General features: G+C 70.6%; 203 protein-coding genes, 1 tRNA gene, 3 pseudogenes and 1 riboswitch (1 of these 208 running past the window's edge). Of the genes and pseudogenes, 123 read left to right on the top strand and 84 right to left on the bottom strand.

The annotated features are described in order from the left end of the window. From ACIRPU_RS26650 to ACIRPU_RS26630, 5 genes are all read left to right on the top strand, one after another. A protein-coding gene (locus tag ACIRPU_RS26650) for an HD-GYP domain-containing protein (protein WP_403871662.1) crosses the window boundary here: on the top strand, positions 1–1,236 show its 3' portion. Its footprint begins 30 nt before the window's first position; 1,236 of the gene's 1,266 nt are visible here — the last part of the coding sequence; the start codon falls outside the window, past its left edge; the stop codon is at positions 1,234–1,236. Between the two features lie 125 nt (positions 1,237–1,361). Next, positions 1,362–2,342 carry a hypothetical protein gene (locus ACIRPU_RS26645; protein WP_020130775.1) on the top strand — a complete coding sequence of 327 codons (981 nt, stop codon included), beginning with the start codon at positions 1,362–1,364 and terminating at the stop codon, positions 2,340–2,342. A 223-nt stretch (positions 2,343–2,565) separates the two neighbouring features. Continuing rightward, on the top strand, positions 2,566–3,216 hold the full coding sequence (def, locus tag ACIRPU_RS26640; RefSeq protein WP_384118647.1) for a peptide deformylase: 651 nt from the start codon (positions 2,566–2,568) through the stop codon (positions 3,214–3,216). A 328-nt stretch (positions 3,217–3,544) separates the two neighbouring features. Continuing rightward, positions 3,545–4,597, top strand: coding sequence for an epi-isozizaene synthase (gene cyc1 / locus ACIRPU_RS26635; protein WP_403871659.1), 1,053 nt, complete (start codon positions 3,545–3,547; stop codon positions 4,595–4,597). Next, positions 4,594–5,964 carry a cytochrome P450 gene (locus tag ACIRPU_RS26630; protein WP_403871657.1) on the top strand — a complete coding sequence of 457 codons (1,371 nt, stop codon included), beginning with the start codon at positions 4,594–4,596 and terminating at the stop codon, positions 5,962–5,964. Before cyc1 ends, ACIRPU_RS26630 begins: the two co-directional genes overlap by 4 nt. A gap of 10 nt (positions 5,965–5,974) precedes the next feature. On the opposite strand, the gene ACIRPU_RS26625 is transcribed toward ACIRPU_RS26630, so the two are convergent. Then, the gene (locus ACIRPU_RS26625; RefSeq protein WP_403871655.1) at positions 5,975–6,943 is read right to left on the bottom strand and encodes a helix-turn-helix domain-containing protein; all 969 of its coding nucleotides are present in this window, start codon (positions 6,941–6,943) and stop codon (positions 5,975–5,977) included. Between the two features lie 179 nt (positions 6,944–7,122). On the opposite strand from ACIRPU_RS26625, the gene ACIRPU_RS26620 reads away from it, so the two are divergent. Continuing rightward, positions 7,123–7,365, top strand: coding sequence for a hypothetical protein (locus ACIRPU_RS26620; RefSeq protein ID WP_403871653.1), 243 nt, complete (start codon positions 7,123–7,125; stop codon positions 7,363–7,365). On the opposite strand, the gene ACIRPU_RS26615 is transcribed toward ACIRPU_RS26620, so the two are convergent. Together ACIRPU_RS26615 and ACIRPU_RS26610 are read right to left on the bottom strand one after the other, a co-directional pair. Further along, the gene (locus ACIRPU_RS26615) at positions 7,278–8,321 is read right to left on the bottom strand and encodes a ribonucleotide-diphosphate reductase subunit beta (RefSeq protein ID WP_403871651.1); all 1,044 of its coding nucleotides are present in this window, start codon (positions 8,319–8,321) and stop codon (positions 7,278–7,280) included. The two genes, ACIRPU_RS26620 and ACIRPU_RS26615, sit on opposite strands and share 88 nt — an antisense overlap. Beyond that, complete coding sequence (locus tag ACIRPU_RS26610) at positions 8,321–10,699, bottom strand: ribonucleoside-diphosphate reductase subunit alpha (RefSeq protein WP_403871649.1); 2,379 nt, start codon at positions 10,697–10,699, stop codon at positions 8,321–8,323. The genes ACIRPU_RS26615 and ACIRPU_RS26610 overlap by 1 nt, the downstream gene beginning before the upstream one ends. Before the next feature lie 145 nt (positions 10,700–10,844). Further along, positions 10,845–10,934: riboswitch (cobalamin riboswitch) on the bottom strand. Positions 10,935–11,261: 327 nt separating this feature from the next. Here ACIRPU_RS26610 and ACIRPU_RS26605 point away from each other — a divergent pair. Further along, a complete protein-coding gene (locus ACIRPU_RS26605; RefSeq protein WP_403871647.1) occupies positions 11,262–14,843 on the top strand; it encodes an ATP-binding protein in 3,582 nt (1,193 codons plus the stop codon). A gap of 92 nt (positions 14,844–14,935) precedes the next feature. On the opposite strand, the gene mctP is transcribed toward ACIRPU_RS26605, so the two are convergent. From mctP to ACIRPU_RS26590, 3 genes are all read right to left on the bottom strand, one after another. Then, a complete protein-coding gene (mctP, locus tag ACIRPU_RS26600; protein WP_403871645.1) occupies positions 14,936–16,561 on the bottom strand; it encodes a monocarboxylate uptake permease MctP in 1,626 nt (541 codons plus the stop codon). Beyond that, positions 16,558–16,854 carry a DUF3311 domain-containing protein gene (locus ACIRPU_RS26595; protein ID WP_403871643.1) on the bottom strand — a complete coding sequence of 99 codons (297 nt, stop codon included), beginning with the start codon at positions 16,852–16,854 and terminating at the stop codon, positions 16,558–16,560. Before ACIRPU_RS26595 ends, mctP begins: the two co-directional genes overlap by 4 nt. 101 nt (positions 16,855–16,955) lie before the next feature. Beyond that, the gene (locus tag ACIRPU_RS26590; protein ID WP_384114539.1) at positions 16,956–17,720 is read right to left on the bottom strand and encodes a GntR family transcriptional regulator; all 765 of its coding nucleotides are present in this window, start codon (positions 17,718–17,720) and stop codon (positions 16,956–16,958) included. A 371-nt stretch (positions 17,721–18,091) separates the two neighbouring features. On the opposite strand from ACIRPU_RS26590, the gene ACIRPU_RS26585 reads away from it, so the two are divergent. The 4 genes from ACIRPU_RS26585 to ACIRPU_RS26570 all read left to right on the top strand — a co-directional run bounded on the left by ACIRPU_RS26585 (position 18,092) and on the right by ACIRPU_RS26570 (position 22,909). Beyond that, a complete protein-coding gene (locus ACIRPU_RS26585; protein WP_403871641.1) occupies positions 18,092–19,372 on the top strand; it encodes an extracellular solute-binding protein in 1,281 nt (426 codons plus the stop codon). 146 nt (positions 19,373–19,518) lie between these two features. Then, positions 19,519–20,505, top strand: a complete 987-nt coding sequence (locus ACIRPU_RS26580) for a sugar ABC transporter permease (RefSeq protein ID WP_355704023.1) — start codon at positions 19,519–19,521, stop codon at positions 20,503–20,505. Further along, positions 20,502–21,368, top strand: a complete 867-nt coding sequence (locus ACIRPU_RS26575) for a carbohydrate ABC transporter permease (protein ID WP_355704024.1) — start codon at positions 20,502–20,504, stop codon at positions 21,366–21,368. Before ACIRPU_RS26580 ends, ACIRPU_RS26575 begins: the two co-directional genes overlap by 4 nt. Before the next feature lie 8 nt (positions 21,369–21,376). After that, positions 21,377–22,909, top strand: a complete 1,533-nt coding sequence (locus tag ACIRPU_RS26570) for a glycoside hydrolase family 3 protein (protein WP_403871638.1) — start codon at positions 21,377–21,379, stop codon at positions 22,907–22,909. A gap of 78 nt (positions 22,910–22,987) precedes the next feature. Here the strand turns inward: ACIRPU_RS26570 and nagB are convergent, their stop codons facing one another. Next, the gene (nagB, locus tag ACIRPU_RS26565; protein ID WP_403871636.1) at positions 22,988–23,773 is read right to left on the bottom strand and encodes a glucosamine-6-phosphate deaminase; all 786 of its coding nucleotides are present in this window, start codon (positions 23,771–23,773) and stop codon (positions 22,988–22,990) included. A gap of 645 nt (positions 23,774–24,418) precedes the next feature. On the opposite strand from nagB, the gene ACIRPU_RS26560 reads away from it, so the two are divergent. Continuing rightward, positions 24,419–25,885: a sensor histidine kinase gene (locus ACIRPU_RS26560; RefSeq protein ID WP_403871732.1), complete on the top strand. Its 1,467-nt coding sequence runs from the start codon at positions 24,419–24,421 to the stop codon at positions 25,883–25,885. A gap of 164 nt (positions 25,886–26,049) precedes the next feature. Here ACIRPU_RS26560 and ACIRPU_RS26555 read toward each other — a convergent pair whose 3' ends face one another. Continuing rightward, positions 26,050–26,307: a WhiB family transcriptional regulator gene (locus ACIRPU_RS26555; RefSeq protein ID WP_006380970.1), complete on the bottom strand. Its 258-nt coding sequence runs from the start codon at positions 26,305–26,307 to the stop codon at positions 26,050–26,052. Between the two features lie 321 nt (positions 26,308–26,628). Beyond that, positions 26,629–27,597, bottom strand: coding sequence for a diacylglycerol kinase family protein (locus tag ACIRPU_RS26550; RefSeq protein ID WP_355704028.1), 969 nt, complete (start codon positions 27,595–27,597; stop codon positions 26,629–26,631). Positions 27,598–27,745: 148 nt separating this feature from the next. Here ACIRPU_RS26550 and ACIRPU_RS26545 point away from each other — a divergent pair, with 148 nt between their 5' ends. After that, positions 27,746–28,186, top strand: coding sequence for a hypothetical protein (locus tag ACIRPU_RS26545; protein WP_403871634.1), 441 nt, complete (start codon positions 27,746–27,748; stop codon positions 28,184–28,186). A 16-nt stretch (positions 28,187–28,202) separates the two neighbouring features. Here the strand turns inward: ACIRPU_RS26545 and ACIRPU_RS26540 are convergent, their stop codons facing one another. The 3 genes from ACIRPU_RS26540 to ACIRPU_RS26530 all read right to left on the bottom strand — a co-directional run bounded on the left by ACIRPU_RS26540 (position 28,203) and on the right by ACIRPU_RS26530 (position 30,269). Beyond that, positions 28,203–29,309: an RNA polymerase sigma factor SigF gene (locus tag ACIRPU_RS26540; RefSeq protein ID WP_403871632.1), complete on the bottom strand. Its 1,107-nt coding sequence runs from the start codon at positions 29,307–29,309 to the stop codon at positions 28,203–28,205. 17 nt (positions 29,310–29,326) lie between these two features. Further along, complete coding sequence (locus ACIRPU_RS26535; protein WP_020130755.1) at positions 29,327–29,740, bottom strand: anti-sigma regulatory factor; 414 nt, start codon at positions 29,738–29,740, stop codon at positions 29,327–29,329. 268 nt (positions 29,741–30,008) lie between these two features. After that, positions 30,009–30,269, bottom strand: a complete 261-nt coding sequence (locus ACIRPU_RS26530) for a UBP-type zinc finger domain-containing protein (RefSeq protein WP_328479770.1) — start codon at positions 30,267–30,269, stop codon at positions 30,009–30,011. Positions 30,270–30,329: 60 nt separating this feature from the next. Between ACIRPU_RS26530 and ACIRPU_RS26525 the strand changes: the two genes are divergently transcribed. Continuing rightward, positions 30,330–31,928: a Na+/H+ antiporter gene (locus ACIRPU_RS26525; protein WP_403871629.1), complete on the top strand. Its 1,599-nt coding sequence runs from the start codon at positions 30,330–30,332 to the stop codon at positions 31,926–31,928. A gap of 25 nt (positions 31,929–31,953) precedes the next feature. On the opposite strand, the gene ACIRPU_RS26520 is transcribed toward ACIRPU_RS26525, so the two are convergent. Then, positions 31,954–32,838, bottom strand: coding sequence for a 1-aminocyclopropane-1-carboxylate deaminase/D-cysteine desulfhydrase (locus ACIRPU_RS26520; RefSeq protein ID WP_403871627.1), 885 nt, complete (start codon positions 32,836–32,838; stop codon positions 31,954–31,956). Between the two features lie 173 nt (positions 32,839–33,011). Between ACIRPU_RS26520 and ACIRPU_RS26515 the strand changes: the two genes are divergently transcribed. Both ACIRPU_RS26515 and ACIRPU_RS26510 read left to right on the top strand, forming a co-directional pair. Further along, positions 33,012–34,418: a family 2B encapsulin nanocompartment shell protein gene (locus ACIRPU_RS26515; RefSeq protein WP_403871625.1), complete on the top strand. Its 1,407-nt coding sequence runs from the start codon at positions 33,012–33,014 to the stop codon at positions 34,416–34,418. A 50-nt stretch (positions 34,419–34,468) separates the two neighbouring features. Continuing rightward, a complete protein-coding gene (locus ACIRPU_RS26510; RefSeq protein WP_403871730.1) occupies positions 34,469–35,527 on the top strand; it encodes a family 2 encapsulin nanocompartment cargo protein polyprenyl transferase in 1,059 nt (352 codons plus the stop codon). A gap of 147 nt (positions 35,528–35,674) precedes the next feature. On the opposite strand, the gene ACIRPU_RS26505 is transcribed toward ACIRPU_RS26510, so the two are convergent. Further along, positions 35,675–36,280 (bottom strand): TetR/AcrR family transcriptional regulator, encoded by a 606-nt coding sequence (locus tag ACIRPU_RS26505; RefSeq protein ID WP_403871623.1) that lies wholly within the window; start codon positions 36,278–36,280, stop codon positions 35,675–35,677. Between the two features lie 123 nt (positions 36,281–36,403). Here ACIRPU_RS26505 and ACIRPU_RS26500 point away from each other — a divergent pair, with 123 nt between their 5' ends. Genes ACIRPU_RS26500 through ACIRPU_RS26490 form a run of 3 tightly spaced genes read left to right on the top strand, consistent with a single transcriptional unit; the run spans position 36,404 to position 37,876 of the window. Further along, on the top strand, positions 36,404–36,988 hold the full coding sequence (locus ACIRPU_RS26500; RefSeq protein ID WP_403871621.1) for a dihydrofolate reductase family protein: 585 nt from the start codon (positions 36,404–36,406) through the stop codon (positions 36,986–36,988). A gap of 47 nt (positions 36,989–37,035) precedes the next feature. Then, positions 37,036–37,278: a hypothetical protein gene (locus ACIRPU_RS26495; RefSeq protein ID WP_384122358.1), complete on the top strand. Its 243-nt coding sequence runs from the start codon at positions 37,036–37,038 to the stop codon at positions 37,276–37,278. 19 nt (positions 37,279–37,297) lie between these two features. After that, complete coding sequence (locus ACIRPU_RS26490) at positions 37,298–37,876, top strand: histidine phosphatase family protein (protein WP_384122361.1); 579 nt, start codon at positions 37,298–37,300, stop codon at positions 37,874–37,876. A gap of 40 nt (positions 37,877–37,916) precedes the next feature. Here the strand turns inward: ACIRPU_RS26490 and ACIRPU_RS26485 are convergent, their stop codons facing one another. The 4 genes from ACIRPU_RS26485 to sodN all read right to left on the bottom strand — a co-directional run bounded on the left by ACIRPU_RS26485 (position 37,917) and on the right by sodN (position 40,080). After that, entirely contained in the window at positions 37,917–38,702 is a 786-nt protein-coding gene (locus tag ACIRPU_RS26485; RefSeq protein ID WP_403871618.1) for a VOC family protein, read from the bottom strand. Further along, positions 38,699–39,112 carry a VOC family protein gene (locus ACIRPU_RS26480; RefSeq protein ID WP_054242786.1) on the bottom strand — a complete coding sequence of 138 codons (414 nt, stop codon included), beginning with the start codon at positions 39,110–39,112 and terminating at the stop codon, positions 38,699–38,701. The genes ACIRPU_RS26485 and ACIRPU_RS26480 overlap by 4 nt, the downstream gene beginning before the upstream one ends. 10 nt (positions 39,113–39,122) lie before the next feature. Further along, positions 39,123–39,524 carry a helix-turn-helix transcriptional regulator gene (locus ACIRPU_RS26475; RefSeq protein WP_384122367.1) on the bottom strand — a complete coding sequence of 134 codons (402 nt, stop codon included), beginning with the start codon at positions 39,522–39,524 and terminating at the stop codon, positions 39,123–39,125. A 160-nt stretch (positions 39,525–39,684) separates the two neighbouring features. After that, positions 39,685–40,080, bottom strand: coding sequence for a superoxide dismutase, Ni (gene sodN, locus ACIRPU_RS26470; RefSeq protein WP_020130742.1), 396 nt, complete (start codon positions 40,078–40,080; stop codon positions 39,685–39,687). A gap of 145 nt (positions 40,081–40,225) precedes the next feature. On the opposite strand from sodN, the gene sodX reads away from it, so the two are divergent. After that, on the top strand, positions 40,226–40,660 hold the full coding sequence (sodX, locus tag ACIRPU_RS26465) for a nickel-type superoxide dismutase maturation protease (protein ID WP_355704170.1): 435 nt from the start codon (positions 40,226–40,228) through the stop codon (positions 40,658–40,660). Here sodX and ACIRPU_RS26460 read toward each other — a convergent pair. After that, on the bottom strand, positions 40,543–41,193 hold the full coding sequence (locus tag ACIRPU_RS26460) for a CGNR zinc finger domain-containing protein (RefSeq protein ID WP_355704041.1): 651 nt from the start codon (positions 41,191–41,193) through the stop codon (positions 40,543–40,545). The genes sodX and ACIRPU_RS26460 overlap by 118 nt on opposite strands. A gap of 100 nt (positions 41,194–41,293) precedes the next feature. On the opposite strand from ACIRPU_RS26460, the gene ACIRPU_RS26455 reads away from it, so the two are divergent. Further along, positions 41,294–42,145 carry a class I SAM-dependent methyltransferase gene (locus ACIRPU_RS26455; RefSeq protein ID WP_403871615.1) on the top strand — a complete coding sequence of 284 codons (852 nt, stop codon included), beginning with the start codon at positions 41,294–41,296 and terminating at the stop codon, positions 42,143–42,145. 110 nt (positions 42,146–42,255) lie between these two features. Here ACIRPU_RS26455 and ACIRPU_RS26450 read toward each other — a convergent pair whose 3' ends face one another. The 3 genes from ACIRPU_RS26450 to ACIRPU_RS26440 are packed head-to-tail and all read right to left on the bottom strand — an operon-like array spanning position 42,256 to position 44,987. Then, positions 42,256–43,017: an amino acid ABC transporter ATP-binding protein gene (locus ACIRPU_RS26450; protein WP_403871613.1), complete on the bottom strand. Its 762-nt coding sequence runs from the start codon at positions 43,015–43,017 to the stop codon at positions 42,256–42,258. After that, positions 43,014–43,985: an amino acid ABC transporter permease gene (locus ACIRPU_RS26445; RefSeq protein ID WP_403871611.1), complete on the bottom strand. Its 972-nt coding sequence runs from the start codon at positions 43,983–43,985 to the stop codon at positions 43,014–43,016. Before ACIRPU_RS26445 ends, ACIRPU_RS26450 begins: the two co-directional genes overlap by 4 nt. A 39-nt stretch (positions 43,986–44,024) precedes the next feature. Further along, positions 44,025–44,987, bottom strand: coding sequence for an ABC transporter substrate-binding protein (locus ACIRPU_RS26440; protein ID WP_403871609.1), 963 nt, complete (start codon positions 44,985–44,987; stop codon positions 44,025–44,027). Positions 44,988–45,598: 611 nt separating this feature from the next. Here ACIRPU_RS26440 and ACIRPU_RS26435 point away from each other — a divergent pair. The 4 genes from ACIRPU_RS26435 to ACIRPU_RS26420 all read left to right on the top strand — a co-directional run bounded on the left by ACIRPU_RS26435 (position 45,599) and on the right by ACIRPU_RS26420 (position 48,994). Continuing rightward, on the top strand, positions 45,599–46,828 hold the full coding sequence (locus ACIRPU_RS26435; protein ID WP_384122381.1) for an NADP-dependent malic enzyme: 1,230 nt from the start codon (positions 45,599–45,601) through the stop codon (positions 46,826–46,828). Positions 46,829–47,096: 268 nt separating this feature from the next. Further along, positions 47,097–48,062, top strand: coding sequence for a zinc-binding dehydrogenase (locus ACIRPU_RS26430; RefSeq protein ID WP_403871606.1), 966 nt, complete (start codon positions 47,097–47,099; stop codon positions 48,060–48,062). A 123-nt stretch (positions 48,063–48,185) separates the two neighbouring features. Then, positions 48,186–48,395 carry a helix-turn-helix domain-containing protein gene (locus ACIRPU_RS26425; RefSeq protein ID WP_016437953.1) on the top strand — a complete coding sequence of 70 codons (210 nt, stop codon included), beginning with the start codon at positions 48,186–48,188 and terminating at the stop codon, positions 48,393–48,395. Further along, positions 48,395–48,994, top strand: coding sequence for a Clp protease N-terminal domain-containing protein (locus ACIRPU_RS26420; protein WP_403871604.1), 600 nt, complete (start codon positions 48,395–48,397; stop codon positions 48,992–48,994). The genes ACIRPU_RS26425 and ACIRPU_RS26420 overlap by 1 nt, the downstream gene beginning before the upstream one ends. A 100-nt stretch (positions 48,995–49,094) precedes the next feature. Here ACIRPU_RS26420 and ACIRPU_RS26415 read toward each other — a convergent pair whose 3' ends face one another. The 3 genes from ACIRPU_RS26415 to ACIRPU_RS26405 all read right to left on the bottom strand — a co-directional run bounded on the left by ACIRPU_RS26415 (position 49,095) and on the right by ACIRPU_RS26405 (position 51,746). Then, positions 49,095–50,243 carry a helix-turn-helix transcriptional regulator gene (locus ACIRPU_RS26415; protein ID WP_403871602.1) on the bottom strand — a complete coding sequence of 383 codons (1,149 nt, stop codon included), beginning with the start codon at positions 50,241–50,243 and terminating at the stop codon, positions 49,095–49,097. Between the two features lies 1 nt (position 50,244). Continuing rightward, positions 50,245–51,366 (bottom strand): DUF4097 family beta strand repeat-containing protein, encoded by a 1,122-nt coding sequence (locus ACIRPU_RS26410; protein WP_403871600.1) that lies wholly within the window; start codon positions 51,364–51,366, stop codon positions 50,245–50,247. Positions 51,367–51,566: 200 nt separating this feature from the next. Then, positions 51,567–51,746 (bottom strand): DUF6104 family protein, encoded by a 180-nt coding sequence (locus ACIRPU_RS26405; RefSeq protein WP_030049542.1) that lies wholly within the window; start codon positions 51,744–51,746, stop codon positions 51,567–51,569. Between the two features lie 232 nt (positions 51,747–51,978). Between ACIRPU_RS26405 and ACIRPU_RS26400 the strand changes: the two genes are divergently transcribed. The 8 genes from ACIRPU_RS26400 to fxsT all read left to right on the top strand — a co-directional run bounded on the left by ACIRPU_RS26400 (position 51,979) and on the right by fxsT (position 65,741). Continuing rightward, positions 51,979–52,485, top strand: a complete 507-nt coding sequence (locus ACIRPU_RS26400) for a CU044_2847 family protein (RefSeq protein WP_403871598.1) — start codon at positions 51,979–51,981, stop codon at positions 52,483–52,485. Further along, positions 52,482–54,770, top strand: a complete 2,289-nt coding sequence (locus ACIRPU_RS26395; protein ID WP_403871596.1) for a trypsin-like peptidase domain-containing protein — start codon at positions 52,482–52,484, stop codon at positions 54,768–54,770. Before ACIRPU_RS26400 ends, ACIRPU_RS26395 begins: the two co-directional genes overlap by 4 nt. A gap of 109 nt (positions 54,771–54,879) precedes the next feature. After that, positions 54,880–55,902 carry a MoxR family ATPase gene (locus ACIRPU_RS26390; protein WP_319278598.1) on the top strand — a complete coding sequence of 341 codons (1,023 nt, stop codon included), beginning with the start codon at positions 54,880–54,882 and terminating at the stop codon, positions 55,900–55,902. 7 nt (positions 55,903–55,909) lie between these two features. Then, the gene (locus tag ACIRPU_RS26385; RefSeq protein ID WP_403871594.1) at positions 55,910–59,362 is read left to right on the top strand and encodes an SAV_2336 N-terminal domain-related protein; all 3,453 of its coding nucleotides are present in this window, start codon (positions 55,910–55,912) and stop codon (positions 59,360–59,362) included. Between the two features lie 25 nt (positions 59,363–59,387). Beyond that, positions 59,388–59,618: an FXSXX-COOH protein gene (locus ACIRPU_RS26380; protein WP_403871592.1), complete on the top strand. Its 231-nt coding sequence runs from the start codon at positions 59,388–59,390 to the stop codon at positions 59,616–59,618. Between the two features lie 216 nt (positions 59,619–59,834). Then, positions 59,835–60,989: an FxsB family cyclophane-forming radical SAM/SPASM peptide maturase gene (locus ACIRPU_RS26375; protein ID WP_403871590.1), complete on the top strand. Its 1,155-nt coding sequence runs from the start codon at positions 59,835–59,837 to the stop codon at positions 60,987–60,989. Next, complete coding sequence (locus ACIRPU_RS26370; RefSeq protein WP_403871588.1) at positions 60,986–62,569, top strand: aKG-HExxH-type peptide beta-hydroxylase; 1,584 nt, start codon at positions 60,986–60,988, stop codon at positions 62,567–62,569. The genes ACIRPU_RS26375 and ACIRPU_RS26370 overlap by 4 nt, the downstream gene beginning before the upstream one ends. A gap of 130 nt (positions 62,570–62,699) precedes the next feature. Next, a complete protein-coding gene (gene fxsT / locus ACIRPU_RS26365) occupies positions 62,700–65,741 on the top strand; it encodes an FxSxx-COOH system tetratricopeptide repeat protein (RefSeq protein ID WP_403871586.1) in 3,042 nt (1,013 codons plus the stop codon). 158 nt (positions 65,742–65,899) lie between these two features. Here fxsT and ACIRPU_RS26360 read toward each other — a convergent pair whose 3' ends face one another. The 4 genes from ACIRPU_RS26360 to ACIRPU_RS26345 form a co-directional block, all read right to left on the bottom strand. Next, entirely contained in the window at positions 65,900–69,721 is a 3,822-nt protein-coding gene (locus tag ACIRPU_RS26360) for a multifunctional oxoglutarate decarboxylase/oxoglutarate dehydrogenase thiamine pyrophosphate-binding subunit/dihydrolipoyllysine-residue succinyltransferase subunit (RefSeq protein WP_403871584.1), read from the bottom strand. Between the two features lie 302 nt (positions 69,722–70,023). Beyond that, positions 70,024–71,127: an ATP-binding protein gene (locus ACIRPU_RS26355; RefSeq protein WP_355704058.1), complete on the bottom strand. Its 1,104-nt coding sequence runs from the start codon at positions 71,125–71,127 to the stop codon at positions 70,024–70,026. Further along, positions 71,124–71,864, bottom strand: coding sequence for a response regulator transcription factor (locus ACIRPU_RS26350; protein ID WP_384125076.1), 741 nt, complete (start codon positions 71,862–71,864; stop codon positions 71,124–71,126). The genes ACIRPU_RS26355 and ACIRPU_RS26350 overlap by 4 nt, the downstream gene beginning before the upstream one ends. Before the next feature lie 122 nt (positions 71,865–71,986). Continuing rightward, entirely contained in the window at positions 71,987–72,673 is a 687-nt protein-coding gene (locus ACIRPU_RS26345; RefSeq protein WP_403871581.1) for a spermidine synthase, read from the bottom strand. Positions 72,674–72,912: 239 nt separating this feature from the next. On the opposite strand from ACIRPU_RS26345, the gene ACIRPU_RS26340 reads away from it, so the two are divergent. Beyond that, positions 72,913–73,653, top strand: a complete 741-nt coding sequence (locus tag ACIRPU_RS26340; protein WP_403871579.1) for a rhomboid-like protein — start codon at positions 72,913–72,915, stop codon at positions 73,651–73,653. A gap of 39 nt (positions 73,654–73,692) precedes the next feature. On the opposite strand, the gene ACIRPU_RS26335 is transcribed toward ACIRPU_RS26340, so the two are convergent. Together ACIRPU_RS26335 and ACIRPU_RS26330 are read right to left on the bottom strand one after the other, a co-directional pair. Continuing rightward, the gene (locus tag ACIRPU_RS26335; RefSeq protein WP_403871577.1) at positions 73,693–74,712 is read right to left on the bottom strand and encodes a DUF5954 family protein; all 1,020 of its coding nucleotides are present in this window, start codon (positions 74,710–74,712) and stop codon (positions 73,693–73,695) included. Positions 74,713–74,843: 131 nt separating this feature from the next. After that, positions 74,844–75,500: a GNAT family N-acetyltransferase gene (locus tag ACIRPU_RS26330; protein WP_403871575.1), complete on the bottom strand. Its 657-nt coding sequence runs from the start codon at positions 75,498–75,500 to the stop codon at positions 74,844–74,846. Between the two features lie 203 nt (positions 75,501–75,703). Here ACIRPU_RS26330 and lon point away from each other — a divergent pair, with 203 nt between their 5' ends. After that, a complete protein-coding gene (gene lon, locus ACIRPU_RS26325) occupies positions 75,704–78,118 on the top strand; it encodes an endopeptidase La (protein WP_403871573.1) in 2,415 nt (804 codons plus the stop codon). 168 nt (positions 78,119–78,286) lie between these two features. Next, complete coding sequence (locus ACIRPU_RS26320; protein WP_355704065.1) at positions 78,287–78,787, top strand: MarR family transcriptional regulator; 501 nt, start codon at positions 78,287–78,289, stop codon at positions 78,785–78,787. Between the two features lie 39 nt (positions 78,788–78,826). Here the strand turns inward: ACIRPU_RS26320 and ACIRPU_RS26315 are convergent, their stop codons facing one another. Further along, positions 78,827–79,618, bottom strand: a complete 792-nt coding sequence (locus tag ACIRPU_RS26315; RefSeq protein ID WP_403871571.1) for a hypothetical protein — start codon at positions 79,616–79,618, stop codon at positions 78,827–78,829. 369 nt (positions 79,619–79,987) lie between these two features. On the opposite strand from ACIRPU_RS26315, the gene ACIRPU_RS26310 reads away from it, so the two are divergent. Genes ACIRPU_RS26310 through ACIRPU_RS26290 form a run of 5 tightly spaced genes read left to right on the top strand, consistent with a single transcriptional unit; the run spans position 79,988 to position 85,661 of the window. Continuing rightward, positions 79,988–82,831 carry a nitrate- and nitrite sensing domain-containing protein gene (locus ACIRPU_RS26310; RefSeq protein ID WP_403871569.1) on the top strand — a complete coding sequence of 948 codons (2,844 nt, stop codon included), beginning with the start codon at positions 79,988–79,990 and terminating at the stop codon, positions 82,829–82,831. Next, positions 82,828–83,331 (top strand): roadblock/LC7 domain-containing protein, encoded by a 504-nt coding sequence (locus ACIRPU_RS26305; RefSeq protein ID WP_355704068.1) that lies wholly within the window; start codon positions 82,828–82,830, stop codon positions 83,329–83,331. The genes ACIRPU_RS26310 and ACIRPU_RS26305 overlap by 4 nt, the downstream gene beginning before the upstream one ends. Further along, positions 83,328–83,759 carry a DUF742 domain-containing protein gene (locus ACIRPU_RS26300; RefSeq protein ID WP_355704069.1) on the top strand — a complete coding sequence of 144 codons (432 nt, stop codon included), beginning with the start codon at positions 83,328–83,330 and terminating at the stop codon, positions 83,757–83,759. The genes ACIRPU_RS26305 and ACIRPU_RS26300 overlap by 4 nt, the downstream gene beginning before the upstream one ends. Next, positions 83,740–84,384, top strand: a complete 645-nt coding sequence (locus ACIRPU_RS26295) for an ATP/GTP-binding protein (protein ID WP_355704070.1) — start codon at positions 83,740–83,742, stop codon at positions 84,382–84,384. The genes ACIRPU_RS26300 and ACIRPU_RS26295 overlap by 20 nt, the downstream gene beginning before the upstream one ends. Positions 84,385–84,407: 23 nt before the next feature. Further along, the gene (locus ACIRPU_RS26290) at positions 84,408–85,661 is read left to right on the top strand and encodes a styrene monooxygenase/indole monooxygenase family protein (protein WP_403871566.1); all 1,254 of its coding nucleotides are present in this window, start codon (positions 84,408–84,410) and stop codon (positions 85,659–85,661) included. On the opposite strand, the gene ACIRPU_RS26285 is transcribed toward ACIRPU_RS26290, so the two are convergent. The 4 genes from ACIRPU_RS26285 to ACIRPU_RS26270 form a co-directional block, all read right to left on the bottom strand. Next, positions 85,634–86,863 (bottom strand): NlpC/P60 family protein, encoded by a 1,230-nt coding sequence (locus ACIRPU_RS26285; protein WP_403871564.1) that lies wholly within the window; start codon positions 86,861–86,863, stop codon positions 85,634–85,636. The genes ACIRPU_RS26290 and ACIRPU_RS26285 overlap by 28 nt on opposite strands. 103 nt (positions 86,864–86,966) lie before the next feature. Continuing rightward, positions 86,967–87,329 (bottom strand): hypothetical protein, encoded by a 363-nt coding sequence (locus ACIRPU_RS26280; protein ID WP_403871562.1) that lies wholly within the window; start codon positions 87,327–87,329, stop codon positions 86,967–86,969. Between the two features lie 14 nt (positions 87,330–87,343). Continuing rightward, positions 87,344–87,994 (bottom strand): TetR/AcrR family transcriptional regulator, encoded by a 651-nt coding sequence (locus ACIRPU_RS26275; protein WP_384123685.1) that lies wholly within the window; start codon positions 87,992–87,994, stop codon positions 87,344–87,346. Positions 87,995–88,040: 46 nt separating this feature from the next. Continuing rightward, positions 88,041–88,979 carry a diiron oxygenase gene (locus ACIRPU_RS26270; RefSeq protein WP_403871560.1) on the bottom strand — a complete coding sequence of 313 codons (939 nt, stop codon included), beginning with the start codon at positions 88,977–88,979 and terminating at the stop codon, positions 88,041–88,043. 119 nt (positions 88,980–89,098) lie between these two features. Here ACIRPU_RS26270 and ACIRPU_RS26265 point away from each other — a divergent pair, with 119 nt between their 5' ends. Continuing rightward, positions 89,099–90,013: an ADP-ribosylglycohydrolase family protein gene (locus tag ACIRPU_RS26265; RefSeq protein ID WP_403871558.1), complete on the top strand. Its 915-nt coding sequence runs from the start codon at positions 89,099–89,101 to the stop codon at positions 90,011–90,013. After that, positions 90,010–90,336 carry a hypothetical protein gene (locus ACIRPU_RS26260; protein WP_403871556.1) on the top strand — a complete coding sequence of 109 codons (327 nt, stop codon included), beginning with the start codon at positions 90,010–90,012 and terminating at the stop codon, positions 90,334–90,336. The genes ACIRPU_RS26265 and ACIRPU_RS26260 overlap by 4 nt, the downstream gene beginning before the upstream one ends. Before the next feature lie 53 nt (positions 90,337–90,389). Here ACIRPU_RS26260 and ACIRPU_RS26255 read toward each other — a convergent pair whose 3' ends face one another. The 7 genes from ACIRPU_RS26255 to ACIRPU_RS26225 all read right to left on the bottom strand — a co-directional run bounded on the left by ACIRPU_RS26255 (position 90,390) and on the right by ACIRPU_RS26225 (position 97,991). Further along, positions 90,390–90,920, bottom strand: coding sequence for a DUF3291 domain-containing protein (locus tag ACIRPU_RS26255; RefSeq protein WP_403871554.1), 531 nt, complete (start codon positions 90,918–90,920; stop codon positions 90,390–90,392). Positions 90,921–90,965: 45 nt separating this feature from the next. After that, on the bottom strand, positions 90,966–92,423 hold the full coding sequence (locus ACIRPU_RS26250; RefSeq protein ID WP_403871552.1) for a peptidoglycan D,D-transpeptidase FtsI family protein: 1,458 nt from the start codon (positions 92,421–92,423) through the stop codon (positions 90,966–90,968). Continuing rightward, complete coding sequence (locus ACIRPU_RS26245) at positions 92,420–93,871, bottom strand: FtsW/RodA/SpoVE family cell cycle protein (protein WP_403871550.1); 1,452 nt, start codon at positions 93,869–93,871, stop codon at positions 92,420–92,422. Before ACIRPU_RS26245 ends, ACIRPU_RS26250 begins: the two co-directional genes overlap by 4 nt. A gap of 215 nt (positions 93,872–94,086) precedes the next feature. Further along, positions 94,087–95,124, bottom strand: coding sequence for an SH3 domain-containing protein (locus tag ACIRPU_RS26240; protein WP_403871548.1), 1,038 nt, complete (start codon positions 95,122–95,124; stop codon positions 94,087–94,089). Between the two features lie 72 nt (positions 95,125–95,196). After that, the gene (locus tag ACIRPU_RS26235) at positions 95,197–96,501 is read right to left on the bottom strand and encodes an ATP-binding protein (RefSeq protein ID WP_403871546.1); all 1,305 of its coding nucleotides are present in this window, start codon (positions 96,499–96,501) and stop codon (positions 95,197–95,199) included. Further along, on the bottom strand, positions 96,498–97,238 hold the full coding sequence (locus ACIRPU_RS26230; RefSeq protein WP_403871728.1) for a hypothetical protein: 741 nt from the start codon (positions 97,236–97,238) through the stop codon (positions 96,498–96,500). The genes ACIRPU_RS26235 and ACIRPU_RS26230 overlap by 4 nt, the downstream gene beginning before the upstream one ends. A gap of 243 nt (positions 97,239–97,481) precedes the next feature. Beyond that, complete coding sequence (locus tag ACIRPU_RS26225; protein WP_384123137.1) at positions 97,482–97,991, bottom strand: dual specificity protein phosphatase family protein; 510 nt, start codon at positions 97,989–97,991, stop codon at positions 97,482–97,484. Positions 97,992–98,102: 111 nt separating this feature from the next. On the opposite strand from ACIRPU_RS26225, the gene ACIRPU_RS26220 reads away from it, so the two are divergent. Next, positions 98,103–98,906, top strand: a complete 804-nt coding sequence (locus ACIRPU_RS26220) for a nuclease-related domain-containing protein (protein ID WP_403871543.1) — start codon at positions 98,103–98,105, stop codon at positions 98,904–98,906. 439 nt (positions 98,907–99,345) lie between these two features. Here the strand turns inward: ACIRPU_RS26220 and ligD are convergent, their stop codons facing one another. Beyond that, complete coding sequence (ligD, locus tag ACIRPU_RS26215; RefSeq protein ID WP_403871541.1) at positions 99,346–100,227, bottom strand: non-homologous end-joining DNA ligase; 882 nt, start codon at positions 100,225–100,227, stop codon at positions 99,346–99,348. Positions 100,228–100,282: 55 nt separating this feature from the next. Here ligD and ACIRPU_RS26210 point away from each other — a divergent pair, with 55 nt between their 5' ends. After that, positions 100,283–101,458 (top strand): Ku protein, encoded by a 1,176-nt coding sequence (locus ACIRPU_RS26210; RefSeq protein ID WP_403871539.1) that lies wholly within the window; start codon positions 100,283–100,285, stop codon positions 101,456–101,458. Positions 101,459–101,613: 155 nt separating this feature from the next. Here the strand turns inward: ACIRPU_RS26210 and ACIRPU_RS26205 are convergent, their stop codons facing one another. Next, the gene (locus ACIRPU_RS26205; protein ID WP_403871537.1) at positions 101,614–103,035 is read right to left on the bottom strand and encodes an acyltransferase; all 1,422 of its coding nucleotides are present in this window, start codon (positions 103,033–103,035) and stop codon (positions 101,614–101,616) included. 550 nt (positions 103,036–103,585) lie between these two features. On the opposite strand from ACIRPU_RS26205, the gene ACIRPU_RS26200 reads away from it, so the two are divergent. From ACIRPU_RS26200 to ACIRPU_RS26185, 4 genes are all read left to right on the top strand, one after another. Beyond that, a complete protein-coding gene (locus ACIRPU_RS26200) occupies positions 103,586–104,908 on the top strand; it encodes an MFS transporter (protein WP_403871535.1) in 1,323 nt (440 codons plus the stop codon). A 277-nt stretch (positions 104,909–105,185) separates the two neighbouring features. Then, complete coding sequence (locus ACIRPU_RS26195; RefSeq protein WP_403871533.1) at positions 105,186–106,940, top strand: beta-galactosidase; 1,755 nt, start codon at positions 105,186–105,188, stop codon at positions 106,938–106,940. Further along, positions 106,940–109,483, top strand: a complete 2,544-nt coding sequence (locus ACIRPU_RS26190; protein ID WP_403871531.1) for a beta-galactosidase — start codon at positions 106,940–106,942, stop codon at positions 109,481–109,483. Before ACIRPU_RS26195 ends, ACIRPU_RS26190 begins: the two co-directional genes overlap by 1 nt. A 95-nt stretch (positions 109,484–109,578) precedes the next feature. After that, the gene (locus ACIRPU_RS26185) at positions 109,579–110,649 is read left to right on the top strand and encodes a LacI family DNA-binding transcriptional regulator (RefSeq protein ID WP_403871529.1); all 1,071 of its coding nucleotides are present in this window, start codon (positions 109,579–109,581) and stop codon (positions 110,647–110,649) included. Positions 110,650–110,673: 24 nt separating this feature from the next. Here ACIRPU_RS26185 and ACIRPU_RS26180 read toward each other — a convergent pair whose 3' ends face one another. From ACIRPU_RS26180 to ACIRPU_RS26170, 3 genes are all read right to left on the bottom strand, one after another. Beyond that, on the bottom strand, positions 110,674–111,582 hold the full coding sequence (locus ACIRPU_RS26180; RefSeq protein ID WP_403871527.1) for an ANTAR domain-containing protein: 909 nt from the start codon (positions 111,580–111,582) through the stop codon (positions 110,674–110,676). Between the two features lie 356 nt (positions 111,583–111,938). After that, positions 111,939–113,246, bottom strand: coding sequence for a HEAT repeat domain-containing protein (locus ACIRPU_RS26175; protein ID WP_403871525.1), 1,308 nt, complete (start codon positions 113,244–113,246; stop codon positions 111,939–111,941). Positions 113,247–113,834: 588 nt separating this feature from the next. Next, positions 113,835–114,956: a PP2C family protein-serine/threonine phosphatase gene (locus ACIRPU_RS26170; protein WP_403871523.1), complete on the bottom strand. Its 1,122-nt coding sequence runs from the start codon at positions 114,954–114,956 to the stop codon at positions 113,835–113,837. Positions 114,957–115,199: 243 nt separating this feature from the next. Between ACIRPU_RS26170 and ACIRPU_RS26165 the strand changes: the two genes are divergently transcribed. Beyond that, complete coding sequence (locus ACIRPU_RS26165; protein ID WP_403871521.1) at positions 115,200–115,664, top strand: hypothetical protein; 465 nt, start codon at positions 115,200–115,202, stop codon at positions 115,662–115,664. A 509-nt stretch (positions 115,665–116,173) separates the two neighbouring features. Here the strand turns inward: ACIRPU_RS26165 and ACIRPU_RS26160 are convergent. Both ACIRPU_RS26160 and ACIRPU_RS26155 read right to left on the bottom strand, forming a co-directional pair. After that, positions 116,174–116,371: a hypothetical protein gene (locus ACIRPU_RS26160; protein ID WP_403871519.1), complete on the bottom strand. Its 198-nt coding sequence runs from the start codon at positions 116,369–116,371 to the stop codon at positions 116,174–116,176. Between the two features lie 178 nt (positions 116,372–116,549). Next, entirely contained in the window at positions 116,550–116,981 is a 432-nt protein-coding gene (locus ACIRPU_RS26155) for a hypothetical protein (protein ID WP_403871517.1), read from the bottom strand. A 1,068-nt stretch (positions 116,982–118,049) separates the two neighbouring features. Between ACIRPU_RS26155 and ACIRPU_RS26150 the strand changes: the two genes are divergently transcribed. From ACIRPU_RS26150 to ACIRPU_RS26140, 3 genes are read left to right on the top strand one after another with little or no spacing between them, the layout of a single operon-like run. Beyond that, positions 118,050–119,795, top strand: a complete 1,746-nt coding sequence (locus tag ACIRPU_RS26150) for an N-6 DNA methylase (RefSeq protein ID WP_403871514.1) — start codon at positions 118,050–118,052, stop codon at positions 119,793–119,795. Continuing rightward, complete coding sequence (locus ACIRPU_RS26145; RefSeq protein ID WP_403871511.1) at positions 119,792–121,015, top strand: restriction endonuclease subunit S; 1,224 nt, start codon at positions 119,792–119,794, stop codon at positions 121,013–121,015. The genes ACIRPU_RS26150 and ACIRPU_RS26145 overlap by 4 nt, the downstream gene beginning before the upstream one ends. Then, a complete protein-coding gene (locus ACIRPU_RS26140; protein ID WP_403871508.1) occupies positions 121,015–124,158 on the top strand; it encodes a type I restriction endonuclease subunit R in 3,144 nt (1,047 codons plus the stop codon). Before ACIRPU_RS26145 ends, ACIRPU_RS26140 begins: the two co-directional genes overlap by 1 nt. A 196-nt stretch (positions 124,159–124,354) precedes the next feature. On the opposite strand, the gene ACIRPU_RS26135 is transcribed toward ACIRPU_RS26140, so the two are convergent. Beyond that, on the bottom strand, positions 124,355–124,813 hold the full coding sequence (locus ACIRPU_RS26135) for a hypothetical protein (RefSeq protein ID WP_403871505.1): 459 nt from the start codon (positions 124,811–124,813) through the stop codon (positions 124,355–124,357). Positions 124,814–125,179: 366 nt separating this feature from the next. Here ACIRPU_RS26135 and ACIRPU_RS26130 point away from each other — a divergent pair, with 366 nt between their 5' ends. Together ACIRPU_RS26130 and ACIRPU_RS26125 are read left to right on the top strand one after the other, a co-directional pair. Next, the gene (locus ACIRPU_RS26130; RefSeq protein WP_403871502.1) at positions 125,180–126,499 is read left to right on the top strand and encodes a pentapeptide repeat-containing protein; all 1,320 of its coding nucleotides are present in this window, start codon (positions 125,180–125,182) and stop codon (positions 126,497–126,499) included. Between the two features lie 679 nt (positions 126,500–127,178). After that, on the top strand, positions 127,179–127,379 hold the full coding sequence (locus tag ACIRPU_RS26125) for a hypothetical protein (RefSeq protein ID WP_403871499.1): 201 nt from the start codon (positions 127,179–127,181) through the stop codon (positions 127,377–127,379). Between the two features lie 222 nt (positions 127,380–127,601). Here the strand turns inward: ACIRPU_RS26125 and ACIRPU_RS26120 are convergent, their stop codons facing one another. Together ACIRPU_RS26120 and ACIRPU_RS26115 are read right to left on the bottom strand one after the other, a co-directional pair. Next, positions 127,602–127,859, bottom strand: a complete 258-nt coding sequence (locus tag ACIRPU_RS26120; RefSeq protein WP_403871496.1) for a hypothetical protein — start codon at positions 127,857–127,859, stop codon at positions 127,602–127,604. Then, positions 127,856–128,968 (bottom strand): DUF1152 domain-containing protein, encoded by a 1,113-nt coding sequence (locus ACIRPU_RS26115; protein WP_403871493.1) that lies wholly within the window; start codon positions 128,966–128,968, stop codon positions 127,856–127,858. The genes ACIRPU_RS26120 and ACIRPU_RS26115 overlap by 4 nt, the downstream gene beginning before the upstream one ends. An 81-nt stretch (positions 128,969–129,049) precedes the next feature. Here ACIRPU_RS26115 and ACIRPU_RS26110 point away from each other — a divergent pair, with 81 nt between their 5' ends. The 3 genes from ACIRPU_RS26110 (at position 129,050) to ACIRPU_RS26100 (ending at position 131,324) form a co-directional block, all read left to right on the top strand. Then, positions 129,050–129,790, top strand: coding sequence for a GntR family transcriptional regulator (locus ACIRPU_RS26110; protein ID WP_403871490.1), 741 nt, complete (start codon positions 129,050–129,052; stop codon positions 129,788–129,790). Positions 129,791–130,074: 284 nt separating this feature from the next. Next, positions 130,075–130,512 carry an ATP-binding protein gene (locus tag ACIRPU_RS26105; protein WP_057603433.1) on the top strand — a complete coding sequence of 146 codons (438 nt, stop codon included), beginning with the start codon at positions 130,075–130,077 and terminating at the stop codon, positions 130,510–130,512. A gap of 83 nt (positions 130,513–130,595) precedes the next feature. Then, the gene (locus tag ACIRPU_RS26100) at positions 130,596–131,324 is read left to right on the top strand and encodes a GntR family transcriptional regulator (RefSeq protein ID WP_403871486.1); all 729 of its coding nucleotides are present in this window, start codon (positions 130,596–130,598) and stop codon (positions 131,322–131,324) included. 49 nt (positions 131,325–131,373) lie between these two features. Here ACIRPU_RS26100 and ACIRPU_RS26095 read toward each other — a convergent pair whose 3' ends face one another. Further along, the gene (locus tag ACIRPU_RS26095) at positions 131,374–131,589 is read right to left on the bottom strand and encodes a hypothetical protein (protein WP_403871483.1); all 216 of its coding nucleotides are present in this window, start codon (positions 131,587–131,589) and stop codon (positions 131,374–131,376) included. A 363-nt stretch (positions 131,590–131,952) separates the two neighbouring features. Between ACIRPU_RS26095 and ACIRPU_RS26090 the strand changes: the two genes are divergently transcribed. From ACIRPU_RS26090 to ACIRPU_RS26040, 11 genes are all read left to right on the top strand, one after another. Continuing rightward, a complete protein-coding gene (locus ACIRPU_RS26090; RefSeq protein ID WP_403871480.1) occupies positions 131,953–132,309 on the top strand; it encodes a hypothetical protein in 357 nt (118 codons plus the stop codon). A gap of 5 nt (positions 132,310–132,314) precedes the next feature. Next, positions 132,315–133,700, top strand: a complete 1,386-nt coding sequence (locus tag ACIRPU_RS26085; protein WP_403871477.1) for an FtsK/SpoIIIE domain-containing protein — start codon at positions 132,315–132,317, stop codon at positions 133,698–133,700. A 3-nt stretch (positions 133,701–133,703) separates the two neighbouring features. Then, complete coding sequence (locus ACIRPU_RS26080; protein ID WP_403871474.1) at positions 133,704–134,333, top strand: DUF2637 domain-containing protein; 630 nt, start codon at positions 133,704–133,706, stop codon at positions 134,331–134,333. 19 nt (positions 134,334–134,352) lie between these two features. Further along, complete coding sequence (locus ACIRPU_RS26075; RefSeq protein WP_355786308.1) at positions 134,353–134,553, top strand: hypothetical protein; 201 nt, start codon at positions 134,353–134,355, stop codon at positions 134,551–134,553. Continuing rightward, a complete protein-coding gene (locus ACIRPU_RS26070) occupies positions 134,553–134,744 on the top strand; it encodes a mobile element transfer protein (RefSeq protein WP_403871471.1) in 192 nt (63 codons plus the stop codon). Before ACIRPU_RS26075 ends, ACIRPU_RS26070 begins: the two co-directional genes overlap by 1 nt. Positions 134,745–134,753: 9 nt before the next feature. Then, positions 134,754–134,948 carry a hypothetical protein gene (locus tag ACIRPU_RS26065; protein WP_037680541.1) on the top strand — a complete coding sequence of 65 codons (195 nt, stop codon included), beginning with the start codon at positions 134,754–134,756 and terminating at the stop codon, positions 134,946–134,948. 13 nt (positions 134,949–134,961) lie between these two features. Next, positions 134,962–135,207 carry a SpdD protein gene (locus ACIRPU_RS26060; protein WP_403871468.1) on the top strand — a complete coding sequence of 82 codons (246 nt, stop codon included), beginning with the start codon at positions 134,962–134,964 and terminating at the stop codon, positions 135,205–135,207. 130 nt (positions 135,208–135,337) lie between these two features. After that, a complete protein-coding gene (locus ACIRPU_RS26055; RefSeq protein WP_403871465.1) occupies positions 135,338–136,660 on the top strand; it encodes a replication initiator in 1,323 nt (440 codons plus the stop codon). Further along, on the top strand, positions 136,636–136,830 hold the full coding sequence (locus tag ACIRPU_RS26050) for an AlpA family transcriptional regulator (RefSeq protein ID WP_132888890.1): 195 nt from the start codon (positions 136,636–136,638) through the stop codon (positions 136,828–136,830). Before ACIRPU_RS26055 ends, ACIRPU_RS26050 begins: the two co-directional genes overlap by 25 nt. Then, entirely contained in the window at positions 136,827–138,200 is a 1,374-nt protein-coding gene (locus ACIRPU_RS26045; RefSeq protein ID WP_403871462.1) for a tyrosine-type recombinase/integrase, read from the top strand. Before ACIRPU_RS26050 ends, ACIRPU_RS26045 begins: the two co-directional genes overlap by 4 nt. Positions 138,201–138,273: 73 nt before the next feature. After that, a complete protein-coding gene (locus ACIRPU_RS26040) occupies positions 138,274–139,185 on the top strand; it encodes a nuclease-related domain-containing protein (protein ID WP_403871459.1) in 912 nt (303 codons plus the stop codon). A gap of 48 nt (positions 139,186–139,233) precedes the next feature. Here ACIRPU_RS26040 and ACIRPU_RS26035 read toward each other — a convergent pair whose 3' ends face one another. Further along, on the bottom strand, positions 139,234–139,857 hold the full coding sequence (locus tag ACIRPU_RS26035) for a hypothetical protein (protein WP_403871456.1): 624 nt from the start codon (positions 139,855–139,857) through the stop codon (positions 139,234–139,236). A gap of 277 nt (positions 139,858–140,134) precedes the next feature. Continuing rightward, positions 140,135–140,206, bottom strand: a tRNA-Arg gene (locus tag ACIRPU_RS26030). Between the two features lie 120 nt (positions 140,207–140,326). On the opposite strand from ACIRPU_RS26030, the gene ACIRPU_RS26025 reads away from it, so the two are divergent. The 26 genes from ACIRPU_RS26025 to ACIRPU_RS25900 all read left to right on the top strand — a co-directional run bounded on the left by ACIRPU_RS26025 (position 140,327) and on the right by ACIRPU_RS25900 (position 168,938). Next, positions 140,327–140,857 carry a response regulator gene (locus ACIRPU_RS26025; RefSeq protein ID WP_403871453.1) on the top strand — a complete coding sequence of 177 codons (531 nt, stop codon included), beginning with the start codon at positions 140,327–140,329 and terminating at the stop codon, positions 140,855–140,857. Between the two features lie 481 nt (positions 140,858–141,338). Continuing rightward, positions 141,339–142,391: an ArgS-related anticodon-binding protein NrtL gene (gene nrtL, locus ACIRPU_RS26020; protein WP_403871450.1), complete on the top strand. Its 1,053-nt coding sequence runs from the start codon at positions 141,339–141,341 to the stop codon at positions 142,389–142,391. A 15-nt stretch (positions 142,392–142,406) separates the two neighbouring features. After that, a complete protein-coding gene (lysA, locus tag ACIRPU_RS26015; protein WP_403871447.1) occupies positions 142,407–143,798 on the top strand; it encodes a diaminopimelate decarboxylase in 1,392 nt (463 codons plus the stop codon). A 183-nt stretch (positions 143,799–143,981) separates the two neighbouring features. Next, positions 143,982–145,280 carry a homoserine dehydrogenase gene (locus ACIRPU_RS26010; RefSeq protein WP_355704175.1) on the top strand — a complete coding sequence of 433 codons (1,299 nt, stop codon included), beginning with the start codon at positions 143,982–143,984 and terminating at the stop codon, positions 145,278–145,280. Between the two features lie 6 nt (positions 145,281–145,286). After that, positions 145,287–146,345: a threonine synthase gene (gene thrC, locus ACIRPU_RS26005; RefSeq protein WP_403871444.1), complete on the top strand. Its 1,059-nt coding sequence runs from the start codon at positions 145,287–145,289 to the stop codon at positions 146,343–146,345. Between the two features lie 338 nt (positions 146,346–146,683). Next, positions 146,684–147,628: a homoserine kinase gene (thrB, locus tag ACIRPU_RS26000; RefSeq protein WP_385557879.1), complete on the top strand. Its 945-nt coding sequence runs from the start codon at positions 146,684–146,686 to the stop codon at positions 147,626–147,628. Between the two features lie 405 nt (positions 147,629–148,033). After that, complete coding sequence (gene rho / locus ACIRPU_RS25995) at positions 148,034–150,091, top strand: transcription termination factor Rho (RefSeq protein ID WP_403871441.1); 2,058 nt, start codon at positions 148,034–148,036, stop codon at positions 150,089–150,091. Between the two features lie 178 nt (positions 150,092–150,269). Continuing rightward, positions 150,270–152,075, top strand: coding sequence for a trypsin-like serine protease (locus tag ACIRPU_RS25990; protein ID WP_403871438.1), 1,806 nt, complete (start codon positions 150,270–150,272; stop codon positions 152,073–152,075). Positions 152,076–152,244: 169 nt separating this feature from the next. Then, a complete protein-coding gene (locus ACIRPU_RS25985; protein ID WP_403871435.1) occupies positions 152,245–153,384 on the top strand; it encodes an LCP family protein in 1,140 nt (379 codons plus the stop codon). A 150-nt stretch (positions 153,385–153,534) separates the two neighbouring features. Continuing rightward, positions 153,535–153,759, top strand: coding sequence for a 50S ribosomal protein L31 (gene rpmE, locus ACIRPU_RS25980; RefSeq protein ID WP_355704133.1), 225 nt, complete (start codon positions 153,535–153,537; stop codon positions 153,757–153,759). Positions 153,760–153,867: 108 nt separating this feature from the next. Next, the gene (gene prfA, locus ACIRPU_RS25975; protein ID WP_355704134.1) at positions 153,868–154,944 is read left to right on the top strand and encodes a peptide chain release factor 1; all 1,077 of its coding nucleotides are present in this window, start codon (positions 153,868–153,870) and stop codon (positions 154,942–154,944) included. 45 nt (positions 154,945–154,989) lie between these two features. Next, the gene (gene prmC, locus ACIRPU_RS25970) at positions 154,990–155,835 is read left to right on the top strand and encodes a peptide chain release factor N(5)-glutamine methyltransferase (protein ID WP_020131188.1); all 846 of its coding nucleotides are present in this window, start codon (positions 154,990–154,992) and stop codon (positions 155,833–155,835) included. A gap of 53 nt (positions 155,836–155,888) precedes the next feature. Beyond that, complete coding sequence (locus tag ACIRPU_RS25965; protein WP_355704135.1) at positions 155,889–156,536, top strand: L-threonylcarbamoyladenylate synthase; 648 nt, start codon at positions 155,889–155,891, stop codon at positions 156,534–156,536. Continuing rightward, positions 156,533–157,210, top strand: coding sequence for a protein-tyrosine-phosphatase (locus tag ACIRPU_RS25960; protein ID WP_403871430.1), 678 nt, complete (start codon positions 156,533–156,535; stop codon positions 157,208–157,210). Before ACIRPU_RS25965 ends, ACIRPU_RS25960 begins: the two co-directional genes overlap by 4 nt. Before the next feature lie 218 nt (positions 157,211–157,428). Next, positions 157,429–158,691 (top strand): serine hydroxymethyltransferase, encoded by a 1,263-nt coding sequence (glyA, locus tag ACIRPU_RS25955; protein ID WP_403871427.1) that lies wholly within the window; start codon positions 157,429–157,431, stop codon positions 158,689–158,691. Between the two features lie 173 nt (positions 158,692–158,864). Then, positions 158,865–160,235 (top strand): MraY family glycosyltransferase, encoded by a 1,371-nt coding sequence (locus ACIRPU_RS25950; RefSeq protein WP_403871424.1) that lies wholly within the window; start codon positions 158,865–158,867, stop codon positions 160,233–160,235. Positions 160,236–160,539: 304 nt separating this feature from the next. Beyond that, a complete protein-coding gene (locus tag ACIRPU_RS25945; RefSeq protein ID WP_355704138.1) occupies positions 160,540–160,953 on the top strand; it encodes a hypothetical protein in 414 nt (137 codons plus the stop codon). A gap of 222 nt (positions 160,954–161,175) precedes the next feature. Then, a complete protein-coding gene (gene atpB, locus ACIRPU_RS25940; protein ID WP_355704139.1) occupies positions 161,176–161,985 on the top strand; it encodes a F0F1 ATP synthase subunit A in 810 nt (269 codons plus the stop codon). 90 nt (positions 161,986–162,075) lie between these two features. Next, the gene (gene atpE, locus ACIRPU_RS25935; protein ID WP_403871419.1) at positions 162,076–162,321 is read left to right on the top strand and encodes an ATP synthase F0 subunit C; all 246 of its coding nucleotides are present in this window, start codon (positions 162,076–162,078) and stop codon (positions 162,319–162,321) included. 45 nt (positions 162,322–162,366) lie between these two features. Then, positions 162,367–162,915: a F0F1 ATP synthase subunit B gene (locus ACIRPU_RS25930; RefSeq protein ID WP_403871726.1), complete on the top strand. Its 549-nt coding sequence runs from the start codon at positions 162,367–162,369 to the stop codon at positions 162,913–162,915. Beyond that, positions 162,912–163,733: a F0F1 ATP synthase subunit delta gene (locus tag ACIRPU_RS25925; protein WP_403871416.1), complete on the top strand. Its 822-nt coding sequence runs from the start codon at positions 162,912–162,914 to the stop codon at positions 163,731–163,733. The genes ACIRPU_RS25930 and ACIRPU_RS25925 overlap by 4 nt, the downstream gene beginning before the upstream one ends. 134 nt (positions 163,734–163,867) lie before the next feature. Beyond that, positions 163,868–165,460: a F0F1 ATP synthase subunit alpha gene (atpA, locus tag ACIRPU_RS25920; RefSeq protein WP_385557847.1), complete on the top strand. Its 1,593-nt coding sequence runs from the start codon at positions 163,868–163,870 to the stop codon at positions 165,458–165,460. A gap of 20 nt (positions 165,461–165,480) precedes the next feature. Continuing rightward, positions 165,481–166,398, top strand: coding sequence for a F0F1 ATP synthase subunit gamma (locus ACIRPU_RS25915; RefSeq protein ID WP_351760743.1), 918 nt, complete (start codon positions 165,481–165,483; stop codon positions 166,396–166,398). Continuing rightward, entirely contained in the window at positions 166,398–167,834 is a 1,437-nt protein-coding gene (gene atpD, locus ACIRPU_RS25910; protein WP_403871412.1) for a F0F1 ATP synthase subunit beta, read from the top strand. Before ACIRPU_RS25915 ends, atpD begins: the two co-directional genes overlap by 1 nt. A gap of 109 nt (positions 167,835–167,943) precedes the next feature. Next, complete coding sequence (locus ACIRPU_RS25905; RefSeq protein ID WP_057584029.1) at positions 167,944–168,318, top strand: F0F1 ATP synthase subunit epsilon; 375 nt, start codon at positions 167,944–167,946, stop codon at positions 168,316–168,318. 173 nt (positions 168,319–168,491) lie between these two features. Further along, complete coding sequence (locus ACIRPU_RS25900) at positions 168,492–168,938, top strand: DUF2550 domain-containing protein (protein WP_403871409.1); 447 nt, start codon at positions 168,492–168,494, stop codon at positions 168,936–168,938. A gap of 80 nt (positions 168,939–169,018) precedes the next feature. Here ACIRPU_RS25900 and ACIRPU_RS25895 read toward each other — a convergent pair whose 3' ends face one another. From ACIRPU_RS25895 to ACIRPU_RS25885, 3 genes are all read right to left on the bottom strand, one after another. Next, entirely contained in the window at positions 169,019–170,842 is a 1,824-nt protein-coding gene (locus ACIRPU_RS25895) for a glycosyl hydrolase family 18 protein (RefSeq protein ID WP_403871407.1), read from the bottom strand. A 116-nt stretch (positions 170,843–170,958) separates the two neighbouring features. Then, positions 170,959–171,639 carry a response regulator gene (locus tag ACIRPU_RS25890; protein ID WP_403871404.1) on the bottom strand — a complete coding sequence of 227 codons (681 nt, stop codon included), beginning with the start codon at positions 171,637–171,639 and terminating at the stop codon, positions 170,959–170,961. Beyond that, the gene (locus ACIRPU_RS25885; protein ID WP_403871401.1) at positions 171,636–172,829 is read right to left on the bottom strand and encodes a sensor histidine kinase; all 1,194 of its coding nucleotides are present in this window, start codon (positions 172,827–172,829) and stop codon (positions 171,636–171,638) included. Before ACIRPU_RS25885 ends, ACIRPU_RS25890 begins: the two co-directional genes overlap by 4 nt. Positions 172,830–172,982: 153 nt before the next feature. On the opposite strand from ACIRPU_RS25885, the gene ACIRPU_RS25880 reads away from it, so the two are divergent. Next, entirely contained in the window at positions 172,983–173,576 is a 594-nt protein-coding gene (locus ACIRPU_RS25880; protein ID WP_403871399.1) for a hypothetical protein, read from the top strand. Here the strand turns inward: ACIRPU_RS25880 and ACIRPU_RS25875 are convergent. After that, complete coding sequence (locus ACIRPU_RS25875; RefSeq protein WP_403871396.1) at positions 173,573–174,145, bottom strand: cob(I)yrinic acid a,c-diamide adenosyltransferase; 573 nt, start codon at positions 174,143–174,145, stop codon at positions 173,573–173,575. The genes ACIRPU_RS25880 and ACIRPU_RS25875 overlap by 4 nt on opposite strands. A 424-nt stretch (positions 174,146–174,569) precedes the next feature. Between ACIRPU_RS25875 and ACIRPU_RS25870 the strand changes: the two genes are divergently transcribed. After that, a complete protein-coding gene (locus ACIRPU_RS25870; protein WP_020131168.1) occupies positions 174,570–174,893 on the top strand; it encodes an STAS domain-containing protein in 324 nt (107 codons plus the stop codon). Between the two features lie 237 nt (positions 174,894–175,130). Beyond that, positions 175,131–177,731, top strand: a complete 2,601-nt coding sequence (locus ACIRPU_RS25865; RefSeq protein WP_403871393.1) for an ATP-binding protein — start codon at positions 175,131–175,133, stop codon at positions 177,729–177,731. A 103-nt stretch (positions 177,732–177,834) separates the two neighbouring features. Here ACIRPU_RS25865 and nucS read toward each other — a convergent pair whose 3' ends face one another. Continuing rightward, positions 177,835–178,506 (bottom strand): endonuclease NucS, encoded by a 672-nt coding sequence (gene nucS, locus ACIRPU_RS25860; RefSeq protein WP_355704149.1) that lies wholly within the window; start codon positions 178,504–178,506, stop codon positions 177,835–177,837. 310 nt (positions 178,507–178,816) lie between these two features. Here nucS and ACIRPU_RS25855 point away from each other — a divergent pair, with 310 nt between their 5' ends. Further along, the gene (locus ACIRPU_RS25855; RefSeq protein WP_355704150.1) at positions 178,817–179,209 is read left to right on the top strand and encodes an SCO5389 family protein; all 393 of its coding nucleotides are present in this window, start codon (positions 178,817–178,819) and stop codon (positions 179,207–179,209) included. A gap of 83 nt (positions 179,210–179,292) precedes the next feature. Here ACIRPU_RS25855 and ACIRPU_RS25850 read toward each other — a convergent pair whose 3' ends face one another. Continuing rightward, positions 179,293–180,321 carry an LLM class flavin-dependent oxidoreductase gene (locus tag ACIRPU_RS25850; RefSeq protein WP_355704151.1) on the bottom strand — a complete coding sequence of 343 codons (1,029 nt, stop codon included), beginning with the start codon at positions 180,319–180,321 and terminating at the stop codon, positions 179,293–179,295. A gap of 222 nt (positions 180,322–180,543) precedes the next feature. Between ACIRPU_RS25850 and ACIRPU_RS25845 the strand changes: the two genes are divergently transcribed. Further along, positions 180,544–180,876 carry an ATP/GTP-binding protein gene (locus ACIRPU_RS25845; RefSeq protein ID WP_403871388.1) on the top strand — a complete coding sequence of 111 codons (333 nt, stop codon included), beginning with the start codon at positions 180,544–180,546 and terminating at the stop codon, positions 180,874–180,876. A gap of 16 nt (positions 180,877–180,892) precedes the next feature. On the opposite strand, the gene ACIRPU_RS25840 is transcribed toward ACIRPU_RS25845, so the two are convergent. From ACIRPU_RS25840 to mce, 7 genes are all read right to left on the bottom strand, one after another. Next, a complete protein-coding gene (locus tag ACIRPU_RS25840; RefSeq protein ID WP_403871385.1) occupies positions 180,893–181,774 on the bottom strand; it encodes an ABC transporter permease subunit in 882 nt (293 codons plus the stop codon). Further along, positions 181,771–183,051, bottom strand: coding sequence for an ABC transporter ATP-binding protein (locus tag ACIRPU_RS25835; RefSeq protein ID WP_403871382.1), 1,281 nt, complete (start codon positions 183,049–183,051; stop codon positions 181,771–181,773). Before ACIRPU_RS25835 ends, ACIRPU_RS25840 begins: the two co-directional genes overlap by 4 nt. A gap of 110 nt (positions 183,052–183,161) precedes the next feature. Next, entirely contained in the window at positions 183,162–183,932 is a 771-nt protein-coding gene (locus ACIRPU_RS25830) for an ABC transporter permease (RefSeq protein ID WP_403871379.1), read from the bottom strand. After that, positions 183,932–184,912, bottom strand: a complete 981-nt coding sequence (locus ACIRPU_RS25825) for an ABC transporter ATP-binding protein (protein WP_403871376.1) — start codon at positions 184,910–184,912, stop codon at positions 183,932–183,934. The genes ACIRPU_RS25830 and ACIRPU_RS25825 overlap by 1 nt, the downstream gene beginning before the upstream one ends. Before the next feature lie 85 nt (positions 184,913–184,997). Beyond that, a complete protein-coding gene (locus ACIRPU_RS25820) occupies positions 184,998–185,936 on the bottom strand; it encodes a cellulose-binding protein (RefSeq protein ID WP_020131158.1) in 939 nt (312 codons plus the stop codon). 183 nt (positions 185,937–186,119) lie between these two features. Then, a complete protein-coding gene (scy, locus tag ACIRPU_RS25815; RefSeq protein ID WP_403871373.1) occupies positions 186,120–190,001 on the bottom strand; it encodes a polarized growth protein Scy in 3,882 nt (1,293 codons plus the stop codon). 232 nt (positions 190,002–190,233) lie between these two features. After that, positions 190,234–190,674, bottom strand: a complete 441-nt coding sequence (gene mce / locus ACIRPU_RS25810) for a methylmalonyl-CoA epimerase (RefSeq protein ID WP_057603473.1) — start codon at positions 190,672–190,674, stop codon at positions 190,234–190,236. 151 nt (positions 190,675–190,825) lie between these two features. Between mce and ACIRPU_RS25805 the strand changes: the two genes are divergently transcribed. From ACIRPU_RS25805 to ACIRPU_RS25790, 4 genes and pseudogenes are all read left to right on the top strand, one after another. Continuing rightward, complete coding sequence (locus tag ACIRPU_RS25805) at positions 190,826–192,037, top strand: acetyl-CoA C-acetyltransferase (RefSeq protein WP_355704158.1); 1,212 nt, start codon at positions 190,826–190,828, stop codon at positions 192,035–192,037. A 58-nt stretch (positions 192,038–192,095) separates the two neighbouring features. Further along, the gene (meaB, locus tag ACIRPU_RS25800) at positions 192,096–193,052 is read left to right on the top strand and encodes a methylmalonyl Co-A mutase-associated GTPase MeaB (RefSeq protein WP_385557803.1); all 957 of its coding nucleotides are present in this window, start codon (positions 192,096–192,098) and stop codon (positions 193,050–193,052) included. 460 nt (positions 193,053–193,512) lie between these two features. Beyond that, complete coding sequence (locus tag ACIRPU_RS25795; protein ID WP_403871369.1) at positions 193,513–194,739, top strand: MFS transporter; 1,227 nt, start codon at positions 193,513–193,515, stop codon at positions 194,737–194,739. A gap of 183 nt (positions 194,740–194,922) precedes the next feature. Then, positions 194,923–195,084 (top strand): annotated as a pseudogene (locus ACIRPU_RS25790) (two-component sensor histidine kinase); the annotation flags it as partial. Positions 195,085–195,129: 45 nt separating this feature from the next. Here ACIRPU_RS25790 and ACIRPU_RS25785 read toward each other — a convergent pair. The 4 genes from ACIRPU_RS25785 to ACIRPU_RS25770 all read right to left on the bottom strand — a co-directional run bounded on the left by ACIRPU_RS25785 (position 195,130) and on the right by ACIRPU_RS25770 (position 197,792). Further along, the gene (locus tag ACIRPU_RS25785; protein ID WP_355704161.1) at positions 195,130–195,606 is read right to left on the bottom strand and encodes a MarR family transcriptional regulator; all 477 of its coding nucleotides are present in this window, start codon (positions 195,604–195,606) and stop codon (positions 195,130–195,132) included. A 92-nt stretch (positions 195,607–195,698) separates the two neighbouring features. Further along, positions 195,699–196,505 carry an AIM24 family protein gene (locus tag ACIRPU_RS25780; RefSeq protein WP_403871724.1) on the bottom strand — a complete coding sequence of 269 codons (807 nt, stop codon included), beginning with the start codon at positions 196,503–196,505 and terminating at the stop codon, positions 195,699–195,701. A 2-nt stretch (positions 196,506–196,507) separates the two neighbouring features. Further along, positions 196,508–197,158, bottom strand: coding sequence for an AIM24 family protein (locus tag ACIRPU_RS25775; RefSeq protein WP_355704178.1), 651 nt, complete (start codon positions 197,156–197,158; stop codon positions 196,508–196,510). A 1-nt stretch (position 197,159) separates the two neighbouring features. Continuing rightward, positions 197,160–197,792, bottom strand: coding sequence for an AIM24 family protein (locus ACIRPU_RS25770; protein WP_355704179.1), 633 nt, complete (start codon positions 197,790–197,792; stop codon positions 197,160–197,162). A gap of 169 nt (positions 197,793–197,961) precedes the next feature. Between ACIRPU_RS25770 and ACIRPU_RS25765 the strand changes: the two genes are divergently transcribed. From ACIRPU_RS25765 to ACIRPU_RS25755, 3 genes are all read left to right on the top strand, one after another. Next, positions 197,962–198,306 (top strand): DUF3817 domain-containing protein, encoded by a 345-nt coding sequence (locus ACIRPU_RS25765; protein ID WP_403871366.1) that lies wholly within the window; start codon positions 197,962–197,964, stop codon positions 198,304–198,306. After that, on the top strand, positions 198,303–198,605 hold the full coding sequence (locus ACIRPU_RS25760) for an MTH1187 family thiamine-binding protein (protein ID WP_355704163.1): 303 nt from the start codon (positions 198,303–198,305) through the stop codon (positions 198,603–198,605). The genes ACIRPU_RS25765 and ACIRPU_RS25760 overlap by 4 nt, the downstream gene beginning before the upstream one ends. Positions 198,606–198,753: 148 nt before the next feature. Further along, complete coding sequence (locus ACIRPU_RS25755) at positions 198,754–199,728, top strand: matrixin family metalloprotease (protein ID WP_403871362.1); 975 nt, start codon at positions 198,754–198,756, stop codon at positions 199,726–199,728. On the opposite strand, the gene ACIRPU_RS25750 is transcribed toward ACIRPU_RS25755, so the two are convergent. After that, positions 199,722–200,081 carry an ArsR/SmtB family transcription factor gene (locus tag ACIRPU_RS25750; RefSeq protein WP_403871359.1) on the bottom strand — a complete coding sequence of 120 codons (360 nt, stop codon included), beginning with the start codon at positions 200,079–200,081 and terminating at the stop codon, positions 199,722–199,724. The genes ACIRPU_RS25755 and ACIRPU_RS25750 overlap by 7 nt on opposite strands. A 9-nt stretch (positions 200,082–200,090) precedes the next feature. On the opposite strand from ACIRPU_RS25750, the gene ACIRPU_RS25745 reads away from it, so the two are divergent. The 4 genes from ACIRPU_RS25745 (at position 200,091) to ACIRPU_RS25730 (ending at position 204,066) form a co-directional block, all read left to right on the top strand. Next, entirely contained in the window at positions 200,091–201,239 is a 1,149-nt protein-coding gene (locus ACIRPU_RS25745; protein WP_403871356.1) for an MFS transporter, read from the top strand. Between the two features lie 11 nt (positions 201,240–201,250). Then, on the top strand, positions 201,251–201,760 hold the full coding sequence (locus ACIRPU_RS25740; RefSeq protein ID WP_355704167.1) for a MarR family transcriptional regulator: 510 nt from the start codon (positions 201,251–201,253) through the stop codon (positions 201,758–201,760). A gap of 69 nt (positions 201,761–201,829) precedes the next feature. Further along, complete coding sequence (locus ACIRPU_RS25735) at positions 201,830–202,168, top strand: DUF3817 domain-containing protein (RefSeq protein WP_057603486.1); 339 nt, start codon at positions 201,830–201,832, stop codon at positions 202,166–202,168. Positions 202,169–202,365: 197 nt separating this feature from the next. Beyond that, a complete protein-coding gene (locus ACIRPU_RS25730; RefSeq protein ID WP_403871352.1) occupies positions 202,366–204,066 on the top strand; it encodes a methylmalonyl-CoA mutase in 1,701 nt (566 codons plus the stop codon). Positions 204,067–204,119: 53 nt separating this feature from the next. On the opposite strand, the gene ACIRPU_RS25725 is transcribed toward ACIRPU_RS25730, so the two are convergent. Beyond that, positions 204,120–204,779, bottom strand: coding sequence for a TetR/AcrR family transcriptional regulator (locus ACIRPU_RS25725; RefSeq protein ID WP_385557779.1), 660 nt, complete (start codon positions 204,777–204,779; stop codon positions 204,120–204,122). A gap of 240 nt (positions 204,780–205,019) precedes the next feature. Between ACIRPU_RS25725 and ACIRPU_RS25720 the strand changes: the two genes are divergently transcribed. The 4 genes from ACIRPU_RS25720 to ACIRPU_RS25705 all read left to right on the top strand — a co-directional run bounded on the left by ACIRPU_RS25720 (position 205,020) and on the right by ACIRPU_RS25705 (position 209,395). Continuing rightward, a complete protein-coding gene (locus tag ACIRPU_RS25720; RefSeq protein WP_403871348.1) occupies positions 205,020–205,994 on the top strand; it encodes a tetratricopeptide repeat protein in 975 nt (324 codons plus the stop codon). Positions 205,995–206,639: 645 nt separating this feature from the next. Then, a complete protein-coding gene (locus ACIRPU_RS25715; protein WP_403871345.1) occupies positions 206,640–207,272 on the top strand; it encodes a DUF6230 family protein in 633 nt (210 codons plus the stop codon). A 118-nt stretch (positions 207,273–207,390) separates the two neighbouring features. Continuing rightward, positions 207,391–208,029 carry a DUF6114 domain-containing protein gene (locus ACIRPU_RS25710; protein ID WP_403871342.1) on the top strand — a complete coding sequence of 213 codons (639 nt, stop codon included), beginning with the start codon at positions 207,391–207,393 and terminating at the stop codon, positions 208,027–208,029. Continuing rightward, positions 208,019–209,395: a hypothetical protein gene (locus tag ACIRPU_RS25705; RefSeq protein ID WP_403871339.1), complete on the top strand. Its 1,377-nt coding sequence runs from the start codon at positions 208,019–208,021 to the stop codon at positions 209,393–209,395. Before ACIRPU_RS25710 ends, ACIRPU_RS25705 begins: the two co-directional genes overlap by 11 nt. A gap of 123 nt (positions 209,396–209,518) precedes the next feature. On the opposite strand, the gene pyk is transcribed toward ACIRPU_RS25705, so the two are convergent. From pyk to pta, 3 genes are all read right to left on the bottom strand, one after another. Continuing rightward, entirely contained in the window at positions 209,519–210,949 is a 1,431-nt protein-coding gene (pyk, locus tag ACIRPU_RS25700; RefSeq protein ID WP_384124603.1) for a pyruvate kinase, read from the bottom strand. 118 nt (positions 210,950–211,067) lie between these two features. After that, a complete protein-coding gene (locus tag ACIRPU_RS25695; protein ID WP_403871336.1) occupies positions 211,068–212,273 on the bottom strand; it encodes an acetate kinase in 1,206 nt (401 codons plus the stop codon). Then, on the bottom strand, positions 212,270–214,360 hold the full coding sequence (gene pta / locus ACIRPU_RS25690; protein WP_403871333.1) for a phosphate acetyltransferase: 2,091 nt from the start codon (positions 214,358–214,360) through the stop codon (positions 212,270–212,272). Before pta ends, ACIRPU_RS25695 begins: the two co-directional genes overlap by 4 nt. A gap of 189 nt (positions 214,361–214,549) precedes the next feature. Between pta and ACIRPU_RS25685 the strand changes: the two genes are divergently transcribed. After that, positions 214,550–215,575 (top strand): ATP-dependent 6-phosphofructokinase, encoded by a 1,026-nt coding sequence (locus ACIRPU_RS25685; RefSeq protein WP_355710164.1) that lies wholly within the window; start codon positions 214,550–214,552, stop codon positions 215,573–215,575. A gap of 63 nt (positions 215,576–215,638) precedes the next feature. Here the strand turns inward: ACIRPU_RS25685 and ACIRPU_RS25680 are convergent, their stop codons facing one another. Continuing rightward, the gene (locus ACIRPU_RS25680; RefSeq protein WP_403871721.1) at positions 215,639–216,271 is read right to left on the bottom strand and encodes an XRE family transcriptional regulator; all 633 of its coding nucleotides are present in this window, start codon (positions 216,269–216,271) and stop codon (positions 215,639–215,641) included. A 216-nt stretch (positions 216,272–216,487) separates the two neighbouring features. On the opposite strand from ACIRPU_RS25680, the gene ACIRPU_RS25675 reads away from it, so the two are divergent. Beyond that, a complete protein-coding gene (locus ACIRPU_RS25675) occupies positions 216,488–217,033 on the top strand; it encodes a hypothetical protein (RefSeq protein ID WP_403871330.1) in 546 nt (181 codons plus the stop codon). Between the two features lie 143 nt (positions 217,034–217,176). Here the strand turns inward: ACIRPU_RS25675 and ACIRPU_RS25670 are convergent, their stop codons facing one another. Then, positions 217,177–217,872 carry a response regulator gene (locus ACIRPU_RS25670; RefSeq protein WP_355710158.1) on the bottom strand — a complete coding sequence of 232 codons (696 nt, stop codon included), beginning with the start codon at positions 217,870–217,872 and terminating at the stop codon, positions 217,177–217,179. Then, positions 217,869–219,560, bottom strand: a complete 1,692-nt coding sequence (locus ACIRPU_RS25665; RefSeq protein WP_403871327.1) for an ATP-binding protein — start codon at positions 219,558–219,560, stop codon at positions 217,869–217,871. Before ACIRPU_RS25665 ends, ACIRPU_RS25670 begins: the two co-directional genes overlap by 4 nt. Positions 219,561–219,712: 152 nt before the next feature. On the opposite strand from ACIRPU_RS25665, the gene ACIRPU_RS25660 reads away from it, so the two are divergent. The 6 genes and pseudogenes from ACIRPU_RS25660 (at position 219,713) to ACIRPU_RS25635 (ending at position 225,383) form a co-directional block, all read left to right on the top strand. Beyond that, positions 219,713–221,113, top strand: a complete 1,401-nt coding sequence (locus ACIRPU_RS25660; protein ID WP_403871324.1) for a cation:dicarboxylate symporter family transporter — start codon at positions 219,713–219,715, stop codon at positions 221,111–221,113. Positions 221,114–221,403: 290 nt separating this feature from the next. After that, positions 221,404–221,853 (top strand): annotated as a pseudogene (locus ACIRPU_RS25655) (RNA-guided endonuclease TnpB family protein); the annotation flags it as partial. A gap of 61 nt (positions 221,854–221,914) precedes the next feature. Beyond that, a pseudogene (locus ACIRPU_RS25650) lies at positions 221,915–222,169 on the top strand (Lrp/AsnC ligand binding domain-containing protein); the annotation flags it as partial. A 29-nt stretch (positions 222,170–222,198) separates the two neighbouring features. Further along, entirely contained in the window at positions 222,199–222,627 is a 429-nt protein-coding gene (locus ACIRPU_RS25645; protein WP_384124725.1) for a MerR family transcriptional regulator, read from the top strand. Then, the gene (locus ACIRPU_RS25640; RefSeq protein ID WP_355710579.1) at positions 222,624–222,956 is read left to right on the top strand and encodes a thioredoxin domain-containing protein; all 333 of its coding nucleotides are present in this window, start codon (positions 222,624–222,626) and stop codon (positions 222,954–222,956) included. Before ACIRPU_RS25645 ends, ACIRPU_RS25640 begins: the two co-directional genes overlap by 4 nt. 192 nt (positions 222,957–223,148) lie before the next feature. After that, positions 223,149–225,383 (top strand): HelD family protein, encoded by a 2,235-nt coding sequence (locus ACIRPU_RS25635; RefSeq protein ID WP_403871319.1) that lies wholly within the window; start codon positions 223,149–223,151, stop codon positions 225,381–225,383. Between the two features lie 195 nt (positions 225,384–225,578). Here the strand turns inward: ACIRPU_RS25635 and glgB are convergent, their stop codons facing one another. The 3 genes from glgB to ACIRPU_RS25620 all read right to left on the bottom strand — a co-directional run. Then, the gene (gene glgB, locus ACIRPU_RS25630) at positions 225,579–228,059 is read right to left on the bottom strand and encodes a 1,4-alpha-glucan branching enzyme (protein ID WP_403871316.1); all 2,481 of its coding nucleotides are present in this window, start codon (positions 228,057–228,059) and stop codon (positions 225,579–225,581) included. Between the two features lie 13 nt (positions 228,060–228,072). Further along, positions 228,073–229,452: a phosphotransferase gene (locus tag ACIRPU_RS25625; RefSeq protein WP_403871313.1), complete on the bottom strand. Its 1,380-nt coding sequence runs from the start codon at positions 229,450–229,452 to the stop codon at positions 228,073–228,075. Positions 229,453–229,568: 116 nt separating this feature from the next. Further along, positions 229,569–229,967, bottom strand: a 399-nt coding sequence (locus ACIRPU_RS25620) for an alpha-glucosidase C-terminal domain-containing protein (RefSeq protein ID WP_403871310.1), incomplete at its 5' end; no start/stop codon positions are given.

The following is a 229,967-nucleotide window of genomic DNA, read 5'->3' as shown; positions in this document are numbered from 1 at the left end:
CACTTCGCGGCCGCGCTCCTCGTCGCCGTCTCCCTCTTCGTCACGTTCATGATGGGCGTCGAGGACCGGCCCGTGGCGCTCGCCTTCGGGGTCCTCGTCGCCGTCGGGGAGCTGACCCGCCCCCAGAGCGGACCCCCGCTGCGTGAGGCCGCGCCGCTCGGCGCCGCCGGGTCGCTGTCCTACGCCCTGGTCGGAGAGCACGCCGGGCACTCCACGCACCACGGGGTCACCCAGGTCGTGGCGGTCGTGGTCGCCGCCTCCCTGCTCGGCAGCGTGCCGCAGCTGGCCCGCGGGCAGGCCGTCCTCGACCACCTGGTCCGGCGGGTGCTGGCCGTCGGGTTCGCCGCCGTCTGCTTCCAGCCCCTCCACAACCGCGGAGTGTTCGACGGCTGGAGCGGCCCCGCCTACGCGCTGCTGCTGCTCGCGCTGCTCGTCCTGACCGTCCTGTGCGACGCCGTGGTCGCCGCCGCGCTCGCCCACTCCCGTACCGGCTGGCCGTTCACCCCGCTGCTGCGGGACGAGCTGCGGGCGGTGCCCGGAATCGGCTCGGCCGTCTGCGCGACGGGAGCGGTGATGGCGCTCGCGGTGGCTGTCGTCGGGCTGTGGGCGCTGCCGGTGTTCTCGGTGCCGCTGCTGCTCACCCAGCTGTCCCTGCGCCGGTACGCGGCGGTGCGGGCCACCTACCGGCAGACCATCGCCTCGCTGGCCCGCGCCACCGAGATCGCCGGGTACACGCCGGCCGGGCACGCCCGCCGGGTCGCGGCCCTCAGCCAGGCCGTGGGCCGGGACCTGGGGCTCCCGGAGCCCGAGCTGACCGTCCTGGAGTACGCGGCCCTCATGCACGACATCGGCCAGCTCAGCCTCGTCGACCCGGTCCCGGCCGGGGCCACCGCCGAGCTGCCGGCGGCGCAGCAGCGGCGGATCGCGCTGCTCGGCGGGGCCGTCGTCCGCCAGACGGGAGCGGGCGCCCAGGTCGCGACGGTCGTCGAGCGGCAGGCCGACCCCTACCCGGAGCAGCCGGTGGCCGCGCGCATAGTCCGGGTCGTGAACGCATACGAGGAGAAGGTGCAGGGAAGCGGTCCCGGTGGGCCCCTCACCGCCCTGGAGGAGCTCCGGCTCGGCACCGGCGGGGAGTACGCGCCCGAGGTGGTGGAGGCGCTGGCCAGGGTCCTTTGGAACATGGGGGTGGCACGCAGTGCTTCGGGCAGGGTGGTGGGCGACGGCTGGGCTGTCTGACCTTGGCGGTGGGTGGGTAACCCATGGGTAATGAGCGGCCCTCCGGCCACACGTGGTTGGATGCGAGGGAGAGAGTGTCCGGGGGCACTGGCCAGCCCACAGAACGGAACTGGCAGGCGGGAATCGTGAGGATCTTCGGCAAGGGACGGCACCGGCCCTCCGCCTCCTGGCGGCAGGCCACCGACCGCGCGTTCACGCTGATCGGCGACGGGCGGTACGAGGACGCGGGCGCGCTGCTGACACGTGCCGCAGACCTGGAACCCTGGCTGTCCGAGTCCTGGTTCAACCTCGCCCTGCTGCACAAGTTCCGGCACGACTGGGAGCAGGCCCGCACGGCGGGTCTGCGCGCCGTCGCCCTCCTCGACCGCGAGGCCGGGGCCCCCGACTGGTGGAACGTCGGCATCGCCGCCACCGCCCTCCAGGACTGGCCGCTGGCCCGGCGGGCCTGGCAGGCGTACGGGCTGCGGGTGCCCGGCAACGCCATAGGCGCGGGCGAGCCGGTCGGCATGGAGCTGGGCAGCGCGGCCGTACGGCTGTCGCCCGAGGGCGAGGCCGAGGTGGTGTGGGGGCGGCGGCTGGACCCCGCCCGGATGGAGGTGCTGTCCATCCCGCTGCCCTCGTCCGGGCGGCGCTGGGGCGAGGTCGTACTGCACGACGGGGTGCCGCACGGGGAGCGGACCACCGCCACGGGCCACTCCTACCCGGTCTTCGACGAGATCGAGCTGTGGGCGCCGTCGCCCGTGCCGACCTGGGTCGTCCTGCTGGAGGCGGCCACCGAGTCCGACCGGGACGCGCTGGAGCAGCTGGCGGCCGACGCCGGCTTCGCGGCGGAGGACTGGTCGTCGTCGGTGCGGCTGCTCTGCCGGATGTGCTCGGAGTCGCGGATGCCGTCCGACGAGGGTGACGGCGAGCATCTGGACCCGCACGACCACAGCGAGCCGGGGCATCCGGGTCCGCTCGGGCACCGGACGGACGGGCAGCTGTGGGTGCCGGAGCGGGAGTGCGGCGTGGCCGCCCCCGCGTCTCTCGTCCGGGGGCTGCTGGACGGGTGGGTCGCGGACAGCCCGGACTCTCGTGACTGGCGGGACCTGGAAGAGGTCTGTTAGTCCTGCCAGGTCGGTCTGTCAGGTGGGTCCGCCTCTGTCAGGCCCGTCCGGTCTGTCAGGTCTGTCAGGTCCGCCAGGTCTCTCGAGTTCGTGGGTCGCCGGGGTGCCGTCGTGGCTGGTCGCGCAGTTCCCCGCGCCCCTTGCGCGCCCCCAGGGGGCGCGACCCCCGTACCCTGTATCAGCAACTTCACCCCCTGTTCCACTGAGGAAGGCATCGTCGGTCATGGCCCAGCAGGACACCGATCAGCAGCACGCGGGCGTGCTCCCCGTGGACGACGAGGGCTTCGTCATCGACACCGAGGAGGCGGAGGCGCGCGAGCTGGCATGGCGTGAGGCCGGCACCTCGCGGCCGATCACCGTCGTCGGGAACCCGGTGCTGCACAAGGAGTGCAAGGACGTCACCGAGTTCGGCGAGGAGCTGCGGCAGCTGGTCGCGGACATGTTCGCCTCGCAGCACATCGCCGAGGGAGTGGGCCTGGCCGCCAACCAGATCGGCGTCGACCGGAAGGTCTTCGTCTACGACTGCCCCGACGACGACGGCGTCCGGCACACCGGCGTCGTCTGCAACCCCAAGCTCGTCGAACTGCCCGCCGACCGGCGCCGGCTGGACGACAGCAACGAGGGCTGTCTGTCGGTGCCCACCGCCTACGCGCCGCTGGCCCGTCCCGACTACGCCGAGGTGACCGGTCAGGACGAGCAGGGCAACCCGATCAAGGTACGCGGCACCGGATACTTCGCTCGGTGTTTGCAGCACGAGACCGACCACCTCTACGGCTACCTCTACATCGACCGTCTGTCCAAGCGCGAACGCAAGGACGCCCTGCGGCAGATGGCCGAGAACGAGCCCCGTTACCCCGTGGTCGCCAACGACTGAGCCCATCCGCACCACCACGACGCCCGGCCGGGATCCCTCCGGCCGGGCGTCGTTCGTGTGTCCGACGGACGTTCGATCGCTTACGCACATCTACTGCACATCTGCTGATCCATAACCAGTCACGCAGGGGCGGATTCTCGGCATGTTGGGGTGGTGAATGAAGCAAATCCGTTCCCAGAACGGTCAGTTGTAGGGCTGAATAGGAAGTGCGGGGATACGCAACGGCGCACGCCCGGCACGGGGCGAGGGGTGTGTGCCCACTGGCGGCTGAGAGGGGTTGTCCGTGCCAGCTTTCCCATACAGCACCACATACAGCACCACAGCGACGGTGGCCGCGCCCGCGGTCCCTCCCTCGCTCTCACTTCCAGTCATCGAGGCGGCGTTTCCCCGGCATCTGCATCCGTATTGGCCCCAGTTGCAGGAGAAGACGCGCTCCTGGCTGCTGGAAATGCGGTTGATGTCGGCGGACAAGGTCGCAGAATATGCCGACGGACTTTGCTACACCGACCTGATGGCGGGCTTCTACCTCGGTGCGCCCGACGAGGTCATGCAGGCCATCGCCGACTACAGCACATGGTTCTTCGTCTGGGACGACCGGCACGACCGTGACGTCGTGCACGGCCGGACGTCCTCCTGGCGGCGGCTCAGGTTCCGCTTGCACGCGGCCCTGGACTCCCCGGCGGAGCATCTGCGCCACCCGGATCCGCTGGTCGCCGGGCTCGCGGACAGCGTGAGCCGGCTGCACTCCTTCCTTCCCGGCACCTGGAACGCCCGGTTCACGCGGCACTTCCACGCCGTGATCGACGCGTACGACCGGGAATTCCACAACCGAATCGAAGGGCGCATTCCCGGAGTCGATGAATACCTGGCGCTGCGTCGGCTCACCTTCGCCCACTGGATCTGGACCGACCTGCTGGAGCCGAGTGCGGGACAAGAACTCCCGGACTCGGTGAGGAAGCACCCCGCATTTCGCCGCGCGGCGTTGCTGAGTCAGGAATTCGCCGCCTGGTACAACGATCTCTGCTCGCTTCCCAAGGAAATAGCGGGCGATGAGGTGCACAATCTGGGAATCAGTCTCATAACCCATGAAGGACTGACTCTCGAAGAGGCGGTGAAGGAAGTCAGGCGACGCGTCGAGGAATGCATCTCCGAGTTCCTCGTCGTCGAGAAGGACGTCCTACGGCTTGCCGACAGGCTCGCCGACGGGACGGTCCGCGGAAATCAACTCGGCGCCGCCGTGCGGTCCTGCCTCAGCAATATGCGGAACTGGTTCAGTTCCGTCTACTGGTTCCACCACGAGTCCGGCCGATACATGGTCGACAGCTGGGACGACCGGTCCACGCCCCCGTACGTCAACAACGAAGCGGCAGGTGAGAAATGACCGTCGAGTCGGTGAAACCCGCGACCCCCGCGGCGCCCGAACTGCGTGAGCCACCGTTGGCCGGTGGCAGGGTTCCGCTCCTCGGACACGGCTGGAAGCTGGCCCGTGACCCGCTGGCCTTCCTGGCCCAGCTCCGCGACCACGGCGACATCGTCCGCCTCAGGCTCGGCCCCAAGACGGTGTACGCCGTCACCGCGCCGGAGCTCACCGGCGCCCTGGCGCTCAGCCCGGACTACATCATCTCGGGGCCCCTGTGGGAGTCCCTGGAGAGCCTGCTCGGCAAGGAGGGCGTGGCCACGGCCAACGGCCCGCTGCACCGCCGCCAGCGGCGCACGATCCAGCCCGCGTTCCGGCTCGACGCCATCCCCGGCTACGGGCCGATCATGGAGGAGGAGGCGTACGCGCTCGTCGAGCGCTGGCGGAAGGGCGAGGTCCTCGACGTCACCGCGGAGTCCTTCCGGGTGTCCGTGCGCATCTCCGCGCGCTGTCTGATGCGCGGCAGCTATATGGACGCCCGGTCCGAGCGCATCACCTCCGCGCTCGCCACCCTGTTCGCCGGTATGTACCAGCGCATGGTGGTGCCCCTCGGGCCGCTTTATCGGGTACCGATTCCGGCCAACCGCGAATTCAACCGCGCGCTGGCCGACCTGCATCGGCTGGTGGACGAGATCATCGCCGACCGCCGCGCATCCGGTCAAAAGCCGGACGATTTGCTGACGGCTTTGCTGGAGGCGAAGGACGAGAATGGCGACCCGATCGGGGAACAGGAGATCCACGACCAGGTCATCGCGATACTCACACCGGGCAGCGAAACAGCAGGCTCCGTAGTCATGTCGCTGCTCCACGTGCTCACCGAGCACCCCGACCAGGTGGACAAGATCCGCGAAGAGGTGAAAAGCGTCGTAGGAGACCGCCCGGTCGCATTCGGCGACGTCCGAAAGCTCCAGCACACCGCCAATGTCATCGTCGAGACCATGCGGCTGTATCCCGCCGTATGGATATTGACCCGGCGTGCGGTGACCGAGACCGAGCTCGGCGGCTACCGCATTCCCGCGGGCGCCGACATCGTCTACAGCCCGTACGCCGTACAGCGCGATCCGCGGTCGTACGAGCGGCACACGGAGTTCGACCCCGACCGCTGGCTGCCCGGCCGTTCCCCGGAGGTGCCGAAGTACGCCATGACACCGTTCGGCGTCGGCAACCGGAAGTGCCCGAGCGACCACTTCTCGATGGCCGAGCTGACGCTGATCGCCGCGGTGGTGGCGTCCGCGTTCCGCTTCGAGCCGGTGCCGGGCTCCGACAACCGGACGCACATCGGCATCACGCTACGGCCGCGCAGGCTGCTGCTGCGGGCCGTGCCCGGGTGAGAGCCGCGGCTCAGGCGACGGCCCGAGGGCCGCGGAACGTGCGCCGATAGGCGTTGGGGGAGGTCCCCAGCGCCTGCACGAACTGGTGACGCAGGGCGCCGGCCGTACCGAAGCCGGCGCGCCACGCGATCGCGTCCACCGTCTCGTCCGTCGCCTCCAGCAGGTGCTGGGCCAGCAGCACCCGCTGACGCAGCAGCCACCGGTAGGGAGTGGTGCCCGTCTCCTGCTGGAACCGGCGGGCGAAGGTGCGCGGCGACATGTGGGCGCGTTCCGCGAGCTGCTCCACCGTGACCTCCTCGTCGAGGTGCTGCTCCATCCACGCGAGCACCTCGCCGACGGTGTCGCACCGCGACCGGGGCAGCGGCCGCTCGATGTACTGGGCCTGGCCGCCGTCCCGGTGCGGCGGCACCACCATCCGCCGGGCGATCCGGTTGGCGACCTCGGGTCCCTGCTCCTTGCGGACCAGGTGCAGACAGGCATCGATACCGGCGGCCGTGCCGGCCGAGGTGATCACCGGGTCCTCGTCGACGTACAGCACGTCCGGCTCGACGGCCGTCCGGGGGTAGCGACGGGCCAGCACGTCCGCGTGCCGCCAGTGCGCGGCGCAGCGCCGGCCGTCGAGCAGCCCCGCGGCGCCCAGCACGAAGACCCCGGAGCAGACGCTGAGGACCCGGGCGCCCCGGTCCACGGCCCGGCGCAGCGCGGCGAGCAGCTCGGGCGGATACACGCGGTCGACGTTCGAGTCCGCGGCCGGTACGGCGATCAGGTCGGCCTCCTCCAGCCGGTCGAGGCCGTACGGCGTGGACACGGTGAGCCCGCCGACATGGGTGCGCAGGACCGGACCCTCCGCCGACACCACGGCGAAGTCGTACACCGGCAGCCCTTCGTCGCTGCGGTCGAGGCCGAACACTTCGCAGACGACGCCGAGTTCGAAGGGATGTACGCCGTCGAGGAGGACGGCCGCCACGTTCTTCAGCACGATCGGCCTCGCATTCCGGCCGACGCTCGCTTCTCGTTCTTCGACCGGGGGTCCGGGGGTCGTGCCCCGGGGCAGCACAGCAGCATGCTGCCAGTGTGCACCCGCAGTGGCAGGAATTTGAAGGTGTGCGGCAGTCCTGCCACTCCCGGTCAGGAGTCTCCGGCAGAAGACTGGTGTCCATGAACACGAACCAGATCGAAGGCCTCATCGGAATGCTCATGGTCCTCGGGATCCTCGTCCTCCTGGTCCTCCCGTCCGTGCTCGGCGTCATGCGCGACCGGCGCGCCGACCGGCAGATCAGGGAGGCCCAGGAGGCCCGCGGGGAGAGGGAGACTCAGAAGTCCTCGTCCAGGTCGACGGTGCCCTCCACCGCGACCTGGTACGCCGAGGGACGGCGCTCGAAGAAGTTGGTCAGCTCCTGAACGCCCTGGAGCTCCATGAAGGAGAAGGGGTTCTCCGAGCCGTACACCGGGGCGAACCCGAGCCGCGACAGACGCTGGTCGGCGACGCACTCGAGGTACTGCCGCATCGAGTCGGTGTTCATGCCCGGCAGCCCCTCACCGCACAGGTCGCGCCCGAACTGCAGCTCGGCCTCCACGGCCTCCCGCAGCATGGCCGTCACCTGCTCCTGGAGCTGGTCGTCGAAGAGGTCCGGCTCCTCCTTGCGGACGGTGTCGACCACCTCGAAGGCGAAGCTCATGTGCATCGTCTCGTCACGGAACACCCAGTTGGTGCCCGTGGCGAGACCGTGCAGCAGACCACGGCTGCGGAACCAGTAGACGTACGCGAAGGCGCCGTAGAAGAACAGGCCCTCGATGCACGCGGCGAAGCAGATCAGGTTGAGCAGGAAGCGACGGCGGTCGGCCTTGCTCTCCAGCCGGTCCAGCTTCTCGACCTCGTTGATCCACTTGAAGCAGAACTCGGCCTTCTCGCGGATGGAGGGGATGTTCTCCACGGCGGCGAAGGCGGCGGTGCGGTCCTCCGGGTCGGGGAGGTAGGTGTCCAGGAGCGTCAGATAGAACTGGACGTGCACGGCCTCCTCGAACAGCTGCCGCGACAGATAGAGGCGCGCCTCGGGGGAGTTGATGTGCTTGTAGAGCGTCAGCACGAGGTTGTTCGCCACGATCGAGTCGCCCGTCGCGAAGAACGCGACCAGCCGGCCGATCATGTGCTGCTCGCCCTCGGACAGCTTCGCCAGGTCGGCGACGTCCGAGTGGAGGTCGACCTCCTCGACGGTCCAGGTGTTCTTGATGGCGTCCCGGTAGCGCTCGTAGAAGTCCGGGTAGCGCATCGGGCGAAGGGTCAGCTCGAAGCCCGGGTCGAGCAGGTTCTTGGCGGACACGGTCTTGGCGGAGACCGCCTTGGCTTCGCTGGTCATTACTGGCAGGCCTCGCAGGACTCGGGGTTCTCAAGGGAGCAGGCGACGGCGTCGGGCTCGGCCACCTGCTGGACGGGGACGGGGACGGCGGCCTGTGCCTGGGCCGCGCGGGCGATGCGCGTCGCCGGGCGGGAGCGCAGGTAGTACGTCGTCTTCAGGCCCGACTTCCAGGCGTACGCGTACATCGAGGAGAGCTTGCCGATGGTCGGCGTCTCCAGGAACAGGTTCAGGGACTGGGCCTGGTCGAGGTACGGGGTGCGGGCGGCGGCCATGTCGATCAGGCCGCGCTGCGGGATCTCCCAGGCCGTGCGGTACAGGGCGCGCACGTCGTCCGGGATCCAGGCGAAGTCCTGCACCGAGCCGCTGGAGTCGCGCAGTGCCTCACGGGTGCGGGCGTCCCAGACGCCGAGGTCCTTGAGGTCCTGCACCAGGTAGGAGTTGACCTGGAGGAACTCGCCGGACAGCGTCTCGCGCTTGAACAGGTTGGACACCTGCGGCTCGATGCACTCGTACACGCCCGCGATGGACGCGATGGTGGCGGTGGGCGCGATGGCGAGCAGCAGGGAGTTGCGCATGCCGGTCCGCGCGATCCGCTCGCGCAGCGCCGCCCAGCGCTCGGGCCAGGTGAACTCGACACCGTAGTGGTCCGGGTGCAGCACGCCCCTGGCCGTACGGGTCTTCTCCCAGGCCGGCAGCGGGCCGTTGCGCTCGGCCAGCTCGGCGGAGGCCTCGTAGGCGGCGAGCATGACGCGCTCGGCGATACGGGTGGACAGCGCCTTCGCCTCGGGGGAGTCGAAGGGCAGCCGCAGCTTGAAGAAGACGTCCTGGAGGCCCATCGCGCCCAGGCCGACCGGGCGCCAGCGGGCGTTGGAGCGGCCCGCCTGCTCGGTCGGGTAGAAGTTGATGTCGACGACCCGGTCGAGGAAGGTGACGGCCGTGCGGACGGTCTCGTCCAGCCGCTCCCAGTCGATCGTGCCGGCCGTCGTGTCGACGAACGCGCCGAGGTTCACCGAACCCAGGTTGCAGACCGCCGTCTCGCCGTCGTCCGTGACCTCCAGGATCTCCGTGCAGAGGTTGGAGGAGTGCACGACGTGGCCCGGCTCGGCCGTCTGGTTGGCGGTGCGGTTGGCCGCGTCCTTGAAGGTCATCCAGCCGTTGCCGGTCTGCGCGAGGGTGCGCATCATGCGGCCGTAGAGATCACGGGCGGGGATGGTCTTCTTCGCCAGCCCCTTCGCCTCGGCCGACCGGTAGGCCGCCTCGAACTCCTCGCCCCACAGGTCGACCAGCTCGGGCACGTCGGCGGGGGAGAACAGCGACCACTGCTCGTCGGCGTTGACCCGGCGCATGAACTCGTCCGGGATCCAGTGCGCGAGGTTCAGGTTGTGCGTCCGGCGGGCGTCCTCACCGGTGTTGTCCCGCAGCTCCAGGAACTCCTCGATGTCGGAGTGCCAGGTCTCCAGATAGACCGCCGCCGCGCCCTTGCGCCGGCCGCCCTGGTTCACCGCGGCGACCGAGGCGTCGAGCGTCTTCAGGAACGGCACGATGCCGTTGGAGTGCCCGTTGGTGCCACGGATCAGCGAACCGCGGCTGCGGATGCGGGAGTACGACAGTCCGATGCCGCCCGCGTGCTTCGACAGCCGGGCCACCTGGTGGTAGCGGTCGTAGATGGAGTCCAGCTCGTCCAGCGGGGAGTCGAGGAGGTAGCAGGACGACATCTGGGGGTGCCGCGTACCGGAGTTGAAGAGCGTGGGGGAGGACGGCAGGTAGTCCAGCCGGCTCATCAGCCGGTAGAGCGCGGCCACCTCGTCCAGGGAACGCGACGTGTCGTCCTCGGCGAGACCGGAGGCGACGCGCAGCAGGAAGTGCTGCGGCGTCTCGACGACCTTGCGGGTGATCGGGTGCCGCAGGAGGTAGCGGCTGTGCAGGGTACGGAGCCCGAAGTAGCCGAAGCGGTCGTCGGCCCCCTCGTCGATCAGGGCGTCGAGGCGGACCGCGTGGACGCGCACGAACTCGGCGGTGCGGTCGGCGATCAGGCCCTCGCGGTGACCGACCGCGACCGATCCGGTGAACGACGTGACGCCCTGGGAGGCGGCCTCCGCGGCGATGCTGATCGTCAGCAGCCGGGCGGCCAGCTTCGAGTAGGCGGGGTCCTCGGAGATCAGCCCCGCGGCGCCCTCCGTGGCCAGCTCGCGCAGCTCCGCGGTGATCTCGGAGGCAGCCCGTGCAGACCGGCCGCGCAGGGCGACGGCGGCGACCCGGCCGGGGTCGGCGTCGGGCAGGTCGGCGGTCAGCTCGGTCAGGGTCCGCAGCAACGCGGTACCGGGACCGTCGGTCTCCAGCTCGGTGACGGAAACCGGTTCGGCTGGCGCGATGGTCACGTGGGGCTCTCCCTCGCTCGGCGGTGGGCCTGGCGCAGGGCAGGGGGCGGCACACGAGCGCGCGGGGGCGTCGCGTCCACCGGCCCACTCCACGAGACCCGGACGTCAGGGCACCCGGACCGGACGGCCGGGCGCGCTGTCGACAGGACCTCGGACTGAACAGGCGTGCGCATACGGGTATGGATGCACGCGAGTACACCGTTGCGGGACAGTTCCGGATTCGCACCGGATTCCCCTGCGGCGACAGCGAGCATGAGCATACATCTTGTGCTCACCTGTCACGCCACCCCCAGATGTTGTGTCGGGGTGGTTTCAGAGCGTCAGCTGACAGGCGTTCAGGGTGAGATCGTTCCGGTGTGGCACGGGATGCCGGTCCCGCTCTGGTGTGCGGACGTTCTCCACGGCCGCCCGTGGGGTCCACGGCCCCGAGTGCGCCGGACGCCCGGGTTGCGGAGCGTGCCCGGAGTGATTCCATGGAAGGAGTCGTCGGCGCCGTGCGAATCCCCTGTCCCGCGAGTCCCCCGTCCCGGGAACCGCTCGCGGAACGCGCAAGGAGAACGCCATGACGAGGGTCGTCCGCCATCCGCCCGGCAAGGAGCGACCGCGCGACGCGCCGATGGCCACACTGGCCTTCCGACGGGCGGGACACCGGGTCGGACACGGGTTCGTCGGCCGCTGGCACTCCCTGACGATCCGTCTGGAGGCCCGCCGCGGCGCCACCCGCCCCAAGAAGTGGCGCCGATGGGTGTCCTACGCCAACGTCACCAGGGTCGTCTGGCTCGTCGCCGTGCTGGCGGTGCTCGCCTGGCTCGGGGAGGGCCTGTTCATCCTCGTCACCAACGACACGACCGGCTTCGAACAGTGGCGGCAGGGCAACGAGGGGTTCGAGACCGTCTTCAAGTTCGTCGGTCCGATCCTCGCCGCCTCGATGGCCGCCGCGCTCTTCCTGTTCTGGTGGTACCGCTGGACCAAACGGCGTTATCTCACCAAGGCGCTGCGGGACCCGCGCCGGCTGGTGCCCACCGCCGGATACGACACCGCCGAGATCGTGGGCCGCGAGGACCTCGCCCAGGTCATCGCCGAGCGGCTGCGGGAGCGCGACACCCGGCGGCCGTATCTGCTCGTCGGCGGCGTCGGAGCCGGGAAGACCGCCGTCCTCGTACGGCTCACCGAACTCCTGGCCCGCCAGAACGCCGTACCGGTGCCGGTCAGACTGCGGGACGCGGCGGACGGCGCCGACCTGAACTTCGAACGCCTGGCAAAACAGCGCTTCGCCCAGGAGGCGCCCAAGGGCATTCTGGCGCGCGGCAAGACCGACCGGGTGTGGCAGCAACTCCTCGCCGACGACAAGCCGGTCGTCCTCGCCGACGGCCTGGAGGAGGCCCTTCTCGACGACGGCCGGCAGCAGAATCGGGACAACGTCATCCGCCGGGCCATCGAGCGCGCCCGCGAGGAGAAGCTGCCCCTGGTCATCGCCTCCCGGCCGCACAGCCCGCTGGAGACCACCTCCGCCGCGATCGTGGTGCTGGAACCGCTCAGCGAGGAGGAGGCGCTGCGCTTCGTCGGGGCGGACGTACCGGAGACCGACGAGCGCCGGGTGGACTGGATCGTCGAGACGGCGGAGGTGACGGAGTCGCCGATCTACCTCCAGATCGCCCGTGAACTCCACCGGCGGGGAATCCTGGAGCACGACCGCCCGAACCACGATCCGCGGCACATGAACACCCGCAGCCGCGACCGCGCCACCCTGCGGCTCTGGCTGCTGGAGACCTGGGCCGAGGCGCTGTGCGAGGGGAGGCTGCGCGAGGACGTCGCGCTGGCCCCGCGGGAGCGCCGCGACACGCTCGAAGTGGTCTCGGCCCTGGCCTGTGTCGGACTGCTCCAGGACAAGCTGGAGGTCGGCTTCGCGGAGCTGCTCGACCCGGACGTCCTGCACCCCGGCCCGGCCCGGCGCGCGCGTTCCCGAGCCGAGCACGTGTGGGAGGGCCGCGGCTTCGACCGGTACGGCAAGCGCGACAACACCCCCTCCGACTGGCACCGGCGCCAGATCTGGAACGCGCTGTGCGAGCGGCTCGGCGATGCGGAACGCAGGCGGCTGCGCGAGGGCAACATGGACCAGTGCCAGGCCGTCCTCGCCCGCTTCGCGGCCCACGCGAGCAAGCTCAGACTGGTGGAGGGCTTCGAGCACCGGGTCCGTTTCCCGCACAGCATCGTCCAGGCCTACTTCGGCTGCCGCCTGCTGAACCACCTGGGGGAGCGGGGCGCCGGGGACCTGGTCGAGCAGGCGCTTCAGCCGCCCGGCCCCAGCCGCGAACTGCTCATCGCCCTCGTCCTGCTGTCCCGTGACCGGGCGGCGAACCCTCCGGCCCGGCGGCACGGTGTGCGGGCCGAGCTACGGAGGGAGATCGCGGAACGGATACGGCAGACGCCGCTGCGGGGCCGCCCGCTCGCCCACCGGCTGTGCGCCGCCGCGGGCCGCCGCACCGACGACCCCAAGGCCCTGGACCTCTACGCGGCCGCCCTGGAGATCGAGAGCGCCGAGGACGACCCGGGACAGCTGAGCGAGATCGTCACCGCGGTGCGCGAACACTGGTCCGGCATCAAGGGGGACCGGCGCACCCTGAGGGACGCCAAGCGCAGAGTGCTCAAGCAGCTGGGCGCCGCGCTGCGGAAGGTCTCCGACCGTATCGACACCACCCCGCTGTACTGGGAGCTCTTCCGGCTGGGCATCCAGGAACCCTCCTACTCCATCCGGCTCGTCGTCGCCCAGGAGTTCGGCACCGGCGGCAACGCGGCGTTCGCCGTGATCCGCGAACGGGTCGGCCTGAACAGCGACCCCGTGAACGAGTACAACGACCGGCTGGCCAAGCTGAAGGCCTGGAAGAGGCGGGAGTACGAGGGATGGTCCGCGCGCATGGAGAGGGCGCGGGCGGACCGTACGTCCCCCGGGGGCGCGTCGGCCGAGGACATCGGGCGGCTGCAGGAGGAGCGCAAGGAACTGAACCGGCGCTACGGCGAGCAACGGGTCGATCTCTTCCGGGAGTTCGTGATGCGAGCCTGGATGCTCCCGATGCTCCTGGGCTCCGTCGACGAGGCCCATCGCGACGAGGCCCGGGAACGCCTCACCAAGTGGCTGCGCCACCTCGACCCGGAGTTCACCGGCGGCGCCCCCGACCTGCCGCTCGCCCTGGAGGCCGCGCTGGCCCAGGGCTTCAAGTACGCGGCCAACCGCCGCCAACGACACCCGCACATCTACCTGGGTGGCCGCAGCGACCTGATCCGCCAGGCGGAGACCGTGCTCCAGCAGTCACGCTGCTGGTACGCGCAGCTCAGCCTGCTCCAGGCACTGTGCCTGTGGGAGCTCCCGGACGGTTCCGGCGGCCGACCCGACGGGCACCAGCCGTCCCCGCGGCTCGGCGGGGCCACCGCCGTGGGGACGGTGAGGCGCTGGCTGTCGATGGCGGGCACGGTGAACGCGGCGCCGGGTCACCCGGACCGGCCCGGCGAACCGGCCCGGCGGTGTCTGCATCCGTTCGTCGCCGAGGCCGGCGACCTGGTCGCCCTCGCCCTGGAGACCGGCCAGCCCGAGCGGTTCCTGTGGATCGACGAGAAGGGCGTCGCCGACAACATCGGCGCCCGCGCGGGCAACACCGGCGGATACCGCAAGCACAGCCTGTGGATTCCGCCCTCGGTCGGCTGGAGCACCCTCGATCCGCGCGCCCAACGTCTCGTCGCCGACGTGCTGGTGATGCTGAACCTCATCGAACGGGACGGGCACCCGGACGAGGTCGAGGAACGACTGGCCCGCATGGAGCAGCCCGGAATGTCGCTGCCGCCGTGCATCCGTGAGGACCGGGAGCCGCTGCGGCCCGGACTGCGCATCGGCACGTCCACCCCGCCCGCACCGGGCACGACCTGCCTTCCCGACTGCAAGTTCCAGCTCTGCCCGTACCCTCCCCGGGGCGGTCTGCCCCGGGGAGAGATCCGCGAGCCGTTCTGCCGCCAGCAACAGGCCCTGCTGCCCGGCAGCGTCCGGCGCTGGCTGCCCCGGGGGCTGCGTAGGAAGACCCCGCACTGGGTCGGCATGCCGGTCCGCGAACTGGACCGCTTCTGGGACGCGATGGCCAGACGTACGCGGGACTAGGCGGTGCCCGGTGCCCGGTGCCCGGTGCCCGGTGCCCGACGGCTCCCGCCGGGCGCGCGACGCCTGGCCGATCGTGTGTCCCCGGGACCGTCCTAGTGGCCGGCGCCCGCCGTCGCCGGGGGCAGCTCCACCGCCACGCCCGGGTCGCCCGCGTCCGCCGTGTAGTCCGACGGCTTCGTCTCGTCGATGCCCTCGGGAGCCTTGGCCGCCTTCAGGACGAAGGTCAGCACCACGGTGACGACGACGTTGATCACGAACGCCGTGAGACCGATGTAGCCGATCTCGCCGATGCCCGGGATCTCCTTCGACGAGCCGCCGAAGTGCTTCTGGGTCGGGGAGGCGACGCCGTACGCGGCGACGGTGCCGTAGACCATGCCGACCGCCCAGCCGGCGAGCAGGGCCCAGCGGTGGAACCAGCGGGTGAAGAGGCCGCCGACCAGGGCCGGGAACGTCTGGAGGATCCAGATGCCGCCCAGCAGCTGGAAGTTGATGGCGACCGTTTTGTCCATGGTGAGGACGAAGACCAGGGCGCCCACCTTCACCAGGAGCGAGACCAGCTTGGAGACCTTCGTCTCCTGCGCGGGAGTCGCGTCCGGTTTGATGAAGTCCTTGTAGATGTTGCGGGTGAAGAGGTTCGCGGCCGCGATCGACATGATGGCCGCGGGCACGAGCGCGCCGATGCCGATCGCCGCGAACGCCACACCCGCGAACCAGGACGGGAACATGTCCTCGAACAGCTGCGGGATCGCCAGCTGCCCGTTGGTGACCTTGACCCCGGCCGCGATCGCCATGAAGCCCAGCAGCGCCAGCAGACCCAGCATCAGGGAGTACAGCGGCAGGATCGTGGTGTTGCGGCGGATCACCTCACGGCTGCGCGACGACAGCGTCGCCGTGATCGAGTGGGGGTACATGAACAGCGCCAGCGCCGAACCCAACGCCAGCGTGGCGTAGGTCCACTGGCCGGGTTCCGCCGGCGCCAGCGCGCCGCGCGGCTTGCCCGTCGCCGGGTTGGTCTGGCTGAACGCCTCGCCCGCCTTGGCGAAGATGTCGTCGAACCCGCCCAGCTTGATCGGGATGTAGATGATCGCCACCGCGATGACGATGTAGATCAGCGTGTCCTTCACGAACGCGATCAGCGCGGGGGCCCGCAGACCCGAGGAGTAGGTGTAGGCCGCCAGCACGCCGAACGCGATCAGCAGCGGCAGGTCCTTCACGAACCAGTTGGTGTCCTCGCCGCCGCCGACGCCCATCACGTCGAGCACGGCCTGGATGCCGACCAGTTGGAGCGCGATGTACGGCATCGTCGCCAGGATGCCGGTGACGGCGACCGCCAGCGACAGGCCCTTCGAGCCGAACCGGCCGCGCACGAAGTCCGAGGTCGTCACATAGCCGTGCTTGTGGGACACCGACCACAGACGGGGCAGGAAGGTGAAGATCAGCGGGTAGACGAGGATCGTGTACGGCACCGCGAAGAAGCCGGCCGCGCCCGCCGCGTAGATCGCCGCGGGCACGGCGACGAAGGTGTACGCGGTGTACAGGTCGCCGCCGAGCAGGAACCAGGTGACCCAGGTGCCGAACGACCGGCCGCCCAGGCCCCATTCGTCGAGGCTGTCGTTCTCGGCCTTGCGCCAGCGCGCGGCCAGGAAGCCCATGACCGTGACGGCCAGGAAGAAGAAGATGAAGACGGCGAGCGCGACGCCGTTCACGCCGTCCTTCACTCCGACGCACCACCCTTCGCGGAGGAAGCAGAGGAAGCGGAGGAAGCGGAAGAACCGGTGGCGCGGCCGCGCTGGTCACGCTGCCACAGCTTGTACGCGGTCACGGTGAGCGCGGCGGACAGGGGCACCCACAGCATCTGGTACCAGTAGAAGAAGGGGATCCCGATGAACGCCGGGTCCACCTTCGCGTACGAACCCACCCACAGCATCGCCACGAAGGGCGCGATCAGACAGAGGGCGATGGCGACGCGCACGGGCGTCACCACCGGTTCCCTCGTTTCCTCGTCGGACATCCGCGGCTCCGTCCCCTCACTCTGATCGCCTTGATCACAGATGTAATGCGCAGGCAATGTAAGTGACGGATAAGCCCAGCGGAAGACCCTCCACAGACCCTCTACTCGGCGGGCCGCTTCAGCCGCGCCACGAACTTGTACCGGTCGCCCCGGTACACCGACCGCACCCACTCCACCGGCCGGCCCTCCTGGTCCAGCGAGTGGCGGGAGAGCATCAGCATCGGCAGGCCCACGTCGGTGCCCAGCAGGCCCGCCTCGCGCGGGGTGGCCAGCGAGGTCTCGATGGTCTCCTCGGCCTCGGCGAGCCGGACGTCGTACACCTCGGCGAGGGCGGTGTACAGCGAGGTGTACTTGACCAGTGACCTGCGCAGGGCCGGGAAGCGCTTCGCCGACAGATGGGTCGTCTCGATGGCCATCGGTTCGCCGTTGGCCATGCGCAGGCGCTCGATGCGCAGCACCCGTACGCCGGCCGTTATGTCGAGGAGGCCCGCGAGACGGTCGTCGGCGGTGATGTAGCCGATGTCCAGGAGCTGCGAGGTCGGTTCGAGGCCCTGGGCGCGCATGTCCTCGGTGTACGAGGTGAGTTGGAGCGCCTGGGACACCTTCGGCTTGGCGACGAAGGTGCCCTTGCCCTGGATGCGCTCGAGGCGGCCCTCGACGACGAGTTCCTGGAGGGCCTGGCGGACGGTCGTGCGCGAGGTGTCGAACTCGGCCGCCAGGGTGCGCTCCGGCGGGACCGGGGTGCCCGGAGACTGTGTCTCCGTGATGTCGAGCAGGTGTTTCTTCAGGCGGTAGTACTTGGGCACACGCGCGGTACGGACGGTCGCCCCACCCTCGTTCTCCGCACTGCTGACGTCGGTGCTCATGGCCTGCCTTCCCGGCTACGGGTGCCGAAATGGCCGACACGCCGTCGGCCGCGGGTCACATCGTGGCACGGACGCGGAAATGCTGCCCCACCGTTCCGTGATCCCTCTGTATACCGTCGCCATCTTTGCTGGTCTAGTCCACCAGGGCAAATGGTCTACCGGAGCGGAACCCTCCGTAGCCGAGGTTTTCGACGACTTCTTACTTAAAGGTTCCTGCATATATAGGTCCCATAACGGCTGTTCGGAGGGGGTTCGGCCGCCCTTGACAGGCTTATTGGTCTGAGCCAAGCTCTGCGCACTGGTCTACACCATTGGTCCAGTCGAGGTCCCGGCCCGTGGGCGGGGGGTGTGGCATCCCTGAGGAGGATGGCGTGAAGCGCAAGCTGATAGCCGCGATCGGTATCGCGGGCATGATGGTCTCCATCGCGGCGTGCGGGGACGACGGTGGCAGCGGGGACTCGAAGGGCACCGACGCCAAGGAACTGACGGTCTGGCTCACCGTCGACGCGCAGAACAACTGGCCCGAGCTGGTGAAGGCCGCCGACGCGGCGGTGCAGAAGGCGCACCCCGGCGTCAAGATCAACCACGAGTACTACGGCTGGCCGGACAAGAACGCCAAGCTCGACGCGGTGCTGGCCACCGACAAGGCCCCCGACGTCGTCGAGATGGGCAACACCGAGATGCTCGGCTACATGGTCAAGGGCGCCTTCGCTCCCCTCGACACCGCCAAGTTCGACAACTCCTCCGCCTGGCTCGACGGCCTCAAGGCCTCGGTGACCTACGACGGCAAGACCTACGGCGTCCCGTACTACGCGGGCGGCCGGGTCGCCAACTGGCGCAAGGACCTCTTCGCCTCGGCGGGCGTCAAGACCACGCCGAAGACGTACACCGAGCTGACCGCCGCCCTGGACAAGGTCCAGAAGAAGGAGGGCGACAAGTTCTCCGCCTGGTACCAGCCCACCCGTGACTGGTACGCGGCCATGTCCTTCGTCTACGACGCCGGCGGCTCGATCGCCAAGGAGGACGGCGGCCAGTGGAAGGCCAACCTGTCCTCGCCCGAGTCGATCAAGGGCCTCAACGAGTTCAAGAACGTCCTCGACACGTACATGCACGGCGACAAGACCAAGGACGAGTCCGACCGTTACATCGTCTACGGCCAGGGCAAGTCCGGCATGATCTTCGCCCCCGCCTGGGAGGGCGCGACCGCCGCGGCGAAGGAGAACGACAAGACCGGCAAGCTCGCGAACAACGTCGAGAACTTCGTGATGCCCGGCCCGTCCGGCAAGAACCTCCCCGTCTTCCTGGGCGGCTCCGACCTCGCCGTCCCGGTGAAGTCGGACGCGCAGGCCCTCGCCGCCGAGTGGATCAACGCGTTCACCGGCCCGTCCGGCCAGAAGGGCCTGATCGCCAAGGGCAACCTGCCCAACAACAAGACCGACCTCGCGACCCTCAAGAGCGACCCGGCCACCGCGGTCCCGGCGACCGCCGCCGAGTCCAACTGGTTCGTCCCGATGGCTCCCGGCTGGGGCCAGGTTGAGAAGGCCCAGGTGCTCCAGACCATGCTCCAGAGCATCGGCACCGGCAAGAAGACGGTCGAGGCCGCCGCGAAGGACGCGGACGCCGCGATCGACAAGGTCATCAACACCAAGTGACCTGAGAGCAGGGCCCCGTCGACCCCGGAGGGCTTCAACGGGGCGGGGCCCTGCCTCGCGCACGACTCGTACGACCAGTACGACCCGTACGACCCGTGCGGGGGTTCGCCTTCGTACGACCCGAGGGACCGCTGAGGAGCGCGCGGATGAGTGCCGCAGACACGACCACTGCCAAAGTGCCGCCGACGCGGCAGTCGCCGCCACCACCACCCGTGGTGCCAAGACCACGCGGCCGCCGCAGCGCCGGCGGGGCCGCCACCCCCTGGCTGCTCCTCGCCCCCTGCCTGCTGGTCCTCGCCCTGGTGATGGGCTATCCGCTGGTCCGGCTGGTCACCCTCTCCTTCCAGAAGTTCGGGCAGTCCCAGCTGTGGGGCTTCCAGCCGGCCGAGTCGGTCGGTTTCGACAACTTCACGGGAGTGCTGAGCGACGGCGAGTTCTGGCAGGTCGTCCTTCGCACGGTCGTCTTCGCGGCCGGCTGCGTGATCCTCACGATGGTCATCGGCATGCTGATCGCGCTGCTCCTCCAGCGCGTCTCCGGCTGGGTGAAGACCCTCGTCAACATCGCGCTCGTGGCCGGCTGGGGCATGCCGGTCATCGTCGCCACCACCGTCTTCAAGTGGCTGTTCGACGCCGACTACGGCATCCTCAACGCGGTCCTGAGCAGGCTGCCGGGCGTCGAGCTGATCGGCCACAACTGGTTCGCCAGCGGACCGCAGGGGCTGGCGGTCATCATGCTCCTCGTCGTCTGGGGCGCCGTGCCCTTCGTGGTCATCACCCTCAGCGCCGGCCTCACCCAGGTCCCGGCCGAACTGGAGGAGGCCGCCCGCCTCGACGGCGCGGGCGCCTGGGGCGTCTTCCGGTACGTCACCCTGCCCATCCTCAAGCCGATCATCGTGATGCTCACGACCCTGTCGGTCATCTGGGACATGGGCGTCTTCCCCCAGGTCTTCGTCATGCGCAACGGCCACCCGGAAGCCGAGTTCCAGATCCTGACGACGTACTCCTACGACCGCGCCTTCGTCGTCAACGACTACGGACAGGGCTCGGCGATCGCCCTGGTCACCGTGGTGCTGCTGCTCGGAGTGGTCGCCGTCTACATGCGTCAGATGCTGAAGATCGGAGAGGTCGAATGAGCGCCGTTGCCGCCGAGGCGAACCGGGTGGACAGCCGGTCCGGGCGCCGCAAGCCGAAGTTCGGCTGGAACCTCCTCGGCCTGCTGGTCTTCGCCGTCGCGGGCTTCCCCGTCTACTGGATGCTCAACACCGCGTTCAAGCCGGCGAAGGACGCCATCGATCCGGACCCGAGCCTGCTGCCGACCGGACTGACCCTCGACAACTTCAGCCGCGCGCTGCACATCGCCGACTTCTGGGGCCCGGTGGGCCGCAGCCTGCTCGTCTCCCTGGCGGTCGTCGCGATCGGCGTCGTCGTCGGCATGCTGGCCGCCCTGGCCATCTCCCGGTTCGCCTTCCGCGGCCGCAAGATCGTGATCGTGGGCATCCTGGCCGTCCAGATGGTCCCGCTCGTCGCCATGATCATCCCGGTCTTCCTGCTGCTGAACGACCTGGGTCAGTACGACAAGCTGTCCGGCCTGATCCTCACGTACCTGACCTTCATCCTCCCCTTCACGGTGTGGACGCTGCGCGGCTTCATCGTCAACATCCCGAAGGAGCTGGAGGAGGCCGCGATGGTGGACGGCTGCTCCCGCACCGGAGCCTTCGTCCGGGTGGTCTTCCCCCTGCTGGCCCCGGGCATGGTCGCCACCTCGGTCTACGGCTTCATCCAGGCCTGGAACGAGTACCTCTACGCCCTGATGCTGCTCAGCCAGAAGAACCAGACGGCCACCGTGTGGCTCAGCAACTTCTCCACCAAGCACGGCACCGAGTACGCCCCGATGATGGCCGGCGCCACCATGATGGCCCTACCGATCGTCGCCCTGTTCCTCCTCGTCCAGCGCAAGATGGCCGCGGGGCTGACCGCGGGCGCCGTGAAGGGATAACGCCCCCGATGACGACAATCGCCAGCGGCACCGACACTCTCACCCGTGACGCCCTGACGGTCCTCCAACCCGGTTTCCCCGGCACCACCGCCCCCGACTGGCTGCTGCGCCGCCTGGGCGAGGGCCTGGCGTCGGTGGGCCTGTTCGGCAGGAACATCGCCTCACCGGAACAACTCGCCTCGCTGACCGCGCAGTTGCGCGTGGAGCGGGACGACGTCCTGGTCGCGATCGACGAGGAGGGCGGAGACGTCACGCGCCTGGAGGTGCGCACCGGCTCCAGCTTCCCCGGCAACCACGCGCTGGGCGCGGTGGACGACGTCTCGCTCACCCTGGAGGTCGCCGCCGAGCTGGGCCGCCGCCTCGCGGAGTGCGGCGTCAACCTGAACTGGGCGCCCTCCGCCGACGTGAACTCCAACCCCGCGAACCCGGTCATCGGTGTCCGCTCGTTCGGCGCCGACCCGGGCCTGGTCGCCCGGCACACCGCCGCCTACGTCACCGGCCTGCAGTCGGCGGGCGTGGCGGCCTGCACCAAGCACTTCCCCGGGCACGGCGACACGGCCGTCGACTCCCACCACGCGCTCCCGCGCATCGACGCCGACCCGGCGGTCCTGACGGAACGCGAACTGACCCCGTTCCGCGCCGCCATCGCCGCCGGCACCCGGGCCGTGATGAGCGCGCACATCCTGGTCCCCGCCCTGGACCCGGCCCGACCGGCGACCCTGTCCCCGCGCATCCTCACCACCCTGCTCCGCGAGGAACTCGGCTACGACGGCCTGATCGTCACCGACGGCATGGAGATGCAGGCCGTCGCCGCGACCTACGGCATCGAGCGCGGCAGCGTCCTCGCCGTCGCGGCCGGCGCCGACGCCATCTGCGTGGGCGGCGGCCTGGCGGACGACGAGACGGTACGCCGCCTGCGCGACGCCCTGGTCACCGCCGTCCGCACGGGCGAACTCCCCGAGCGACGCCTCGCGGACGCGGCGGAACGGGTACGGGCACTGGCCCGCTGGACGGCTTCACGGAGCACGGCCGCGGCCGCGGCCGGCGCCGACGAGGGGACGGCGCGCGCGGACCGGAGCGCCGGGCGAGCGGATGTCGGGCTGATCGCCGCCCGCCGGGCGCTGCGCCTGACCGGCGACGACGTCTTCAACCCGCTCGCCGACCCGCCGTACGTCGCCGCGCTCACCCCGGTCGCGAACATCGCCGTCGGCGACGAGACCCCGTGGGGCGTGGCCGCGGAGCTGGGCCGGCTGCTGCCGGGGACGGAGACCGGCAGCTTCACGGGCGCGGACGCGGGGCACGCGGCGCTGGTCGCCGCGGGGGAGCGGCGGATCGTCGCCGTGGTCCGCGACGAGCACCGGCACCCCTGGATGGGGGCGGCCCTCGACACCCTCCTCACGGCACGCCCGGACACGGTCGTCGTCGAGATGGGCGTCCCCCAGGCCCCGCCCCGGGGCGCGCTGCACATCGCCACCCACGGCGCGGCCCGGGTGTGCGGCCGCGCGGCGGCGGAGGTCATCGCGGCGGGCACACCCGCCTGAGCGCCACCACGACGAAAGGCGCCGGGCTCCTCTTCAGGAGCCCGGCGCCTTTCGTCGTGGCCGGTGGTGGCGGCGCCCTCAGATGCCCTGCCACTCCGGCTTGTTGGCGAAGGTGTGGCGGAAGTACTCCGCGAGCTTCAGCTTGGACGCGGCGGCCTCGTCGACGACGACCGTCGCGTGCGGGTGCAGCTGGAGCGCGGAGGCCGGGCACACCGCGGCGACCGGCCCCTCGACGGTGGCCGCGACGGCGTCGGCCTTGCCCTCCCCGGTGGCGAGCAGCACCAGGTGCCGCGCCTCCAGGATCGTCCCGATCCCCTGGGTGATGACGTGGTGCGGCACCTGTTCGATGTCCCCGTCGAAGAACCTCGCGTTGTCCACCCGGGTCTGCTCGGTCAGCGTCTTGATCCGGGTCCGCGAGCGCAGCGACGAGCACGGCTCGTTGAACCCGATGTGTCCGTCGGTGCCGATCCCGAGCAGCTGGAGGTCCACTCCGCCGGCCGCGGCCAGCGCGCGGTCGTAGGCCTCGCACGCGGCCTGCACGTCGGTGGCCGTGCCGTCCGGCCCGAGGAAGGCCTCCATGGTGATGCCGAGCGGCTCCAGCACCTCGCGCCGCAGCACCGAACGGTAGGACTCGGGGTGCTGGGCGGGCAGGCCCACGTACTCGTCGAGCTGGGCGATCCGTGCCCGGGCGGTGTCCACCGATCCGGAGCGCACCTTGGCCGCCAGCGCCTGGTAGATGGGCAGCGGGGTGGAGCCGGTGGCCACGCCGAGCAGGGCGTCCGGCTTGCGCCGCAGGAGCTGCGCCAGGGCCTCGGCGATGAGCTCGCCGCCCGACCGGGCGTCCGCAACGATGACAACTTCCACGCTGGCCTGCCGTTCTGAGAGGGGCTCGGGGGCCCGGAAGGGCTGTGTGGTGGGCTATGTGGTTTAGACCAATCTATGAGGTCAATCTAACAGAGTCGGCAGTGTCCGTCTCGGACGCGGAGGGGACGCGGAGGGGGCGCGGAGGGGAACGCGGGGGGATGGCGGGGGGATGGCGAAAGGGGGGGCAGAAGGGGGAGGCGGCCGGTCGCGGAGCAGATCGCGGAAAATGCCCCGCGCAACTGGCCCCGCGCGGGAACCCGCACAGGCTAGGCTGCGTTGTGGATGTCAGAACGTCCGCATACCCACAACAACGAACGACCTTCCACACGTGGACACCCCTAGTGGTCTAGTCCACAATGGAAGGGAGCGACACACAGAACTTCCGTCTTCCCCGCACAGGAAGGCGGACCGAGGACCCGGTGCTCTCTGCCCTGACTGCCCCGGCTCCTCACCCTTCGGTCGACGGGACCGCACACCCCGCGGCCGATATTGCTCCGGGCTGCGGTGCCGGGAGGGCTGAGGGTCCCTCTCAGGCGCCGCGGCCCGCGGGTGTTTCCGGGCCCGGGCCGCATACGGCCGACCGCGCTCCGTAGGCAGGTTTAGGCCCCGCACAAACCCACAGGTACGCTCGCAGACGTGCCCTCCATGAACGAACTCGTACGCCAGCACACCGCACTCGACGACTCCGACCTCGAGTGGCTCCATCTGCTGGTCTCGGAGTGGCAGCTGCTCTCCGACCTCTCCTTCGCCGACCTGGTCCTGTGGGTCCCCACCCGCGACGGCACCCGCTATGTCTCCGTCGCCCAGATGCGGCCCAACACCGGCCCGACCTCCTACCAGGACGACATGGTCGGCCACCTCGTCCCGCGCGGCCGCCGACCCCTGCTCGACGCCGCCCTGGACGAGGGCCGGATCGTGCGCGAGGGCGACCCGGAGTGGCGCGAGGAGGTCCCCGTCCGGGTCGAGTCGATCCCCGTACGGCGTGACGGGCGTGTCCTCGGGGTCATCGCCCGCAACACCAACCTGCTCACCGTGCGCACCCCCAGCCGCCTGGAGCTCACCTACCTCCAGAGCGCCTCCGACCTCGCACAGATGATCGCGGCCGGCTCCTTCCCGTTCCCCAACCAGCAGATGGACATGGACGCGGCCCCGCGCGCCGGCGACGGCCTGATCCGCGTCGACGTCGACGGGATCGTCCAGTACGCCTCCCCGAACGCGCTGTCGGCCTACCACCGCATGGGTCTGGCCTCCGACCTGGTCGGCCAGCACCTCGGCCTGACCACGGCGGAACTCGCGCCGACCAGGGGCCCGGTGGACGAGGCGCTCGCCAAGGTGGCCAGCGGTTGGGCGCCCCGCGAGTTCGAGATCGAGGCCAAGGACGGGGTCATCCAGTTCCGGGCGATCCCGCTCAAGCCCAAGGGCACCCGCGTCGGCGCGCTCGTGCTGCTCCGGGACGTCACCGAACTGCGCCGTCGCGAGCGCGAGTTGATCACCAAGGACGCGACCATCCGGGAGATCCACCACCGGGTGAAGAACAACCTCCAGACGGTGGCGGCCCTGTTGCGCCTCCAGGCCCGGCGCATCGAGTCCGAGCGCGGCCGGGAGGCGCTGGAGGAGGCGGTCCGCCGGGTCGGCTCGATCGCCATCGTGCATGAGACGCTGTCTCAGAACCTGGACGAGCGGGTCGAGTTCGACGAGATCGCCGACCGGGTGCTGGCGATGGTCGCCGAGATCTCGCCGGGCAAGGTCGCCGGCCGGCGCACCGGACGCTTCGGCATCCTGGACGCCGAGGTCGCCACCCCGCTGTCCATGGTCCTCACCGAGATCCTGCAGAACGCCCTGGAGCACGGCTTCGGCGAGGGCGACACCGGCACGGTCGAGGTCTCCGCGGTCCGCGGCGGCACCACGAAGGAGACGCGTCTCCTGGTCACCGTCCAGGACGACGGCGTCGGGCTGCCCGAGGGCTTCGACCCGCACACCTCCGGCAACCTCGGCCTCCAGATCGTACGGACGCTGGTGGAGGGCGAGTTGGGCGGAACCTTCGACATGGTCCCGGGTCCGGAGCGCGGCACTCAGGTGATCCTGGACATCCCGGTGCGCGCGCAGAAGTAGTGGAACGCACAGCAAGAAGCCCCGGACCGTTCAGGGGTCCGGGGCTCGAATGCTCGTTGCCAGCTTGTGCTGCGCATCGGGGGTACTGCGCGCTGCGGCTCGGGGGCGGGAGTTGCGTACTCGCTGTACGCGCCGCCAAGCTCAGGCTTGCGGGGCGGGTCTTGTCAGGCGGTGGCCTGACGGGCCCGGTTGCGGGCGGCGCGGCGCTTCATCGCACGACGCTCGTCCTCGCTGAGGCCACCCCAGACGCCGGAGTCCTGACCGGACTCGAGCGCCCACTGCAGACACTGCTCCATAACCGGGCAGCGACGGCAGACGGCCTTGGCTTCCTCGATCTGCAGCAGCGCAGGACCGGTGTTGCCGATGGGGAAGAAGAGCTCGGGGTCTTCCTCGCGGCAAACGGCGTTGTGACGCCAGTCCATGGCTGCTACCTCTCCTTGGTATTACGTGCGGGTTGCTTGTGAATGTGAACGCTTTCACGAATCCCTCAACAAGTGAAGGGCCACCAGCCAGATTGCCTGGCCTTGGTCCTGTGTGTTTGAAGAGGGGTTCCGATGATCAGTGGATGCCGGTGTTGCGGGCTGTCCCGATCGCCACGTAGAGACTCGCAAACCTCAGCGGCGGATACAACCCCTTCCGGAAAGTTTTTTTTGATTCCTCGGTGTCGACTAGGTCACAGCCGTACTTCCATGGGGTGGACCCTGGCCTAAACGTTCGAGTGAAAGGACTTCAGCCCTTTCTGCTCACACAATCACACGCAGTGCACGGCGTACGCCTGTGAACGTCACGCTTGTTCGCAGCCCCAGGTGGTCACCGTCCATCTGAAGGGGCAAAGGGACCTTCGAATGCAAGGTGAACTGGTCCAGATCGTGCAGTGAGACGGCATGCTTGCCGTGCGGGCCTCGCTCGGGGGACGAAGTGAGCAACTGGGTGCCATATCGGGCAACCGACGCCGTGGACAGACGGCTGAGACCCAGTACGTCGAGCCCTGTATCGAACGAGGCCTTAGGTGACGCGTACACCGGGCGATTGCCCAGATAGGTCCACGGAGCCGTGTTGCAGACTATGGACAGCACCAAATCGGTCACCGGGTCCGCGCCCGGCCGCTCCAGGGTGATCGACCCGTGCCGGCGCTGTGACTCACCCAACAACTGGCGCACGGCCTGACGGATGTAAAGAGCGTGGGTGGATCTTCTGCCGCGCTCGCGCTGCTGCTCCACCCGCCCGACCACCCCGGCGTCGAAGCCGAGCCCGGCGTTGAACGTGAACCAGCGCGAGGGCACCGCCTCGTCCTCCGTGCCCGGCGTGCCCGCGGCGAGGCCGAGCCCGACCGTGCGCTCTCTGTTCTCCCGCAGGGCGTCCAGCAGCGCGCCGGTGGCTTCCACCGGATCGTTGGGCAGGCCGAGGGCGCGGGCGAAGACGTTGGTGGAGCCGCCGGGGACCACCGCGACGCCGGGCAGGTTGGCCGGATCGGGGCCGTCGTGCAGGAGGCCGTTGACCACCTCGTTGACCGTGCCGTCGCCCCCCAGGGCGACCACCAGATCGACGTTCCCGCTGTCCGCCGCCTGCCGGCCCAGGTCTCGCGCGTGCCCGCGGTACTCGGTGGTGACCGCATCGAGCTTCATCTCGCTCGCGAGCGCGTGGATGAGGACGTCGCGCGTCCGTGCACTCGTAGTGGTTGCCGCCGGATTGACCACGAGAAGTGCACGCATGAGTTGCAGCGTACCTACTGGGTGGTACCGGGCACAGGCCGAGGTGGGGATCGGGTAAGAGATCGCGGGGTGAGCCTCGACACGAGCGCCGCGCCCGCCAGCGCGGGCGGCCCGGGGCCCGGTCAGGGGTGCGGGCTACCCTTCTGAGGTGAGCAGTGACCAGACTTCCGCCGCCCCGGAAACCGCAGAACCCCGCCCGCGCCGGCTGACGTACGCCGCCGCGCTCGTCGCCCTGGAGGGGCTGGCGCTGGTCGTCGGCGGGGTGTGGATGTTCGCCCTGGGGATCGGCGGCGATCCGGACGACCGTCAGCAGGCCGTCACCGGCGGAGTCACGCTGCTCGTGCTCGCGCTGCTGCCGCTGCTCGCCGCCCGTGGGCTGCTGGGTCTGCGCAGCTGGAGCCGGGGGCCCGCCGTCATCACCCAGATCATGGCGCTGCCGGTGGCCTACAACCTGTTGCAGGCCGACAGCATGGCGATCCCGGCGGGCATCGCGCTCGCGGCCATCGCCGTCGCTTCGCTCGTCCTGCTCGTCAACAAAGAGACGACCCGGGCCCTCGGGATCCGGGGGCCGGGTCGCGCATCGGAGTAGCGGCACCGCTGGGGCGCTACTCCTCGACGAGCAGTTTCTCCCGCAGCTGGGCCAGCGTGCGGGCCAGCAGCCGCGAGACGTGCATCTGCGAGATGCCGACCTCCTGCGCGATCTGCGACTGGGTCATGTTGCCGAAGAAGCGCAGCAGCAGGATCCGCTTCTCGCGCGGCGGGAGGTCCTCCAGGAGCGGCTTGAGGGACTCCCGGTACTCGACGCCCTCCAGCGCCTCGTCCTCCGCGCCCAGAGTGTCCGCGACCGCCGGTGACTCGTCGTCGGTGTCGGGTACGTCCAGGGAGAGGGTGGAGTACGCGTTGGCGGACTCCAGGCCCTCCAGGACCTCCTCCTCCGAGATCGCCAGCTTCTCGGCGAGCTCGTGGACCGTGGGGGAGCGGCCGTGCTGCTGCGACAGCTCGGCCGTCGCCGTGGTCAGCGCCAGGCGCAGCTCCTGGAGCCTGCGCGGCACCCGCACCGCCCAGCCCTTGTCACGGAAGTGCCGCTTGATCTCGCCGACGACCGTCGGGGTCGCGTACGTGGAGAACTCCACGCCACGCTCCGGGTCGAAGCGGTCGACCGACTTGATCAGGCCGATGGTGGCGACCTGGGTCAGGTCGTCCAGCGGCTCGCCGCGGTTGCGGAAGCGCCGCGCGAGGTGCTCGACGAGCGGCAGATGCATGCGGACCAGCTGGTTGCGCATCTCCGCGTACTCGGCACTGCTGCTCTCGAGCTTGCGCAGCTCGACGAACATCGCCCGTGCGCCGCTGCGGTCCCCCGGCGCGGGGGGTCCCGGCACGGGGGTGGCCGGTGGTTCGTGCTGCGTGCCCGGCACGCTCTGTTCGCCGTCTCGCTGGTGCTCGCTCATTGTCCCGCCCGTCGCCCTCTGTCGAGCCCTCGCCTCTGCTCGGCCCGGGGGCGAGCCCCCGATCCGCCTCTCCCGAGGCGAGCCCTGCACGGCACCTTCCGGCGGGCCCGCCTGCGCGGAGACCGAGTCGTCCTCCGGATGCGGCCGGGCCTGCTCGGGAATGCCGTCGATACCGTCCGCCATGCGTCGGGAACCGTCCGGAGAGACTGGAATCTCGGCGTTCTCGGCCGGCAGCTCCCGTGTGCCGCGCTCTTCGTCCCGCACCGGCCCGTCCCCGTTCCTCACGCCGGCCCGGGTCCCGCGCCGCGCTGTTTGTAGAGACTGATCGTCACGGTCTTGTCCTCGTCGACGGCGGAGGACACCTTGCCCGCGAGGGCGGACAGGACGGTCCAGGCGAAGGTGTCCCGTGAGGGGGCGTGTCCGTCCGTGGTCGGCGCGGAGACGGTGACTTCCAGTGAGTCGTCGACGAGTCGGAACACGCAACTGAGTACCGAGCCCGGCACGGCCTGCTGAAGCAGGATCGCGCAGGCCTCGTCCACCGCGATGCGCAGGTCCTCGATCTCGTCCAGGGTGAAGTCCAAACGGGCCGCGAGGCCGGCCGTGGCCGTCCGCAGCACCGACAGGTAGGCACCCGCAGCCGGCAGCCGGACTTCCACGAAGTCCTGGGTCGCGGGCTCGCCTGCGATCTGGGACACCCTCACCTCCAAGGTGGTACAAGCTTTCTCGGGGCCGAGGGTCGCCCCCCGGGGTAACGCGTGTGTGGTGCAGCGGTGACGCTATCGCGCTCTCAAGTTTCTGTCCCCGGGACCCCAACCCCCTGGCGTCACTCACAGTAAAGCTGTGAACACGCTCCGTGTCTAGTGGTCGGTCGGCCCAAATGGGAACAGGGCGCGCCGGGTTGACGTACCCAGGCGTCAGATGGTCGAACCGTACCCGCCGGACGGCCGGGGCGTCATGGTCTCCTCATACGAGGACGTGGTCGACGAAGCACCAGCGCCAGTTCTCGCCGGGTTCGAAGGTCCGCATCACCGGGTGACCCGACTCCTTGTGGTGCTCCGTCGCGTGCCTGCTCGGCGAGGAGTCGCAGCAGCCGACATGGCCGCAGGTCAGGCACAGCCGAAGTTGCACCGGGTGGGTGCCGTCCCGCAGGCACTCCGGACACGTCTCACCGAGCGGGACGGGTTCCGGGTGGGGCAGCGCGTCGGCGTGCGTGCACTGTTTCATGATTGCCAGATTACGACGCGCGCGCGGACGATCGCGCGGAAAAACGAGGGCGGGCGAGACATGGACGTGATGCCACTGCTGTTGCTGGTGGCCGGCAGTGCGGCGTGCGCGGCGGCGGCCAGGCGCACCCCGGTGCCCGCGCCGCTGCTGCTCGTGGCGGTCGGCCTGGTGGTGTCCTACGTGCCGGGGGTGCCCGACTACACCCTGGAACCGGACGTCGTGCTGCCGCTCTTGCTGCCCCCGCTGCTGTACACGTCGGCCACCGACAGCTCCTATCTCGACCTGCGCGCCCAGCTGCGGCCGGTGGCCCTGCTGTCGGTCGGGTACGTGCTCTTCGCGACCTTCGTCGTCGGCTGGGCCGCCTATCTGATCGTTCCCGGGCTGCCGCTGACGGCGGCGCTGGTGCTGGGCGCGGTGGTGGCGCCGCCGGACGCGGTCGCGGCCACGGCGGTGGCCCGCCGGGTCGGCCTGCCGTCACGGATCACCACGATCCTCCAGGGCGAGTCGCTGCTGAACGACGCCACCGCGATCACCGCCTACAAGGTGGCCCTCGCGGTCGTGGTCGGCGAGGGCGCGTCCTGGGCCGGCGGTATCGAGGAGTTCCTGGTGGCGGCGGTCGGCGGCACCGCCGTCGGCCTGATCCTGATGGTCCCGCTGCACTGGCTGCGCACCCACCTCAAGGAGCCCCTGCTCCAGAACACGCTCTCCCTGCTGATCCCCTTCGTCGCGTACGCGGCCGCCGAGCAGTTCCACGCCTCCGGCGTCATCGCGGTGGTCGTCGTCGCGCTCTACCTGGGCCACCGCGCGTGGGAGGTCGACTTCGCGACCCGCCTCCAGGAGGAGGCCGTGTGGAAGATGGTCGCCTTCGTCCTGGAGTCGGCGGTCTTCGCGCTGATCGGCCTCCAGCTCCCCGTCGTCCTGAAGGGACTCGGCTCCTACAAGGGCGCGGACGCAGCCTGGTACGCCGTCGCGCTGTTCCTCGTGGTCGTGGCGGCGCGCTTCCTGTGGGTGTACCCGGCGACGTTCCTGCCCCGGCTGCTGTCGGCACGCATCCGCGCGCGGGAGGAGAATCCGACCTGGCGGGGGCCGATCGTCATCGCCTGGGCCGGCATGCGGGGGGTGGTCTCGCTCGCCATCGCCTTCTCCATCCCGCTCACCGTGGACCACGGCGAGGCGCCCTTCCCGTACCGCAATCTGATCCTCTTCCTCACCTTCACGACGGTCATCGGCACCCTGGTGGTGCAGGGGCTGAGCCTGCCCCCGCTGATCCGCCTGCTGAAGTTCCCCGAGCCCGACCCGCAGGCCGCGACGCTCGCCGAGGCCAATGCCCAGGCACAGGCCTCCCGGGTCGCCGAGGAGCGCCTGGACGCGCTGCTCTCCGACGAGCGCAACGCGCTGCCGCCGCCGCTCGCCGACCGTCTGCGCAGCGTCCTGGAGCGGCGCCGCAACGCCGTCTGGGAGCGCCTGGGCCAGGTCAACCCGGTCACCGGCGAGACCGTCGACGACACCTACCGGCGCCTCTCGCGGGAGATGATCAGCGCCGAGCGCGAGATGTTCGTCCGGCTGCGGGACGGCCGCTACATCGACGACGAGATGCTGCGCACGCTGCTGCGCCGACTGGACCTGGAGGAGGCGGCGGCGTTCCGGGAGGCGGCGTAGGCCCGTCGCCCGCCGGCCCTCGCCGTCAGGGGAACGGGCGGCCCGTGATCACGGCCGTCACCGTCGTGCCGCGCGGGAAGGCGCCCTCCTCGGCCAGGGCGACAAGGCCGTACAGCGACTTGGCGACATAGAGACGTTCCACGGGCACCGCGTGGCGTCGCTCGAAGTCCGCGGCGAAGGTCTCGAGCTCGGGGGTGAGACGGGCGTATCCGCCGAAGTGGAAGCGTTCGTCGAGCCGCCACTCGCCCCGTCGGCCGCCGAACGCCTCCTCCTGGAGCGCCTGTATCCCCTCGCTCAGGAAGCCCCCTCTGAGGACCGGTATGCCCAGGGTCCGCTGACCGGGTGAGAGGCCGGCGGCCAGGCCGGCGAGGGTGCCGCCGGTGCCACACGCGAGGGCGACGACGTCGGTACGGCCGCGCAGCTCCTCGCCGAGCGCCCGGCAGCCGCGGACCGCCGCCGCGTTGCTGCCGCCCTCGGGCACGACGTACGCGTCCCGCGCGCCGACCGCGTCCAGCAGCTTCCCGAGTACGTCCGGCTCGCTCTTGCGACGGTACGTCGAGCGTTCCACGAAGCGCAGCCGCATGCCGTCGGCCGCGCACCGGGCCAGGGACGGGTTCAGCGGCCGGCCGGCCAGTTCGTCGCCGCGCACCACGCCCACCGTGGGCAGCCCGAGGAGCCGCCCAGCGGCGGCCGTGGCCCGCAGGTGGTTGGAGTAGGCGCCCCCGAAGGTGAGGAGCGTCCGCCCCGCCGCCCGCTCCAGGTTGGGCGCGAGCTTGCGCCACTTGTTGCCGATCAGCTCGGGGTGGATCAGGTCGTCCCGCTTCAGCAGCAGCCGCACGCCGTGCCGCTCGAACCGTTCGTCGGACACTTCCTGGAGGCGAGACGGCAGGCGGGGGCGGAGGTCGGTCACCCGCTCATTGTCGAACACCGTTCGGTGAAACGTACCTGTTCCCTGCCCGCGTTGATCCATTCCCGCTCTTTCGGGTAATAGCACGAGCACACACCGTGATGGAAGGCTTGTGGCGTGAACGAAGTGCACCGGCGCAGTTCGGCGCCCGTGCATGAATCGGGAGGGCATTTCTCATGTCGGTAGGCGAAGAGGTCCGTGCGGATTCGGGCAAGCCGCAGCAGAGTCTCGGCACCGCGGCCGCGCGGAACCTGGCCACCACGACCAAGTCCGCACCGCAGATGCAGGAGATCAGCTCCCGCTGGCTGCTGCGAAATCTGCCCTGGGTGGATGTGCAGGGCGGTACGTACCGGGTCAACAGGCGACTCACATACGCGGTGGGCGACGGCCGCATCACGTTCGTGAAGACCGGCGACCGCGTCGAGGTCATCCCGGCCGAGCTGGGCGAACTGCCCGCGCTGCGCTCCTACGAGGACCAGGAGGTGCTCGAGGAACTCGCCTCCCGCTGCCGGCAGCGGGAGTTCGGCCCGGGTGAGGTCATCGCCTCCTTCGGCAGCCAGAGCGACGAGGTCTACCTGCTGGCGCACGGCCGCGTCGAGAAGGTCGGCACCGGCCCCTACGGCGACGACCAGGTGCTCGGCGTCCTCGCGGACGGCGCGTACTTCGGTGACCAGACGCTGCTCGACGCGGACGCCATCTGGGAGTACACGGCCCGCGCGGACACGGCCTGCACGGTGCTGATCCTGGCCCGGCAGGACGTCGAGCAGGTCGCGGAGCGTGCCGAGTCACTGAGCGAGCACCTCCAGGAGCTGCGCGCGATCCCCGAGCAGCGCACCAACAAGTACGGCGAGAAGGAGGTCGACCTCGCCGCCGGTCACGCCGGTGAGCCGGACATCCCGCACACGTTCGTGGACTACGACGCCCGGCCGCGCGAGTACGAACTGAGCATCGCCCAGACCGTCCTGCGCATCCACTCACGTGTGGCCGACCTGTACAACCAGCCGATGAACCAGACCGAGCAGCAGTTGCGTCTGACGGTCGAGGCGCTCAAGGAACGCCAGGAGCACGAGCTCGTCAACAACCGCGAGTTCGGGCTGCTGCACAACTGCGAGTACGACCAGCGGCTCCAGCCGCACGACGGCGTGCCCAGCCCGGACGACCTGGACGAACTGCTCAGCAGGCGGCGCGGCACCAAGATGCTGCTCGCCCACCCGCGGGCGATCTCCGCGATCGGCCGTGAGCTCAACAAGCGCGGGCTGGTCCCCGAGACGATCGACGTCGGCGGCAACCGGATCCCGACCTGGCGCGGGGTGCCGATCTACCCGTGCAACAAGATCCCGGTCACCGAGGCCCGCACCAGCTCCATCATCGCGCTGCGCCTGGGCCAGGAGGACCAGGGCGTCATCGGACTGCGCCAGTCCGGCATCCCGGACGAGATCGAGCCGAGCCTGTCCGTGCGGTTCATGGGCATCAACGAACAGGCCATCATCAAGTACCTGGTCACGGCCTACTACTCGGCCGCGGTCCTCGTGCCGGACGCGCTGGGCGTCCTGGAGAACGTCGAGATCGGCCGCTGGCGGTGACTTCCGCCACCAGGCGGTACCGGGGTGAGGCGCGCGAAAGGCGGGGGCTCATCGGCAGTCAGGGCGACACCGGTCCGGGGCCGGCCGACGGGCACGACGCGGCGGTGGTCCTGGAACGCTCCCGGGCGTCGGTCGACCCCGAACTGCGCGCGGCCATCGACTCGTTGCCCGGCTCCATGCGCCGGGTCGCGCTCTACCACTTCGGCTGGGAGGACGCGGACGGCACCCCGACGGCGGGCAACGCGGGCAAGGCGATCCGCCCGGCCCTCGTGCTCGCCGCGGCCTCCGCGCTCGGTGGCCCGGCGGCCCGCGCGGCGGCGCTGCGGGCCGCCGCGGCGATCGAACTGGTCCACAACTTCACGCTGTTGCACGACGACGTGATGGACCGGGACACCACCCGCCGGCACCGCCCCACCGCCTGGACCGTGTTCGGCGACGCCGACGCGATCCTCGCCGGGGACGCCCTGCAGGCCCTCGCCCTCGGGCTGCTGGCCGCGGATCCGCATCCCGCGTCCTCGGCGGCCGTCGGCCGGGTCGCGGCCTGTGTGGTCGAACTCTGCGTCGGCCAGCAGGCGGACACGGCCATGGAGAAACGCGGCCCCGCCGAGATCACCCTCGACGAGGTCCTCGTCATGGCCGAGGCCAAGACGGGAGCGCTGCTCGGCTGCGCCTGCGCCGTGGGCGCGCTGTACGCGGGGGCGGCCGAGGAGGACGTGGACGCGCTGGACGCGTTCGGCCGGGAGGCCGGGCTCGCCTTCCAGCTCATCGACGACGTCATCGGCCTGTGGGGAGACCCGCGGCACACCGGTAAGCCGGCCGGCGCGGATCTCGCCGCCCGCAAGAAGTCCCTGCCGGTGGTCGCCGCGCTGACCTCCGGCACCCCGGCGGCCGGCGAACTGGCCGCGCTGTACGGGGCGCCCTACGACCCGGCCGACCTGGACCGCACGACGCTGGCCGTCGAACGGGCCGGCGGCCGCGAGTGGGCGCAGGAGCAGGCGGCCGACCGGATGGCCCGGGCGATGCACGAACTGGCCCGGGCGATCCCGGACCCGGAGTCGGCGGGCGGCCTGCTGTCCCTGGCGGAGTTCGTGACCCGGCGCAGCACTTGACGACCGGACCGGGCCTGACGTGACCTGACCGGTCAGGTCACGTCAGGCCCGCGTACGAGAGGCGACGGAGGAAGCCGGACCGTTTCCAGTGAAGGCCCGACGGGTCCCGCACACCTCCAGGGTGTCCGGGACCCGCCGCCGTGCGGCCTACGCGGGTGCCCCGCCGCCGTCCGGCACCACCGCCGCCACGATCCGCTCGACCAGTCCCTCCGGCACCCCCACCCCCGGCAGGACGCCGTCCAGGACGCCCGGCAGGGTCAGGTGCTCCAGGATCAGCCCGAGCATCGCGAGGTACACGACGACGACGGTCTCGTCGCCGCCGGGCAGGCCGGCCTCGCGGTGGAAGTCCATGCCGTACTGGAGGTCGCCGCGCACCGACGTGGTGAAGGAGGCGCGGAGGTCCGGGCGCCGGGTGGCCTCGAGTCGCATCTCCAGCAGGGCGAGGTAGCCGCTCCGGTCATGGGTCGCGCGGGCCATCAGGTCGTGCATGAACCCCGTGACCAGGGAGCGGTCGCGCGGCCGGGCCAGCAGCGCGCCGAGCACCTCGGGGTCGGGCGCCAGCCGGACGTGCAGCCGGGCGTCGATCTGCCGCAGCAGGTCGTCGCGCCCGGTGAAGTAGTTGGAGGCGGTGCCCACCGGCACCGCCGCCGCCGAGTCCACGGCGCGGAACGTGAGCCCTCGCGCGCCCTCACGCGCGAGCACCTCCACCCCGGCGTCCACCAGGGCCGCCCGGCGCTCCGGATTTCCGGCCATGCGGAACCTTCTCTCTCACTTGGCGCCTTTTCCCGGAACGCCGGGAAATTCTCTTGCAACCACTACAACTGAAGTACTACAACTGGAGTGGTAACGAAGTCAGCCTACGGAAAGAGCCACCACTTGCGAAAGCTCACGTACTTCATCGCCTGCTCCGTCGACGGCTTCATCGGAGACGTGAACGGCGACGCCGCGGCGATGTTCCCCTACGTCGACGAGGAGTTCCTCGACTTCCTCAGGACGGACCACCCGGAGACCGTGCCGACCCAGGGCCGTCGTGCGCTCGGCTTCGACGACCTGGAGAACAAGAGGTTCGACACGATCATCCAGGGCCGGGGCAGCTACGACCTGGCGCTGAAGGAGGGCATCCCCAGCCCGTACGCACACCTGCGCCAGTACGTCGCCTCCCGCACCCTGGGCGAATCGCCCTCCCCGGACGTCGAGATCATCGCGGACGGCCTGCTCGACAAGGTCCGCGAGCTGAAGGCGGAGGACGGCGGCCTCGACATCTACCTGTGCGGCGGCTCCCGTGTCGCGGGTGAGCTGTTCGACGAGATCGACGAGCTCGTGATCAAGACCTACCCGATCGTCTACGGCGCCGGCATGCCGATGTTCGGCGCCGGCTTCGACGCCGCCCGCTTCACCTTCGGCGCAGTGCGCTCCTTCGGCAACGGCGCGGTCGTACGGACGTACGCCAGGGAGCGCTGACGTACGGCGGGGAGCGCTCGCGTCCGGGCCGCCCTACTCTGTAGGGCATGGACCGGGAACAACGCGTCTGTCCCACCTGTGGGCAGCCTGTGCAGTCCGTCGTCCGGCGACACAAGACGCTGGGCGCGTGGGTCCCGCGCTGGGTGCCGGGCCCGTGTCACAACCCGCGGTGCGAGGCGTACGTGGAACCGGGCGGCCGGCACGAGGTCGCCGAGACCGAACACGAGGCGGTCGTCGAGACCGAAGAGGAACCCGGGGCCCCTGCCGCCCCGACCGCCCCGAACTCCTGACCTCACCGAGCGGAGACCGATGACCAGCCGAGTGACCTTGATCTCACCGGCGATCAGTTCGGCCCTGCGTGAGGCGCGATTCGACGACGGCGGCTGCGAGTTGGACGACGCCGGGGTGCGCCAGGCCCGGTCGGTCGCGGCGCTGCTGCCCGGCGCGGACCGCTCGGCGGTCTCGCCCTCCGCGCGGTGCCGGCAGACCGCCGAGGCCCTGGGCCTGCCCGCGCCCCGGATACCCGCGCCCGCCGCGCTCGACGTGGGCCGCTGGCGCGGCCGGACCCTCACCGAGGTGACGGCCGCCGAGCCGGACGCGGTGGCGTCCTGGCTGACGGATCCGACACATGCCCCGCACGGCGGTGAGACGGTGCGGGGGCTGTGCGACCGGGCCGGGGCCTGGCTGGAGGACATCGCCCGCGCTCCGGGGCGGGTGACCGCCGTGGTGGAACCCGACGTCGTGCGAGCCCTGCTGGTCCGTGCGCTGGGCCTGCCGGAACCGGCCTTCTGGCGCCTCGACGTGCGCCCGCTGACGGCCGTGGACCTGAGCGGCCGGGCGGGGCGGTGGAACCTGCGGGTGGGCGCGCCGCTGGGAGAGGGACCGTAGGCGGCTCGCCGGTCGCCGGTCGCCGGTCGTCGGTCAGCGGTCAGCGGTCGGTCGTCGGTCCTGTGGCCCGGGAACCGGCTCGTGGCAGCCCGCCCGTCTCCGCGTCGCGCCCGGTCAGGCAGTACAGGTTGCCGGTCGGGTCGCGCATCACCGTCCAGTGGGGATGGCGGGCGACGAGGACCGCGCCGAGCTCCTCGTGGCGGGCGCGGACGGCGTCGATGTCCGGGCCGCAGGCCAGGTCGAGATGGGCGCGGACAGCGCCTTCCGCGTCGAGCCGCTGGAGCAGGATACGGATCGGCAGCCCCGGCGGCGGCTCGACCACGTGGAACTCGGGCCGGGAGCCCGGCCGGGCCGACCAGTCGGGCAGCAGGGCGCTCCAGAAGGCGACCTCGGTCTCGTACGCCGACGGCGAGACGTCCATGCACACCTGGTCGAGACGGCTGCCGGCCACCACGGGCGGCCGCACGGACTCCCCCTGCCACGGCACCGCGCAGAACAAATGCCCGGCCGGGGAGCGCAGCACGGCCCAGCCGTCGTGCGCGGCGGCCGTCTCCGCGCCCCGTTCCCGCGCCGCCGCGACGAAACCGGGCACGTCCTGGACGGCGAGGTCGAGATGCGCGCCGCCTTCGCCCTCCGTGACCGCCTGCGCCTTCACGCAGGCGTCGGCGTCGGCGCCCTTCGGCAGCAGGGTGACGAACTCTCCGTCGCCGCCCCTGGGTTCGGACAGGGACGTGTCCGTGACGGCGGTCCAGAAGTCGCACGCCCGCGCGAAGCCGTGGGCGGGCCGGTCGACGAAGGCGTAGGCCCAGCGGACCGATCGGCTCATCCGGTCCGCTCCATGAACCGCAGCATGTTGCCCGCCGGGTCCCGGAACGCGCAGTCGCGCACCCCGTAGGGCTGGTCCGTCGGCTCCTGGAGCACCTCGACGCCGGCCTCCCGCACCCGCGCGTGCAGCGCGTCGCAGTCGGCGGTGGTGAAGATGACCCCGCGCAGCACCCCCTTGGCGAGCAGCCGGGCCATCGCCTCCCGGTCGGCGGGGGAGAAGTCCGGGTTCGCGCCCGGCGGCTCCAGCACGAGGTTCACGTCCGGCTGGAGCGGTGATCCGACGGTCACCCACCGCATCCCCTCGAAGGAGACGTCGTTGCGGACTTCGAGACCGAGCACCTCGACGTAGAAGTGCAGGGCCTTGTCGTGGTCGTCGACGGCGACGAAACACTGGTGGAGTTTGAGGTCCATGGCGTCCAGCCTAGGTGGGCCGGCCGCGCAGCGGGCGGGTGTACGTCCGGGCCACACAGGACGGGATCACCGCGCCGGCCTCGTGCGACCGCGCCCGGTACGCGCTCGGGGTCTCGCCGACCAGTTCGGTGAAGCGGGAGCTGAACGAGCCGAGCGAGGTGCAGCCGACCGCCATGCAGACCTCCGTCACGGTCAGGTCGCCGCGGCGCAGGAGGGTCTTGGCGCGCTCGACCCGCCGGGTCATCAGGTAGCCGTAGGGCGTCTCGCCGTAGGCCTCGCGGAAGCTGCGCTGGAAGTGGCCCGGGGACATCAGCGCGGTGCGCGCGAGCGCGGCGACGTCCAGTGGTTCCGCGTACTCACGGTCCATCCGGTCGCGTGCCTGCCGCAGCCGTTTCAGGTCCTCGAGGGTCACGGGGCCAGCATCGCACGCGGAGCGAGGTCCGGGAGGGGGGCGGAAAAGGAGACCGCACCCGGACCGAGGGGGACGCCGTGTTCGGCGGCCCGCGGACCGGGTGCGGACAGGTGGGCCGGGCGACCGGCGCGAGAGCAGGTCGGACGGCCCGGGGCGAAGATCAGGCCTTCTTGGTCTCCCAGAAGATCTTGTCGATCTCGGCGATGAGCTCCAGGGCCTTCTCGCCGGTCTTCGGGTCCGTCGAGGCCTTGGCGGCCGACAGGGCCTTCAGGGTGTCGTTGACCAGCTGGTGCAGCTGGGGGTACTTCTCGAAGTGCGGGGGCTTGAAGTAGTCGCTCCACAGCACGGAGACGTGGTGCTTCGCGAGCTCGGCGCGCTGCTCCTTGATGACGGTGGCGCGCGCCTGGAAGTGCGGGTCGTCGTTGGCGGCCATCTTTTCCTGGACGGCCTTCACCGACTCCGCCTCGATGCGGGCCTGGGCCGGGTCGTACACACCGCAGGGCAGGTCGCAGTGTGCGCTGACCTTGACCTTGGGGGCAAACAGGCGGGAAAGCATGGAGCGTTCCTTCCTCGTGATCGTCTTCTCAGGTGGGACATTACTCCCTGGGAGATGGCTTTTCGCGAGTGCCCCCATGGGCTTAGGACAAAAGTCCGGGGTCAGACTGAGACTGGTGGAGGAACAGACCGGGGAGGTGCCGGCGATGCCGGAGCTGTCGCAGGAGACCGAGCGCGCGAGGGCGGCCGCGCTCTTCGGACTGGCCGAGGTGACCGGCCCGTCCATGGTGCCCACGCTGTACCAGGGGGACCGGCTGGTGGTGCAGTACGGCGCCCGGGTCCGGGCGGGTGACGTGATCGTGCTGCGGCATCCGTTCCAGCAGGACCTGCTCGTCGTCAAGCGGGCCGCGGAGCGCCGCGAGGGCGGGTGGTGGGTCCGCGGGGACAACACCTACGCCGGCGGCGACAGCACCGATTACGGGACCGTCCCCGACGAGCTGATCCTGGGCAAGGTGCGGCTGCGCTACCGGCCGCTGAAGCCCGGTCGGCGCTCGCCGCTGGCGGTGGTGCGCTGGGCGCTGTCGGCGGCCAGGCCGGTGCCGGCCGTACGGTCCGCCTCCAGGCGCTTGCGGGCGCGGTAGGCGGCCACGTTGGCGCGGGTGGCGCAGCGGTCGGAGCAGTAGCGCCGGGAGCGGTTGGTCGAGGTGTCGAGGTAGGCGTTGCGGCAGGGGCCTGCCTCGCACAGGCCGAGGCGGTCGACGCCGTACTCGGTGAGGTGGAAGGCCAGGCCCATGGCGGCGATGGCCGCGTAGCCCGCCGTCGCGTTCGACGGGTGGTCGGCCAGGTGCATGTGCCACAGCGGGCGGCCGTCGTCGTCGCGGAAGTCGTGGCCGGAGATCTGCGGGCTCACCGGGAACTCCAGGAGGAGCGAGTTCAGCAGGTCCACCGCGAGGGTCTCGTCGCCGCCGTCGGCCGCCTCGAAGACCGCGCGCAGGCGGGCCCGGACCGAGCGGAACCGGGTGACGTCCGCGTCGGTGGCCCGACGGCCCGCCGACTGGTTGCCGCCGAAAAGGGCGCGCACGGCCTCGACCGAGGTCAGCGCGTCCTTGCCCCGGGCCGGTTCCTCGCTGTTGACGAGGCGCACGGCGTAATCCGAGTAATAGGCCAGTTCCACTTGTAGTCCTTACGAGGGCGCTCTATGGTCGGGATGCGGGCGGGGTAACGGCCGTTCGTGCTTCCAGGGTATTACGCGACGAAGGCGGCGGAGGGTTGCGATGACGGACGCGCAGACGACCACGAACGGTGTCACGACCAGTGCCTCGACGAGTGCCACGGCCAGTGCCGTAAATGGTGCCGTGAACGGTGCCACGACCGGCGCCGACCGGGCCGACTGGGCTGCCTGGCAGCGGAGCTGGGATCGCCAGCAGGAGTGGTACATGCCCGACCGCGAGGAACGCTTCCGGATCATGCTCGACATGGTCGAGGGGCTCGTCGGCCCCGCCCCGCGCGTCCTCGACCTCGCCTGCGGCACCGGGACCGTCACCGCCCGGCTGCTCGCCCGCCTCCCCGGCGCGACCAGCACCGGCGTCGACCTCGACCCGGCGCTCCTCGCCATCGCCGAGGGCACCTTCGAGGGCGACGACCGCGTCACCCTCGTCACGGCCGACCTCAAGGACCCCGACTGGCCGGCCCGGCTGCCGTACGACGCGTACGACGCCGTCCTGACCGCCACGGCCCTGCACTGGCTGCACAGCGACCCTCTCGCCGCCCTCTACGGTCAGGTCGCGGAACTCGTCCGCGACGGCGGTGTCTTCATGAACGCGGACCACATGATCGACGACACGACGCCCCGGATCAACGCGGCGGAGCGCGCACAGCGACACGCCCGCATGGATCGGGCCAGGGCCGACGGGGTGCTCGACTGGGCCGAGTGGTGGCAGCTCGCCGCCCAGGACCCCGTCCTCGCCGGGCCGACCGCGCGCCGCTTCGAGATCTACGGCGAGCATGCCGACGGCGACATGCCCTCCGCCTCCTGGCACGCTCGCGTGCTGCTCGAACAGGGCTTCAGCGAGGCTCGGCCCGTGTGGGCGTCACCCTCCGACACCCTGTTGCTGGCGCTGAAGTGAGCGCGCCCGCGGACCGGCCGGAACCAGCCAGCCGGCACTGACACGTCCCGAACGGACGAAAGGGGCGGTACGGGAATCCCGTACCGCCCCTTTCCCGTTCGCCGTGCTCGCTACAGCACCTTGGACAGGAACGCCTGCGTCCGCTCGTGCTGCGGGTTGGTCAGGACGTCCCGCGGGTTGCCGGACTCCACGACCACGCCGCCGTCCATGAAGACCAGACTGTCGCCGACCTCGCGGGCGAAGCCCATCTCGTGGGTGACGACGACCATCGTCATGCCGGACTCGGCCAGGTCACGCATGACGTCGAGGACGTCGCCGACCAGCTCCGGGTCGAGCGCCGAGGTCGGCTCGTCGAACAGCATCAGCTTCGGGTCCATCGCCAGGGCCCGGGCGATGGCCACGCGCTGCTGCTGGCCGCCGGACAGCTGCGAGGGGTAGCTCCCGGCCTTGTCGGCGAGGCCGACGCGGTCCAGAAGCTCCTTCGCGCGCTCCTTCGCCCTGGCCCTGCTGATGCCCTTGACCTGGACCGGGGCCTCGACGACGTTGTCGGCCGCCGTCATGTGCGGGAACAGGTTGAACCGCTGGAACACCATGCCGATGTCCCGGCGCTTCAGCGCGACCTCGCTGTCCTTGAGCTCGTACAGCTTGTCGCCCTTCTGGCGGTAGCCGACCAGCTCGCCGTCGACGTACAGCCGCCCGGCGTTGATCTTCTCCAGGTGGTTGATGCACCTGAGAAACGTCGACTTGCCGGAGCCGGAGGGGCCGATGAGGCAGAACACCTCGCCGTTCTTGACCTCCAGGTCGATGCCCTTGAGGACCTCGACCGCGCCGAAGGACTTGTGCACGCCCTCGGCCTTCACCATCGCGGTCATGACGCACTCCTTTCGCGGCCGATCGAGAACAGGTTCGCCCGGATCTTCTGGAAGACCGTGGGCGGGAGGCTGCGGCTCGAACCCCGTGCGTAGTACCGCTCCAGGTAGTACTGGAAGACGCTGAAGACGCTGGTCATGACCAGGTACCAGATGGAGGCGACGAACAGCAGCTCCATCACGGCGAACGACGAGGAGCCGATCACCGAGGTCGAGCGGAGCAGTTCGTTGTACGTCACCACGTACACCAGCGACGAGGTCTTCAGCATGTTGATGAACTCGTTGCCGGTCGGCGGCACGATCACCCGCATCGCCTGCGGGATGACGATCCGGCGCAGCGTCTTGGCGTGGCTCATGCCGAGCGCGTGCGAGGCCTCGGTCTGTCCCTCGTCCACGGCCAGCAGGCCGGCCCGGCAGATCTCCGCCATGTACGCGGCCTCGTTCAGACCGAGTCCGAGCAGGGCGCACATGAACGGCGTCATGACGTCCGTCATCTCGTCCTTGTAGATCGGACCGAGGTTCAGGACGGGGAAGATCAGCGCCAGGTTGAACCACATCAGCAGCTGCACATACACCGGGGTGCCGCGGAAGAACCAGATGTACAGCCAGGCGACCGTGCTGGTCACCGGGTTCTTCGACAGCCGCATCACGGCCAGCAGAACACCCAGGACCACGCCCAGCACCATGGACAGGACGCTGATCAGCAGGGTGCGCCCGGCGCCCGCGATGACGGTCGAGTTGAACAGCTGGTCGCCGACCGTGTCCCACTGGATGTCGCCGTTCGCGAAGGCGTTGACCAGCAGCGCCAGGAGCGCGATGACGATCACGGCGCTGACCCAGCGGCCGTAGTGGCGCACCGGGATGGCCTTGATGGCCTCCGGCGGGCCGGAGAACGCCGAGTCCTTGGCCACCGGCGGGGTGTCCTCGGGTGGTGCGCCGCCCGCGGCGGACTTGTCGAGCTTGTCAGTCATGGGGACTGCCCTTCGAAGACTTCAAGAGGTGCGGGTGGATCACTTGCCGCCGTTGATCGCGGAGGCCTTGATCGCGCCGCTCTCGGCGCCCCACTTCTCCAGCACCTTCTGGTAGGAGCCGTCCTTGATGATCGCGTCGACGGCCTCCTTCAGGGCGTCGCGCAGCTGGGTGTTCTTCTTGTTGACGACGATGCCGAACGGAGCGGCCTCGTACTGCTTGTCGAGGACCTCGAAGGTGTTGCCGTCGCCCGCCTTGCGGGCCATGTCGACGGCCACCGGGTAGTCGTTGACGCCGGCCACGGCGCCGCCGGACTTCACGCGGGTCTGGGCCTCGGTGTCGTTCTCGAAGGACTCGATCTTGAGGGCCTTCTTGCCGCCCTCCGTGCACGTCTTGGACTGCGCCTTGAGGGCCTCTTCGTAGGTCGTGCCCCGCTGCACCGCGACCGTCTGACCACAGAGGTCGTCGATGGTCTTGATGCCCTTGGGGTTGCCCTTCTGGACGTAGATGGCGGTGCCGGCGGTGAAGTAGTCGACGAAGTCGACGCCCGTGCCGAGCTTCTTGCCGCTGTCGTCCAGGCCCTCCTGGCGCTGCTTGTTGTCCGTGATCGACGACATGGCGACGTCGTAGCGGCCGGTGTTGACCGCCGTGATCAGGGTGTCGAAGCCGCCCGAGGTGAACTGGAAGTCGACGCCGAGCTGCTTGCCGAGCGCGGCGGCGATGTCGGGGTCGACGCCCACGATCTTGCCGCCTTCGACGGACTCCATCGGGGCGTACTCGGCGTTGGTGCCGACCTTGATGACACCCGCCTTCTGGATGTCGGCCGGGAGCTTCGAGAAGAGGGGGGCCTTGTCGGAGCCGCTCGACGACTCGGAGGAGCTGCCGCCGCCCTCGGTCTGGTCGCCGCAGGCGGTGAGCAGCAAGGCGCCCGCGACCGCGAGGGATCCGACCGCTGCCAGGCGGGTGCGCGCGGCGGTCGTGCGTCGGGTGGAGCTTGCGGTCATGGTGGATTCCTCCGGCGGATGGATGGAGATGCCGATGGGTCGACAAATGCCGATGGGTCGACGAGAACACACACCTTCGGGTGTCGCGACCTCGTGTGATTACGGCATCTTGCCATTCGGACTACGCCATTCAGGGGGCCAGCCATGTCAAAATCGGATAACGGGCGACCCCCGAACCACATCAGTCCGGTACATCACGACCGGGCGGAGCCGGACCATCTGCGGGAATCTCCCGTTCCGGCCGAAAGATCTTCGGTTGATCACATGATGCGGTCGCCCGGCGTGCGCCGTGTTCGCCGGCTTGAGTCCGTGTCAAGCGTTCTCGGGAGCTTGGCGAGTCTTCGCGCATGAGTCATGTCACTCCAGGTGACCGCTGTCCAAGGTCCACAGAGTGAGCCGTGTGACCTTGCACGGAATGGACTCGTCGGCTGTGGTCTCCGTCCGGTAAGAAGGATTTTTACACCCCTCATCCGGGGCTCAGGGCGCGTGTGCGGCGCGCCCGACGCGCAGGCGCCCGTCACGCATCACCTCTGGGACCTGCGCGATGCCCGCCCACTTCTCAATCAGGAGTGGCCACCCTCAAACCATGCAGACCTAAGGGGTAAGACACAGTGGCAGCGGAGATCGTCAATCCTCGCAGCGAGAGCGCCGACCGAACGGGCCAGGAGGGCGGTGCGGAGCCCCTCGACTCGTTCGACCCGGTGTTCGCGCTGCACCGCGGCGGAAAGATGGCCGTGCAGGCCACCGTCCCGATTCGCGACAAGGACGACCTGTCCCTCGCCTACACTCCCGGCGTCGCGCGCGTGTGCACCGCGATCGCGGAGCGTCCGGAGCTGGTGAACGACTACACGTGGAAGTCGTCCGTCGTCGCCGTCGTCACCGACGGCACGGCCGTGCTCGGGCTCGGGGACATCGGCCCGGAGGCCTCCCTCCCGGTCATGGAAGGCAAGGCGATTCTGTTCAAGCAGTTCGGCGGTGTGGACGCGGTTCCGCTCGCGCTCGCCTGCACGGACGTGGACGAGATCATCGAGACCGTGGTGCGCCTCGCGCCCTCGTTCGGCGGTGTGAACCTGGAGGACATCTCGGCGCCGCGCTGCTTCGAGATCGAGCGCCGGCTCCAGGAGGCGCTCGACATCCCGGTCTTCCACGACGACCAGCACGGCACGGCGATCGTGACGCTGGCGGCGTTGCGCAACGCCGCGCGGCTGAGCGGCCGGGGCATCGGCGAGCTGCGCGCGGTCATCTCGGGCGCCGGCGCGGCCGGTGTCGCCATCGCCAAGATGCTGGTGGAGGCCGGCATCGGGGACGTCGCGGTCACCGACCGCAAGGGCATCGTCTCGGCGGACCGCGAGGACCTCACCGACGTCAAGCGCGAGGTGGCCGGGTTCACCAACAAGGCCGGGCTGAGCGGCTCGCTGGAGCAGGCGCTGGCCGGCGCCGACGTCTTCATCGGCGTCTCCGGCGGTACGGTCGCGGAGGAGGCGGTGGCGTCGATGGCGAAGGGCGCGTTCGTCTTCGCGATGGCCAACCCGACGCCCGAGGTGCACCCGGACGTCGCCCACAAGTACGCGGCCGTCGTCGCGACCGGGCGGTCGGACTTCCCGAACCAGATCAACAACGTGCTGGCGTTCCCGGGGATCTTCGCGGGCGCGCTCCAGGTGCAGGCGTCCCGGATCACCGAGGGCATGAAGATCGCGGCGGCCGAGGCGTTGGCGGGGGTCGTCGGTGACGATCTCGCGGCGGACTACGTGATTCCGTCGCCGTTCGACGAGCGGGTTGCTCCCGCGGTGACCGCGGCGGTCGCCGCGGCTGCTCGTGCCGAAGGGGTTGCTCGTCGCTGACGTGCGTGGATGGCCCCGCCGGTTCGGCGGGGCCATCTTTTTTTGCCCACCCACCCGCCCGTTCGGGTGATGACCAGGGCGCCGTCCCCGGGGCTGCCGCCCCCGGACCCCCGCTTCGGCCCTGAACGGGCCTCGTCCTCAAACGCCGGACGGGCTGATTTCACCGACCGGTGGTCGATCAGTGCTGCGGGCGGGCTGAGCGCAAGAGGGCATGTCTCACAGTGGCGTCCGGTTTCGCTTGCCGCCGGTGGACCCTATCGTCGGCTGCATGTTCGCCGTCTACGCCGCCCGAATCGACCGCGACCAGCCGCTTTCCGGCCTGGAGTTGGGGGAGCGCCCGGCCCCCGAGGCCCGGCCGGGCTGGAGCACCGTCCATGTCAGGGCCGCCTCCCTCAACCATCACGATCTCTGGTCGCTCCGGGGTGTCGGGCTCCCCGAGGGCCGGCTGCCGATGATCCTCGGCTGCGACGCCGCCGGGGTCGACGAGGACGGCAACGAGGTCGTCCTGCACTCCGTCATCGGACAGACGGGGCACGGTGTCGGGCCCGACGAGCCTCGTTCCATCCTCACCGAGAGGTACCAGGGCACCTTCGCCGAGCAGGTCGCCGTGCCGACCTGGAACATCCTGCCCAAGCCCAAGGGGCTCTCCTTCGAGGAGGCCGCCTGCCTGCCCACGGCCTGGCTGACGGCGTACCGCATGCTCTTCACCAACGCGGGTGTACGGCCCGGTGACTCCGTCCTCGTCCAGGGCGCGGGCGGCGGTGTCGCCACGGCGGCCATCGTGCTGGGTCGGGCGGCCGGGCTGCGGGTCTTCGCCACCAGCAGGGACGAGGCCAAGCGGAAGCGGGCCCTGGAGCTCGGCGCCGTCGAGGCGGTGGAGCCGGGTGCGAGGCTGCCGCAGCGGGTGGACGCCGTCATCGAGACCGTCGGCGCGGCCACCTGGTCGCACTCGGTGAAGTCCCTGCGGCCCGGCGGGACGCTCGTCATCTCCGGCGCCACCAGCGGTGACCGGCCCTCGCACGCGGAGCTGACCCGGATCTTCTTCCTGGAGCTGAAGGTCGTCGGCTCCACCATGGGCACCAAGGACGAACTGGAGGACCTGCTCTCCTTCTGTGCCGCCACCGGCGTCCGCCCCGTCATCGACGAGGTGCTGCCGCTCGATCGGGCCCGCGAGGGGTTCGAACGGCTGGCGTCGGGTGATCTGTTCGGCAAGATCGTGCTCACCAACGGCTGAGTCCTCGGCCGCAGGGCGAGTGCTGACGCTGTCAGGCGGGTCCGGAGGTCCGGGCCCGCCTTTCGCGTGCCGGTCGTGTCAACTGTGGTTGACATGGCGCTCGTGTCAACGTAGGTTGACGCCATGACCGAAGCAACGGATCTCGCCGAGCGCGCCGGAGACCGCGATCCACGGGTCGGACTGCGCGCCGTCGCCGCCCTGCGCCGACTGCTGGAGCAACTGGAGGCGGTGCAGGTGCGCAGTGCGCGCAACCAGGGCTGGTCGTGGCAGGAGATCGCCGCGGAGCTGGGAGTCAGCAGGCAGGCCGTGCACAAGAAGTACGGGAGGCATTGATGTTCGAACGATTCACGAAGGACGCCCGTGCCGTGGTCGAGGGCGCGGTGGGACACGCGGAGCGGGAGGGGGCCACGCGGGTCGAGGAGACGCATGTGCTGCTCTCCCTGCTCGACCGTGAGGGCAGTCGCGGTTCCTTCGCGCTGGCCTCGCTCGGTCTGCCGCCCGGCGGGCGGGCGGGGCTGGTGCGGGACCTGGACGAGACGCGCCGTCGCGGCGGACTCTCCCGGGCCGACGCGGACGCCCTGTCCGGGCTGGGCATCGACCTGTCGCAGATCGTGTCCCGGGTCGAGGAGACACACGGCGAAGGGGCGTTGGCCGCCGTCGGCCGGGGCGGCCTCTTCGGCGGACGGTCCGGCCGGCGGCCGTTCAGCCGCGGGGCCAAGGACCTGCTCACCGGCACGCTGCGCGTCGCCGTCGCCCACGGCGAACGGCACATCGGCGACGAGCATCTGCTGATCGCCCTCACCGCTCGCCGAGGCGTCCCCTCGGAGATCCTCGCCGACCACGGCGTCACCCACGCGTCCCTCACCCGGGTGCTGTACGGCGACAGCCGAGGAGACGAGCCCGGGACCGCGACCGAGGCCAAGGCCGGCTGAGCGGGTCGGACTCAGTCGCTCACTCGCTCAGTCACTGGCTGGCTGATGGCTGAATGGCTGGCTGCCGGTGTCCGCTGCCTGCCTTGTGCGGCCGGGAGCGTCAGGGCTTCGGCGCTCGCAGGATCACCCCGATGTGCGCCGCCGCCGTGGACAGATGGCGGCGCGCTTCACGGAGTTGGTCCGCGGTGACGCCGTGGTCGCGGGCCGCGTCGCGGATGTCGTCCCGGAAGCGGTCGAGCAGGCGGTCCAGATCGCGGGCCGGGTCGCCGGTGTCCTCGTGGGCCCAGGCCGGTACGTACTCGGCGGGGAAGTCCTCCGGGGTGCGGGAGTAGGCGGCGGCCTGGGAGTCCTCCGCGGCGCGGGACTCTTCCGCGGCGCGGGAGTTCTCCTCCGTTCGGGAGTCCTCGGGGTGCGTGGTCGCCGTCGAGCCCGCCTTCGACGTCGGGCCCTTCGTCGTCGGACCCGTCGTGCCGGTGCGGCCGAAGCCGAAGTCCCTGCCGTACTCCCTGCCGAAGTCCGCGAACTCCTTGGCGAGTTCCGTCAGACCCTCGCGGACGCCGGTCGGCCAGTCGCCCCGGGAGAAGTGGTCCTGGACCTGTTCCTGGACCCGGCGGGCGATGCGCTGCACCTCTTCCTGGGCCTGGGTGCTGGCCCGTTCCTGCGCCTCCTTGGCCTGGCGGCGGGCCCGCTGGGCCTCCTCGCGGGCGCGGCGGCTCTCGTCCTTGGCCCGGCGCGCCTGTTCCTTCCACTCCTGCTTGACGCGGCGCATCTCCTCCTTGGCGGCGCGCCACGACTCCGTGTCGCCGTACTCCCCGTGCTCCCCGTGTTCGCCCTGGTCGGTGGAGCCCGGCCCCGCGCTCTGGCGGGCCTCGGTGGCCGCCGCCCGCATCTCGCGTCGCAGATCGCCCGCCGCGCCGCGTACGTCGGCCCGGATCTCGGCGGCCAGCTCGGCGACCGACTCGCGGATCTCCAGTTCCAGGTCGACCAGTTCTCCGCTGCGGTCCGCCAGTTCGGCCCGGCCCGCGTCGGTGATGGCGTAGACCTTGCGGCCGCCTTCGGTGGTGTGGGTGACCAAGCCCTCGGCCTCCAGCTTGGCCAGCCGGGGATAGACCGTGCCCGCCGACGGCGCGTAGAGGCCCTGGAAGCGTTCTTCGAGGAGGCGGATCACCTCGTAGCCGTGGCGCGGCGCTTCGTCCAGCAGCTTCAGCAGGTAGAGACGGAGACGGCCGTGGGCGAAGACGGGAGGCATGTCAGAGCACCTTCTTGTCGGTCGTGCTGTCGGCCGGGTCGCCGCAGGAGCTCTCGCCGCCCGGGCCGGAAACGGCATTGTCCCCCGAGTCGGTGGGCCGAACCGAGCGCGCTTCACCCTCCGGTCCGGCCGCCGCGGCCGGGTCCTGAGCCGGTTCCGCCGCCGCTTTCGCCGTCGGTGCCGGTGCCTGCTTCGGTGCGTGCGTCGCCGTCCTCGTCGCTGTCTTCGTCTCCGGCTCGTCGTGCCCCGCGTCGTCGGCGTCGGTCGCGTCGGTCGCGTCGGTCGCGCCGGCCGCCGGGTCGACCGGCCCGTCTTCCGTCGGGGGCCTCCGCAGCAGGGCGATCGAGCCGGTGACCGTCGTCGCCTTCAGGCTGCCGTTGCCCGCGCCCAGCCGGCCGGTGATGCGCTTGGCGCCCCACTGGCCGCTGACCCGGAGGTCCTCGAAGGCGTTGGAGACCGAGCCGCTCGCGGTGTTCGCCTCCACCCGCGCGTCCGCCGGATGGGGCAGCCGGATGGCGATCTCGCCCGAGACGCTGGTCAGGTCGATGGTCGTGGGGCGGCTCGTCGGATCGAGGTCGACGATCATCGACCCGCTCACGGAGTCGGCCTTCACGGAGGAGCCCGCCTCGACCACGGTCAGGTCGCCGGAGACGGAGTTGAAGTGCAGTTCGCCGGTGAGGGCCTGGGCCTCCACGCTCCCGGAGACGGTGTCCGCGCGCACCGGGCCCGCGAGCCCCACCAGGGTCGTGTCCCCGTTGACCCCCTTCACCTCGGCTCGGCCTTCGATGCCGGAGACCACCGCGGCGGCGCTGACCACGCCCACCTCCACGCGGGTGCCGGCCGGCACGGCCAGCGAGACCACGGCGCTGCGCCGCCAGCCCTTGCGGTCGAGCCACTTGAGGAAGCCCTTCCATGGCAGGTCCTCGTACGCCACCGTCAGGCTCCCGTCGCGATGGCTCACCACCAGGGGTGGTCCCTCGATCCGCGAGACCTCCAGGCGGGCGGGGCCCTCCTCGTCGGTGCCCACGACGTTCACGGTGCCGTCGACGATGCGCACGCGCAGTTCGCTCACGGGCTCGTCGAAAGAGAGCTTCCTCGGCTCGGCGACGGACCACTCGGACATAGTGCGGACCTCCTCGTCGGCGGCGACACGACACGCCATATCGCGTCTTCCGTAAAACACGATATATCGCGGACGTCGAAAGTCAAGGCACCCGTTCCGGTGATCCCCGCGCACGCAAAAGGGGCGCCCCGGGGCGCCCCTCCATGCGAACAGCCGTGACCTGCCCGCGCGTCGTCGTGCTTGTAGTCGTGCTCGTCGTCCTAGTCGTCGTCCTCGTCGTCCAGCCGCGCCAGCCATGTCGCCAGCCGCTCCACCGGCACCTCGAAGTCCGGATTCAGGTCGACGAACGTCCGCAGCTGCTCGGCGAGCCACTCGAAGGTGACCTCCTCCTCGCCGCGCCGCTTCTCGAGTTCCTCGATTCCGCGATCGGTGAAGTACATGGATCGTGCTCCGTGGGTCGGTCGCAGGGATAGGGATCCCCCCTCGGGGGAAGGACCCTGGTTCCTGCGAGGGGAGGAAGAGATCCGCTCTCTGGTGGGAGGGGACAGGAAAAGGATAGGCGCAGGGGGACGGCGTCCCGCGGGTCGCCAGGGCCCCCGCGCGATCGGAGCCCCGCGGCCGGCCTGCGCACCGATGGGCGGGGCCGGGGGCCGGGGACGACGGGGGAGTGCCATGAGTGCTGAGGACGTGACGCGGGTGGCGCGCATCGCGCTGCCGGACGGGACGCCCGTCTGGGCCCGGATCTCGGGGGCGGGGGAGCTGTCCCCGCCGTCCGGGCGGCTGTCCTACAGCGACACCGGGTTCGCCGAGCGGGTGGAGGCGAGCGTGGAGAGCCTGCACGCGCTCGTGACGGGGGTCGCGCGGTCGCTGGCGGAACCGCTGCGCGCGGTGCGGCCCGACGAGGTGAGCGTCGAGTTCGGCATCGAGCTGACCGCCAAGGCCGGGAAGGTCGTGGGTCTGCTCGCCGACGGAGAGGCCAAGGCCGGCATCACGGTCACCCTCACCTGGAACAGCGGGCCACCGGACCTCGACGCACCGCCTCCCGCGCCCCCCGGCGCGGGCTCCCGCGCGCGTGACGGATCGTCGTCCGGCGAGGACGGGGTCCGGCGCGCGGGCGCGTCCCCCGGCGCGCCGATGCACGGGGGCGCCGACGGCACCGTGGGCGGGGGCGCGGAATGACGGGCGGGCACGCCCCGGGCGCATCGAACGCGTTCGATGCGGCCCGTCGTGCACTGCGTGGACTCGTCGTGGCGGCGACCGTGCGCATTCATCGCCCGGTCGTCGGGTATGCCCTGGAGGAGCCCGACACGTTCCTCGGGAGCGGCTTCTTCGTCGCCCCGAACTGGGTTCTGACCTGCGCACACGTGGCTTGCGGCGGGGAGGGGGGCGAGGTCGCGGTGGTGTACGAGACGGCACCGGGGCGGGGCACGGCCACCGCCCCCGGCCGGGTGGTGGCGACCCTTCCCGACCGGGCGGACCTGACCGACCTGGCCGACCTGGCGGACCGGGCGGACCGCGCCGGGCGGCCCCGGCCCACGGGCAACCGGCCCACGGGCAACTGGCCCGCCCCGGACCTCGCCCTCGTCCAGCTGACCGAACCCGTCGACGACCACGAGTGCGTGTACGTCTCCGAGCGTCCGGCGGCCTACTACGGGGAGGGCCGGGTGCTGTACGCCGGCTGGACCGAGAACGAGGGCCGCCTACAGGTCATGGACGGCACGCTCACCGTGCAGGGCACCATCGGCGGCTGGTCCTCGGACGTGCAGATGCGGCTGGGCGACAACGACCTGCCGTACGGCGTCTCGGGCGGTCCGGTGATCGACCCCGAGCGCGGCGAGGTGATCGGCGTGCTGAAGGCGCGCTCGGACCACCGGCCCGGCGGCACGTCCACCGGGATCGAGCAGCTGCGCACCCTGCGGGTCGCCGCCGAGGCGGTGCCGGCCGAGCACAGCGACCTCTACCAGGCGGTCTTCCACGCCCACGACCGCTACCACCGCGACCGGCAGCGTCACCCGGCCTCCCGGCGCCAGACCTGGACCGACGTACAGGGCAGGCTCGGCGCGCGGCCGGGCCGCACCCTCAGCCCGGACGAGCGGATCCAGCTGCTGGGCCGGCTCGCCGAACTCCCGCCGCCCGAGAGCACCCGCGGCCTGCTGGACATCCTCGACTCCCTCCCCGACTTCCAGGCCCTCACCCCGCTGCCCGCGCCACGCGGCTGGCGCGACGGCCTCGGAGCGCTGTACGAGAGCGCGAGTGACGACGGGGCACTGGAACTCGTCCTCGACTACGCGATGCGCGCGATGTCCGCTCCGCGCCCGTTCGTCGTGCCCAGCACCCCGGACGCCGAGAAGGCCCTGTGGGTCTGGGTGTGGCAGGCCGCGCAACGGCTCGGCGCCCGCTACCGGTCCGGTCTCGCCGAGCAGCGGATCGAGCGGCTGCGCCGACGGGACGAGGCGGAGCACGACGCCCCCGACACGGTCTCCGCCGGCCTCCACCCGACGGACGGTCCCGGCGGACGCGGGCAGCACCGGCGTGGTCGGCCCCACGCACGCGCGCGTGCCCGTTCCGTCGGCAGTGTGGCCCGGCCCTCCGCCCTGCTCGAAGTGGTGCGGCGCGGCTGGGAGCCGGACCGCTGCGACTGGTCGGTCTCCGTGGCCGCGCCCGGCGGCGAGGTCGTCCGGCTGCACGAGGCCGAACGCACGTCGCTGGCCGATCTGCCCGCACACCTGGCCGGCCCGCTCGCGGAGGCCTTCCGGCACTGCGACGAGCCCGGCAGGCCCGCGCTCCTCCAGGTGGCGCTGCCGCACGCGCTGCTGGGCCTGGAGGTCGACAACTGGCAACTCGCGCCCGGACAGGAGCCGTTGGGTGCGCTGCGTCCGGTCGTCGTGCGCTGCGCCGACCGCGACCGGCTGCCCGACGAGGCGTTCGGCGCGTACGGCGGGGGCGCGCCGGACGACACGGCCGGCGCCGACGGCGTGGACGGCCTGGACGATCCGGACGACCTGGACGCGGAGCGCCGGGCCCGGTGGCGCTGGCTGCACGCGCACCGCGCCAAGGCCGAAGTCCTGGACTGCGACGAGGGGTTGCGCAAACCCGTACCGACCGTGGAGCAGTTGCGCGCCCTGTCGCACGGCACCGTCCCGGTGCTCTGCCGCTACGGCGACCTTCGTTACGAGGACGACGCGGAGGCGCTCGCCCGGATCGTGCTCGGCGGCTACGGCGTGGCCCTGTGGCGACGGCGGCGCGGCCGGGCCGACGCCGTCTGCGGGGAGTTCCACCGCGGCACGATCGACGGGATCGCCGAGCCGCCCAGTGCGCAGCACCTGCCCGAGGCCGTGCACGAGCTCCGGATGCGGCTGCGCGCGGGCCGCACGGAGTCGTTCTGGGCCGACGGCGTCGCCCTGCTGTACGACGATCCCCACCAGCCGCTGCCCGGCGCCGGAGACCTGCTGGAGGCCCCTTGAACCCACCCGCCCGCGGGGCCGGTCGGCCCCTTACCAGGCACCTCCAGGATGGATAACGTGATGCACGTTCGGACGGCCGCGGCGGTGGACGAGTGACGAGGACCGGATCATGACCGAATCCAGTGAGTGGCTCATCTACCGAGGCGCCGGCGAACCGCACGACGGGATCGAGCGGCTGCCCGATCCACCCCCCTGGCGGGACTTCACCAGCCGGGACGCGGCCGGCTCCGGCGACGGGTCCCAGGACCGCAGGCTCGGCGCGCACCGGCACCTGGCGGAACTGCACCGGCCGGGCGCCGAGGAGCTGGAGATGATCAACGCGGCGCTCTATCTGCGCCGACCCCTGCTCGTCACGGGCAGCCCCGGCGCGGGCAAGAGCACACTCGCCCACTCGGTGGCGTACGAACTCGGCCTCGGCAGTGTGCTGCGCTGGTCGATCGTCAGCCGTTCCGCGCTCCAGGACGGGCTGTACCACTACGACGCGATCGCCCGGCTCCAGGACGTGCAGATCGCCGCGCAGGGCGGGTTCGGGTCGGCGGCGGGCTCGCCGGGCGCGGTCGAGGGCATCGGCAGCTACATCCGGCTGGGACCGCTCGGCACCGCGCTGCTGCCCTCCGACACCCCGCGCGTGCTGCTCATCGACGAGCTGGACAAGAGCGACATCGACCTGCCCAACGACCTGCTGAACGTGCTGGAGGAGGGCGAGTTCGCGATCCCCGAGCTGGAGCGCATCGCCGACCGGCTGCCGGACGGCGAGGCGGAGGTGCTGACCGCCGACGGGGTGAAGGTCCGGGTGCGGGACGGAAGGGTGCGCTGCCGCGCCTTCCCGTTCGTCGTGCTCACCAGCAACGGGGAGCGCGACTTCCCGGCCCCGCTGATGCGCCGTTGCATCCACCTGGAGCTGGGGCGCCCCGACCACAACCGGCTCGCCACCTTCGTCCGCGCGCATCTCGGTGACGAGGCGGCGCGCGCGGGGGACGACCTGATCACGCGGTTCCTGGAGCGGTCGCGCAGCGAACTCCTCGCGGCGGACCAGTTGCTGAACGCGATCTACCTCACCGACGCGGCCGCGCCGCCCAGTCGTGACCGTCTGGCCGACCTGCTCATCCAGCGACTCGACCGCCCGAGGTGAGGGCCTGATGCCCGACGCAGCGGCCCGCCACGGTCCGGTCCCGCCCGACGGCCGCCGTCCCGACACCCCGGGCGGCTCCCTTGCGTCCGGCGGCGCCTCGGCGTCAGCACCGCGCGGCGGTGATCCGCTCGCCGAACTCGTCGCTCGGTTGCGTGACGTCGGGCTCGACCCCGATGTGCCGCAGCTGTGCGACGCGCTCTGGCTGGCGCGCTGGACCCGGCCGGTGGAGACCCCCGACCAGGAGGACCCGCCCGCCGGAACCGGCGGCCGGCCCGCGCCCCGGCCCGACGCCGGACCCGGCCGGGACGGCGACGGACGGCCCCGGGGGGACCGCCTGGAACGGCCGGAGCGGCCGCCGCAGGACGTGGGGGCCGACGGGCGGGTGAGCCTGTACCCGGTCCCGCAGGACGGAGTGGAGCGGACCCGTGGCGCGGGCCGTGCCGCCACGCTGCCGGTGGGCGTGCCCGCTGCCCCCGTGCTGCCCGCCCCGCTCGAACTCCAGCGCGCATTACGGCGGTTGCAGCGCTACCGGAGCCCCGCGCCGCCGCTGCGCATGCGACTCGACGAGACGGCGACGGCGGAGCGCAGCGCCCAGGCGGGCGGCCTGATCCTGCCCGTCCACCGGGCCGTCACCCGGGGCGACGCCCGGCTCCAGCTGGTCCTGGACGCCTCGTCCTCGATGCGTGTCTGGGACCGGCTGTTCGTGGAACTGCAGCAGGTTTTCGGTCAGTTGGGCGCCTTCTCCGACATCCAGGTCAGTCATCTGCACCAGGGACCGGACGGCGAGCCGGCCGTCAGCCGCAGCCCCGACGTCTACGCGGCGCCGCTGCACTCCGCGGACCGGCTCAGCGACCCCACCGGCCGCCGGATCGTCCTGTTCGTCAGTGACTGCGCGGGCCCCCTGTGGCACAGCGGCCACGCGCACCGGCTGCTGCACCACCTCTCCCGGCAGGGCCCGGTCGCCGTGCTCCAGCCGCTGCCGCAGCGCCTGTGGAACCGCACCCGACTGCCCGTGCTGTTCTGTGAGTTGAGCCGCGGCGAGACGCTGGGCGGAGCGGCCGCGCTGCGCGTACGCACCCCGGCGGGCGTCCCGGCGGAGGTTCGCCGGGGAGCGCTGCCGGTGCCGGTGCTGCCGCCCGAGCCGGTGGCCCTGGGCGCCTGGGCCAGGCTGCTGTCCGGGGCCGGCGCCGGGCCCGTCCCGGGGGCCGTGGGCTGGGTGCGCGCGGACCAGCCGGCCGCCCCGGCGGCACGCGCCGAGCGGCGGCGCACGCCGTTCGAACGGGTCAGCAGGTTCAGCTCCAGCGCCTCCCCGGCCGCCGGACGGCTCGCCGTCTATCTGGCCGCCGCACCCCTGTGCCTGCCCGTGATGCAGCTCGTCCAGCGCACGATGCTGCCCGACTCCGGGCCGGCCGAACTCGCCGAGGTGCTGGTCGGCGGCCTGCTCACGCGAGCGTCGGAGGAGTACGCCGACGGCGGCGCCCAGTGGTACCGCATCGAACCCGACGTGCGCGACGCCCTGTTGTCCCGGCTGGGCCGCGACGAGGCCATGCTGGTGCTCAAGCACTGCTCGGAGTACATCGAGCAGCGCTTCGGCAAGGGCGGCCCCAACTTCCCGGCCCTCGCCCTGGCCCAGCTCGGCGACGGCGGCGCGGGCCGCCCGGACGCGCCCACCACCCAGCGCACGGACCACGGCGACCACGGCGACCACGGCGATCACGGTGACCACGGGGACAACGGCGGCAACGGCGAGGAGACCCCCGTGCCGCAGCCCTTCGCCGAGGTCGCGGCCCGGGTGCTGCGGCGGTTCATGCCGCTGCCCGAGCAGTTCGAGAGCCCCGGAAGCCGGACCGGACCGGGACAGCCCGAGGACCGGCCGACGCACCAGGCGGTCCGCAGGGCCCGCGCGCTGATCGAGCGCTTCGACAGCGAGGGCATGATCCAGGACGTCATCGACGCGGTGCAGTTGCTGCGCGGCGCCACCGAGCGCGAGCGGGCGGGCGCGGACCCCGAACTGTGGGCCGAGTACGCGCACTGCACCCTGCGCCTGTGGGAGGTGCAGGGCGGCGACGACCTCCTCCAGGAGGCCGAGGCGGCCGCGGAACGGGCCACCGCGCACCCGCGTCGGCTGCACGAACGGGCCGTGCTGGCCCGGGTGTTGCACGCGGGCGCGACCGACCGCAGGCGGCGCGGCGACCGCACCGGCGCCCTGGACCTGCTGCGCCGCGCCGACCGCGAGTACGCCGTCGCCTGCGCCGCGCCCGGACTCGACGAGAACGAGGCGCTGAAACTCACCCTGGAACGGGTGCGCGCGCTGGACGCACAGTGGCGGCTCGGCGGGGACAGCGCGCTGCTCCAGGGCGCCGTCGGCATGCTGGAGGCCTTCGCCGACGTCTGGCCCGACCGACGCCGACGCCCGCCCGAACTCCCCCTGGAGCACGGCCGGATCCTGCTGCGTCTGTCCGGCGCCACCGCCGACCCCGTCCAGGCCCGCCTCTACGCCGAGCAGGGCGCGCAGTCGCTGCGCAACGCCCTGGACACCGGCGCGGAGCCGTACACCGCCGAGTCGGCACGCGCGCGGGTGCGCATCCTGCTCGACCTGGTCGACGCGCTGCTCCAGGCGGGCGGCCCGCTGGACGACGCCCAGGCACGGGTCGACGAGGCCCTCGGCCTGGTGCGCGAACAGGGCCGGCGCGCGTCCTTGCTGGCGCGGGCCGGCCGGATCGCCGTGGCCCGCTACGCCGAGTCGGGCGAACCCGCGGAGCTGGAGGCGGCCGCGGACCGCTTCGCGCAGGCCGCCCAGCGGATGTCCCGGGACGCGCCCGCGCACGCCGACGTCCTCGCCGAGTGGGGCGAGGCGCTGCTGCGGCTGGCCGGGCTCCAGACCGGGGCACGGGCGCAGGACGTGCTGTCCCGGGCGATCCGCGTGCTGCGGGACTGCCGGATGGAGACCCCGGCGGGCAGCCGTCAGGTCGCCCACCGGCTCCTGCTGCTCGGCCGCGCGCTGATGCTGCGCTACCGGGCCCGCGGCGACCGCGTCGACCTGCGCGAGGCCGAGCACCTGTTCGGCCTCGCGGCGGCGGACGCGGGGGATCCGCTGCTGGCCGCCCGCTGCCGGCTGGACCTCGGCCAGGTCCAGTTCGAGGCCTACCGCAGCCTGCGCCGCCCGGCCCGGCTCGACCTCGCGGTCGACGCCTTCCGGGACGCGGCGGAGGCGGCCCGGGAGGCCGAGGGGGTGGCCGAAACCGGTCGTCGGCGCCATGAGGCCGTCGAGTTGTGCGCGCAGGCGCATCACTGGCGGGGTATGTCCTATGAGGCGGCCGCCCGGCCGCGTGCCGCCCGTGAGGCCTACCGCCTGGCCCGCACGGAGTGGTCGCGGCTGCCGGACGACCACCTGGGCACGGGCGAGCCGACGGCGGAGCAGACGGCGCGGCGGCTGGCCGCACTGGAACGTGCGACATGAGCGGAGCGAGTCGAGAGGGGTGGGCATGGACGCACAGGACGGGTTCGCGGGGGTGACCGTGGCGCCGGTGGCGCTTGAGGCGCCTGAGGCGCCTGAGGCACCGGACGCGGGGGAGCCGCTGCCGGATCTGCTGTCGCTGGGTCTCACGGAGCTGGGGACGATCGAGCATCCCGTGCTGCTGGAGCTGCTGGAAGAGCTGCGGGGCCGCGCGGGACAGACGAGCGAGCCGCTGTGGGGGTTCGCCTCGGCGCTCTGAGGCGACCGCCGTCGGCTCCACCGGCCCACCCGATCCGCGTGACCCGACGAGCCAACCGATCCGCGTCAGCCGATGCGCGTCAGCCGATCGTTCGAAGTCGATTCCGGTTTCTTCTGTGCATGACTCGGACAACTTCGGTCGCGTGGGGTTTGTGACCCGTGCCCGCCCGGGAATGCGCCCCCTGCGGCTCAAGGGCCCAGGCATGGGGGTGCTGAAGTGTCCGAGCAGGCCTTCCGCCAGTTCATCGTGAAGACGCACGGCCGCTGCAACCTCGCCTGCACCTACTGCTACCTCTACGAGGGCCCCGACTCCACCTGGCGCACCCGCCCCGCGGCCGCCGCCGACGAGGTCCTCGACCGCACCGCCACCCGTATCGCCGAACACGCCGGCACCCACGCCCTCACGGACGTCTCGCTCGTCCTGCACGGCGGCGAGCCCCTGCTGGCCGGCGCCGGCAAGCTGGCCCGCTTCACCGCCCTGGTGCGCGACCGCGCCCCGGCCGGCTGCACGGTCCACGCCACCGTCCAGACCAACGCCACCCTGCTCACCGCGCGGCGGCTCGCCGTGCTGGCCGACGCCGGCATCCGGATCGGCGTCAGCCTCGACGGCGGCCTCGCCGCGCACAACGCCCGCCGCGTCGACCACGCGGGACGCCCGTCCTGGCCCGCCGCCGCGCGCGGGGCGCTGCTGGTCGCCGAGCAGGCCCCGCAGGCCTACGCCGGCATCCTCACCGTCGTCGACGTCACGCTGGACCCGGTGGAGACGTACGAGTCCCTCCTCACCCTGCGACCGCCCGGCCTGGACTTCCTGCTGCCGCACGGCAACTGGTCCGCCCCACCGCCCCACTGGGCGGCCGCCCGCCACGGGGAGTGGCTGTGCGCCGTCTTCGACCGCTGGTGGCGGGCCGGCCGGCGGGAGACCCGGGTCCGCCTCTTCGAGGAGTGCGTCGCGCTGCTGCTGGGGCTGCCCTCGGTCACCGAGGCCCTCGGCCTCGCGCCGTTCGACGCGGTCGTGGTGGAGACCGACGGATCGATCGAGCAGGTGGACGCCCTGAAGTCCGCCTACGACGGCGCCGCGCGGACCGGCCTGGACGTCTTCCGGCACACCTTCGACGAGGCGCTGCTGCATCCCGCGGTGGCGGCCCGGCAGGCGGGCGCCGAGGCCCTCGCCGACCAGTGCCGGGCCTGCCCCCTGCTGACCGTCTGCGGAGGCGGTCACTACGCCCACCGCTACCGGGCGGGGCACGGCTTCCGCAACCCCTCCGTGTACTGCGCGGACCTCCAGCGCTTCATCCGCCACGTCGCCGGACGGCTCGCCGCGGACACGGCGGCCGCCGCCGTCCCCGCCGCCCGGGAAGGAGGCGCACCGTGACGAGGCCGACGGTCCCCGACCGGGCCCTCGTGGAACTCGGCCGCACCGAGGGGACCCCCGACACCCTGGCCCTCCTCGTGCGGGACCAGGACACCCGACGGCTGCTCCTGCTGCGCGCCGTGCTCGACGCGGCCGAGGCGGCGGACCCCGCGCTGTGCTCCCCCGGCCGAAAGGCCCGGCTGCGCGAGGACTGGTCCCTGCTCGCCGAGGCCGACCGACCGCAGCGGCCCGACACCGCCCACCCTCCGGAGGACGCGGGGCAGGACCGCCGGGGGATGGCGCAGGCCTCCCTCGGCGCGCCGCACCCCTTACCCGGTACCGCCCATCCGGTCCGGTCCGGTACCGCGCGTCCGGCCCCGTCCGGTACCGCCCATCCGCCCCCTCCGGGCGCCGGGCTCTCGCCCGCCCGGGCCCGGCTCTTCCATCCGCTGACCGGGCCGTGGGCCCTGAGCTGTCTGCACGGACTCGACGGCCGCGCAGGCCCCCCGGACGAGTTGACGTCCCGTCGGCTCCGGCAGGACCTCGCGCACTTCAGCGCGATCGCCGCCGTGGCCGCCGCGCGCGCCGGGATCCCGTTCACCGTCCGGCTGACCGCGTACGCCGGAGTGCTCACCCTGCCGTCCCTCGGCTCGCTGCGCACGGCCACCACGGGTGACGTCCCCGTCCACGTCACCCACCGGGAGGGGTGCCTGACGGTGCGCCGGCCCGACGCGGCGGACGTCGTCGTGCGTCTGGAGAGCGGGATCGGGGCCTGGTCCGGCGCCCTCGCCTGGCCCCCCGTGCACGTCCTGCCCGGACTGCCCTCCGCCCGGGGCCCCATGGCCCTGGACGACGTGGATCCCTACCGGGTCGCGCCCGGCCCCCGGCACCGGACGCTCGGCGGGCCCGCGACCCTCGACGACGGGGACGGCAAACGCTGGCTCCAGGCCTGGTCGGGCACCGAGGCCGCGCTGCGCACCGGCGGCGCGCACCGGGTGACCGAGGCGGTGACGCTGCTGCGCTGCCTGGTCCCGCTGGAGCGGCCGCCCGGCGCCGCGGGACGGGACAGTTGCAGCGCGACCCGGCACGAGGCGTTCGGCGCCCTGCTCTCCAGCACCCCGCAGGACGCCCTGGCCCTGGCCGAGACCCTCGTCCATGAACTGCACCACGCCAAACTGGCCGCTTTGGGCGATCTGGTGACCCTCCATCACGCCGATCCGGAGCCGCGCTACTTCGCCCCCTGGAAGACGGACCCCCGGCCGTACGACGGGCTGCTCCAGGGGATCTACTCGCACCTGGCCCTCGCGGACTACTTCCAGCGCCGCGCGCTGCGCACCGCACCGCCCGACAGCGAGTACGCCTGGTCCCGGCACGCCCGCTACCGCGCCCAGGTCGGAGCGGCCCTGCCGGGACTCGTCGGCTCGCCCGACCTGACCGTCCGGGGACGCCGGTTCGTCGACGAGATGACAGCCACCTACGAGCGCATGGCCGACCTTCCGGCGCCCCGGAACCACACGGCGCGGGCCCAGGCGTACGTGAAGGCCGCGCGCGCTCTGTGGACACAACGTCATGCTCCCGCTTTGCCACGCCCGAAAGAATGAGGATGGCCCGCAAGGAGCCGTCCCGTGCGCGAAGATCGTCGAATCGAGGCACGCGTGGATGAAGTCGGCGGACTTACGCACGACGCGCCGAGGTTCTAGGATTTTGGTACTACGCGCTGGAGGCCGCTGCATGTCTGGAGCTCGTACACCGGTGGGGGCGACCGGGAGAGGGGCCGCGAGGCAGACGGTCACGATCCACTTCGCGGGTTTCAACCGGGCCTGGGCGGCCTGGGTCGGGGACCGGCTCGAACGTCGCGGCCTGCGGGTGGTGTACCTGCGCTGGGACTCCCCGGCGGACGTCCCCCTGGTGGACCTGCTGCGCGACCTGGAACTCGCAGAGGGCCGCATCCTCATCGTCGTCAGCGAGTGGTACTTCCAACTCGGTCCCCGGACGCAGGAGGAGTGGAACACGGCGCTGCGCGAGGTCGTCGCCCCCGACGCGTCCCGGTTCGCCGCCGTCTCCGTCACCTCGGCGTCCGTGCCCTCGGCGACCGCCGTCCTCGCCCCGGTCAACCTGACCAACATGGGCGCCGAGGAGGCCGAGCGCCGGCTGCTCGACCGGCTGGACCTGCCGACCGACCCGCTGCCCGAGCCCGCCGACGCGGCGCGCCGCGGTCCCCGGTTCCCGGCGTCGATGCCCGAGGTCTGGGGCGGGGTGCCCCGCCGAAACACCCGGTTCACCGGCCGTGAGTCGCTGCTCAACGAGGCCTACCACGTGCTGCGGAACGCCGAGCCGGGCGCCGGCGTGGTCACGTTCCACGGCATGTCGGGCGTGGGCAAGACCCAGCTGTCCGCCGAGTACGTCTACCGCTTCGGCTCCGAGTACGACGTCGTCTGGTGGGTCAACGCCGAGAAACGCGTGACCTACCGTCGGCTGCTCGCCGAACTCGCCCCGAAACTGGGGCTCCAGACCGGCCAGGAGTACGGCGAGCGGCTGCGCGCGGTCCGCGACTCGCTGCGCCGCGGCGAACCGTACGGGCGCTGGCTGCTGATCCTCGACGGCGCGGACGAACCCGACCAGATCTGGGACCTGGTGCCGACCGGCCCCGGCCACGTCATCATCACCTCCCGCAACCCCGAATGGACCGAGCACAACAGCAAGCTGCTGGAAGTGCCCGTCTACGCCCGCGACGAGTCGGTGGCGTTCATCCGCCGCCGCGCGCCACGGCTGACGGAGGTGGAGGCCGACCAGCTCGCGGACGCGCTGGAGGACCTGCCGCTGCTGCTGGACCAGACGGCCGGCTGGCTGAACGACTCCGACCTGTCGGTACGCCAGTACATCGCCCTGCTCGACGGCGGCATCGACAGCGACGTGGTGAAGGTGTCGGCGGACTTCCCGCTCGCCTTCCAGACCGCGTGGTCGATACTGCTGAACAAACTCCGCGACACCGTCCCCGAGTCGGTCGACCTGCTGCGGCTGTGCACGTTCTTCGCACCGGGCTTCATCCCCGTCCGCCTGCTGCGCGAGATGTCCAGCGAGGCACTGCCCGAACAGCTCGCCGGACTGCTCAACGACCCGCTGCTGTGGAACAAGGCGATCAACCAGCTCCGCCAGTACTCGGTGGTCCGCCTGGAGTCCCACGAAGCGCTCGGCGACGAGGCGGCGGCCTCCGGCGAGTCGCTCTACCTGCACCGCATGGTCCACCAGATCGTGCACAAGGACATGCCGGACACGGACCGCAAGGAATTCATCGACGTCGTACGCCAGGCCCTCGCCGCGGCCGACCCCCGCCGGCCCACCGACCCCGACCTGTGGCCGGGATACGCCCAGATCGTGCCGCATCTGAAGTACGCGGACGTGCTCCAGACCCAGGACCCGGCCGTCCAGCGGCTGGTCTTCAACTGCCTGCGCTACATGTACTTCTCCGGCGAGTACAACGCCGGCATCAAGCTCGGCGAGCGCGCGATGGAGGCCTGGCGCGAGCTGCTCGGCCCCACCCACCCCAGGATCTGGGAGCTGAGCTACCACTACACCAACCTGCTGCGCGCCGTCGGCGACTACGCCGGGACCGAGGCCCTCAGCCGCGCCGCCTCCGAGCACCTGAAGGCCGAGCGCGGACCCCAGGACCTGGAGCATCTGCGGGCCGCGGCCGGTCTCGCCGCCGACCTGCGCGGCCTCGGCCGCTACGACGAGGCACTGGAACTCTCCCAATGGGTGCTGGTCGGCTACCGCGACCTGCTGGGCGAACAGGACTCGCGGAGTCTCAACTCGCTGAACAACCTGGCGGTCTCCCTCCGGCTGCTCGGGCGCTACCAGGAAGCCCTGGACATCGACCGGCAGACCCTGGAGTCCCGACGGGTGCTGCTGCGGGCCCGTCACCCGTGGACGCTCGGCTCCGAGATCTACTACGCCATCGACCTGCGGCTCCTCGGCCGCTACGCGGAAGCGGAGTCCATCCAGGCGAAGAACGTCCGCGAGAGCCGGCTCGTGATGGGCCGCGACAACCCGCAGACCCTCAGCGCCGAGCACAACCTCGCGCTGTGCCGCTACCGCCTGGGCGATCGTGACCGCGGCCGGGACCGCGGCATCGACTGGGAGGAGCCCGGGGAGATGCTCTCCAGCGTGCTGGAGCGCGGCGAGCGGGTGCTGGGCGAGACGCACCCGCTGACCCTGATCTTCGCGACGGCCCAGAGCTGCTACGCCCGCGAGCACGGCGACATCGACCGGGCCCGCGAACTCAGCGAGGCCGTCGTCGCGCGCTACGAGGTGATGCTCGGCGACGGGCACCCCTTCGTGTCGGGCGCCCGCGCCAACCAGGCGCTGATCCTGCGCAACGTCGGCGAGCGGGAGGCCGGCCACGTCCTCCTGGAGCAGGCGCTGGCGTCGATGACCGAGGCGGTGGGCGAGAACCACGCCTGGACGCTGGGCTGCGCCCTGAACGCCTCGGCCCTGCGCAACATCGTCGGCGACACCGAGAGCGCCGCCGACCTCAGCCGGGACACGGTGACCCGGGCCGTCGAGTCGCTCGGCCGGACCCACCCGCTGACCCTGTCGGCGCGGATCGCGTACGCGGCGGACCTGCGCGGTCTGCGGGACCGGCGGCAGGCGGAGAAGGTCGAGCAGGAGGCTCTCTCGGACCTCGACGCGACGCTCGGCAGCAAGCACCCGCACACCGTCTCGGCCCGCTCCCGCAACCGGCCCTACTGGGACTTCGAACCCCAGGTCATCTGAGCGCCGTCAGGCCGCGACCCAAGGTCGTCCCCGGCGGTCCCGAACCGCCGGGCAACGCCGAAGGGCCCGCCCCCGAAACTCCGGGGGCGGGCCCTTCGCCGTCAGACAGATGCGTCAGACAGGTGCGTCGGACGGATGCGTCAGGCGGGTTCGGCGGCTCAGGCCTCGAACACCTCACGCACCAGCTGCTCCTGCTCCGCCTGGTGCCGCTTGGCGGAGCCGACCGCCGGGGACGAGCCGTGCGGGCGCGAGATGCGCCGCAGGCGCTCGCCGTGCGGCACGTCGGCGCCGACCGCGAGGTCCAGGTGGTCGATCAGGTTCAGGGCGATGAACGGCCAGGCGCCCTGGTTGGCCGGCTCCTCCTGGGTCCAGAGGTACTTCTCGGCGTTGGGGTACTTGTTGACCTCCGCCTGGACCTCGGCACCCGGCAGCGGGTACAGCCGCTCGAGGCGGATGATCGCCGTGTCCGTGACGCCGCGCTTCTGACGCTCGGCCTCCAGGTCGTAGTAGACCTTGCCGGTGCAGAAGACGACCTTCTTCACGGCCGCCGGGTCGGTGATCGTCGAGTCGCCGATGACCGGGCGGAACTGGCCGCTCGTGAACTCCTCCGCCTTCGACGCGGCGGCCTTCAGGCGCAGCATCGACTTCGGGGTGAAGACGACCAGCGGCTTGTGGTGCGGGTTGTGCACCTGCCACCGCAGGAGGTGGAAGTAGTTCGACGGGAGCGTGGGCATCGCGACCGTCATATTGTTCTGCGCGCAGAGCTGGAGGAAGCGCTCGACACGGGCCGAGGAGTGGTCCGGGCCCTGGCCCTCGTAGCCGTGGGGGAGGAGGAGCGTGACACCGCTCGTCTGACCCCACTTCTGCTCGGCCGCCGAGATGTACTCGTCGACCACGGTCTGCGCGCCGTTGACGAAGTCGCCGAACTGCGCCTCCCACATCACGAGCGCGTCGGGGCGGGCCAGCGAGTAGCCGTACTCGAAGCCCATCACCGCGTACTCGGAGAGGAGGGAGTTGTAGACGTTGTAGCGCGCCTGCTCCTCGGCGAGGTACTGGAGCGGGGTGTGCTCCTCGCCCGTCTCGCGGTCGATGAGGACCGCGTGGCGCTGGCCGAAGGTGCCGCGCTGCGAGTCCTGGCCCGACAGCCGGACCGGGGTGCCCTCCAGGAGGAGGGAGCCGACCGCGAGGGTCTCGCCCATGCCCCAGTCGATCGTGCCGTCCTCGACCATCGACGCCCGGCGCTGCAGCTGCGGCAGCAGACGCGGGTGGACGTGGAAGTAGTCCGGGATGTTGACCTGGGACTCGGCGATGCGCTTGACGACCTCCGCGGAGACGGCGGTGTTCACCGCTACGGGGAAGTTGTCCTGCGGCTCGTGGGCGTCACCGGCGGCGGGCTGCGCGGTGGCCTCGCGGACCTCCGTGAAGACCTTCTCCAGCTGGCCCTGGTAGTCCTGGAGCGCCTGCTCGGCCTCTTCCAGGGTGATGTCGCCGCGACCGATGAGGGACTCGGTGTACAGCTTGCGCACCGAGCGCTTCTTGTCGATCAGGTCGTACATCAGCGGCTGGGTGAAGGCCGGGTTGTCCGACTCGTTGTGACCGCGACGGCGGTAGCAGATGAGGTCGATCACCACGTCCTTGTTGAACGCCTGGCGGAACTCGAAGGCCAGCCGCGCGACGCGGACCACGGCCTCCGGGTCGTCGCCGTTCACGTGGAAGATCGGGGCCTCGATCATGCGCGCCACGTCCGTGGCGTACATCGAGGAGCGCGAGGACTCCGGGGCGGCGGTGAAGCCGACCTGGTTGTTGATGACGATGTGGACCGTGCCGCCCGTGCGGTAACCGCGCAGCTGCGACATGTTCAGGGTCTCGGCCACCACGCCCTGGCCCGCGAAGGCCGCGTCGCCGTGCAGGGCGACGGGCAGGACGGTGAAGTCCGTGCCGCCCTTGTTGATGATGTCCTGCTTGGCGCGGCTGATGCCCTCGATGATCGGGTCGACCGTCTCCAGGTGGGACGGGTTCGCGGCCAGCGAGACCTTGATCTGCTCGCCGTCCAGGCCCGTGAAGGTCCCCTCGGCGCCCAGGTGGTACTTCACGTCGCCGGAGCCGTGCATCGACTTCGGGTCGAGGTTGCCCTCGAACTCGCGGAAGATCTGCGCGTACGACTTGCCGACGATGTTCGCGAGGACGTTCAGGCGGCCGCGGTGGGCCATGCCGATGACGACCTCGTCCAGCCGCGACTCGGCCGCGCTGTCCAGCACCGCGTCCAGCAGCGGGATGACGGACTCGCCGCCCTCCAGGGAGAACCGCTTCTGGCCGACGTACTTCGTCTGCAGGAAGGTCTCGAAGGCCTCCGCCGCGTTCAGCCGGCGCAGGATGCGCAGCTGCTCCTCGCGCTCCGGCTTGCTGTGCGCGCGCTCGATGCGGTCCTGGATCCAGCGGCGCTGCTTCGGGTCCTGGATGTGCATGAACTCGACGCCGGTGGTGCGGCAGTACGAGTCGCGCAGCACGCCCAGGATGTCGCGCAGCTTCATCAGGGACTTGCCCGCGAAGCCGCCGACCGCGAACTCGCGCTCCAGGTCCCACAGGGTGAGGCCGTGCTCGGTGATGTCCAGGTCGGGGTGCTTGCGCTGGCGGTACTCCAGCGGGTCGGTGTCGGCCATGACGTGGCCGCGGACCCGGTAGGAGTGGATCAGCTCGAAGACCCGCGCGGCCTTGGTGACGTCGTCGTCGTGGCTGGCGTCGATGTCCTTGAGCCAGCGGACCGGCTCGTAGGGGATGCGCAGCGCCTCGAAGATCTCGTCGTAGAAGCCGTTCTCGCCGAGGAGGGAGTTGGCGACGACGCGCAGGAACTCGCCGGAGGCGGCGCCCTGGATGACCCGGTGGTCGTAGGTCGACGTGAGCGTCATGACCTTCGCGATGCCGAGCTTGTTCAGGGTGTCCTGGCTGGTGCCCTGGAACTCCGCCGGGTAGTCCATCGAGCCGACGCCCATGATGACCGACTGGCCGGGCATCAGACGCGGCACCGAGTGGACGGTGCCGAGGCCGCCGGGGTTGGTCAGGGAGACCGTGACACCGGTGAAGTCGTCCATCGTCAGCTTGCCGTCACGGGCGCGGCGGACGATGTCCTCGTAGGCCTGCCAGAACTCGAAGAAGTTCAGCGTCTCGGCCTTCTTGATGCCGGCGACGACGAGCTGGCGGTCGCCGTTGGGCTTCACCAGGTCGATGGCCAGGCCGAAGTTGACGTGCGGCGGCTTGACGAGGGTGGGCTTCCCGTCCTTCTCCGCGTAGTGCCAGTTCATCGACGGCATGGCCTTGATGGCCTGCACCATCGCGTAGCCGATGAGGTGGGTGAAGGAGATCTTCCCGCCCCGGGCGCGCTTCAGGTGGTTGTTGATGACGATGCGGTTGTCGAACAGCAGCTTCACCGGGACCGCGCGCACGGACGTGGCCGTGGGCAGCTCCAGCGAGGCGTTCATGTTCTTGGCGACCGCGGCGGACGGACCGCGCAGCGTCACGAACTCAGGACCCTGCGCCGGCGCGGCCGAGGCGGCGGGCGCGGACTTCGCCGCGGCCGGCTTGGCGGCCGGGGCCGCCTTCACCGGGGCCGGAGCAGCGGCCGCGGGCTGCGGGGCCGGCGCGGGGGTCGGCGCAGCGGGAGCCGGAGCGGCCGGGGCCGGGGCCGGGGCGGCAGGAGCCGCCTGGGCCGGAGCGGCCGGTGCGGCGGGCGCTGGGGGCGTGGTGGTCGCTGCGGCCCCCGCGGCCGCAGTACCCGCCGGAGCCGAGGCGGTGGGGGCCCCCGGCTTGTAGTCGGCGAAGAAGTCCCACCAGGCACGGTCTACCGAGTTCGGGTCCTGGAGGTACTGCTGATAGATCTCGTCGACGAGCCACTCGTTCGGCCCGAACGCGGCAGCGGGATTCTTGCCCGCTTGGTCTGCGTCGGTCGAGATGCTCGATGCGTTACTGGGGGACTGTGGCGACACGGCGGCAACCGCCCTCTTCCGCTTCACAAGGTGATGGACAGCGGGAATAAAGGCTACGCCCCCTTGAGGGGGAGAGTCAGGCCGGGCAGGTGCATCGTCGCGTAAGTCACATCGGAAAGAGCGTTTCGCGGCTGTAAATGGCGGGAAACAAGCGCGGTTGCGCATCAAAAGGGGTGCGTTGATGCAGGTCGCGCACGCTGAGCGTGCGGACCCGTGCCGACCTGGGACGGTCCGCTGCCTGATCACACGTGTCCGACTGCGCGAACGTCGGTGGATCTTGTGGCTCCGGTTCGAACTTTACGTCAACTTGAGACGGAAGACTCTCCCGGAAGGGTGACAAGAATCCGACAGCCCCGCTCGGATTCGGCCACTCCGATCCGGCCGCCGTGAAGATCGACCGCCCAGCGGGCGATCGCCAGCCCCAGCCCCGTACCGCCGTCGCTGCCCGGCCCGTGCGGCCGGCGGACGGCTCCCCGGTTGAAGCGCTCGAACACGCGGCGCCACTCCGAGCGCGGAATTCCGGGCCCTTCGTCCAGTACTTCGATCTGCAGCGACTCCGGCAGCGACCCGCGCCGCGCCTTCACCGTCACCCGTCCGTGCGGCGGGCTGTGCTTGACGGCGTTGTCGATCAGGTTCGCGACGACCTGGTGGATCCGCTCCGGGTCCGCGTGCGCGGTCAGCTCCGGCGGGGACACGTCCAGGTGCAGATGGACGTCGGTGCGCGTGTGGTTGCCGCCCGAGCCCATCGTGGCGCGCGCCGAGGCGACCATGTTGGCCTCCTTCAGCACCCCGGACAGGTAGGGCCACACCTCGAAGCGCCGCTTGCGCAGCGGGACGACGCCGTTGTCGAGGCGGGACAGGTCCAGCAGCGTCTCCACCAGCCGCCCGAGCCGCTCCGTCTGCTTCAGGGCGGTGCGCATCGTCTCGGTGTCCGCCTCGGCGATGCCGTCGACGACGTTCTCCAGGACGGCGCGCAGACCGGCGATGGGCGTGCGCAGCTCGTGCGAGACGTTGGCCACCAGCTCCTTGCGCTGCCGGTCCTGCGCCTCCAGCTCGTCCGCCATGACGTTGATCGTCTGGGCCAGGTCGCCCAGCTCGTCGCGGCGGTTCTCGCTCACCCGGCGGGTGTAGTCGCCGTGCGAGATGGACCGGGCCACCGTGTTCATCTCGTCCAGCGGCGCGGTGAGCGAATGCGCCACGAACTGCGTAATCAGCAGTGTGGCGATCATCGAGAAGACCGTGATGAAGCGGAGCTCCGTCTTGGTGTGCACCGCGATCACCGACAGTCCGGTGGTGATCAGCACCGAGACGACGACCAGCGCACCCAGCTTGGTCTTGATCGAGAACGGCCGTACGCGGCCCCAGGGCTCCCCGGGGCTTCTCGGTCCGTCCGGCCCGGAGGTCATGGCGTCGGGGTCTCCAGTGCGTAGCCGACACCGTGCACCGTGCGGATCCGCTCGGCGCCGATCTTCCGCCGCAGCGCCTTGATGTGGCTGTCGACGGTACGGGTGCCGGAGGCGTCCGCCCAGTCCCAGACCTCCGCGAGGAGCTGCTCGCGGGAGAGCACCGCGCGCGGGGTGTTCGCCAGGCAGACCAGCAGGTCGAACTCGGTGGGCGTGAGGTGCACGTCCTCCGAGCGGACCCGCACCCGGCGCTGCGCGTGGTCGATCTCCAGTTCGCCGAGCCGCAGGATCCCGCTGCGCGGAGTCGTCGCCGCGATCGCGGCCCGCTCCACCCGGCGCAGCAGCACGTGCACGCGTGCCGCCAGCTCCCGCATCGAGAACGGCTTGGTCATGTAGTCGTCGGCGCCCACGCCGAGCCCGACCAGCATGTCGGTCTCGTCGTCGCGCGCGGTGAGCATCATCACCGGCACCGGACGGGAGGCCTGCACACGACGGCAGACCTCCAGGCCGTCGAAGCCGGGCAGCATGATGTCGAGGATCAGCAGATCGGGCTGCCAGGCCTCGGCGGTGTCGACGGCCGCCGGGCCGTCACCCGCCGTTTGCACGAGGAATCCCTCGGCGCGCAGGCGGGCCGCGATGGCGTCGACGATCGTCGGGTCGTCCTCGACCACCAGGACGCGCCGCTGCGCGCCCGGCGTCGCCGTCGCCGTGTTGTTGTGTGCGGTGTGTGTCTGCTCCATCGCCCGCCCCTGAGTGTGCTTTCCGGAACCAGTGGGGTGATCCCTTGTCTGCGCATGACTGCGGTTGACGCGTAAATGATCGGCGTCAGGGGTGCAGCGTACGGGGAGTCACCACGGCTTTGCTATCCAGGTCGGACGCCGAGGTGCACGACGTCCGGCACGCCTCGGGCAACCGGGATCTCTTCGGTACGCACCTGTTGGAACCCGGCATTCCCCATGGTTCCCTCGAATTCCGGAGAGGGCTGGGCGGACCACACGGCCAGCACCCCACCGGGTCTCAACACCCGGGCGCAGCTTGCGAGTCCGGCCGTGGAATAGAGGCTGTCGTTGCCCTCGGTGACGGTCCAGTCGGGCCCGTTGTCGATGTCGAGACATACCGCGTCGAACGTGTCGCATGTCTCATTGACGTAGTCGAGCAGATCCGCTGCGACGATCTTCGACCGGGGGTCGGCGAGCGCGTCCCCGGAGAGCGCGGCCAGTGGGCCGTCGAGATGCCAGTCGATGACGGCGCGCTCGCGCTCCACGACCGTGACGGTGCCCCAGTGCGGATCGGCGACGGCGTGCGCGAGGGAGAAGCCGACGCCGAGGCCGCCGATCAGCAGGTCTGGCGAGCGGCGGCCGTTCAGCGCGGCGAGCGCGGCGTCGACCAGGAGGCGTTCCGAGCGGCCGTCCGAGGTGTCCATCAGGAAGCAGCCGTTGGCGATGATCTGGAGCAACTCCCCGTGCCGGCGCAGGACGACCTCACCGTAGGGGCCCTCGCGACGGTCCAGCACTTCGGGCGCGTCGGGGATGTCGTACGGGATGGGCATCGGCCCATCCTGGCACTTCCCTGACGATTTGTTGAGGGATTTCCGTGAGCGGCGGATGAGGTTGACGTACATCGGTTCGGAACGGCCTCGGCGCGGTTTCGGAGGGGCTGCGGGGCGCGTGGGGACAGGCCGGGAGAAGTCTCGGAGCTTGCTGTGAATCGGCCCGGTCGTGGCGTCGGTCACAGACAGCGGACCGGCGCGACACGAAGGGTGGGGTGAAACGGAAGGAGCGCCGCACGGTGGAACGCACGGCCGCACCCACGAGCCCGCCGCCGCCCGACGTCCGCGGGCTGCTGGACGGCATCCCGGGCCAGCGCGTCCCACCCCGCGCCGACCCGCCCGCCGACCAGCCCGCCGGGCCGGGCCCCCGCCGCCGGTACCGGATCCCCGCCCCCTTCACCCTCGCGTACGCGGCCGTCCTCGCCGTCACCTCCTTCGTCACCGCGCACGCCGGACCCGCCCTCGTGCACGCCCTGCACCAGGGCTCCAGCACCGATGTCGCGCATCTGGTGCGAACCCCCGTGCTGGTGCTGGTGGCCAGCGCGCTGTGGGTGGCGGGCGGCTTCGCCTCCCCGTTCACGCTCGGCTTCCTGGCCGTCCTCACGACGCTGGAGCGGCGCATAGGCGGCGTCCGTACGGCAGTCGTCTTCCTGCTCGGGCATGTGCTGGCCACCCTCGCGACCGAGGTGCCGGTGGGCCTGGCCGTGCTCGTGGGCCGGCTGCCCGACAGTTCGCTGCACCGCCTCGACTACGGCATCAGCTTCGGCGTCGCCGCGAGTGTCGGCGCCCTGGCCGGTCTGCTCGGGCCGTGGCTGCGCTGGCCGCTGCTCGTCGCCTTCGGCGGGATGCTGCTCCAGGACCTGATCGCCTTCACCGACCCGATGACGAACTGGGGACACCTGATCGCGCTGGCGATAGGCGTCGGCACCTGGCCGTGGCTCCGGCGGCTGCCGTCGGTCCGACCGCTCCCCGGCCGCTGAGCGTCTCCCGGCCGGCGCTCGGCGCCCGTCCTTCCCCGGTCAGTCGTCGTACTGGACCCTGCCGTCCGCGTGCAGGGTCGGGTGGAGCTTCATGGGGCCGTACTCGTCGAGGTCCGACGGGCGGGGCGGCTCGGGGCCGTCGGGGCCCAGGCGGACCATCCGCTCGACGCGGCAGATCCGGAACAGACGGTCCTCCACACTCGCCTCGTCGGCCCGGCCGGCCGCCCGGAACGCCTCCGCGGCCCGCGCGTACAGGGCCTTCTTGTGCTCGTCGAAGCGGTAGAGCATCGCCCAGACGCGGGCCATCCCCTCGTACAGCGAGCGGCGCGCCTCGTGCGGGGTCGCCGCCAGGGACCCGCACGGGGTCCAGCCCGACCCGTCGCGTTCGGCCACCGAGAAGCCGACGGGCAGCCGCACCACGTCGGGGTGCGTCCGGGCCGCCCACTCGGAGTCCGCGCGCACGTCGGGAGGGAAGCGGTCACCCGAGTACGTGAAGTCGCGCAGGCCCAGCCGGAGGGCGCCCGCCATCGGGCCCTCGTCCCGGTCGAGGTCCAGGACGTATCCCACGTCCGGCGACGGGGCGGCGCCCGGGTCCTCCCACGACGGGCTCACCGGCTCGAGGTCGGTGGGCCGGGGCGGCTCCAGACCCTCGTCGCCGGTCCGGGCGAACTCGTCGCCGCGCACCACCCGGTAGCGCACGCCCAGCGCCTCCACCTCGTCGGCCGGGGCCCGCTCCAGCACGGCCACGGCCGCCAGCAGTTCGCGCCGGACGGCCGGGTCGTCGGTGCCGTCCTTGGCCTTGAACCACAGGTGGGAGTTGAGCCCGTCCCGGGCCTGCTGGGGCATGCCGTCCACCACCGGCTTCAGCAGCCGCCAGCCCGGCGCGGCAGCCGACCGGTCCCGCGCGGCGACGCCGAAGACGGGTCCGCGCAGCGCGATGTGGGGATAGCGCCGTGAGGCCTCGACGGCGTCCGCCTCCGTCACCCAGGCGACGGGGTCGTCACGGCGGACCAGGTCGGCGTGGAGGGCGTCGAGACGTCGCTTCCAGTCATCGCTCATACGCGCATTGTGGTCGCGCGGGAGGGTGACTTCGGAGTGAATGCCGGAAGTGGGCGGGGTACGGAGAGGGGGCGCGAGGGGCGTGCCCCGTCGTGCGGCACCGACGGATGCGCCCTCTCGGCCGCCTGACGTCACCCCCGCGTGTCTCCCGTGAACTCTGCGCTGGTCAGCGATGACTCGACGCGCCAGCCCAGGGACTCGTACAGTGCCCGCCCCTGCGGTGTCGCGCCCAGTACGCCGGTCCGGGCGCCCTGTGCGACCGCCGCGCGGTGCAGGGTCCGCATGACGAGGGCGCCGAGTCCGCGGCGGCGGTGGCCGGGGGAGGTCTCGATCTGGTCGACGACCGCCGTGGCGCCGGTCGGGGCGATCTGCCCGCGCGCGGCCAGGGAGCCGTCCGGGGCGGCGATCATGGTGCGGGTCACGCCGCCGCGCGCCCAGGTGCGGGTCCGGTAGCCGTCGGGGGCGGCGCCGGGCGGGACGTCCGCGAGCGGGGCCGTCATCAGGAAGCCGGGCTCGGGGTCGATCCGCCAGTGCGGCCCCAGCCAGGGCCCGACCACCGCCGGGTCGGCGAACACCTTCAGCCACACGCCGGCCCCCGTCACCGCGCCCGCCACCTTCCGCACGGTCGGCTCCGTCACGGCCTCGTTCGTCGCGCCGAGCACGTGCCGGGTGACGTGACGCGTTCCCGTTCCCACGTCGACGGTCCAGCCCCAGGGCTCGGCCACGGGCGGAGCCGCCCCGCGCGACACGACCCACCCGTCCACCCATGCCTGGACGAAACGATCCATACGAACCCCCGATGACGGCCTGACCAGAAGATGCTGGTAAGAGGTGCGAAACCCGTTGACCTATTACGTCTGACCGTAAGGGCGAAGCCGCCCGCCGGAACAGTCGTGATCGCCCACAGCGAACGGACCGTCCCGTGGGGAACATTCGGAGACTCACGTGCATTGAGTCGGCATAGCTCAACTTGACTGCCTAAGGGGAGATCATGGCATCGACGTCCGCTCCGCTCACCCTGCCCGTGCTGCCGCTCGACGACGAGGTCGTGCTCCCCGGCATGGTGGTTCCGCTGGACCTGAACGACACCGACGTGCGTGCGGCGGTGGAGGCGGCCCAGGCCGCCGCCCGTTCAACGCCCGGTAAGCCCCAGGTACTCCTGGTGCCGCGCATCGACGGGACCTACGCGAGCACCGGTGTGCTCGGCACCGTCGAGCAGGTCGGCCGACTGGCCGACGGCGACCCGGGCGCGCTGATCCGCGGCCGCGGCCGCGTGAAGATCGGCGCCGGTACCACCGGGCCGGGCGCCGCCCTGTGGGTCGAGGGGACGAAGGTCGACCAGACCGTCCCCGAGCCGCTGCCCGGTCAGGTCGCCGAACTCGTCAAGGAGTACAAGGCGCTCGCCACCGCCTGGCTGCGCAAGCGCGCCGCCTGGCAGGTCGTCGACCGCGTGCAGGCCATCGACGACGTCTCCGCGCTCGCCGACAACTCCGGCTACTCGCCGTTCCTGACCACCGAACAGAAGGTGGAGCTCCTGGAGACCGCCGACCCGGTGGCCCGTCTGAAGCTCGCCACCCAGCAGCTGCGCGACCACCTCGCCGAGCAGGACGTGGCCGAGACGATCGCCAAGGACGTCCAGGAGGGCGTCGACAAGCAGCAGCGCGAGTTCCTGCTGCGGCGCCAGCTCGAGGCCGTGCGCAAGGAGCTGCGCGAGCTCAACGGCGAACAGGAGGGCGAGGAGTCCGACGACTACCGCGCCCGCGTCGAGGCCGCCGACCTGCCCGAGAAGGTCCGCGAGGCCGCCCTCAAGGAGGTCGACAAGCTGGAGCGCTCCAGCGACCAGTCGCCCGAGGGCTCCTGGATCCGCACCTGGCTGGACACCGTCCTCGAACTGCCCTGGAACGAGCGGACCGAGGATCGGTACGACATCCAGGGCGCCCGCGCCGTCCTCGACGCCGAGCACGCCGGCCTGGACGACGTGAAGGAGCGGATCACCGAGTACCTCGCGGTGCGCAAGCGGCGCGGCGAGCGCGGCCTCGGTGTCGTGGGCGGGCGGCGCGGCGGCGCCGTGCTCGCGCTCGTCGGTCCGCCCGGCGTCGGCAAGACCAGCCTCGGCGAGTCCGTCGCCCACGCCATGGGCCGCAAGTTCGTGCGCGTCGCTCTCGGCGGCGTCCGCGACGAGGCCGAGATCCGCGGCCACCGCCGTACCTACGTCGGCGCGCTGCCCGGCCGGATCGTGCGGGCGATCAAGGAGGCCGGGTCGCTGAACCCGGTGGTGCTCCTCGACGAGATCGACAAGGTGGGATCCGACTTCCGGGGCGACCCGGCGGCCGCCCTGCTGGAGGTCCTGGACCCGGCGCAGAACCACACCTTCCGCGACCACTACCTGGAGGTCGAGCTCGACCTGTCGGACGTGGTCTTCCTCGCCACCGCCAACGTGCTCGAAGCCATCCCGGAGGCCCTACTCGACCGTATGGAGCTGGTCCGCCTCGACGGCTACACCGAGGACGAGAAGGTCGTCATCGCCCGCGACCACCTGCTCCCGCGCCAGCTGGAGCGGGCGGGCCTGGACAAGGACGAGGTGGCCCTCGACGAGAGCGCGCTGCGCAAGCTCGCCGCCGAGTACACCCGCGAGGCGGGGGTGCGCACCCTGGAGCGGTCCATCGCGCGGCTGCTGCGCAAGGTGGCGGCCCAGCACGAACTGGGCGAGCGGAAGCTGCCGTTCACCATCCGGGACGAGGATCTGCGCGCGCTGATCGGCCGGCCGCACCACGTGCCCGAGTCCGCCCAGGACCCGGCCGAGCGCCGGACCGCCGTGCCCGGTGTCGCGACCGGTCTCGCGGTCACCGGCGCCGGCGGTGACGTCCTCTTCGTCGAGGCGTCGCTGGCCGACCCGGAGACCGGCGCGGCGGGCCTGACCCTGACCGGCCAGCTCGGTGACGTGATGAAGGAGTCGGCGCAGATCGCGCTCAGCTTCCTGCGCAGTCACGGCGCCGAACTGGAGCTGCCGGTGGGCGACCTGAAGGACCGGGGCGTGCACATCCACTTCCCGGCGGGCGCGGTCCCCAAGGACGGCCCGAGCGCCGGCGTCACGATGACGACGGCCCTCGCGTCCCTGCTGTCCGGGCGGCTCGTCCGCACGGACGTGGCGATGACCGGCGAGGTCTCGCTGACCGGCCGGGTCCTGCCGATCGGCGGGGTGAAGCAGAAGCTGCTCGCCGCGCACCGGGCGGGCGTCACGACCGTCGTCATCCCCAAGCGCAACGAGCCCGACCTCGACGACGTCCCCGCGGAGGTGCTGGACAAGCTCGACGTCCACGCCGTCACGGACGTCCGCCAGGTCCTGGAACTGGCGCTCGCGCCCGCCACGAACGGCGCGACGCCGGAGGTTCCGGTCGCGGCGTGACGGACGCGACCGGAAAGGGGAAGGCCCGGGTCCCGTGAGGGAGGCCCGGGCCTTCCCTGTTCCGCCGCGGACCCCCACCCGGGTCCTGGGAAGCGCCGCCGGTCCCCGCCTGCGAAATACTTAAGAGCTGCGCCGATGGCGGCGACCGGCGAGATCAGGGGTGCTGACGTGCACGAGGACACAAACGGCGACGGACGCGACAGCGGGTCCGCCGCGTCGCCGCGCGGTGTGGAGCAGGGCGACCGGGAGTTCCTCTCCCTGGAACGGGAGCTCACGGTGCTGCTGCGCCGCGCCCGCGCCAACCAGGGGGAGATGGCCCGTGAGGTCCACCCGGACCTCGAGTCCGCCGCCTACGGGCTCCTCGTCCGGCTGGAGGAGTGCGGCCGCCAGCGCGCCACGGAACTCGCCGGCTACATCGGCGTCGGCAAGGCCACCATGTCCCGCCAGCTGCGCGCCCTGGAGCAGCTCGGGCTGGTCGCCCGCGAGCCGGACCCGGCGGACGGCCGCGCCTGGCTCGTCGACCTCACCGAGGAGGGCCGCACCCGGGTGCGCCGGGTCCGCGAGGCCCGCCGCGAGCGGTACGTCACCCACTTCTCGGACTGGGACCGCCAGGAGGTCTCGGAGCTGGCCCGGCTGCTCCACCAGCTGAACCGCGGGATGGAGAAGTAGCCGACGGCGACGTGCCCCCGAGGGGGGCGACGGCGCCGTTCACAGCTCCACGCACACCACCGTCGCGTCGTCGTGCGTTTTCGCCCGGCCCAGCAGGGCCCGCCCGGCGTCGTCGTCCGCCCGCTCCAGCGCCCGGACCCGCTCCACCAGCGCCCCGGCGCCCTCCTCGCGGACGAGGGTGAACAGGTCCGTCCAGTCGCCCTCCTGGAAGAGCTCCGTCCAGCGGGTGGCCCCGTCCGACAGCGCGGCCAGCGAACGGACCTGCGCGCGCGGCACGCTCGCGGTGACCGCGCGGCCGGCCACCGCGGGGTCGGCCGCGGCCGTGAAGAACCCGCCCTCCTTGTTGCGGAGCGTGCCGTCGACGACCTCGGCGCTCCGCAGCAGGGCGCGCGGCAGGCGGGCCAGCCGGTCGTCGCGGACCGGGGTGACCGTGCCGTCCGGGGCGGTCAGCAGCAGCGTCGCGTCGCACAGGACCAGGTACTCGACGCTCAGCGGCGACCAACGCGCGAGGACCACGGTGGCCTGCGGGGTACGTGGGTGAGAAAGGTCACAGGTGTCCCCATGGGCCTCGGCGGTGCGCGCGATGGCCTGGGCGAGCGCCTCGACCAGGGGAACATCCGGGAGTGAAACGGTCAGTTCGGTCAGGGCGCCGCCGAGTCGCGCGGTGAACCAGGGGACCGAATGAAGACAGCCCGCGCCGCCCGGCGGGGGCGTCACTCCGTCCAGCAGGACGAGCGAACCCCCCTGTCCGGAGGCGGGAAGTCCGACACTCGCGAAGTCCTCGTTGGGGCGCGCCCGATCGCCGGCCTCCGACACAAGTTCCGTACGCATTCGGCCAGTCTGCACGACCCCTCCACAGCCTTTGCGAAAGGCTGGCATCACTCCCCGAACTTCCGTACCGCCGCAGGTCAGACGCCTGTTTTGGGTAGGAATAAAGCACTCCGGGAAGGCGTGGCGGCGAATACTGTCAAAGCCCGCCGCCCACGTCCAACCGGCCTGCCGTGCAAGGTCGCTGCGCACGCCAGAGGAACTTGCCCGCCAACTCTCCTCCGATGTTCACTCCTTCGGGTGGCGGGGCAAGCGATGCGAGGCCCCTGCCCACCGGCACTGGGAGGGTCGGAAAACCGTACCGGGCGTGCGCGTCAGTTGACGGAGCGTCACATCCGGTCCATGGCACACGAGTCAGGAATGCGAGCACCGGTGCAGAAGACGCGGCCTCGGCGTACAGGCAGGCAGACGGCCTCCGAGGGGGGCGCGGAGCGCACCCCTGTCGGCAAGGGCCGTCCGACCCACGTACGCAACCGGCTGATCGTCGCGGTGGCCGTCGTGGCCGCCGCCGTCGCCGGGGCGGGCGCCCCCTCGATCCTCGCCGCCTCCGGGCAGCTGAAGGACTCCCAGGACCTGGTCACCCTGGCCGAACAGACCCAGGACGCCCTCGCCCTCGCCCAGTCCCTGGCGGACGAGCGCGACGAGGTCACCTCCTACGTGGCGGCCGGCCGGGTGAAGTCCAAGGCGCCCTCCAGCCAGGGCAGCGCCCGGGTGGACCGGCAGACAGGCGAGCTGACCGCCGAGACGGACGTCTCCGCGGCGCTGCGCGAGGCCCTCGCCTCCGTGCCGTCCGTGCGCCAGTCGGCCCTCACCGGCAAGAGCACGGCGCTCCAGGCGCACGAGGCGTACTCCCGGGTCATCGCCGCACTCCATGTGCTCGTCGACCGGCTCGCGGAGGAGACGCCGCCCCGCGCGGGCTCCGGCGCGTACGCCCTCGCCGAGCTCGACACCGTCGTCCAGCAGGCCTCCGCGACCCGGGGACTGCTGCTCGCCGCGCTGAACGTGCCGACGAGCACGGAGACCCGGTACGACCCCGTCACCGGCCGGTCGGTCACCGAGAAGGTCTCCTCGAACGCCGACGCCAAGCAGCGCGACGCGCTCACCGCCGCCGCGCAGCAGGCCCGGCTGCGCTCCGACGCGGCCCTCGCGGACTTCCGGGACGGCGCGCCGCAGGAGGCGGTGGCCTCGTACGACTCCACGGTCACCGGCGGTGACGTCGACACCGCCGAGGCCTACCTCGCCTCCCTCACCGACCAGCCGAAGCTGAGCGACGGCGAACTCGACACCAGCGTCAAGAAGCTCGACGCCGCGCTCTCCGCCCGGGTCGACCTGATGCGCGGGGTCGAGTCCTCGCTGTTCGGCCACCGCGTCGAGGACCTCGCCCAGCTGCGCGACGACGACGTCACCGACCTGGAGCTGCGCGTCACCCTCCTCGGGGCCCTGATGCTGCTGTCGGTCGTCGTCGCCACGGGCCTGGCACGCAGCCTCACCCGCCCGCTGTCCGTCCTGCGCCGGGGATCGGCGCGACTGGCGGAGGCCGAGCACCCGGCGGCGGAGGAACCGGTCCGGTTCACCGGCCGCAACGACGAGTTCGCCCAGGTCGTCCGCTCCGTCAACGCCCTGCACGAGCACGCCGTGGCTCTCCACGAGCGCGTCGGCACCCTGGAGTCCGATCGCAAGCACCTCGTCGGGCAGCGCCAGCGGATGGCCGACGCCCGCGAGGAGCTGCGCTCCGAACTCGCCGACTCCGCCGCCCAGCTGGACGGGCTGCGGGACAGCATCGGCGGCACCTTCGTCAACCTCGCCCTGCGCACCCTCGGCCTCGTCGAACGCCAACTGGCCGTCATCGAGGGGCTGGAGGAGCGCGAGCAGGACCCCGACCGGCTGGCCACCCTCTTCAAGCTCGACCACTTCGCCACGGTCATGCGCCGGCACAGCGAGAACCTGCTGGTCCTGGCCGGCACCGAACACGTCCAGCAGCACGCGGGCCCGATCCCGCTGGTGGACGTGGTCCGCGCGGCGGTCAGCGAGATCGAGCGGTACGAGCGGGTACGCATCTCCGCGCTCCCGCCGCACGCGCACGTGGCGGGATTCGCCGCGGACGACCTCTCCCACCTGCTCGCCGAACTCATGGAGAACGCCACCTCGTTCTCCCCGCCGGACCTGCCCGTCGAGGTCTCCGGCTGGCTCCTGGAGAGCGGCGAGGTCATGCTCTCCGTCCAGGACGAGGGCATCGGCATGACCGAGGACCGGATGAGCAGGCTCAACGCCCGCCTCGCCGAGTTCGACCCCGAGACGCCGTACGACCAGGAGGGCGAGGAGGGTCTCGGCCTCGGCCTGTACGTGGTGGCCCGGCTCGCCCACCGGCACGGGGCGCGGGTGCGGCTGCGCGAGCAGAAGCAGGGCGGGGTGGCGGCGGTCGTCGTCCTGCCGACCGCGCTTCTCGCCGCGGCCCCGGCCGCCGCGATCCCGGTGACGAACCCGGCGGCCACCCCCCAGTCCTTCTCGCTGCCGGGCGCGGACGCGGAGGCCAACTCCAACGTCCTGCCGGGCCGTACGAAGACCGCGGACCCGCTGGTCGCGCTGGCGGAGAGGGCGGTACGACACTCGGAGACCCCGGCCGAGGCGCCCACCCCGGCGCCGGCCCGCCTTCGGTCAGAGACGACGGCCGAGATCCCGGCCGAGATCCCGGCCGAGATCCCGGCCGAGACCACGATGGAACTGCTGCTGCCCGTCCCGCAGGAGGAGAACGCGGGCGGGGCGCAGGAGGCCGACGAGGCGGGGGAGCGGAGCACCGTCGCCGTCCTCGACCTCGACCCGGCGACCGCCGACGGCGAGGACACCCGACACGGCCCACCCGCAGCCGTCGACCACCCCGCCACGGGCGAGGCCGAGGCGGAACACGCCCGCACACCGGACGCCCCCGAAGAGCTCGTCACGGACAAGGGCCTCCCCAAGCGCACCCCCAAGATCACCGCACCCACCCAAGCCCCGCGCCAGCGGACCGGTTCCGTCGACGCGGACGCCCTCCGCCGCCGTCTGGGCGGCTTCCGCCGGGGGGCGGAGGCCGGCTACCGCGATGTGGAAGCCGAGATCGCCGAACGGACGGGCCAGAACCAGGTCCCGTCCCCCGAAGCGGCTCGAAAAACAGCTCAAGAAGCACACGCACACGCCGAAGAAGACACGGGGGGCACAGTCGAGGAGGCAAGCAGTTGACCGCGCCCAGTACCTTCGGACTGAGCAGTGAAGCCCGTAACCTGCACTGGCTGTTGACCAACCTCGTGGAGGAAGTACCCGGCATCCAGTCCGTCGCCGTCGTCTCCTCGGACGGCCTGCTCCTGCTGTCCTCGGACCCCGGCCGCAACCTCGAGGCACGCCAGGCCCGCGAGGCGAAACCCTCCGGTCCACGCGGCTCCGCCGCCGATCTCGCCACCATCGTCTCCGGCATCGGCAGCCTCACCATCGGCGCGGCCAAGCTCATGGCCTTCGGCGGGGTCCGGCACACCATGGTCGCCATGGACGAGGGCAGCCTCTTCGTCATGTCGATCAGCGACGGCTCGCTCCTCGGAGTGCACGGCTCCGCCGACTGCGACATGAGCGTGGTGGCGTACCACATGGCCCTCTTCGTCGGCCGCGCCGGACACGTCCTGACCCCGGAACTCCGCAGCGAGCTACGGCAGTCACTGGAGTCCAAGGCGACGGGAGGCGTCCGATGAGCGCCGTCCCGAGGCAGCCCCAGGGCGACCGGCAGCAACTCCCCGTGCGCGGCGGCGACCGCAAGCCGGCCCGGGTGCGCCCCTACTCGCTCACCGGCGGCCGTACCCGCTTCGGGCACGTCCTGCTGGTGGAGACCTTCGTGGCGGCCCTGGACGCTCCCGAGGAGCGCCGCGAGTTGACGAACGGCTCCCTGAAGGCCACGGTCATGCCGGAGCTGAGGGCCATCGTCGAACTGTGCCGCCGGATGCGCACGGTGGCCGAGATCGCCGCGCTGCTGAAGATGCCGCTCGGCGTGGTCCGGGTGCTCCTCAGCGACCTCGCGGACCAGGGAAAGATCCGTGTGTACGGCACCGGTACCGCTCACGGTACGGGCCGTCCCGACCGCGCTCTGCTGGAAAGGGTGCTGAGTGGACTCCGTCGTCTCTGACGCCGCTCGTGGCGTCTCCCCCTTCGTCGAACCCGAGCCCGACGAGCCCTTGCAGCCCTGGCAGACGGACCGCACCCGTGCCCCCATCGCCACGAAGATCGTGGTGGCGGGCGGGTTCGGCGTCGGCAAGACCACCCTCGTGGGCACCGTCTCGGAGATCGAGCCCCTCCAGACGGAGGCGCTGATGACCGAGGCCAGCGAGGGGACCGACGACCTCACCGGCACCCCGGAGAAGGTCACCACCACGGTCGCCATGGACTACGGCCGGCTGACCCTCGACGACGACCTGGTGCTCTACCTGTTCGGTACGCCGGGACAGCAGCGGTTCTGGTTCATGTGGGACGACCTGGTGCGCGGCGCGATCGGCGCGGTCGTGCTGGCCGACACCCGCCGCCTGAAGGACTGCTTCCCCGCGCTGGACTACTTCGAGAGCTGCGGGCTGCCGTACGTCGTCGCCGTCAACCACTTCGACGGCAGCGAGGCGTTCGAGCCGGCCGACGTGCGGGAGGCGCTGACGATCCCCTCGCACATACCTGTCATGATCATGGATGCGCGGCGCCGGATCTCGGTGATCGAGACCCTCCTGGCCCTGGTGGGCCACGCGCTCGACGAAACCCCCGAGTAAGGCCCTCAAGGAGAGTCCCCCGCATGCGGAAGATACTCGTCGTCGGAGCCGGCCAGTCCGGCCTCCAGCTCGCCCTCGGCCTCCAGTCGCACGGGTACGAGGTCACCCTGATGTCGAACCGGACGGCGGACGAGATCCGCTCCGGCCGGGTCATGTCGACGCAGTGCATGTTCGACACCGCCCTCCAGCACGAGCGCGACCTCCAGCTGAACTTCTGGGAGCAGCAGGCCCCGAAGATCGGCGGGCTCGGCGTCTCGGTGGCGGCCCCCGGTTCGCACGACCCGGGCCCGGCACAGCGCGCGATCGACTGGCTGGGCAGGCTCGACGGGTTCGCGCAGTCCGTCGACCAGCGGGTGAAGATGGCCGGCTGGATGGACACGTTCGCCCAGCGCGGCGGCCAGCTGGTGATCCACGGCGCGGCGGTCTCCGACCTCGACTACTTCTCCCGCGCCTACGACCTGGTCCTGGTCTCCGCGGGCAAGGGCGAGCTCGTCCAGATGTTCGGCCGCGACCCGGAGCGCTCCCCCTACAGCGAGCCGCAGCGCGCCCTCGCCGTCGCCTACGTCCACGGACTGGGCCCGCGCCCGGAGCACCCGGACATGGACGCGGTCCGCTGCAACCTCGTCCCCGGCGTCGGCGAACTGTTCGTCATGCCGACGCTCACCACCTCCGGCCGCGCGGACATCCTGTTCTGGGAGGGCATACCCGGCGGCCCGCTGGACGTCTTCAACGGCGTCAAGGACCCGGCGGAACACCTCTCCCTGACCCTGGAGCTCATGGAGAAGTTCACGCCCTGGGAGTACGCGCGGGCCACCAAGGTCGAACTGACCGACGCCGGCGGCACCCTGGCCGGCCGCTACGCGCCCACCGTCCGCAACCCCGTCGGCCGCCTCCCTGGCGGCGGCCTGGTGCTCGGCGTCGCCGACGTCGTCGTCGCCAACGACCCGATCACCGGTCAGGGCTCCAACTCGGCGTCCAAGTGCGCGGCCGCGTACCTCTCCTCGATCCTCGAGCGCGAGGAGAAGGAGTTCGACGAGGAGTGGATGCGCGCCACCTTCGACCGGTACTGGGACACCGCCCAGCACGTCACCAAGTGGACCAACGCGATGCTGGCCCCGCCGCCGGAGCACATCATCAACCTGCTGGGCGCGGCCGGGCAGCTGCCGCCGGTGGCCGATCGTTTCGCCAACGCGTTCAACGACCCGGCCGACTTCGAGAACTTCTTCTATGAGCCGGAGAAGACCGCGGCCTACCTGGGTTCGGTCGCGGGGGCCTGAACAGAGGCCTCAACGGGGTTCTTGACGGGACTCCGAGGGGGAGCGGGCGGCGCGTCCGGGCGTACGGCTCCGAGGACCGGTTGGGCCGCGATCTCGGTGATCTTGACCTGTTCGCCGGTTCTCGGCGCCTGGACCACCTTGCCCTCGCCCAGATACATCGCGACATGGGTGGCCTCGGGGAAGTAGATCACCAGGTCGCCGGGGCGCAGCTGCGTCAGCGGGATCCTCGGCAGACGCGCCCACTGCTCCTCGCTGGTCCGCGGGATCCGTGTCCCGGCGTGCCCCCAGGCCTCGGACGTCAGGCCCGAGCAGTCGTACGACCTCGGGCCCTCCGCCCCCCATTCGTACGGCTTCCCGATCTGCCGTACGGCGTACCGCACGGCCTTTCGGCCCTCCTTCGACGGCTTGCGGTCCTCGTCGAGCGCGCCGGACGCCATGAGCTTCTCCTGCGCCCGCGCGACGTCGCTGCGCTCCAGTTCGGCGAGGGCGGTGAGCTGTTCGGCGGTGAGGGAGGCGAGGAGTTCCTCGACGTCGTCCAGACGCCGGGTCACGTCGTCGCGCTCCTTCTTCCGGCGTTCCATGAGGGTGAGCTGCTCGTCCAGGGCGGCGCGGGCCTTGCGGGCCAGTGCGTCGGCCAGGCGTTCGCCGCTCGCCAGCCGTCCGACCGTCCCGGCCCGCTCGCGCGCCAACTGGCCGATCAGATGCCCCTGGTCGAGGGCGTGCTGCGGGTCGCGGGCGAGCAGCAGCCGTACGTACGGGGAGATGTCGGTGCTGCCCTGGTACTGCTGGCGGGCCAGCCGTCCGGCCGCGCCCCGGCTCCGGTGCAGGGAGAGCCGGGCCTTCACCAGGTCGGCGTCCAGCCGCCCGGTCTCGGCCCGCCGCCGCTTCAGCTGCTCCTCGGTGGCGTTGAAGGCCTCGGTGGCCCGTTCGGCCTCCTGGTACAGCCGCTGAAGCTCCGTCAGCAGTTCGGCCACGGTCCGCTCTTCGCCGTCCCGGCCGTCCGGGCCGTCCGCCTTGTCCGCCTCGTCCACCGACGGTTCCTCGGGGTCCGGCGTCGCCGACGTCTCGGGTGTCGTCACCGTGCGGGCGCCGGGCTCCGGGGGCTCCGGTGCCGCCACGGCGGGCCCGGGGCCCAGGACGGCCTGTACGGCGAGCGCCACCGTGGCGACCGTACAGGCCGTACGCAGCAGTCTTCCTGACACGCCATCACCTCCGCTGCGGGGTGGCCCCTCCATCCCGTAGGGCGAGCATCAGACGCGCGTGCGCGGCCCGCGCGCTGGAGGTGCGCGGTTCGGCGCAACCGGGTCACTCGTCGGCGTCATCCCGCCGTCCGCCCGGCGTGGCGTCGGGCGCGGTGCCGGGCGCGGTGCCGGTTTCGGCGTCGGGCTTCGACCACGGCCATTTCCGTCCGTTCGGTCCGACGCCCCACTTCCCCGCGCCCCGGTCGCCCTCGGCGGCGAACTCGTACTTCCAGCCCTGGGGCAGTCCGAGCTTCTTGCTGTGGCCGCGCGGCACACGCCGGTAGACCAGGACAGTGGGCGGGCCGCCGGCCGCGTCGGGGACGGGGATGCGGTACGTCTTCGGCGGGTGCCCGGTCGGGCCCAGCAGCACGGGCAGCACCCGGCCGTCCATGGGGCCGCCCTCGAAGGGGGTGTCTTCGCTCTTCACCCCACCAGTGTCGATCAGGTCTCCGCGGCCAGCGCACCCCGGACCAGCTCGTCGGTCTGCGCGTCCCGCGCCGCGGTCACCGTGAGGACGGCGACGAACTGGTCGACGAGCCAGTCCCGCAGCTCACCGGCGGGCGGCTGCTTGTCCTCGTCGAGCCAGATGAGGGAGGCCGCCTCGACCGCGGTGATCCACATCCGGACGGTCATCCGGAGCCGCGGCCCGGGATCGGAGACCCCCAGGTGGCTGTAGATGTGCTCGGCGGCGGCCCGCCGTACGCCGTCCACGATGGCGGTCGTCCGGGACGTCTCGACGACGCTGCCGCCCTGGAGCAGGGCGCTGAAACCGGCGTCGTGGCGGCCGACGAACGACAGATAGCGGTCGAGGGCGCGGGCCAGGCGGGGGAGGGGCGGGCCGTCGCGGGGCTCGTCGAAGCAGTGGTGCAGCTCCTCGGCGGCGGAGCGCAGGGCAGCCTCGTAGAGCTGCTGCTTGCCGCCGGGGAAGTACCGGTAGACGAGCGGCCGGGACACCCCGGCGGCCTCCGCCACGTCGTCCAGCGAGACGTCCTCGGGGACGCGGTGGGCGAAGAGCGAGAGCGCGGCCTCGAGCAGCTGGCTGCGGCGCTCCTCGACGCTGAGGCGACGGTAGGCGGGGGCGGCGGGGGTCATGACGTGCAGCGTAATCGCCCGCCCCCGCCCCGTGCCCGCCACCGGGTCACGCCAGCAGCCCGGACGACCTCCACAGCCGCCGCCCGACGCCCCGCAGGACCCCGATGTCGTCCAGGAAGTCCGTCAGCTTCTTCGATCCCGTCTGCATGACCTCCCGCCGGTGCCCGCTCGCCCGCACCTGCGCCATGGCCTCCCGCTTGTCCAGGCCCACGTTCGGGTAGACGTCCGGGTTCACGAACGCCACGGAGAACACCCGCGCGAACTCGCCCGAGGTGACCCTGGTGAACTCCTGGGACCACTTCGGCGCCGTCACCATCTGGCGGCGCAGCTCCTCACGGGCGTAGCGCACGTGCCGGGCCTCCTCCACGACGTGGATCCGGGTGACGCCCCGGACCAGCGGCTGGACCCGCTCGTCCGGGAAGGTCAGCCGCTGCATCCAGTCGAGGACCTCCTCGCCCAGCAGGGTCGCGGTGAACGAGCCGGGGGTCGTGGAGATCGTCTTGAACAGCCGTCCCAGGTTCTGGTGGGCACGGCTCACCGGGTAGTAGGGCGTCCCGCCCCGGGTGATCAGCCGGGCGAACATCTTCGAGTGCCGGCACTCGTCCTCGATCTCGGTCAGCGCGTACCGCACGTGCGCGCTCGTCGCCGCCTTGTCGTAGATGTGCCGGACCAGCAGCTGCATGAGGATGAGCTCGAACCAGATCCCGAGCGAGGCGAGCGCGGCGGCCTCGTGCTGCGACAGCAGGATCCGCTGCTCCTCGCTCATCCGCCGCCACATCGGCGTGTCGTACAGCGACACCAGCTCCGGCGGCCAGAACCACTTGCCCTCCTCGAAGGGGGCGTCCCAGTCCAGCTCCTTGTCGGGGTCGAAGGAGTGCTTGGCGGAGGACGCGAGCAGCCGCTCGGCCACCTGCTCCCGGTCCTTGAGCAGGCCCAGCGCGTCCCGCAGCCCTTCCAGCGCGTCGGCATCGGTGAGGGTCGTCATGGCCCTTATGAGACTGCCTGTCAGCAAGGCCGTCAATCCCTCGCGCACCATTAATTGATCCGGGGTCCGACCGGGGGGTCTGCGAGAATCGGTGCCTACGAGCCGTAGGGGGAACCGACTTGAGCTCCGCGCACGGAAACGACGCCGGCCGCGCCGCCGCCCGCCGCAGCCTGGAGGGCCTGGCCCTCGGGGACGCGTTCGGGGAACGCTGGTTCCCGCTCTTCCGGGATCCCCGGCAGGCGTACGAGGAGGTCCGCGCCCGCCGGATGCCCGAGGAATCACACTGGCACTGGACCGACGACACGGCGATGGCCCTCGGCCTCATCCGGGTGCTCGACCAGTACGGGGAGGTGCGGCAGCGGGAGCTTGCCCTCGCCTTCGCGCTCGGCTACGACGCCGACCGGGCCCGCGGCTACGGCCACGGCATGCATCAGCTGCTGCCCCGACTGCTCCAGGAACCCGACCGCTGGCCCGAGTTCAGCCGCGAGCTCTTCGGCGGCGAGGGCAGCCTCGGCAACGGGTCCGCGATGCGGGTGGCGCCGCTGGGCGCCTTCTTCCACGCCGATCTCGCCCGGGTCGTCGAACAGGCCACCCGCTCCGCCGAGGTCACCCACGCCCACCCGGAGGGCATCGCGGGGGCGGTCGCCGTGGCGGTGGCGGCGGCGCTCTCGGCCACCGGACGGCTCGGCCTCGCCGAGGTGGCGGCGCTGACCCCGGACAGCGCGACCCGCGAGGGCCTCGCCCGCGCCGCCGAACTTCCCTTCGCCACCGAGCCGTGGAAGGCCGCCGACCTCCTCGGCAACGGTCAGCGCATTCGCGCCGACGACACCGTGCCCTTCGCCGTCTGGTCCGCCGCCCGCCACCCCGACGACCTCGTCGCCGCGCTGTGGACCACCGCCGAGGGCTTCGGCGACGTCGACACCACCTGCGCCGTCACCGGCGGCATCGTGGCCGCCCGCACCGGCGTCGACGCCGTCCCCGCACCGTGGCTGGAGCGCCGGGAACCCCTGCCCGGGAAGGCGGGGCACCGATGACCGCCGCGGTGCGGCCGATCGCCGCCCTCCGGGTGTGCAACTCCGGTAGTGAGCTGCTCGAACTCATCCTCGAGCCGTACGGCAGCGATCACTGGATGCGACCCGGCGAGACCTTCGTGATCTGGACGCTCGGGTGGCCGGGTGACGGGGTGTCCGAGGCGGCCAAAACCTCCGAGGCGTTCGAGGTCGACCACAGGCCGGGGACGGTGACCGTGTACGCCGAGGTGCTGCCCGCCTACGTCGGGGACGAGGGCGGCAACGAGATCGACTGCGGTCACCACAGGCCGCAGCCCGCCGGCCCCTTCCGGCTCAACCTTCCCTAGCCCCTCCCGGCCCCTGCTGGACCGACCGGACCGGGCAGACCGACGGGACCGGGCTAGACCGAGCAGCCCAGGTCCTCCGGTAGCGCGAACGTCATCGGCTCCGCGCCCTGCGCGGGGAAGGCCGTGCGCAGGCCGAAGGCGTACGGGGTCGGGCCGTTCGCGCGCAGGTGGAGGAGGCGGGACTCGGCCTCCGCGACCGTCGGGCGGTGGCCCGCCGGTACCCACCACAGGGCCGTCATCGCCTCCGCCACCCGCTCGAACCACTCCCGGCGGCGCGAGAGCAGCTCGCGGTGCTGCCCCTGGTACATGAACGTGGTCAGGGCGTCGACGTCCCGCCACACCGTCATGTTGATGATCAGCCAGGAATCCCCGAACACCTGGATGTCGGTCGCGTCGCCGCCGTCGGACTGGAGCCGCCAGACATAGCCGTCCGCCGTCTCCGCGGTGGCGTTGACCGGGTCCAGGGCGTCCACGAAGTCCTTCAACTCCGGTGAGTCCAGCGGAAACTTGAGGCGGGAGATGTTGACCTGGGCGAGTTCGAAAGCGGCGGTCTCGTTGACGTTCTCAGCTCTCGTGTCAGTCATGAGCGAACCGTAGGACGCCCCTGTGCGGTCCCGGTACCCCCCGTCTCACGACTTGAGCACCGCCTCCATCACCGCCCGGGCGATCGGCGCCGCCATCCCGCCCCCGGTGATGTCCCCGCGGCGCGCCGACCCGTCCTCGACCACCACCGCGACCGCCACGCTCGGCTCCAAGTCCCGCTCGCCCCGCGCCCAGGAGACGAACCAGGCGTACGGGATCCCGGCGTTGCCGAGACCGTGCTGGGCGGTGCCGGTCTTGCCGCCGACGACCGCGCCGCGGATCGCGGCGTTCGTGCCGGTGCCCTCCCGCACCACGTCCACCATCAGCTCCCGCATCAGCCGCGCCGTCGAGGGGAGCATCGCCTGACGGGACGGGCGGGAGCCGGCCGTGGCGACCGTGGCCCCGCCCTGCCGTGTCGTCCGCTCCACCAGGTACGGCGTGCGCACCTGCCCCCCGTCGGCCACGGCCGCCGACACCATCGCCATCTGGAGCGGGGTCGCCCGGGTGTTGAACTGGCCGATCGAGGACAGCGCCAGCTGCGCCTGGTCGAGCGAGGTGTCGAAGGTGCTCGGCGCGACGGCGAAGGGGATCCGCACGTCCACGTCGTTGAAACCGAACGCCTGCGCCGTCCGGGTCATCTGCGCCAGCCCCGTGTCCACGCCGAGCTTCGCGAACACCGTGTTGCAGGACCACATGAAGGCGTCCCGCAGCGGAGCGTCCTCGCAGCCGGGGCCCTCGTTCGTCAGTCCCGTCGTCGTCCCGGGCAGCCGGTAGGGGGCGGGGGAGTCGGTGGCCGCGTCGAGGTCGGTGATCACCCGCGCGTCCAGTGCCGCCGCCGCGGTCACCACCTTGAACGTCGACCCCGGCGGATACGTCTGGCGCGCCGCCCGGTTCAGCATCGGCTTGTCCGGGTCGCGGTTCAGCCGCGCCCAGGCCCGTTCCGCCGCGGCGTCGTTCCCGGACAGCACGGCGGGGTCGTACGAGGGACTGGACACCAGCGCCAGCACCCGCCCCGTCGACGGCTCCACCGCCGCCACCGCGCCCTTGCGCCCGCCGAGCCCCTCGTACGCGGCCTGCTGGGCCCGGCGGTTCAGGGTCGTCACCACGTTCCCGCCGGCCGGCCTGCCGTGCGTGACGTCGTTCCACAGCGGGAACGGCGAGAGCATCGGATCGGCCCCGGAGAGCACGTCGTCCCCGGCGTGTTCCAGCAGCGTCGTCCCGTACACCTGCGAGGCGAAGCCGGTCACGGGCGCGTACAACGGCCCGTCGCGGTACGTGCGCTCGTAGCGCAGCTGCTCACCGGTGTCCCGGGAGCCGGTCACGGGCGCGCCGTCGACCAGGATGTCGCCGCGCGGCTGGGCGTAACGGGCGATGGCGTCGCGCCGGTTGGCCGGGTTGTCGTCGTACGTGCCGGACTGGACGACCTGGACGCGCAGGGCGTTGACCAGGAGCGCCACCAGCAGCAGGGCGCAGAAGGCGGCGGCGTGCCGGATGTGCCGGGTCAACCGGACCTCCGTGGGTCCTCGTCGTGGAGTGGGGCGTGGGATGGGGTGTGGGGTGAGGTGTGGAGCGGGTCGTGGAGGGGGGTGTGGGGTGTGGGGCGCGGTGCGTCGTGCGGTGCGTGCCGCGGCCGTCTCGCGGAGTCGCTCACCCGGATCAGCAGCGCCACGATCGCCCAGTTGGTGACGACCGAGGAGCCGCCCTGCGCCAGGAACGGCATCGCCATGCCGGTCAGCGGGATCAGCCCGGTCACCCCGCCCGCGATCACGAACACCTGGAGCGCCACGATCGAGGCGAGCCCGGTCGCCAGCAGCCGGCCGAAGGGGTCGCGCAGGGACAGGCCCGCCCGGTAGCCGCGCTCCACCAGCAGGCCGTAGAGGAGGAAGAGGGCCGAGAGGCCCACCAGGCCCAGTTCCTCGCCCGCCGTCGCCAGGATGAAGTCCGACTTCGCGGCGAAGCCGATGAGGACGGAGTGCCCGAGGCCGAGCCCGGTGCCCGACATCCCGCCGGCCGCGAAGGAGAACAGCGACTGCGCGAGCTGGTTGGGGCCCTCACCGGCCTCGATCGTCGCGAACGGGTGCAGCCAGTCCTCGACCCTGCTGTGCACGTGCGGCTCCAGGCGGCCGACGGCGACCGCGCCGAGCGAGGCGAGCAGCAGCCCGACGGCGATCCAGCCGGTGCGGCCGGTGGCGACGTAGAGCATGACCACGAACAGCCCGAAGAAGAGCAGCGAGGTGCCGAGATCCCGCTCCAGCACCAGCACCCCGACGCTCAGCAGCCAGATCGTGACGATCGGACCGAGGACGCGCCCGGTGGGCAGCTGTAGCCGTTCGAAGCGCCAGATCTTCCGGCCCGCGTACGCCAGCGCCGTGCGGTTGGCCGCCAGGTACGCGGCGAAGAACACCGCCAGCAGCACCTTCGCGAACTCGCCCGGCTGGATGGAGAACCCGGCGATCCGGATCCAGATACGGGCGCCGTTCACGGCCGGGAAGAGGATCGGCAGCGCGAGCAGGGCGAGCGCGGCGACCACACAGAGGTACGCGTACCGCTGGAGGATGCGGTGGTCGCGCAGCGCGGCCACGACCATGATGAACAGGGCCACCCCGAGCGTGGACCACACCAGTTGGGTGGGCGCCGCCCGGTCGCCCGGCGTCTCCAGGTCGAGCCGGTAGATCAGCACCAGGCCCATCCCGTTGAGCAGTACCGCGATGGGGAGGAGCAGCGGGTCGGCGCAGGGGGCGCGCAGCCGCACCGCGAGGTGCGCCAGCAGTGCGAGCACGCCGAGCCCGGCGCCGTAACCGGCGGCGCCGGGCGGGACGGTGCCGTCCTTCGCGAGGCCGACGGCGCAGTAGCCGTACACGGAGAGCAGCACGGCCAGGACGATGAGGGAGAGTTCGACGCCACGGCGGCGGGGGAGGAGCGCCGTGGGGGCGGGCGCGTCGGCCGCCGCCACGGTGGTTCCGGCACTGGTGGTTCCGGCACCAGTGGTTCCGGCACCGGTGCCCGCTCCAGCCCCTGCTTCCACTCCTGCTTCCGCTTCCGCTCCCGCTTCGGCCCCTGCTCCCGCCCCCGCTCCCGTCCCTGCTCCGACTCCGGCTTTCGTCATGTCCGGAACTTACCTAAATAAGGCTTCTTGTGAGCCTTGGATGCTTTCGTGTCAGGGCCGGATCAGCACCAGCGCGGTGTCGTCCCGATGGTGTCGATGTAGCGCGCCGAGCCCCAGGCCCAAGTGCCGTCCGTGAGCAGGTACCAGACGGAGTTGCCCTGGACGTTCTGGCCGGGGGTCCTGCAGAAGATCGAGACGATCTCGCCGCGATGGGCCACACGGATCACCTGGCTGGCTCGGGTGGGCGCGCTGCGCAGGAGCAGTTCCCTCGCGGTGACGCGCCCGCGGTAGCGGCGGGAGTCGTTGTAGTTGTCGTTGCCGGACTGCCAGTCACCCCCGCCGGACTGCCAGTTGCCGTCACCCCCGCCGGACTGCTGCCAGTTGCCTCCACCGGACTGCCAGTCGCTCCCACCGGACTGCCAGCCGCCGTTCTGGTTGCCCTGGCTGCTCTGACCGGCTTGATTGCCCTGACCGGTCTGATTGCCCTGACCGGTCTGATTGCCCTGACCGTTCTGGTTGCCTTGGCCGCCGCCTTGGTTCTGATTGCCCAGACCGCTGCCTTGGTTGCCTTGGCCTCCGCCCTGGTTCTGGTTGCCCTGGCCGCCACCCTGGTTCTGGTTCCCCTGGCCGCCGCCTTGGTTGCCCTGGCCGCCGCCATGGTTGCCTTGGCCCCCGCCTTGGTTGCCCTGGCCGCCGCCCTGGTTCTGGTTGCCTTGGCCGCCTCCGCCCCCTTGGTTCTGGTTCCCCAGGCCGCCGCCTTGGTTCTGGTTGCCTTGGCCCCCGCCTTGGTTGCCCTGGCCCCCGCCTTGGTTCTGGTTGCCCTGGCCGCCACCCTGGTTCTGGTTCCCCAGGCCGCCGCCTTGGTTGCCCTGGCCGCCGCCCTGGTTCTGGTTGCCTTGGCCGCCTCCGCCCCCCTGGTTCTGGTCCCCCTGGAAGTCGTCGCCGCCCTGGTTCTCCCAGTCGGACGAGCCGTCGTCCTGGGTGGTGAGACCGTCGCTGTCCCAGTCGTCGGCGAGTGCCGGGGCGACGGCCGCGGTGGCGGCGAGGGCGCCGGCTGCGGTGAGTATGGCGATGCGGGTGAGAGCGGTGCGCAGGGGCATGGCGATATACCTCCATGAAGAGGGTGAAGCTGACTAATCGCCACATTAGGATCGGTTCGCGCGTGTCGCCCGTCACGCTGCGCCATCGGGGAGGCCGCTCCCGGCAGGAGGCGTCTGAGGGAGCGTCAGTGTCGCCACCGCACCGCCGTCCGGCGCGTTGGCGAACGTCAGTCGAGCGCCCAGCACCTCCGCCTGTCCGACCGCGATGGTCAACCCGAGCCCGTGCCCCTTGGCCCCGCCCTCGGTACGGAACCGCTGCGGCCCGTGCGTGACGAGGTACTCCGGATAGCCGTCCCCGTGGTCCCGCACGGTGACGACGGGACCGTCCACCGTCAGGACGACGGGCGACCGCCCGTGCCGGTGCGCGTTGGCCAGCAGGTTCCCCAGCACCCGTTCGAGGCGGCGCCGGTCGGTCTCCACGCGCGCGTCCCGGACCACCGTCACCTCGGTGCCGGTGGCCGAGGCCCCGGAGGCGTCCGAAGCCTCCGCCGTCCGCACCACCCGGGCCGCCAGCGCGCCCAGCTCCTCGGCGTCCGACTCCAGCTTCTCCCGCCCGGTGTCCAGGCGGGAGATCTCCAGCAGGTCCTCCGTCAGCGTGCGGAGCGCCGCCACCCGGTCGCGGACCAGCTCCGTCGGCCGTCCCGGCGGCAGCAGTTCCGCCGCCGCGTGCAGCCCGGTCAGCGGCGTGCGCAGCTCGTGCGCCACGTCGGCGGTGAACCGCTGCTCGCTCAACAGCTTGCCCTGGAGCGAGGACGCCATGGAGTCCAGCGCGACGGCGACGGCCCCCACCTCGTCCTGCGGCCGGCCCGGTTCCTTCGTACGGGGGTCGTCCACGCGCGCGTCCAGGTCGCCGGCGGTGATCCGCCGGGCCACCTGCGCGGTGGTGTGCAGTCGGCGGGTCACCCGGGTGACCGCGACCGCGCCGACCAGCAGCGTCGCGCCGATGGCCAGGACCGACGACCACAGGATCGCGGTGTCGAGGGCCTCGATGGTGCGGGCGCTCTGCGAGTAGTCGACCGGGACCGCGAGGGCTCGCGCACCGTCGGCGGGGCCGGCCGCCCACATCGTCGGGCGCCCCTGGTGGTCGGCGACCATCGTGCCGCGCTCGCCGGCCAGGGCCAGCGTCCGCAGCGACCCGGGCAGCCCCGGCGGGTCGAGGCTCGCGCCCCACCCGAGGGTGTCCCCGGCCTCGAACGCCGCCGTCGCGTCCTTCAGTCGGGAGAGTGCCAGGTCACGGGCCTGACCGACGGTCTGGTTCGTCACCGAGACGTGCACCAGCACACCGAGCAGGGCGGCCAGCGCACAGCACATCACGGTGATGAAGACGGCGGCCTTCACGGCGAGCGTGCCGGCCCACGAGGGAAACGCGAGCCTCATCGGCCGCTCGCCGACGCGGAAGAGGAGCCGGAAGCGGAGGCGGGGGCGGAAGGGGTGACGGTCGGGGTCGGGGTGGGGGGCGTGGAGGGCCGGGGTGGCTGCTTCCGGCCTTCCGGGCCCCCGGTGCGCAGCATCTCGTCGTGGGTGAGCAGCATCGCCCGCTGCTGCTGGTCCCAGGTCCACTGGAGGCGGTACTCGTAGCCCGCGACCTCCGAGGGGGCTCGGATGATCACGGACCGGCCGGCCAGTTCGACCCCGCTCACGGCGTCCTCGTAGGCCATGACCTGCACGACTCTGTCCTTGCGCGCGGTGTAGACGCGGACGGCGGTCAGATTGCCGGGCAGCTGCCGGAAGCCCAGCGTCAGGTCGGCGTGGCCGTCGCCGGTGAGGTCCCGGTAGTACGCCTCGAGCACGGGACACCGGCTCCCCGCCGCCCCGCTCCTGCCGCAGTCGGCCATCCGGCGGGCCGTCTCGTCGTAGGCCCCCTTGCCGTAGTCGCCCGGGTGCGCGGCGATCTCCGCGCGGACGACCGCCACCGGGTCCACCTTGCGGATGTCGCCGCCGGGCACCGTGACGCCCTTCACCACCGCGGTGTCCACCTCGCCGATGTCGAAGGCCGGACTGGAGGCGGGGGTCAGATCCGGCCAGAGCTTGTCCGGGCTGATCGCGGTCGGTGTCGCCCCTGCGCCCTGAAGCTCACCCGCGTCATCGCACCCCACGGCGACCGTGGCCAGCAGGGCGACGGTAACGGCGGCGAGCGCACGCCGAGCGGGACGGGAAGGACGGAAAGGGCGGGAGGGGCGTGAGAGGCGGGAAGGGCGGGAGGGGCGACGGCGGGGCACGGGACTCCTGTGACTCCTCTTGGGATACGACGGTGTCAGGCCCGTACACCTTATTCGTATGGAAGTCCGTTTTGCGTACTGGTGGGCCGGGGGTGGGGATGCCCTGGAGGTGTCGGGGTTCTGACCATGGCGAAACGATTATTCGGCCAGTTCCTCCAGGAGCCTGGCCGTCGGCAGCCCCGCCCGCAGGTACTCCACGAACAACTCGTTGTGCAGGGCCCACGGAGAGCGCCGCGACCGTATCAGCCGGATCGCCTCCTCGGCCGAGTGCCCCCGGCGCACCAACGTGTGGGCGATGACCAGGCCCGAGCGGTTGTAACCGCTGTAGCAGCGGACGAGGACCGTCCGGCCGTCGTCCATCGCGTCCCCCGCGGCCCGCGCCAGCCGAATCACCCCGGCGAGCTGGGTCCCGTCCAGCGGACCATCGGGAATCGGCCACACGTGGTGCTGCACCCCGGGATCGGGCCCATGTCCCTGCCGGGCCCGGGTCAACGTCTGGACGAGGTCGAACTCGCCCCGCACCACGGCGAGTTCCAGTTCCCCGGAGCGGCCCCGGAACTCGTGCCCGCCCATCCACAGGCCGGGCACGATCTCGCTCCACGGACGGTCCGGAGGCGGTACGTCGAGTTGCTTCCTGCGGGTCCGCAACGGCGCCTCCCCGAACACGCTGCCCAGTCCCTGCCCAACTCCCCTCGAACGTAACCGCCTTCTTGCCCCCGGAGCGTCCCGCCTGTTCCCATGGTCGTGGGGTGATGGTGCATGAACGGACTGCGCGTCATACCGACCTGGCGGCATGGCCAGGAGCGGCTCTACGTATGTCTCACGGACGGCAGGAACATCGCCTGGTACGACCGTGAGGCGGCCAGGATCAACCTGATCGGGGAGAACCGCAGAGAGGACGTCCTGGAGGCCCTCGGCCCCTTCATCACCGGCCCGGTCACGGTCGGCCCGCCGCCCGTCCCCACACCCGCGGAGCTGGCCAGGCTCTCCCTCCACCCGGACGACGACCTGGCCCCCAACCGCCCCGGCGAGGCCCTCCTGATCGACCTGGACCGCGACCCGGGCCCCGCCCACCGACTCCGGGCCGACCCGCGCCGCCGCGCGCTGGAGGCCGAGCAGACCGTCGGCGTGGCCCTGGACCGGCTCGACGGCGCCGGCTGGCACACCCTGCACTCCCTGCCCCTCCCCGGCGGGGACCGCGTCCACCACCTGGCCATCGGCCCGGCCGGCCTGTTCGCGATCCACACGCTGTACGCCCGTAAGCAGCGGGTCCGGATCTCCGACCCCCTGGTCGGCCTGGGCCGCCGGGACCCGGAGCCGCTTCTGCGCCGGGTGCGCGCCGACGCCGACCGCGCGTCCCACGCCCTGACGGCCGAGGTCCGCCCCGTACTGGCCCTGGTCGGCCCGACGGACGTCTCGGTCACCGTCCCCCCGCGCGAGGTCCGCGTCCTGACCGACACCGACCTCGCCGCCCTGACCCGGCTCGGCGGCGTACTGAAGCCGGCCGACGTGGAAGCCCTGCACGCGATGGCCCGCGACCGGGGGGCATGGACGAGGGTCTGACGCGCAGCCCGTCCAGCGCGCTGCCCAGCGGGTCCGGCCCTTGAGGACGAGGCCGTGATGGACAGCCGGTCCGTCCGCTTGAGGACGAGGCCGCGTCGCACAGCCGGTCCGGCGCTTGAGGACGAGGCCGCGTCGCACAGCCGGTCCGGCGCTTGAGGACGAGGCCGTGTTGTACAGCCGGTCCGGCCCTTGAGGACGAGGATGCGTCGTACAGCCGGTCCGGCGCTTGAGGACGAGGCCGTTCAGGCCGAAACGGGGGTCCAGGGGGCGGAGCCCCCTGAGGGGGTCGAAGGGGCAGCGCCCCTGGTGAGGATGGGACGGGTAGGGGCGGCGGGGGCGAGAGAATCGCGCGGGCCCGAGAGGAAGGGGCGGGCCCGAGAGGAAGGGGCGGGCCCGAGAAGAAGGGGCGGGAGAAGAAGGAACGGGCCCGAAGGCCAGATCAGGGCACCGCCCCCGCCCGCCCGGCATCGAGCAGCGGCGCCAGCAGATCCCCGAAGTCCTGAACCCGCGGAGCGATGTCGGACGCCGAGAACGTGAGCGTCCCCGCGGACCGACACTCCTCGACCTCCTCCCAGGTGACCGGCGCCGACACGGTCGGCTCGGCCCGCGCCCGCAAGGTGTACGGCGTCGCGGTCGTCTTCCGCGCCGCGTTCTGGCTCCAGTCCACGAACACCTTCCCCGGCCGCAGACTCCGCGTCATCCGGTGCAGAACCAGCCGGGGCATCGCCCGCTCCGCCTCCACGGCCAGCTGCTTCGCGTACTCCGTGACCCGTTCGGAGGAGGCCCCCCGCACCGCCGCCAGCAGATGCAGACCCTTCGACCCGGACGTCTTCGCCAACGCCTCGATCCCGTCCGCCGCGAGCCGCTCCCGCAGCCACACCGCGACCTCGCAGCACTCGACGACGGTCGCGGGCACGCCGGGATCGAGGTCGAGGACGAGCCGGTCGGCGGTCTCGGGATCCTGGATCACCCACTGGGGCGTATGGAACTCCGTGACGAGGTTCGCCGCCCAGACCAGGGTCGGCAGATCCTGCACGACCACCATCCGGGCGGGCCCCTCCGACCGGGGCACCTCGGCGGTGGTGACCCATTCGGGCGTCCCCGGCGGCACGTTCTTCGCGAAGAAGATCTGCCCGTCGGGCCCGTCCGGGTAGCGCAGGAAGGACAGCGGCCGGTCGCGCAGATGGGGGAGCAGGGCGTCGGCGACGGTCGCGTAGTAGTGCAGTACCTCGCCCTTGGTGAAGCCGGTCGCCGGATACAGCACCTTCTCCAGATTGCTGAGCGCGAGCCGTCTCCCCTCCACCTCAGTGATCGGCGTCATACGATGAGAATCACATGAAACCGTCACATAAGGCTCATTCAGGAGGGCGCTGCACGTGAGATCCATTTGGAACGGCGCCATCTCCTTCGGCCTCGTCAGCATCCCGATCAAGCTGGTGAACGCCACGGAGAGCCACTCGATCTCCTTCCGCCAGATCCACACGGAGGACGGCGGCCGCATCCGTTACCGCAAGGTCTGCGAGCTGGAGGACCGCGAGGTGAGCTCGGCGGAGATCGGCAAGGGGTACGAGGACGCGGACGGCACGATCATCCCGATCACCGAAGAGGACCTGTCCCATCTGCCGCTCCCGACCGCCAGGACCATCGAGATCGTGGCCTTCGTCCCGGCCGACCGGATCGACCCGCTCCAGATGGACGCGGCCTACTACCTCCAGGCGGGCGGCGCCCCGGCGGCGAAGCCGTACACGCTGCTCAGGGAGGCCCTCAAGCGCAGCCACAAGGTGGCGATCGCGAAGTACGCCCTGCGTGGCCGCGAGCGCCTCGGGATGCTCCGCGTGGTCGGCGAGGCGATCGCCATGCACGGACTGCTCTGGCCCGACGAGGTCCGCGCACCGGACGGCGTGGCCCCGGACACCTCGGTCACCGTCCGGGACAAGGAACTCGACCTCGCGGACGCCCTGATGGACACCCTCGGCGAGGTCGACCTGGAGGACCTGCACGACGAGTACCGCGAGGCGGTGGAGGAGGTCGTGGCGGCGAAGGCGGCCGGCGAGACGCCCCCCGAGGCCCCCGCCGCGCCGTCCAGCGGCAAGGTGCTGGATCTGATGGCGGCCCTGGAGAAGAGCGTGCGCGCGGCGAAGGAGTCGCGCGGCGAGGAACCGGAGAAGGCATCGTCGGGGACGGAGGAGGAGTCGGACCAGGAGACGGAGTCGGGGGCCGAGGTCAGGCACCTTTCGCAGCGCCGGTCGGCCCGTACGGCGCCCAAGGGGACGGGCGGCAAGAAATCGACGTCGACGGCGACGGCGAAGAAGACCGCGGCGGCCCCGAGGAAGTCGACGGCGAAGACGGCGAAGACGGCGAAGTCGACGCCGGCGAAGAAGGCGACGGCGTCGAAGAGCACGGCCGAGGCCAAAACGGCGGCGGCGACGAAGACCACGGCGGCATCGAAGACCACGGCCAAGAAGTCCACCGCGAAGAAGACGACGGCGAAGGGGGCGACGGCGAAAAAGACAGCCACGAAGAAGGCGACGCCCCGCAAACGCACAGCCTGACGCAGCCCACAACCCGCCTGGCCCGCCTCTCCCGCCTCACCACACTCACTCGCCCCCCCCGACCCGCCATACGGCTGGCCCACCCACCCACCCACCCACCCACCCACCTGCCTGGCACTCGCTCGCTTCCCCCCGCGAGGCGAAGGGCGGTCGGGTCAGGCAGCCTCTTTGAGGGGTCCTCGATTGTTCCGGCGGGCCTGCCCCGCGCCCTGGCTCTCAGCGTCACCGCCGGGGTCGCCCCCGTGGCTTCCGCCGCTCTCGTCGCCCCGGCGAGGGAAGGCCACGCACAGCGTGCCCACCCCCAGGCCCACGGCCGGCCACACCGGGAACTCACCGCCGTACGCGAACCCGTGTCCCGCGAAATACGTCAGCGCCCAGACGCTCACGCCGAGCCCGACCCATATCCGCCAGGCCGCCGCCCCCCGGATCCCCGCGCCGGGCCGCACGCGTACGTCCACGGAGGCGAGCCCCCGCTCCAGCGGCCGCAGCGCCCACACCACCCCCACCAGGAGGCCCGCCAGCACCAGCAGCCACGGCACCCGCAGTGCCCACCAGCTCGCCGAGCCGTAGCGGGGTTCGGGGGCGAGGCCGGTCAGGTAGAACGCTGCGGCGACGATCAGCACCGGCACCATGTGCCAGAGGTAGAGCGTCATACTGCCGGCCCCCAGCGCCCGCACCGCCCGCCGCACCCGGGCCCGTTCCAGTATTCGTCGTACGACCGGGGCGACCAGCAGGGCCACCCCCACCTGGGCCAGGCTCCACGCGAGCATGGCCGCCGACGGAGGATCGGTGTTGCTCAGCTCCTGGCCGGTCACCAGGATCAGACTGACGGGAAACGGTCCGGGCCCGACGAGCAGCGCGAACCCCAACCCGCCCCCGACCGCCATGGCCCACGCCCGGGCCGGTGCTCGCGGCGTCGTCCGTCCGTCACCGCCCAGCAACCCGTCCCGCCAGCAGAGACCGAGCTGGTAGACGACCCCCCACACGAGCAGGTAGTTGAGCGCCCCGATCGCCTCGACGGCCGAGCCGCGCGAGGACGCGTCGCCCGCCGCCATGAGCGCGCCGACACCGAGTCCCACCACGCCCATGCCCACAGGAACACGCACACCCCACCGTTCGTGAAGGGAGTACAGAACCGGTGTCAGGGCGCTGAGCAGCAGATACACCGGTAGGAACCAGAACTGCATGGCCATCGCCCAGCCCACCAGCGCGAGGGTCGCGCGGTCCACGCCGAGCGCGGAGCACACCCCGACGGCGAGCAGCACGAGGCCGCTGTACACGGCCGTGGGCAGCAGCAGCCGCACCGCCCGCTGCCCCACCCACCCCGCGGCTCTCCCGCCGGCGGCCCGAGCCCGCGCCCAGGAGCCTGCGGCGGCATGCCCACCGGCGAGGAAGAACAACGGCATGATCTGGAAGCCCAGGGTCAGCCACTGCGTCCAGGGCAGGGTCGCCAGCAGTTCCGGGGCGGTGATCTCGCCGTCCGGATGCCGGATCAGCCCGGTGATCAGCCAGTGCCCCAACACGACGAGCAGGATCGCCCAGGCCCGCAGGAAGTCGACGTAACGGTCTCGGCTCATACGTCGCATGCTGCCCGCCCCCCAACTCCCCTACGGCGACTAGTCCTTGTCGCAATCAACCTGTTCCCGGGGCGACACTCGTCGGCCCCCCCCCACGACCCGGGCCCGCCCCCAGGCCCGCCTCCAGGTCCGCCTCCGGGCTCGTCCCCGAGCCCGCCCCCGGGTCAGGGGGCCCGCCGAAGCCGCTCGGCCGATGCTCCGGCCGAATCCTCGGCGTGCCACGCGTCCGCCCACTCCCCGCTCCACCACGACAGGAAGTCACGCCACTCGAACCCGCCCGCTCCGATCACGCCTCCATGCTGACAGCCCCCACTGACAGCGCCCACGGGCACCGTCCGCCGACAGCGCCACTGACAGCCCCCACGGGCGATGCCCACCGGCAACGCCCGCTGACAGCCCCCACTGACAACGCCCACAGCCCCGAAGTCCCGGAGCGTCGACTGCGCGTCAGGCATCTTGACGCTCTGCATGTTACCGGTAACATCGTTGTTCGTCGGAGCATCACCCGCACGCCCACGCCGAGGTGGGCCGTCCGCTCTCTGGAGTCCGCGTGACCGACCACCCCACGGCGCAGCGCGCCCAGGCCGACTCGCCCACGCCGGACCCCACCGACGGCACCGAAACCAGCACCAGCCCCACCGTCGGCGTCGATACCAGCCCCAGCCCCAGCACCACCGTCGGCGCCGCCAGCCGCACCAGCGCCGCCCCCGACCCCGTCTTCACCACGTCCGCCGTGGTCGCCTCCTGCGTCGGCTTCATGCTCATCGGCGCTCTCCAGGCGTTCTACGGGCCCGCCATCCCTGCCCTGCGCGAGGAGTTCGGGCTCTCGCCCTCCGCCGCGGGGCTCGGGCTCAGCGCGCACTTCGTCGGCGGGGTCGCCGGTGTCCTCCTCTTCGACCGGCTGTACGGCCGCACCGGCAACCGCCGGATCCTCGCCGCCTCGTATCTGCTGATGGCCGTCGGCTCGGCAGGCTTCGCGGTCGCGCCGAACTGGCCCCTCGCCCTCACGGCGGCGCTCCTCGCGGGGTTCGGCTTCGGCGGCATCGACTACGGCCTCAACCAACTCTTCGCGGTCGGCTTCGGCCACCGTTCCACCGCGATGCTCAACGTCCTCAACGCGCACTTCGGCATCGGCGCGATCCTCGGCCCGGTCCTGATCGGGGTGGTGGGCGCCGAGCACTACCCCGTCGTCTTCGTGGTCTTCGCGCTCGCCAACCTGCCCCTCCTCTTCTGTCTGCGCGGCGTACGTGACAACCCCCCGCGACTGCCGCAGCCCTCGCGGCACCCCACGACCACCGGGGCGGCCACGCCGGCCGACCGCGCCCTGCGGTCCGTCCTCGCCGTCTTCGTCACCCTCTACGTCCTGCACGTCGGCATCGAGGCGGGTGTCGGCGGCTGGGAACCCACACACCTGGAGACCGTCGGTCACAGCGCCGGCGTCGCCGCCACCGCGACCTCCGTGTACTGGCTGATGATGACCGTCGGCCGCTTCCTGGCCGCCCCGATCGCGCTGCGCTTCTCCGCCCAGACCATCATCACGGTCTCCTGCGCGGGCATGACCGTCTGTCTCCTGCTGGCGTCCGTACCGGACCTGGCGCCCTTCGCCTACGCCGGTGTGGGCCTCTTCATCGCACCGATCTTCCCCACCGGACTGCCCTGGCTGCACCGGGCCGCCCCGCACGCCCGCCGGGCCGGCGCGGTCGTCATCGCCGCGTCCATGACGGGCGGCGTCGCGGCGGGCCCGGCACTCGGCAAGGTCATCGAGTGGTCCGGCGTCCGAGCGGTACCGCTCCTTCTCGCCGCGGTCTCCGCCGTCTGTCTCGCGGCCACCCTCTGGCTGACCCGGGCGACACACCCGAACCCCGCGAAATGACCACCCGCCGCCCCTCTCGGTCGCCGCTCGGCGGCCCCTCAGCGACCCCTCAGCCGCCTCGCGGCACCGGTGGCCCGGGGTGGTCCGGCAGCGGCACGAACACGAGTGCCGGCACAAGCACTCGCACCACCAGTACCAGCACGGCACACACCACCCGCACCACCAGTACCGGCACGGCACGCACCACTCGCACCACCAGCACAGCACGCACCAGTACCCGAATAGCACGCACCCGCACAGCACGCACCCGCACGTCCGCCCCGACGAAGGGACCCGCATGCCGACCCTGACCACGACCTCCGACGGTTTCCTCCTGCACGGTGAACCGTTCCGCATCCTCTCCGGCGCTCTGCACTACTTCCGCGTCCACCCCGACCAGTGGGGCGACCGGCTGCGCAAGGCCCGCCTCATGGGCCTGAACACGGTCGAGACGTACATCCCGTGGAACCTCCACCAGCCCGAACCCGGCACCCTCGTCCTCGACGGACTCCTCGACCTGCCCCGCTTCCTGCGCCTCGCCGCCGCGGAGGGCCTGCACGTCCTCCTCCGCCCCGGCCCCTTCATCTGCGCCGAGTGGGACGGCGGTGGCCTGCCCCACTGGCTCACCACCGACCCCGACATCCGCCTGCGCACCAGCGACCCCCGCTTCACGGACGTCGTGGACCGCTACCTGGACCTCCTCCTCCCGCCGCTCCTGCCGCACATGGCGGCGTCGGGCGGCCCGGTCATCGCCGTACAGGTGGAGAACGAGTACGGCGCCTACGGCGACGACATCGCCTACCTCAAGCACCTCGAGCACTCGCTCCGCTCACGCGGCGTCGAGGAGCTCCTCTTCACCTGCGACCAGACCGACGGCGATCACCTCAAGAACGGCGTGCTGCCCGGAGTCCTCGCCACCGGCACGTTCGGCAGCCGTGTGGAGCAGTCCCTCCAGCGGCTCCGCGAGGCACAACCCGAAGGCCCCCTGATGTGCGGGGAGTTCTGGATCGGCTGGTTCGACCACTGGGGTGGTCCGCACCACGGAAGGGACGCCGAGGACGCCGCCGCCGACCTCGACCGGCTCCTCTCGGCGGGCGCCTCCGTCAACATCTACATGTTCCACGGCGGCACCAACTTCGGTTACACCAACGGCGCCAACCACCACCACGCCTACGTGCCGACCGTCACCTCCTACGACTACGACGCCCCGCTCACCGAGAGCGGCGACCCGGGCCCGAAGTACCACGCCTTCCGTGAGGTCATCGCCCGCCACGCCCCGGTCCCGGACGAGCCGGCGCCCGCCCCGTCGCCCAAACTGCCCCCGACCACCGTCCGGTTGACCCACCGCGCCCCGCTCCTGCCCCTCGCGGACCGCCCCGTGCACGCCACGGACCCCCGCTCCGCCGACGAGCTGGGCCAACGCGCCGGGTACACCCTGTACCGGACCACCGTCCCCGCCCCCGGCGCCGGCCTGCTGCACTTCGCCGGCGGTGTGGGCGACCGCGCCCAGGTCTTCCTGGACGGCGCCCCCGCGGGCGTCCTCGAACGCGAGCGCTACGACGAGACCCTGCCCGTCCACGTCCCCCGCCCCGACGCCGTGCTCGAGGTGCTCGTGGAGAACATGGGCCGGGTCAACTACGGCCCCCGCATCGGCGTCGCCAAGGGCCTGCTGGGCCCGGTGACGCTCGACGGCGCGCCCCTGCACGGCTGGGACTCCCACGCACTGCCCCTGGACGACGTGCCGGTCAACGCCGCCTTCGCCCCCGCCGAGGCCTCCACCTCCGCCGAACCCGCCTTCCACCGCGGCACGTTCGAGGTGCGGACCCCCGCCGACACCTTCCTCTCCCTCCCCGGCTGGACCAAGGGCCAGGCCTGGGTCAACGGGTTCCACCTCGGCCGCTACTGGAACCGCGGCCCGCAGCACACCCTCTACGTCCCGGCCCCCGCCCTGCGCCCCGGCGTCAACGAGCTGGTCGTCCTCGAACTGCACGGCACCACCACCCTCGACGCCCACCTCACCGACACCCCCGACCTCGGCCCGGAGCAGTCCTGATGCGGCACCGGGTGAGCATTCCGCCGCCCCCCGCGCCCCCGCTCCGAGGCCACCTCCCCTTCGCCGACGCCCCCACCGCACCCGACCCGATCGAGGTGACCAGCCGCTGGCTGACCCGGGGCGGCCGTCCCTGGTTCCCGGTCTCGGGCGAGTTCCACTACTCCCGGTACCCGGCCCGGGAGTGGGAGGAGGAGTTGCTGAAGATGAAGGCGGGCGGGGTCTCGGTCGTCGCCTCGTACGTCATCTGGATCCACCACGAGGAGACCGAGGGCCGCGTCCGCTTCGACGGCGACCGCGACCTGCGTCGCTTCGCCCTGCTCTGCGCCCGTCACGGCCTGGACTTCGTCCCCCGCATCGGCCCCTGGTCGCACGCGGAGGTCCGCAACGGCGGCCTCCCCGACTGGGTCCTCGCCCGCACCACGGCCCCGCGCACCGACGACCCGGCGTACCTGGCCGCCGTCCGCCCCTGGCTGGAGGCGATCGCGTCGCAACTCGACGGCCTGGACCGGGCGCACGACGGCCCGATCGTGGCGATCCAGATCGAGAACGAGCTCTACGACCGGCCCGGCCACCTGCGCACCCTCAAGCGCATGGCCCAGGAGGCCGGCCTCAGCGCCCCCCTCTGGACCTCGACGGCATGGGGCGGGGTCCACCTCCCCGACGACGAACTGCTCCCCCTCTACGGCGGCTACCCCGAGGCCTTCTGGACCGAGGCCGACGGCGGCTGGCCCGACACCTGCCGCAAGCACTTCTTCTTCACCCACCAGCGCGACGACGAGGGCATCGGCGCCGACCTGCGCCCGACGACCGTGCGCGGCGCGGATCCCGACGCCTACGCGGACAAGTTCCCCTGGGCCACCTGCGAGTTGGGCGGCGGCATGGCCGTCGCCTACCACCGCCGCCCGCGCGTCGACGCCGCCGACATCGGCGCCCTCGGCCTCACGAAGATCGGCTGCGGCTCGGTCTGGCAGGGCTACTACATGTTCCACGGCGGCACCAACCCGACGGGGGAGCGGACGACCCTCCAGGAGTCCCACGCCACCGCCTACCCCAACGACCTCCCCGTCCTGACGTACGACTTCCAGGCGCCCCTCGGCGAGTACGGCCAGTACCGCCCCTCCTACGACGAACTCCGCCTCCAGCACCTGCTGTTGGCGGACTTCGGCGAGGTCATCGCCCCCATGCGGTCGGTGCTGCCGGACGGCCGTCCGCGCGGCCAGCACGACCGCGACACCCTGCGCTGGGCGGTCCGCGGCGACGGGCGCGCCGCGGGCTTCCTCTTCGTCACCAACCACCAGCCGCACGAGCCGCTCCCGGACCATCCGGACACCAGCTTCACGATCGGCTTCCCCGAAGCCCCGCCCCTCACCCTCCCCAGCACCCCCGTCACCGTCCCCTCGGGCGCCTACTTCTGCTGGCCGTTGCGGCTGGACGTGGCGGGCCTGCGCCTGGACTGGGCCACCGCCCAGCCGGTCTGCACGATCGTGGACGACGACGGCCGTACGATCCTGGTCCTGGCGGCGACGGACGGCATCACACCCGAACTGGCCCTGGACGCGAGGACGGTGACGAACATCGCCGCCCCGCCCGGTGCGGAGGTCACGGCCGTGACCGACGACGACCGCATCCTGATCACCGGCCTGCGCCCCGGCACGGACGCCCTGGTCGAGGCGGAGACAGCGGCCGGCGACCGGGTCGCCCTCCTGGTCCTGGACGCGGCCACCGCCCGCACCGCCTACCGGGGCGAGGCCTGGGGCGCGCAACGGCTCGTCCTGTGCGCCGATGGCGTGGTCTTCGACGCGCCGAACGGCGAGGTACGCATCCACCCCCGCCCCTCGGACGACGAGAACAGCGTCGCGGAGGGCGCGGACGGCCCGGACGACGACGGGCCCCGCACCCCCGCCCCGACGGCCTCCACCTCCGTTTCCACCTCCACCTCCACCTCCACCTCCACCTCCACCTCCACCTCCGTTTCCGCATCCGTCTCCGTTTCCGTCCTCCCGGCCCCGCCCCGCCCACCGGCGGCGCCCGGTGCCACCGTGAAGGAGAGCCAGGACGGCGCCCTGACCCGCTACACGCTCGTCCCCGACGAGGACGTGCCCACCGTCCCCGCCCCCGCCCTCACCGCGCTCCGCCCGGCGGGCCCGCCACCGGCCCCGGAGACGGGCGTGCTGGACCGGGCGAGCGCCCCCGCGGACGAGCATTACGCCACGAGGGCGGCCGTCTACCGCGTCGACGTACCGGCTTACCCGGCGGGCGCCCCGGCCGCCCCGCCCGGCGCCGATCTGCTGCGCCTGCACTGGACCGGCGACGTGGCCCGCGCCTACGTGGGGGACACGCTGGTCGCCGACCAGTTCTTCACGGGCCGCCCGTGGGACATCGCGCTCGACCGACTGCCGCCCGGCGAGCCGCTCACCCTACGGATCCTGCCGCTCGCCGCCGACGCGGCGGTCCACCTTCCCGTCACCCCGCGACCCGGCATCGCCGAGGTACGGCACGCCGAACGGATCACGACCCGCACCTGGAGGCTCGGCACGACCTGACCCCCGCTTCCTCGTGTGCCCGGCCTATCCTGTGGGTCCGCCGGGCGGCCCAGTGCGAACGGCCCCGGACCAGTCCCGAGGAAGAAGCCCCCACCATGACCCGAAGCGCCGCCGACGGCCCGGCCGGCCCGGCGAGCAGGGGACGGAGCAGACGCAACTTCGCGGGCTCACGTCCGGTCATGGACGACGTCGCGAAACTGGCCGGAGTCTCCAAGCAGACGGTCTCCCGGGTGCTCAACGAACATCCGGCCGTCCGCGCCGAGACCCGGGAGGCGGTCCGGGCGGCGATGCGCACGCTCGGCTACCGCCCCAGCAGCAGCGCCCGCTCGCTGGCCAGCGGCCGCACCCGCATGCTCGGCGTGATCTCCTTCGACGCGGCCCGCTACGGCCCCGCCTCGACCCTGACCGCGATCAACACGGCGGCGCAGGAAGCCGGTTACCTGGTGAGCTCGATCGCGCTGGACACCGCGGACCGGGACACGGTGGTGCGGGCCGCGGACCGGCTGTCGGCGGAGGGCGCGGACGGCGTGATCGCGATCGCGCCCCAGGTCCGGGTGGCGCGGGCCCTGGCCGAGGCCCACCTGGACACCCCCCTGGTCGTCATGGACAACGACCTCGGTGACGGCACCCCCATGGTCACCTCGGACGCCCGCACCGGCGGCCGCAAGGCCACCCAGCACCTCCTCTCCCTCGGCCACCCCACGGTCCACCACCTTGCGGGCCCGACCGGCTGGACCTCGGCGGACCGCCGCGCGGAGAGCTGGCGCGCCACCCTCGAGGAGGCCGGAGCCGAGGTGCACGCCCCCCTCATCGGCGACTGGAGCGCCGACTCCGGCTACGACCTGGGCCGTGAACTGGCGAAGGACGCGTCCGTCACCGCGGTCTTCGTGTCGAACGACCAGATGGCCCTCGGCGTCCTGCGCGCCCTGTACGAGGCGGGCCGCCGGGTCCCGGAGGACGTCAGCGTCGTCGGCTACGACGACATCCCGGAGGCCGCCCACTTCCTCCCGCCGCTGACCACGATCCGTACCGACTTCACGGACATCGGCACGATCTCCCTCCGCATCCTGCTGAACCGCATCGACAGCCCGTCGACCCCCGGAAGCCCGCTCACGGTCGTCCCCGTCGACCTGTGCGTTCGCCACAGCACCACCGTCCCGCGCTGACCCGACGGACCGGGCCGACCGGGCTCAATCGTGCGTGCCCCGCGCGGCCGCGGCATGAAGCTGCTCCAGGGCGTCCAGTACGACGGTGTTCCAGTGCCAGGCCAGCCACCGGCCGACGTCGCTGCCCGTCTGCCGGAGCGCGGCCAGCTCGGCGTGGGTGAAACCCTTCAGCGGCCGCTCGTGATGGGAGGACACCATGCCCAGCGGCACGCCCAGCCGGTTCACCAGCGGAACACTGTGCGCGGCCCGACTGCCCGCTTGGAGGATGGCGTGGCGGGAGGCTTCGTCGAACACCGGCGCCGACTCCACATCCCGCACGGTGACCTGCCGACGCTGGCCGGCCGCCTGCGCGCAGGAGGTCGTAGGGGCGTCGACGAAGGCGAAGAAGTCGCAGAAGTACCTGTTCAGGCCAGTGTGCCGGGCCAGGCGGAGCCGACCCTTCTCGCTCAGCTGGACGTTGCCCATGGGCGTCTGGGTGATCGACAGCACCCGTTGCAGGGCGGCCGAGACGACAGCGCCCTGGCTGGTGCCGTGGCCGCGCTCCACGGGGAGACCGGGAAGCGCGGGCGGGCCGCGCCGCACCCGGCCCGGGAACCAGAGCTCGGCGTCGGGATCGGGCGCGGGTGTGCGTACGACCGCGTCGGCGAGTGTGGAGAGCTTGATGTTGAACTGCTGGGACGCTGCCTTCAGTAGCGCGAACGCCTCGTCGGTGGAGCCGAGGCCGTAGCGCTGGAGCAACACCCCTTCGGCGCGGGTGACTCCGGCATGGCCGTACAGACGGTTGCGCAGATCAAGATCATCCTGCCGCCACCGCATTACGTGTCCCTGTTCACCCCCGGACTCGCCCCCGGACTCGGTCTCGGTCTCGGACCCGGAGTCGGGCACGTGGGCCGCCGAGCCCCCTTCGGCCGGATGTCGGGGCAGCTGGCTCATATCAAGGGCTCCAATCCGGGGTGAGTCCGATCGAGCCGGACAACGACGAACCCGGCGGGCGCCTCCCCGGCCCGCCGGGGACGTTCCTCCTTACCAAGCACTGCCAACGGCTAACCGGAAGCTCGCCGAGTAAACCCGCCGCCTTCCGTGGCCGTCAGAAACCGTCGGCGACTTCCGTCACAGCGGATGGCATTCCTGCTACGACACGGTATTGCGGTGGGTCAGGGACAACTCGGCCGAGTGCGGGAGCGTACGGCGCATCATCGGCGTCCCCGAACGCAGGCGCGTACCGAAAGCGACCTACTTCGAGTGGCTGAGGCAACAACAGGAAGAAGTCACGGATCTTTCTCCTGTCATCAGATGCGGTAGGCCCCCGCCGGCACGCCATGGGCGAGGCCGTACGGGGTCAGGGCGATGACGCCGGTTCCCCGGGACGGTGTGTCGGGGCCGGTGTGCAGGGGACTGACTCCATAGGAGTGGGCGAGGTCGGCAGCCATGTCGTGGGCGGCCCATCGCCACTCGTCTTCGTCGTCCTGGTCCTCCTGCCCGGCATCCCACTCGGGCGTGAGGCCCAGCTCCACGCGGCGCGCCCGCTCGAACGGCAGGGGCTCGCCGAGCGTGAGCAATTCGTCCTCGCCCTCCTCTGTTTCGCAGTACCGCCGGACGACGGTCCCGTGCTCGGCCACGATCCAGGCGGAGCCGTCGCCCTGGCCGCCGTAGTAGTACGCGTGTGCCTGGCCGTAGCGGGCGCTGAGTTCCGTGCACAGGCGCAGGACGTCGTCACCGCGCTCCTCGCCGCACGGGTCGCACCAGGCACCGAGAACGAGGGTCCAGCCGTCCAGTTCGGGCGTCACGAAGACCCGTTCGTAGCCGCTGTACGGGTCCTCCGGCCCGAAGCCGTGGCTGTCGGTGTCGACGACGTCGTTGCCGAGAGCGAAGGTCACGGGCCTGGGATCGACCAGGCCGAGGACGCGCATGATTCCGGCCTGGTCACCGCCGGGGACGGCCATCCAGTGATTCCAGCACGCCCACATGCCTTCCGGCCGGTCGTCCGGGAGCTTGACACGGATGAGCCGTTCGACCGCGGCCACGTCGGCGCGGGACAGTGCCGGTTCGCCGCCCAACTCGGCGAGCACGGTCAACGCCCGCGCCCGCTGCCGGCCCGGCCCTCGTTCCCGGATGCGCCGGACCAGCGGAACGACGTGCTCGCCCTGCAGAATCAGGGCGTCCTGCGCCTGCTGGGCGACCTCTCGGTCGGGGTCCCCGAGCAGCGGCAGCAGCACAGCGACCGCGGACCGGGCAGCGTCGCCGCAGCGCTGGAACCCGCGGACGGCCATCCGGCGCACATGCGGCACAGGATGGGAGAGGGCTGCCGTGTAGCGCTCAAGGGCGGCCGCACCGAAGCCGCAGAACGCGAAGCCGAGGCGCTTGCGCGAGCTCTCGCTGGACGCGGAGGCGAGCCCGCGGAGAAGGCCGTCGAAGGCGGCAGCTTCCCCGATCCTCCCCATCACGGCCGCAATCGGCCGCCAGTCCACGGAAGATTCCTCGTCCGCCAACTCCCGCACCAGCCACTCCACCGCGTCGCTCCCGAGAGCGGCCAACGCATCCGCCGCGCCTTCGCGTCCGTCCGGCACCCCCAGGTCCCATACCAAGCCGCTGCCCACCACGTTCCCTCCAGCGCATCCGGCACTGTGCCAGTCTCCGCCACTCCGCCACTCCGCCACTCCGCCACTCCGCCGCTCCGACCGGGGAGTCCCCGTCGTCCAACACCCCGAGAACCCGGCGCCGCAGGGCAGGCCGCGCTTGAAGTAACCGACTCGGAAGCAGGTAGCTGGACGGACGGACTCGGGGTCTTCATCGTGCTGCATTTGGAGCAACGTCACAGGCCGACGACCGTGATCGCAGGAAAATTAGAGGCGTGAACGAAACGGAGTGGACTGGCGACCCAGCCGGCCGACATTCCCGTTTCGGGATGATAATTGGGGCTTTCAGTCCGGTCGATACGAGGGATCGCTTCGGTTGGGTCGCTCCGGGAATCGCGATCCTTTGGTCAGAAGATTCTGCCTGATCATGTCGAAGGAAGCTGTCAGTGAAATTAGAGGTGCCGATCAGAGGAAGATCTTCTTTTTCCGCAATGACCTGCCCAAGTTCCACTCCTCCAGCAGCTCTCCGGGCTGTTACCGGAGAGAAACGGATTAGCGGCCGCGGCGGTCAGTATTCACGACAGGCACATGCCTGTTGATTCGCTGCCTTCAGGACGGCCGTGGCATGCGCTCGATCGCCACCATGGCGGCGTCGTCGCCCAGATGGTCGCCGACATGACGCATCAGGTCCTTGCGCAAGTGGGCCAGGAGGGCGTCGGGACCCTTGGCGGCCTTGCCGATCACCCGTTCCGCAAGCGGGTAGAACGTGCCGTCCCGGTCGCGGGCTTCGATGACACCGTCCGTGTAGAGAAGGGCGATGTCACCGGGCTCGAAGGCGAATGCTTCCGCGGTGAGGTCGGTACTCACGAATTCGGTGAGACCCAGAGGCGGCGCCGGTTGGCGCGTTTCGAGCAGACCGACCTGGCCGCGACGCAGCAGCAGGGGCGGGGGGTGACCGCAGTTGATCAGGTGAAGAACCGGCTCGTCGTCCGGGATGTCCATCACGGCGGCGGTGATGAACGCCTCGCCGCGATCCTCGGTCGCGACGTCGGGGGCCGCGGGGTCGTCCAGGTCCGAGGAGACGGTCCCCTCCAGGAAGGTGACCAGCGCGGAGAGGTCGGCCTGCCGGTGTGCCGCGCTCCGGAACGCGCCGAGGAGGAGGGCGGCGTCCCCGACCGCCTCCAGGCCCTTGCCCCTGACGTCACCGATGATGATCCGGGTTCCTTGCTCCGTGCGGGCGGCGGCATACAGGTCACCGCCGATCTGCGCCTCGGATTGGGCGGCCAGGTAGACCGAGGCGATGCGTAACGGACCGATCCGCTGAGGAAGCGGCTTGAGCACCACCTCTTGCGCGGCAGTCGCTACCGAGCGCAACTGCGTCAGCTGCCTTTCACGGCGTTCTCGCCGTGCGGCGAAGACGGTCGCGAACGCCGACATCAGGATCAGAGTGATCAGCTGGAAGGTGTGGTTCAGATCGACGAGGCTGGTGCGCACCGCCGCGACCACGACTTGGGCCAGGACGGCGAGCGCGCCGATACTTGCGGTCGGCCGGGGGCCGGCGAACGACGCTGTGACAGCGGGCGCGGCGACCAGGAACGGCCCGAGGTGGACACCGGACGGAGCCAGGATGTCGACCACCGTGACCAGCATGATCAGCGCGATCGGTACCGCCAGCAGGACAAGACGTGGCTCCCGTGACAAACGATGAGCCTTGAGGCGTCCAGGAACCATATGTCCTGAATACACCCCATTACGGCTCAGCGCCCACGCCTACGGAGCCGTCCCGGGCCACACCCGCTCGCGCATGATCGCCAGACGGCCCCCGGCTCGCCCTGGCCGCTATCCACACCCTGAGCCATCAGCTCAGCTCCGGCGCTATAACCGTTCAACCGTTCGACCGCACGGGAAAGCAGGGAGCTGGGAGGCGGGGGAGCGGAGAACGATGGTCCGGCTGTAGCCATGTCCTTGATGCCCATGAGGAGCATCGTCGGCCGGGAGGAAGATGGTGGCGTGCTTCCCTCTCGGCTGCTGTGCTGTGATCCCCGGCCCATCCCCAGGTTCAACCGGCAGGAACCGGTGACGCGGGTCGTGTGTGATCCGGACTTCTACGAGCCGGTGGATGAGGAGGACTGCTCGACGTTCCCGTACTTCTGTCAGACGCATGACCGCTACTACCGGCACGACGACTGTGGGGAAGGGGCGCATCTCGTCGCCGTCCACTGCGAACGCCACGAACCCGAGAACATGTGGCCCCAGCCCCTCATGATGGTTCCCGGAGGGGTTCTCCCCTCCACTCAGCGACGTGCAACCGGCCCGGGTACGCTCGGAAGACGCCTCCTGAACCCGCAGGACGGACAGCCCTCGGGCATCGGCGACCGCTGCTCCGTGATGGAGAACCTGGACTGCGGAGTAAGCGGCGAGAGCAGACGAAGGCCCTGAGAGCCCGTCCTGGGGGGCTTCGCACACAGGCTGCCCTGACGGTGACGAGCTCTGTCCTGGCGCATCGGGTTGGCGTGGGACAACCGACCGTGTCGAAGGTCGAGAACGGCCACATGGTCCCCGGCAGGAGCCTCCTTGTCGGATGACTCGGCTGTGTCCGGCGTGCCCTCCACGGCGACCAAGACCTCGACGACGCGGTGCGCGGCCTGCTCAGTTGGTTCGACGTTCCCCTACGCCCTCGTCGGCAGGTACTGGCGCGCCTAGGACGAGGCGCGCCACCTGGCACTCACGCCGAACCAGACGGCACCACCACTGCCCGCGGGTACCGGCCCGTTGTGGAGGGGGCCAGCCCGTTCGAGCCGGGCCGGGTGGGGAAGCGACATCCGCTTTAGGAGTTCGATCCGACGCCCTCAGCGGTCGGCTGCTGCAAGGTTGCAGCTGATGCCAACGACCGCCCAGAGTCGCTGGCGTCCGGCGCCGTTAATGTCAGGCGAACCCGTCTGCTTCGGCTACGGGCGGCGGTAGACGGCAGGGTCGGTTCCGGGTGCCGGCGACCGGGACAGGTCCAAATAGCACGGGTAGTCGGGGTCACCCACCTCCATGAGTACGAACTGGTCGACGTCGTGGTTGGCGAAGCGATGGAGGTACTGCAAGAAGAGTTCCAGTTCCTCGCCGGAGAGGGGTTCGTCGTGCCGGTCGTTTCGCACGTGCTCACTCTACGGCTGGCCTAGGTGCAGGACTTCTTCGTCCCGAAGCAACATAGGTGAGCGTTCGGCCTTGGGCTGGTGCGCTGCTCACCTGCGCCGATGGTCCGCTGACGTCCGCGCTCGTCCGCCGGTGTTCGTCGGCGTTGTCACGCAGTTAGACACTCACTGTTGTGGCATGTCAGCGGCGTGCGCCACGACTTGGCCAGGGGTGTCCATCGGGAGATCGGTCTGCAGGCCGGCCCGCTCGAACGAAGTCGCCATATTCGTCCTGGACCAGGCTCTCGTTGACCCACCTCCCCCGCACGGCGCCCGTGGCCTCCTCGGCAGCGGCCAGTGCGGTAGATGGCTCCTCTACCGTGGCAACGAGTCGGCCGAAGTCCTCTTCGTCCTGGTCGGCGTCGAATGGTGGAAACTCCACCAGGTCGGAGAACCCCTCATGACCGACGTCCTCAACGGTGTGGACGTATACCTCATATGACGCCTTCGTTGGGCGGACCTCGACGTAGCTGACCCCGAGCCGATCCGGAGCACCGACCGGACCGAGGAACTGTTCCACCGGCCGGCCTCGCTTCAGGGCCCCAACAACGAAAGCCTCTGTCAGGTAGCGCATCCTGCAAACCCTAGCCATCACGTCCGTCCTGCAGTGCTGGCCAAGCAATATCAGCTTGGGAAGCTCAGGGCATCTAGGGCTTGTTCCAGGTCTGACCGGCGGCGGAGGGGCGTAGAAGCGCAGTAGACGTTCGACGGGTTCCCCGCTGTTCCCCGTGATTCCCCGCACGATCTGGCACGCGTCTGGCACGACCTCTTCATCCGGGACTACTGACTGAAGAGGGGCTCTTCAACGCCGCGTACGCTCGCTCGACCTCGCCCAGGTACTGCTCCAGGCGGAAGCGAACCTCCTCGATCGGCCTGCCATCGAGGCCCGGGTACATCAGGTCGGACCAGATGACTGTCTCGCCCCGGAGCCGGACCCGAACGGTCAGCCTGTCCGGCCCTGGCTCGGGTTGTTCCTGGGTTGCCACATCCACCGTGCATGGCATATCGGTCGGATAGAGCGGTCCGCCTGGGCGGAGCAGTCGACTCGGATCGAGGCCGGCCATTCTGCTGTCGCTGCGCGCGACTACATCGAGGCCATCGACGAAGAGGTACGTGTGGACGGCAGCGCACGTTGGCGGCCCAGGACACGCGCTGATGAGCAGCGTGCTCACCGCGCCATCGCTTTGCCCATGGGGCACGGTGTCCCTCACCTCGCGCGGGGACCTACGCGGCATCCGCCTGATGTGACGTCATGACCCGATGCTAGCGGCTGGCCACAAGGATGCAGCCGACGCGAAGATCAAAAGTGCTGGCGGAGGAGGGCGACGTGGCTTAACCGCGTTCGAATTTGCGCACACGGCTCCGGAGGCCCTTTGACTCTCAGGCAACGCGGCTGGTCAGGGCCGCGCTGGTGCTCGTTCGGCTGAGGTCCGGCCACACATAGTCCACGAGGACATGACCACCGCCTTAAGGAGTACTTTCCGATCCCTCTCCGGCTGAGGTCGCTGGCTGGGGCCAGCCGGACAGAGACGCTGGTGTACGTCCCCGTCCGGCGTCGGCCCCCATAGGTGAACCATGGGACGCTGGCGGCTGCCTCTGGCAGAGTGATCGGCACTGCTAAACGATTCTCGTGAGGAACCTTGTGAGCACGCTCGGTAGCTTCATCTGGTCAATCGCTGACCAGCTTCGGGGCCCCTACCGCCCCAACCAGTACGGGACAGTGATCCTCCCGTTCACGATCCTGAGGCGGCTCGACTGCGTACTTGAGCCGGACCGTGCGGTGGTACGGGAGCTGGCTGCGAAGCACGAGAACCCGAACCGGCTCAAGGTCGAGGTTAAGAAGGCCACGGGGCGGACGTTCTACAACACCTCCAACTACGAGTTCGCGAACCTGCTGGCCGATGCGGACGGGCTGACGGACAACCTCGCTGACTACATCGACCGGTTTTCCATTGACGTGGACGTGTTCGAGTACTTCGACTTCAAGAAGGAGATCCTGGCCCTGGAGAAGGCCGGGCTCCTGCGCGAGATCGTCAAGTCCTTCGGCGCCGTCGATCTCCACCCCGATGTGGTGTCGAACTCCGACATGGGCGACGCCTTCGAGTACATCATCCGCAAGTTCAATGAGGCTGCGAACGAGACCTCCGGTGACCACTACACGCCGCGCGACGCGATCCGGCTGCTCGTCGACCTGCTCTTCGCGGAGAAGGATGTCGACCTCTCCGAGGGCAGCATCATCAGGTCGCTGTACGACCCCACCGCCGGTACCGGCGGCATGCTCTCCCTGGCGGAGGAGCACCTGCTTGCCGAGAACCCCGATGCGAAGCTGAGTCTGTACGGTCAGGAGTACAACCCGCAGTCGTACGCCATCTGCAAGTCCGACCTGCTTGCCAAGGGCCACGACGCGACCAACATTGCGTTCGGCAACACGCTCACCGACGACGCCTTCAAGGGCCGCCAATTTGACTACTGCATGTCCAACCCGCCCTACGGGGTGGACTGGAAGCAGTACGCCAAGGCGGTCAAGGCGGAGCGCGACTCCGCCGGCCCCTACGGACGATTCGCGCCGGGACTCCCCGCGACCTCGGACGGCCAAATGCTCTTCCTGCTCCACTTGGCCCACAAGATGCGCGCACCCGAGGACGGCGGCGGCCGCGTCGGCATTATCATGAACGGCTCGCCGCTTTTCAACGGCGCCGCCGAATCCGGCCCCTCCAACATCCGCAGGTGGCTGCTGGAGAACGACTTGGTTGAGGCGATCGTCGCGCTGCCGACCAACATGTTCTTCAACACCGGCATCGCCACCTACATCTGGATCCTCGACAACACCAAGCACCCCGACCGCCAGGGCAAGGTCCAGCTCATCGACGGCACGTCGTTCTGGACCAAGATGCGCAAGAACCTCGGGTCCAAGGGACGCGAGATCAGACACCATGACCGCGCCGAGGTTGTGCGGCTGTACGCCGACTTTGAGGACGCCGACCCTGACTTCTCCACGGTGCTGCGCAACGACGAGTTCGGCTACTGGACCATCACCGTCGAGCGTCCCCTGCTCGATGAGGACGGGAACCCTGTCGTCGACCGCAAGGGCAACTCGAAGCCCGACTCGAAGAAGCGTGACACCGAAAATGTGCCCTTCACCTACGGCGGCTCAACCGCCGGCGCAGCAGGGGAGCGCGAAGTCATCCAGACGTACTTCGAGGCGGAAGTGAGGCCGCACGTTCCTGACGCCTGGATCGACTGGGCCAAGACCAAGACCGGCTACGAGATCCCCTTCACCCGCCAGTTCTACAAGTACGTACCACCCCGCCCGCTTACCGAGATCGACGCCGACCTGGAGAAGCAGGTCGCCAAGATCCTTGACCTGCTGCGAGAGGTGGAGCAGTGAGCGGCCTCCGAGCTTATGCGTCATACCGAGACGAGGCCCGCGAGACGTTCACTCGTATCCCGGAACACTGGGACGTTGTGCGGGGCCGTCATCTCGTCCGCATCCGTACGGGAAGTGGAGACACGGTCGATGCCGAGCCCGACGGTGAGTTCCCGTTCTACGTGCGGTCTGACAAGCCGGTCATGTCAGACCGTTGGGAGTTTGACACGACGGCTGTACTCACCGCCGGTGATGGCGCTGGCGTCGCGAAAGTCTTTCACCTCGTCACGGGACGGTTCATGGCGCACCAGCGCGTCTATGTGCTCGACGAGTTCCGGCGAGTAACCCCACGGTTCTTCTACTACGCCTTTAGTAACCTATTTCACCTGATGGCTCTTGACGGCAGCGCGAAGTCCACCGTCGACTCGGTACGCAGGTCGATGATCGCGGACATGCCGTTCGCTGTCCCGCCGCTCGGCGAGCAGCGTGTCATCGCCGACTACCTCGACTGCGAGACGGCCCGCATCGACACGCTCATCGTGGAGCAGCAGCGCCTGATCGAGATGCTCCGCGAGCGACGTACTGCCGTTGTCGCGCACGCGACATCTCAGGGCACACAGGTAGAATTTCGGAGGATTATCGCCGCGCTTCGCCAGGGGTGGAGCCCCAACTGTGAGAGCTGGCCTGCCGACGGAGTGGCGGAATGGGGAGTTCTGAAGGTCGGCTGCTCGAACACCGGCAGATTCGACGCTGCTGAGAACAAGCGCCTTCCAGACGAAGAGAATCCACGGCCGGAGTTTGCGGTTCGTCGGGGCGAACTCGTCATGTCGCGCTCAAACACAAAGGAACTGGTGGGTGCCGCTGCCGTAGTCCAGGGGGACTACCCGCGACTGCTTCTCTCTGATCTCACGTACGGCATTTCGCTCGCGGCCGACGCGGATCCTGCGTTCGTCGCGTATGCGCTCGCCGCTCCTGCAGTGCGCGTGCAGATCAGTGCTGCCTCCAAAGGCATGAGCCACTCCATGCAGAAGATCTCTCAGCGGGACATTCGGGAGCTTCGCGTGCGGATGCCAGCGCTGGACGAGCAGCGCCGCATCGCGACGTACCTCGACGAGCAGACAGCGAAGATCGACACGCTCATTACGGAGACGGAGCGGTTCATCGATCTCTCGAAGGAGCGGCGTTCGGCGCTGATCACGGCGGCGGTGACGGGGCAGATCGACGTACGAAGGGTGGCGTGATGGCTGACCACAATGAGGTGGTCTTCGAGACGGAGATCTGCGAGTACCTGAACGCCCACGGATGGTTGTACTCGGTGAACGACCGCGATGGTGGCGAGTACGACCGGGAGCGGGCGCTGTTTCCGGAGGACCTGTTCGCATGGCTGGAGGAGACGCAGAGACCGGCGTACGAGAAGGCGTTGAAGGCGGCGGGGTCGCAGGCGAAGTTCCTCGACGTGCTAACGGCGGCGTTGGACAGGCCGCTTGAGCATGGCGGGGGCACACTGAACATTTTGCGCAACGGGGTGCAATACATCAGTGGCGGCCGGTTGAAGATGGCGCAGTTCCGCCCCGAGACCTCGCTCAACGCGACCACAACGGCGCACTACGAGGCGATGCGGGTGCGGGTAGTGCGTCAGGTGCACTTCTCGACCGCTGACCAGCGCATCCTCGATCTGGTGTTCTTCGTCAACGGTCTTCCGGTGGCCACGGTGGAGTTGAAGACCGACTTCACCCAGTCGCTGGATGAGGCGATCAACCAGTACAAGCAGGGCCGCAACCCACTGACTAACGGGCGGCCCGAGCCACTGCTGTCCTTCGGACACCGCGCTCTGGTCCACTTCGCAGTCTCCAACGACCTCGCGGCGATGACCACCAGACTGGAGGGGGAGAAGACCCACTTCCTGCCCTTCAACCTCGGCTTCGACAGCGGTGCCGGCAACCCGCCTGGCGCGGATGGACGATCGTCGACGGCGTACCTGTGGGAACGCGTCTGGGAGAAACACGCCTGGCTGAACATCATCGGGCGGCTGATGATCGTGGAGACCAAGGAGGAGTGGGACGTCACCACCGGCACGTCGGTGCGGCGTACGAGCATGCTCTTCCCGCGGTTCCACCAGTGGGAGGCCGTCACGAGCATCGTCGAGGCGGTGAAAGAGGAGGGTGTCGGGCAGCGGTACTTGATCGAGCACTCGGCCGGGTCGGGGAAGACGAACACCATCGCCTGGACGGCCCACCGGCTGGCGCGCCTGCACGTCGATGATCGGAAGGTCTTCGACTCGGTCATCGTGGTCGTGGACCGTACCGTGCTCGATTCCCAGCTGCAGGATGCAATCCGGCAGATTGACGGCACCGGCAAGATCGTCGCGACTATCAGCCCCGAGGACGTCCGCAAGGCCGGCGCGAAGTCGAAGTCGGGTCTGCTGGCGCAGGCGTTGAAGAACGGTGAGCTAATTATTGCGGTGACGGTGCAGACCTTCCCGCATGCGCTGGACGAGATCCGGACCGACGCTGGCCTGAAGGGTAAGCGGTTCGCCGTCATCGCAGATGAGGCGCACTCCTCCCAGTCGGGTCAGATCTCCTCGAAGCTGAAGCAGGTGCTGACGGCGGAGGAGGTCAAGGAGATCGAGGAGGGTGGCGAGGTCGATGTGGAGTCGGTGCTGGCCTCGGAGATGACCGAGCGGGCCGAGTCGGAAAACATCTCTTACTTCGCCTTTACCGCGACGCCGAAGAACAAGACCCTTGAACTGTTCGGCCGCAAGGGTGCCGACGGGAAGCCGCGCGAGTTCCACCTGTACTCGATGAAGCAGGCGATCGAGGAGGGCTACATCCTCGACGTGCTCAAGGGCTATCAGTCCTACGGCACCGCGTTGAAGATCGCCGGCAGGGCCGAGAGCGGTGACGGGGGAGAGGTCGAGGAGGCCGCCGCCCGCAAGGGGCTCATGCGGTGGGTGCAGCTCCACCCGACGAACATCAGCCAGAAGGTGCAGATCATCGTCGAGCACTTTCACGCCAACGTCGCCTACCTCCTTGAAGGCAAGGCGAAGGCGATGGTGGTGACCGACTCGCGCAAGTCGGCGGTGAAGTACAAGCTGGCCATCGACGCCTACATCGCCAGGCGCCGCACCGAGGACGCCTCGTACAACTACCGCACCCTGGTCGCCTTCTCGGCCGGGGTGACGATGGCCGAGGACGAGACCTGGCACAGCGACTGGGGCCCGCAGCCGTCGAAAGATGACGAGTTCACCGAGGCCAACATGAACCCCGGCGCCGGGGTTGACTTGGCAGCCGCATTCAAGGGCGAGACGTACAAGATCATGCTGGTCGCCAACAAGTTCCAGACCGGCTTCGACCAGCCCTTACTCTCGGCGATGTACATAGACAAGAAGCTGTCAGGGGTCACCGCGGTGCAGACGCTCTCGCGGCTCAACCGCACCCACCGCACCGCTGGTGGGGAGCAGAAGCGCAAGACGTTCGTCATCGACTTCGCCAACAAGCCCGAGGACATCAAGGCGGCCTTCGAGCCGTACTTCAAGAACGCGACCCTGGAGACCGAGACCGATCCGTACGTCGTCGTCCACCTGGCTAACAAGCTTGCCCAGGCCGGAATCTACACCGAGGACGACGTTCGCAAGGTCGCTGAACTGTGGGTGACCCGGAAGGGCAACAATGCGCTCTCGGCGGCAATCAGCCCGGCGCAGCACGACTTCCGGCGCCGCTACGCGCGGGCGATCGAAGAGGAGGACAAGGTCACGCTTCAGGCGCTCGACCTATTCCGCAAGGATGTCTCCACCTACGTACGCCTCTATGACTTCATGTCCCAGATCGTTGACTACGGCGACCCTTACATGGAGATGCTCTCGATTTTCTTGCGCCTGCTGGAGAAGGTCATTGCCGAGTCCGCTTGGGCGGCGGACGTGGACCTCTCCGATGTGGTGCTAGTCGGGGTCAAGCACAACAAGGAGATTCCTGTCGACATCTCGCTCGTGGGTGACGGGCAACTGAAGGGCATCAGCGCCGCCGGCACGGGAATGAAGAAGGATCCGAAGTACGTTGCGCTCCAGGTCGTTATAGACAAGATGAACGACCTCTTCGGCGCCGAATCGTTCGCCGAGTCCCAGGTCAGGGAGTTCGTGCAGGGACTCGTCCAGCGGTTGCTCACTGACCCGAACCTGATCAGGCAGACCAAGGTGAACTCCAAGAAGCAGTTCGTGGAGTCACAAGACTTCCAAGCAGCCGTTACGGAGGCGGTCGCAGACAACCAGGACGCCCACAACACGATGGCTGACTACTTCTTCACTGACGGGCCGGCTATCAACTCGATCATCGTCGCCCTCGCCGATGCCTTCTACGAAGCAGCGATCGATCAGCAAGTGGATTCTTAGATCCTGCGACCCCCGCTTTAGGAGAGAGGCGGGGGAGTGGGGGCGCTGACCAGGAGCTTCGATACCTGGCCAGGTTGCCGCGAACTCAACCGTGAGACGCCCCCGTTGACCGTGGCTGACCCTTGGATCTGGCGCGACTGTGGCACGCGCCGAGCAGATGGCTCGGAACCTGACCGGCTCCGCCGGTGCTCAGTGATCAACCGCCGTATCGGCTGCGCAGATCCTCGGTGATTCGCGACATCAGCCCGATAGAGCCTTCCGGGGTCGTCTCCATCAGCGGACGTTCTGTCTGGGGATCGTAGGCCGTCAGCCCGATTTCCTTCTCGACGATGGCCGCGAGGGCTGAGACCTGGCCGAGCACGACTGCAGCGTCGTCCCCCGCATGCCAGTAGGGCACAGTGATGCTCACCTCGTCGCCGAAGACGGACAGTTCGATGCCGGTGCGCGAGTGGCTCAGGTCCCGCGACTCCTGCTCGTACTCCGTGATCTCTACTTCGCCCAGCAGGGTCCGAGCCTGCGGCACTATTCGGTCCCACGCTTCAAGGAGGTGGGTGGGGATCGGCCCGCTGTCCTCGGCTGCGTCCTCCATCGCCTCCAGGACCTCATCCCAGGACTGCCCGTCGTGTCGGTTCAAGAAGTAGATGTTGTAACTCACTTCGCGATCGTAGGTGCGCGACCACTGCGAGGGCAGGGCTGAGGCCGCTTGCCCGTGCCAGCTCCTTGGCGGGATCAGCTTGGGAAGCTGCGATCATTTGGTGGCGGTCTGGTTTCTGACCTGGGTGTATGGCCAGGCTTGATCGCCGGGCTCGGCCTTCCTTCACCGTGGTTCCCCGCTGGATCTGGTGCGCTTGTGGTCCAGCTCGGCGTACTCGAGCTTTTCCAATCGCGCTCATCTGCTACTGCATGCGGCTTCCCAAGTGTGAGGCGCTGCGGAAAATCAGTCCCTCCGTACAGGTGGTCTTTCCGCCCGAGACGCTGAGCCTCGAGTGCGCCTGCTCGGCGGTGCGCTGTGCTGGATCGCATGGATACCAAGTGGTACCAACACTGGTGGGCCTGGCTATGGGTGAGCATGGCGGTGCTCGCCGTGGCCGGCGTAGTGGGCGTGGCGCTGTGGCGGGTTCCATGGTGGATCGACCACCACTACCTCAGAAATTTGACCCAGCCCCAAGCAACCGCGGTGACGGGAATGCGCACCGCAATCTTGGCGATGCTCGCTGGTGCGTTGGCGGTGGTCGGCATCATTTACACCCATCGAACGCTGCATCAGACCCGCGAAGGACAGGTTACCGACCGCTTCACCCGGGCCATTAGTCATCTCGCCTCCCCTCAGCTGGTTGAACAGCTCGGCGGCATCTACGCGCTCGAACGCATTATGCGCGACTCGAAGAAGGATCACGCCACAATCGTTGAGGTGCTCGCCGGGTTCATCCGCGAGCATGTGCCCGCGCCGCCCCTCGAATCCTCCGCCCAAGACCGAATGCGACTTGCCCGTAGGCGCGTACGCAATCCAGCACCGCGTTCACTCGCGCCGAAAAAGGACGTTTCTGACCAAAACCCAGAACCACGTCCAAGTGAACCGGTACAGGCCGCCTTGGCCGTGCTCGGTCGCCGTCCTCGGGACCGTAAAGAGCCGTTTCGCCTTGATCTGGCCCGTACAGACTTGCGAGGCGCTGCCTTGCCCGGAAGCTACCTACGTAGAGCGATATTGAATGGGGCCTACCTAGATAATGCACACCTGGGCGAAGCTGACTTGAGGGAGGCGAGTCTGGTCAAGGCACACCTTGATGGCGCAGCCCTAAACGGAGCACACCTAGAAGGAGCCGACATGGACGGGGCGCAGATTAATGATGCGTTCCTTAATTATGCTAGCTTGGAAAATGCACAGATGAGCGAGTCTTCGCTAGCCCATACGAGGCTTATCGGAGCGCATCTAAATCAGGCACACTTGAACAGGACTCGCCTAACCGGGGCCTGGCTTCTGGAGGCTAACCTGGACGGCGCAGACCTATCGCAGGCCTGCTTGGTAGGGGCATCGCTGATCAATTCAACTCTGGTCCGCGCCAATCTGTGGGGAGCTGATCTAACTGAAGCCAAGCTACGGAACGCTGACCTAACTGGAGCGGAACTTTCGAGCGCAAACCTTACGGACGCCGACCTGGATGGTGCAGACCTGTCCGACACCGATGTATCCAGCCAGCAAGTGGTAGTCGCCAAGCCGCGGGAGACAACAGTTCTCCCCCCTCTCGTCGCGGCAGACGAGATGGTCCAGGCGCGTATCTCTTTTGTCGAGGAAGAGTGGCAGCGGGATCTCTTGGATGCCCTAAACGGTATGGACAATTAGCAAGGATTCTTAGCCGTTATTAAGTGGACGATCGTACTCTCTAAAAGTTTCGTCCTCAGGAAATAACGACAAGTTCGCCGCTCACCCCTCAAGCTGCGGCACGGTCGTCACCCAGAGCAGATCCGGGACCGCCTGTACCTCAACCGACGACAGTCAACCACGACGGCGGGCGCGCCGACCGACCAGGCACGCGTGTGCCTCGCTGCACCCCCACCGGCCTTAACCACGCTATCCGGTGTGCCGTCAACCAGAGCAACCCGCGCGGGGGGCTCTGCCGCCCCCACCTCTCCCGGGTCTGTGCAGGGCGGTTCCCCTCCTCCATCACGTCCTTGAACCATCACCCCCCGGCTTAGGTACACTTGGGTCTGCGCGAACTGGGGTACCGGCGTACCGAGTTAGCGGCTCCTTGTCACCTACTGCTGGTTACGAGCGTGGTCGCGTGCGCCTGGAAGGTGAGAGGCCCTACTGGAGGCATTCCAGTGGAGGTCACGAGCACGGCCCAAGAGCGGAGTACAGCCCCGAGGCGCCCTGGCAAGGCACGAGACCCTGAACGTCGGCACGGCCTCAGCGAGATCACACGTCTGTCACGTGGTGGTCGGCTGAGTGCTACGTGCCGGAGGTCCGACCACCCGCCAGGGAAAGGTTTCGGACCGTGGAACCCCCTCCACTCAGCCTCCAGGTGCTGGTACTGCTGTACGGCGTTAAGCTCCTGATCTTCGTAAGCTGCTTCCTCTTCTCCGTCCTCGTCGGGATCGGAATCGCGTGGCTGAGCCACAAGCCAGGTGAGCGCAAGCAGGACGCTGTGAGAGTCGGGTGCTATGCATTCGGCGGAACCCTCGTCGGATCCGCCTCCCTCCTGTCGTTCTTCGGAGTGCTCTGATCGAAGACTCGACATTGCTCAGCCCAAAGTGACTCCGTGAGCTGACCCGCTCTGGCTACGAGGTACCCCTTTGCTGGCAGTAGACGGCTAACTGCTGTGCGCGCGGCACGGTCGCCGGCCGGGCTGGAGCGGGGCGGAGACAGGAGCGCAGGCCCGGCCGGGGGCCGGGCCGCGCGCGGGGAGCGGAGCGAGACGCCTTGAACCCGTGAAGAAGGTTGTAACTCAGGCTGCTGGTGGGCCTGTCGGGTCCTCGGTGGCTTGAGCTTCCTTGGGCATCGCGAGACTTCGGGATTCCGCGGCTGCTCGCTGGGGGTCTTCGGCTACCTGGTCGGCGTCGTCGGCTGAGAGCTGGATGTCTTGCGTCCAGAGGATCGACAACCTGATGTTGCCGGTCGCCAGATTCAGGGCCACATCGGCTTCCGCTCCGGTGCCGGTGGCGTCCCGTGCATCCAGGCTGAGATCGCTCCTGAAGACGCTCATCGTGGTTGCGTCTCGTCCTCGACGGCTGACAGTTCCCAGAGGGGCGCTGTGTATCGCTTCGGTCGGCAATGGATGAGCAGTGCCCGGAGGTCTTCGCGCTGGCTGCCGGGCATGCCCAAAGCCTCGGTGAGCCGGCGGAACGTCGTGTGGGTGACTCCGCGGCTTCGGGCCTCGTCCTCGAACTCGTCGAGCTCGGGCAGCACGGTGCTGGGATCCAGATTCACCGCCGGCTGGTCCTTGAGCCACGCGGCCTTGTTGCGCTCGTAGTCGATTTCCGAGTAGCCGCAGATCTCGCGACTGTGCGCTTCGACCTCGTCCAGGGTGGTGGTCGACAGGATGGCGCGGGCCAGCTCGTTGCGGTTCAGGGCGTCGTCCAGGTCGACTTCGTGGACCGTCGGGCCGGCGTCCGTGAGTGGGATGGGGAGTCCCGCATCCCGGACTTCGCAGATGCCGCGTATTCCTCGGGCTGTCGCTGCGAGCATCCCGGTTGCCTCGGACGGGTGCCACTCCAGGACTGCGCTGACCGGCTCAGCGTCCTTCGCGGTGAAGGTGTGGACGAGGGAGCCAAGCAGGGTGCGTACCTCGTCGAGTGGAAGTTCACCGTCTAGGCCAGGGCCTGCGACGAGGAGCCGCACGGGAGCGTTCACCTGGCAGCACGCGGCCAGAGTCAGAGCGTCGGCAAGCGGGCTCTTGAGCGTGGGCTCATCGCCTCGCGCGAGGATGTCACCCCCCACGTCCAGGAGGTCGATTGAGTCCGGCCTCAAGTGGCTGATCAGCTCTTCGAGTTGGCGCGTGACGCCTTCGATACCGTGATGCGGATCGATCAGGGCAAAGGTGTGCGGGAGCTCTGCCGCAAGCCGGGGGAGTGTGGAGCCAGCTGGAGCGATCGGGCGGGCTTCGGCCGGTACCGACCAGACAGATGGGGTGAGCGGTTCGAGTCCGGTGAAGTCGGCGGGGCTGCGGGGGCCTGGGATCGGGTCGACCAACAGGCGGTCCCATGCGTAGGTGAGGATCACCGCCTGGCCGTCGGCGCCGTACAAGGCGGCGTCAAGCATTGCGGCGGCGACTGCGTCGCCCCCTCCTCCTGCTGCGACGATCAACCGCGTCATGTGCGCAACATTACGGGTTCGGGGTCTGGCCACTCACCCTATAGTGGCTAGAGGCCATAGCCACTTGGACAAGGAGGGGACATGCCTCAGATCGAAGAGGCGCAACCGAAGTATCTCCAGATCGCTCACTACATCCGCGATCAGATCCTTCGGGGCGACCTCAGGCCGGGCGACGAGGTGCCCTCGGAGAGGCAGCTTGCGACGAACTGGAAGGTGTCCAGGCCGACGGCCGCGCGGTCGTTGGAGGCCCTGAGCAACCAGGGGCTCGTGGAGAAGCGGCAGGGTTCTGGCACGTACGTGCGCAGCCTTGAAGTGAACCGCAGGGCACGGGAGTTGTACGGGCGGGCGCGACAGACGGGGAAGATTTACACCCCTGGTGAGTACGCGGTCATTACCTCGGCCGGCTGGTTGGATGCTCCGGACCACGTCGCTGAGGCGCTGGGCCTGGTGAAAGATCGGCGGGCCGTGCACCGTCGGCGCGTGACGAACAACCAGGACGGGCCCATCACCCTGTCCACTTCGTGGTTCGCGCCGGATGTCGGGCAGCGGGCGCCCAAGCTCCTGGAACCGGAGCGGATCCAAGAGGGCACCCTGATGTACGTCGAGAACATGACGGGGCGGCAGGGGAGTTACGCCGAGGACCGGATGTGCGCCCGGCAGACGACCGACGAGGAGTCGGCAGACCTGCAACTGGAGTCCGGATCAGCGGTCTTGATCGTGCACCACGTCGTCTTTGACCTCCAGGACCGGCCGTTGGAGTTCGCCGAAGCCACGTACCCGCCACAGCGCTGGGCGTTCGAGCAGGGCTACCCCCTCACCTGAGCGCACCTGATGGAGCATCAGTTGGAAGTTTCGCTTGCGCCGCGTGAGTGGCTAATGCCACTATCCATTAAGTGGCTAAGGCCACTTAATGAAGGGGGCACGTTGTGACGGGTCAGCGGCCGGAGCAAGGCGCGCACTTAGCTTGCCGAGGATGCCGTGGGCGGGGCTGGAAACGCGTCAGCTCGCGCACGGCTCTCGTGCTGTCCACCGTCGACGACCGTGCCCGTGCCGCATCGAAACGGCGCTGCCTCGACTGTGACGGCAGCGGCAAGGAGTGAGCACGGATGGCCTTTACGATCGATCGCTATCCCTCTGAGGACTCGCCGCGACTCGGGGCGATGACCCTGTATCCCGTCGCCGAGTCCGTGCACCTGGCCAGGCGTTGGTTCCGGAAGTTCATCGCCCCGTACAACCCGGCCTGTTCGGTCGACGACTGCGTGCTGATGATCTCGGAACTCGTGACCAACGCCATCGTCTACGGTCGGTCCGACGAGGTGTGGCGTGTCCGGGTGGAGTGGTTCCGGGATGGGGCCTCGCTCAAGGTCGAGGTGCACAACGCCGGCTTCCCGGCCAGGGTGAGGCTGCGGCAGCCTGACGCCGTCGACGCGCACGGGCGCGGACTGCTCCTCGTCGACTCTATTGCCGAGTCCTGGCACTCGGGGCCCAGTCGCTTCGGCGGGACGGTCGTCTCCTTCGTGATGGCCGATGCCTGGCCGACCTGAAGGGGGAGCCGGGTTCTTTTCTATATGTACTGTCGCTAGTCTGGTTGACCAGTTGACTTGGCCAATTCTGACGGGCGGCGTGCATGGCGTATGAAGTGGAGGCGCCGAAGTACGTACGTCTCGCGCAGACGATCCAGCAGCGCATCGAGGACGGCACTTACCCGCCGGGCACGAAGGTCCCCAGTGAAAATCAGCTGGTCCAAGCGTTCGGAATGTCCCGCCCTACCGTCGTGCGCGCCCTTGAGCTGCTGAAACGAGACGGTTGGATCGAGTCCCGGCAGGGCTACGGCACCATCGTGCGCGGACGGCCGGCCGACGTCGAGCACCAGGAACGCCGCGGGCGCGAAGTGCTGGAGCGGGATGAGTCGCGGACTCCTGGACGCCTGGTTGTGGTGGACCAGGTGCCGGTTCCGGCGCGTGTGGCCTCCGTGCTCGGGTTGCCCAAGCGGGCCAAAGTTCTGATGCGCCGGTTCCTGGTCGAGGCGGATGGCGAGGCTGTTGAACTCGCGTCCTCGTACTTCCCGGCGGGCCTCGTCGAGGGCACCGAGTTGGGGGGCGTCGAGCCGCTGGACGTCGGCGTCCGGGAACACCTTGAGGGCCGGAAGAAGGTCCGATTCGACCATGTGACGGAGCGCGTCTCGGCCCGGATGCCGGATGCCGGTGAGGCTGAGCTCCTTGGTCTGCCTGATGGAGTGCCCGTTCTCAGCGTCCTGGTCGTCGCCCGAGATGCGTCCGGCCAGGCTTTGCAGGTTTCTGACGTGCTGCTTCCTGCTGATGGGCAGGAACTCGAAGATACCTACCGACTCGGCTGAGCTGTCAGGATGTGCGGGTCACGCGCGCCGCGTAGTGCGGCTGCTCGTCTCAGGCGCGTCGGCTGGCGAGCCGGTAGACCACGTATGTGAAGCCGAGGATGACGTCCACGGCCGCCCATAGGCCGATGACGAGCCCTACGCCGATTGTCGTTCCGACTTCGCTCGCGTCTTCGCACAGCTTCAGGTCGTCGCCTGTCAGGCTTCGGCAGTCTTCGGGCGTGCCGCTGGCGGTCGAAGCACCCGTGATCACCCAGATCAGGAACAAGAGCTGGACGGCAAGAAAGAGCCACAGGAAGACGCGTCGTCGCTTCTTCGGTTGAGGCGGCGGCCCGCCCTGGTGTGGGCTGCTTGGCGTGGGCCGCTGTGGCGGTGTCGGCCAGCCGTCCGGTGGTGGCGTGGACCCTTGCGAGTCACGTGGATCCCATGGCTGTGGACCTTGAGCGCGGTCTCTTCGGCCCATGTCCCGCCCTCCTCTGTGCCGACTGGCTTCATGGTGCGCTTGCGGTACCGGCGCCGCTCGTTGACGGCACGGGAATCACTTGACAAGTCAACCTGGCATCTCTAACTTCAAACTTGCTAAGTCAACTTGTCAGGTGGCGAGTTGGTCGACTCCAAAGGAGAAATCTCTGTGCGTGTGATCCGCGTTGACGCCTCGACCGCGACGATCCTGCTCACCGAAGCGCCGGCACCGAAGGTGCGTGACCGGCAGACCGGCGAGATCGCCAAGGACACCGTGAGCGGTGAGGCGCTGATGACCGTCGGCGTCGTCTTCATCGACGAGGGGGACTCGTCCCTCATCCAGGTCACCGTTCCCGAAAGCGGTGTGACGGAGGGCCTGACCGTCGGCGCTCCGGTCTCCCTGCCGGGGCTCATCGCCCGGCCGTGGGAGAGCGTGTTCAACGGCCAGCAGCGGCACGGCATCGCCTACCGCGCCACCGCGATCGCGCCGGGTGCCTTCCCGGTCTCGGTCGCTCAGGCGGGCTGATCGTCGTGACGGACCTGATCACGTTGGCCGAGCTGGGCGCGCCGCTCGCTGCGATAGGCGGCGCGGCCTACGTCCGGCACGCCAACCCGGCCGCGTACTGGTCCACGGTCGGGCTGCCGGTCTCGGTGGCCCGATTGCTGGCCTCGTACTCCTCGACCATGGACGCGTGCGGCCTGACCGTCGCGCCGTCCCGGCTGCGGGTGCTGGCCATCAGGGCGACCAGCCGTCGGGAGATCCGTCCCGTCCCGCCCCGTCGGGGCATCATCCGGCCCACGACGACCGGCCTGCGCGTCCGGCTCCGTCTGGCACCTGGCCAGGAACCCGCGGACGTCGCCGCCTCGGCGGAACGGCTCCGCCACGCCTGGGGCGTGCACGCGGTGTACGTGAAGGACGTGAAACCCGGTGTCGTCGAACTGCGGCTCATCGGCTTCGACGTCCTGCGCAAGGTCCGGATGCCCCGACGGATCGAGGGCGGGTTCCTCAAAGTGCCGGTGGCACTGCGGGAGGACGCCACGGCGTTCTTACGGGACTACCGCGCCGTACCGCATGAACTGGTCCTCGGCGCGACGCTGTCGGGCAAGTCCATGTACCTGCGGAACCTCATTGCCGGGCTCGCGCGGCAGCCTGTCGCCCTGGTCGGCGTCGACTGCAAGCGGGGTGTCGAGCTTGCCCCGTTCGCCTCCCGCTTCACCGCGCTGGCCACCGACCCGGACGAGGCGGCCGAGCTGCTGCCCGTCCTGGTCAAGGAAATGGAGGACCGATACGACCTCATCAAGGCCCGACAGGGCATCGCCCCCGGCACACCCGACGAGGAGATCACCTCTGACATCTGGGGCCTGCCTGAGAGTGAACGTCCCGTTTCCGTCGTGCTGTTCGTCGACGAGGTGGCCGAACTCTTCCTCGTCGCCACGCGCAAGGACGAGGAACGCCGCGACGAGATGGTCACGCACCTCATCCGCCTCGCCCAGCTCGGCCGCGCGGCCGGCATCTACCTGGAGGTGTGCGGGCAGCGCTTCGGCGCAGAGCTGGGCAAAGGCGCGACCATGCTGCGGGCCCAACTCACCGGCCGCGTCTGCCACCGCGTCAACGACGAAGCCTCGGCCAAGATGGCACTCGGCGACATCGCACCTGAAGCGGTCTACGCCTCCTGCGCCATCGCCGCCGAGCTGCCGGGCCTGGCCGTGGCCGGTGACACCTCCGGCGGCTGGTCCCGCATCCGCACCCCGTACCTGTCCCTCGCCGCCGCTGCGGCCACCTGCCGCGACACGGCCCACCTCGCCCCGGACGTCCCGGCGCTCACGCCCTTCCGGCCGTACGTCCCGCCCGTCGCCCTCGACACCCCCGACCCGATACCCACCGCGCGCCTGGCCTCCGAAACAGCGGGGGAGTGAGTGATGCGCACCCACCGGATCCGAGTCGACCCGGTTCTGGTCCAGGCGGCCATCGCTGCCGCGCTCTCCTTCGCCCACCTGCACGATCTCGCCGCGGCGGCCGGACAGGACGGCTGGAAGGCGTGGGCCTATCCGATCAGCGTTGACCTGCTCCTCGTCGCGGCCTGGCGACGGCTGCGCTCCGGTACGGCGAAAGCCTCGGGCTGGTGCTGGTTCACCGTCGCCCTGGCCGCGTCACTCGGGGCCAACGTCGCCACCGCCGGGCTCCTCGACCTCGGCGACGTCCCCGCCTGGCTGCGCATCCTCGTCGCCGGATGGCCCGCGGTCGCCTTCTCCGGAGGAACCCTCCTCGCCCACGACACCCCGGCCCGCGACCAGGTGCCGGTACCCGACCAGGACGAGGCACCCGCCCCGCCGGTCATGCCCACCGCGCCTGAGCTGCCCACCGCCACCCCGCAGCCGCCCGCACCGCCGGCCGCCGCCCCTGTCCCGCCCGCGCTCGTCGCACTCGCCCGCAAGGTCGCCGACGACCACCGGACCCGGACCGGGACGGACATCGACACCCCAACCCTTCGCAACCGCCTCGGCGTCCCGCTCCCGCTCGCCGAAGCCATCGCTACTCAACTCACCTGATCCCGGAGGACTTTCCACCTTGCGTCCGTCCACGCTCCGCGCGCTCAAGCGCGCCGCCGAGCTGACACGTCAGAACCGCCTCACCGAAGCCGTGCTCATCGCAGAACCGGTGATCCTCACCGCCGACGAGTACGAGGGCGACGAGATCTTGCACTGGCTCGCCGACCACGCCGCCGACTTCACCGGCGAGAACCACAACGACCCGAAGGAGCTGCCCTGATGCCCGCCAACCGCCGCTTCCGCAACGTCGTCCGCATCGGACCCGTCCAGGTCGGCACCGCCTACGACGGGCGCGGCCGTGAGAAGCACACCGCCGTGTGCACCGCCCCGCGCTGCGACCTCTCCAACGACTACGACACCCGCGCCGCCGCCGAACTCGCCGCCCGCACCCACCGCTGCCGCGTCCGCTGAGGAGGCCCCGTGACCGTCTCGCTCCCGCTCGTCTTCGTCCTCGGCGTCATCGCCTGGGCCGCGATCAAGTTCCTGGGCGTCCGCATGTGGGTCGCCGTCGTGATCGCCCTGTTCGGCTTCTGGCTCTCCCACACCTTCCTCGCCCCCGCCATCGAGTCCGGCACCCGCTCCGGGGTCGGCGTCGTCAACGGCGACAACCGCTGAGAGGAGCTCAACCATGTTCCGCCCCAAGCTGCCCGACGTCCCCGCTCCGCCGTCGACCCTGACCCACCAGCCGCAGCACCACTACCCGGCGCCCACGGCCGGCCGCTCGCTCAGCCCCTACGCGGGCCCGGTCGCCGCCGTCCTGGTCGGCGGAGTAGTCCTCACCGCGCTCCTGGCGGCCGTCGCCCTCACGGCCATCTCCGTGGCCATCGCCGCCGTGGTCCTGCGCTCCCTGCTCAGCAACGCCAACAGGCGCTGACCGGCCGCCGGGGCGGCAAACGCCGCCAAGCATCCCGCCGCCCCGGGGCCGTCCCTCCCAACCGCAGAAACAGCCGAAAGGAACACCCATCATCACCCGGCAGACTCTGCCCCCGCTGGCGGAACTCTCCATGCTGGCCTCCCTCGGCACCATGCCCGAACTGGCCCGCCAACTCTCCGGCCTGGGCGGCTGCACCCACCCCGTCCGCCTCGACGGCCACCGCACCGAATACGCCCTCGACACCGCAACCGGCGAGATCGGCCGCACCCTGCACCACCTCGACTCGTCGGCCCTCCCGGCCGGCCAACTCCTAGTCCGCTGCAACAACCGCCGCGCCACCCGCTGCCCGGCCTGCGCCGAGACCTACCGCCGAGACACCTACCACCTGATCACCGCCGGACTCCGCGGCGGCAAAGGCACCTCAGACCAGGTCGCCACACACCCGCGCGTCTTCGCCACCTTCACCGCCCCCGGCTTCGGCCCGGTCCACAACCGCCGCACCGACGGCCGCCCCTGCCGCTGCGGTGCCCGCCACGACGAGAACGACAGCAAGTTAGGCACGCCCCTCGACCCGGACCGGTACGACTACGAAGCGGCCGTCCTCTGGAACGCCCACGCCGGGCCCCTCTGGCGGCGCTTCTCCATCTACCTCCGCCGCGAGATCGCCAAGCGCGCCAGCCTCACCCAACGCACCTTCCGCGACCACGCCCGCGTCTCCTTCGCCAAGGTCGCCGAGTACCAAAAGCGCGGTGCTGTGCACTTCCACGCGGTCATCCGCATCGACGGCCCGGAAGGCGGCGACACCTCACCGCCGGGCTGGGCGACGGCAGAGCTCCTGACGGACGCCATCCAAGCCGCGGCCGCCGCCGCCCGCGTCGACGGCCCGACCATCGAGGGACGCGCCCATACCTTCGCCTTCGGCCGCCAACTCGACGTCCGCACGATCCGATCCGCCGACTTCGACGACGGCCAAGAGCTCACCGAACGAGCCGTCGCTTCGTACATCGCGAAGTACGCCACCAAGGGGGCCGAGACGGCAACGGGCACCCTCGACCGCCCGCTCAAATTCCTCGCCGAGCTCGCCCAAGCACGCATCTCCGACCACGCCCGACGGATGATCCGCGTTGCCTGGACCCTCGGCGCACGCCCCGAGCTCGCCGAGCTCCGCCTACGCGCCTGGGCGCACATGCTCGGCTTCCGCGGCCACTTCTCCACCAAGTCCCGGCGCTACTCCACCACCCTCGGCGCGCTCCGCACCGCCCGCGCCGACTGGCGACGCGCACAGGTCGCCCCGGTGGGAGAGACAGAGCCGACGGAAACGACCTTCGTCCTCTCGCACTGGGTCTTCGCCGGAACCGGCCTCTCCCGCGCCGAAGCCTGGCTGTCCGCGTCCCTCGAACCCGCCCCCGGAACGGAAGGAGAACCGACATGGACGCCCGTCGCGACGAGTTGATGACCGTTCGCCAGGTCCTGGACGAGCTGGGCGGCGTCTCTCGCCGCACCTTCTACCGCTGGCGGGAGCTGGGATACGGGCCGGCCGCGTTCAAGCTGCCCAACGGAGAGCTCCGGGTATGGCGTAGCGACTTCACCACGTGGCTTCGACAGCTGGAGGCAGCGGCGTGAAGTCCCTTGACGTGAAGGTCTGGGCGGTTCGCAAGCGGGACACCAAAACGCCCTCGTACGGTGTCCGCTGGTCCGTTGCCGGCAATGTGCTCTCGGAGTCATTCCGCACGAAGGCGCTCGCCGACCACTTCCGCACGAAGCTCATGCGAGCGATGCGCGACGGTGAAGAGTTCGACACCGAGTCGGGCCTCCCGGCCTCGATGGAAGAGAAGAAGTCGGCCGTGTCCTGGTACGCCTTCGCCCTCAGATACCTCGCCATGAAGTGGCCCCATGCCGCCCCCAATACGAGGGACGGCATCAATGAATCCCTCACCAGCGTGACGCTGGAGCTCCTCGACGAGCGTGCCGGACGGCCGTCCGATGAGGTGATCCGCAAAGCATTGCGCAACTGGGCCTTCGTGTTGCCGGGGCCCGACGATCGGGAAGTCCCGGACGACGTGCGGAACGTTCTGCACTGGGTGTCCAAGGCCTCCCGACCGCTCGCCGATCTTGCTGAGCCCGCCACGGCCCGCGCGGTCCTCGACTCGCTGAAGCTCAAGCTCGACGGTACGGCGGCAGCGGCAGAGACCGTGCGGCGCAAGCGTCGGACGCTCGTCAATGCCGCGAACTACGCGGTCGACCTGGGGGAGCTGCGCGAGAACCCCATCACCGCGGTTCGCTGGCAGAAACCGAAGGTGTCCAATCAGGTGGACCCGCGCGTAGTCGCCAACCCGGAGCAGGCTCGCAACCTACTGGCGGCCGTCTCCTACGTGGGCGGATACCGACGTGCCCGCGGCCGTCGTCTCGTTGGTCTGTTCGCCGCGATGTACTTCGGTGGCCTCCGGCCGGCTGAAGCGGTCGGCCTCGCGGAGACGGACCTGATCCTCCCAGTACAGGGCTGGGGCTCGGCGCTGCTCCACCGGACCCGCCCGTCGGTCGGCAAGCAGTGGACCGACTCGGGCGAGACCCACGATGACCGCGGGCTGAAGAACCGGCCGACCGAGGACATCCGGCGGGTACCTATTCCGCCTCACCTCGTTGCCGTGTTCCGTGAGCACCTAGTCACCTTTGGCACGGCGGACGACGGGCGCCTGTTCTTCAGCGAGAAAGGTTCGGTCGTCCCGTCCTCGACCTACTACCGCGTGTGGCAGGAGGCCCGGCTCCTCGCGCTCCCGCCGGCCGCTGCCTCCTCGCCGCTCGCGAGTCGGCCATACGACCTTCGACACTCGGCCCTGTCGACCTGGCTGAATGCTGGTGTCGACCCGACCGAGGTCGCCGAGCGCGCCGGCAACAGCGTCGAGGTGTTGCTGACCCGCTATGCGAAGTGCATCGACGGACGGCAGGACGTCGCCAACCGGCGTATCGAGGACCTTCTGCGCGAGTACGAGTGAGACACCCTGCACCCCACCGAGGCCCCGGGCATCTTGTCCGGGGCCTCTCTCGTTTTGGGCGCTACCTGCTGCGATGCTTCGAGCCGAGAGCGGACGAGGGGGGCTCGTGGAGCTGAGGGCGACGCGCTGGAAGCGGTACGGACAGGATCGTCTGTACGCGAACCTGCCGGATGGCACCGCGGTCGGCTGGGCGGACGTCAGGACAGGGCACATTACGGTCCTGGTCGCCGAGTATCGCGACGACGTGATTGCTGTGGTGACACGCCACTTACGGAACGACTCCGAGTCGGTCATGCCGCAGGGGGCACCTGAGGCTGAAACGCGCCCCATGCTGCCGCCTTTGACGTCGGCCGACGACCTGTCCACCAACCGGCCTGGTGAGTCCCTCCGGGACCTGCTCGACAAATCTGGCGTGGGTCTGATTGAGCGGCTCGTCTCACAGCTCTTGCGTCGTCGGACAGAGTGGGACTCCTGGCGCAAGGGACTGGCGGGGGAGAGGCGAGTGGGAGCCGAGCTGAACCGTTTGGCGGGTCACGGCTGGCGGGTCCTGCATTCCATCCCCCTGGCCGACAAGGTGGACGTCGATCACTTGCTCATCGGGCCCGGCGGCGTGTTCAGCATCAACACCAAGCACCACCACAAAAAGGCCGTATGGGTCGGCGACGATTCTGTGAAGGTCAATCACGGAAAGCCAGCCCCCTACGCACGCAAGAGCCGGGCGGAAGCGAAGCGAGTAGCTCGAGTGCTTGAGCACTACTGCGGCTTTCGCGTCCCGGTGGAGCCCGTGCTCGTCTTTGTCGGCGTGACCGATCTGAAGGTGGTTGCCACACAGCTCAGCGTGCGCGTGTACCAGGAGCGTCAGGTGGCAGCACTGGCGCCGCTCTCCGGGGTGCTGACGGCCGAACAGGTCGAGCAGGTGTACAGCGTTGCTCGTCATCGCCAGGCCTGGCGCCAGGTCCCGCCGATGGCGACACCAAAGGTTTGAGTACTTGGGCGTCTCCGAAGCCCGAATGATGCTCGGGAGCCTCGTCGTTCACCCGGCCTGTGCCTGTTCGGAGGAGAGCAGGCGCTCAAGGCTCCTTCGCTCGTTATCGAGCACAGCTTGCATCCGGGTACGTGTGTGCTCGAAGTCAGGCTCGACCTCGACGCCGAGATCATGGCGCAGGGTGACCCGCAGCAGATACACCCCGTCGGACAGGGGGCCGCTGAACCAGTCCTTGGCCCGGTTGTACGACCTGTCTGGGGCAGGGCTGCTCGCCAATTGCTTCACCACGGTGTACCCGACTCCGAGTGCCCTATTGAGGGAAGAGGCGATCTCGTTGACGTCCTTCGGTAGAGCCATCTGGGCCAAGGAATATTGCTCTGCCCAGGCTTCCTTCGCGGCATTGAGGACTGCTGGTTCGGCGCTTTCACCGCGCTCGGCCGCCAGGACTGCGTCTCGGGCAGCCACCCGGTAAGCGCGAGCCGTGGTATTCAAACGGGCATAGAGATCCCGCCTGGCTTCCTGCGCTCGGTCGTGGCGGTCCTCTGCCCGTTCACGATCGGCGCGCTGGTTCTGCTCCCGGGTGACGCGTTGGCTGAGCAATGCCCCACCCAGGGTTCCACCCAACGTTCCTCCGACGCCGATGAGCGCAACTGCAAGCGTGGTCACGTCCACGAGATCCCCCACCTCGTCCGATCATTTGCCCGCCGGCGGCGGTCGTCAGTCTTCCCACCCTCGACGTCATCCACTGCCGGGACGACGATAGCGAGCAGCGCGGCTGCTCGACTTCGATGCGCTGCGCCACCTGCGGGAATGTCTCAAGATCCCGTCCACGCCTCGTCCACGGTCGCCGACATACGGCCGCTTCGGGCTGCATCTGCCTGCACATACGCAAAGACCCCGGCCTCAGCGTTTCCGCTGGTGACGGGGTCTTTGGGCACCGTATGAAGGGTGCCCCCGGCAGGATTCGAACCTGCGCACACGGCTCCGGAGGCCGTTGCTCTATCCCCTGAGCTACGGGGGCGTGTCGGTCGTGAGGTGTTGCTCGCGGCGACGGGTAGAACACTACCAGCTCGCTCGGGGTGTTCATGAACGGGTTTCTGCGGGTCCGGGGAGGGGTGTGGGTCGCCCGCACGGGGTGGAAGTGGGGAAAACCCGGACGCGGTGGCCGGTCCGGACCTACTCTCGAGTTGTGCCAGGCGCGTCGGGCCGGGTGCTTGTTGTGGACGACAACAAGGTCATCCGGCAGCTGATCAGGGTCAATCTCGAGCTGGAGGGCATCGAGGTCGTGACCGCGGGCGATGGTGTCGAGTGTCTGGATGTCGTTCATCAGGTGCAGCCCGATCTCGTGACGCTCGATGTCGTCATGCCCCGGTTGGACGGGTTGCGTACCGCCGCTCGGCTGCGTGCTGATCCGCGGACGCGTGATCTGCCCCTTGTCGTCATCAGCGCCTGTACGCAGTACGAGGTCGAGGCCGGTCTCGAGGTCGGGGTCGACGCGTTCCTTGCCAAGCCCTTCGACCCTGCCGAACTCGTCTCCGTCGTAAGGGAGTTGATGGAGCGTACGGACGGTCCGGGTCTGGAGAGGGGGCTCGGGGGCGTGCTCGGGTCAGGGGAAGGCGTGGGGGCGGGGAAAGGCGCAGGGCCGGGTGGTGCGGGCTCAGGGGTCGAGTGACACCCTTCTGCAGGTCCGACGCAAGGCCGCGCATCTGTGGGTCGTAGGTAGGCGTCGGTAGGTCGAAGGTCCGTCCCTTTCCGTTTCCGTGCGGCCCGTTTCGTCACGTCCGGTCCCTGACCGTGCGTGCGTCCTGCTCCGTGCGTGCGTGCGTGCGTCCCAGTGGTTCCGTTGCTGCCCGAACCCTTCGCCCGGCACCCTTGCCTGTGGCGGTCTGCGCGGCCCGTGCCAGTGCCCCGCCCCCCTCCGCGGCCGGCGTTCCTCTCCGCAGCCGGGCCCCCGCAGCCGCAGCCAACGCCCCGCCCCCTCCCCAGCCGGCGGCATGCCCCCTCCGCGGCCGACGTCCCGCCCGCTCTCTCCCCCCGGCAGCCAAGCCCCGCCCCCGCAGCCGACGCCCCGCCCCAGCCCCGCCGCGTCCACATCCCGGACCTCTGGTAAACCGGGTCGCCTACCCACCCCCCTCCTCCCCTACGCTTGTGCCGTGACTCCCGTCGAGCTCTCCCGTACCGTGCTGCGCGCGGTGCGTCGTGCTGTCGATGACGGGGAGCTGAGTGTGGTCGTGCCGGGGCGGGTCGTGGTCACCGCTCCGGGGCCCGGCGGGTGTGGGGACTACGCGACCAACATCGCCCTCCAGCTCGCGCGGCCGGCCGGGCAGCCGCCGCAGCGGGTCGCCGAGGTGCTCCGGCCGTATCTTCTCGGCGCCGCCGGTGTCAGTGACGTCGTCGTCACCGGGCCCGGGTTCCTCAATATCAGCCTGCACAGGGCGCAGGCGTCGGCCGCGCTGGTGCGGGAGATCCTGCGGAGCGGGGCGAGGTACGGGTACGCCCAGGGGCCCACCGGGCAGCTCGTGCAGCTGCACGCCGCTCATGAGGTCCGCGCCGTCGTCGTCATGGACGTCCTCGCGCGTGTGCTGCGTTCGCAGGGCGCCCTCGTCCGTACCAGTTGCGTGGCGCGCCCCGAGCGGGAGTGGACCGAGGTGCTCGGCGCCGAGGTCGACGTGTACGGCACGCCCGAGGCGCCGGCTCCGCTCGAGGTCAATGTGCGGCCCGTCCCCGCCGCCCCGGCCGATCCCGTTCCTCTCGGTCGCGACGCCGGTCGTTGGGCTCTTCTGCACCCGGCCGCTCATGACCGGCCCCGGATCACCGCCGAGCACCTGTCCCAGCGGGAGGGCAATCCGCTCTTCCGGGTCCGTTACGCCCACGCCCGCACCCGGGCGCTCGGCCGTAACGCCGCCGACCTCGGCTTCGACGCACACCCCGGAGACGTCCAGGACGTGCGCGAACTGGAGATCGCCCTCGCCGACCATCCCCGCATCCTGGCCGCGGCGGCGACCCAGCACGCTCCCGACCGGCTCGCCCGGCACCTCGTCGCCGTGGCCGACGCACTCACCCCTCTTCTTCCCACCGTCCTGCCCCGTGGTGAGGAGAAACCCTCGGCCGCCCACCGTGCCCGGCTCGCGCTTGCCGAAGCCGCCGGGACGGTGCTGGCCGGCGGCCTGTCCCTGCTCGGCATCGACGCACCCGACCATCTCTGAAAGAGCACGCCCACGATGAGCCGTTCCGCCCACCCCGCCGGGCCCCGTCACGCCGACGTCCTTCCGGAGGGGCACTACTCCGCCCCGCCCGCCGATCTCAACGCCCTCCACCCGAAGGTCTGGGCGCACACCGTCACCCGTAACGCCGACGGTGTGCTGACCGTGGGCGGTGTCGACGTCACCGCCCTCGCCGAGGAGCACGGCACCCCCGCCTACATCCTCGACGAGGCCGACTTCCGGGAACGGGCCCGCGCCTGGCGTACCGCCTTCGGGGCCGACGCCGACGTCTTCTACGCCGGCAAGGCGTTCCTGTCCCGGGCCGTCGTGCGGTGGCTGCACGAGGAGGGGCTCAACCTCGACGTCTGTTCGGGCGGCGAGCTCACCACCGCCCTCTCCGCCGGCATGCCCGCCGATCGCATCGCCTTCCACGGCAACAACAAGTCCGTCGACGAGATCCACCGCGCCATCGAGGCCGGTGTCGGGCGTATCGTCCTCGACTCCTTCCAGGAGATCGTGCGCGTCGCCCATGTCGCGCAGTCCCTCGGTAAGCGGCAGCGGGTGCAGATCCGTATCACCGTCGGCGTCGAGGCCCATACGCACGAGTTCATCGCCACCGCGCACGAGGACCAGAAGTTCGGGATTCCGCTCGCGGGCGGACAGGCCGCGGAAGCCGTCCGACGGGCCCTTCAGCTCGACGGGCTCGAACTCATCGGGCTGCACTCCCACATCGGGTCGCAGATCTTCGACATGTCCGGCTTCGAGGTCGCCGCCCACCGGGTCGTCGGACTGCTCAAGGACATCCGGGACGAGCACGGCGTCGAGCTGCCCGAGATCGACCTCGGTGGCGGGCTCGGCATCGCCTACACCAGCGACGACGATCCCCGCGAGCCCCACGAGATCGCCAAGGCGCTCACCGAGATCGTCACCCGTGAGTGTGAGGGCGCCCGGCTGCGCACTCCTCGTATCTCCGTCGAGCCGGGCCGGGCGATCGTCGGTCCGACCGCCTTCACCCTCTACGAGGTCGGCACCATCAAGCCTCTCGACGGGCTGCGTACGTACGTCTCCGTCGACGGCGGCATGTCGGACAACATCCGTACCGCGCTGTACGACGCGGAGTACAGCGTCGCGCTGGTCTCCCGGACCTCCGACGCCGAGCCGATGCTCGCGCGGGTCGTCGGCAAGCACTGCGAGAGCGGCGACATCGTCGTGAAGGACGCGTTCCTGCCCTCCGACCTGGCACCGGGTGACCTGATCGCCGTGCCCGCCACGGGCGCGTACTGCCGCTCCATGGCCAGCAACTACAACCATGTGCTGCGGCCGCCCGTGGTCGCCGTGCGCGAGGGGGAGTCGCGGGTCATCGTGCGGCGGGAGACCGAGGAGGATCTGTTGCGGCTCGACGTGGGCTGAGCGGGAGAAAGAACCGCAGAAAGAGCCGCGGAAAGAAAGGGCGGAAGATCTCCTGTCCGGCGCCCCGGTGAAAATGAAATACATGTCTCACGATCCGGACCAGGGATAGAAACTCCGGTCCGGTGAGTGAGACTGGGTCAACCGGAAACAACCGTAGACGGTATGAGGAAACGAGGTCGGATGATGCGTACGCGTCCGCTGAAGGTGGCGCTGCTGGGCTGTGGAGTGGTCGGCTCAGAGGTGGCGCGCATCATGACGACGCACGCCGACGACCTCGCCGCGAGGATCGGAGCCCCGGTGGAACTGGCCGGTGTGGCCGTTCGACGCCCCTCCCGGGTCCGGGAGGGCATCGACCCCGCCCTCGTCACCACCGACGCCACCGCCCTCGTCAAGCGCGGCGACATCGACGTCGTCGTCGAGGTCATCGGGGGCATCGAGCCCGCTCGTACGCTCATCACCACCGCCTTCGAGTACGGCGCCTCCGTCGTCTCCGCGAACAAGGCGCTCCTCGCCCAGGACGGCGCCGCGCTGCACGCGGTCGCCGAGGAGCACGGCGAGGACCTCTACTACGAGGCCGCCGTCGCCGGCGCCATCCCGCTGATCCGGCCGCTCCGCGAGTCCCTCGCCGGGGACAAGGTCAACCGGGTGCTCGGGATCGTCAACGGCACCACGAACTTCATCCTCGACAAGATGGACTCCAGCGGCGCCGGGTACCAGGAGGCCCTCGACGAGGCCACCGCCCTGGGATACGCCGAGGCCGACCCCACCGCCGACGTCGAGGCGTTCGACGCCGCCGCCAAGGCGGCCATCCTCGCCGGGATCGCCTTCCACACGCGCGTGCGCCTCGACGACGTCTACCGCGAGGGCATGACCGAGGTGACGGCGGCCGACTTCGCCTCGGCCAGGGAGATGGGCTGCACCATCAAGCTGCTCGCCATCTGCGAGCGGGCCGCGGACGGCGGGTCGGTCACCGCGCGCGTGCACCCCGCGATGATTCCGCTGAGCCACCCGCTGGCCTCCGTGCGCGGCGCCTACAACGCCGTGTTCGTGGAGTCGGACGCGGCCGGGCAGCTCATGTTCTACGGTCCCGGCGCCGGCGGTGCTCCCACCGCGTCCGCCGTGCTCGGCGACCTCGTCGCCGTCTGCCGCAACCGGCTCAGCGGGGCAACGGGGCCCGGCGAGTCGGCGTATGCCGCCCTGCCGGTCTCGCCGATGGGCGATGTCGTCACGCGCTACCACATCAGTCTGGACGTCGCCGACAAACCGGGTGTTCTCGCCCAGGTGGCGACCGTGTTCGCCGAGCACGGGGTGTCCATCGATACGGTTCGCCAGCAAGGGCGACAGGACAGCGACGGCGAGGCCTCTCTCGTCGTCGTCACCCACCGCGCGTCCGACGCCTCCCTCACCGGGACCGTCGAGGCGCTGCGCAAGCTCGACACCGTGCGGGGTGTCGCAAGCATCATGCGGGTTGAAGGAGAGTAACCAGCAATGACCCACCAGTGGCGCGGAATCATCGAGGAGTACCGGGACCGACTGCCGGTATCCGACAGCACGCCGGTCGTGACGCTCCGTGAGGGCGGCACGCCCCTCGTGCCCGCGCAGGTGCTCTCCGAGCGCACGGGCTGCGAGGTCCACCTCAAGGTGGAGGGCGCCAACCCCACGGGGTCCTTCAAGGACCGCGGCATGACCATGGCCATCACGCGGGCCAAGGAGGAGGGTGCGCAGGCCGTCATCTGCGCCTCCACCGGCAACACCTCCGCCTCCGCGGCCGCCTACGCGGTGCGGGCCGGCATGGTGTCGGCCGTTCTCGTCCCCCGGGGCAAGATCGCGCTCGGCAAGATGGGGCAGGCGCTCATCCACGGCGCGAAGATCCTCCAGGTCGACGGCAACTTCGACGACTGCCTCACGCTCGCCCGTGCGCTGAGCGACAACTACCCGGTGGCGCTGGTCAATTCGGTCAACCCGGTGCGCATCGAGGGCCAGAAGACGGCCGCTTTCGAGATCGTGGACATGCTCGGCGACGCCCCCGACATCCACGTCCTGCCGGTCGGCAACGCGGGCAACATCACCGCGTACTGGAAGGGGTACCAGGAGTACGCCGCCGACAAGATCGCCCTGCGGACCCCGCGTATGTGGGGATTCCAGGCGTCGGGCAGCGCCCCGATCGTGCGCGGCGAGATCGTCAAGGATCCGTCGACCATCGCCACCGCGATCCGCATCGGCAACCCGGCCTCCTGGAAGTTCGCGCTGGCCGCGCAGGAGGAGTCCGGCGGCTTCATCGACGAGGTGACGGACCGTGAGATCCTGCGCGCCTACCGGCTGTTGGCCGCGCAGGAGGGCGTCTTCGTGGAGCCCGCGTCCGCCGCGTCCGTGGCCGGTCTGCTGAAGGCCGCCGAGCAGGGCAAGGTGGACCCGGGGCAGAAGATCGTGTGCACCGTCACCGGCAACGGTCTGAAGGACCCCGACTGGGCCGTCGCCGGCGCCCCGCAGCCCGTCACCGTCCCGGTCGACGCGGTGACGGCGGCCGAGCGCCTCGGTCTCGCGTAAGCGGCCCGCACGTCGCCCGCGAGTCGCCCGTGAGTCGCCCGAAGCACTCGCGGGCGACTCGCAGGCGGCCGGAAGGCGGCTCGCGGAGGGCTTTCCCGCGCAGGGGTGCACAGGGGGCTTACGACACGCATCGTGCGCCGCCCGTGCGCCCTATGTCGCCACAGAACCTTCCTTCGATAGGCTGTACTGAATCCGCCCGCCGCATATGCCGCAGCGCCGCGTTCGTCGCCGTGTCATAGCCGCGTCGTCGCCGCGGACTCCAGGGTTCTCCGTACAGGTCTCCCGTACATATCGAATGTCATTCGACAGTCCCGCAGCTCAAGGAGAGTCATCGCGAGATGGCCGGTCCCGCCTTCCGTGCCGCCCCCGTCCGGGTGCGCGTCCCCGCCACCAGCGCCAACCTCGGCCCGGGCTTCGACGCCTTCGGCCTCGCGCTGGGACTCTACGACGACGTCGTCGTCCGGGTGGCCGACTCCGGGCTGCACATCGACATCGCGGGGGAGGGCAGCGAGACCCTTCCGCGTGACGAGAAGCATCTCCTCGTCCGTTCCCTGCGCACCGCCTTCGACGTCCTGGGCGGCCAGCCGCGCGGCCTGGAGATCGTCTGTGCCAACCGCATCCCGCACGGTCGCGGCCTCGGCTCCTCCTCCGCCGCGATCTGCGCCGGTATCGTCGCCGCGCGCGCGGTGACCATAGGCGGCGAGAACAAGCTCGACGACGCGGCGCTGCTCGAGCTCGCGACCGAGATCGAGGGCCACCCGGACAACGTGGCGGCCTGTCTGCTGGGCGGGTTCACCCTGTCCTGGATGGAGTCCGGCGCCGCGCGGGCGATCAGGATGGAGCCCGCCGATTCCATCGTTCCGGTGGTTTTCGTGCCCGGGAAGCCGGTGCTCACCGAGACCGCGCGCGGTCTGCTCCCGCGTTCCGTCCCGCACGTCGACGCCGCCGCCAACGCGGGCCGGGCCGCACTGCTCGTCGAGGCCCTCACCCGGCGCCCCGAACTGCTGTTGCCCGCCACCGAGGACCGTCTGCACCAGGAGTACCGCGCGCCGGCCATGCCCGACAGTGCGGCACTGGTGGAACGGCTGCGCGCCGACGGGATTCCCGCCGTCATCTCCGGCGCCGGACCCACCGTGATGGCGCTGGCCGACGCGGGCACGGCCGACAAGATCGAGGCCTCGGCCGGCGCGGACTGGGCCGCGAACCGCCTGGCCCTGGACCTGAAAGGCGCGTGCGTGCTGCCGCTCGCACCCGCTGGTGACAGCCACTCCGGCGACATTTAAGCGCGCGGTTGCCGGATTTCGAGAGGGGGAATGTTTGTTGGATCCGGTAGTGTTAACCTCAAGTCTGCACCCGACCCCACCATGGCGAGGTGCTTCATGTCCCGCTTCGGGACAGACATTCTTCCGGGAGCTCCCCAAGCCGCACTGCGTTCCGTACGTCGTACCTGGGCAGTACGCAGTACAGCGACGCTGAGTGGTCCACAGGGCACGCTCCGGAATTGGTGCGACCACGCCGCGTGACACTGGGTGTCACGGCTCGTCGCGGTAGCGCCGTCACCAGCAAATACTCTTCCGCCGCTTTGGCGGACCACCGCCCCGGCTTCGCCACAGCAAGGACCGAAGTCGGACAGCACAAACGGTCGCCGAGCCAGACAGGCCGACGTCCGCTCCAGGGAAGGACCCTTCGTGAGCGACACCACCGATCTGATGGGCGCGCGTGTCGAGGAGACCGCTGCCGCGCCCGCCACGGACGCCTCCGCGCCTGCCACCGGTGCCGGCTCCCGGCGGCGCCGCGGTACCGGCCTCGAGGGCATGGTGCTGGCCGAGCTTCAGCAGGTCGCATCCGGCCTCGGCATCAGGGGCACGGCGCGTATGCGCAAGAGCCAGCTGATCGAGGTCATCAAGGAGGCGCAGGCGGGAGGCGGAGCAGCGGCCCCCAAGGCCGCGACGGCCCCCGCCGCGGACGCCGCCGAGACCAAGCCCAAGCGCCGCGCCACCTCCAAGGCGCGCACCGGTGACGAGGCCGCCGAGAAGAAGGCGGACTCCGCCAAGGCCGAGGCCCCCGCCGAGAAGGCCGTGGCCCAGCAGCAGATCGAGATCCCCGGCCAGCCGGCCAGCAACGATGCGCCCACCGAGCGCCGTCGCCGCCGTGCCACCGCCGACGCGGGCAGCCCGGAGACGGTCGTCGCCGAGGCGAAGGCCGCCCCGAAGACCGAGACGCCCGCCCCGGCGCAGACCGAGGCGCAGCCGCAGGGCGACGCCGACGGTGGCGAGGGCCGTCGCCGCGACCGCCGTGAGCGCGGCCGCGACCGCGGTGAGCGTGGCGACCGCGGTGAGCGCGGCGACCGCGGTGACCGTCGCAAGGGCGACGACCAGCAGGGCGGCGGCCAGCAGGGCGGCGGCCAGCAGCAGCGGGGCGGCGGCCAGCAGCAGGGCCAGCAGCAGAGCGGTGGCCGTCAGGACCGTCAGCAGCGCGACAACGGCCCGCAGGACGACGACGAGTTCGGCGACGGCCGGCGTGGCCGTCGCGGCCGTTACCGCGACCGCCGTGGCCGTCGTGGGCGTGACGAGATCGGCGCCGCCGAGCCGCAGGTCGCCGACGACGACGTCCTGATCCCCGTCGCGGGCATCCTGGACATCCTCGACAACTACGCCTTCATCCGTACGTCGGGCTACCTGCCGGGCCCCAACGACGTGTACGTCTCGCTCGCCCAGGTCCGCAAGAACGGCCTGCGCAAGGGCGACCACGTCACCGGCGCGGTACGTCAGCCCAAGGACGGCGAGCGCCGCGAGAAGTTCAACGCGCTGGTCCGGCTGGACTCCACCAACGGCATGGCGCCCGATTCCGGGCGCGGGCGACCGGAGTTCAACAAGCTGACCCCGCTCTACCCGCAGGACCGCCTCCGTCTGGAGACGGACCCGGGCGTGCTGACGACCCGCATCATCGACCTCGTGTCGCCGATCGGTAAGGGCCAGCGCGGTCTGATCGTGGCCCCGCCGAAGACCGGCAAGACCATGATCATGCAGGCGATCGCCAACGCGATCACGCACAACAACCCCGAGTGCCACCTGATGGTCGTCCTGGTGGACGAGCGTCCGGAAGAGGTCACCGACATGCAGCGGTCGGTCAAGGGCGAGGTCATCTCCTCGACCTTCGACCGCCCGGCCGAGGACCACACCACGGTCGCCGAGCTCGCCATCGAGCGCGCCAAGCGTCTGGTGGAGCTGGGCCACGACGTCGTCGTGCTGCTCGACTCGATCACGCGTCTGGGCCGTGCGTACAACCTCGCCGCCCCGGCCTCCGGCCGCATCCTGTCCGGTGGTGTCGACTCGACCGCCCTGTACCCGCCGAAGCGCTTCTTCGGTGCGGCCCGCAACATCGAGGACGGCGGCTCGCTGACCATCCTCGCCACCGCTCTGGTGGACACCGGGTCCCGCATGGACGAGGTGATCTTCGAGGAGTTCAAGGGCACCGGCAACATGGAGCTCAAGCTCGACCGGAAGCTCGCCGACAAGCGCATCTTCCCCGCGGTGGACGTCGACGCGTCCGGTACCCGTAAGGAAGAGATCCTGCTCGGCAACGAGGAGTTGGCCGTCACCTGGAAGCTCCGCCGGGTGCTGCACGCGCTCGACCAGCAGCAGGCGATCGAGCTGCTCCTCGACAAGATGAAGCAGACGAAGTCGAACGGCGAGTTCCTGATGCAGATCCAGAAGACGACGCCGTCGACGGGCAACAACGACTGACGTCCGACGACTGACGTCCGACGTGTGACGTAGTTCCGCCGCACACCGACCGAGGGCCGCCTCCCGTACAAGGGGGGCGGCCCTCGGTCGTGTCGTAGGGGCGGGATAAGATCTCGCCCTTCACGCAATCTTCAGATGCGGACTTCTTCGAACTTCTTGATCCCTAGGGGGGACTTGAGTGGGTACACCCACGTCAGGGGGCGGTCGTCACAGACGCCGGATACGGATCGCGCTGCCCGTCGCCGCGGCCGGACTTGCCGCCGCCGTCGCCGGCGCGCTGTTCCTGTCCTCGGCGCAGGCCGCGGAGACGCCGCCGACGCCCGCGCCCGCCAGGACGATGTCGGCCCAGGAGCTCAAGGAGCGCGCCCCTCTCGCCGTCGCCGGTGACGAGACACCGGGGTCGAGCGCCAAGGAGTCCCTGAGCGCGAGCGCGAGCCCGAGAACGATCAATCCGAAGATCATCGGCGGCACCACGACGACGATCACCACCGCGCCGTGGATGGCCCAGCTCTGGTACTCCGACGACCGGGGCACCGACACCACCAGCGACGACATCGGCTTCTTCTGCGGCGGCTCCGTGATCTCGCCGACGAAGATCCTGACCGCCGCGCACTGCGTCAAGGGCTACAACTGGTATGCCAACGGCTGGGCCGTCACGAGCAGCACCCAGCTGATGTCCGCCGACGGCAACGTGCACGGCGGCACCGTCTCGCTCGTCTCGCGCCAGTGGAACCACTGGTCGTACAGCGACACGACGCTCGACAACGACATCGCCGTGCTGACGCTGGAGACGCCGGTCACGGCCACGCCGGTCAAGATGACCACGAACACCGACAGCGCCTCGTACGCCACCGGCACCAAGGCGACGCTGTACGGGTGGGGCCGCACCAGCTCCGCCACGCAGGACATCTCCGACACCCTGAAGACGGCCGAGCTGCCGATCCAGTCGAACGCCACCTGCTCGGGCTACTACGGAGCCGAGTACCTCAAGGGTCACATGGTGTGCGCGGGTACGCCCGCCACCGGCAGCGACACGGGCACCACCACCGCCTGCAACGGCGACTCCGGCGGCCCGCTGATCGTCAAGAACGCGGCCGGTGAGAACCGCATCGTGGGCGTCGTCTCCTGGGGTGTGAAGGACTGCGTCGAGAGCGGCGCGTACAGCGTCTTCAGCAAGATCTCCACGTACGCCGCCAGCGCCTATCCGCGCATGGACGACACCAACCTCAACGGTGACCACCTCGCCGACCTGTGGGTGCGCAACGCGTCCACCAAGGTCGCGCGCGACCTGTACTCCAAGGGCACCTCGCTGGCCGGCGGCGAGACCTGGGGCTCCATGAGCGCCTACAACCTCGTCGTGCAGACCGACCTGGACCGGGACGGCTTCCAGGACCTGATCATGCGCCGCACCTCCGACGGCGACGTCTTCTGGAAGCACTGGGTGCCCGCGAGCGGTACCTGGGTCAACAAGCTCATCGGCGACAACTGGAAGACCCGCACCCAGATCGTCGCCCCCGGCGACGTCACGGGCGACTACCTTCCGGACCTGCTCGCCGTCGACTCGGCCGGCGCCCTGTGGGTCTACCCGGGCAAGGGCAACGGCACCTTCGCCGCGCCCGTCAAGAACGGCACGGGCTGGAACGCGTACAACGTCGTGCGCGGTCACGGCGACTTCAGCTTCGACGGCAAGACGGACCTGATCGCCCGCGACAAGGCCACCGGCGCGCTCTACCTCTACAAGGGCAACGGCACCGCCACCAGCGCCTTCGCGGCCCGTATCAAGGTCGCCACCTGGAGCAACACGACGTACAACGTCATCGCGGCCGTCGGAGACGTCAACGGCGACGGTCTGGCCGACCTGCTGGCCCGCACCCCGGCGGGCACCCTGTACCTGTACAAGGGCACCGGAAAGGCCACCACTGCGATCTTTGCCACAAGGGTCTCACTCGGGACGACTTACAAGCAGTACGACCTGTTCGGCTGAGTCCGGCCGAACGCGCAGGTGAGCGGGGGTGGACCCGGCTCGCCCGGGTCACGCACCGTGCCCGGTCCCTCGCGGACCGGGCACGGTGCGTTGTGCAACCCTGTCCCGAGTTTCCCCGTCTGACCTGGCGGAGTGACGATGGTGAGGTTGCACGAGAACAGAGGAGCACATGTCCGCCGAGAGCACGCCGGAGCCGGGTACCCCGGGTGAGGCCGGCACAACGAGCGGGGCGACCGGCAGCGACGGGCCGCGCCACCGCAGGCAGCGTGGCCGCCGCAAGGGGGTGCTGACCGCCGCGTGGATCGCCGCGGGCGTCCTCGTGCTGGGCGGCACCGGCGTCGGCTACCTCTACTTCAAGCTCAACGGCAACATCAAGAGCGTCGACATCGACCAGGCGCTGGGCACCGACCGGCCCACCAAGGTCGACAACGGTTCCGAGAACATCCTCGTGCTCGGCTCGGACACCCGCAGCGGCTCCAACAAGAAGCTCGGCGGCGGCACGGACGACGGCAGCGCCCGCTCCGACACCGCGATGATCATCCACGTGTACGAGGGCCACAAGAAGGCCAGCGTGGTCTCCATACCGCGCGACACGCTCATAGAACGTCCGGCCTGCACCGACACGGGCGGCGTCACGCACGACGCCGCGTCCGACGTGATGTTCAACTCGGCGTACTCGACGGGTGGCGCGGCCTGCGCCGTGAAGACCGTCGAGTCGATCAGCGGCATCCGCATGGACCACTACCTGGAAGTCGACTTCTCAGGCTTCGAGAAGCTCATCGACGAGCTCGGCGGCGTGCAGGTCACCACGACCAAGGCCATCGACGACCCCGACAGCCACCTGAACCTCGAGGCGGGCACGCACACGCTCTCCGGCGAGCAGGCCCTCGGCCTGGTCCGCACCCGGCACGGCGTCGGCGACGGCTCCGACCTCGGCCGCATCCAGCTCCAGCAGGCGTTCATCAAGGCCCTGGTCAACCAGGTCAAGCACGTCGGCCTGTTCACCAGCGGCACCAAGCTGTACGACCTCGCCAACACCGCGACCAAGGCCGTCACGGCCGACTCCCGGCTCGGCTCGCTGAACTCCCTGATGTCGTTCGCGAACGGACTCAAGGGCATCAGCGCCGCCAACATGAACATGGTCACGATGCCGGTCCGGTACGACCCGACCAACCTCAACCGGGTCATCGTCGCCGAGGCGAAGGCGAAGCAGGTCTGGACGGCCTTGAAGAACGACCGGCCCATCCCGAAGGCCGCCACCGAAGGCACCGCCACCGGCGAGGCGGCGGGGGTCGTGACGTCGTCCTGAGGGGCTCGTCGGGGCCCCGGGGAATAGATCCCCCCGCCCCCCGGTTTTGGGGGATGCGGCCAGTCCTGGCAGACTGGTACGTCGGCTCCGGTTCACGTTGGTCGTATCCCGCGACAGCGACCCGGCGCCCTCCCGAAACTAGGAGACACCTTGAAGCGCGACATCCACCCCGAGTACGTCGAGACGCAGGTCAGCTGCACCTGTGGCGCGTCGTTCACCACCCGTAGCACGATCGACAGCGGTTCCATCCGCGCCGACGTCTGCTCCGAGTGCCACCCGTTCTACACGGGCAAGCAGAAGATCCTCGACACCGGTGGCCGTGTGGCCCGCTTCGAGGCCCGCTTCGGCAAGGCTCCCGCCGGCTCCAAGAAGTAGCGAGCCCCTCTTCGCCGGTCCACGGCAGTGTCCCCGCCCAGGGGCACGCCGGGACCGGCGTTTTTGGTCGCCCGCCCTTCCCCCACGCACGTCATTCAGGAGCGCATCATGTTCGAGGCCGTCGAGGAGCTGCTCGGAGAGCACGCCGACCTGGAGAAGAAGCTCGCCGACCCGTCGGTCCACGCCGACCAGGCCAACGCGCGCAAGCTGAACAAGCGCTACGCCGAGCTCACTCCCATCGTCGGCACGTACCGCTCCTGGAAGCAGACCGGTGACGACGTCGAGACCGCGCGCGAGTTCGCCTCCGCCGACCCGGACTTCGCCGCCGAGGTCAAGGTGCTGGAGAAGCAGCGCGAGGAGCTGACGGAGAAGCTGCGGCTGCTGCTCGTGCCGCGGGACCCGTCCGACGACAAGGACGTCATCCTCGAGATCAAGGCGGGCGCGGGCGGCGACGAGTCGGCTCTGTTCGCCGGCGACCTGCTGCGCATGTACCTGCGGTACGCCGAGCGCGTCGGCTGGAAGACCGAGATCATCGACGCGACCGAGTCCGAGCTGGGCGGCTACAAGGACGTCCAGGTCGCGGTGAAGACCAAGGGCGGCCAGGGGGCCACCGAGCCCGGGCAGGGCGTCTGGGCGCGGATGAAGTACGAAGGCGGCGTGCACCGGGTGCAGCGGGTGCCGGCGACCGAGTCCCAGGGGCGGATCCACACCTCCGCCGCCGGTGTGCTCGTGACGCCCGAGGCCGAGGAGGTCGACGTCGAGATCAACGCGAACGACCTCCGCATCGACGTCTACCGGTCCTCCGGGCCCGGCGGGCAGTCCGTCAACACCACCGACTCCGCGGTGCGCATCACGCACATTCCCACCGGAGTCGTCGCCTCCTGCCAGAACGAGAAGAGCCAGTTGCAGAACAAGGAGCAGGCGATGCGTATCCTGCGCTCCAGGCTGCTCGCGGCGGCGCAGGAGGAAGCGGAGCGGGAGGCCGCCGACGCCCGCCGCAGCCAGGTCCGCACCGTCGACCGCTCCGAGAAGATCCGCACGTACAACTTCCCGGAGAACCGCATTTCGGACCACCGCGTGGGCTTCAAGTCGTACAACCTGGACCAGGTCCTGGACGGCGACCTCGACGCGGTGATCCAGGCCTGCGTCGACGCGGACTCGGCCGCCAAGCTCGCGGCCGCGTAAGCGTTGTAGGACGTACGCACGACGAGTACGACACGGAGGACTTGCGTGAACCTGCTGCTCGCAGAGGTGGCCCAGGCCACCCAGCGGCTGGCCGACGCCGGCGTGCCCTCGCCGCGCAACGACGCGGAGGAGCTCGCCGCGTTCGTGCACGGCGTGAAACGCGGTGAACTCCACTCCGTGAAGAACTCCGACTTCGACGCCCGTTACTGGGAGACCATCGCCCGGCGGGAGCAGCGCGAGCCGCTCCAGCACATCACCGGGCGGGCCTTCTTCCGGTATCTGGAGCTCCAGGTCGGCCCCGGCGTCTTCGTACCGCGCCCCGAGACCGAGTCCGTGGTCGGCTGGGCGATAGACGCGGTACGTGCCATGGACGTCGTCGAGCCCCGCATCGTCGACCTGTGCACCGGCAGCGGCGCCATCGCGCTCGCCCTCGCCCAGGAGGTGCCGCGCTCGCGTGTGCACGCCGTGGAGCTGTCCGAGGACGCCCTGCGCTGGACGCGCAAGAACATGGAGGGGTCCAGGGTCGACCTGCGTCAGGGAGACGCCCTGGACGCCTTCCGCGACCTCGACGGCCAGGTCGACCTGGTCATCTCCAACCCCCCGTACATCCCGCTCACCGAATGGGAGTACGTGGCGCCCGAGGCGCGCGACTACGACCCCGAACTCGCCCTGTTCTCGGGGGAGGACGGCCTCGACCTGATCCGCGGCATCGAGCGCACCGCGCACCGGCTGCTGCGTCCCGGTGGTGTCGTCGTCATCGAGCACGCCGACACCCAGGGCGGCCAGGTCCCGTGGATCTTCACCGAGGAGCGGGGCTGGGCCGACGCGGCCGACCACCCCGACCTCAACAAGCGTCCGCGCTTCGCGACCGCCCGCCGGGCGACGCCATGAGCGCCGCCCACACTTTCGACCCGCAGCAGTACGTGTACGAGGAGGCCCGCTAAATGGCACGGCGATACGACACCAACGACGCGACCGACCGCGTGACCGGTCTGCGCGAGGCCGCGTCCGCCGTCCGCCGTGGCGAGCTCGTGGTCCTCCCGACCGACACGGTGTACGGCATCGGCGCCGACGCGTTCTCGTCGGAGGCCGTCGCCGATCTCCTCCAGGCCAAGGGCCGGGGCCGCAACATGCCCACCCCCGTCCTCATCGGCTCCCCGAACACGCTGCACGGGCTCGTCACGGACTTCTCCGAGATGGCCTGGGAGTTGGTCGACGCGTTCTGGCCGGGCGCGCTGACGCTCGTCGCCAAGCACCAGCCGTCCCTCCAGTGGGACCTGGGCGACACCCGCGGCACGGTCGCCGTCCGTATGCCGCTGCACCCGGTCGCCATCGAACTGCTGACCGAGGTCGGCCCGATGGCGGTGTCGTCGGCGAACCTGACCGGGCACCCGGCGCCGGAGAACTGCGACTACGCCCAGGAGATGCTCGGCGACTCCGTCTCCGTCTACCTCGACGGCGGCCCGACCCCCGGCAACGTGCCCTCCTCGATCGTCGACGTCAGCCGAGAGGTGCCGCTGCTGCTGCGTGCGGGCGCGATCTCCGCGGACGAGCTGCGGAAGGTCGTACCCGACCTCGAGGTGGCGAATTGACAGCCCCTGACGCGGGGCGTGGCATAGGCAACGGGGACCGTGCCGCGGAACAGACGACGACGTTCGGGTTTCCGCGCGACAGCTTCCGCATCCTCCACGTCAGCACCGGCAACGTCTGCCGCTCACCGATCACCGAGCGGCTGACCCGGCATTTCGTGTCGCAGCGGCTCGGGGTGCTGGGCCGCGGGCTGATCGTGGAGAGCGCGGGCACCTGGGGTCATGAGGGCGCGTCCATGGAGGCCAACGCGGAGACCGTGCTGGCCGACTTCGGCGCGGACGCCTCCGGGTTCACCGGCCGCGAGCTGCTCGACGAGCACGTCATCATGGCCGACCTGGTCCTGACGGCGACCCGCGACCACCGCGCCCAGGTCATCTCCATGGGCCACTCGGCGGGCCTGCGCACCTTCACCCTCAAGGAGTTCACCCGCCTGGTGAACGCCATCGACCCGGCCACCCTCCCGCCGCTGGACGAAGGCGTGGTGATGCGCGCCCGGGCCCTGGTCCGCGCGGCGGCGGCGCTACGCGGGTGGCTCCTCGCCCCGACCCTCGAGGCGGACGAGGTCTACGACCCGTACGGGGCGCCCCTGCCGTTCTTCCGTTCGATCGGCGACGAGATACACCAGGCCCTGGACCCGGTCGTGACCGCGCTGACGGGCGTCCCCGCGCGCGCCTGACGCCCGGCCCGCCGCCCTGCGAGGGCCGGCCAGGACGGCCAAGGACGAAGCGGTGCGAGGGACGCGTCAGGGGGCGCGTCAGGGAGAGGGCCGCACCGTGGCCCGGACCCGGTCGCCATGGCGCTCACCGGTGTTCCCGCGAGGAGACGGCGACCGCGCGCGCCCCACACCCCGGGCCTACATTGGACGTACGTCACCGTCGACGCCCGGAGCACATCATGTCGGTCACCCATGTCCCCGAGGCCGATGTCCTGCGCCGGCAGGACCCCGAGCTGGCCGAGATCCTGCTCGGGGAAGGGGAGCGGCAGGCGACGACGCTCCAGCTGATCGCCGCCGAGAACTTCACCTCGCCCGCCGTGCTGGCCGCCCTCGGCTCGCCGCTCGCCAACAAGTACGCGGAGGGCTATCCGGGGGCCCGGCACCACGGCGGCTGCGAGATCGTCGACATCGCCGAGCGGATCGCCGTGGACCGCGCCAGGTCGCTGTTCGGCGCCGAACACGCCAACGTGCAGGCCCACTCGGGCTCTTCGGCGATGCTGGCCGCCTACGCCGCGCTGCTCCGGCCCGGCGACACCGTCCTGGCCCTGGGGCTGCCCGACGGCGGCCATCTCACGCACGGCTCGCCGACGAACTTCTCCGGCCGCTGGTTCGACTTCATCCCCTACGGGGTGGACGCGGAGACCGGGCTCGTCGATCACGAGCAGGTCCGCACGCTGGCCCGCGGCCACCGGCCCAAGGCGATCGTGTGCGGGTCCACCGCCTACCCGCGCCACATCGACTACGCCTTCTTCCGCGAGGTCGCCGACGAGACGGGCGCCTATCTGATCGCCGACGCCGCGCATCCCATCGGGCTCGTCGCCGGGGGAGCGGCGCCCAGTCCGGTGCCGTACGCGGACATCGTCTGCGCCACCACGCACAAGGTGCTGCGCGGGCCGCGCGGCGGGATGCTCCTGTGCGGCGGCGGACTCGCCGAGCGGGTGGACCGGGCGGTGTTCCCGTTCACGCAGGGCGGGGCGCAGATGCACACCATCGCCGCGAAGGCGGTCGCGTTCGGCGAGGCGGCGACCCCGGCGTTCTCCGTGTACGCCCATCAGGTGGTCGCCAATGCGAGGGTTCTCGCGGCGGCCCTGGCGGCGGAGGGGCTGACCGTCACGACCGGCGGGACCGACACCCACCTCATCACCGCCGACCCGGCGCCGCTCGGCGTCGACGGGCGCACCGCGCGCGGGCTGCTCGCGGCCGCCGGGATGGTGCTGGACTGCTGCGCCCTCCCGCATGTGCCGGATGCCGACGTCACCGCCGCGCACGCCCGTGGCCTGCGTCTGGGCACCGCGGCGCTGACCACGCAGGGCATGCGGGAGGAGGAGATGACGCGGGTCGCGGCGCTGCTGGCGGGGGTGCTGCGGGACGAGGTCGAGGGCAGGAAGGCCCGCGAGGAGGTGCGTGAGCTGGCCCTGGCGTTTCCGCCCTATCCGGGCTGAACCGGGTGGGCGCACCGCGTACACACCCCCCGTGCGCACCCCCGTGCGTCCTGTCGCACAGCCTCACGTGAAACCATCGTCACTACCCGGTAGTCCTCACACATATGCGCCGTGCGGTAGTCGATCGCTAGGGTGTGGGACTGAGATGGCCGGCGAGACCTGTGGGGAAGCCCGTGCGTGAATACCTGCTGACGCTCTGCATCACGGCCGCGGTGACGTATCTGCTGACAGGGCCGGTACGTAAATTCGCGATCGTGGCCGGAGCGATGCCGGAGATCAGGGCCCGTGACGTGCACCGGGAACCCACTCCGCGGCTCGGCGGGATCGCCATGTTCTTCGGCCTGTGCGCCGGCCTGCTGGTCGCCGACCACCTCACCAACCTCAACGAGGTCTTCGAGAAGTCGAACGAGCCGCGCGCCCTGCTCTCGGGGGCCGCGCTGATCTGGCTGATCGGCGTCCTGGACGACAAGTTCGAGATCGACGCCCTGATCAAGCTGGGCGGCCAGATGATCGCCGCCGGCGTCATGGTCATGCAGGGTCTGACCATCCTGTGGCTGCCGGTGCCGCTGGTCGGCACGGTCGCGCTGACCCAGTGGCAGGGCACCCTGCTGACGGTCGCGCTGGTGGTCATCACGATCAACGCGGTCAACTTCGTGGACGGCCTCGACGGCCTGGCGGCGGGCATGGTGTGCATCGCCTCGGCGGCGTTCTTCATGTACGCCTACCGCATCTGGTACTCGTACGGCATCGAGGCCGCCGCCCCGGCGACGCTGTTCGCGGCGATCCTGATGGGCATGTGCCTGGGCTTCCTGCCGCACAACATGCACCCCGCGCGGATCTTCATGGGCGACTCCGGCTCGATGCTGATCGGGCTGGTGTTGGCGGCGGGCGCGATCTCCGTCACGGGGCAGGTCGACCCGGACATCATGCGGCTGTTCTCCGGCTCCGAGCGCAACGCGGTGCACCAGATGGTGCCGGTCTACATCCCGCTGCTGATGCCGTTGACGATCATCGCGATCCCGGCGGCCGACCTGATCCTGGCGATCGTGCGCCGCACCTGGCGCGGTCAGTCGCCGTTCGCCGCGGACCGCGGGCACCTGCACCACCGGCTGCTGGAGATCGGGCACTCGCACAGCCGCGCGGTGCTGATCATGTACTTCTGGTCGGCGCTGATCGCGTTCGGCGCGCTCACCTACTCCGTCAACGCGGCTTCCATGTGGATCGTCCTCGGTGTCGTGATCCTCAGCGCGATCGGTCTGGCGCTGCTCCTGCTGCCGCGCTTCCGGCCGCGCACCCCGCGCTGGGCCGAGGCCTTCGTGCCGCCGCGCTACCGGCGCCGGGGCAGCGCGCAGGCCGAGACGCAGGAGGCCGGGGCGCTGGAGGCCGGGGCACAGGAGGCCACGGCGCCCGCCGGGCAGTACGGCCCGGCCGGCCCCGAGCAGCCCGCCGCCGTCGACGGGCAGAGCCCTGTCACGGTGGGGGTTTCGGGGGCGAACGGGGCCACCGCGATCGGTGGCCGGGGCGGCTCCAAGGTAAGAATCTGACTAGAGCATTGCCAAGTCGTGGGAGAACCCGTGGTGGGCAAAGCCCCCCAATACCAGACAAGACCCCCTGGTTCCTGCGCAGACGTGCACTGTCACTCTCATGTGTGACAGCGAGCACACCCACCAGGTAAAGACCTCATCAAATAGTTTGTGATACGGTTCACGAGAACCCCCCGGAGAGAGCCGAAGGACCGCACCACGACGGTTCATTGGAGTGAGGTGGCGTGAGGTCTCTCGCCCCTCGGGCCGGGACTACGCTCGTCCATGACGACACCCTGCCCCCCTTGAATGCGGAGTTGCCGCCATGCAGTCCAACGACGTACGAACACTCCTGCACTGTGCCCTGCCCACCGCAACCGCGGGTGTGGCGGGAGTCGCGGTGAGTGCCGCCGTTGCCGGCGGCAAGGGAGCGCTCGGCGCCGTCTTCGGTGCGGTTCTCGTCCTGCTGTTCATGGGCGGCGGTCTGGTGGTGCTGCTGCGCACCGCGCGCCAGCTTCCCCATCTGTTCCAGTCGATGGGGCTGTTGCTCTACACCACCCAGATCCTGCTGTTGATGATCGTGCTGATCACGTTCAAGGGGACCTCGGCCTTCAACCCGAAATGCTTCGCCTTCACGTTGTTGGGGGCCACCCTGGTGTGGATCGCCGCCCAGGTGGTCTCGCACATGAAGGCCAAGGTCCTCTACGTCGAGCCGGATTCCGCTCGGACGTCGTCGTGACCTGTAGGGCCGGTGTAAAGGGACTTCCGCTCTTTTGCTATGGTCTCGCCACAACTGCGGCAGAGCTGGCGCGGGCGGCAGTCGAGCCTGTGACGTCTCACGGTTCGGAGCCCAGTAGCCGCCCCCACATCCGCAAGTCCAGTCCAGTGCCGTCCCGCGGTCGCAGGCCGCGCCGACACATCGAGGTTGCCGTACCCATGCGCCACGCTGAAGGAGCTCGCGGTGAGTAACGCCAAGACGCTCGCCTTCGAGACCGACTGTCATATTTTCGACGGGTGCGGTTTCCCGACCCCCGGCCTGCACTCGTTCCTCTTCGAACCGCTCTTCACCGTCGGCGGCATCGAGTTCAACAAGCCGATGCTGCTCTCGCTGGTGAGCACCGTCATCGTCATCGGATTCTTCTGGGCGGCCTTCGCCAAGCCGAAGCTGATTCCCGGCAAGCTCCAGATGGTCGGCGAGGCGGGCTACGACTTCGTCCGTCGCGGGGTCGTCTACGAGACGATCGGCAAGCGCGAGGGCGAGAAGTACGTCCCGCTGATGTTCTCGCTGTTCTTCTTCATCTGGATCATGAACCTCTGGTCGATCATTCCGCTCGCCCAGTTCCCGGCCACCGCGGTCATCGCGTTCCCGGTCGGTCTCGCCGCCATCGTCTACATCGTGTGGATGAGCGTGACGTTCAAGCGCCACGGCTTCATCGGCGGCTGGAAGAACATCACCGGCTACGACCCGTCGCTCGGCCCGGTGTTCCCGATGGTCATGTTCTTCGAGTTTTTGTCGAACGTGTTCATCCGGCCCTTCACCCACGCCGTCCGGCTCTTCGCCAACATGTTCGCCGGGCACGTGCTGATCCTGATCTTCACCATCGGGACCTGGTACCTGCTCAACGGCATCGGCATCGCCTACTCGGCGGTCTCGTTCCTGATGGTCCTCGTGATGACGGTCTTCGAGCTGTTCATCCAGGCCCTCCAGGCCTACGTCTTCATCCTCCTGGCATCCAGCTACATCCAGGGCGCGCTCGCCGAGCACCACTGAGCAGCCGCACCACTGAGCACCTGATCAACACCCCCTGAACTTCCGGTGGCCAACCCCCACCGGCCTGTGTAAAGAGAAGGAAGTTACGGCATGTCCGCTCTCGACACCCTCGCCGCGGTCGAAATCAAGGGCAACCTCGCTGCCATCGGCTACGGTCTCGCGGCCATCGGCCCCGGCGTCGGCGTTGGCATCATCTTCGGTAACGGCACCCAGGCGCTGGCTCGCCAGCCCGAGGCCGCCGGCCTGATCCGTCAGAACCAGATCCTCGGCTTCGTCCTCTGTGAGGCGCTCGCCCTGATCGGTCTGGTCATGGGCTTCGTCTACCCGACGGCCTGATCCGGTCTACGCCGACGAGAGAATTCCACGGAAGGAACTGATGTGATCTCGCCCTTGCTGCAAATCGCGGCTGCGGAGGAGGCCCAGAATCCTCTGATCCCGGAGATCCCCGAGCTCGTCATCGGTCTGATCGCGTTCGCGATCGTGTTCTTCGTCCTGGGCAAGAAGCTCCTTCCGAACATCAACAAGGTTCTGGAAGAGCGTCGCGAAGCCATCGAGGGCGGGATCGAACAGGCCGAGATTGCTCGCACGGAGGCCCAGAGCGTCCTGGAGCAGTACAAGGCCCAGCTCGCAGAGGCCCGTCACGAGGCCGCGCGGCTGCGCCAGGAGGCGCAGGAGCAGGGCGCCGTACTCATCACCGAGATGCGTGCGGAAGGCCAGCGCCAGCGCGAGGAGATCGTCGCCGCCGGGCACAGCCAGATCGAGGCGGACCGCAAGGCCGCCGCGTCCGCGCTGCGCCAGGACGTCGGCAAGCTCGCCACCGAACTGGCCGGCAAGCTCGTCGGGGAGTCCCTCGAGGACCACGCCCGCCAGAGCCGCGTCATCGACCGCTTCCTCGACGACCTCGAGGAGAAGGCCGAGGCGTCTCGATGACCGCACACGGAGCCAGCCGCGAGGCATTCGCAGCAGCCCGTGAGCGTCTCGACGCGCTGACGGACTCCACGTCCGTGGACGCTGCGCAGCTGGCCGACGAGCTGGCGGCCGTCACCGCGCTGCTCGACCGCGAGGTCTCGCTGCGTCGGGTCCTCACCGACCCGGCGCAGGCCGGCGAGGCCAAGGCCGAGCTGGTCCAGCGCCTGCTCGGCGCCCAGATCGGCGGCACCACCGCCGACCTGGTGTCCGGCACGGTACGTGCCCGCTGGTCGCGGTCCCGCGACCTGGTGGACGCGCTGGAGGAGCTGGCGGACATCGCCGACCTCACCGCCGCGCAGAAGGCCGGCACGCTCGACAACGTCGAGGACGAACTGTTCCGCTTCGGACGGATCGTCTCCTCGAACTTCGAGCTGCGCGCCGCGCTGACCAACCGGAAGGCCACCGCCTCGGCCAAGAGCGAGCTGCTGCGCAGCCTGCTCGGCGGCCGGGCCGACGCGGCCACCGAGCGACTTGTGACGCGCCTCGTGACCGCGCCCCGTGGACGTAGCCTGGAAGCGGGCCTCGAAGCCCTGTCCAAGCTCGCCGCTGAGCGCCGGGACCGCATGGTCGCCGTCGTCACCTCGGCGGTACCGCTGAGCGACCCGCAGAAGCAGCGCCTCGGCGCCGCCCTCGCCAAGCTCTACGGCCGCCCGATGCACCTCAACCTCGACGTGGACCCCGCGGTCCTCGGCGGGATCCGGGTGCAGGTCGGTGACGAGGTGATCAACGGCTCCCTCGCGGACCGTATCGAGAACGTCGCCCGTCGCATGGCGAGCTAGCAGCAACTCAAGACCGCAGTACGAACTGATGGCGGCCCTGGTTGGGCCGTGCAGAGGATTCACCTCTTTTCGGGGGGAGTCCCCATCCCCCCAAAGTGAAACTTCGGGCCCAACAAGGAGAGCAGGGAACCCAGATGGCGGAGCTCACGATCCGGCCGGAGGAGATCCGGGATGCGCTGGAGAACTTCGTCCAGTCGTACAAGCCGGACGCGGCCTCGCGCGAGGAGGTCGGTACGGTCACCCTTGCCGGCGACGGCATCGCGAAGGTCGAGGGCCTGCCCTCGGCCATGGCCAACGAACTGCTGAAGTTCGAGGACGGCACCCTCGGCCTCGCGCTCAACCTGGAAGAGCGCGAGATCGGCGCCGTCGTCCTCGGTGAGTTCAGTGGCATCGAGGAGGGCCAGCCGGTCACCCGCACGGGAGAGGTCCTGTCCGTCGCCGTCGGCGAGGGCTACCTCGGCCGTGTCGTCGACCCGCTCGGCAACCCGATCGACGGCCTCGGCGAGATCGAGACGTCCGGCCGCCGCGCCCTGGAGCTTCAGGCTCCGGGCGTCATGGCCCGTAAGTCGGTGCACGAGCCGATGGAGACCGGCTACAAGGCCGTCGACGCGATGACCCCGATCGGCCGTGGCCAGCGTCAGCTGGTCATCGGTGACCGTCAGACCGGCAAGACCGCCCTGGCCGTCGACACGATCATCAACCAGCGTGACAACTGGCGCTCGGGCGACCCGAAGAAGCAGGTCCGCTGCGTCTACGTCGCCATCGGTCAGAAGGGCTCGACCATCGCCTCCGTGCGTGGTGCCCTCGAAGAGGCCGGCGCGCTGGAGTACACGACCATCGTCGCCGCCCCGGCGTCCGACCCGGCCGGCTTCAAGTACCTGGCGCCGTACACCGGTTCGGCCATCGGCCAGCAGTGGATGTACGAGGGCAAGCACGTCCTCATCATCTTCGACGACCTCTCGAAGCAGGCCGACGCCTACCGCGCCGTGTCCCTGCTGCTCCGCCGCCCGCCGGGCCGCGAGGCCTACCCGGGCGACGTCTTCTACCTGCACTCCCGTCTGCTGGAGCGCTGCGCGAAGCTCTCCGACGAGCTGGGCGCCGGCTCGATGACCGGTCTGCCGATCGTCGAGACGAAGGCCAACGACGTCTCGGCGTTCATCCCGACCAACGTCATCTCCATCACCGACGGCCAGTGCTTCCTGGAGTCGGACCTGTTCAACGCCGGTCAGCGCCCCGCGCTGAACGTCGGTATCTCCGTCTCCCGAGTCGGTGGTTCCGCGCAGCACAAGGCGATGAAGCAGGTTTCCGGCCGCCTCCGCCTCGACCTCGCCCAGTACCGTGAGCTGGAGGCGTTCGCCGCCTTCGGTTCCGACCTGGACGCCGCGTCGAAGTCCCAGCTGGAGCGCGGTCAGCGACTGGTCGAGCTGCTCAAGCAGGCTCAGTACCAGCCGATGTCGACCGAGGACCAGGTCGTCTCCGTCTGGGCCGGTACCACCGGCAAGATGGACGACGTCCCGGTCGCCGACATCCGCCGCTTCGAGAAGGAGCTGCTGGAGTACCTGCACCGCAAGGAGCAGGGCCTCATGACCTCCATCAAGGAGGGCGGCAAGATGTCGGACGACACCCTCACCGCCATCGCGGACGGCATCGCCGACTTCAAGAAGCAGTTCGAGACCTCGGACGGCAAGCTTCTCGGCGAAGACGCTCCGGCCGCCGCGGCCAAGTGACGACGGAAGGGACCTGACTCATGGGAGCCCAGCTCCGGGTCTACAAGCGTCGCATCCGATCCGTCACCGCGACCAAGAAGATCACCAAGGCGATGGAAATGATCGCCGCCTCGCGTGTCGTCAAGGCGCAGCGCAAGGTGGCGGCCTCCGCGCCGTACGCGACCGAGCTCACCCGCGCGGTCACGGCGGTCGGGACCGGTTCGAACACCAAGCACCCGCTGACCACGGAGGCGGAGACGGCGACCCGTGCCGCGGTGCTGCTCCTCACGAGCGACCGCGGACTGGCCGGCGCCTTCAACTCCAACGCGATCAAGGCCGCCGAGCAGCTGACGGCGCGCCTCGAGGCGGAGGGCAAGGAGGTCGACACGTACATCGTCGGCCGCCGCGGTCTGGCCCACTACAACTTCCGCGAGCGCAAGGTCGTGGAGTCGTGGTCGGGCTTCACGGACGAGCCCACCTACGCGGACGCGAAGAACGTCGCGGGTCCGCTGATCGAGGCCATCGAGACGGAGACGGCGGACGGCGGCGTGGACGAACTCCACATCGTCTTCACCGAGTTCGTCTCGATGATGACGCAGACGGCGCTCGGCGACCGTCTGCTGCCGCTCAGCCTCGACGAGGTGGCCAAGGAGTCGGCGCCGAAGGGCGAGATCCTTCCGCTGTACGACTTCGAGCCGTCGGCGGAGGACGTCCTCGACGCCCTGCTGCCCCGGTACGTCGAAAGCCGTATCTACAACGCGCTGCTCCAGTCGGCCGCCTCCAAGCATGCCGCCACGCGCCGCGCGATGAAGTCGGCCACCGACAACGCGGGAGACCTGATCACCACGCTCTCCCGACTTGCCAATGCGGCCCGCCAGGCCGAAATCACCCAGGAAATCAGCGAGATCGTCGGTGGCTCCGCAGCCCTCGCCGACGCGACCGCGGGGAGTGACAAGTAATGACGACCACTGTTGAGACGGCCGTTGCCACGGGCCGCGTCGCCCGGGTGATCGGCCCGGTCGTCGACGTGGAGTTCCCCGTCGACGCGATGCCGGAGATCTACAACGCCCTGCACGTCGAGGTCGCAGACCCGGCGAAGGACGGCGAGCTGAAGACGCTGACCCTGGAGGTCGCCCAGCACCTGGGTGACGGCCTGGTCCGCACCATCTCGATGCAGCCCACCGACGGTCTGGTCCGCCGGGCCGCGGTGACCGACACCGGCACGGGCATCACCGTTCCGGTCGGCGACTTCACCAAGGGCAAGGTGTTCAACACCCTCGGTGAGGTGCTGAACACCGACGAGACCTACGACGGTGAGCGCTGGACCATCCACCGCAAGGCCCCGCGCTTCGACGAGCTCGAGTCGAAGACCGAGATGTTCGAGACCGGCGTCAAGGTCATCGACCTTCTCACCCCGTACGTCAAGGGTGGAAAGATCGGCCTGTTCGGCGGTGCCGGCGTCGGCAAGACGGTGCTCATCCAGGAGATGATCTACCGCGTCGCCAACAACCACGACGGTGTCTCCGTGTTCGCCGGTGTCGGCGAGCGCACTCGTGAGGGCAACGACCTCATCGAGGAGATGGCGGAGTCGGGCGTCATCGACAAGACCGCCCTGGTCTTCGGTCAGATGGACGAGCCCCCGGGCACCCGTCTGCGCGTGGCCCTGGCCGGTCTGACCATGGCGGAGTACTTCCGCGATGTGCAGAAGCAGGACGTGCTGTTCTTCATCGACAACATCTTCCGCTTCACGCAGGCCGGTTCCGAGGTCTCGACCCTGCTCGGCCGCATGCCCTCCGCGGTGGGCTACCAGCCGAACCTGGCCGACGAGATGGGTCTCCTCCAGGAGCGCATCACCTCGACCCGCGGTCACTCGATCACCTCGATGCAGGCGATCTACGTCCCCGCGGACGACCTGACCGACCCGGCCCCGGCCACCACGTTCGCCCACCTCGACGCGACGACGGTTCTCTCCCGTCCGATCTCCGAGAAGGGCATCTACCCGGCCGTGGACCCGCTGGACTCCACGTCCCGCATCCTGGACCCCCGCTACATCGCGGCGGACCACTACAACACCGCGATGCGCGTCAAGACGGTCCTGCAGAAGTACAAGGACCTTCAGGACATCATCGCGATCCTCGGTATCGACGAGCTGGGCGAGGAGGACAAGCTCACCGTCCACCGTGCCCGTCGCGTGGAGCGCTTCCTGTCCCAGAACACCCACGTCGCCAAGCAGTTCACCGGCGTCGACGGTTCGGACGTTCCGCTGGACGAGTCGATCACCGCGTTCAACGCGATCATCGACGGTGACTACGACCACTTCCCGGAGCAGGCGTTCTTCCTGTGCGGTGGCATTGAGGACCTCAAGGCCAACGCCAAGGAGCTCGGCGTCTCCTGAGCCTCGTGCTCTTGAAGAGGGGCGGGCGCCTCCCGCCCCTCTTCGTACGCCCACTAGACTTGTAACCAACACCCGGCAGATCCGCCGGGTGGTGACCCGAGGAGCCACCTTGGCTGCTGAGCTGCACGTCGCGCTGGTCGCGGCCGACCGAGAGGTCTGGTCCGGTGAGGCCACCCTGGTCGTCGCGCGCACCACGTCGGGCGACATCGGCGTCATGCCCGGTCACCAGCCGCTGCTCGGTGTGCTGGAGTCGGGCCCGGTGACCATCCGTACGAGTGATGGTGGAACGGTCGTCGCCGCGGTGCACGGCGGTTTCATCTCGTTCGCCGACAACAAGCTGTCGCTGCTGGCCGAGATCGCCGAGCTGTCGGACGAGATCGATGTCCAGCGCGTGGAGCGGGAGCTCGAGCGCGCGAAGGCGGAGGGCGATGCCGCCGCCGAGCGTCGCGCGGACGTACGACTGCGTGCGGCGGCCTCGCGCTGACCCTGGGGCCTCTCCCAGGCCCGTAGGCTCAGGGGGAGCAGAGCCGCTTGACGTCACTCAGCCGCGGTCGGCACCGGAGCAATCCGGTGCCGACCGCGGCTGAGGCAGATATGGATGTTTTTTCCGTTCCGTTACCTATTTTCGGTACCTAGGAGACGAGGAGGTCGGTGTCGATGGTCCTCGCTCTGACTGTGTGCGGAAGCGTCGTGGCCCTGGTGGCGCTGGGGTTGTTCGTCTTCGGTCTGCGCCGCAGGCTCATCCAGCGGTCCGGCGGCACCTTCGACTGTTCCCTGCGCTGGGACGTCTCCGAGAAACTCGACACGAGCGGAAAAGGCTGGAGTTACGGCGTCGCCCGCTACAACGGCGACCGCATCGAGTGGTACCGCGTCTTCTCGTACGCCTACCGTCCGCGCCGGGTGCTGGAGCGCGGCTCGATCGAGGTGGCCGGCCGCCGTCTTCCCGAGGGCGAGGAGGAGCTGGCGCTGCTGTCCGACGCGGTGATCCTCACCTGTGTGCACCAGGGCACGCGCATCGAGCTCGCCATGAGCGAGGACGCGCTGACCGGTTTCCTCGCGTGGCTCGAGGCGGCCCCGCCCGGTCAGCGAGTGAATGTGGCTTAGCCGCGTTCACTCTCCCCCGGACGAAGTGCAGTCCGGAGGAGAGTGAACGTCGCTGGATCAAGCGAACTTTTCTACGACGGTCACGACAGGCCGCTGTTGATGGCGCCCACCAGTTCACCGTTGGTGGTGTCTCCGCTGAACTCCCAGAAGAACGCGCCGCCCAGACCCTGGTTCTTGGCCCAGGTCATCTTCCCGGCGATGGTGGCCGGGGTGTCGTAGGACCACCAGTTGCTGCCGCACTTGGCGTACGCCGTGCCGGCGATGGTGCCGGTGGCCGGGCAGGACGTCTTGAGGACCTTGTAGTCCTCGATGCCCTGCTCGTAGGTGCCGGGCGCCGGGCCCGTGGCCGTGCCGCCCGGGGCGTCCTGGGTGACACCGGTCCAGCCGCGGCCGTAGAAGCCGATGCCGATGAGCAGCTTGCTCGCGGGCACGCCCTTCGACTTGAACTTGGCGATTGCGTCGGCCGTGGTGAACCCGGCCTGCGGGATGCCGCTGTAGGTGGTGAGCGGGGAGTGCGGAGCGGTCGGGCCGTCCGCGTCGAAAGCGCCGAAGAAGTCGTACGTCATCACGTTGTACCAGTCGACGTAACTCGCGGCGCCCGCGTAGTCGGCGGCGTCGACCTTGCCGCCGGAGGTGCCGTCGGCCGTGGTGGCCGCGGTGACCAGGTTGCCCGTGCCGAACTTGGCGCGCAGGGCCTGCATCAGGTTCTTGTAGGCCGCCGAGCCGCTCGTGTCACAGGACAGACCGCAGGCGTTCGGGTACTCCCAGTCGATGTCGATGCCGTCGAAGACGTCGGCCCAGCGCGGGTCCTCCACCAGGTTGTAGCAGGACTGCGCGAACGCGGCCGGGTTGGCGGCGGCCTGGGCGAAGCCGCCGGACCAGGTCCAGCCGCCGAAGGACCACAGCACCTTGATGTTCGGGTACTTGGCCTTCAGCTGGCGCAGCTGGTTGAAGTTGCCGCGCAGCGGCTGGTCCCAGGTGTCGGCGACGCCGCTGACCGACTGGTCCGCGGTGAAGGCCTTGTCGTAGTCGGCGTAGGAGTCGCCGATCGCGCACTGGCCGCCCGTGACGTTGCCGAACGCGTAGTTGATGTGCGTGATCTTCGCGGCCGAACCGGACGTCACCAGGTTCTTGACGTTGTAGTTGCGGCCGTAGATGCCCCACTCGGTGAAGTAGCCGAGCTTGACCTTGGAGCCGGTGGTCGGGGGAGTGGTGCCGCCGCCGGTGGTGTGGACCGCGACCGCGCCGCTGACCGGGCCGGTCTGGTCGGCGGTGTCACGGGCCTGGACGGTGTAGGAGTAGTCGGTGCCGGCCGTCAGACCGCTGTCGGTGTACGTGGTCGTCGTGACCGTGCCGACCTTGGCGCCGTCGCGCAGGACGTCGTAGTTCTTGACGCCCTTGTCGTCGGTGGCGGCGGACCAGCTCAGCTTCACCGAGGTGTCGGTGAGGGCGGAGGCGGTCGGGGTGCCCGGGGCGGACGGGGCGGCGTCGCCCGGGACCGTCGTGCCGTCGCAACTGCCGCCGTTGAGCTTGCAGTTGGCCGGCGATCCGGAGCCCGCGCCGTTGAAGCCGAAGGAGACGGACGCGCCGGCGGCGAGGGAGCCGTTCCAGGACTTGTTCTTGGCGGTCCAGTGGGTGCCGGAGGACGTGACGTCGGCGTCCCAGGCGGAGGTGACGGAGGTGCCGGAGGGGAAGTCCCACTCGACCGTCCATGAACTGATGGCAGTGGTACCGGTGTTCTTCACCGTCCACTTGCCCTCGAAGCCGGTGCCCCAGTCCGATGCCTTGGTGTAGGTGGCGGTGGCTGTCGTGGCGGCCTGGGCCGGGCTCGCGAGGCCGACCAGGCCGGCCAACGGGAGCAACAGGGTCGCGAACCCTGCCGCGGCTCTGTGTCTGAAGCGCATCCTGCGCCTCCTCGGGGGGAGTCGGGGGGGGGCGTGACTGAGCCTTCACGCCCACGGTGCCGCGAGAATAGAAAGGTCTGGACCACAGGTCAATAGGTCTGGACCACTGCGCCCCGTTAAACCTCCGGAGCCCCCTCGGATCCGGCCCGGATGCCCAACTCCTGGGCCAGCACAGCGGCTTGCACCCGGCTGCGCAGCTCCAGCTTCCCCAGCAGACGGCTGACGTGCGTCTTCACCGTCGCCTCCGCCATGTCCAGGCGCCCGGCGACGCCCGCGTTCGACAGCCCCTCGCCCAGACAGGCCAGCACCTCGCGCTCGCGCCGGGTCAGCGAGTCCAGGACGGCGGGGTCGGCCTTCGGAGCCCGCACCGGCTTCGCGGCGAACTCGGCGATCAGCCGGCGGGTCACCGCGGGAGCGATCAGCCCCTCCCCGCCGGCCACCGTACGGACCGCCGCCAGCAGATCCCTCGCCTCCGTGTTCTTGAGCAGAAACCCCGCAGCGCCCGCCCGCAGCGCCCCGAACACGTACTCGTCGAGGTCGAAGGTGGTCAGCACCAGGACGTCCGCGAGCCCCTCCTCGACGACCTTCCGGGTCGCCGACACCCCGTCGAGCCGCGGCATCTGAACGTCCATCAGGACCACGTCGGGCCGCAACTCCCGGGCCAGCGCCACCGCCTGCTCCCCGTCCGCCGCCTCCCCGACCACCTCGATGTCGGACGCGCTGCCCAGGATCAGGACGAGCCCGGCGCGCACGGCGGACTGGTCCTCGGCGACGAGGACCCGGACGGCGGAGCTCATACGGGCTCTCCTTCGACGAGGGGGAATGTGGCGCGCACCGTCCAGCAGGAGTCCTCCGGCCCGGCGTCGAACGTGCCGTCGAGCAGCGCCGCCCGCTCCCGCATCCCGACGAGCCCGGCGCCGGAACCAGGAGCGCGGGGCCCGTCCCGACGGCCGTAGGGACTCCGTACCCGCACGTCGAGCATCCCGTCGCGCCGCACGAGGGCGACGGTGACCCGGCCGGGGCACGCGTGCTTCAGCGCGTTGGTCAGCGACTCCTGGACGATCCGGTAAGCGGCGAGTTCGACGGGGGCCGGCACCTCGCCGTGCTCGGCGGCGAGGGTGACGTCGAGGCCATTGGCGCGGGCGCCGTCGACGAGCGCCTCCAGGCCGCCCAGGGTGGGGGCCGCGGCGGGCTCGCGGTCCCCGCTGCCGTCGCGCAGGATCCCGATCAGCCGCCGCATCTCCGCCAGCCCCTCGACGCTGTTCTCGCGGATGACGGACAACGCCTGCCTGGACGTGTCCGGGTCGTCGATCGAGAGCGCCGCCGTCGAGTGGATGGCGATCGCGGACAGGTGGTTGGCGACCATGTCGTGCAACTCCCGCGCCATCCGGGCCCGTTCGGTCGTGACGGCCTGGGCGCGGTCGATCTCGGCGAGCAGCGCGGTCTGTTCGGCCCGCAGCCGGGCGGCCTCGGCCGCGTCGCGGTGGTTGCGTACGATCCAGCCGGTGGCGGCGGGCGCGTAGGCCACGATGCCGACCACCACCCCGATCAGCAGGGCCTCCGGCACCCGCCACACCGCGAACGGCACCAGGGTCCCGGCCACCGTCAGCAGACCGGTGATCCACTGGATCCGGCGGGCCGAGGCGAGCGGGCCGTACAGGACGGCCGCGTACATCACGTCGGTGTACATCAGCACCGTGAACAGATTGCCCTGGGTCAGGGTGTCCAGGACGATCGCGGCCGTGCCGATCAGCAGGGCCGTGCGCGGCGCGATCCGGCGCAGCACCTCGCAGCCGGCCATCACACAGAGCGGCACGACGACCGGCCAGGGGCCGTCGAGGAGCGCGATCGGATCGTCGGACGGCCGGGTGCCCAGACCGATGGCGACCAGCAGCAGCCCGCCTAGCAGCCCGCCGACCGCGATGTACACGTCGAAGCGGTGCGGGCGGTGCGGGCGGCGTAGGCGGTGCGGTTCTCGGACGGCCATGCCCTCCATCCAACACGCCGCGCGTCCCGTCCGCCTGCTCCCCCCGAACGGTCCCGAACTGCATCTTTCGATGTACCGCGAGTTCGTCACCGCCGACGACGAGACGCGCTCCCCCGCCCGGGAGCCTGGAAGGGTGAGCGAGAGGAGCGAACCGTGATCGTCGGACTGATCATCGCCTGCGAGGTGGCCTTCTGGGTGCTGCTGGCCGCCGGACTGGCCTTCCGGTACGTGTTCCGGATGCCGCGTCTCGGGCTGGCCCTGCTGCTGTGCGAGCCGCTGCTGGAGGTCGTGCTGTTCGCGGTGACCGCGATCGACCTCAAGAACGGCGCCGAGCCGGACTGGCGGCACGGCCTCGCCGCCGTCTACATCGGCTTCACCGTGGGCCTCGGCCACTCCACCGTCAGGTGGGCGGACGCCCGGGTCGCCCACCGCTTCGCCGGCGGCCCGCCGCCGGTGCGGCCGCCGAAGTACGGCAGGGCCCGCGCCGTCCACGAATGGAAGGTCGCGGGCCGCTGGACCCTCGCCGCGCTGGTCGCCGTGGCGTTGCTCCAGGCGGCCGTCCGGTACGTCGGCGGGGACGGCGAGACCGGCTCGTTGCGGGCGTGGCAGCTGCGGATGCTGTGGGTGATCGGCGTCAACCTCGTCATCGCGGGGAGCTACACCCTGTTCCCGAAGTCCGAACCGAAGTCCGGGCCGAAGGCCGAACCGAACGGCGGATCGGAGCGGGAACCGGCCAAGATGCGCTAGCGCTCCCCGCCCGGCACCCAGAGCACGTCGCCGACCGCCTTGTTGGCGGTGCGGGCCAGAATGAACAGCAGGTCCGAGAGCCGGTTGAGATAGGTCGCGGTGAGCGGGTTCATCCGCTCACCGTGCACCTCCAGCGCCGCCCAGGTGGAACGTTCGGCCCGCCGGACGATCGTGCAGGCCTGGTGGAGCAGGGCCGCGCCCGGGGTGCCGCCGGGCAGGATGAACGACCGCAGCTTCTCCAGCCGCTCGTTGAACCGGTCGCAGTCCGCCTCCAGACGGTCGACGTAGAACTGCTCGACCCGCAGGGGCGGGAACTCCGGGTTCTCCACCACCGGCGTCGACAGGTCAGCGCCCACGTCGAACAGGTCGTTCTGGACCCGGGTGAGGACCCCGACGAGCTCCTCGTCCAGGCCGCCCAGCGCGAGCGCCGTGCCGAGCGCCGCGTTCGCCTCGTTGACGTCGGCGTACGCGGCGATCCGCAGGTCGGTCTTGGCGACCCGGCTCATGTCGCCGAGAGCGGTGGTGCCCTGGTCGCCGGTCCTCGTGTAGATGCGCGTCAGATTGACCATGCGGCCAATCTAGACCGTCCCCGGCAATCCGATCCGTTCCCTTCGTCACTGCGGTCGGCGCCCGGTCAGTCCCGGTCCAATCGGCCTGAATCGGACAGTAATTGACGACGTGACCGGCGTCTCACGCCCTGAGACGTGAGCCGCGTTACTAACCGGTCACACAGCGCCTCACGCCCGCTAATCTCCCGCCGAGAGGCATGCGGAGCGGCTGCGCCGGATGGTTGACGCCGGTGACATCGGACGCTTGAGCGGGCAGGGCTTCTACAAGCACCGAAACCGCACAGGCCCCATGGGCCTCACCCCTGCGAGTGAATTCGGTATCGGTTCGCTCACAGACGGCAACCTCCGACCGCTTCCCGCAGTCAGAGGATGCAACACCGGACACCACACCGCGGAGCACGAGACGCAGGCTTAGGGGAGCGCTATGCACATCAGGGGCGACCACGTCGAGCTGGTCGTCGGGGGCCGTCTCGACGTCCGCAGTGCGGCGGACGCCCGTACGGCCCTCCACACGGCCGTGGACGACGGAGTCGGCGACCTGGTGCTCGACCTGTCCGAGCTGGACTCCTGGGACGCCACCGGACTCGGCGTCATCATGGGCGTCCACCGACGGGCGGGCCGGTGCGGCCGACGCCTGGTGCTGCGCGGGGTGCCTCCGCAGATGCAACGCCTGCTGGTGGCCACCCGACTGCACCGGATCCTCGCGATCGAGGGCGGTATCGGAGTGGAATCCCTGCCCCGGGTCTGACCCCCCAGGGGGCGTGGCCTGCGGCGGAAAACGAGCGACGGGCGCAATCCTCACGAGACTGTGACGTCTCGGGCGGCCCGACACCCCGGGCTGTCGTAGATACTGTGCGAAGGTTTACGGTTCGTCTGCCCGCCGTTCTCAGCCCTCGAGCGGGCACCGGACCAGAAGCGACAGCGCAGTGTGCAGCAAGGCCGGGAGGGGCTACCGCCACACGACGCTTTTGGGGGGCTTGAACCTATGGACCCGAACACCCGGGGACCCGAGGAGTACGGCCAAGACGGTGGGGGCACCTCCCAGTCGAGCGAATTCGACACAGGGGGAGGCGGCACACCGCGCCCGCGCCCGTCCAGGGACCCCCTCACACCGGACTTCGGCCAGCACACGCCGACCCTGGCCCGCACCGTGCGGCTCGTCGCGGGCGAACACCTGCTCACGGTCAACCCGGTCGACGGCAGCGAGATAGAACTCTGCCCGCCTGGGGGCCCCTCCCGCTCGAGCGCGGCCGAGAGCGGGGGAGACATACCGGAGCGCCCCGCCAAGCGCACCGCGGAGCAGCGTGCCGAGGCCGAGCGCGCCGCCCGACCGCCGGCCCCCGCCGGAACCGCCCGGCCCGCCCAGCCGCTCCTGGGCCGTCAGGACGAACGCGAACAACTGGTCCGCCTGCTGGCCCGCGGCCGCTCCGTCCGTCTCACCGGACCGGCCGGCTCCGGCCGCACCAGCCTCCTCGACCTCGTCGCCGAGGACTGCGAGGACCTCGCCCCCGACGGCGTCGTCCGCCTCACCGGTTTCCGCCGCACCTCGGCCGACCTGCTGCACGACCTCTTCCACGCCGTCTACGACGCCCCCCGGTACCGCCCCGACGGCGACGACCTGAGCGCCCTGGTCCGCGAGATCGGCGCGGTCGTCGTGGTCGACGACCTCGACCTCGGCGGCGCCGACCTCGACGAACTCCTGGACGCGACGCCCGAGTGCGCCTTCCTGCTCGGCGCCACCCCGGACACCCCGCTGCCCTCCGCGGAGTCCGCCGTCGAGGAGGTCGTCCTCACCGGACTGGACCGCGCGGGCGGCGTCGAGGTGATCGAGCGCGGCGTCGGCCGCGTCCTCACCGAGGAGGAGGCCAACTGGGCCGGCGACCTGTGGTTCGAGTCCGAGGGCCTGCCGCTCCGCTTCGTCCAGGCCGGCGCCCTGCTCGCGCAGCGCGACCACCTGCGGGCCGGCGCCGACGCGGTCGACGCGTTCGGTGTCTTCGAGGACGCCCGGCCGCTCGCCGATGCCGTCGACGGCCTCGCCGGAGCGGGCGAGGCCGAGGAGATACCCCTGCCCTCCCTCGGCGAGGCCGCCGCGCCCGCGCCGCTGCTCGCCGCCCGCCTCAGCGCCTCCGCCCGCGCCACCCTGCGCTTCGCCGTCGCCCTGGACGGTGAGGTCCCGCACCAGGCCCATCTGCCCGCCCTGGTCGGCGACACCCACGCCGACGCGGCCCTCGGCGAACTGGTCGCCTGCGGACTCGTCTCGCCGGTCGGCACCCGCTACCGGCTCGCCGCCGGGGTCCAGACCCAGCTCGAGGTCGCCGGATACGCCGACGACGTCGAAGCCCGCGCCCACACCGCCGCCCGGCACTACGCCTGGTGGACCGGGCACCCCTCGGTCACTCCCGAGCGGGTGTGCGCGGAGGCCGACGCCGTGCTCGCCGCCCTCACCGTGATCGTCCCCACGACCACCCGGACCGGCGAGGACGAGGAGTCCACCGCCGTCCAGCTCGCCCGCACCGCGGCGCCCGCGTTCGCCGCGGGCCTGCGCTGGAGCGCCTGGGAGAGCACCCTGCACGAGGGCGCCGAGGCCGCCCGGCTGGCCGGGGAGTCCGCCGACCGCGCCTACTTCCACCACGAGATGGGCGTCCTCGCGCTCTGCGGCGGAGACGTCGACCGGGCCCGCTCCGAGCTGGAGGCCTCCCTCGCCCTGCGTGGGGCGATCGCCGACAAGCGCGGCACCGTCGCCGGCCGCCGCGCCCTCGCCCTGGTCTCCGACCGCTCCGGGGACACGCCGGGCCTCGCGGCGGCGACAGCGGGCGAGGAGGTGCCGGACGTCCGCCACGAGGAGTCGGCGTCCCCGCCCCGCGGCGTCCAGGCGGTGCTGCCGACCTACCCGCCGGAGGTGGAGACCGTCGTCGCGCGCCGTCAGCCCGTCGGCCCGCCGACCCGTCACCACCGGGGCGGCCTGAAGGCCCTGGCCAAGCGTAACCTCGTCGCGGCCGGCGCGGGCGCACTGCTCGTCGCGGTCCTCGGCACGGTCGTGACGCTCGGCGCGACCTCCAACAACGACGCCGACGACCCCTCCGACCGGGTCGGCGTCAACCCGTCCGCGAGCACCGGCCTGGACGACGGCGGCCTGGACTCGGACACCCCGGGCGACGACAGCGGTTCCGCCGACACGGGCGAGGCGACCAGCAGGCCGACGGACCCCGGCCCGGACGGAACGATGGGCACCTCGGACGACCCGACCTCCACGGGGGAGGCGGAGCCGTCTTCCGGTGCGAGCAGCTCGCAAAGCTCGGGCACCGGCGGGTCGTCCGGTACGACGCCCAAGCCGTCGTCGTCGAGTTCGGGCTCCGGGTCGCCCTCGGCCTCGCCGTCCGCGTCCAGCAGCGGTTCGGGCTCGGCATCGCCTTCGCCGTCCGCGTCGCCCACCGGCGGAACGGGCAGCCCGCCGCCGCCCGGGGACCCCAGCCCGCCCACCTCGAACTCGGCCAGCAGCTCGATGTCCTCCTCGCCCGCGAGCTCGATCAGCTCGTCCCAGAGCAGCGGCACGGCTGTCTCGGCTTCGCCGGACCAGGTGATCTGAAGCCCCGGACACAGGAGAAGGGCCGGGTTCCTCTCCAGGAACCCGGCCCTTCTCGTCGTACGGATGTCGTACGCGGTCGTACCGATGTCGTACGGACGAGGGGTCAGAACAGGCGCAGCTTGTCGTCCTCGATGCCCCGCATCGCGTTGTAGTCCAGGACCTGGCAGCCGATGCCGCGGTCCGTGGCGAGCACGCGGGCCTGGGGCTTGATCTCCTGGGCCGCGAAGACACCGCGGACCGGGGCGAGATGGGGGTCGCGGTTCAGCAGCTCCAGATAGCGCGTGAGCTGCTCGACGCCGTCGATCTCGCCGCGCCGCTTGATCTCGACCGCGACGGTCTGCCCCTCCGCGTCCCGGCACAGGATGTCGACCGGGCCGATGGCGGTCATGTACTCGCGGCGGATGAGGGTGTAGCCCTCGCCGAGGATCTCGATGCGGTCGGCGAGCAGTTCCTGGAGGTGTGCTTCCACGCCGTCCTTGATCAGGCCGGGATCGACGCCGAGTTCGTGCGACGAGTCGTGGAGGATCTCCTCCATCGTGATGATGAGCTTCTCTCCGCCCTTGTTGACGACGGTCCAGACGCCTTCCTCGTCGCCCGCGCCCTCCTTCAGCGTGCAGGGCGGCGACATCCAGTTCAGGGGCTTGTAGGCCCGGTCGTCCGCATGGATCGAGACGCTGCCGTCCGCCTTCACCAGGATGAGACGGGGAGCGGAGGGCAGGTGGGCGGTGAGCCGGCCGGCGTAGTCCACGGAGCACCGGGCGATGACGAGACGCATGGTCCGCAACGCTATCCGACGCCCCACCGCGCACGCGATTCGCCCGGCGGTCCGCCACCACCACCCGCACCCGGAGCCCCTTCGGGCCCGCCCCTTTCGACCTGGAAAACGATCATTCGACAGTGGCCGATTGTGTGCCCACTGGGGGTTCCCTATGTGCCCATTCTCCTGGTGCGGTCACGGTCCGTTGCCTACCGTAGTGAACGGGAGGTCGCGATGCGTGTACTCAGCGTGTGCGGTGTTTCGGCATGCGAACTCCCTTTCCCTGTCCGGCAACCCCTGTTGTTCCGGGGGTGCGAGAGGAGTACCCATGTCGCTCGACGTCTCACCGGCCCTACTCGAACAGGCCGAGCGAGGCGAGGTCGACGAAGCAGAATTCGTCGACTGCGTCCGGACCTCCCTGCCCTACGCATGGGAGATGGTCAGCTCCCTGGTGGCCCAGCTGAAGGTGGACGGCGGAGACTTCGCCGACAACCAGACGCCCCCGCCGGACGAGCAGGCGCGCGGGCAGTTGCTGCGAGCGCTCGCGAGTGACGCCATACGCGGCGCGCTTCAGCGGCACTTCGGTGTGCGGCTGGCCTTCCAGAACTGCCACCGGGTGGCGGTGTTCCCGTTGGTGCCGGCTGTCGACGAGAAGCTCGCCCGTTTCACCTCGGTGCGCAGCCAGGTGCTGAACCAGTCCCCGGAATTCCGGGACTGCTGACACGTGAGCCTGTTGCTTGCCGCTCCTGACGCGGGAGGTTCCATCAGTACGGGAGCGGCAAGCCTCGCGGCCGGCTGGGCTGTTCACCGGAGGTGGGGGAGCACCTCCGAGCCCAGCCGCCGTACGTTCTCCTCGGTGGCCGCCAGGTCGCCGGAACCTTCGACCAGCAGGGCGAAACGCGAGATGCCGGTCCGCTCGCCGGTCGCCGCGAGACGGTCGACGCACAGCCGCGGGGTGCCCACCGGGTGCAGCCCGCAGAGCAGTTCGGTGTATGCCACCGGGTCCCGCATCGAGCGGGCCCGGCCGTCCACGGTGACATGCGCGTCGAGTCCCTGCCGCAGCCAGCCCGGCATCGCCTTCACCAGGGTCTCCACCGCGTCCGTGCGCCGGTCCGCGATCTGGCAGACGCCCGCCGAGACATGCGCCGCGCCCCGGATCTCGTCCCCGGACCGCCCGGCCGCGCGCGCGTACTGCCGCCACGCGGCGACCATCTCGGCCTTCTCCTCGTCCCCCACGTGCATGCCGAGGAGCATCGGCAGCCCGCGCTCGGCGGCCAGCCGTACGCTCGCAGGCGAGGTGCACGCGACCACGACCTCCGGACCCGACACGTCCGTGAGCGCCTCCGACGGCCGGGGGACGACGGGGACTTCACGGAAGCGGAACCGCTCGCCGTCGGCCCCCACCGAGGGGTCGCGCAGCCAGCGCACCAGCAGATCGAGTGATTCCGGGAACCCCCGCTCGTACGCCTCCAGCCCCGCGCCGAACACCTCCAGGTCGACCCAGGGGCCGCCGCGGCCCACGCCCAGCGAGAAGCGGCCGCCGCTCGTCACGTGCAGCAGGGCGGCCTGCTCGCCCAGGGCGACCGGGTGGACGGTGGGCAGTACGCTGACCGCCGTGCCGACCCGGATGCGGCGGGTGCGGCCCAGCAGCAGGGCGGCGAGCGTGATCGCCGACGGGCACGTGCCGTAGGGCACGAAGTGGTGCTCGGCCAGCCAGACCGAGTCGAGGCCCGCCTCCTCGGCCACCTCGGCCGAGCGGACCGCGCGGTGCAGCGCCTCGCCCTGACCCTGGCCGGGGAACTGGGCTCCCAACACGAAACTTCCAACGCGCATGGACTTTCCTGCTTCCTTGGCTCCGACACGGAGCTCCCCCACCCGGCATAACCGTCTGACACGTGCCGAGGACACGGCCTGGCGGAGAGATTTGCGGATTGTCTGGAGAATGGGGCGTCGGGGAGGGCGACTTGTGGGGCTCGCTGCCCTACGGATACCCGCGCGCACGCCGCGTAGGCTGGAGACCAATCCTGCTCCCTGTATAGCCCCGTGAGGTGTCCCGTGTCCCCGCGTCGCAACCGACCCAAGGGTGAGGACCCGTCCGGCCAGAGCGCCGAGGACGACCGCACGAGCCGTTACGGCGGCTGGCAGTCGGCGGAGGGCTGGCAGGGCGAGCAGTGGAGCGTGCGGCACGTGGCGGGCGCGAGCGCCCAGGGCAAGGCGTACCGGTGCCCCGGCTGCGACCAGCTGATCCCGGACGGCGTGCCGCATGTCGTCGTCTGGCCCGAGCACGCGGGCGTCGACGACCGCCGGCACTGGCACAAGGCGTGCTGGAACGCGCGGGACCGCCGCACCCCGGGGGTGCGGCGGTCCCGTAACGCGCCGAAGTTCTAGGGCTGTCCCTCAGCCGTCAGACGTCGCGCTTCTCCAGCAGGGCGAAGGCGCCGCCGAGCACGACGGCGGTCACGCCGAGCGCGATCCACAGCGGGTCCCAGCCGCTCGGGCCGCTGTCGCTGAGCGAGGTCGAGTAGAAGACGCTCAGCTGGTTCGGGATCGAGTACTCGAACAGGGCCTGGCGCAGGTCCTCCAGCGAGGACGAGAACATGAAGATCGCGATGACCAGCGGGGCCAGCAGGACGCCGATCATGATGGTGATGGCGCCGGCCGAGTGCCGGATGATCGAGCCGACGGCCAGCGAGATCAGCCCGAGCAGCGCGATGTAGAGGGACACGCCGAAGGTGGCCTTGAGCCACTCCGAGCCGGTCGGCTGCCGGGCGTCGCCCAGCATGCCCACGTCCACCATGGCGACGAAGGTCGAGGACACGAGCGTCACGACGAACGCGACGGCGAAGAACACGACCGCCTTCGCGGCGAGCACCCGGCCGCGGGACGGGCAGGCCACCATCGTCGTGCGGATCATGCCGGTGCCGTACTCCGAGGCGGTGGTCAGCACGCCGAGCGTGATGATGCACATGCTGCCCAGGAGCAGTCCGAAGAAGCCGAACGACAGGGCGGTGTCGCCCGCGAGGTCTTCCTCGGTCGCGTTGGCGGCGACGACCGCGCCGGCCAGCAGCCCGATGCCGACGACGAGCAGCACGAACACGCCCAGCGTCCACATCGTGGAGCGCACCGACCGGATCTTCGTCCACTCCGAGGCGACGGCGTGCCCGAGGTGCGTGCGCACGATCGGGATCGGCGAGGTGTAGGCGGGGCCGGCCGCGGCGTACGCGGGACCGGGCGCCCCCTGCCAGGCGGGCGCGGCCTGCGGCGACGGGTGCTGCGGGGTGCTCATCGGGCGTCCTCGGACTTGGTCGGGGCGGCGTCGGGGGCGGATGCGGCGGGAGCTGCCGGGGCCGGTGCGGGCGGTGCCGCCGTCGGCGACGGGGCCGGGGCGGTCGGCTGGGCCGGGGCCTGTGCGGGCGCCTGCGCGTACGGGTTGGCCCCGTTCGGGCCGGGTGCCGCGCCGGGTGCCGCGGGCGCGCCGTACGTCCCGTAGGGGGCCGCCGGAGGCGTCTGGGCCGGCTGCGGGGGCGCGTAGCCGGGGTGCTGCGGGGGCGGCGGGGCGTACCAGCCCGGCTGGCCCTGGCCCGGCACCGGCATCGGCGGCTGCGCGCCGGGCGGCAGCTGCTGCTGGAGGCCGGCCTTCTGGTCGATGGTCGACCGGTAGTCGACGGCGCCCTGCGTCATCCGCATGTACGCCTCCTCCAGCGAGGCCTGGTGCGGCGACAGCTCCCACAGGCGTACGTCGGAGTCGTGGGCGATGTCGCTGATGCGGGGCAGCGGCAGCCCGGTCACCCGCAGCGCGCCGTCCTGCTCGGGCAGCACATGGCCGCCCGCCTCGGTGAGCGCGGAGGCCAGCTTCTCGCGCAGCTGCGGTTCGGTGTGCGGGGTGCGGACGCGCGCGAAGTCCGCGGAGTTGGCCGAGATGAAGTCCGTCACGCTCATGTCGGAGAGCAGCTGCCCGCGCCCGATGACGATCAGGTGATCGGCGGTCACCGCCATCTCGCTCATGAGGTGGGAGGAGACGAACACCGTGCGGCCCTCGGCGGCCAGCGACTTCATCAGGTTGCGCACCCAGAGGATGCCCTCGGGGTCGAGGCCGTTGACCGGCTCGTCGAAGAGCAGCACCTGCGGGTCGCCGAGCAGCGCGGCCGCGATGCCGAGCCGCTGGCCCATGCCCAGGGAGAAGCCCTTGGAGCGCTTGCGCGCCACGTCCTGGAGGCCGACCACGCCGAGCACCTCGTCGACCCGCCGGGCCGGGATGCCGGACAGCTGGGCCAGGCTCAGCAGGTGGTTGCGGGCGTGCCGGCCGCCGTGCACGGCCTTGGCGTCCAGCAGGGCGCCCACCTGGCGGGCGGCGTTCGGCAGCTTGCGGTACGGGTAGCCGCCGATCGTCACCGTCCCGGAGGTCGGGTTGTCCAGGCCCAGGATCATCCGCATGGTCGTCGACTTGCCCGAGCCGTTCGGCCCGAGGAAGCCGGTGACGGCACCGGGCCGTACCTGGAAGGAAAGGTTGTACACAGCGGTCTTGTCGCCATAGCGCTTGGTCAGGCCGACTGCTTCGATCATGCTCCGCACCCATCGAAAGGTTCAGGACAGCAGGGCACACGCCCCCGTAAGGGTTAGGAGACTATCGGGGCGCTGACGGTTCCGCTCAAATGAAAGCAAAGCCCAAAGCGTTACGCGTCGCGTTTCTTCAGCAGGAGATAGCCGCCCGCCAGCGCGGCGAGGGCCCACAGCGCCATGATTCCGAACCCGCCCCAGGGCCCGTACGGGGTGTCGTCGTCGATCGGCGTGACCACCTGCATGATCTTGCTGCCGGCCTGGTCGGGCAGATACCGGCCGATCTTCTTCGTCGCGGAGACGTTGCCGAGGATGTTGGAGATCAGGAAGAAGAACGGCATCAGGATGCCGAGCGACAGCATCGGCGAGCGCAGCATCGTGGCCACGCCCATCGAGAACACGGCGATGAGCGTCATGTACAGACCGCCGCCGATGACCGCCCGCAGGACGCCGCTGTCCCCGATCGACGCCTTGTGGGAGCCGAGCATGGCCTGCCCCAGGAAGAACGTGACGAAGCTGGTGGCGAGCCCGACGGCCAGCGCCAGCCCGGTGGCCACCGCGATCTTGCTGAAAAGCAAGGTGCCACGCTGCGGCACGGCGGCCAGCGAGGTGCGGATCATGCCGGTGCTGTACTCGTTCGACACCACCAGCACCCCGAACACGATCATCGCGAGCTGGCCGAGGCTCATCCCGGCGAAGCTGATGAAGGTGGGGTCGAAGGAGAGCCGGTCGTCGCGGCTCATGTTGTCGAACTCGTTGCCCGTGAACGCCGAGATCAGCATGCCGAGGGCGACGGTCACGACCACGGCGAGGGAGAGCGTCCACACGGTGGAGGCCACCGACCGGATCTTGGTCCACTCGGACCGGATGACCTGGGTCGCCGCCATCATCGGCTCCTCGTCCAGTCGTCGCCCCACTGCGGTCCGGGCTGCTCGGGCCGCTCGAGCGGCCCGGGGGGCGTGTCCGTGTGCGCGTGATACTCCACCGACTCCGCGGTCAGCTGCATGAACGCCTCCTCCAGGGAGGCCCGCTGGGGGCTCAGCTCGTGCAGCACGAGCTGGTGCTGCGCGGCCAGCTCCCCGATGTGCTCGGACTTGTCGCCGTCGACCTCCAGCACCCCGCTGCCGGTCTCGACGACCAGGACCCCGGCGCCGTGCAGCACGTCCAGCAGCCGCTCCCGCTGCGGGGTGCGGATACGGACGTACGAGCGCGAGTTCTGCGCGATGAAGTCGGCCATCGAGGTGTCGGCGAGCAGCCGGCCCTGCCCGATGACGACGAGGTGATCGGCGGTCAGCGCCATCTCGCTCATGAGATGGGAGGAGACGAACACGGTCCGCCCCTGCGCGGCGAGCGACTTCATCAGGTTGCGGATCCAGTGGATGCCCTCGGGGTCGAGGCCGTTGACCGGTTCGTCGAACATCAGGATCCGGGGGTCGCCGAGGAGCGCGCCCGCGATCCCCAGCCGCTGCCCCATGCCCAGCGAGAACCCCTTGGCCTTCTTCCTCGCCACGGAGGTGAGACCGACCGTGTCCAGCACCTCGTGCACCCGGCTCTTCGGGATGCCGTTGCTCTGCGCCAGGCACAGCAGATGGTTGAAGGCGCTGCGCCCGCCGTGCATGGCCTTGGCGTCCAGCAGGGCGCCGATGTACTTGAGGGGGTCCTTCAGCCGGTCGTAGTGCTGCCCGTCGATCCGGACGTCCCCGGCGGTCGGCCGGTCGAGGCCCAGCAGCATCCGCATGGTCGTGGACTTGCCGGCGCCGTTGGGACCGAGGAAGCCCGTGACGATGCCCGGTCTGACGGTGAAGGTGAGGTTGTTCACCGCGACCTTCTCGCCGTACCGCTTCGTCAGGCCCGACAGCTCGATCATGCGGCCACGCTAAAGCGCGACAAAGCCCTCTGCCACCGGAGTGGCGGAGGGCTTCGCCGATGTTCTTTCGCCGTACCCGTGGACGTTACCGGGACTGCTGAGCCGGGACCCCGCGGGAGATCGGCTCGTCGTCCGTGGACGGCGTACCGGCCGCGGCCACCGCGGCGCCGGTCAGCGTGGCGAGCATCTCGCGGACGTTCGTCAGCTGGGCGTTGATGCTGTCGCGGCGGTTGGTGAGGGCCGCCAGCTCGCGCTCGGATTCGGAACGGATCCGGTCCGCCTTGGCGTTGGCGTCGGCCACGATGTCCTCGGCCTGGCGCTGCGCCGTCTCGACGGTCTGACGGGCCCGGCGCTCGGCGTCGGTGCGCAGCTTCTCGGCCTCCAGGCGAAGCTGCTCCGCGCGGTGCTCGATCTCCGCGAGACGCTTCTCCGCCTTCTGCTGGCGGGACGCCAGGTCGCGCTCCGACTGCTCGCGGCGCTTGGCGAGGTTGGTCTCGAAGTCGGCGGCGGCCTGCGCGGCCTTGGCGCGGGTCTCCTCGAAGAGGGCGTCCGCCTCCTCACGCTTCGACTGCGCGTCCTTCTGCGCCTCGGACCGCAGCTGCGACGCGTCGCTCTTGGCCTTCTCGACGATCCGGACGCCCTCGTCCTCGGACTTCGCCTTGCGCTCCGCAGCGAACGATTCTGCGTCGTTGCGCACCTGCTGAGCCGCCGACTCGGCCAGCTCACGGTGCTGCTCGGCCGCGCGACGGGCCTCTTCGCGCAGGTCCTTGGCCTCTTCCTCGGCGAGGCGGAGGATCTTCTCGACACGCGCGCCGAGACCGGCGTACGACGGTTCCGCGTCGCTTACCTGGGCCTGGGCGTTCTGCGTCTCGAGGTGGAGCTCCTCGATGCGCTTTTCCAGAGCAGTGATACGAGCCAGAGCGCTGTCACGGTCGGAGACGAGCTTCGAGATGCGTTCGTCCACCTGAGCGCGGTCGTACCCACGCCGCACAAGCTCGAAGCCGTAGGGGGAAGTGTCGCTCATGGGGTTCCTGTCGAATGAGACCGGTGAGGTGATAGGTGGAATCCTAGGGGCCTGAACGGTGTGTCATCGAGCGTATACGTGTTTGATCTGGAGAATGAGACCCCTTTTGGGTGGCTGAGCGGCAGACCGCTTGCCAAAGCTCCGGTCAAAGGCACCAGACTTTAACGCAATTCACACATTCCGCTAGCCGTCCGAGGGCTTCCCACCCGATCGAGGCGCTCCGATCGTGGCGCTCGCCTTGACGCCGCCGTCCTTGCCGCCGGTCGGGATCTCGAAGGACTCCAGCGCCTCCAGCACGTCCTGGACCCGGGAGATCTCGGCGTTGATGTCCTCACGCCGGCGCACCAGGACCTCCAGCTCGCGCTTGCCCTCCTCGACCGTGCGCCGCGCCTCGCGGATCGCCTCGGCCTTGAGCTCCTCGGCCTCCCGGACGAGCGTCGCCTTCTTCTGCTCGGCCTCCTTGAGGAGCCCCTCGGCCTTCTTCACGGCGGCGATACGGACCTTGCCCGCCTCGGAGTTGGCGTCCGACACCAGCTCCTTGGCCTTCGCCTGCGCCTTGGCGAGTTGCTCCTCGGACGCCTTGATGAGCGCGTCGCAGCGGTCGCCGGTCGACTTCATCGTCTCGGCGGCCTCGCGGCGGGCCCGCTCGTGCAGCCCCTCGATCTCCCGCGTGATGCGGTCGCGCAGCTCCTCCGCCCGCTCCCTTATCGCGGTCGCGTCCCGGCGGGCGCCGACCAGCAGTTCGTCGGCGTCCGTACGGGCCCTCTCCACCCGGGAGTTGCCGTCGACCGTCGCCTCGGAGACCAGCCGCTCGGCCTCGTTGCGGGCCGCGCCGACCATCGAGTCGGCCTGCGCCTCCGCGTCCGCCGTGACCTGCTGCGCCTGCTGCTGTGCTTCCGTGAGCAGCTTGTCCGCCTCGGCCGCGGTCTCCGTGATGAGCGTGTCGACCTGCTCGGCCGCCTCGGAGCGCCGCTTGTTGGCCTCCTTGCGGGCCTCGTCCAGCGTCGAGTCGGCCTCCTCGCGGGCGACGCTCATCAGCCGGTCGGCCTCCGCCGCCGCCGTCGCCCTGACGCGCTCGGACTCGGTGCGGATCCGCTCGGCGTGCTGCTGCGCGGAACCCACCGTCTCGGCGGCTTCGGCGCGCAGCCGCTCCGCGTCCCCGGCGGCGTCCGAGATCAGCTTCTCCGCCTTGGCGACCGACTCGGCCCGCAGCCGGTCGGCCTCCGCGATCGTCTCGGACTGGAGGCGCTCGGCCTCCGCGATGGTCTCCGTCTGGAGCCGCTCCGCCTCGTTGCGGGCCTCGGTGATGAGGGTGTCGGCCTGCGTCGCCGCGTCCGAGCGGATGCGGTTGGCGTCGTCCCGGGCCTCGGCGCGGGTGCGCGAGGCGTCCTGGTCGGCCTGGGCGATGGCGTCCGAGACCTCGGTGCGGACCCGCTGGGCGTGCGCGGACGCCTCCGAGCGCAGCCGCTCCGCCTCCGCGATCGCCTCGCCGACGGTCTGCTCGGCCAGCGCCTGCGCGGCCTCCGACGCCTCGCTCGCCTCACGCCGGACCCGGTTCGCGTCCTCGGCAGCCCGCTCCTGCACCGCGTAGGCGTCGGAACGGACCCGGTCCGCCTCCTCCTCGGCCTCGCGCCGGGTACGTTCCGCCGCGTGCTCGGCGGCGGAACGCAGCCCGTTGATCTCGTCCTGCGCCTGCTCGTGCAGCCCGGCGACGGACTCCCGCACCTGCTGCGCGTGCTGCTCCGCCGCCGACACCATCTCGCCCGCGCGCCGGTCGGCCTCCTCGACCAGCCGGACGGCCTCGGTCTGCGCCTCCTCCACGCGCTTGCGCGCAGAGGCCAGCAGTTCCTCGCTCTGCCGACGGGCCTGCTCGCGTTCCTGGTCGGCCTCCTGGCGGGCGGAACCGAGGAGCTCCTCGGCCTCGCGGCGGCGCCGGAGCGCCTCCTCCTGGGCGGCGGCCAGCGTCTCGGACGCCTCGGTGGCCAGCCGCTCGGCGGCGGCCTGCGCCTCCGCGCGCACACGGTCGGCGGTGTCCTGTGCCTCCGACTTCAGCCGCTCCGCCTCGGCGGCGGCCTCGGAACGCAGCCGTACGGCGACGGCCTCGCCCTCGGCGCGCGAGGCGGACGCGTCGGCGGCGGCCTCGTTGCGCAGCCGGTCCACCTCCGCGGCGGCCTGCTGCTGGAGGGTGCGGATCCGCTCGGCGGCCTCCGAGCGCAGCCGGTCGGTCTCCTCGCCGGCCTCGCGGCGGATCCGCGCGGCCTCCTCCCGGGCCTCGGTCAGCGCCTGCTCGGCGGAGGCGAGGCGGGTCTCCGCCTCGGTGTGCAGCCGGTTCAGCTCCTCGGCGGCCTCCGCCTGCCGGGCCTCGACCCCGCGTTCGGTCTCCTCGCGCAGTTCGCGCGCGGCCTCCTCGGCGTTCGAGGTGATGGTCTCGGCCAGCTCCACCGCCTCGTCGCGCTGGCGCTCGGCCTCCGCGCGGGTGCGCTCCAGGGTCTCCTCGGCCTGCCGGCGCAGCGTGGTGGCGCGCTCGATGGCCTCGGTGCGCACCTTCTCGCTGTCCGACGTGGCCTTCTGGCGCAGCTCGTCCGCGTCGGCCTTCGCCTTGGACAGCAGCTCCTCGGCGGTCCTGGCCGCCTCCTCGATCTGCTGGACGGCCTCCTTGCGGGCCTCCGCGCGGATCTTCTCGCCCTCGGCGACCGCGTCGGCGCGCAGCTGCTCGGCCTCGCCGCGCAGCCGACGGGCCTCCTCCTGGAGCTCGACCGTCTTGGCGCGGTACTCCTTGGTGTCGTCCTTCGCGGAGCCCTTGAGCTGCTCGGCGATGTCGTGCGCCTCGGCGCGCAGCCGGTCCGCCTCGGTCTCCGCCTCGCGGCGGATCCGCTCGGCCTCCTCGGCGGCGGCCTTGGTGGTGTTCTGCGCGTCCTCCTGCGCCTTGATGAGGACGTCCTCGGCGGTCTTCGCCGCCTTCGACAGCTGGGTCGCGCTCTCCTCGGCCGTGAGCGTGCGGGCCTTCTCGGAGGCCTCCGCGACGATCTTCTCGGCCTCGCTGCGGGCGTCGGCGACGAGCTGCTCGGCGTCCGCCTTGGTGGCCTCGGCCTCCTTGGTGGCCTCGCTGACCAGCCGGGCGACCTGCTCCTTCGCCGTACGGGTGCGCTGCTCCTTGGCCGCCTCCGCGCCGGCGAGCGCCTTCTCGGCGGTGGCCTTGGCCTCCGCGAGCACCTTGTCGGCCTCGGCCTGCGCCTTGCGCAGCGCCTCCTCGGCCTCGGACATGCGCTGCTCGGCGGCGCGGCTGAGCTCACCGGCCTGCCGGCGGGCCGCGTCGGACTCCGTGGCGGTGGAGGTGCGCAGCTGCTCGGCGTGGTCGCTGGCCTCCTGGGCCTGGCTGGAGGCGGCGTTCAGCAGCCGCTCGGCGTCCGTGCGGGCCCGCAGCAGCAGCTGCTCGGCCTCCGCGCGGGTCGCCTCGGCGTCCGCCTGGAGCCGCTGGCGGGCCTCGGTGGCCACCCGTTCGGCCTCGGCGCGGGCGGCCGTCAGGGCCTGCTCGGCCTCGGCCCGCGACTCGTCGAGCAGCCGGCGGGCCTGTGCCTCGGTGCGGGCCCGCAACTGCTCGGCCCACGCCACGTTCTCGTTGACGTGCGACTCGACGTTCTGCCGGCGTTCCGCCAGCTCCTGGTCGAGCTGCTGGCGGCGGGCCACCGCCTCCTGGTGCAGCTCCGCCTGGAGCCGGGCCGCCTGTTCGGCGTGCTCCTGGAGGATCCGCTGCGTCTGCGCCCGGGCCTGGCTCAGCTCCCGTTCGGCGTCCTGCCGCAACTGGTCGGCCTGCATCTGCGCGTTACGCAGCATCTGCTCGGCCTGGTACCCGATGTCGCCGCCGTCGAAGGCGGGCCGGGACATGATGGTGCGACGCGCCTCGTGCAACTTGGCGCGCAGCACCTCGACCTGGTAGCCGAGGTCCTCGGCATGCTGGATCGCCTTTTCCCGCTCGGTCTTCAGCCGCTTCATCTCGGCTTCGAACCGAGTCAGGTGGTCGACGTCAGCCGCCGGCTCCCGCTCCTGGCTCTCGTAGCCCCGCACTGCGCGGTCCCATCCGTCCCTGGTCGCAAGCTTCCCGTACGAGCTCCGTCCATCCGCCGAACGGGGCTCCCGGGGAATGGTGTCAGATCAACGACGGAGCATGGGCTGCTGCCCCGACGCTCGTCCCCCGACACCCGGACCCCGGCTGCGTCCCGCCGCCGTACGGCAGGACCGGGTCGCCCCGGTGTGAGCGGCGACCGCCCCCAACCCTACCGGCCCATATGTACGAGGGTCAGTGCTCAGGTGACTCAACAGGCGCCGAAGTGACCAGTTCTGTCAGTACTCCGTGGCAATCCTTGGGATGCAGGAAGGTGATTCGTGACCCCATGGAGCCACGTCGCGGCTCTTCGTACAGAACGCGTACGCCCTTGTCCTTGATGTCCGCGGCGTCCGCGTCGACATCCGCCGTACCGAAAGCGATGTGGTGGACGCCCTCGCCGTTCTTGTCGAGCCACTTGGCCACGGTGGAATCCGGCCGTGTCGGCTCCAGGAGCTGGAGGTAGGAGGCCCCGCCGTCGGACGTATCGTTGATCTTGAGCATGGCCTCGCGCACGCCCTGCTCCTCGTTGACCTCGGAGTGGAACACCTCGAAGCCGTACGTGGAACGGTAGAACTCGACGGTCGCGTCGAGGTCGTGGCAGGCGATCCCGATGTGGTCGATTCGCGTCAGCATGCTGTTAGTGCAGCGCGCCGGACGTGGTTACGCAACGTGCGCGCGATCACACTGAAGGGCCGGTGACGGGGCGGACTACCGCTCAGTACATTCGAAGTAAACCCTCGTTCACTCCTCGGCCTGTGCGGGCCGGTAAGGGGAATCGCAGCTCATGACTCAATCGACTGGTTCCAACGGCACGACCTCGGTGATCGTCGCGGGCGCGCGGACGCCCATGGGGCGGCTGCTGGGCTCTCTGAAGTCCTTCTCCGGAGCCGACCTCGGCGGCTTCGCGATCAAGGCCGCCCTCGACCGTGCGGGGATCGGCGGCGACCAGGTGCAGTACGTGATCATGGGGCAGGTGCTCCAGGCCGGGGCAGGGCAGATCCCGGCCCGTCAGGCCGCGGTCAAGGCCGGCATCCCGATGAGCGTCCCGGCGCTCACGATCAACAAGGTGTGTCTGTCGGGCCTCGACGCGATCGCGCTGGCCGACCAGCTGATCCGCGCGGGTGAATTCGACATCGTGGTGGCCGGCGGCCAGGAGTCCATGACCAACGCCCCGCACCTGCTGCCGAAGTCCCGCGAGGGCTTCAAGTACGGCGCGATCGAGATGCTCGACGCGATGGCGTACGACGGTCTCACCGACGCCTTCGAGAACATCGCCATGGGCGAGTCCACGGAGAAGCACAACACGCGGCTCGGGATCGCGCGTCCCGAGCAGGACGAGATCGCCGCGCTGAGCCATCAGAGGGCCGCCGCCGCGCAGAAGAACGGCATCTTCGAGGCCGAGATCACCCCGGTCGAGATCCCGCAGCGCAAGGGTGAGCCGGTCGTCTTCAGCAAGGACGAGGGCATCCGCGCCGACACCACCGCGGAGTCCCTGGGCAAGCTCCGCCCGGCGTTCACCAAGGACGGCACGATCACCGCGGGCACCTCCTCGCAGATCTCCGACGGCGCGGCCGCCGTGGTCGTGATGAGCAAGGCCAAGGCAGAGCAGCTGGGCCTCTCGTGGATCGCCGAGATCGGCGCCCACGGCAATGTGGCCGGGCCGGACAACTCGCTCCAGTCCCAGCCCTCCAACGCCATCCTGCACGCCCTGAAGAAGGACGGCCTGGAGGTCTCCGACCTCGACCTGGTCGAGATCAACGAGGCCTTCGCCGCCGTGGCGGTGCAGTCAATGAAGGACCTCGGCGTGTCCACGGAAAAGGTGAACGTGAACGGCGGCGCCATCGCCCTGGGTCACCCGATCGGGATGTCCGGCGCCCGCCTCGTCCTGCACCTGGCCCTGGAGCTCAGGCGCCGGGGCGGCGGCGTGGGCGCGGCCGCGCTGTGCGGCGGCGGCGGTCAGGGTGACGCGCTGATCGTGCGGGTGCCCAAGGCCTGAGCCCCGTCGCCCGCGACTCGTGCACGTCTCACCCCGAACGGATCTGAACGGAGCTGTGATGCAGGACGTCTCCTCGCTGGTCGCCCAGGCCAGGGAAGGCCGGCCACGGGCCGTGGCCCGGCTGATCTCCCTGGTGGAGGGGGCGTCCCCGCAGCTCAGGGAGGTCATGGAGGCCCTGGCCCCGCTCACGGGCAACGCGTATGTGGTGGGCCTGACCGGTTCGCCGGGCGTGGGCAAGTCCACGTCGACGTCCGCGCTGGTCACCGCCTACCGCAAGCAGGGCAGGCGGGTCGGGGTGCTGGCCGTCGACCCGTCCTCGCCGTTCTCCGGCGGCGCCCTGCTCGGCGACCGCGTCCGGATGTCGGAGCACGCCTCCGACCCCGGCGTGTACATCCGCTCGATGGCCACCCGCGGCCATCTGGGCGGCCTCGCCTGGTCGGCCCCGCAGGCGATCCGGGTGCTGGACGCGGCGGGCTGCGACGTGATCCTGGTAGAGACGGTCGGCGTCGGTCAGTCGGAGGTCGAGATCGCGTCGCAGGCGGACACCAGCGTCGTCCTGCTGGCCCCCGGCATGGGCGACGGCATCCAGGCGGCCAAGGCCGGGATCCTGGAGATCGGCGACGTCTACGTCGTCAACAAGGCGGACCGGGACGGCGCCGACGCCACCGCCCGTGAGCTGAATCACATGCTCGGCCTCGGAGAGGCCCGCGGTCCCGGGGACTGGCGCCCGCCGATCGTGAAGACGGTCGCCGCCCGCGCCGAGGGCATCGACGAGGTCGTCGAGGCGCTGGAGAAGCACCGCGCGTGGATGGAGGAGCACGGCGTCCTCACCGAGCGGCGCCGCTCCCGCGCGGCCCGCGAGGTCGAGACGATCGCCGTCACGGCCCTGCGCGAACGCATCGGGGACCTGCACGGCGACCGCCGGCTGAGCACGCTCGCCGAGCGCATCGTCGCCGGCGAACTGGACCCCTACCGGGCTGCGGACGAACTGGTGGCGGGGCTGACCCAAGGCTGACCCAGGGCTGACGCGGGAAGCACGGGCCGCCCGAGGAAAGCGCCCGAGGCGAGGCGGCTGCGCGGAGGCCGGCGGGGTGCCTGCCCGGCGGTCACCTCGGAGCGGCACGGGATGCGGCCGGGCGGTGCTTCGGCGCGCTCCGGACGCGGGAAGCTCGGGGCGGCCCGAGGCCCGAGGAGCGGGGCGGCGATGCGGGCGTCGGCGGGGGTGCCTGCGCGGCGGTCATCGGTGTGCGGCACGTGTTGTGGGCCCGCGGTGCTTCGGCGCGCTCCGGACGCGGGGGCGCGCTCGTCGCGAAAGGCCTCGTCGGGCTCCGGGCCGCGCTGATACGGTCGCGTTCATGTTCCTTCTCTTGGCATAGGGCCCGCCTCGGCCCGTGATCGGTGAGCGGCGTACGGCCGCCCCGCTCGCGGCGATCAGGCGTCCCCTTTTTCTCCTGCCATGAGTCGAGGAACTCCTCATGTCCGCTTCGCCTGCCCTGCGGCCCTCGTATGCCGTCGTCCTGCGCGTTCCGCACGCCCGCCGTACCTTCGCCGCCGCGCTGACCGGACGGCTGTCGTACGGGATCGTCCCGCTGTCCCTGATGCTCGCCGTGACCCGCTCCTCGGGCTCGTACGCGGTGGCGGGCACCGTGATGGCCCTGTTCGGGGCCACCACCGTCTTCCTGTCGCCCGCGAGGGCGGCCCTCATCGACCGGCACGGGCCACGCCGGGCACTCCTTCCGATGACCGCCGCCTACCTCGCGGTGCTCGCCCTGCTGACCCTGGCCCTCGCGCGCCCGTCCGGCGCCCCGGCCCCCGTGCTGGGCGCCCTCGCCGCCACCGCGGGCGCCTGTGTGCCGCCGCTGGGCCCCACCATGCGGGCGGTCTGGGGGAGGCTCACCCCGGACCGCGCCCTGCTCCAGCGTGCGTACAGCCTCGACGGCGTCGCCGAGGAACTCCTCTTCGTCACCGGGCCGTTGCTGGTCGGAGTCCTCGTCGGCTTCGCCCCGCCGGCCGCGGGGATCGTCGTCGGGGCGGTCCTGATGGCCGGGGGCACGGCCGGGTTCCTGTCCTCGCCGGCCGTGCGGGCGGTGGAGCCGGGGAAGGCCACCGTGCGGCGCGGCGCCGGCGGTCTGCGCGGGCTCGGGCGGCCGGTGGTCGCCATGGTGGGTGTGGGGCTGGCGCTGGGCGTGGTCGATCTGCTGGTCGTGGTGTTCGCCGAGCGCCACGGGCACGGGACCGGCGGGGCGAGCGCCGCCTGGGTGCTGGCCGCGCTGTCGGCAGGCAGCGCCGTCGGCGGGCTGCTCAACGGGGCCGTCACCTGGCGGGCGTCGGCCGGGGCGCGGCTGCCGCTGCTCACGGCGGGACTCGGTCTGACGCTGTGCGGTGCGGGACTCGCGCCGGGGCTCGGCACGCTCGCCGTCGCCGTCGCGGCCGCCGGGTTCTTCGTGTCGCCGGCGATCACCACGGCCTACCTCATCGCCGACGAGATCGCCGCGCCGCAGGCCCGGGTGCGGGCCGGGGCGTGGGTCAACACGGCCGTCAACGCGGGCAGTACGGCCGGCACGGCGGTCGCCGGAGCGCTGGCCGGGGGGCTGCCGGTGGCGGTGTGCTTCGCGCTGACCGGAGCGGTGGTGCTGATGACGGCGGCGGCCGTCGCCGGAGGCGCCCGGAGGGGCACGCGCGATCTCATGCCCCTCGCCTGACGGCCGCGGCGCCCGCCCGGTCGGTCGTCGAGGGGCCGGGTGACCTTGCCCCTGCGCACCTCGGCCTGCCACTCGCCGGCCGTGGCGGCGTCCACGCCCCACACCGCGGCGCGGTCGTCGTCGTCCAGGTCGGTGTCGCGATGCACGCCGACGGTCCGGTCGGCGCCGACGACGGTGCCCGGCGTGTGCGAGCGCTCCGTACGGCCCGACGACGTACGCGGCCGTGACGGCGGCGGGGCGGGGCTGGGCCCGGCGAGCGCCCGGGACGTGGCCGTTCGGCACGGTGGCACGCTCACGGTCCGTGAGACGCCGACAGGCGGAGCCCTGTTCGAGCTCCGCCTGTCGATCGGCTGGACCGATCGCCTGAACCGATCGTCTAGCGGGAGTCCCTCACGGGCGTCCCCGCTGCCCGCGGAGGTGGTCCGCGACGGGCTTCAGGGCCTTGGAGAGTTCCGTCGTGGAGTCGGGGGAGAGCAGGTCGATGAAGTGCCGCCGCACGGAGTCCACATGATGGGGAGCGACCTTCTGCATCGTCTCCATGCCGTGCTCCGTCAGGACCGCGTACAGGCCCCGGCGGTCGGACTCGCAGTTCTCACGGCGCACCAGGTTGGCGCTCTCCATGCGGGTGATCTGGTGCGAGAGACGACTCTTGGACTGGAGGGTGGCGGACGCGAGGTCGCTCATCCGCATCCGGACGCCCTCCGACTCGGAGAGATTCACCAGGATCTCGTAGTCGTTCATGGTCAGGCCGAACGGTTGGAGATCCTTTTCGAGCTGGTACGTCAACAGCCTGTTGACCTCCAGGTGGGTGCGCCAGGCGCACTGCTCCGCATCGGTCAGCCAGCGCGTGGCCGTTTCGGTCTCCATAGATGAAGTCTACCTAAAATGTTGAAAGGCGAACTAGTGAGGGTGGTGTGACGGTGCGCACGCGTTCGATGTCACACTCCGCAGACTACCGCTCACAGCCCGAAGCGACGCTGGAGGTCCCCCAGCTGTCCGGGAAGGCGCGGTGCGCCGGTTTGCGCTCCGTGGCCGCCGTGCCCACCGGGTCCGGCGCCTGCGCCGGGTACTCCCGGCTCGTGCGGAACCGCCCCCGTCGCCTGCTCGGCCATGAGCAGCTCGGTCGACTGGAGCAGCACCGTCCCGGCGCCCACGAACTCGAACTGGTGCTCCTCCCCGGAAGCCCCTCCGAGGCCTGTCAGCGCACGTAGACCGCCCATCAGGCCGGTCATGTACCCGTGGTCGTAGTGATGGCACGGAGAGGGGCAGTCGGCCCAGCCGACGAGCGCCTGCGGATCGACCCGGATCGGGGGTTCCATGAACACCACCGGACCGTTAGATGCCGCCACGAACTTGCCGGTTCCGATCAGCGTGAGAAATCCCGGCACGATCGACTGCTTGAGCGACAGAGTTGGCTGAAAAGCGAGCAGATTGCCCGAGCGAATGGTCAGGTTGCCCTCGTCCAGGTCGTACGAATTCACGTCGAAGGCCCGGTCGGCGAGGAGCATCTTGCCCGAGCCCTCCGCCACGACCCAGTCGCTGGCGTGCAGAGGCGAATGAAACGAAGTGCGCACCAGACGGTCCAGACGGCCGTGTCCGATGCCGTTGAAGTCGATCGACCCGTAGTAGGCGATCATCTTCCCCTTCTGGAGGAACCACTGGCTCCCCTTGAGCTCCACGCAGAAGGTGTAGCTGTTCACGTTGTCGTCGACCGGCAGGGTCATCGGGTCGTGCACCGTCGGGCCGCCGCCCGGAGCCCCGTACATGCTCACAGCTTCTCCTCCGACGCCTGGACGAACACCGCACCGCTGCCGCTCAGCTCCAGCTGGAACGCCTCGCCGGAGCCCCGGCCCACCATGTCCCGCCAGCCCAGCGCCGTCGACAGCTTGTTGCGGACGTCGCCGTGGTGGGCGACATAGGCCTGGGGGTCGACATGGACCGGGCGCTGCGGGGTGATCGGCACCTCGAAGACTCCGCCGTGGGCCATCACGGCGACGGCGCCGTGCCCCTTCAGGGTGGTGGTGAACAGACCCTGTCCGCTGACCTGGCCGCGGACCATGCCCATGACCCCGCCCTGGGAGCCCAGGAACATCGTGCCCTGCTGGAGGGTGCCCTCGAAGGCGAGCAGGCGGTCCGCCTCGACGTACAGCGTGTCGCCGGTGAGCCGGATGACCTGGACGTGGTGGCCGCCGTGCCCGAAGAGGACCGTGCCGCTGCCCTCGACGGTCATCAGGGGGGTGTCCTCGTTGGCGAGCCGCCGCCCGATCATGGACATCACCCCGCCCTGGCCGCCCTGGACGTTGGGGGTGAAGGCCACCTCGCCGCGGTAGGCGAGCATGGCGCCGCGCTGACTGAAGAGCCTCTGGCCGGGCACGAGGGTCGCCTCGACCATCTTGGAGTTGATCTCGCGGAAGGTCATCTCACACATCCCCCGCGATCGTGTTGCGCTCGCTCGGCTGGACGTACACCAGGCCGTCCCCCTCGAACCGGATCTGGAAGGCCTCGCCGCCGCCCTCGCCCATGAACGTGCGGAAGGTCACACCGGACTGGAAGGTCTGCCGGACGTTGCCCTGGTGCGCGACATAGGCGCCGGGGTCGACGGTCAGCGGGTACTGCGGACTGACGCGCAGCACCACGGCCGGCCCGTCCGAGGTGATGGCCGCCTGGCCGGAGCCCTCGACGGTCGTCGTGAAGAGCCCGTTGCCCTGGGTCGCGCCGCGCAGCCCGGTGAAACTCGTCCCGGTCCTGAGTCCGGCGTCGGTCGCGAGGAGATTGCTCGACTCGACGTACAGCTTGTCCCCCCGGAGCTGGACGAGATTGATCTCGGAGGCACGATCGGCCAGCCAGCACGTGCCCTGCCCTCTCACCTCCATCATGGTCATCTGCTCGCCGGTGAGCCGCCGGGTGACCATCCCCCGGATGCCCTCACCGCCGCCGCTGAGCTTCTTGAACGCCATCTGGCCGTCGTACGCGACCATGGAGCCGTTCTTCGCCTTCACGGCGTCCCCGGTCACGTCGACGGCGAGCACCTTGCTGCCTTGAAGTCGAAACATCGCCACGCGGTGAAGGTATCGGCCGTACGGGTGCGCCGAACAGCACCCGGGGGTGGAGAACGACCCTGAACGCACCCTTAGGTGGACCGTTTGCCACAATGGGCGAACGCTTGTGCGTGTATTCACAAACCGATCTGTTCGTCGCCGTACCTCCCCCCGAAGGTGACCCGTGGACCTGAAGACAGCCTCCGCCCTCCGCCGCCTGCGCCTGGTCTCCGCCCCCGAGGCCGTGTCCTTCCTTCTCCTGCTGGTCTGCTCGGTGCTGAAGCGGACCACGGACTTCAACGCGGTGCCCGTGATGGGCATGGTCCACGGAGTGCTGTTCGTCCTGTACGTGCTCTTCTGGGCGGACGCCTGGAACCGCGCGAAGTGGTCCCTGAGGACCGCGGCCCTCTACTTCGTCCTGTCGGTCCTGCCGACCGGCGGATTCTTCGCCGAGCGCAAGCTGCGCCGTGAGGCCGAGGACGCGGTCGTCGCCTCCCGCGCCCGCCAGGAGATGGCGGCGAAGGCGTGATCGTCGCGTTCTCGGTCACGCCGCTGGGCGTCGGCGACGACGTCGGCGAATACGTCGCCGACGCCGTCCGGATCGTCCGCGCGTCCGGCCTCCCGAACCGCACCGACGCCATGTTCACCTCCATCGAGGGCGAATGGGACGAGGTCATGGACGTCGTCAAGCGCGCCGTGGCCGCCGTCGAGGAGCGAGCCCCCCGGGTCTCCTTGGTCCTGAAGGCGGACATCCGCCCCGGTGTGACGGACGGTCTGACCTCGAAGGTGGAGACGGTGGAACGGCATCTGGAGGAGCGCTCGGAGTAGCCGAAGGGACAGCGACGGGACACCCGTTTGAGCAATAGTCGCTCGAACGGGTCATATCGGATGGGGTTACGGCCGGTGCCGCCTGGCTAATGTCTCCCGAGGCCGATCAAGTTCCGCGCGCTGGCGTGGCACTGAAGGGGAGTGTGCGGTGGCAGGGCGGCGCGGACCGGGGCTGGTCGGCAGGGTGGTCACCGCGTTCCTGGTGGCGGCGGCGCTTTCGGGGGTCTGCGTGGGGGAAACGCCCCGGCCACCGGCGTGCGCGCCCGCCCGGGGCGAGCTGACCGTGGACGATCTGCCCGCCGGCTCGTCCGTGTTCGCCTGCCTCGCCGTCGGCCGGGTGGTCACCCACGAAGGCGCCGGAGTGGCGGTGCCCGAACCCGGCACGACGGTCAGCGTCGACGCGCTCACCGTGGACGGCTCGGCGCACGGATTCACCCTGACGGTCGCGGCCGACGGAACGGTCTCGTACGCCTATGAGGCGGCCCCTGCGCAGGCCGCCGCCAGGGCCCGCGCCGACGCCCCGGCCCCCTGCGTCGACAGCGCCTACTCCACCGAGGGCCGCAAGGAGTACGACACGTACGAGTGGTTCATCGGCGACGGCCCCCTGCCGGGTCGGCTGTCCCACGCCGAGGGCCGGCGGGCCTTCGAGGACGCCATCGCCACCATCACCACGAGCCGCAACGACTGCGGCTACGACGACAGGGTCACGGCGAAGGCCAGGTTCCTGTCGGCCACCGGCAACGAGGCCGGCATCGACCGGGAGGCCCGCTGCACCCGCCGGGACGGTCTGAGCGTGTGGGACGCGGGCGACATCGGCGGCGAAGCCGTCGCGACGACCTGCTCCTGGAGCCGGCCGGTGCCCGGCGGGCCCGAGGAACTGCTCGAGGCCGACGTCCGCTTCAACACCCATGACTTCCCGTTCACGAACCGCCCGGCCGGCGGCTGCACGCACGCCTACGACATCCGCAGCGTCGCCACGCACGAGGCCGGGCACGTCTTCGGCCTCGGTCACTCCGGCGCCGGACACGAGAACCTCACCATGTACGCGAACTCCTTCGCCTGCTCCACGGACGCCCGCACGCTCGGCAAGGGCGACGTCCTCGGGCTGCGCAGCCTCTACTGAGCGTCGCCCGACACCAGCGCCATCCCCAGCGGCGTCCGCTCGTACAGCACCTGGTGGCCGTAGCGCCGGGACAGCAGCAGGCCGGAGTCGCGCAGCACCGTCAGGTGCGCGGAGACCGAGGACGGGGCGAGGCCGAGCCGGTGGGCGAGGGCGGAGGTGGTCGCCGGATCGTCGAGCGCGCCGAGCACGGCTGCCCGGCCCCGGCCCAGCAGCCGGACGAGCGCCTCGGGGGAGCGGGCGGTGGTGTTGGTCCACAGGCCGCCGATGCCGCGCGCCGGGTAACCGGGACACCGCCCGCCGGCTACCTCCGGGTCTTCGCCGTCCGCGAGTTCCGAGCCGTCTTCGCCGCCCACCTGCTGTCCATGCTCGGCGTCATCGTCGCCGAGATCGCGCTGTCCGTCCTCGTCTACGACCTGACCGGATCAGCGCTGATGAGCGCCCTGGCCTGGGCGCTCGGCTTTCTGCCCTACGTCGTCGGCGGCACCCTGCTCGCCGGGGTCGCCGACCGCTTCCCGGCCCGGCGCGTGCTCGTGGGCTGCGACCTGGTGTGCGCGCTGTGCGTGGTGCCGATGACGGCGCCGGGCGCGCCCCTCGCCGTACTGCTCGCCCTGCGCTGCTGCCTCGCCGTCGTCTCGCCGATCTTCGCGGGCACCCGGATGGCCACCCTCGCGGACATCCTCGGCGACGGCGACCTGTTCGTCCTCGGACGCTCCCTGCTGCGCATCACCGCGCAGAGCGCGCTGCTCGTCGGCTTCGGACTCGGCGGGCTGCTGCTCACCGTCGCCTCCCCGCGCCAGGCCCTGCTCGTCACCGTCGCCACCTTCCTGGCCTCCGCCGCGCTGCTGCGGCTCGGCACCCGCCGCCGCCCCGCCCGGGCCAGGACCGGCGGCGCCCTGGTCACGGACTCCCTCAAGGGCGCCCGGCAGATCCTCGCCGACCGGCGGGTACGGGCGCTGCTGCTGCTCTTCTGGGTGCCGCCGACCTTCACGGTCGCCCCGGAGGCGCTGTCCGCGCCCTACGCCGACGGTCTCGGCGTGGGCTCCGTCGGCCTCGGCCTGCTGATGTGCGCGCTGCCGGTCGGCGCGATCGCCGGCGAGCTGTACGCGGGCGCGCTGCGGCCGGTCACCCGGGAGCGGGTCGCGCTGCCGCTCGTCTGTGTGACCCTGCTGCCCTATCTCGGCTACGCCCTCCACCCCGGCCTCGCCGTCTCGCTGCTCCTGCTGGCGGTCTCGGGCGCCGGGTCGGCGTACACGCTCGGCCTCGACCAGTGGATCGTCCGGGACGTGCCCGAGGAGCTGCGCGGTCGGGCCATGACGCTGCTCACCGCCGGGCTCATGACGTTCCAGGGCGTCGGCATGGCCCTGGCGGGGGTGGCCGCGGAGCTGGTGGGCGTGGCGGCCGCGGTCGCGGGGGCCGGAGTGCTGGGAACGGTCTGCTGCGTACTGTCCGCCCTGGAAGTCCGGCGGACCGAGGGCCGAGACGGGGCTGACCACGATATGACCGGCCGGTAAGGTTTCGAGGCGTGCCGAAACCGCCCAGTCTCCCCTTCGACCCCATCGCCCGCGCCGACGAGCTCTGGAAGCAGCGCTGGGGGAACACGCCGTCCATGGCCGCGATCACCTCGATCATGCGCGCGCACCAGATCCTGCTCGCCGGCGTCGACGCCGTGGTCAAGCCGTACGGCCTGACGTTCGCACGATTCGAGGCGCTGGTGCTGCTCACGTTCTCCAAGGAGGGCGAGCTGACCATGTCGAAGATCGGCGAGCGGCTCCAGGTGCACCCGACCTCGGTGACGAACACCGTCGACCGCCTGGTGAAGTCGGGCCTGGTCGCCCGGCGCCCCAACCCCAACGACGGCCGCGGCACCCTCGCCGTCATCACCGACAAGGGCCGGGAGGTCGTCGAGGAGGCCACCCGCGACCTGATGGCGATGGACTTCGGTCTCGGGGTGTACGACGCGGAGGAGTGCGGGGAGATCTTCGCGATGCTCAGGCCGCTGCGGGTCGCCGCGCACGACTTCGACGAGGAGTGACCCGGATCCGGATCCGGCAGGAGTGACCCGGGGCAAGATCTCCCGGAACGGGTCGTTACGCTCGTCGGCATGAAGAAGAGCGTGCTGACCCGCTACCGCGTCCTGGCCTATGTCACCGGTGTGCTGCTGGTCCTGCTGTGCCTGGGCATGATCGCCAAGTACGGCCTGGACGTCGACGGGGCCGCGGACTTCACCCGCGTCGTCGCCATCGCGCACGGCTGGCTCTACGTCCTCTACCTGGTCTTCGCCTTCGACCTGGGTTCCAAGGCGAAGTGGCCGGTCGGCAAGCAGCTGTGGGTGCTGTTGGCCGGGACCGTCCCCACGGCCGCCTTCTTCGTGGAGCGCAGGATCAGCCGCGAGCTGGAGGGCCGGATCGCCGACGAGGCTCCGGTGGCCGCCAAGGCCTAGCTCCGGCGCCGGGTCCCGCCGCCCGCCCGCCCGCTGGCCCCCCGCCCGCTGGCCGTCCGGCCCGCCCGTCGGTCGTCCGATCCGCCGCCGTCTCCACGTCGCGCACGCGCGGGTACGGCGGTGGGTCACGCACAGTTACTAGGATGTCCTACCAATAGCCATCGACATTTACTTGGACGTCCTAGTAAATTTGAGGCATGGACGCTGACGCCATCGAGGAGGGCCGCCGTCGCTGGCAGGCCCGGTACGACGCTTCGCGCAAGCGTGAGGCCGACTTCACCACGCTCTCCGGGGACCCCGTGGAGCCGGCGTACGGGCCCCGGCCCGGTGACGCGTACGAGGGCTTCGAGCGGATCGGATGGCCCGGGGAGTACCCCTTCACGCGCGGCCTGTACCCGACCGGCTACCGGGGGCGCACCTGGACCATCCGGCAGTTCGCCGGGTTCGGCAACGCCGAGCAGACCAACGAGCGCTACAAGATGATCCTGGCCAACGGCGGCGGGGGCCTGTCCGTGGCCTTCGACATGCCCACGCTGATGGGGCGCGACTCCGACGAGCGGCACTCGCTGGGCGAGGTCGGGCACTGCGGGGTCGCCATCGACTCGGCCGCCGACATGGAGGTCTTGTTCAAGGACATCCCGCTGGGCGACGTCACGACCTCCATGACGATCAGCGGGCCGGCCGTCCCCGTCTTCTGCATGTACCTCGTCGCCGCCGAACGGCAGGGCGTCGACCCGGGCCTCCTCAACGGCACGCTCCAGACGGACATCTTCAAGGAGTACATCGCCCAGAAGGAGTGGCTCTTCCAGCCCGAGCCGCACCTGCGTCTCATCGGCGACCTGATGGAGTACTGCGCGGCCGGCATCCCCGCCTACAAGCCGCTGTCCGTCTCCGGCTACCACATCCGCGAGGCCGGCGCGACGGCCGCGCAGGAGCTGGCCTACACGCTGGCGGACGGCTTCGGGTACGTGGAGCTGGGGCTCAGCCGCGGTCTCGACGTGGACGTGTTCGCGCCCGGGCTGTCCTTCTTCTTCGACGCGCACGTCGACTTCTTCGAGGAGATCGCCAAGTTCCGCGCGGCGCGCAGGATCTGGGCGCGCTGGATGCGGGACGTCTACGGGGCGAAGTCCGAGAAGGCGCAGTGGCTGCGCTTCCACACCCAGACCGCCGGGGTCTCGCTGACCGCCCAACAGCCGTACAACAACGTGGTGCGGACGGCCGTGGAGGCCCTCGCGGCGGTGCTCGGCGGGACCAACTCGCTGCACACGAACGCCCTGGACGAGACGCTCGCGCTGCCGAGCGAGCAGGCGGCGGAGATCGCGCTGCGCACCCAGCAGGTGCTGATGGAGGAGACCGGCGTCGCCAACGTCGCCGATCCGCTGGGCGGTTCCTGGTACGTCGAGCAACTGACGGACCGGATCGAGGCCGACGCCGAGAAGATCTTCGAGCAGATCAGGGAGCGGGGACTGCGGGCCCACCCCGACGGGCGGCACCCGATCGGGCCGATCACCTCCGGGATCCTGCGCGGGATCGAGGACGGCTGGTTCACCGGGGAGATCGCCGAGTCGGCGTTCCGGTACCAACAGGCCGTGGAGAAGGGCGAGAAGCGGGTCGTCGGCGTCAACGCGTACACCGGGTCGGTGACCGGGGACCTGGAGATCCTCCGGGTCAGCCACGAGGTGGAGCGGGAGCAGGTGCGGGCGCTGAGCGCACGCAAGGCCGCGCGGGACGAGACGGCGGTGCGCGACGCGCTCGCCGCCATGCTGGGCGCCGCCCGTGACGGCTCCAACATGATCGGGCCGATGCTGGACGCCGTGCGGGCCGAGGCGACGCTGGGCGAGATCTGCGAAGTGCTGCGGGAGGAGTGGGGGGTGTACACGGAGCCCGCGGGCTTCTAGACGGCGCCCGGAGGGGCGGGGAGAGGGCGGGGGCGGGTCTGCGGCCCCCGCCCTCAGACGCGTTCGCCGGGGAGGTCCCCGGACGGGCCGGTGGACGCGGTCAGGCCCAGGAGAAGGATCCGGGTGAAGCTCCGTACCCACTCCTCGTCCGCGGGTTCCGCGCTGACCAGGGTGCGGTGGACCACCGCGCCCGCCACGACGTCGAAGATGAGGTCGACCGTGCGGGCGGCCTCGGCCGGGTCGGTCTGCGGGGGGAGTTCACCGCGCGCCTGGGCGCGGGCGCGGCCCTCCAGGACCAGATCCTTCTGCGGGTCGACGATGGAGGCCCGGATGCGCTCGCGCAGGGCGTCGTCGCGGGTGGACTCGGCGACGGCCGCCATCAGGCCGCTCTTGGCCTCCGGCCGGGCCAGGATCGCCGCGAACTGGAGGACCACGCCCTCGATGTCGGCGGCGAGGCTGCCCCGGTCGGGGAGTTCGAGTTCGCCGAACAGTTCCGCGACCGCGTCGACGACCAGTTCGTTCTTGCCGGCCCAGCGGCGGTAGAGGGTCGTCTTGGCGACCCCGGCGCGCGTCGCCACGTCTCCCAGCGTCAGCTTGGACCAGCCCAGCTCGACCAGCGCCTCCCGGGTCGCGGCCAGGATCGCGGTGTCCGCGGCGGCACTGCGCGGACGGCCCGAACGGCCCGTACGGCAGGCGGGGGTGCGGATCTGCATTCCCCGACCATAACCGGCGGTTTGTGATGGGCTTCCGTGAGGGAGATCACCGATGCGTGGTGTTGCGGAGGCACCCCGTGCCATTACGCTACGACTCGTAGCGAAAGCTCGCGCGGGACGTGCGCGGGCCGGAAGGCCCGGCAGGGTGCGGGGTGGGGACCCCGGTGCTCATGTTCGGGATGTTCGGGACGTATTCGGAACGCTTTTCACGCAGGCGCGCGGACGGGGGAGGATAGACGCATGCAGCCACGGAACATGTCCATGAGCGGAGTCGTCGACCTCGCCGCGGTGAAGGCGGCCCAGGAGGCCAAGGCGAAGGCGGAGCAGACGCGCGCCGAAACGGCACGGCAGGGCGGCGCGGGGGCCGTCTCCCCCGCCGATCTCGTCATCGACGTCGATGAGGCGGGCTTCGAGAGGGAGGTCCTCCAGCGGTCCGCCGAGGTGCCCGTCGTCATCGACTTCTGGGCCGAGTGGTGCCAGCCCTGCAAGCAGCTGAGCCCCGTCCTCGAGCGGCTCGCCGTCGAGTACGACGGCCGCTTCCTGCTCGCCAAGATCGACGTCGACGCCAATCAGATGCTGATGCAGCAGTTCGGGGTGCAGGGCATCCCGGCCGTCTTCGCGGTCGTCGCGGGGCAGGCGCTGCCGCTCTTCCAGGGGGCCGCCGGCGAGGCGCAGATCCGGCAGACCCTCGACCAGTTGGTACAGGTCGCCGAGGAGCGGTTCGGGCTCACCGGCCTGACCGTCGACGCCGACGCCGGGCCGGGCGCCGAGGAGGCGGTCGCGGCCGAGCCCGTCGGGCCGTACGACGCGCTGCTCGAAGCCGCCGTACGGGCGCTGGACGCCGGTGACTTCGGCGGCGCCGTGCAGGCGTACCGCAACGTGCTCGCCGACGACCCGGGCAACAGCGAGGCCAAGCTCGGGCTCGCGCAGGCCGAGTTGCTCCAGCGGGTGGGCGACATGGACCCGCAGCAGGTGCGCAAGGACGCCGCCGACAAGCCGGAGAACGCCGAGGCGCAGATCGCCGCGGCCGACCTGGATCTGGTGGGGGGTCATGTCGAGGACGCGTTCGGACGGCTCATCGACACCGTGCGGCGCACGGCCGGGGACGACCGGGACGCCGTACGGCTGCGGCTCCTCGAACTGTTCGAGGTGGTAGGGCCGGACGACCCCCGGGTCGCGGCGGCCCGGCGAGCGCTGGCGCGCGCCCTGTTCTGATCCGGCGGGAGCCGGGTGCTGACCAGTCACTAAACGTCAGAGCCCGTGGTGCCGGAGTGAAAGTTCCGCCGATGCGGTTCCCCTGCGGCCGCGCTTTACCAAATCTTGGTAATCGCGGCCGCTGTTACTGCAAGTAAGACTCGGGCGCTGTTCTGTCGGATTCTGTCCAGCGATCAACAGCTTTGTCCCGGGCGTCGATGACACCCTGTGTTGCCGGTCGAGACCTATGGGTCGTTGTTCGGTTATCCGGCCGTTACTAGCGAGTAACGAACCCCCTTGTGCGGGCGGCGAGAATGCACCACGATCGGCCACGCTCGGTCCAATCCCCTACCCCGGCAGCCGGTTGGGTCAAGGGGTTTTCCTGGGTCCCCACCGAGCAGAGCCGACGGCAGTGGAGTCGGCTCTCGGACAGGGGGGTCTTCGCTGCGGCGAAGCCTGTCCGGCAAGGTTGTGCGTGATGCGTGTCAGGCGCGACCAGTGGTTGTCGCTCGGGGGTGATCGCCGGTGATCGGTGCGCGGTTCGCGCCTCCGAGACAGGCGCTCCCCTTCCCGAGGACGTAGCACTTCTCCCATCCCTGCCCGGCTGAGCCGCCGTTCGAGGGGGCTAGTCAGGGCCAGGAGATGTACGTCCGAGAAGGAGGAAATATGGAGTCCCAGGTGCGTGGCGGGACCAGATGGAAGCGCTTCGCTGTGGTCATGGTGCCCAGCGTCGCCGCTACGGCATGTATAGGTGTCGCCCTCGCGCAGGGTGCACTGGCCGCGTCGTTCAGCGTGTCCGGTCAGTCGTTCAAGGTGAGCGCGGACAAGCTTGAAGGCACGGGCTTCTCGCAGTACGGCGCGATCGACTCGGGTTACACCCTCGACGGCAAGAAGACGGCTCACGCCGTCGCCGTCTCGGCGTTCAAGAGCGCCTCGATCACGAACATGTGCCAGTCCGTGGTCACCCCGAACATCCCGCTGCTCGGTTCCGTCAGCCTCACGCTGAAGGCGGGCGGCGGCGGTACGCCGGTCGAGGCAGAGAACCTGTACATCGACGTCGAGGACCTGAGCGCGGACGCCGTGTTCAGGGGCATCGACATCGGTGTGGCCGCCAAGGACGCCTCCAAGGGTCCGGGCCTCAAGAGCGGTGACGCGGCGAACCCGTACGGGTTCGCCCAGCAGGCGGACTCCGCCACGCTGACCGACGTGAAGCAGACGGCGTGGGCCACCACCGCCGGAACCTTCAAGCTCAGCGGCCTGAAGATGTCGCTGTCGACGGGTGTCAAGGAGTGCTACTAAGCACTCTCTGACGGGCGGGGGGGCCGGTGGCGCCCCCGCCCGTCCAGTCTGAAGCCCGGGGCTTCACCTGCAGTTCGACTCACCACCACAGAAACGCCGCACCAGGGAGCTGTTTTCCATGAGCGCCGAGACCCCTGTCGCCCCCGGTCAGTTCACCCGCCGGAGGCAGCAGTTCCGCGCCTGGCGGGGAACCAGGCCGTTCTGGGCGGGCCTGTTCGTCCTTATCGCCGGCTTCCCCATCGCCTACTTCCCGTACGCGCACCTCCAGGTGGGCCACCTGACATTGGCGATGGCCACCACCGCGGGCGCGGGGTCGCTGATCATCGGTGTGCTGCTGGGCGTCCTGGGCATCAGTCTGTGGTTCCAGAAGCACGTACAGGTCTTCGCGGGAGTCGCGGCGATCCTGCTCGGTCTGGTGTCCATCCCGGTGTCGAACCTCGGCGGTTTCCTCATCGGCTTCCTGTTCGCGCTGATCGGCGGGGCGATGGCCGTGTCCTGGGTGCCGGGCTCACCGCCCGCCCCGGCTCCGGGCCCCGAGGCCGACGCGACCGCCGGAGGCGCCCCCGAGGGCGCGTTCCCCGCAAGTCCCGCCGACGCGGGCGACCTCACCGCGAACCCGTACAGCACGGGCCCGGCCCCCACCGAGAAGCCGTCCTTCACGAAGGACGACCACGGGGCGGGCGAGCCGCACGATCTGCACGATCTGTCAGGAACGAGCCCGGCCAACGGGGCGAACGGGAGGCACAGTGCCGGCTGACGAGGTTTCCACCGGGAGCGATGTGGACGCTGCCCGCGTGAGAACCACCGGGCCGCGGCACGCGGCACCCAAGAAGCCGCTCTTCACCAGGTTCCACATGCCGGCCGGCAAGGCGATAGCCCTGGCGGCCATGCCGACGGCGGTCCTCATGGGAATGGGGTTCACGCCGACCCTGGCCAACGCCGAGGACCAGCCGGCGTCCAAGAGCCTCACCATCGACGAGTACAAGGACTGTGTGGCGGCCCTGGAGGACGCGGACGCCTCCGCGTCGGCCTCCCCGTCGCCGTCCGCCTCGGCGAGCGCGAGCGAATCGGCCGACGACTCCAAGGACGACTCCAAGGACGAGTCCGCGGACGACTCGAAGGACACGTCGAGCAACTCGGGCGACACGGATGACTCCGGTTCGTCGGATTCAGGTTCCGACGACACGGCCGAGCCCGCTCCGTCCGCGTCCTCCGCGGCCACCGAGCCCGAGAAGTCGTCGACGTCCGGTGACACCGCCACGGCGAGCCCCTCCGCCTCCGAGACGAGCAAGAACGTCCTGGAGACCATCGGCGACGCCATCACGGACCTCTTCGACGGCAACGAGTCCGACGCGACGGCCAGTTCGAGCCCGTCCCCGTCCGCCTCGGAATCGGCGTCGACCGGCGACTCGTCGTCGGACGCCGGCTCGGGCTCCTCGGCCGGCTCCGGCTCCTCCGACACCGGCTCGGCCGGCAAGGACACGTCCGGTACCTCCAAGGACGCCACCGACGCCGTCACCGACACGGCGAAGGACACCGTCAAGGACACCGCCGACGAGGCCGAGGACACGACGAAGGACACCGAGGAGGCCGCCGACGACGCCACGGCTTCGCCGAGCCCCTCGGAGAGCGCCACCACAAACGCCGACGACTGCCCCGCCGCCACGGACGACGAGGGCGGCATCGACAACAAGATCAGGCTGCCCGACGACCCCTGGTACCTGAACGCCAGTTCGCTGCTCCTCAAGGGCGCCGACTACCAGGGCATCGTCAAGGTGAAGACGGCCAACGGCACGGTCAAGGAAGTGCTGAAGTACGTCATATCCGACGGCACCGACATCGGCGACCTGCACCAGACGGTGGACGACAAGCAGTCCGGCAAGACGTACCACGTGCAGGCGGGCAAGGGCACGACGTCCACCATCCGTGACGGCGACACGATCATGTACACGGAGAGCATCTCCGGGAACCTGTTCGGCCTGATACCCATCACGTTCACCCCGAAGAGCCCGCCGCCGCTGAACATCCCGCTGATCTACTTCACCGACGTGAAGGTCCAGCAGGCGGGCCAGCTCGGCGGCACGCTGACCGTCCCCGGTCTGCACCAGTACACGACCGGCTGAGCAGCACCGGCCGATCGTCCCCGAACCCATCCGGGAGCCGCGAAAAACGCTGAGGGCGCCCCCTGTTCACAGGGGGCGCCCTCAGCGCCGTACCGGCCCGCTCAGGGGGCCGGCGCCGTTCGCTCAGTCGCGGGAGACGCCACCGAGGTGGTGGACGCGGAGCATGTTGGTGGTGCCGGCCACGCCGGGGGGCGAGCCGGCGGTGATGATGACGATCTCGCCGGGGCTGAAGCGGTTGATCTTGGCGATCTGCTGGTCGACCATGTCGACCATCTCGTCGGTGCTGTTCACGAACGGCACGATGTGCGACTCGACGCCCCAGCTGAGCGCCAGCTGGTTGCGGGTGCCCTCGTCGGTGGTGAAGGCGACGATCGGCTGGGCCGCGCGGTAGCGGGAGAGCCGGCGGGCGGTGTCACCGGACTGGGTGAAGGCCACCAGGCCCCGGCCGCCGAGGAAGTCGGCGATCTCGCACGCGGCGCGCGCGATCGAACCGCCCTGCGTGCGGGGCTTCTTGCCCGGCACGAGCGGCTGGAGGCCCTTGCTGAACAGCTCCTGCTCGGCCGCGGTGACGATCTTCGACATCGTCTTCACGGTCTCGATCGGGTACGCGCCCACGCTCGACTCGGCGGACAGCATGACCGCGTCCGCGCCGTCCAGGATCGCGTTGGCCACGTCGGAGGCCTCGGCGCGGGTCGGCCGGGAGTTGGTGATCATCGACTCCATCATCTGGGTCGCCACGATCACCGGCTTGGCGTTGCGCCGGCACAGCTCGATGAGGCGCTTCTGCACCATCGGGACCTTCTCGAGCGGATACTCGACGGCCAGGTCGCCACGGGCCACCATGACGGCGTCGAAGGCCGCGACGACGTCCTCCATGTTCTCCACCGCCTGCGGCTTCTCCACCTTGGCGATGACGGGGACGCGGCGGCCCTCCTCGTCCATGACCTTGTGGACGTCGGTGACGTCCTTGGCGTCCCGGACGAAGGACAGCGCGATCATGTCGGCGCCCATCCGCAGCGCGAACCGCAGGTCCTCGATGTCCTTCTCGCTCAGCGCGGGCACGTTGACGGCCGCGCCGGGCAGGTTGATGCCCTTGTGGTCGGAGATGACACCGCCCTCGATGACGATCGTCCTCACCCGCGGGCCCTCGACGTCCAGGACCTTCAGCTCGACGTTGCCGTCGTTGATGAGGATCTGGTCGCCGCGCGAGACGTCGCCCGGCAGACCCTTGTACGTCGTGCCGCAGATCGTCTTGTCACCGGGGACGTCCTCGGCGGTGATGATGAACTCGTCACCCCGGACCAGCTCGACCGGACCCTCGGCGAAGGTCTCGAGGCGGATCTTCGGGCCCTGGAGGTCGGCGAGGACACCGATGGCCCGGCCGGTCTCCTTGGCGGCGGCACGGACCCGGTCGTAACGGCCCTGGTGCTCGGCGTGCGTGCCGTGGCTGAAGTTGAAGCGGGCCACGTTCATGCCGGCTTCGATCAGCGACACGAGCATTTCATGGGAGTCGACCGCGGGGCCGAGAGTACAGACGATTTTCGAACGGCGCATGGGGCGATCCTATCGGTTTGTTTCGCTACGGAATATTCCGTCTGGTGGAAGATACAAATGAGAGGGGTTGTGCTCAGTTGCTTTCCTCTTCAGTTGCTCCCCGGCGGAGCCGCATTGATTACCGCTTCACCAGTGCGTAGGTCTGTGTGGCGATCTCCAGTTCCTCGTCCGTCGGCACCACGGCGACCGCCACCCGCGCGCCGGCGGGCGAGATCAGCCGCGGCTCGTCACCGCGTACCGCGTTCAGCCCGTCGTCCACCGCCAGGCCCAGGGAGTCCAGGCCCGCCACGGCCGCCTCCCGCACCGGCGCCGCGTTCTCCCCTACCCCGGCGGTGAACGCGACCGCGTCCACGTGCCCGAGCACGGCGTAATAGGCGCCGATGTACTTCTTCAGCCGGTGAATGTAGATGTCGAAGGCGAGCTTCGCGCGCTCGTCACCCTCGTCGATCCGGCGCCGGATCTCCCGCATGTCGTTGTCACCGCACAGCCCGATGAGTCCGCTCTTCTTGTTGAGAAGAGTGTCGATTTCGTCGATGGACATTTCACCAACACGCGTCAAATGGAAGATGACGGCCGGATCGATGTCCCCGGAGCGCGTACCCATCACGAGCCCCTCCAAGGGCGTCAGCCCCATCGAGGTGTCCACGCACCGGCCCTTCTCGACGGCCGAGGCGGACGCCCCGTTGCCGAGGTGCAGCACGATGACGTTCACCTCTTCGGGTGCCTTGCCCAGCAGCTTCGCCGTCGCCCGGGAGACGTACGCGTGCGAGGTCCCGTGGAAGCCGTAGCGCCGCACGCGGTGCGCGTCGGCGGTCTCGACGTCGATCGCGTAGCGGGCCGCCGCCTCCGGCATCGTCGTGTGGAACGCGGTGTCGAAGACGGCGACCTGGGGCAGGTCGGGGCGCAGGGCCGTCGCGGTCCGGATGCCGGTGAGGTTGGCCGGGTTGTGCAGCGGGGCGACCGGGATCAGCCGCTCGATCTCGGCGAGCACGGCGTTGTCGATCACGGTCGGCTCGGTGAAGTGCTTACCGCCGTGCACGACCCGGTGTCCGATGGCGGCGAGCTCGGGGGAGTCGAGACCGAGCCCGTCCTTCGCGAGCTCCTCCGCGACGGCCTTCAGCGCTGCGTCGTGGTCGGCGATCGGCCCGGTCCACTCACGGCTCTCCCCGCCGGTCGCGACGGGCGTGTGCTTGAGCCGGGAGGACTGCTCGCCGATCCGCTCGACGAGCCCGTTCGCCAGCCGGCCGCTGTCCCGCATGTCGAGCAGCTGGTACTTCACCGACGAGGAGCCGGAGTTGAGGACGAGGACACGGGTCGCGGTCACTGGGCGGTTGCCTTCTCGCTCGAGGTCTGGGCCTGGATCGCCGTGATGGCGACGGTGTTCACGATGTCCTGGACCAGGGCGCCCCGGGACAGGTCGTTGACCGGCTTGCGCAGGCCCTGGAGCACCGGCCCGACCGCGATCGCGCCGGCCGAACGCTGCACGGCCTTATAGGTGTTGTTGCCGGTGTTGAGGTCCGGGAAGATCAACACACTGGCCTGCCCCGCGACTTCGGAGCCCGGCAGCTTGGTCGCGGCGACGGTCGGCTCCACGGCGGCGTCGTACTGGATCGGCCCCTCGATCTTCAGGTCGGGGCGCCGCTCGCGGACGAGTTTCGTCGCCTCCCGCACCTTGTCGACATCGGCGCCCGAGCCGGACGTGCCGGTGGAGTACGACAGCATCGCGATCCGCGGCTCCACGCCGAACTGGGCGGCGGTCGCGGCCGCCTGGATGGCGATGTCGGCGAGCTGCTCGGCGTTCGGGTCGGGGTTCACGGCGCAGTCGCCGTACACGAGGACCTTGTCGGCGAGGCACATGAAGAAGACGGACGAGACGATGTCGGCGTCCGGCTTCGTCTTGATGATCTCGAAGGCGGGCCGGATGGTGGCGGCCGTGGAGTGCACCGACCCGGAGACCATGCCGTCGGCGAGGCCCTCCTGGACCATGAGCGTCCCGAAGTAGTTCACGTCCGAGACGACGTCGTACGCCAGCTCCACCGTGACGCCCTTGTGGGCCCGCAGCCGGGCGTACTTCTCGGCGAACGAGTCGCGCAGCTCGGAGGTGGCCGGGTCGATCAGCGAGCAGTCGCCGAGGTCGATGCCGAGGTCGGCGGCCTTCTTGCGGATCTGGTCGACGGGCCCCAGGAGCGTCAGGTCGCAGACGCCCCGGCGCAGCAGCACCTCGGCCGCGTGCAATACCCGCTCCTCGGTCCCCTCCGGAAGGACGACCCGGCGCTTGTCGACGCGGGCCTGCTCCAGCAGCTTGTGCTCGAACATCATCGGCGTGACGCGGTCGGTGCTCGGCGCGGAGACGCGGCTGAGCAGATCGACCGTGTCCACGTGCCGCTCGAACAGACCCAGGGCCGTCTCGGCCTTGCGCGGGGTGGACGCGTTCAGCTTGCCCTCGAGGGAGAACAGCTGCTCGGCGGTGGGGAAGCTGTTGCCGGGCACCGAGACGACGGGGGTGCCGGGGGCGAGACGGGCGGCGAGGGTGAGGATCTCGTCGCTCGGCACCTCGTCGAGGGTGAGCAGCAGGCCGGCTATCGGCGGGGTGCCGGCGCTGTGCGCGGCCAGCGAGCCGATGACCAGGTCGGCCCGGTCCCCCGGAGTGACGACCAGACAGCCCGGGGTCAGCGCGTTGAGGAAGTTCGGCAGCATCGCCCCGCCGAAGACGAAGTCGAGCGCGTCACGGGCCAGCCCGGAGTCGTCGCCGAGGAGCACCCTCGCGCCCAGCGCGTGGCTGATCTGCGCGACGGTCGGCGCGGCGAGGGCGGGCTCGTCGGGCAGGACGTAACAGGGCACGGGCAGCCGGGTCGCGAGCCGGGCGGCGATCTCCTCCCGGTCGTCCGGGGCCACCCGGTTGGTGACCATGGCGAGGACGTCGCAGCCGAGGACCTCGTACGCCCGGTAGGCGTTGCGGGTCTCCGCGAACACGGACTCCACCGGCTGCTTGCGGCCGCTGACGACCGGGATCACGGACGCGCCGAACTCGTTCGCGAGACGCGCGTTGAGAGCGAGTTCGTCCGGGAACTGGGTGTCGGCGTAGTCGGTTCCCAGGACGAGGACGACGTCGTAGGCCCGGGCGACGCGGTGGAACCGCTCGACGAGGGTGGAGACCAGCTCGTCCGTCCCCTGTTCCGCCTGGAGGGCGGACGCCTCGTGGTAGTCCATGCCGTAGACGGTGGCCGGATCCTGCGCCAGCCGGTAGCGCGCACGCAGCAGCTCGAAGAGCCGGTCGGGCCCGTCGTGGACGAGGGGGCGGAACACGCCCACCCGGTCGACCTGCCGGGTCAGGAGCTCCATGACTCCCAGCTCGACGACCTGACGGCCGTCGCCGCGGTCGATTCCGGTCACGTACACGCTGCGGGTCACGCGAGCTCTCCGTCTCTCTACGGGGGCACGGGGCACGGGGCACAAAAATCGCCCACCTAGGTGAGCAGATCCCTCTTGACAATACCTCTGGCCGTAGTTAAGGCGCCCGTCAAGAGACAGCCCGCTCGGCGGCGTGAAACAATCGAACCTGGCTCACCGGTACCAACAGCGAGCAGGAGACACAGCACGATGCGCATCGGAGTTCTCACCGCAGGTGGCGACTGCCCCGGCCTGAACGCAGTGATCCGGTCGGTCGTGCACCGCGCCGTCGACAACTACGGCGACGAGGTGATCGGCTTCGAGGACGGTTACGCGGGTCTGCTGGACGGCCGTTACCGCAGCCTCGACCTCAACGCGGTGAGCGGCATCCTGGCCCGCGGCGGCACCATTCTCGGCTCGTCCCGCCTGGAGCGCGACCGGCTGCGGGAGGCCTGCGAGAGCGCCTCCGACATGATCCACGACTTCGGCATCGACGCGCTGATCCCGATCGGCGGCGAGGGCACGCTGACGGCGGCGCGGATGCTGTCGGACGCCGGCCTGCCGGTGGTGGGCGTCCCGAAGACGATCGACAACGACATCTCGTCGACGGACCGCACCTTCGGCTTCGACACGGCGGTGGGCGTCGCCACGGAGGCGATGGACCGCCTGAAGACCACGGCGGAGTCCCACCAGCGGGTGATGGTGGTCGAGGTCATGGGCCGCCACGCGGGCTGGATCGCGCTGGAGTCCGGCATGGCCGCGGGCGCGCACGGGATCTGTCTGCCGGAGCGGCCCTTCGACCCCGCTGACCTGGTGAAGATGGTCGAGGAGCGGTTCGCCCGCGGCAAGAAGTTCGCGGTGATCTGCGTCGCGGAGGGCGCGCACCCGGCCGACGGCACCATGGACTACAGCAAGGGCGCGATCGACCAGTTCGGTCACGAGCGCTTCCAGGGCATCGGCACGGCGGTCGCCTACGAGCTGGAGAAGCGGCTCGGCAAGGAGGCCCGACCGGTGATTCTCGGCCACGTCCAGCGTGGCGGCGTCCCGACGGCGTACGACCGGGTCCTCGCGACCCGCTTCGGCTGGCACGCGGTGGAGGCGGCGCACCGGGGCCAGTTCGGACGGATGACGGCGCTGCGCGGGACGGACGTGGTGATGGTGCCGCTGGCGGAGGCGGTGACCGAGCTGAAGACGGTCCCCGAGGACCGGATCGTCGAGGCGGAGTCCGTCTTCTAGGCGGTGTCGGTTTCCGGGCGGCCTCGGATTCCAGGGCGGTCTCGGTTTCGAGGGCGGTGTCGGTTACTGGGCGGTCCGGCTCTCGAGGTTCGTCCAGAACGTGTCGACGATCCGGTCGAGGAAGTCCCGGCCGGCGTCGCTCGCCGCACCGGCCGCGCTGCCGCCGCCCCAGCTCAGCGTGGCGACCATCTGCCCCTGGTAGTCCTGGTGCAGCTCCTGGAGGGTCTCCTCCAGGAGCCGCCGGTCCAGGGGCACGATCCTGCCCACGGGTCTGACGTACGCCTGCCAGCGGGTGCGGGCGGCGGTGCGCAGCAGGTCCGCCAGCCTGGCCTCCAGGCCGGTGACGGTGACCAGGTCGGGCAGCGAGAGGTCGAGCAGCTCGGCGAGGACCGCGGACTGCCGGTCCGTGCCGCGCCACTGCCCGCTCTCCTCCATGCGCGTGTACGCCAGGAACTCGTGCCCCACGGCCCGGGCGACGTCCTCGGGGGCGAAGCCCTGGGCGACGCGGTGTTCGCGCAGGGTCCGCGGTCTGCCGATCAGCTCACCCGGAGAACACCACAACACGCCCGCGAGAGCGGTGAGTTCAGGATGTGAGGGGGTGAGCGCCCCGCGTTCCCAGGCGATGACGAGATCGGGGGTCGCGTGCGGGAGGGCATAGGAGGCGCGCAGTCCGTGGGCGACGTGGTCCGGGGTCATGCCGAGGGCCGCGCGGAGCCGGCGGGCGGCGGGAGCGTTGAAGGGCGGACCGGGCTGACGGGTGTGGGCTGGAGGTCTGGGCACGGGGGACAAGGTAGGGGTCCCGGGCGGCGATGACTACAGGGTGTTTGGACATAGTCACCGGTCGTAGGAACCTACGGTGGCGCCCGATCGGCCTAAGGTGCTGCCAGGAACATCGGGGAGGGGGCGGTCGTCGTGGCCGAACAGGACGTCAGCGAGGGACAGTTGCTGCTCGCCGAGTACCAGAGCGTCAAGGACGAGCAGAAGGCGCGGATCGGGTTTCGGGACAACCTGCTGTACGTGACCCTGGCGGTGGTGGCGGCGGTGATCGCCGCGGCGGCGCAGGCCGAACAGACGTCGATGTTGCTGGCGTTGCCGCCGGTGTGCGTGGTGCTGGGGTGGACCTACCTGGTCAACGACGAGAAGATCTCAGCCGTCGGGCGGTATGTGCGGCAGGAGTTGGGGCCCAGACTCGCCGAGCTGGCCGGGACCGAGGCGGCCTTCCGGTGGGAGACCTACCACCGGGGCGACCCAGGGCGGACATCCCGGAAGATCGTGCAGTGCGTGGTCGATCTGCTGGCGTTCTGTGTCGTGCCGACGGCCGCGCTGGTCGTGTATTGGAGCGGGGGACAGGTGTCGGCGGGGCTGCTGGCGCTCTCCGTGGCCGAGGCGGGAGCGGTGGCGGGGCTGGGGGTTTTCGTCGTGCGGTACGCGGTGCCGTTCGGCGGCGGTGGTGAGTGAGGGCGATGGCCGTCGGTGAGGGCGGCGACCCGGAGTCGTGACCGTGCGTGCGGGCGGCGGCCGTGCGTGCGGGTGGTGGCTGTGCGTGAGCGCGGTGGTGGGCGGTCAGGGGGGGTACCGTCAGGGGCGGAGGGGGGTGGGTGTCACTTCCCGCGTGTCGTCCGTACCCATCGGTAGACCAGTTCGGGCCTTCCCACCTGCCCGTACAGCGGCTTCCGCTCGGCTCGCCCCGCCTCCACCAGGTGCTCCAGATACCGCCGGGCCGTGATGCGGGAGATGCCCACCGACTCGGCGACCCCCGCCGCGGTCAGCCCCTGCTCCGCGTCCCGTACGGCCTCCGTCACCCGCTCCAGGGTGGGCGCGCTCAGCCCCTTGGGCAGCGCGGCGGGCCCCGGGGCGCGCAGTGTAGCCAGCGCGCGGTCGACCTCGTCCTGACCGCTCGCCTCGCCCGCGGCCCCCCGGAACTCGGCGTACCGCACCAGCCGGTCCCGGAGCGTCGCGAAGGTGAAGGGCTTCAGTACGTACTGCACGACTCCGAGTGAGACGCCCTCCCGCACCACCGTCAGGTCCCGCGCCGAGGTCACCGCTATCACGTCCGCGTGGTACCCCGCCGCTCGCAGCGAGCGGGCCAGCTGGAGCCCGTGCGCGTCGGGCAGGTGCAGGTCCAGCAGCAGCAGGTCGACCGGCGTGCGGTCCAGCAGGCGCCGGGCCTCCGCGCCGGTGTGCGCCTTGCCCACCGCGACGAACCCCGGCACCCGGCCCACGTACATCACATGGGCGTCCGCGGCGACCGGATCGTCCTCCACGATCAGCACTCTGATCGGCTCTTCGCTCGTCATCGCTTGCCTCCAGACCCCGACACGGACCCGGCACCACCGGACGCGGCATCACGGGAGGCGGCATCACGGGAGGCGGCACCACCGGACGCGGCCGTCGCCGGCAACGGCAGGCGCACCAGGAACTCCGCTCCGCCGCCCGAGGCCTCCGCCACCGACAGCGTCCCGTCGTGCCGCTGCACCGCCTGCCGGACCAGCGCCAGCCCGAGACCCCGTCCGCCCGGCCCGGCCGGCTTCGTCGAGAAGCCGCGTTCGAAGACCAGGGTGGCGTGCGCGGGGTCCACGCCCGCTCCCGTGTCCGCCACCCGCAGCAGCAGCTCGGCGCCCTCCGTGGCGGCGGTCACCGTCACCTGCGCCCGGGTGCTGCCCTGGGCCGCGTCCACCGCGTTGTCGATGAGGTTGCCCAGGATCGTCACCAGGTCCCGGGCGGGCAGCGACTCCGGCAGCAGGCCGTCGTCCAGGGTGCTCTCCTGCGACACCACCAGCTCCACACCCCGCTCGTTCGCCTGGGCGGTCTTGCCCAGCAGCAGGGCCGCCAGGACCGGCTCGCTGACCGCCGCGACCACCTGGTCCGTCAGCGCCTGGGCCAGTTCCAGTTCCGACGTGGCGAAGTCCACCGCCTCCTCCGCCCGGCCCAGCTCGATCAGCGACACCACCGTGTGCAGCCGGTTCGCCGCCTCGTGGGCCTGTGAGCGCAGCGCCTGGGTGAAGCCGCGTTCGGAGTCCAACTCGCCCATCACGGACTGGAGTTCGGTCACATCGCGCAGGGTGACCACGCTGCCCCGGCGCTCGCCGCCCGACACCGGGGAGGTGTTCACCACGAGCACCCGGTCCGCCGTCAGATGCACCTCGTCCACCCGGGGCTCCGAGGAGAGCAGCGCACCCGTCAGCGGGGCCGGCAGACCCAGCTCCGCGACCGACATGCCCACCACCTCCCCCGAGACGCCCAGCAGCTCCCGGCCCCCGTCGTTGATCAGCGCCACCTTGTACTGTCCGTCCAGCATCAGCAACCCCTCCCGCACCGCGTGCAGCGCCGCCTGGTGGTAGTCGTGCATATGGCTCAGCTCGGCGGCGTTCATGCCGTGGGTGTGGCGGCGCAGGGACGCGTTGATGACGTACGTGCCGATCGCGCCGAGGGCGAGCGCGCCGCCGGCCACCGCGAACAGGGCCGTCACCTGGTCCTGCACCCGCTTGCTGATCGACTCGACCTTGATGCCCGCGCTGACCAGGCCGATGATCCTGCCGTCGTCCTCGATCGGGGTGACCGCGCGGACGGACGCGCCGAGGGTGCCGGTGTAGGTCTCGGTGAAGGTGTCGCCCTTCAGGGCCTTCGCCGTGTTGCCGCGGAAGCGCTGGCCGATCTGGGTCTTGTCCGGGTGGGTCCAGCGGATGCCCTCCGGGTTCATGATCGTGACGAAGTCGACCTCCGTGTCCTTCATGACCCGCAGCGCGTACGGCTGGAGCGCGGCGGTGGGCTTCGCGGTCCGGATCGCCGCCCGTACGGAGGGGGAGTCGGCGACCGAGCGGGCCACGGCCGTGGCCTGGCGGCCCGCCGCCTCCTCGGCCTGGTTGCGGTCGCTGACGTACGTGAACAGCGCGTATCCCGCGACGAGCACCGCTATCAGCACCGCCTGCATGGCGAAGAGCTGGCCGGCCAGGCTGCGGGGTCTCGGCAGAACGGGGATGCGCATGTCGTCAGTGTGCCCCCGGCGTTAAGTGTGAACTAAATGAACGGAAGGGTGACCGCCCTCACAGGGCGGGAGATAGTCACGGCAATCCCCCATACACCCCGGACGTGAGCCGCACGCCGGTGATGCCGACGAAGACGTCAAGGAGGGCAGCCGTGGCCGCCAGCACCTCACATACGGCACCTGCCGCACCCGCCGCGAAGCGGGACCGCACCCACTACCTGTACATCGCGGTGATCGTCGCGGTGGCGCTCGGCATCGCCGTGGGCCTGATCTGGCCCGACGCGGGAGTCGAGCTCAAGCCCCTGGGCACAGGCTTCGTGAACCTGATCAAGATGATGATCTCGCCGATCATCTTCTGCACGATCGTGCTGGGCATCGGATCCGTCCGGAAGGCGGCCAAGGTCGGCGCCGTCGGCGGTATCGCGCTCGGCTACTTCACGGTGATGTCGCTCGTCGCCCTCACCATCGGTCTCGTCGTCGGCAACGTCCTGCACCCGGGCGACGGAATGCACCTCACCGACGCGATCAAGGCGTCCGGCCACGACCAGGTGTCCGCCGACGCGCTGCCGCCGGTCGACTTCGTGCTGTCGATCATCCCGCTCACCTTCGTCTCCGCCTTCACCGAGGGGCAGGTGCTGCAGACGCTGCTCGTCGCGCTGCTCGCCGGGTTCGCGCTGCAGGCCATGGGGCCGGTCGGCCAGCCGGTGCTGCGCGGTGTCGAGCACATCCAGCGACTCGTCTTCCGCATCCTCGCGATGGTCATGTGGGCGGCCCCGATCGGCGCGTTCGGCGCCATCGCCGCGGTGGTCGGTTCGGCCGGCGTGGACGCGTTGAAGAGCCTCGCCGTCCTGATGCTCGGCTTCTACGCGACCTGCTTCCTGTTCGTCTTCATCGTGCTCGCCGCGCTGCTGCGGGCCTTCACCGGCCTGAACATCCTCAAGCTCTTCAAGTACCTGGCCCGTGAGTTCCTGCTGATCCTGTCCACCTCCTCCTCCGAGTCCGCGCTGCCGCGGCTCATCGCGAAGATGGAGCACCTGGGTGTCAGCAAGCCCGTCGTCGGCATCACCGTCCCGACCGGCTACTCCTTCAACCTCGACGGCACCATGATCTACATGACCATGGCGTCGCTCTACATCGCCGACGCCATGGGCACCCCGATGTCGATCGGCGAGCAGATCCCGCTGCTGCTCTTCCTGCTCCTCGCCTCCAAGGGCGCGGCCGGCGTCAGCGGCGCCGGTCTGGCCACCCTGGCCGGCGGTCTCCAGTCGCACAAGCCCGCCCTGGTGGACGGCATCGGCCTCATCGTCGGCATCGACCGCTTCATGAGCGAGGCCCGCGCCCTCACCAACTTCGCCGGCAACGCCGTCGCCACGGTCCTGATCGGCACGTGGACCAAGGAGATCGACAAGGAGCGGGTCCAGCTGGTGCTCGCCGGCGGCCTGCCCTTCGACGAGAAGACCCTGCTCGACGAGGACCTGGACGGCGTCGAGACCGCGCCGGCGGACGTGCCCGAGCAGCGCGAGGGCGGCGAGAAGGAACTCGCCAAGGCGTGAGCCCTCCCCGACTCCGGGTGTCCGGCCCCGCCTGAACCGGGGCCGGACACCCGGGCCCAGCCCCACCGTCTCCGGGCGGCCGAGCACTCCCCCGTGGCTCGGTCGCCCGGTCTTTTTTCCTGGCCCACCGTCCAGAACAGGAAGCCGGCGATCCCCTCGACGTGGATGTACGCCCGGCGGCGGTGACGGAGCGGATACGGCGGCTGGAGGCCGCGGGCGTCATCAGCGGCTACGGCGCGCACGTCAGCCCGGCCCGACCGGCTACCGGGTTTCATCGGCAGTGCATCGGCCGCAAGGAGTTCCACCACCAGCTCTCCACTCAGCTGATCCGCGAGAACCAAGCGGTCGCGGTGGAGGACCTGGCGGTATCCGGACTCGCACGCACCCGGCTGGCCAAGAGCGTGCACGACGCGGGCTGGTCCCAGTTCGTCGGAATGCTGCGGTACAAGGCGCAGCGGTACGGGCGGACATTCGTCAAGATCGGCCGGTTCGAGCCCACCAGCCAGACGTGCTTCGCCTGCGGGCACCGCGACGGGCCCAAACAGCTGCACGTACGGGAATGGACCTGCCCCGCCTGCGAGACCGTCCACGACCGCGACCACAACGCCGCGATCAACGTCAAACAGGCCGCCGGACTGGCGGTATCAGCCTGCGGAGCGCCGGTAAGACCGGGACTTGTACCGGCACAGCGCGAAGAAACAGGAAGCCACGGAATCCCCACCCGAACCTGTGCCGCGTAGCGGCACAACAACAGGTGAGGACAGCCAGAATCCTTGGGCTCCAGCCCGAGGAGCATGTCAAGGCATTCAGGCGTTCATCCGGGTCGACCCGCACGGGGGTTACACCCTGAAGCACCCGAGGACCCTGGAGCTGATCGAGCGCCCCGAGATCACCGAGGTCCACCACGTGGTGGGGGAGGACTGCTGGATCCTCAAGGTCGCCGTCCGGGACACCGTCCATCTGGAGGGCGTCCTCGAGGCGGTCTCCGCCCTCGGGCGCACGACGACGTCGATCGTGCTCACCTCGCCGGTCGAACGGAAACCGCTCTTGCCTTGACGTGGGCGTCAAGCCTTACGTTCGTAGGCATGCGCATCGGCGAGCTGGCCGCACGGGCCGGGACCACCACCCGGACGCTGCGGTACTACGAGTCGCGCGGGCTGCTGCCCGCGCGGCGTGGCGACAACGGGTACCGGAGCTACGACGAGGGCGATCTGCGGCTGTTGCGGCAGATCAGGACCCTCCAGGACTTCGGGTTCGACCTGGAGGAGACCCGGCCCTTCGTGGACTGTCTGCGGGCCGGGCACCCGGAGGGCGACTCGTGCCCGGCCTCGCTCGCGGTCTACCGGCGCAAGCTGGACGAGCTGGACGCGCTCATCGGCGAGCTGCGGGCGGTCCGGGAGACGGTCGCCGGGCAGCTCGTACGGGCCGAGCTGGCGCGGGACGAGCTGGCCGCCGAGGCGCGGGTTCCGGGGGGTCCGGAGCCCGAGTGCGAGCTGGGAGGGCAGGAACGGTGATCAAGGCGGACGGTGTTGCCGAGGTGACGGACGCGGACTTCGGGGCGGAGGTGCTGGGGGCGGAGCTGCCGGTGCTGGTGGAGTTCACCGCGGACTGGTGTCCGCCGTGCCGGCAGATGGGGCCGGTGCTGACCGCGCTCGCCGCGGAGGAGGGCGAGCGGCTGAAGGTGGTGCAGCTGGACGTGGACACCAACCCGGAGACCACCCACGCGTACAAGGTGCTGTCGATGCCGACCTTCATGGTGTTCCGGGCCGGCGAGCCCGTGAAGTCGATGGTCGGCGCCCGGCCCAAGCGCCGGCTGCTGGCGGAGCTGGACGAGGTCCTGTGAGCCCGCGATGAGCTGACCGCCGGGCCTCTTCGCCCCACAAAGAAATCCCCCGAGCAATTGCGCTCGGGGGATTTCTCTGCGTATATTCGATGGTTCGCGACTTCATATGAATGGAGTCGCAAAGAAGCTCAGTGAGCACAGTATATGCGGGCGGGAGTGGAATTGTCAAACGCCGACTTTCCGGATAGTGAATTGCGCTGCGAGCAGGAATTCATCGACGGCCTGTACGCGCGCGTGGACGCCCTGCGCGGCCACACCGAGGGCGCCGTCACCGACGCGCTGGCCCAGGGCAACACGCCCATGCAGGCCCGGCTGGAGCGGGACATCCTCGTCGCCGAGCGCACCGGGCTGCTCGCCGCGCTGAACGCGGTGGACGGCTCCCTCTGTTTCGGCCGCATCGACCTCACCTCCGGCACCGAACACCACATCGGCCGCATCGGCCTGCGCGCCGAGGACGCCGAGCGCACCCCGGTCCTCATCGACTGGCGCGCCGACGTGGCCCGCCCCTTCTACCTGGCGACCGGCCACACCCCGATGGGGCTGCGCAGGCGCCGGCACCTCACCACCGAGGGCCGCCGGGTCACCGCCCTGCACGACGAGATCCTCGACATCGGCGACGCCACCCGCACCGGCCACGAGGACCCGACCGGCGACGCCGTGCTCCTCGCCGCGATCGACTCCGCGCGCACCGGCCGGATGAGCGACATCGTGCAGACCATCCAGGCCGAACAGGACGAGATCATCCGGGCGCCCCACCGGGGGGTGCTCGTGGTCGAGGGCGGCCCCGGCACCGGCAAGACCGCCGTCGCCCTGCACCGCGCCGCCTTCCTGCTCTACGAACACCGCGAGCTGCTCGCCAAGCGGGCCGTCCTGATCGTCGGCCCCAACCCCGCCTTCCTCGGCTACATCGGCGAGGTGCTGCCCTCGCTGGGCGAGACCGGCGTGCTGCTGGCGACGGTCGGCGAACTCTTCCCCGGCGTGAAGGCGACCGCGACCGACACCCGCGCGGCGGCGGCCGTGAAGGGCCGCGCCGACATGGCGGACGTCCTCGCCGACGTCGTGCGCGACTGGCAGGCGCTGCCCGATCCGGTCATCGCGATCGGGCACGACCGCGAGATCCTGATGCTGGACGACGGCCTGGTGAACATGGCCCGTGAGCGCACCCGGGCCGCCCGGCTGCCGCACAACGCCGCCCGCGAGATCTTCGAGGGCCACATCCTCAACACGCTCACCGACATGGTCGCCGAACGCATCGGCACGGACCCCTACGACGGCTCGAACCTCCTCGACCCGAGCGACGTCACCCAGATCCGCGACGAACTCGCCGACAACCGCGAGGTCTGGGCCGCCATCGACCAGTTGTGGCCGCGCCTGACCCCGCAGCGCCTGGTCGCCGACTTCCTCGCCGACCCGGTGGGCTACGTCTCCGACGACGACGCGGCCGCCATCCGCCGCCCGGTGACCCGGGCGTGGACCGTGGCGGACGTACCGCTGCTCGACGAGGCGGCCGAGCTGCTCGGCGAGGACGACCGGGTGGCACGGGCCCGCGCCGACCGCGAGCGGGAGACCCAGGTCGCCTACGCGCAGGGCGTCCTGGACGTCTCGTACGCCTCCCGCACCTACGAGTTCGAGGACAAGGACGAGGACGACTCCGAGGTCCTGTCCGCGCACGACATCATCGACGCCGAACGATTCGCCGAGCGCCACGAGGAGGACGACCACCGCAGTGCCGCCGAACGCGCCGCCGCCGACCGCACCTGGGCGTTCGGGCACATCATCGTCGACGAGGCGCAGGAGCTGTCGCCGATGGCCTGGCGGCTGCTGATGCGGCGCAGCCCGACCCGCTCGATGACCCTGGTCGGCGACCCGGCGCAGACCGCCGAGGCGGCCGGCGTCGGCTCCTGGGCCAAGATCCTCCAGCCCTATGTCGAGGACCGCTGGGAGCACACCCGGCTCGGCGTCAACTACCGCACGCCGGCCGAGATCATGGACGTGGCCGCGGCGGTGGTGCGCGCGGAGCACCCCGGCTTCGAGCCGCCGAGTTCGGTGCGGTCGACCGGCGTACGTCCGTGGGCGCGCGCCACCGACGACCTCCCCGGCGCGGTCGCCGAGGCGGTCGACGAGCTGACCCCCGCCGAGGGCCGGCTCGCCGTCATCGCCCCACGCGACCTGCACCGGAAGCTGGCGGCCCGGCTGGACGGGGTGACGGCGGGCGCCGAGCCGGACCTGACCCGGAGCGTCGTGCTGCTCGACCCGCGCCAGTCCAAGGGCCTGGAGTTCGACTCCGTGCTGGTGGTGGAGCCCTCGCGGTACGGCACCAGCGACCTGTACGTGGCGCTGACCCGCGCCACACAGCGGCTGGGGGTGCTGCACAGCAGGACCCTCCCGAAGGCGCTGGCCTCGGCCCTCGGGGAGCCCGCGGCGTAACGCGGCGTCAGCGGGACGCGACCGTTCGCGCCGTGATCAGCGCGGGGGAGCGGCCGGTGCGGGTGAGCGTGTCAGGTGGGGATCCCCACCCGTACGCCGGCGCCCCCGCCGACAGCCCTGCCCCGGCCGAGACAGCCCCGCACCGGGGACGCGCCCCGGGGCGAGGCTCAGGCCTCAGGCCTCAGGCCTCAGGCCTCAGGCAGGCCGTAGCCACACCGTCGCCAGCGGCGGCAGCGTCAGCCGGACGCTCGCCGGCCGGCCGTGCCGGCCCTGCGGCTCCGGCTTGACCGGGTCGGGGTGCGCGACACCGCTGCCGCCGTACCCGGCCGCGTCGGTGTTGAGGACCTCGTGCCAGGCCGGGACGTCGTCGGGTGCGCCGAGGCGGTAGTCGTGACGGACGACCGGGGAGAGGTTGGAGACGGACAGCAGCGGGGAGCCCTCGGCGTCGTACCGCAGGAAGGCGAAGACGTTGTCCTCGGCCGCGTCGCCGACCACCCACTGGAAACCGGCGGGGTCGGTGTCCCGCTGCCACAGGGCCGGCGCCGCCCGGTAGACGGTGTTCAGGTCGCGGACCAGGTCCCGCACCCCCCGGTGGTCGGCCTCGGCGCCGTACGCCGGATCCAGCAGCCACCAGTCGGGGCCGTGGGCCTCGGACCACTCCGCTCCCTGGGCGAACTCCTGCCCCATGAAGAGGAGTTGCTTGCCCGGGTGGGCCCACATGAACGCCAGGTACGCCCGCAGCGCGGCGCGCTGCTGCCACCAGTCGCCGGGCATCTTCGACACCAGCGAGCGCTTCCCGTGCACGACCTCGTCGTGGGAGATGGGCAGTACGTAGTTCTCGCTGTAGGCGTACACCATCGAGAAGGTCATCTCGTGGTGGTGGTACCTGCGGTGCACCGGCTCGTGGCTCATGTAGTCCAGCGAGTCGTGCATCCAGCCCATGTTCCACTTCAGCCCGAATCCGAGCCCGCCGAAGCCGCTCGGGCCCGCGTGGTGCGTGGCCCGCGTGACGCCGTCCCAGGCCGTGGACTCCTCGGCGATCGTGACGATCCCGGGGCTGCGGCGGTAGACCGTCGCGTTCATCTCCTGGAGGAACGCCACCGCGTCCAGGTTCTCCCGGCCCCCGTGCTCGTTCGGGGTCCACTGGCCGGGCTCACGCGAGTAGTCGAGGTAGAGCATCGAGGCGACGGCGTCCACGCGCAGCCCGTCGATGTGGAACTCCTCGCACCAGTAGGTGGCGTTGGCCACCAGGAAGTTGCGCACCTCGCGCCGCCCGAAGTCGAACTCCAGCGTCCCCCAGTCGGGGTGCGCGGCGCGCAGCGGGTCCTCGTGCTCGTACAGCGGACGCCCGTCGAACTCCGCGAGGGCCCACTCGTCGCGCGGGAAGTGCGCCGGCACCCAGTCCATCAGGACGCCGATGCCGGCCCGGTGCAGCGCGTCCACCAGGTACTTGAAGTCGTCGGGTGTGCCGAGCCGGGCGGTGGGCGCGTAGAAACCGGTGACCTGGTAGCCCCACGAGCCGCCGAAGGGATGCTCGGCGACCGGCATCAGCTCGACATGGGTGAAGCCGAGGTCCCGGACGTACGCGGGCAGCTGATCGGCCAGCTGGCGATACGTCAGCCCCGGTCGCCAGGAGGCGAGATGGACCTCGTAGACGGAGAACGGGGCCTCGTGCACGGGTATCTCGGCCCGCCGGGCCAGCCACTCCTCGTCGCCCCACTCGTAGTGCGAGGCGTGCACGATCGACGAGGTCGCCGGCGGCACCTCGGTGCGCCTGGCCATCGGGTCGGCGCGCAGGGTGTGCGAGCCGTCGGGGCGGGTGATGTCGAACTTGTACAGCTCGCCCTCGCCGATCCCGGGCACGAACAGCTCCCAGATCCCGGACGAGCCCAGCGACCGCATCGGGTACCCGGTGCCGTCCCAGAAGTTGAAGGTGCCGGCCAGTCGCACCCCGCGCGCGTTCGGCGCCCACACGGAGAAGGCGGTGCCGCTCACGCCCTCGTGGATCGTCGGACGCGCGCCCAGCACCGTCCACAACTGCTCGTGCCGGCCCTCGCCGATCAGGTGCAGGTCCAGGTCGCCCAGCGTCGGCAGGAAACGGTAGGCGTCCTCGGTCTCCACGGTGGTGCTCTCGTAGGTCACGAGGAGCCGGTGGACCGGGGCCTCCGTCAGGGGCAGCAGGCCGGAGAAGAAGCCGTCGCCGTCGTCGTGGAGTTCGGCGCGCAGGTCGCCCGACAGCACCGTGACGGACCGCGCGTACGGGCGCAGCGCCCGGAAGACGATCCCACCGGGCACCGGATGCGCGCCGAGCACGGAGTGCGGGTCGTGATGGGTGCCGTGCAGCAGGCGTTCACGCTCGGCGGCATCCAGGGCGGGATCCACGGGGGTGTCCCCGGGAGCGTCCACGGGGGGAGCCTGCGGGCTCTTCGCTTTCCCCGGCTTCTTCGCGGCCACCACCTCGGCCGCCCCTGCCGCCTGATCGCCGACCGTTTCCGTGCCGGCCGTTTCCGTGCCGGCCGTTTTCTCGGCGGTCGCCTTCGTGCCGGCCGGTCCCTTGCCGGCCGCTTTCTCGCTCGCCGCCTTCTTGCCCGTCTTCTTCCTGCTCGCCGCCTTGTCGGCCGCCGCCTTCTCGGTCACTGCTTTCTTCGCGGTGGCCTTCTTCTTCGGGGGAGTCACGTACGGAGCCTCCTCAAGGCAGGTCGGGTGCGGCGAGGCGGTGTATCGCGGAAAGGGGCACGGGGAGCCAGTCGGGGCGGTGCCGGGCCTCGTAGACGACCTCGTAGACCGCCTTGTCCGTCTCGTGGGCCCGCAGCAGCACGGGGTCGGTGCGCGGATCGATGCCCGCCACCTCGGCGTACCCGGAACAGTAGGCGGCCCGGCAGGTGTGTGCCCAGGCCGGGGACGGCGGATCTGCCGAGTGGGCGGCGTAGTCGAAGGAACGCAGCATGCCCGCCACGTCCCGCACGGTCGGCTGGGGCATCCGCCGCTCGGCCAGCGGCCTGGCGGGCTCCCCCTCGAAGTCGATCAGCGCCCACTGCCCGGAGGCCGAGCGCAGACACTGTCCGAGGTGCAGATCGCCGTGGACGCGCTGGGCGGTCCAGGTGTGACCCTCGGCCGCGAGGTCGGCGAGCGCGGTGAAGGCGGTGCGCAGCGCCGGCGCGTACGGACGCAGCGAGGGCACCGCCTGCGCCGCGGCGTCCAGCCGCTCGGTCATGCCGTCCACCATCGGCCGTATCTGCGCCTGCCCCAGGGTCGCCGTGGGCAGCGCCCGGGCCAGCGCGCCGTGCACCTCGGCGGTCGCCCGTCCCAGCGCTCGCGCCTCGGCGGCGAAGTCCTCGCCCTTGGCCAGTTCCCGCAGGGCCAGCTCCCAGCCGTCCGCCGCGCCCTGCACATACGGCTGGAGCACGGCCAGGACGTACGACTCGCCCTCGTCCGCACCCGGGTCCCCGTACATCCACGCGGTCGGCGCGGGCACCCGGGGGCAGCCCTCGCGGGCCAGCGCCAGCGGCAGCTCGAGGTCGGGGTTGACGCCCGGCACGACCCGGCGCAACAGCTTCAGAATGAACGTATCTCCATAGACGACGGACGAGTTCGACTGTTCGCCCGTCAGCCGGCGCGGGACCAGCCCCGACCGGATCTCCTGCCCGGGATCCCGCTCGCAGCGCAGCCCGCCGATCCTCGCCCCGGTGCGCAGGGCCTCCAGCAGCACCTCGGCGGGCCGGGTGTCGTACAGGGCGTCGAACACGGTCCGCCCGGCCAGTGGCCCCTGCGTCACATGGCCGATCAGCGCGGGCGCCAGCCGGGGCGGCAGTGCCTCGCGGGCGCCGATGAGGAGCTGGTAGCAGTCGCCGGGCACCGCCGGCTGATGGGCGCGCACCAGCAGGTGGTACAGAGCCAGCCTGCTGCCGGCCGGCAGCAGCTCGGTGGCCGCCACCAGCGAGAACCCGGTGACCGGACGCCCCTTGCCGGCGAACCAGCGCTGCCGGGGCAGCCACTCCCGCAGCAGGGGGTCCAGCGAAGCGAGGAGGCCGGGGTCGGTCCGGCCGGAACGTGTGACAGTCGCCGCCATAGGTGTCACATTCCTTTCCCCGGGGGGTCGGGGTCGGGGCGTTACTGATGCGTGCCCCGGGCGGGGCGGGGGAAACCGCCTCGCCCGGGGTTCGAGGGCCTGACCGCCGGACAGGCCTAAGCCGCGTCCCTGCGCAGCCTGAACCAGTAGAAGCCGTGGCCCGCCATGGTGAGCAGGTACGGCAGGTCACCGACCGCCGGGAAGCGCACCCCGCCGAACAGCTCCACCGGGTACCGCCCCTTGAACCGGCTCAGGTCCAGTTCCGTGGGCTGCGCGAACCGCGAGAAGTTGTGCACGCACAGCACCAGGTCGTCCTCCCCGTCCTTGGTCAGGGGGGCCTCCCGGAGGAAGGCGAGGACGGCCGGGTTGGAGGACTGGAGTTCGGTGTAGGTGCCGAGGCCGAAGGCGGGGTTCTGCTTACGGATCTCGATCATTCGCCGGGTCCAGTGCAGCAGCGAGGAGGGCGACGACATCGACGCCTCGACGTTGGTGACCTGGTAGCCGTAGACGGGATC

This window comes from Streptomyces sp. NPDC102259 (assembly GCF_044766465.1).
In the GTDB taxonomy this organism is placed as follows: Bacteria; Actinomycetota; Actinomycetes; order Streptomycetales; family Streptomycetaceae; genus Streptomyces.
The sequence above is the reverse complement of the archived record's forward strand: the minus strand, read 5'-3'. Positions and strand labels throughout refer to the sequence as shown.

Coding starts and splice junctions, on each gene's coding strand:
- def (WP_384118647.1), top strand. CDS start 2,566: ATGGCCCAGCAGGACACCGATCAGCAGCACGCGGGCGTGCTCCCCGTG.
- ACIRPU_RS26630 (WP_403871657.1), top strand. CDS start 4,594: ATGACCGTCGAGTCGGTGAAACCCGCGACCCCCGCGGCGCCCGAACTG.
- ACIRPU_RS26620 (WP_403871653.1), top strand. CDS start 7,123: ATGAACACGAACCAGATCGAAGGCCTCATCGGAATGCTCATGGTCCTC.
- ACIRPU_RS26615 (WP_403871651.1), bottom strand. CDS start 8,321: ATGACCAGCGAAGCCAAGGCGGTCTCCGCCAAGACCGTGTCCGCCAAG.
- ACIRPU_RS26605 (WP_403871647.1), top strand. CDS start 11,262: ATGACGAGGGTCGTCCGCCATCCGCCCGGCAAGGAGCGACCGCGCGAC.
- ACIRPU_RS26595 (WP_403871643.1), bottom strand. CDS start 16,854: ATGTCCGACGAGGAAACGAGGGAACCGGTGGTGACGCCCGTGCGCGTC.
- ACIRPU_RS26590 (WP_384114539.1), bottom strand. CDS start 17,720: ATGAGCACCGACGTCAGCAGTGCGGAGAACGAGGGTGGGGCGACCGTC.
- ACIRPU_RS26580 (WP_355704023.1), top strand. CDS start 19,519: ATGAGTGCCGCAGACACGACCACTGCCAAAGTGCCGCCGACGCGGCAG.
- ACIRPU_RS26575 (WP_355704024.1), top strand. CDS start 20,502: ATGAGCGCCGTTGCCGCCGAGGCGAACCGGGTGGACAGCCGGTCCGGG.
- ACIRPU_RS26570 (WP_403871638.1), top strand. CDS start 21,377: ATGACGACAATCGCCAGCGGCACCGACACTCTCACCCGTGACGCCCTG.
- ACIRPU_RS26560 (WP_403871732.1), top strand. CDS start 24,419: ATGAACGAACTCGTACGCCAGCACACCGCACTCGACGACTCCGACCTC.
- ACIRPU_RS26555 (WP_006380970.1), bottom strand. CDS start 26,307: ATGGACTGGCGTCACAACGCCGTTTGCCGCGAGGAAGACCCCGAGCTC.
- ACIRPU_RS26550 (WP_355704028.1), bottom strand. CDS start 27,597: ATGCGTGCACTTCTCGTGGTCAATCCGGCGGCAACCACTACGAGTGCA.
- ACIRPU_RS26530 (WP_328479770.1), bottom strand. CDS start 30,269: ATGAAACAGTGCACGCACGCCGACGCGCTGCCCCACCCGGAACCCGTC.
- ACIRPU_RS26525 (WP_403871629.1), top strand. CDS start 30,330: ATGGACGTGATGCCACTGCTGTTGCTGGTGGCCGGCAGTGCGGCGTGC.
- ACIRPU_RS26515 (WP_403871625.1), top strand. CDS start 33,012: ATGTCGGTAGGCGAAGAGGTCCGTGCGGATTCGGGCAAGCCGCAGCAG.
- ACIRPU_RS26505 (WP_403871623.1), bottom strand. CDS start 36,280: ATGGCCGGAAATCCGGAGCGCCGGGCGGCCCTGGTGGACGCCGGGGTG.
- ACIRPU_RS26495 (WP_384122358.1), top strand. CDS start 37,036: ATGGACCGGGAACAACGCGTCTGTCCCACCTGTGGGCAGCCTGTGCAG.
- ACIRPU_RS26490 (WP_384122361.1), top strand. CDS start 37,298: ATGACCAGCCGAGTGACCTTGATCTCACCGGCGATCAGTTCGGCCCTG.
- ACIRPU_RS26485 (WP_403871618.1), bottom strand. CDS start 38,702: ATGAGCCGATCGGTCCGCTGGGCCTACGCCTTCGTCGACCGGCCCGCC.
- ACIRPU_RS26480 (WP_054242786.1), bottom strand. CDS start 39,112: ATGGACCTCAAACTCCACCAGTGTTTCGTCGCCGTCGACGACCACGAC.
- sodN (WP_020130742.1), bottom strand. CDS start 40,080: ATGCTTTCCCGCCTGTTTGCCCCCAAGGTCAAGGTCAGCGCACACTGC.
- sodX (WP_355704170.1), top strand. CDS start 40,226: ATGCCGGAGCTGTCGCAGGAGACCGAGCGCGCGAGGGCGGCCGCGCTC.
- ACIRPU_RS26455 (WP_403871615.1), top strand. CDS start 41,294: ATGACGGACGCGCAGACGACCACGAACGGTGTCACGACCAGTGCCTCG.
- ACIRPU_RS26450 (WP_403871613.1), bottom strand. CDS start 43,017: ATGACCGCGATGGTGAAGGCCGAGGGCGTGCACAAGTCCTTCGGCGCG.
- ACIRPU_RS26445 (WP_403871611.1), bottom strand. CDS start 43,985: ATGACTGACAAGCTCGACAAGTCCGCCGCGGGCGGCGCACCACCCGAG.
- ACIRPU_RS26440 (WP_403871609.1), bottom strand. CDS start 44,987: ATGACCGCAAGCTCCACCCGACGCACGACCGCCGCGCGCACCCGCCTG.
- ACIRPU_RS26430 (WP_403871606.1), top strand. CDS start 47,097: ATGTTCGCCGTCTACGCCGCCCGAATCGACCGCGACCAGCCGCTTTCC.
- ACIRPU_RS26425 (WP_016437953.1), top strand. CDS start 48,186: ATGACCGAAGCAACGGATCTCGCCGAGCGCGCCGGAGACCGCGATCCA.
- ACIRPU_RS26420 (WP_403871604.1), top strand. CDS start 48,395: ATGTTCGAACGATTCACGAAGGACGCCCGTGCCGTGGTCGAGGGCGCG.
- ACIRPU_RS26415 (WP_403871602.1), bottom strand. CDS start 50,243: ATGCCTCCCGTCTTCGCCCACGGCCGTCTCCGTCTCTACCTGCTGAAG.
- ACIRPU_RS26410 (WP_403871600.1), bottom strand. CDS start 51,366: ATGTCCGAGTGGTCCGTCGCCGAGCCGAGGAAGCTCTCTTTCGACGAG.
- ACIRPU_RS26405 (WP_030049542.1), bottom strand. CDS start 51,746: ATGTACTTCACCGATCGCGGAATCGAGGAACTCGAGAAGCGGCGCGGC.
- ACIRPU_RS26400 (WP_403871598.1), top strand. CDS start 51,979: ATGAGTGCTGAGGACGTGACGCGGGTGGCGCGCATCGCGCTGCCGGAC.
- ACIRPU_RS26395 (WP_403871596.1), top strand. CDS start 52,482: ATGACGGGCGGGCACGCCCCGGGCGCATCGAACGCGTTCGATGCGGCC.
- ACIRPU_RS26390 (WP_319278598.1), top strand. CDS start 54,880: ATGACCGAATCCAGTGAGTGGCTCATCTACCGAGGCGCCGGCGAACCG.
- ACIRPU_RS26385 (WP_403871594.1), top strand. CDS start 55,910: ATGCCCGACGCAGCGGCCCGCCACGGTCCGGTCCCGCCCGACGGCCGC.
- ACIRPU_RS26380 (WP_403871592.1), top strand. CDS start 59,388: ATGGACGCACAGGACGGGTTCGCGGGGGTGACCGTGGCGCCGGTGGCG.
- fxsT (WP_403871586.1), top strand. CDS start 62,700: ATGTCTGGAGCTCGTACACCGGTGGGGGCGACCGGGAGAGGGGCCGCG.
- ACIRPU_RS26355 (WP_355704058.1), bottom strand. CDS start 71,127: ATGACCTCCGGGCCGGACGGACCGAGAAGCCCCGGGGAGCCCTGGGGC.
- ACIRPU_RS26350 (WP_384125076.1), bottom strand. CDS start 71,864: ATGGAGCAGACACACACCGCACACAACAACACGGCGACGGCGACGCCG.
- ACIRPU_RS26345 (WP_403871581.1), bottom strand. CDS start 72,673: ATGCCCATCCCGTACGACATCCCCGACGCGCCCGAAGTGCTGGACCGT.
- ACIRPU_RS26335 (WP_403871577.1), bottom strand. CDS start 74,712: ATGAGCGATGACTGGAAGCGACGTCTCGACGCCCTCCACGCCGACCTG.
- ACIRPU_RS26330 (WP_403871575.1), bottom strand. CDS start 75,500: ATGGATCGTTTCGTCCAGGCATGGGTGGACGGGTGGGTCGTGTCGCGC.
- lon (WP_403871573.1), top strand. CDS start 75,704: ATGGCATCGACGTCCGCTCCGCTCACCCTGCCCGTGCTGCCGCTCGAC.
- ACIRPU_RS26315 (WP_403871571.1), bottom strand. CDS start 79,618: ATGCGTACGGAACTTGTGTCGGAGGCCGGCGATCGGGCGCGCCCCAAC.
- ACIRPU_RS26300 (WP_355704069.1), top strand. CDS start 83,328: ATGAGCGCCGTCCCGAGGCAGCCCCAGGGCGACCGGCAGCAACTCCCC.
- ACIRPU_RS26290 (WP_403871566.1), top strand. CDS start 84,408: ATGCGGAAGATACTCGTCGTCGGAGCCGGCCAGTCCGGCCTCCAGCTC.
- ACIRPU_RS26275 (WP_384123685.1), bottom strand. CDS start 87,994: ATGACCCCCGCCGCCCCCGCCTACCGTCGCCTCAGCGTCGAGGAGCGC.
- ACIRPU_RS26270 (WP_403871560.1), bottom strand. CDS start 88,979: ATGACGACCCTCACCGATGCCGACGCGCTGGAAGGGCTGCGGGACGCG.
- ACIRPU_RS26260 (WP_403871556.1), top strand. CDS start 90,010: ATGACCGCCGCGGTGCGGCCGATCGCCGCCCTCCGGGTGTGCAACTCC.
- ACIRPU_RS26255 (WP_403871554.1), bottom strand. CDS start 90,920: ATGACTGACACGAGAGCTGAGAACGTCAACGAGACCGCCGCTTTCGAA.
- ACIRPU_RS26240 (WP_403871548.1), bottom strand. CDS start 95,124: ATGCCCCTGCGCACCGCTCTCACCCGCATCGCCATACTCACCGCAGCC.
- ACIRPU_RS26235 (WP_403871546.1), bottom strand. CDS start 96,501: ATGAGGCTCGCGTTTCCCTCGTGGGCCGGCACGCTCGCCGTGAAGGCC.
- ACIRPU_RS26220 (WP_403871543.1), top strand. CDS start 98,103: ATGAACGGACTGCGCGTCATACCGACCTGGCGGCATGGCCAGGAGCGG.
- ligD (WP_403871541.1), bottom strand. CDS start 100,227: ATGACGCCGATCACTGAGGTGGAGGGGAGACGGCTCGCGCTCAGCAAT.
- ACIRPU_RS26205 (WP_403871537.1), bottom strand. CDS start 103,035: ATGAGCCGAGACCGTTACGTCGACTTCCTGCGGGCCTGGGCGATCCTG.
- ACIRPU_RS26195 (WP_403871533.1), top strand. CDS start 105,186: ATGCCGACCCTGACCACGACCTCCGACGGTTTCCTCCTGCACGGTGAA.
- ACIRPU_RS26190 (WP_403871531.1), top strand. CDS start 106,940: ATGCGGCACCGGGTGAGCATTCCGCCGCCCCCCGCGCCCCCGCTCCGA.
- ACIRPU_RS26185 (WP_403871529.1), top strand. CDS start 109,579: ATGACCCGAAGCGCCGCCGACGGCCCGGCCGGCCCGGCGAGCAGGGGA.
- ACIRPU_RS26180 (WP_403871527.1), bottom strand. CDS start 111,582: ATGAGCCAGCTGCCCCGACATCCGGCCGAAGGGGGCTCGGCGGCCCAC.
- ACIRPU_RS26170 (WP_403871523.1), bottom strand. CDS start 114,956: ATGGTTCCTGGACGCCTCAAGGCTCATCGTTTGTCACGGGAGCCACGT.
- ACIRPU_RS26165 (WP_403871521.1), top strand. CDS start 115,200: ATGAGGAGCATCGTCGGCCGGGAGGAAGATGGTGGCGTGCTTCCCTCT.
- ACIRPU_RS26155 (WP_403871517.1), bottom strand. CDS start 116,981: ATGCGCTACCTGACAGAGGCTTTCGTTGTTGGGGCCCTGAAGCGAGGC.
- ACIRPU_RS26140 (WP_403871508.1), top strand. CDS start 121,015: ATGGCTGACCACAATGAGGTGGTCTTCGAGACGGAGATCTGCGAGTAC.
- ACIRPU_RS26130 (WP_403871502.1), top strand. CDS start 125,180: ATGGATACCAAGTGGTACCAACACTGGTGGGCCTGGCTATGGGTGAGC.
- ACIRPU_RS26120 (WP_403871496.1), bottom strand. CDS start 127,859: ATGAGCGTCTTCAGGAGCGATCTCAGCCTGGATGCACGGGACGCCACC.
- ACIRPU_RS26115 (WP_403871493.1), bottom strand. CDS start 128,968: ATGACGCGGTTGATCGTCGCAGCAGGAGGAGGGGGCGACGCAGTCGCC.
- ACIRPU_RS26110 (WP_403871490.1), top strand. CDS start 129,050: ATGCCTCAGATCGAAGAGGCGCAACCGAAGTATCTCCAGATCGCTCAC.
- ACIRPU_RS26105 (WP_057603433.1), top strand. CDS start 130,075: ATGGCCTTTACGATCGATCGCTATCCCTCTGAGGACTCGCCGCGACTC.
- ACIRPU_RS26100 (WP_403871486.1), top strand. CDS start 130,596: ATGGCGTATGAAGTGGAGGCGCCGAAGTACGTACGTCTCGCGCAGACG.
- ACIRPU_RS26080 (WP_403871474.1), top strand. CDS start 133,704: ATGCGCACCCACCGGATCCGAGTCGACCCGGTTCTGGTCCAGGCGGCC.
- ACIRPU_RS26070 (WP_403871471.1), top strand. CDS start 134,553: ATGCCCGCCAACCGCCGCTTCCGCAACGTCGTCCGCATCGGACCCGTC.
- ACIRPU_RS26060 (WP_403871468.1), top strand. CDS start 134,962: ATGTTCCGCCCCAAGCTGCCCGACGTCCCCGCTCCGCCGTCGACCCTG.
- ACIRPU_RS26055 (WP_403871465.1), top strand. CDS start 135,338: ATGCTGGCCTCCCTCGGCACCATGCCCGAACTGGCCCGCCAACTCTCC.
- ACIRPU_RS26050 (WP_132888890.1), top strand. CDS start 136,636: ATGGACGCCCGTCGCGACGAGTTGATGACCGTTCGCCAGGTCCTGGAC.
- ACIRPU_RS26040 (WP_403871459.1), top strand. CDS start 138,274: ATGCTTCGAGCCGAGAGCGGACGAGGGGGGCTCGTGGAGCTGAGGGCG.
- lysA (WP_403871447.1), top strand. CDS start 142,407: ATGAGCCGTTCCGCCCACCCCGCCGGGCCCCGTCACGCCGACGTCCTT.
- ACIRPU_RS26010 (WP_355704175.1), top strand. CDS start 143,982: ATGCGTACGCGTCCGCTGAAGGTGGCGCTGCTGGGCTGTGGAGTGGTC.
- thrC (WP_403871444.1), top strand. CDS start 145,287: ATGACCCACCAGTGGCGCGGAATCATCGAGGAGTACCGGGACCGACTG.
- thrB (WP_385557879.1), top strand. CDS start 146,684: ATGGCCGGTCCCGCCTTCCGTGCCGCCCCCGTCCGGGTGCGCGTCCCC.
- ACIRPU_RS25985 (WP_403871435.1), top strand. CDS start 152,245: ATGTCCGCCGAGAGCACGCCGGAGCCGGGTACCCCGGGTGAGGCCGGC.
- prfA (WP_355704134.1), top strand. CDS start 153,868: ATGTTCGAGGCCGTCGAGGAGCTGCTCGGAGAGCACGCCGACCTGGAG.
- ACIRPU_RS25965 (WP_355704135.1), top strand. CDS start 155,889: ATGGCACGGCGATACGACACCAACGACGCGACCGACCGCGTGACCGGT.
- glyA (WP_403871427.1), top strand. CDS start 157,429: ATGTCGGTCACCCATGTCCCCGAGGCCGATGTCCTGCGCCGGCAGGAC.
- ACIRPU_RS25945 (WP_355704138.1), top strand. CDS start 160,540: ATGCAGTCCAACGACGTACGAACACTCCTGCACTGTGCCCTGCCCACC.
- atpE (WP_403871419.1), top strand. CDS start 162,076: ATGTCCGCTCTCGACACCCTCGCCGCGGTCGAAATCAAGGGCAACCTC.
- ACIRPU_RS25925 (WP_403871416.1), top strand. CDS start 162,912: ATGACCGCACACGGAGCCAGCCGCGAGGCATTCGCAGCAGCCCGTGAG.
- atpA (WP_385557847.1), top strand. CDS start 163,868: ATGGCGGAGCTCACGATCCGGCCGGAGGAGATCCGGGATGCGCTGGAG.
- ACIRPU_RS25915 (WP_351760743.1), top strand. CDS start 165,481: ATGGGAGCCCAGCTCCGGGTCTACAAGCGTCGCATCCGATCCGTCACC.
- atpD (WP_403871412.1), top strand. CDS start 166,398: ATGACGACCACTGTTGAGACGGCCGTTGCCACGGGCCGCGTCGCCCGG.
- ACIRPU_RS25900 (WP_403871409.1), top strand. CDS start 168,492: ATGGTCCTCGCTCTGACTGTGTGCGGAAGCGTCGTGGCCCTGGTGGCG.
- ACIRPU_RS25895 (WP_403871407.1), bottom strand. CDS start 170,842: ATGCGCTTCAGACACAGAGCCGCGGCAGGGTTCGCGACCCTGTTGCTC.
- ACIRPU_RS25890 (WP_403871404.1), bottom strand. CDS start 171,639: ATGAGCTCCGCCGTCCGGGTCCTCGTCGCCGAGGACCAGTCCGCCGTG.
- ACIRPU_RS25885 (WP_403871401.1), bottom strand. CDS start 172,829: ATGGCCGTCCGAGAACCGCACCGCCTACGCCGCCCGCACCGCCCGCAC.
- ACIRPU_RS25875 (WP_403871396.1), bottom strand. CDS start 174,145: ATGGTCAATCTGACGCGCATCTACACGAGGACCGGCGACCAGGGCACC.
- ACIRPU_RS25870 (WP_020131168.1), top strand. CDS start 174,570: ATGCACATCAGGGGCGACCACGTCGAGCTGGTCGTCGGGGGCCGTCTC.
- ACIRPU_RS25865 (WP_403871393.1), top strand. CDS start 175,131: ATGGACCCGAACACCCGGGGACCCGAGGAGTACGGCCAAGACGGTGGG.
- nucS (WP_355704149.1), bottom strand. CDS start 178,506: ATGCGTCTCGTCATCGCCCGGTGCTCCGTGGACTACGCCGGCCGGCTC.
- ACIRPU_RS25855 (WP_355704150.1), top strand. CDS start 178,817: ATGTCGCTCGACGTCTCACCGGCCCTACTCGAACAGGCCGAGCGAGGC.
- ACIRPU_RS25850 (WP_355704151.1), bottom strand. CDS start 180,321: ATGCGCGTTGGAAGTTTCGTGTTGGGAGCCCAGTTCCCCGGCCAGGGT.
- ACIRPU_RS25840 (WP_403871385.1), bottom strand. CDS start 181,774: ATGAGCACCCCGCAGCACCCGTCGCCGCAGGCCGCGCCCGCCTGGCAG.
- ACIRPU_RS25835 (WP_403871382.1), bottom strand. CDS start 183,051: ATGATCGAAGCAGTCGGCCTGACCAAGCGCTATGGCGACAAGACCGCT.
- ACIRPU_RS25830 (WP_403871379.1), bottom strand. CDS start 183,932: ATGGCGGCGACCCAGGTCATCCGGTCCGAGTGGACCAAGATCCGGTCG.
- ACIRPU_RS25825 (WP_403871376.1), bottom strand. CDS start 184,912: ATGATCGAGCTGTCGGGCCTGACGAAGCGGTACGGCGAGAAGGTCGCG.
- ACIRPU_RS25820 (WP_020131158.1), bottom strand. CDS start 185,936: ATGAGCGACACTTCCCCCTACGGCTTCGAGCTTGTGCGGCGTGGGTAC.
- mce (WP_057603473.1), bottom strand. CDS start 190,674: ATGCTGACGCGAATCGACCACATCGGGATCGCCTGCCACGACCTCGAC.
- ACIRPU_RS25805 (WP_355704158.1), top strand. CDS start 190,826: ATGACTCAATCGACTGGTTCCAACGGCACGACCTCGGTGATCGTCGCG.
- meaB (WP_385557803.1), top strand. CDS start 192,096: ATGCAGGACGTCTCCTCGCTGGTCGCCCAGGCCAGGGAAGGCCGGCCA.
- ACIRPU_RS25795 (WP_403871369.1), top strand. CDS start 193,513: ATGTCCGCTTCGCCTGCCCTGCGGCCCTCGTATGCCGTCGTCCTGCGC.
- ACIRPU_RS25785 (WP_355704161.1), bottom strand. CDS start 195,606: ATGGAGACCGAAACGGCCACGCGCTGGCTGACCGATGCGGAGCAGTGC.
- ACIRPU_RS25780 (WP_403871724.1), bottom strand. CDS start 196,505: ATGTACGGGGCTCCGGGCGGCGGCCCGACGGTGCACGACCCGATGACC.
- ACIRPU_RS25775 (WP_355704178.1), bottom strand. CDS start 197,158: ATGACCTTCCGCGAGATCAACTCCAAGATGGTCGAGGCGACCCTCGTG.
- ACIRPU_RS25770 (WP_355704179.1), bottom strand. CDS start 197,792: ATGTTTCGACTTCAAGGCAGCAAGGTGCTCGCCGTCGACGTGACCGGG.
- ACIRPU_RS25745 (WP_403871356.1), top strand. CDS start 200,091: ATGCTCGGCGTCATCGTCGCCGAGATCGCGCTGTCCGTCCTCGTCTAC.
- ACIRPU_RS25735 (WP_057603486.1), top strand. CDS start 201,830: ATGAAGAAGAGCGTGCTGACCCGCTACCGCGTCCTGGCCTATGTCACC.
- ACIRPU_RS25730 (WP_403871352.1), top strand. CDS start 202,366: ATGGACGCTGACGCCATCGAGGAGGGCCGCCGTCGCTGGCAGGCCCGG.
- ACIRPU_RS25725 (WP_385557779.1), bottom strand. CDS start 204,779: ATGCAGATCCGCACCCCCGCCTGCCGTACGGGCCGTTCGGGCCGTCCG.
- ACIRPU_RS25720 (WP_403871348.1), top strand. CDS start 205,020: ATGCAGCCACGGAACATGTCCATGAGCGGAGTCGTCGACCTCGCCGCG.
- ACIRPU_RS25715 (WP_403871345.1), top strand. CDS start 206,640: ATGGAGTCCCAGGTGCGTGGCGGGACCAGATGGAAGCGCTTCGCTGTG.
- ACIRPU_RS25710 (WP_403871342.1), top strand. CDS start 207,391: ATGAGCGCCGAGACCCCTGTCGCCCCCGGTCAGTTCACCCGCCGGAGG.
- pyk (WP_384124603.1), bottom strand. CDS start 210,949: ATGCGCCGTTCGAAAATCGTCTGTACTCTCGGCCCCGCGGTCGACTCC.
- ACIRPU_RS25685 (WP_355710164.1), top strand. CDS start 214,550: ATGCGCATCGGAGTTCTCACCGCAGGTGGCGACTGCCCCGGCCTGAAC.
- ACIRPU_RS25680 (WP_403871721.1), bottom strand. CDS start 216,271: ATGACCCCGGACCACGTCGCCCACGGACTGCGCGCCTCCTATGCCCTC.
- ACIRPU_RS25670 (WP_355710158.1), bottom strand. CDS start 217,872: ATGACGAGCGAAGAGCCGATCAGAGTGCTGATCGTGGAGGACGATCCG.
- ACIRPU_RS25665 (WP_403871327.1), bottom strand. CDS start 219,560: ATGCGCATCCCCGTTCTGCCGAGACCCCGCAGCCTGGCCGGCCAGCTC.
- ACIRPU_RS25645 (WP_384124725.1), top strand. CDS start 222,199: ATGCGCATCGGCGAGCTGGCCGCACGGGCCGGGACCACCACCCGGACG.
- ACIRPU_RS25625 (WP_403871313.1), bottom strand. CDS start 229,452: ATGGCGGCGACTGTCACACGTTCCGGCCGGACCGACCCCGGCCTCCTC.